This is a genomic window from Rhizobium sp. O111, from assembly GCF_055616315.1.
The window spans coordinates 1,666,800-1,893,031 of the sequence record NZ_JBSHXL010000001.1 but is presented as its reverse complement, the minus strand read 5'-3'; the positions used below and the strand labels follow the sequence as shown (position 1 = coordinate 1,893,031).

At 62.1% G+C, this 226,232-nt stretch carries 212 protein-coding genes and 1 riboswitch (2 of these 213 cut by a window edge); of the genes, 120 read left to right on the top strand and 92 right to left on the bottom strand.

What is annotated here, in order from left to right; translation table 11 throughout:
- From ACVTFQ_RS09585 to ACVTFQ_RS09575, 3 genes are all read left to right on the top strand, one after another.
- Positions 1-2,239: the 3' portion of a mechanosensitive ion channel domain-containing protein gene (locus tag ACVTFQ_RS09585; protein ID WP_111561974.1), read on the top strand. It extends 302 nt beyond the left edge of the window; the window shows 2,239 of its 2,541 coding nt (coding positions 303-2,541); its start codon lies off the left edge, out of view; its stop codon occupies positions 2,237-2,239.
- Between the two features lie 241 nt (positions 2,240-2,480).
- On the top strand, positions 2,481-3,311 hold the full coding sequence (locus ACVTFQ_RS09580) for a response regulator (RefSeq protein ID WP_111561973.1): 831 nt from the start codon (positions 2,481-2,483) through the stop codon (positions 3,309-3,311).
- Positions 3,312-3,510: 199 nt separating this feature from the next.
- On the top strand, positions 3,511-4,836 hold the full coding sequence (locus ACVTFQ_RS09575) for a diguanylate cyclase (protein ID WP_047505491.1): 1,326 nt from the start codon (positions 3,511-3,513) through the stop codon (positions 4,834-4,836).
- Between the two features lie 55 nt (positions 4,837-4,891).
- Here ACVTFQ_RS09575 and ACVTFQ_RS09570 read toward each other — a convergent pair whose 3' ends face one another.
- The 3 genes from ACVTFQ_RS09570 to ACVTFQ_RS09560 form a co-directional block, all read right to left on the bottom strand.
- Positions 4,892-5,911, bottom strand: a complete 1,020-nt coding sequence (locus tag ACVTFQ_RS09570) for a GlxA family transcriptional regulator (protein ID WP_018900461.1) — start codon at positions 5,909-5,911, stop codon at positions 4,892-4,894.
- A 294-nt stretch (positions 5,912-6,205) separates the two neighbouring features.
- A complete protein-coding gene (locus ACVTFQ_RS09565; protein WP_111561972.1) occupies positions 6,206-6,406 on the bottom strand; it encodes a hypothetical protein in 201 nt (66 codons plus the stop codon).
- 78 nt (positions 6,407-6,484) lie between these two features.
- Positions 6,485-6,739, bottom strand: coding sequence for a hypothetical protein (locus ACVTFQ_RS09560; protein WP_111561971.1), 255 nt, complete (start codon positions 6,737-6,739; stop codon positions 6,485-6,487).
- 72 nt (positions 6,740-6,811) lie between these two features.
- On the opposite strand from ACVTFQ_RS09560, the gene ACVTFQ_RS09555 reads away from it, so the two are divergent.
- Together ACVTFQ_RS09555 and ACVTFQ_RS09550 are read left to right on the top strand one after the other, a co-directional pair.
- Positions 6,812-7,753: a LysR family transcriptional regulator gene (locus ACVTFQ_RS09555; RefSeq protein ID WP_181459226.1), complete on the top strand. Its 942-nt coding sequence runs from the start codon at positions 6,812-6,814 to the stop codon at positions 7,751-7,753.
- Positions 7,754-7,907: 154 nt separating this feature from the next.
- Positions 7,908-8,063, top strand: coding sequence for an entericidin domain-containing protein (locus ACVTFQ_RS09550; protein WP_047505485.1), 156 nt, complete (start codon positions 7,908-7,910; stop codon positions 8,061-8,063).
- A gap of 6 nt (positions 8,064-8,069) precedes the next feature.
- Here the strand turns inward: ACVTFQ_RS09550 and ACVTFQ_RS09545 are convergent, their stop codons facing one another.
- The gene (locus ACVTFQ_RS09545) at positions 8,070-8,417 is read right to left on the bottom strand and encodes a hypothetical protein (protein WP_181459225.1); all 348 of its coding nucleotides are present in this window, start codon (positions 8,415-8,417) and stop codon (positions 8,070-8,072) included.
- A gap of 439 nt (positions 8,418-8,856) precedes the next feature.
- Between ACVTFQ_RS09545 and ACVTFQ_RS09540 the strand changes: the two genes are divergently transcribed.
- Complete coding sequence (locus ACVTFQ_RS09540) at positions 8,857-10,311, top strand: cobyric acid synthase (protein ID WP_111561969.1); 1,455 nt, start codon at positions 8,857-8,859, stop codon at positions 10,309-10,311.
- Here the strand turns inward: ACVTFQ_RS09540 and ACVTFQ_RS09535 are convergent.
- Positions 10,308-12,098 carry a chloride channel protein gene (locus tag ACVTFQ_RS09535; RefSeq protein WP_018900664.1) on the bottom strand — a complete coding sequence of 597 codons (1,791 nt, stop codon included), beginning with the start codon at positions 12,096-12,098 and terminating at the stop codon, positions 10,308-10,310. The genes ACVTFQ_RS09540 and ACVTFQ_RS09535 overlap by 4 nt on opposite strands.
- 246 nt (positions 12,099-12,344) lie before the next feature.
- Positions 12,345-12,737, top strand: a riboswitch (cobalamin riboswitch).
- A gap of 111 nt (positions 12,738-12,848) precedes the next feature.
- On the opposite strand from ACVTFQ_RS09535, the gene cobU reads away from it, so the two are divergent.
- Genes cobU through ACVTFQ_RS09510 form a run of 5 tightly spaced genes read left to right on the top strand, consistent with a single transcriptional unit; the run spans position 12,849 to position 19,644 of the window.
- Entirely contained in the window at positions 12,849-13,367 is a 519-nt protein-coding gene (gene cobU / locus ACVTFQ_RS09530) for a bifunctional adenosylcobinamide kinase/adenosylcobinamide-phosphate guanylyltransferase (protein ID WP_111561968.1), read from the top strand.
- A gap of 4 nt (positions 13,368-13,371) precedes the next feature.
- A complete protein-coding gene (gene cobW / locus ACVTFQ_RS09525; RefSeq protein WP_111561967.1) occupies positions 13,372-14,421 on the top strand; it encodes a cobalamin biosynthesis protein CobW in 1,050 nt (349 codons plus the stop codon).
- A gap of 9 nt (positions 14,422-14,430) precedes the next feature.
- Positions 14,431-18,573 (top strand): cobaltochelatase subunit CobN, encoded by a 4,143-nt coding sequence (cobN, locus tag ACVTFQ_RS09520; protein ID WP_470423803.1) that lies wholly within the window; start codon positions 14,431-14,433, stop codon positions 18,571-18,573.
- A 1-nt stretch (position 18,574) separates the two neighbouring features.
- Positions 18,575-19,219, top strand: coding sequence for a cob(I)yrinic acid a,c-diamide adenosyltransferase (gene cobO, locus ACVTFQ_RS09515; RefSeq protein ID WP_037178722.1), 645 nt, complete (start codon positions 18,575-18,577; stop codon positions 19,217-19,219).
- Positions 19,219-19,644: an EamA family transporter gene (locus ACVTFQ_RS09510; protein ID WP_111561965.1), complete on the top strand. Its 426-nt coding sequence runs from the start codon at positions 19,219-19,221 to the stop codon at positions 19,642-19,644. Before cobO ends, ACVTFQ_RS09510 begins: the two co-directional genes overlap by 1 nt.
- Before the next feature lie 3 nt (positions 19,645-19,647).
- Here ACVTFQ_RS09510 and ACVTFQ_RS09505 read toward each other — a convergent pair whose 3' ends face one another.
- The gene (locus ACVTFQ_RS09505; RefSeq protein ID WP_111561964.1) at positions 19,648-20,433 is read right to left on the bottom strand and encodes a TSUP family transporter; all 786 of its coding nucleotides are present in this window, start codon (positions 20,431-20,433) and stop codon (positions 19,648-19,650) included.
- Between the two features lie 107 nt (positions 20,434-20,540).
- Here ACVTFQ_RS09505 and ACVTFQ_RS09500 point away from each other — a divergent pair, with 107 nt between their 5' ends.
- The 14 genes from ACVTFQ_RS09500 (at position 20,541) to ACVTFQ_RS09435 (ending at position 33,496) form a co-directional block, all read left to right on the top strand.
- Positions 20,541-20,960 carry a cobalamin biosynthesis protein gene (locus ACVTFQ_RS09500; protein ID WP_111561963.1) on the top strand — a complete coding sequence of 140 codons (420 nt, stop codon included), beginning with the start codon at positions 20,541-20,543 and terminating at the stop codon, positions 20,958-20,960.
- Between the two features lie 90 nt (positions 20,961-21,050).
- The gene (locus ACVTFQ_RS09495) at positions 21,051-22,001 is read left to right on the top strand and encodes a nucleoside hydrolase (protein WP_111561962.1); all 951 of its coding nucleotides are present in this window, start codon (positions 21,051-21,053) and stop codon (positions 21,999-22,001) included.
- 177 nt (positions 22,002-22,178) lie between these two features.
- On the top strand, positions 22,179-23,021 hold the full coding sequence (gene cobA / locus ACVTFQ_RS09490) for a uroporphyrinogen-III C-methyltransferase (RefSeq protein WP_111561961.1): 843 nt from the start codon (positions 22,179-22,181) through the stop codon (positions 23,019-23,021).
- Positions 23,018-24,358: a cobyrinate a,c-diamide synthase gene (locus ACVTFQ_RS09485; protein ID WP_111561960.1), complete on the top strand. Its 1,341-nt coding sequence runs from the start codon at positions 23,018-23,020 to the stop codon at positions 24,356-24,358. Before cobA ends, ACVTFQ_RS09485 begins: the two co-directional genes overlap by 4 nt.
- On the top strand, positions 24,355-25,356 hold the full coding sequence (gene cobD / locus ACVTFQ_RS09480) for a threonine-phosphate decarboxylase CobD (RefSeq protein WP_111561959.1): 1,002 nt from the start codon (positions 24,355-24,357) through the stop codon (positions 25,354-25,356). Before ACVTFQ_RS09485 ends, cobD begins: the two co-directional genes overlap by 4 nt.
- Positions 25,353-26,333, top strand: coding sequence for an adenosylcobinamide-phosphate synthase CbiB (gene cbiB / locus ACVTFQ_RS09475; RefSeq protein WP_111561958.1), 981 nt, complete (start codon positions 25,353-25,355; stop codon positions 26,331-26,333). The genes cobD and cbiB overlap by 4 nt, the downstream gene beginning before the upstream one ends.
- Positions 26,334-26,441: 108 nt before the next feature.
- The gene (locus ACVTFQ_RS09470; RefSeq protein ID WP_111561957.1) at positions 26,442-26,870 is read left to right on the top strand and encodes a L,D-transpeptidase; all 429 of its coding nucleotides are present in this window, start codon (positions 26,442-26,444) and stop codon (positions 26,868-26,870) included.
- Positions 26,871-27,032: 162 nt separating this feature from the next.
- A complete protein-coding gene (locus ACVTFQ_RS09465; RefSeq protein WP_018900650.1) occupies positions 27,033-27,311 on the top strand; it encodes an acyl carrier protein in 279 nt (92 codons plus the stop codon).
- Positions 27,312-27,533: 222 nt separating this feature from the next.
- Positions 27,534-28,016 carry a 3-hydroxyacyl-ACP dehydratase FabZ family protein gene (locus ACVTFQ_RS09460; RefSeq protein WP_026283376.1) on the top strand — a complete coding sequence of 161 codons (483 nt, stop codon included), beginning with the start codon at positions 27,534-27,536 and terminating at the stop codon, positions 28,014-28,016.
- Positions 28,013-29,209, top strand: coding sequence for a beta-ketoacyl-ACP synthase (locus ACVTFQ_RS09455; RefSeq protein WP_111561956.1), 1,197 nt, complete (start codon positions 28,013-28,015; stop codon positions 29,207-29,209). The genes ACVTFQ_RS09460 and ACVTFQ_RS09455 overlap by 4 nt, the downstream gene beginning before the upstream one ends.
- 11 nt (positions 29,210-29,220) lie before the next feature.
- Positions 29,221-30,507, top strand: coding sequence for a beta-ketoacyl-ACP synthase (locus ACVTFQ_RS09450; RefSeq protein WP_047505454.1), 1,287 nt, complete (start codon positions 29,221-29,223; stop codon positions 30,505-30,507).
- Positions 30,508-30,626: 119 nt separating this feature from the next.
- Positions 30,627-31,655 carry a zinc-binding dehydrogenase gene (locus ACVTFQ_RS09445; RefSeq protein ID WP_047505452.1) on the top strand — a complete coding sequence of 343 codons (1,029 nt, stop codon included), beginning with the start codon at positions 30,627-30,629 and terminating at the stop codon, positions 31,653-31,655.
- 4 nt (positions 31,656-31,659) lie between these two features.
- On the top strand, positions 31,660-32,592 hold the full coding sequence (locus ACVTFQ_RS09440; protein WP_111561955.1) for a lipid A biosynthesis lauroyl acyltransferase: 933 nt from the start codon (positions 31,660-31,662) through the stop codon (positions 32,590-32,592).
- A gap of 169 nt (positions 32,593-32,761) precedes the next feature.
- Positions 32,762-33,496: a PAS domain-containing protein gene (locus tag ACVTFQ_RS09435; RefSeq protein WP_181459236.1), complete on the top strand. Its 735-nt coding sequence runs from the start codon at positions 32,762-32,764 to the stop codon at positions 33,494-33,496.
- Here the strand turns inward: ACVTFQ_RS09435 and ACVTFQ_RS09430 are convergent, their stop codons facing one another.
- Both ACVTFQ_RS09430 and ACVTFQ_RS09425 read right to left on the bottom strand, forming a co-directional pair.
- The gene (locus tag ACVTFQ_RS09430) at positions 33,497-33,850 is read right to left on the bottom strand and encodes a VOC family protein (protein WP_111561953.1); all 354 of its coding nucleotides are present in this window, start codon (positions 33,848-33,850) and stop codon (positions 33,497-33,499) included.
- A 9-nt stretch (positions 33,851-33,859) separates the two neighbouring features.
- Positions 33,860-34,258 (bottom strand): SRPBCC family protein, encoded by a 399-nt coding sequence (locus ACVTFQ_RS09425; RefSeq protein WP_111561952.1) that lies wholly within the window; start codon positions 34,256-34,258, stop codon positions 33,860-33,862.
- 333 nt (positions 34,259-34,591) lie between these two features.
- Between ACVTFQ_RS09425 and gndA the strand changes: the two genes are divergently transcribed.
- Positions 34,592-36,022 (top strand): NADP-dependent phosphogluconate dehydrogenase, encoded by a 1,431-nt coding sequence (gene gndA, locus ACVTFQ_RS09420; RefSeq protein WP_018900641.1) that lies wholly within the window; start codon positions 34,592-34,594, stop codon positions 36,020-36,022.
- 73 nt (positions 36,023-36,095) lie between these two features.
- Here the strand turns inward: gndA and ACVTFQ_RS09415 are convergent, their stop codons facing one another.
- Together ACVTFQ_RS09415 and ACVTFQ_RS09410 are read right to left on the bottom strand one after the other, a co-directional pair.
- Positions 36,096-36,653, bottom strand: coding sequence for a cysteine hydrolase family protein (locus tag ACVTFQ_RS09415; RefSeq protein ID WP_111563618.1), 558 nt, complete (start codon positions 36,651-36,653; stop codon positions 36,096-36,098).
- 26 nt (positions 36,654-36,679) lie between these two features.
- A complete protein-coding gene (locus ACVTFQ_RS09410; RefSeq protein ID WP_111563455.1) occupies positions 36,680-37,720 on the bottom strand; it encodes a substrate-binding domain-containing protein in 1,041 nt (346 codons plus the stop codon).
- A gap of 453 nt (positions 37,721-38,173) precedes the next feature.
- Here ACVTFQ_RS09410 and ACVTFQ_RS09405 point away from each other — a divergent pair, with 453 nt between their 5' ends.
- The 10 genes from ACVTFQ_RS09405 to ACVTFQ_RS09360 all read left to right on the top strand — a co-directional run bounded on the left by ACVTFQ_RS09405 (position 38,174) and on the right by ACVTFQ_RS09360 (position 50,381).
- Positions 38,174-39,409, top strand: coding sequence for an ABC transporter substrate-binding protein (locus ACVTFQ_RS09405; protein WP_047512382.1), 1,236 nt, complete (start codon positions 38,174-38,176; stop codon positions 39,407-39,409).
- Between the two features lie 220 nt (positions 39,410-39,629).
- On the top strand, positions 39,630-40,535 hold the full coding sequence (locus ACVTFQ_RS09400) for a carbohydrate ABC transporter permease (protein WP_111563456.1): 906 nt from the start codon (positions 39,630-39,632) through the stop codon (positions 40,533-40,535).
- A 4-nt stretch (positions 40,536-40,539) separates the two neighbouring features.
- Complete coding sequence (locus ACVTFQ_RS09395; RefSeq protein WP_026283375.1) at positions 40,540-41,466, top strand: carbohydrate ABC transporter permease; 927 nt, start codon at positions 40,540-40,542, stop codon at positions 41,464-41,466.
- Between the two features lie 3 nt (positions 41,467-41,469).
- On the top strand, positions 41,470-42,555 hold the full coding sequence (locus tag ACVTFQ_RS09390; protein WP_111563457.1) for an ABC transporter ATP-binding protein: 1,086 nt from the start codon (positions 41,470-41,472) through the stop codon (positions 42,553-42,555).
- A gap of 114 nt (positions 42,556-42,669) precedes the next feature.
- A complete protein-coding gene (locus ACVTFQ_RS09385; protein WP_112436895.1) occupies positions 42,670-45,135 on the top strand; it encodes a beta-mannosidase in 2,466 nt (821 codons plus the stop codon).
- Positions 45,136-45,176: 41 nt separating this feature from the next.
- Complete coding sequence (locus ACVTFQ_RS09380) at positions 45,177-45,938, top strand: sugar phosphate isomerase/epimerase family protein (protein WP_111563459.1); 762 nt, start codon at positions 45,177-45,179, stop codon at positions 45,936-45,938.
- A gap of 8 nt (positions 45,939-45,946) precedes the next feature.
- Positions 45,947-47,080 carry a Gfo/Idh/MocA family protein gene (locus tag ACVTFQ_RS09375; RefSeq protein ID WP_111563460.1) on the top strand — a complete coding sequence of 378 codons (1,134 nt, stop codon included), beginning with the start codon at positions 45,947-45,949 and terminating at the stop codon, positions 47,078-47,080.
- An 86-nt stretch (positions 47,081-47,166) separates the two neighbouring features.
- A complete protein-coding gene (gene mgrA, locus ACVTFQ_RS09370; protein WP_111563461.1) occupies positions 47,167-48,198 on the top strand; it encodes an L-glyceraldehyde 3-phosphate reductase in 1,032 nt (343 codons plus the stop codon).
- Positions 48,199-48,290: 92 nt separating this feature from the next.
- Positions 48,291-49,904, top strand: coding sequence for a glycoside hydrolase family 43 protein (locus tag ACVTFQ_RS09365; RefSeq protein ID WP_111563462.1), 1,614 nt, complete (start codon positions 48,291-48,293; stop codon positions 49,902-49,904).
- A 159-nt stretch (positions 49,905-50,063) separates the two neighbouring features.
- Positions 50,064-50,381: an RcnB family protein gene (locus ACVTFQ_RS09360; RefSeq protein WP_112436894.1), complete on the top strand. Its 318-nt coding sequence runs from the start codon at positions 50,064-50,066 to the stop codon at positions 50,379-50,381.
- 47 nt (positions 50,382-50,428) lie between these two features.
- Here ACVTFQ_RS09360 and ACVTFQ_RS09355 read toward each other — a convergent pair whose 3' ends face one another.
- From ACVTFQ_RS09355 to znuA, 3 genes are all read right to left on the bottom strand, one after another.
- Positions 50,429-50,602, bottom strand: coding sequence for a hypothetical protein (locus ACVTFQ_RS09355; protein WP_181459283.1), 174 nt, complete (start codon positions 50,600-50,602; stop codon positions 50,429-50,431).
- A complete protein-coding gene (locus ACVTFQ_RS09350) occupies positions 50,599-51,804 on the bottom strand; it encodes a GTP-binding protein (RefSeq protein ID WP_111563464.1) in 1,206 nt (401 codons plus the stop codon). The genes ACVTFQ_RS09355 and ACVTFQ_RS09350 overlap by 4 nt, the downstream gene beginning before the upstream one ends.
- Before the next feature lie 92 nt (positions 51,805-51,896).
- Complete coding sequence (gene znuA / locus ACVTFQ_RS09345; RefSeq protein ID WP_111563465.1) at positions 51,897-52,955, bottom strand: zinc ABC transporter substrate-binding protein ZnuA; 1,059 nt, start codon at positions 52,953-52,955, stop codon at positions 51,897-51,899.
- A gap of 101 nt (positions 52,956-53,056) precedes the next feature.
- On the opposite strand from znuA, the gene ACVTFQ_RS09340 reads away from it, so the two are divergent.
- The 3 genes from ACVTFQ_RS09340 to ACVTFQ_RS09330 are packed head-to-tail and all read left to right on the top strand — an operon-like array spanning position 53,057 to position 55,252.
- Positions 53,057-54,046 (top strand): ATP-binding cassette domain-containing protein, encoded by a 990-nt coding sequence (locus tag ACVTFQ_RS09340; RefSeq protein WP_111563466.1) that lies wholly within the window; start codon positions 53,057-53,059, stop codon positions 54,044-54,046.
- Complete coding sequence (locus ACVTFQ_RS09335) at positions 53,970-54,857, top strand: iron chelate uptake ABC transporter family permease subunit (protein WP_409527903.1); 888 nt, start codon at positions 53,970-53,972, stop codon at positions 54,855-54,857. The genes ACVTFQ_RS09340 and ACVTFQ_RS09335 overlap by 77 nt, the downstream gene beginning before the upstream one ends.
- Positions 54,854-55,252, top strand: a complete 399-nt coding sequence (locus ACVTFQ_RS09330) for a Fur family transcriptional regulator (protein ID WP_047512361.1) — start codon at positions 54,854-54,856, stop codon at positions 55,250-55,252. The genes ACVTFQ_RS09335 and ACVTFQ_RS09330 overlap by 4 nt, the downstream gene beginning before the upstream one ends.
- Positions 55,253-55,721: 469 nt before the next feature.
- On the opposite strand, the gene ACVTFQ_RS09325 is transcribed toward ACVTFQ_RS09330, so the two are convergent.
- Together ACVTFQ_RS09325 and ACVTFQ_RS09320 are read right to left on the bottom strand one after the other, a co-directional pair.
- Entirely contained in the window at positions 55,722-56,252 is a 531-nt protein-coding gene (locus tag ACVTFQ_RS09325; protein WP_111563468.1) for a gamma carbonic anhydrase family protein, read from the bottom strand.
- Positions 56,253-56,264: 12 nt separating this feature from the next.
- A complete protein-coding gene (locus tag ACVTFQ_RS09320) occupies positions 56,265-56,978 on the bottom strand; it encodes a fumarylacetoacetate hydrolase family protein (protein ID WP_111563469.1) in 714 nt (237 codons plus the stop codon).
- A 162-nt stretch (positions 56,979-57,140) separates the two neighbouring features.
- Here ACVTFQ_RS09320 and dusA point away from each other — a divergent pair, with 162 nt between their 5' ends.
- Positions 57,141-58,172, top strand: coding sequence for a tRNA dihydrouridine(20/20a) synthase DusA (dusA, locus tag ACVTFQ_RS09315; RefSeq protein ID WP_111563619.1), 1,032 nt, complete (start codon positions 57,141-57,143; stop codon positions 58,170-58,172).
- A gap of 244 nt (positions 58,173-58,416) precedes the next feature.
- On the opposite strand, the gene ACVTFQ_RS09310 is transcribed toward dusA, so the two are convergent.
- Positions 58,417-59,841, bottom strand: a complete 1,425-nt coding sequence (locus ACVTFQ_RS09310; RefSeq protein WP_112950252.1) for a Dyp-type peroxidase — start codon at positions 59,839-59,841, stop codon at positions 58,417-58,419.
- A gap of 525 nt (positions 59,842-60,366) precedes the next feature.
- Here ACVTFQ_RS09310 and ACVTFQ_RS09305 point away from each other — a divergent pair.
- Together ACVTFQ_RS09305 and ACVTFQ_RS09300 are read left to right on the top strand one after the other, a co-directional pair.
- Positions 60,367-61,617: an MFS transporter gene (locus ACVTFQ_RS09305; RefSeq protein ID WP_470423802.1), complete on the top strand. Its 1,251-nt coding sequence runs from the start codon at positions 60,367-60,369 to the stop codon at positions 61,615-61,617.
- A 166-nt stretch (positions 61,618-61,783) separates the two neighbouring features.
- Complete coding sequence (locus ACVTFQ_RS09300; RefSeq protein WP_313760214.1) at positions 61,784-62,947, top strand: GGDEF domain-containing protein; 1,164 nt, start codon at positions 61,784-61,786, stop codon at positions 62,945-62,947.
- Here ACVTFQ_RS09300 and ACVTFQ_RS09295 read toward each other — a convergent pair.
- A complete protein-coding gene (locus ACVTFQ_RS09295; protein ID WP_111563472.1) occupies positions 62,944-64,218 on the bottom strand; it encodes an MFS transporter in 1,275 nt (424 codons plus the stop codon). The two genes, ACVTFQ_RS09300 and ACVTFQ_RS09295, sit on opposite strands and share 4 nt — an antisense overlap.
- Before the next feature lie 225 nt (positions 64,219-64,443).
- On the opposite strand from ACVTFQ_RS09295, the gene ACVTFQ_RS09290 reads away from it, so the two are divergent.
- The 3 genes from ACVTFQ_RS09290 to ACVTFQ_RS09280 all read left to right on the top strand — a co-directional run bounded on the left by ACVTFQ_RS09290 (position 64,444) and on the right by ACVTFQ_RS09280 (position 67,686).
- Positions 64,444-64,797: a DMT family protein gene (locus tag ACVTFQ_RS09290; protein WP_047512340.1), complete on the top strand. Its 354-nt coding sequence runs from the start codon at positions 64,444-64,446 to the stop codon at positions 64,795-64,797.
- 128 nt (positions 64,798-64,925) lie between these two features.
- Entirely contained in the window at positions 64,926-66,503 is a 1,578-nt protein-coding gene (locus ACVTFQ_RS09285; protein WP_111563473.1) for a DUF1800 domain-containing protein, read from the top strand.
- A gap of 10 nt (positions 66,504-66,513) precedes the next feature.
- Positions 66,514-67,686, top strand: a complete 1,173-nt coding sequence (locus ACVTFQ_RS09280; protein WP_111563474.1) for a DUF1501 domain-containing protein — start codon at positions 66,514-66,516, stop codon at positions 67,684-67,686.
- 18 nt (positions 67,687-67,704) lie between these two features.
- Here ACVTFQ_RS09280 and ACVTFQ_RS09275 read toward each other — a convergent pair whose 3' ends face one another.
- From ACVTFQ_RS09275 to ACVTFQ_RS09265, 3 genes are all read right to left on the bottom strand, one after another.
- Positions 67,705-68,043: an ArsR/SmtB family transcription factor gene (locus ACVTFQ_RS09275; protein ID WP_111563620.1), complete on the bottom strand. Its 339-nt coding sequence runs from the start codon at positions 68,041-68,043 to the stop codon at positions 67,705-67,707.
- Positions 68,044-68,047: 4 nt separating this feature from the next.
- The gene (locus ACVTFQ_RS09270; RefSeq protein ID WP_111563475.1) at positions 68,048-68,494 is read right to left on the bottom strand and encodes an SRPBCC family protein; all 447 of its coding nucleotides are present in this window, start codon (positions 68,492-68,494) and stop codon (positions 68,048-68,050) included.
- Between the two features lie 81 nt (positions 68,495-68,575).
- Positions 68,576-68,962, bottom strand: a complete 387-nt coding sequence (locus tag ACVTFQ_RS09265; protein WP_026283372.1) for an acyl-CoA thioesterase — start codon at positions 68,960-68,962, stop codon at positions 68,576-68,578.
- Between the two features lie 234 nt (positions 68,963-69,196).
- Between ACVTFQ_RS09265 and ACVTFQ_RS09260 the strand changes: the two genes are divergently transcribed.
- From ACVTFQ_RS09260 to ACVTFQ_RS09220, 9 genes are all read left to right on the top strand, one after another.
- A complete protein-coding gene (locus tag ACVTFQ_RS09260; protein WP_470423801.1) occupies positions 69,197-70,021 on the top strand; it encodes a hypothetical protein in 825 nt (274 codons plus the stop codon).
- Between the two features lie 88 nt (positions 70,022-70,109).
- Complete coding sequence (locus tag ACVTFQ_RS09255; RefSeq protein WP_470423974.1) at positions 70,110-71,138, top strand: linear amide C-N hydrolase; 1,029 nt, start codon at positions 70,110-70,112, stop codon at positions 71,136-71,138.
- Between the two features lie 73 nt (positions 71,139-71,211).
- On the top strand, positions 71,212-72,870 hold the full coding sequence (locus ACVTFQ_RS09250; protein ID WP_111563478.1) for an alpha/beta hydrolase: 1,659 nt from the start codon (positions 71,212-71,214) through the stop codon (positions 72,868-72,870).
- Between the two features lie 138 nt (positions 72,871-73,008).
- Positions 73,009-73,182, top strand: a complete 174-nt coding sequence (locus ACVTFQ_RS09245; RefSeq protein ID WP_155947803.1) for a hypothetical protein — start codon at positions 73,009-73,011, stop codon at positions 73,180-73,182.
- 170 nt (positions 73,183-73,352) lie between these two features.
- Positions 73,353-73,589 carry a hypothetical protein gene (locus tag ACVTFQ_RS09240; RefSeq protein WP_111563479.1) on the top strand — a complete coding sequence of 79 codons (237 nt, stop codon included), beginning with the start codon at positions 73,353-73,355 and terminating at the stop codon, positions 73,587-73,589.
- A gap of 279 nt (positions 73,590-73,868) precedes the next feature.
- Entirely contained in the window at positions 73,869-75,161 is a 1,293-nt protein-coding gene (locus ACVTFQ_RS09235) for an extensin-like domain-containing protein (protein WP_111563480.1), read from the top strand.
- A gap of 77 nt (positions 75,162-75,238) precedes the next feature.
- Positions 75,239-75,487 (top strand): hypothetical protein, encoded by a 249-nt coding sequence (locus ACVTFQ_RS09230; protein ID WP_111563481.1) that lies wholly within the window; start codon positions 75,239-75,241, stop codon positions 75,485-75,487.
- A gap of 162 nt (positions 75,488-75,649) precedes the next feature.
- Positions 75,650-76,576, top strand: a complete 927-nt coding sequence (locus ACVTFQ_RS09225; protein ID WP_111563482.1) for an ABC transporter ATP-binding protein — start codon at positions 75,650-75,652, stop codon at positions 76,574-76,576.
- Positions 76,573-77,334 (top strand): ABC transporter permease, encoded by a 762-nt coding sequence (locus ACVTFQ_RS09220; RefSeq protein WP_018900601.1) that lies wholly within the window; start codon positions 76,573-76,575, stop codon positions 77,332-77,334. Before ACVTFQ_RS09225 ends, ACVTFQ_RS09220 begins: the two co-directional genes overlap by 4 nt.
- 7 nt (positions 77,335-77,341) lie before the next feature.
- Here the strand turns inward: ACVTFQ_RS09220 and ACVTFQ_RS09215 are convergent, their stop codons facing one another.
- Both ACVTFQ_RS09215 and ACVTFQ_RS09210 read right to left on the bottom strand, forming a co-directional pair.
- Complete coding sequence (locus ACVTFQ_RS09215) at positions 77,342-78,145, bottom strand: COG4705 family protein (protein ID WP_111563483.1); 804 nt, start codon at positions 78,143-78,145, stop codon at positions 77,342-77,344.
- A gap of 16 nt (positions 78,146-78,161) precedes the next feature.
- Positions 78,162-78,428: a hypothetical protein gene (locus tag ACVTFQ_RS09210; protein WP_111563484.1), complete on the bottom strand. Its 267-nt coding sequence runs from the start codon at positions 78,426-78,428 to the stop codon at positions 78,162-78,164.
- A gap of 206 nt (positions 78,429-78,634) precedes the next feature.
- On the opposite strand from ACVTFQ_RS09210, the gene ACVTFQ_RS09205 reads away from it, so the two are divergent.
- Entirely contained in the window at positions 78,635-79,312 is a 678-nt protein-coding gene (locus tag ACVTFQ_RS09205) for a winged helix-turn-helix domain-containing protein (protein ID WP_112437137.1), read from the top strand.
- Positions 79,299-80,660 carry a HAMP domain-containing sensor histidine kinase gene (locus tag ACVTFQ_RS09200; RefSeq protein ID WP_111563486.1) on the top strand — a complete coding sequence of 454 codons (1,362 nt, stop codon included), beginning with the start codon at positions 79,299-79,301 and terminating at the stop codon, positions 80,658-80,660. Before ACVTFQ_RS09205 ends, ACVTFQ_RS09200 begins: the two co-directional genes overlap by 14 nt.
- An 8-nt stretch (positions 80,661-80,668) precedes the next feature.
- Here ACVTFQ_RS09200 and ACVTFQ_RS09195 read toward each other — a convergent pair whose 3' ends face one another.
- The 3 genes from ACVTFQ_RS09195 to ACVTFQ_RS09185 are packed head-to-tail and all read right to left on the bottom strand — an operon-like array spanning position 80,669 to position 82,378.
- Positions 80,669-81,370: a TIGR02281 family clan AA aspartic protease gene (locus ACVTFQ_RS09195; protein WP_111563487.1), complete on the bottom strand. Its 702-nt coding sequence runs from the start codon at positions 81,368-81,370 to the stop codon at positions 80,669-80,671.
- On the bottom strand, positions 81,367-81,576 hold the full coding sequence (locus ACVTFQ_RS09190) for a DUF1289 domain-containing protein (protein ID WP_111563488.1): 210 nt from the start codon (positions 81,574-81,576) through the stop codon (positions 81,367-81,369). The genes ACVTFQ_RS09195 and ACVTFQ_RS09190 overlap by 4 nt, the downstream gene beginning before the upstream one ends.
- Before the next feature lie 19 nt (positions 81,577-81,595).
- On the bottom strand, positions 81,596-82,378 hold the full coding sequence (locus tag ACVTFQ_RS09185) for an adenosylcobinamide-GDP ribazoletransferase (RefSeq protein ID WP_111563489.1): 783 nt from the start codon (positions 82,376-82,378) through the stop codon (positions 81,596-81,598).
- 137 nt (positions 82,379-82,515) lie between these two features.
- On the opposite strand from ACVTFQ_RS09185, the gene cobT reads away from it, so the two are divergent.
- From cobT to ACVTFQ_RS09170, 3 genes are all read left to right on the top strand, one after another.
- Positions 82,516-83,538, top strand: coding sequence for a nicotinate-nucleotide--dimethylbenzimidazole phosphoribosyltransferase (cobT, locus tag ACVTFQ_RS09180; RefSeq protein WP_111563490.1), 1,023 nt, complete (start codon positions 82,516-82,518; stop codon positions 83,536-83,538).
- Between the two features lie 148 nt (positions 83,539-83,686).
- Entirely contained in the window at positions 83,687-84,067 is a 381-nt protein-coding gene (locus tag ACVTFQ_RS09175; protein WP_018900596.1) for a diacylglycerol kinase, read from the top strand.
- Between the two features lie 115 nt (positions 84,068-84,182).
- Positions 84,183-85,283 carry a hypothetical protein gene (locus ACVTFQ_RS09170; RefSeq protein ID WP_112437138.1) on the top strand — a complete coding sequence of 367 codons (1,101 nt, stop codon included), beginning with the start codon at positions 84,183-84,185 and terminating at the stop codon, positions 85,281-85,283.
- 6 nt (positions 85,284-85,289) lie between these two features.
- On the opposite strand, the gene ACVTFQ_RS09165 is transcribed toward ACVTFQ_RS09170, so the two are convergent.
- A complete protein-coding gene (locus tag ACVTFQ_RS09165; RefSeq protein WP_111563492.1) occupies positions 85,290-86,825 on the bottom strand; it encodes a sensor histidine kinase in 1,536 nt (511 codons plus the stop codon).
- A 105-nt stretch (positions 86,826-86,930) separates the two neighbouring features.
- On the opposite strand from ACVTFQ_RS09165, the gene ACVTFQ_RS09160 reads away from it, so the two are divergent.
- The 3 genes from ACVTFQ_RS09160 to ACVTFQ_RS09150 all read left to right on the top strand — a co-directional run bounded on the left by ACVTFQ_RS09160 (position 86,931) and on the right by ACVTFQ_RS09150 (position 88,654).
- A complete protein-coding gene (locus tag ACVTFQ_RS09160) occupies positions 86,931-87,470 on the top strand; it encodes a thermonuclease family protein (RefSeq protein WP_111563493.1) in 540 nt (179 codons plus the stop codon).
- Entirely contained in the window at positions 87,464-88,099 is a 636-nt protein-coding gene (locus ACVTFQ_RS09155; RefSeq protein WP_111563494.1) for a uracil-DNA glycosylase family protein, read from the top strand. Before ACVTFQ_RS09160 ends, ACVTFQ_RS09155 begins: the two co-directional genes overlap by 7 nt.
- 66 nt (positions 88,100-88,165) lie before the next feature.
- The gene (locus ACVTFQ_RS09150; protein ID WP_111563495.1) at positions 88,166-88,654 is read left to right on the top strand and encodes an Lrp/AsnC family transcriptional regulator; all 489 of its coding nucleotides are present in this window, start codon (positions 88,166-88,168) and stop codon (positions 88,652-88,654) included.
- Between the two features lie 2 nt (positions 88,655-88,656).
- Here ACVTFQ_RS09150 and ACVTFQ_RS09145 read toward each other — a convergent pair whose 3' ends face one another.
- Positions 88,657-89,364, bottom strand: coding sequence for a DNA alkylation repair protein (locus tag ACVTFQ_RS09145; RefSeq protein ID WP_111563496.1), 708 nt, complete (start codon positions 89,362-89,364; stop codon positions 88,657-88,659).
- The gene (locus tag ACVTFQ_RS09140; RefSeq protein ID WP_112437139.1) at positions 89,361-90,230 is read right to left on the bottom strand and encodes an NAD(P)-dependent oxidoreductase; all 870 of its coding nucleotides are present in this window, start codon (positions 90,228-90,230) and stop codon (positions 89,361-89,363) included. Before ACVTFQ_RS09140 ends, ACVTFQ_RS09145 begins: the two co-directional genes overlap by 4 nt.
- Before the next feature lie 261 nt (positions 90,231-90,491).
- Here ACVTFQ_RS09140 and ACVTFQ_RS09135 point away from each other — a divergent pair, with 261 nt between their 5' ends.
- The 5 genes from ACVTFQ_RS09135 to ACVTFQ_RS09115 all read left to right on the top strand — a co-directional run bounded on the left by ACVTFQ_RS09135 (position 90,492) and on the right by ACVTFQ_RS09115 (position 95,606).
- Positions 90,492-91,457, top strand: coding sequence for an aliphatic sulfonate ABC transporter substrate-binding protein (locus ACVTFQ_RS09135; protein ID WP_111563498.1), 966 nt, complete (start codon positions 90,492-90,494; stop codon positions 91,455-91,457).
- A 194-nt stretch (positions 91,458-91,651) separates the two neighbouring features.
- Entirely contained in the window at positions 91,652-92,614 is a 963-nt protein-coding gene (locus ACVTFQ_RS09130) for an aliphatic sulfonate ABC transporter substrate-binding protein (RefSeq protein ID WP_112988970.1), read from the top strand.
- Between the two features lie 32 nt (positions 92,615-92,646).
- Positions 92,647-93,822, top strand: coding sequence for an FMNH2-dependent alkanesulfonate monooxygenase (ssuD, locus tag ACVTFQ_RS09125; protein ID WP_111563499.1), 1,176 nt, complete (start codon positions 92,647-92,649; stop codon positions 93,820-93,822).
- A 106-nt stretch (positions 93,823-93,928) separates the two neighbouring features.
- A complete protein-coding gene (locus ACVTFQ_RS09120) occupies positions 93,929-94,777 on the top strand; it encodes an ABC transporter permease subunit (protein WP_111563500.1) in 849 nt (282 codons plus the stop codon).
- Positions 94,778-94,787: 10 nt separating this feature from the next.
- Positions 94,788-95,606: an ATP-binding cassette domain-containing protein gene (locus tag ACVTFQ_RS09115; protein ID WP_111563501.1), complete on the top strand. Its 819-nt coding sequence runs from the start codon at positions 94,788-94,790 to the stop codon at positions 95,604-95,606.
- Between the two features lie 17 nt (positions 95,607-95,623).
- On the opposite strand, the gene ACVTFQ_RS09110 is transcribed toward ACVTFQ_RS09115, so the two are convergent.
- From ACVTFQ_RS09110 to ACVTFQ_RS09085, 6 genes are all read right to left on the bottom strand, one after another.
- On the bottom strand, positions 95,624-96,310 hold the full coding sequence (locus ACVTFQ_RS09110; RefSeq protein WP_111563502.1) for a glutathione S-transferase family protein: 687 nt from the start codon (positions 96,308-96,310) through the stop codon (positions 95,624-95,626).
- A gap of 95 nt (positions 96,311-96,405) precedes the next feature.
- Complete coding sequence (locus ACVTFQ_RS09105; RefSeq protein ID WP_111563503.1) at positions 96,406-97,221, bottom strand: methyltransferase; 816 nt, start codon at positions 97,219-97,221, stop codon at positions 96,406-96,408.
- Between the two features lie 82 nt (positions 97,222-97,303).
- The gene (locus ACVTFQ_RS09100; RefSeq protein WP_018900581.1) at positions 97,304-97,570 is read right to left on the bottom strand and encodes an usg protein; all 267 of its coding nucleotides are present in this window, start codon (positions 97,568-97,570) and stop codon (positions 97,304-97,306) included.
- Between the two features lie 158 nt (positions 97,571-97,728).
- Positions 97,729-98,559 (bottom strand): ABC transporter permease, encoded by an 831-nt coding sequence (locus ACVTFQ_RS09095; RefSeq protein ID WP_111563504.1) that lies wholly within the window; start codon positions 98,557-98,559, stop codon positions 97,729-97,731.
- Complete coding sequence (locus ACVTFQ_RS09090; protein ID WP_111563505.1) at positions 98,556-99,359, bottom strand: ABC transporter permease; 804 nt, start codon at positions 99,357-99,359, stop codon at positions 98,556-98,558. The genes ACVTFQ_RS09095 and ACVTFQ_RS09090 overlap by 4 nt, the downstream gene beginning before the upstream one ends.
- A 106-nt stretch (positions 99,360-99,465) precedes the next feature.
- Positions 99,466-100,242 carry an ABC transporter substrate-binding protein gene (locus ACVTFQ_RS09085; protein WP_111563506.1) on the bottom strand — a complete coding sequence of 259 codons (777 nt, stop codon included), beginning with the start codon at positions 100,240-100,242 and terminating at the stop codon, positions 99,466-99,468.
- 318 nt (positions 100,243-100,560) lie between these two features.
- On the opposite strand from ACVTFQ_RS09085, the gene ACVTFQ_RS09080 reads away from it, so the two are divergent.
- The gene (locus tag ACVTFQ_RS09080; RefSeq protein WP_111563507.1) at positions 100,561-102,726 is read left to right on the top strand and encodes an OmpA family protein; all 2,166 of its coding nucleotides are present in this window, start codon (positions 100,561-100,563) and stop codon (positions 102,724-102,726) included.
- Between the two features lie 69 nt (positions 102,727-102,795).
- Here the strand turns inward: ACVTFQ_RS09080 and mobB are convergent, their stop codons facing one another.
- The 4 genes from mobB to moaA all read right to left on the bottom strand — a co-directional run bounded on the left by mobB (position 102,796) and on the right by moaA (position 105,995).
- The gene (mobB, locus tag ACVTFQ_RS09075; RefSeq protein WP_111563508.1) at positions 102,796-103,317 is read right to left on the bottom strand and encodes a molybdopterin-guanine dinucleotide biosynthesis protein B; all 522 of its coding nucleotides are present in this window, start codon (positions 103,315-103,317) and stop codon (positions 102,796-102,798) included.
- Positions 103,314-103,967, bottom strand: a complete 654-nt coding sequence (gene mobA, locus ACVTFQ_RS09070) for a molybdenum cofactor guanylyltransferase MobA (protein WP_111563509.1) — start codon at positions 103,965-103,967, stop codon at positions 103,314-103,316. The genes mobB and mobA overlap by 4 nt, the downstream gene beginning before the upstream one ends.
- Complete coding sequence (locus ACVTFQ_RS09065) at positions 103,967-104,875, bottom strand: DMT family transporter (protein ID WP_111563510.1); 909 nt, start codon at positions 104,873-104,875, stop codon at positions 103,967-103,969. The genes mobA and ACVTFQ_RS09065 overlap by 1 nt, the downstream gene beginning before the upstream one ends.
- Positions 104,876-105,008: 133 nt before the next feature.
- Positions 105,009-105,995 carry a GTP 3',8-cyclase MoaA gene (gene moaA, locus ACVTFQ_RS09060; protein ID WP_470423973.1) on the bottom strand — a complete coding sequence of 329 codons (987 nt, stop codon included), beginning with the start codon at positions 105,993-105,995 and terminating at the stop codon, positions 105,009-105,011.
- A gap of 193 nt (positions 105,996-106,188) precedes the next feature.
- On the opposite strand from moaA, the gene ACVTFQ_RS09055 reads away from it, so the two are divergent.
- Both ACVTFQ_RS09055 and ACVTFQ_RS09050 read left to right on the top strand, forming a co-directional pair.
- A complete protein-coding gene (locus ACVTFQ_RS09055) occupies positions 106,189-106,563 on the top strand; it encodes a gamma-butyrobetaine hydroxylase family protein (protein WP_047512266.1) in 375 nt (124 codons plus the stop codon).
- Between the two features lie 99 nt (positions 106,564-106,662).
- Complete coding sequence (locus ACVTFQ_RS09050; RefSeq protein ID WP_112437399.1) at positions 106,663-107,274, top strand: pyridoxamine 5'-phosphate oxidase family protein; 612 nt, start codon at positions 106,663-106,665, stop codon at positions 107,272-107,274.
- Positions 107,275-107,305: 31 nt separating this feature from the next.
- Here ACVTFQ_RS09050 and ACVTFQ_RS09045 read toward each other — a convergent pair whose 3' ends face one another.
- Positions 107,306-108,373, bottom strand: coding sequence for a GGDEF domain-containing protein (locus ACVTFQ_RS09045; RefSeq protein ID WP_112437400.1), 1,068 nt, complete (start codon positions 108,371-108,373; stop codon positions 107,306-107,308).
- 351 nt (positions 108,374-108,724) lie between these two features.
- Here ACVTFQ_RS09045 and ACVTFQ_RS09040 point away from each other — a divergent pair, with 351 nt between their 5' ends.
- Entirely contained in the window at positions 108,725-108,940 is a 216-nt protein-coding gene (locus ACVTFQ_RS09040) for a hypothetical protein (protein ID WP_112437401.1), read from the top strand.
- 4 nt (positions 108,941-108,944) lie between these two features.
- Here ACVTFQ_RS09040 and ACVTFQ_RS09035 read toward each other — a convergent pair whose 3' ends face one another.
- On the bottom strand, positions 108,945-110,567 hold the full coding sequence (locus tag ACVTFQ_RS09035) for a fumarate hydratase (protein ID WP_409527976.1): 1,623 nt from the start codon (positions 110,565-110,567) through the stop codon (positions 108,945-108,947).
- Positions 110,568-110,722: 155 nt separating this feature from the next.
- Positions 110,723-112,114, bottom strand: a complete 1,392-nt coding sequence (gene fumC, locus ACVTFQ_RS09030) for a class II fumarate hydratase (protein WP_111563621.1) — start codon at positions 112,112-112,114, stop codon at positions 110,723-110,725.
- A 404-nt stretch (positions 112,115-112,518) separates the two neighbouring features.
- Here fumC and ACVTFQ_RS09025 point away from each other — a divergent pair, with 404 nt between their 5' ends.
- Positions 112,519-114,390, top strand: coding sequence for a L,D-transpeptidase family protein (locus ACVTFQ_RS09025; protein ID WP_111563516.1), 1,872 nt, complete (start codon positions 112,519-112,521; stop codon positions 114,388-114,390).
- A 52-nt stretch (positions 114,391-114,442) separates the two neighbouring features.
- Here ACVTFQ_RS09025 and recG read toward each other — a convergent pair whose 3' ends face one another.
- Complete coding sequence (recG, locus tag ACVTFQ_RS09020) at positions 114,443-116,548, bottom strand: ATP-dependent DNA helicase RecG (protein ID WP_111563517.1); 2,106 nt, start codon at positions 116,546-116,548, stop codon at positions 114,443-114,445.
- A gap of 91 nt (positions 116,549-116,639) precedes the next feature.
- Here recG and ACVTFQ_RS09015 point away from each other — a divergent pair, with 91 nt between their 5' ends.
- Positions 116,640-116,954 carry an FAD assembly factor SdhE gene (locus tag ACVTFQ_RS09015; protein WP_111563622.1) on the top strand — a complete coding sequence of 105 codons (315 nt, stop codon included), beginning with the start codon at positions 116,640-116,642 and terminating at the stop codon, positions 116,952-116,954.
- Positions 116,954-120,457: a transcription-repair coupling factor gene (mfd, locus tag ACVTFQ_RS09010; protein WP_111563518.1), complete on the top strand. Its 3,504-nt coding sequence runs from the start codon at positions 116,954-116,956 to the stop codon at positions 120,455-120,457. Before ACVTFQ_RS09015 ends, mfd begins: the two co-directional genes overlap by 1 nt.
- Before the next feature lie 70 nt (positions 120,458-120,527).
- Here the strand turns inward: mfd and ACVTFQ_RS09005 are convergent, their stop codons facing one another.
- Positions 120,528-121,199, bottom strand: coding sequence for a DsbA family oxidoreductase (locus ACVTFQ_RS09005; RefSeq protein ID WP_111563519.1), 672 nt, complete (start codon positions 121,197-121,199; stop codon positions 120,528-120,530).
- A gap of 98 nt (positions 121,200-121,297) precedes the next feature.
- Complete coding sequence (locus ACVTFQ_RS09000) at positions 121,298-123,103, bottom strand: extracellular solute-binding protein (protein ID WP_111563520.1); 1,806 nt, start codon at positions 123,101-123,103, stop codon at positions 121,298-121,300.
- A gap of 268 nt (positions 123,104-123,371) precedes the next feature.
- On the opposite strand from ACVTFQ_RS09000, the gene ACVTFQ_RS08995 reads away from it, so the two are divergent.
- Entirely contained in the window at positions 123,372-124,025 is a 654-nt protein-coding gene (locus tag ACVTFQ_RS08995) for an invasion associated locus B family protein (protein WP_111563521.1), read from the top strand.
- A 126-nt stretch (positions 124,026-124,151) separates the two neighbouring features.
- On the opposite strand, the gene hspQ is transcribed toward ACVTFQ_RS08995, so the two are convergent.
- From hspQ to ACVTFQ_RS08980, 3 genes are all read right to left on the bottom strand, one after another.
- Positions 124,152-124,481 carry a heat shock protein HspQ gene (hspQ, locus tag ACVTFQ_RS08990; protein ID WP_018900558.1) on the bottom strand — a complete coding sequence of 110 codons (330 nt, stop codon included), beginning with the start codon at positions 124,479-124,481 and terminating at the stop codon, positions 124,152-124,154.
- Positions 124,482-124,632: 151 nt separating this feature from the next.
- Complete coding sequence (glnA, locus tag ACVTFQ_RS08985) at positions 124,633-126,042, bottom strand: type I glutamate--ammonia ligase (protein WP_018900557.1); 1,410 nt, start codon at positions 126,040-126,042, stop codon at positions 124,633-124,635.
- 56 nt (positions 126,043-126,098) lie between these two features.
- A complete protein-coding gene (locus tag ACVTFQ_RS08980) occupies positions 126,099-126,437 on the bottom strand; it encodes a P-II family nitrogen regulator (RefSeq protein ID WP_018900556.1) in 339 nt (112 codons plus the stop codon).
- Between the two features lie 342 nt (positions 126,438-126,779).
- On the opposite strand from ACVTFQ_RS08980, the gene ACVTFQ_RS08975 reads away from it, so the two are divergent.
- Positions 126,780-128,255, top strand: a complete 1,476-nt coding sequence (locus ACVTFQ_RS08975) for an NAD(P)H-hydrate dehydratase (RefSeq protein WP_111563522.1) — start codon at positions 126,780-126,782, stop codon at positions 128,253-128,255.
- Positions 128,256-128,287: 32 nt separating this feature from the next.
- Here ACVTFQ_RS08975 and ACVTFQ_RS08970 read toward each other — a convergent pair whose 3' ends face one another.
- The 4 genes from ACVTFQ_RS08970 to uvrA are packed head-to-tail and all read right to left on the bottom strand — an operon-like array spanning position 128,288 to position 132,595.
- Positions 128,288-129,094 (bottom strand): DUF72 domain-containing protein, encoded by an 807-nt coding sequence (locus ACVTFQ_RS08970; RefSeq protein WP_111563523.1) that lies wholly within the window; start codon positions 129,092-129,094, stop codon positions 128,288-128,290.
- Entirely contained in the window at positions 129,091-129,354 is a 264-nt protein-coding gene (locus ACVTFQ_RS08965; protein ID WP_052214299.1) for a hypothetical protein, read from the bottom strand. The genes ACVTFQ_RS08970 and ACVTFQ_RS08965 overlap by 4 nt, the downstream gene beginning before the upstream one ends.
- Complete coding sequence (locus ACVTFQ_RS08960; RefSeq protein WP_047512242.1) at positions 129,351-129,677, bottom strand: DUF4258 domain-containing protein; 327 nt, start codon at positions 129,675-129,677, stop codon at positions 129,351-129,353. Before ACVTFQ_RS08960 ends, ACVTFQ_RS08965 begins: the two co-directional genes overlap by 4 nt.
- Complete coding sequence (uvrA, locus tag ACVTFQ_RS08955; RefSeq protein WP_111563623.1) at positions 129,674-132,595, bottom strand: excinuclease ABC subunit UvrA; 2,922 nt, start codon at positions 132,593-132,595, stop codon at positions 129,674-129,676. The genes ACVTFQ_RS08960 and uvrA overlap by 4 nt, the downstream gene beginning before the upstream one ends.
- Positions 132,596-132,869: 274 nt before the next feature.
- Between uvrA and ACVTFQ_RS08950 the strand changes: the two genes are divergently transcribed.
- Positions 132,870-133,430, top strand: a complete 561-nt coding sequence (locus ACVTFQ_RS08950) for a single-stranded DNA-binding protein (protein WP_047512240.1) — start codon at positions 132,870-132,872, stop codon at positions 133,428-133,430.
- Positions 133,431-133,499: 69 nt separating this feature from the next.
- Here ACVTFQ_RS08950 and ACVTFQ_RS08945 read toward each other — a convergent pair whose 3' ends face one another.
- Positions 133,500-134,144, bottom strand: a complete 645-nt coding sequence (locus ACVTFQ_RS08945; protein WP_018900549.1) for a MarC family protein — start codon at positions 134,142-134,144, stop codon at positions 133,500-133,502.
- A 225-nt stretch (positions 134,145-134,369) separates the two neighbouring features.
- Between ACVTFQ_RS08945 and gyrA the strand changes: the two genes are divergently transcribed.
- Both gyrA and ACVTFQ_RS08935 read left to right on the top strand, forming a co-directional pair.
- Complete coding sequence (gyrA, locus tag ACVTFQ_RS08940; protein ID WP_470423800.1) at positions 134,370-137,183, top strand: DNA gyrase subunit A; 2,814 nt, start codon at positions 134,370-134,372, stop codon at positions 137,181-137,183.
- Between the two features lie 198 nt (positions 137,184-137,381).
- The gene (locus ACVTFQ_RS08935; RefSeq protein ID WP_146618503.1) at positions 137,382-137,795 is read left to right on the top strand and encodes a hypothetical protein; all 414 of its coding nucleotides are present in this window, start codon (positions 137,382-137,384) and stop codon (positions 137,793-137,795) included.
- A gap of 121 nt (positions 137,796-137,916) precedes the next feature.
- On the opposite strand, the gene ACVTFQ_RS08930 is transcribed toward ACVTFQ_RS08935, so the two are convergent.
- Positions 137,917-144,648, bottom strand: coding sequence for an apolipoprotein A-IV repeat region-like domain-containing protein (locus ACVTFQ_RS08930; RefSeq protein WP_111563526.1), 6,732 nt, complete (start codon positions 144,646-144,648; stop codon positions 137,917-137,919).
- 462 nt (positions 144,649-145,110) lie between these two features.
- On the opposite strand from ACVTFQ_RS08930, the gene ACVTFQ_RS08925 reads away from it, so the two are divergent.
- On the top strand, positions 145,111-145,479 hold the full coding sequence (locus tag ACVTFQ_RS08925) for an Hpt domain-containing protein (protein WP_111563527.1): 369 nt from the start codon (positions 145,111-145,113) through the stop codon (positions 145,477-145,479).
- Positions 145,480-145,694: 215 nt separating this feature from the next.
- Complete coding sequence (locus ACVTFQ_RS08920) at positions 145,695-146,015, top strand: 2Fe-2S iron-sulfur cluster-binding protein (protein ID WP_018900544.1); 321 nt, start codon at positions 145,695-145,697, stop codon at positions 146,013-146,015.
- A gap of 315 nt (positions 146,016-146,330) precedes the next feature.
- Here ACVTFQ_RS08920 and ACVTFQ_RS08915 read toward each other — a convergent pair whose 3' ends face one another.
- Complete coding sequence (locus tag ACVTFQ_RS08915; RefSeq protein ID WP_111563528.1) at positions 146,331-146,957, bottom strand: DUF922 domain-containing Zn-dependent protease; 627 nt, start codon at positions 146,955-146,957, stop codon at positions 146,331-146,333.
- Positions 146,958-147,050: 93 nt separating this feature from the next.
- Here ACVTFQ_RS08915 and folP point away from each other — a divergent pair, with 93 nt between their 5' ends.
- Genes folP through folK form a run of 3 tightly spaced genes read left to right on the top strand, consistent with a single transcriptional unit; the run spans position 147,051 to position 148,799 of the window.
- Entirely contained in the window at positions 147,051-147,923 is an 873-nt protein-coding gene (folP, locus tag ACVTFQ_RS08910; protein WP_111563529.1) for a dihydropteroate synthase, read from the top strand.
- Positions 147,920-148,288, top strand: a complete 369-nt coding sequence (gene folB, locus ACVTFQ_RS08905) for a dihydroneopterin aldolase (RefSeq protein ID WP_018900541.1) — start codon at positions 147,920-147,922, stop codon at positions 148,286-148,288. Before folP ends, folB begins: the two co-directional genes overlap by 4 nt.
- A complete protein-coding gene (gene folK, locus ACVTFQ_RS08900; protein ID WP_111563530.1) occupies positions 148,281-148,799 on the top strand; it encodes a 2-amino-4-hydroxy-6-hydroxymethyldihydropteridine diphosphokinase in 519 nt (172 codons plus the stop codon). The genes folB and folK overlap by 8 nt, the downstream gene beginning before the upstream one ends.
- Before the next feature lie 56 nt (positions 148,800-148,855).
- Here the strand turns inward: folK and ACVTFQ_RS08895 are convergent, their stop codons facing one another.
- From ACVTFQ_RS08895 to ACVTFQ_RS08880, 4 genes are all read right to left on the bottom strand, one after another.
- Entirely contained in the window at positions 148,856-149,404 is a 549-nt protein-coding gene (locus ACVTFQ_RS08895) for a hypothetical protein (protein WP_047512225.1), read from the bottom strand.
- 204 nt (positions 149,405-149,608) lie between these two features.
- The gene (locus ACVTFQ_RS08890) at positions 149,609-150,700 is read right to left on the bottom strand and encodes a YcjF family protein (RefSeq protein ID WP_047512223.1); all 1,092 of its coding nucleotides are present in this window, start codon (positions 150,698-150,700) and stop codon (positions 149,609-149,611) included.
- Positions 150,697-152,172 carry a YcjX family GTP-binding protein gene (locus ACVTFQ_RS08885; protein WP_111563531.1) on the bottom strand — a complete coding sequence of 492 codons (1,476 nt, stop codon included), beginning with the start codon at positions 152,170-152,172 and terminating at the stop codon, positions 150,697-150,699. Before ACVTFQ_RS08885 ends, ACVTFQ_RS08890 begins: the two co-directional genes overlap by 4 nt.
- A 72-nt stretch (positions 152,173-152,244) precedes the next feature.
- Positions 152,245-152,742 carry a SixA phosphatase family protein gene (locus tag ACVTFQ_RS08880; protein WP_111563532.1) on the bottom strand — a complete coding sequence of 166 codons (498 nt, stop codon included), beginning with the start codon at positions 152,740-152,742 and terminating at the stop codon, positions 152,245-152,247.
- Between the two features lie 274 nt (positions 152,743-153,016).
- On the opposite strand from ACVTFQ_RS08880, the gene dksA reads away from it, so the two are divergent.
- Positions 153,017-153,436: an RNA polymerase-binding protein DksA gene (gene dksA / locus ACVTFQ_RS08875; RefSeq protein ID WP_018900535.1), complete on the top strand. Its 420-nt coding sequence runs from the start codon at positions 153,017-153,019 to the stop codon at positions 153,434-153,436.
- 88 nt (positions 153,437-153,524) lie between these two features.
- On the opposite strand, the gene ACVTFQ_RS08870 is transcribed toward dksA, so the two are convergent.
- Positions 153,525-154,625, bottom strand: coding sequence for a flagellar biosynthetic protein FliO (locus tag ACVTFQ_RS08870; protein WP_111563533.1), 1,101 nt, complete (start codon positions 154,623-154,625; stop codon positions 153,525-153,527).
- A 284-nt stretch (positions 154,626-154,909) separates the two neighbouring features.
- On the opposite strand from ACVTFQ_RS08870, the gene cckA reads away from it, so the two are divergent.
- Positions 154,910-157,510, top strand: coding sequence for a cell cycle histidine kinase CckA (cckA, locus tag ACVTFQ_RS08865; RefSeq protein ID WP_018900533.1), 2,601 nt, complete (start codon positions 154,910-154,912; stop codon positions 157,508-157,510).
- A 227-nt stretch (positions 157,511-157,737) separates the two neighbouring features.
- On the opposite strand, the gene ACVTFQ_RS08860 is transcribed toward cckA, so the two are convergent.
- Complete coding sequence (locus ACVTFQ_RS08860) at positions 157,738-158,664, bottom strand: pseudouridine-5'-phosphate glycosidase (protein ID WP_026283681.1); 927 nt, start codon at positions 158,662-158,664, stop codon at positions 157,738-157,740.
- Between the two features lie 28 nt (positions 158,665-158,692).
- Positions 158,693-159,637, bottom strand: coding sequence for a carbohydrate kinase family protein (locus ACVTFQ_RS08855; RefSeq protein ID WP_111563534.1), 945 nt, complete (start codon positions 159,635-159,637; stop codon positions 158,693-158,695).
- Between the two features lie 240 nt (positions 159,638-159,877).
- Between ACVTFQ_RS08855 and recA the strand changes: the two genes are divergently transcribed.
- The 3 genes from recA to ACVTFQ_RS08840 all read left to right on the top strand — a co-directional run bounded on the left by recA (position 159,878) and on the right by ACVTFQ_RS08840 (position 164,915).
- Entirely contained in the window at positions 159,878-160,954 is a 1,077-nt protein-coding gene (gene recA, locus ACVTFQ_RS08850; protein WP_047512212.1) for a recombinase RecA, read from the top strand.
- A gap of 156 nt (positions 160,955-161,110) precedes the next feature.
- Positions 161,111-163,771, top strand: a complete 2,661-nt coding sequence (gene alaS / locus ACVTFQ_RS08845) for an alanine--tRNA ligase (RefSeq protein ID WP_111563535.1) — start codon at positions 161,111-161,113, stop codon at positions 163,769-163,771.
- Positions 163,772-164,120: 349 nt separating this feature from the next.
- Positions 164,121-164,915: a hypothetical protein gene (locus ACVTFQ_RS08840; RefSeq protein WP_146618504.1), complete on the top strand. Its 795-nt coding sequence runs from the start codon at positions 164,121-164,123 to the stop codon at positions 164,913-164,915.
- 47 nt (positions 164,916-164,962) lie between these two features.
- On the opposite strand, the gene ACVTFQ_RS08835 is transcribed toward ACVTFQ_RS08840, so the two are convergent.
- The 3 genes from ACVTFQ_RS08835 to ACVTFQ_RS08825 all read right to left on the bottom strand — a co-directional run bounded on the left by ACVTFQ_RS08835 (position 164,963) and on the right by ACVTFQ_RS08825 (position 167,427).
- A complete protein-coding gene (locus tag ACVTFQ_RS08835; protein ID WP_111563537.1) occupies positions 164,963-165,592 on the bottom strand; it encodes a glutathione S-transferase family protein in 630 nt (209 codons plus the stop codon).
- A gap of 96 nt (positions 165,593-165,688) precedes the next feature.
- Positions 165,689-166,135 carry a GNAT family N-acetyltransferase gene (locus ACVTFQ_RS08830; RefSeq protein WP_111563538.1) on the bottom strand — a complete coding sequence of 149 codons (447 nt, stop codon included), beginning with the start codon at positions 166,133-166,135 and terminating at the stop codon, positions 165,689-165,691.
- An 80-nt stretch (positions 166,136-166,215) separates the two neighbouring features.
- Entirely contained in the window at positions 166,216-167,427 is a 1,212-nt protein-coding gene (locus ACVTFQ_RS08825) for an NADP-dependent isocitrate dehydrogenase (RefSeq protein WP_047512202.1), read from the bottom strand.
- A 188-nt stretch (positions 167,428-167,615) separates the two neighbouring features.
- On the opposite strand from ACVTFQ_RS08825, the gene ACVTFQ_RS08820 reads away from it, so the two are divergent.
- The 11 genes from ACVTFQ_RS08820 to ACVTFQ_RS08770 all read left to right on the top strand — a co-directional run bounded on the left by ACVTFQ_RS08820 (position 167,616) and on the right by ACVTFQ_RS08770 (position 180,301).
- The gene (locus ACVTFQ_RS08820) at positions 167,616-168,146 is read left to right on the top strand and encodes a hypothetical protein (protein ID WP_047512200.1); all 531 of its coding nucleotides are present in this window, start codon (positions 167,616-167,618) and stop codon (positions 168,144-168,146) included.
- Between the two features lie 108 nt (positions 168,147-168,254).
- The gene (locus ACVTFQ_RS08815) at positions 168,255-170,222 is read left to right on the top strand and encodes an FUSC family protein (RefSeq protein WP_111563539.1); all 1,968 of its coding nucleotides are present in this window, start codon (positions 168,255-168,257) and stop codon (positions 170,220-170,222) included.
- 59 nt (positions 170,223-170,281) lie between these two features.
- Positions 170,282-171,112, top strand: coding sequence for an RNA methyltransferase (locus tag ACVTFQ_RS08810; protein ID WP_111563540.1), 831 nt, complete (start codon positions 170,282-170,284; stop codon positions 171,110-171,112).
- Positions 171,093-171,896, top strand: coding sequence for a glutamate racemase (gene murI, locus ACVTFQ_RS08805; protein ID WP_111563541.1), 804 nt, complete (start codon positions 171,093-171,095; stop codon positions 171,894-171,896). The genes ACVTFQ_RS08810 and murI overlap by 20 nt, the downstream gene beginning before the upstream one ends.
- A 125-nt stretch (positions 171,897-172,021) precedes the next feature.
- Positions 172,022-173,197, top strand: coding sequence for an MFS transporter (locus ACVTFQ_RS08800; protein ID WP_111563542.1), 1,176 nt, complete (start codon positions 172,022-172,024; stop codon positions 173,195-173,197).
- A 100-nt stretch (positions 173,198-173,297) separates the two neighbouring features.
- Positions 173,298-174,815, top strand: a complete 1,518-nt coding sequence (locus tag ACVTFQ_RS08795) for a helicase HerA domain-containing protein (RefSeq protein WP_111563543.1) — start codon at positions 173,298-173,300, stop codon at positions 174,813-174,815.
- Between the two features lie 178 nt (positions 174,816-174,993).
- The gene (phoA, locus tag ACVTFQ_RS08790) at positions 174,994-176,448 is read left to right on the top strand and encodes an alkaline phosphatase (protein WP_111563544.1); all 1,455 of its coding nucleotides are present in this window, start codon (positions 174,994-174,996) and stop codon (positions 176,446-176,448) included.
- Between the two features lie 308 nt (positions 176,449-176,756).
- Positions 176,757-177,374: a 30S ribosomal protein S4 gene (gene rpsD, locus ACVTFQ_RS08785; protein ID WP_018902188.1), complete on the top strand. Its 618-nt coding sequence runs from the start codon at positions 176,757-176,759 to the stop codon at positions 177,372-177,374.
- A gap of 75 nt (positions 177,375-177,449) precedes the next feature.
- Entirely contained in the window at positions 177,450-178,379 is a 930-nt protein-coding gene (locus ACVTFQ_RS08780; RefSeq protein WP_111563545.1) for a glutaminase, read from the top strand.
- Positions 178,380-178,449: 70 nt separating this feature from the next.
- Positions 178,450-179,343 carry a tRNA 2-thiocytidine(32) synthetase TtcA gene (gene ttcA / locus ACVTFQ_RS08775; protein ID WP_112437036.1) on the top strand — a complete coding sequence of 298 codons (894 nt, stop codon included), beginning with the start codon at positions 178,450-178,452 and terminating at the stop codon, positions 179,341-179,343.
- Between the two features lie 133 nt (positions 179,344-179,476).
- Positions 179,477-180,301 carry an inositol monophosphatase family protein gene (locus ACVTFQ_RS08770; RefSeq protein ID WP_111563547.1) on the top strand — a complete coding sequence of 275 codons (825 nt, stop codon included), beginning with the start codon at positions 179,477-179,479 and terminating at the stop codon, positions 180,299-180,301.
- A 37-nt stretch (positions 180,302-180,338) separates the two neighbouring features.
- Here ACVTFQ_RS08770 and ACVTFQ_RS08765 read toward each other — a convergent pair whose 3' ends face one another.
- The 7 genes from ACVTFQ_RS08765 to ACVTFQ_RS08735 form a co-directional block, all read right to left on the bottom strand.
- Positions 180,339-181,619, bottom strand: a complete 1,281-nt coding sequence (locus ACVTFQ_RS08765; RefSeq protein WP_111563548.1) for a multidrug effflux MFS transporter — start codon at positions 181,617-181,619, stop codon at positions 180,339-180,341.
- Positions 181,620-181,665: 46 nt separating this feature from the next.
- On the bottom strand, positions 181,666-182,871 hold the full coding sequence (locus tag ACVTFQ_RS08760) for a multidrug effflux MFS transporter (RefSeq protein ID WP_111563549.1): 1,206 nt from the start codon (positions 182,869-182,871) through the stop codon (positions 181,666-181,668).
- Between the two features lie 142 nt (positions 182,872-183,013).
- On the bottom strand, positions 183,014-183,349 hold the full coding sequence (grxD, locus tag ACVTFQ_RS08755; RefSeq protein WP_018902196.1) for a Grx4 family monothiol glutaredoxin: 336 nt from the start codon (positions 183,347-183,349) through the stop codon (positions 183,014-183,016).
- Between the two features lie 278 nt (positions 183,350-183,627).
- On the bottom strand, positions 183,628-183,861 hold the full coding sequence (locus ACVTFQ_RS08750) for a BolA/IbaG family iron-sulfur metabolism protein (protein WP_018902199.1): 234 nt from the start codon (positions 183,859-183,861) through the stop codon (positions 183,628-183,630).
- Between the two features lie 20 nt (positions 183,862-183,881).
- Positions 183,882-186,116 (bottom strand): phosphoribosylformylglycinamidine synthase subunit PurL, encoded by a 2,235-nt coding sequence (gene purL / locus ACVTFQ_RS08745; RefSeq protein WP_111563550.1) that lies wholly within the window; start codon positions 186,114-186,116, stop codon positions 183,882-183,884.
- 123 nt (positions 186,117-186,239) lie between these two features.
- Positions 186,240-186,806: an acyloxyacyl hydrolase gene (locus ACVTFQ_RS08740; protein WP_018902201.1), complete on the bottom strand. Its 567-nt coding sequence runs from the start codon at positions 186,804-186,806 to the stop codon at positions 186,240-186,242.
- A gap of 142 nt (positions 186,807-186,948) precedes the next feature.
- Complete coding sequence (locus ACVTFQ_RS08735; protein ID WP_111563552.1) at positions 186,949-188,367, bottom strand: aminotransferase-like domain-containing protein; 1,419 nt, start codon at positions 188,365-188,367, stop codon at positions 186,949-186,951.
- Positions 188,368-188,448: 81 nt separating this feature from the next.
- Here ACVTFQ_RS08735 and ACVTFQ_RS08730 point away from each other — a divergent pair, with 81 nt between their 5' ends.
- Positions 188,449-188,700, top strand: coding sequence for a DUF1127 domain-containing protein (locus ACVTFQ_RS08730; RefSeq protein WP_111563553.1), 252 nt, complete (start codon positions 188,449-188,451; stop codon positions 188,698-188,700).
- Between the two features lie 24 nt (positions 188,701-188,724).
- Here the strand turns inward: ACVTFQ_RS08730 and ACVTFQ_RS08725 are convergent, their stop codons facing one another.
- The 7 genes from ACVTFQ_RS08725 to ACVTFQ_RS08695 all read right to left on the bottom strand — a co-directional run bounded on the left by ACVTFQ_RS08725 (position 188,725) and on the right by ACVTFQ_RS08695 (position 195,326).
- Positions 188,725-189,123: a hypothetical protein gene (locus ACVTFQ_RS08725; protein ID WP_111563554.1), complete on the bottom strand. Its 399-nt coding sequence runs from the start codon at positions 189,121-189,123 to the stop codon at positions 188,725-188,727.
- Between the two features lie 48 nt (positions 189,124-189,171).
- A complete protein-coding gene (purQ, locus tag ACVTFQ_RS08720) occupies positions 189,172-189,843 on the bottom strand; it encodes a phosphoribosylformylglycinamidine synthase subunit PurQ (RefSeq protein ID WP_111563555.1) in 672 nt (223 codons plus the stop codon).
- A complete protein-coding gene (locus tag ACVTFQ_RS08715) occupies positions 189,840-190,097 on the bottom strand; it encodes a hypothetical protein (protein WP_111563556.1) in 258 nt (85 codons plus the stop codon). The genes purQ and ACVTFQ_RS08715 overlap by 4 nt, the downstream gene beginning before the upstream one ends.
- Positions 190,098-190,116: 19 nt before the next feature.
- Positions 190,117-190,359, bottom strand: coding sequence for a phosphoribosylformylglycinamidine synthase subunit PurS (purS, locus tag ACVTFQ_RS08710; RefSeq protein ID WP_018902207.1), 243 nt, complete (start codon positions 190,357-190,359; stop codon positions 190,117-190,119).
- A 46-nt stretch (positions 190,360-190,405) separates the two neighbouring features.
- Positions 190,406-191,170 carry a phosphoribosylaminoimidazolesuccinocarboxamide synthase gene (purC, locus tag ACVTFQ_RS08705; protein WP_018902208.1) on the bottom strand — a complete coding sequence of 255 codons (765 nt, stop codon included), beginning with the start codon at positions 191,168-191,170 and terminating at the stop codon, positions 190,406-190,408.
- Between the two features lie 230 nt (positions 191,171-191,400).
- Positions 191,401-193,686, bottom strand: a complete 2,286-nt coding sequence (locus ACVTFQ_RS08700) for a GGDEF domain-containing phosphodiesterase (protein WP_111563557.1) — start codon at positions 193,684-193,686, stop codon at positions 191,401-191,403.
- Positions 193,687-194,771: 1,085 nt separating this feature from the next.
- Entirely contained in the window at positions 194,772-195,326 is a 555-nt protein-coding gene (locus ACVTFQ_RS08695) for an RBBP9/YdeN family alpha/beta hydrolase (protein ID WP_026283685.1), read from the bottom strand.
- 154 nt (positions 195,327-195,480) lie between these two features.
- Here ACVTFQ_RS08695 and ACVTFQ_RS08690 point away from each other — a divergent pair, with 154 nt between their 5' ends.
- Together ACVTFQ_RS08690 and ACVTFQ_RS08685 are read left to right on the top strand one after the other, a co-directional pair.
- Entirely contained in the window at positions 195,481-196,284 is an 804-nt protein-coding gene (locus tag ACVTFQ_RS08690) for a DUF2189 domain-containing protein (protein WP_111563558.1), read from the top strand.
- A gap of 74 nt (positions 196,285-196,358) precedes the next feature.
- Positions 196,359-196,859, top strand: coding sequence for a low affinity iron permease family protein (locus ACVTFQ_RS08685; RefSeq protein ID WP_111563559.1), 501 nt, complete (start codon positions 196,359-196,361; stop codon positions 196,857-196,859).
- A gap of 9 nt (positions 196,860-196,868) precedes the next feature.
- On the opposite strand, the gene purB is transcribed toward ACVTFQ_RS08685, so the two are convergent.
- The 4 genes from purB to ACVTFQ_RS08665 form a co-directional block, all read right to left on the bottom strand.
- Positions 196,869-198,176, bottom strand: a complete 1,308-nt coding sequence (gene purB, locus ACVTFQ_RS08680; RefSeq protein WP_111563560.1) for an adenylosuccinate lyase — start codon at positions 198,174-198,176, stop codon at positions 196,869-196,871.
- Between the two features lie 82 nt (positions 198,177-198,258).
- Positions 198,259-198,747, bottom strand: a complete 489-nt coding sequence (locus ACVTFQ_RS08675; RefSeq protein ID WP_181459287.1) for a hypothetical protein — start codon at positions 198,745-198,747, stop codon at positions 198,259-198,261.
- A 37-nt stretch (positions 198,748-198,784) separates the two neighbouring features.
- On the bottom strand, positions 198,785-199,462 hold the full coding sequence (gene rpe, locus ACVTFQ_RS08670) for a ribulose-phosphate 3-epimerase (protein WP_018902216.1): 678 nt from the start codon (positions 199,460-199,462) through the stop codon (positions 198,785-198,787).
- 39 nt (positions 199,463-199,501) lie between these two features.
- Positions 199,502-200,584 (bottom strand): branched-chain amino acid ABC transporter substrate-binding protein, encoded by a 1,083-nt coding sequence (locus ACVTFQ_RS08665; protein ID WP_111563561.1) that lies wholly within the window; start codon positions 200,582-200,584, stop codon positions 199,502-199,504.
- Positions 200,585-200,748: 164 nt separating this feature from the next.
- Here ACVTFQ_RS08665 and ACVTFQ_RS08660 point away from each other — a divergent pair, with 164 nt between their 5' ends.
- Both ACVTFQ_RS08660 and ACVTFQ_RS08655 read left to right on the top strand, forming a co-directional pair.
- Complete coding sequence (locus ACVTFQ_RS08660) at positions 200,749-201,243, top strand: flavin reductase (RefSeq protein ID WP_026283689.1); 495 nt, start codon at positions 200,749-200,751, stop codon at positions 201,241-201,243.
- A 13-nt stretch (positions 201,244-201,256) separates the two neighbouring features.
- Positions 201,257-201,574: a TfoX/Sxy family protein gene (locus ACVTFQ_RS08655; RefSeq protein WP_111563562.1), complete on the top strand. Its 318-nt coding sequence runs from the start codon at positions 201,257-201,259 to the stop codon at positions 201,572-201,574.
- A gap of 25 nt (positions 201,575-201,599) precedes the next feature.
- Here the strand turns inward: ACVTFQ_RS08655 and ACVTFQ_RS08650 are convergent, their stop codons facing one another.
- From ACVTFQ_RS08650 to ACVTFQ_RS08635, 4 genes are all read right to left on the bottom strand, one after another.
- Complete coding sequence (locus ACVTFQ_RS08650) at positions 201,600-202,019, bottom strand: NUDIX domain-containing protein (protein ID WP_111563563.1); 420 nt, start codon at positions 202,017-202,019, stop codon at positions 201,600-201,602.
- Positions 202,020-202,023: 4 nt separating this feature from the next.
- A complete protein-coding gene (locus ACVTFQ_RS08645; RefSeq protein ID WP_018902221.1) occupies positions 202,024-203,538 on the bottom strand; it encodes a DEAD/DEAH box helicase in 1,515 nt (504 codons plus the stop codon).
- Between the two features lie 158 nt (positions 203,539-203,696).
- On the bottom strand, positions 203,697-205,004 hold the full coding sequence (locus ACVTFQ_RS08640; RefSeq protein ID WP_112437086.1) for a peptidoglycan DD-metalloendopeptidase family protein: 1,308 nt from the start codon (positions 205,002-205,004) through the stop codon (positions 203,697-203,699).
- A 125-nt stretch (positions 205,005-205,129) separates the two neighbouring features.
- Positions 205,130-205,603 carry a peroxiredoxin gene (locus tag ACVTFQ_RS08635; RefSeq protein WP_047512150.1) on the bottom strand — a complete coding sequence of 158 codons (474 nt, stop codon included), beginning with the start codon at positions 205,601-205,603 and terminating at the stop codon, positions 205,130-205,132.
- 118 nt (positions 205,604-205,721) lie between these two features.
- Here ACVTFQ_RS08635 and ACVTFQ_RS08630 point away from each other — a divergent pair, with 118 nt between their 5' ends.
- Positions 205,722-209,120: a YhdP family protein gene (locus tag ACVTFQ_RS08630; RefSeq protein WP_111563565.1), complete on the top strand. Its 3,399-nt coding sequence runs from the start codon at positions 205,722-205,724 to the stop codon at positions 209,118-209,120.
- Between the two features lie 459 nt (positions 209,121-209,579).
- On the opposite strand, the gene tyrS is transcribed toward ACVTFQ_RS08630, so the two are convergent.
- On the bottom strand, positions 209,580-210,836 hold the full coding sequence (tyrS, locus tag ACVTFQ_RS08625) for a tyrosine--tRNA ligase (protein ID WP_111563566.1): 1,257 nt from the start codon (positions 210,834-210,836) through the stop codon (positions 209,580-209,582).
- Positions 210,837-210,966: 130 nt separating this feature from the next.
- On the opposite strand from tyrS, the gene ACVTFQ_RS08620 reads away from it, so the two are divergent.
- A complete protein-coding gene (locus ACVTFQ_RS08620; protein WP_111563567.1) occupies positions 210,967-212,091 on the top strand; it encodes an anhydro-N-acetylmuramic acid kinase in 1,125 nt (374 codons plus the stop codon).
- Positions 212,088-212,615: a GNAT family N-acetyltransferase gene (locus ACVTFQ_RS08615; RefSeq protein WP_111563568.1), complete on the top strand. Its 528-nt coding sequence runs from the start codon at positions 212,088-212,090 to the stop codon at positions 212,613-212,615. The genes ACVTFQ_RS08620 and ACVTFQ_RS08615 overlap by 4 nt, the downstream gene beginning before the upstream one ends.
- Positions 212,616-212,622: 7 nt before the next feature.
- On the opposite strand, the gene ACVTFQ_RS08610 is transcribed toward ACVTFQ_RS08615, so the two are convergent.
- Together ACVTFQ_RS08610 and ACVTFQ_RS08605 are read right to left on the bottom strand one after the other, a co-directional pair.
- The gene (locus ACVTFQ_RS08610) at positions 212,623-212,841 is read right to left on the bottom strand and encodes a hypothetical protein (protein WP_111563569.1); all 219 of its coding nucleotides are present in this window, start codon (positions 212,839-212,841) and stop codon (positions 212,623-212,625) included.
- A gap of 81 nt (positions 212,842-212,922) precedes the next feature.
- Entirely contained in the window at positions 212,923-213,600 is a 678-nt protein-coding gene (locus ACVTFQ_RS08605) for an alpha/beta hydrolase (protein ID WP_018902229.1), read from the bottom strand.
- Between the two features lie 204 nt (positions 213,601-213,804).
- Between ACVTFQ_RS08605 and ACVTFQ_RS08600 the strand changes: the two genes are divergently transcribed.
- The 9 genes from ACVTFQ_RS08600 (at position 213,805) to ACVTFQ_RS08560 (ending at position 222,859) form a co-directional block, all read left to right on the top strand.
- On the top strand, positions 213,805-214,971 hold the full coding sequence (locus ACVTFQ_RS08600; RefSeq protein WP_111563625.1) for a cysteine desulfurase family protein: 1,167 nt from the start codon (positions 213,805-213,807) through the stop codon (positions 214,969-214,971).
- Positions 214,972-215,135: 164 nt separating this feature from the next.
- Entirely contained in the window at positions 215,136-216,605 is a 1,470-nt protein-coding gene (gene sufB, locus ACVTFQ_RS08595; RefSeq protein ID WP_111563570.1) for a Fe-S cluster assembly protein SufB, read from the top strand.
- Positions 216,606-217,280: 675 nt separating this feature from the next.
- Positions 217,281-217,622, top strand: a complete 342-nt coding sequence (locus tag ACVTFQ_RS08590; RefSeq protein ID WP_111563571.1) for a GIY-YIG nuclease family protein — start codon at positions 217,281-217,283, stop codon at positions 217,620-217,622.
- Positions 217,623-217,667: 45 nt separating this feature from the next.
- Entirely contained in the window at positions 217,668-218,423 is a 756-nt protein-coding gene (gene sufC, locus ACVTFQ_RS08585) for a Fe-S cluster assembly ATPase SufC (RefSeq protein WP_018902233.1), read from the top strand.
- Between the two features lie 24 nt (positions 218,424-218,447).
- Positions 218,448-219,722, top strand: a complete 1,275-nt coding sequence (sufD, locus tag ACVTFQ_RS08580; protein ID WP_111563572.1) for a Fe-S cluster assembly protein SufD — start codon at positions 218,448-218,450, stop codon at positions 219,720-219,722.
- Between the two features lie 793 nt (positions 219,723-220,515).
- Positions 220,516-221,754: a cysteine desulfurase gene (locus tag ACVTFQ_RS08575; protein ID WP_111563626.1), complete on the top strand. Its 1,239-nt coding sequence runs from the start codon at positions 220,516-220,518 to the stop codon at positions 221,752-221,754.
- A gap of 114 nt (positions 221,755-221,868) precedes the next feature.
- Positions 221,869-222,249, top strand: coding sequence for an SUF system Fe-S cluster assembly protein (locus tag ACVTFQ_RS08570; protein ID WP_047512131.1), 381 nt, complete (start codon positions 221,869-221,871; stop codon positions 222,247-222,249).
- A 45-nt stretch (positions 222,250-222,294) separates the two neighbouring features.
- Positions 222,295-222,573: a ribbon-helix-helix domain-containing protein gene (locus tag ACVTFQ_RS08565; protein ID WP_146618505.1), complete on the top strand. Its 279-nt coding sequence runs from the start codon at positions 222,295-222,297 to the stop codon at positions 222,571-222,573.
- A complete protein-coding gene (locus tag ACVTFQ_RS08560) occupies positions 222,509-222,859 on the top strand; it encodes a type II toxin-antitoxin system RelE/ParE family toxin (RefSeq protein ID WP_111563574.1) in 351 nt (116 codons plus the stop codon). The genes ACVTFQ_RS08565 and ACVTFQ_RS08560 overlap by 65 nt, the downstream gene beginning before the upstream one ends.
- A 19-nt stretch (positions 222,860-222,878) precedes the next feature.
- Here ACVTFQ_RS08560 and ACVTFQ_RS08555 read toward each other — a convergent pair whose 3' ends face one another.
- Positions 222,879-223,181: an addiction module antidote protein gene (locus tag ACVTFQ_RS08555; RefSeq protein WP_111563575.1), complete on the bottom strand. Its 303-nt coding sequence runs from the start codon at positions 223,179-223,181 to the stop codon at positions 222,879-222,881.
- On the bottom strand, positions 223,178-223,480 hold the full coding sequence (locus ACVTFQ_RS08550; protein ID WP_111563576.1) for a type II toxin-antitoxin system RelE/ParE family toxin: 303 nt from the start codon (positions 223,478-223,480) through the stop codon (positions 223,178-223,180). The genes ACVTFQ_RS08555 and ACVTFQ_RS08550 overlap by 4 nt, the downstream gene beginning before the upstream one ends.
- Positions 223,481-223,632: 152 nt before the next feature.
- Here ACVTFQ_RS08550 and sufA point away from each other — a divergent pair, with 152 nt between their 5' ends.
- Complete coding sequence (sufA, locus tag ACVTFQ_RS08545) at positions 223,633-224,025, top strand: Fe-S cluster assembly scaffold SufA (RefSeq protein WP_111563577.1); 393 nt, start codon at positions 223,633-223,635, stop codon at positions 224,023-224,025.
- A gap of 161 nt (positions 224,026-224,186) precedes the next feature.
- Positions 224,187-224,807, top strand: a complete 621-nt coding sequence (locus tag ACVTFQ_RS08540; protein ID WP_111563578.1) for a LysE family translocator — start codon at positions 224,187-224,189, stop codon at positions 224,805-224,807.
- 11 nt (positions 224,808-224,818) lie between these two features.
- Here ACVTFQ_RS08540 and ACVTFQ_RS08535 read toward each other — a convergent pair whose 3' ends face one another.
- Positions 224,819-225,130 carry a flagellar basal body protein gene (locus tag ACVTFQ_RS08535; RefSeq protein WP_111563579.1) on the bottom strand — a complete coding sequence of 104 codons (312 nt, stop codon included), beginning with the start codon at positions 225,128-225,130 and terminating at the stop codon, positions 224,819-224,821.
- A 1,043-nt stretch (positions 225,131-226,173) separates the two neighbouring features.
- Here ACVTFQ_RS08535 and ACVTFQ_RS08530 point away from each other — a divergent pair.
- Positions 226,174-226,232, top strand: the 5' portion of a protein-coding gene (locus ACVTFQ_RS08530) for a methyl-accepting chemotaxis protein (protein ID WP_111563627.1). Its footprint extends 2,302 nt past the window's final position; only the first 59 of its 2,361 coding nucleotides appear in the window; its start codon is at positions 226,174-226,176; the stop codon falls past the right edge of the window.

Below are 226,232 nucleotides of genomic sequence, written 5' to 3'. Positions count from 1 at the left end.
TTCCGGCGGTATCACGCCGCGTCTTGATCAGATCAAGGCGCGCCTGGCCGAACTCGGCGAGCCGCCGAAGGAGGGGCAGCCGCCCGAGGCCGAGATCGTCGCCAACGAGCGGAATGCCTTGATGGCGGAGCGCGCGCAGCTCAACGTGGTGCAGGGTGACGCCGAAACGCTGACCGCCTCGCTCGGCCGGATGAGCAACCAGATCGCGGAACTGCGTCGCAAGCTGTTTGCCGCGACGCTGCTTCGCCGCAGCGACATTTCCGCCTCCGTGCTTGCCGACGCCGGCACCGCGTTTGTCCAGGAAGTGGGTGCGTTCCAGCAGGCGCTGGGCAGCTGGCTGGGCTTCGTGCTGAAGTTCAAGGCGTTTGCCTTTGCTGCGGCCATCTTCATGTCGCTCGCAACGGCGCTGATCCTTCTGTCGGGCAGCTACCGGCTCTTCGGGCACTATCTGCAGCGCAAGGAGAGCGATGAACCGCCCTCCTATATAAGCCGGCTGTCGATCGCCTTCTGGTCGACGCTGGTGAGGACGCTGTCGCTCGCGACGCTCCTGGTCACGTCCTATCTCTTCCTCGATAGCTTCAACGTTCTCAGACCCGACATCGCGCCCGTTGTGGCGGCGCTGTTCTCGACGATCGGCGTCATCTATTTCGTTCGGCGCTTCACCAATGCCGTATTCGCGCCACGCGATCCGCAGTGGCGTCTCGTCCGCCTGTCCAATCGTGGCGCGAGCTCGATCAGCGCCTGCCTATTGGCGATGGCGATCGTCCATGCGCTGGACTTCTTCTTCGGCAGCATCAGCGAATCGATGGGTTCGCCTCTGGTTCTGACCGTCGTCAGAAGCTGGATCGCGGCCTTGATCATCGGTCTGATCCTGATCGCGGCGTCCTTCGGGCGACCGATGATGGCGAAGAGCCGCGATCCCGATGCGCCCGGCCGGCATTGGCCGAAGGGGCTGGCGATCGTGCTTCGCGTGCTCGGCGGCGGTCTCATCTTCGCGGCGCTGACCGGTTATGTCGGTTTCGCGCGCTTCATCGCTTCGCAGCTGATCTTTACCGGCGCGATCGGCGTCACGACCTATATCGGCCTGCTCTCGGGCAAGGCGATTTCGCGAACGGAAACCTTCGGCGATACGCGGCCTGGCCAGTATCTGGCGACGCGCTTCAAGCTCGGGCCTGTCGTGATCGACCAGGTCGGGCTGCTCGTCGGCTTCTGCATCTATGGTGTGGCGCTGGCGACCGGTATTCCGCTTATCCTGCTGCTCTGGGGCTTCCATGTGCAGGACCTGCAGCTGATCGCCTACCGCCTGTTCACCGAGGTCAGGCTTGGCGGCATCAGCATTTCGCTGGTCGGCATACTCACGGGTATCCTGCTGTTCGCTGGCTGCTATCTCCTGACGCGCTGGATCCAGCGCTGGCTTGATAACAACGTCATGGCCCGCAGCCATGTCGACCTTGGCGTGCGCAACTCGGTCAAGACGGGCATCGGCTATCTGGGCGTCGGCATCGCGGCGCTGATCGGCGTGTCGGCCGCGGGTATCGATCTGTCGAGCTTCGCGCTGGTCGCCTCGGCACTGTCCGTCGGTATCGGTTTCGGCTTGCAGAACATCGTGTCGAACTTCGTGTCCGGCCTCATCCTGCTGGTCGAGCGGCCGTTCAAGGTTGGCGACCACGTCGTCTCGGGGACGGCCGAGGGTATCGTCAAGCGCATCTCGGTGCGTGCGACGGAGATCGAGACGTTCCGCAAGCAGTCGATCATCGTACCGAACTCGGAGCTGATCAACGCCAATGTCGGCAACTGGACCCATCGCAACAAGATGGGGCGCTCCGAAATCCCTGTTTCGGTGAGCTACGATTCCGATCCGCAGAAGGTGATGGATATCCTGCTCGAGCTGGTGAACGCCGTGCCGCTTGTGCTGCGCAATCCGGAGCCGCATGTCGAGTTCCTGCGCTTCGGTCCTTATTCGTTGGATTTCGAGTTGCGCTTCATGCTCGGCGACATGGGCGACGGGTTGAAGGTGCGCAATGATCTGAGGATCGCGATCCTCAAGCGTTTCCGCCAGGAGGCGATCGAAATCCCGCTGCCGCAGAGCGATGTGGTGTTTCACCGCCAGCCCGATACGGTCACGCCGGATGCGGCGATACTGGCGCCTGAGCCCGTGGCGGACGAACCAGTCGATAGCCGTGATATCGAGGAAGGTGATGGCAGGGTGCGCCGTCTTCGTGGGAAGTCTGAAGGCTAGATCAATGCGGGCACAGGCTCTGCTTGTGCTCGTTGTTGACTGCACGTGATGTAGTGAACCGATCACTAGGTTATAGATTACAACACGCTGAATAGTCCTTTAATCATGTTGCCAAGAAAGCCGCGCTCTTTGCGCCGGACGCTAGTTTGTCCGGTCAAGAACGTGTCCGTTTAATACTTATTCAAACACCCTGATGTAGCGATTTGAACCAAGCAGACGATTTTCTTCTTGGGGTTTTGAAATGGCTTTTTTGGGTATTTCCGGGATGCAGTATTCCGGTGGCACGTTTGAGAATGTACGTATTGTTGTCGCCGAAGACTCCAACGTCTTCACCTCGATGATCAGCAAGCGCCTGAAGGAGCTTTTCGACATCGAGGTCGAAATCTGCCGCAACTTCGAAGAGTTGCAGCTCTGCTACGACAAGTCCTCCCAGGAAATCACACTCGCCATTTCCAATATCAACCTGCCGGGCGCCGAAAACGGTGAGGCTTTGGAATATCTGGTGGATCTCAGTATCCCGACGATCGTGTTCACCGGCACCTTCCAGGAAGGCATGCGCGACAAGCTGGTCGCCAAGGAGATCGTCGACTACATCCTGAAGGACAATGTCTTCGCCGTCGATCTCCTGGCTGAATCCGTCTGCCGCTTCCTGACCAACCATCGTCACCACGTGCTGATCGTCGATGACAGCCCGACGGCGCGTGCGCTGCTGTCCAGCCGCCTCAAGCGCTACAATTTCCGCGTCAGCACGGCCGATAGCGGCGCCAAGGCGCTCGAAACCCTAAAGGCAAACCGCGATATCGGCCTGATGATTACCGACTACAACATGCCCGATATCGACGGCTTCGAGCTTACCCGCCGCATCCGTTCCAGTATCGGCTCGCATGAGCTGAGGATCATCGGGGTCTCGTCGTCTTCCAACCGTCTGCTCTCGGCGCGCTTCCTGAAGGCCGGCGGAAACGACTTCATGCTGCGTCCGTTCATCGACGAAGAGTTCTATTGCCGCGTCAATCAGAACCTCGACACGCTTCTGCAGATCCAGTCGATACAGCCGGTGCGCAAGAGCGCCTAAGCGGCCGCATCCGCTAATCCATGCACCGGGGTGCAGGCATCCCTCCCGGGAGTGTGATTGCACTCCCGGGAGTGCTGTCCACTCCCATACCCAACCGATGAAAATCGCTTTTCGCGCCCCGCCTGCGGTCTTTTGACCGGATGCGGCGCGGGACGCATTTTTGTTCGCCAGGCAAAGCCCAACAAGGCGGGTGACCGACATGAAATCAGACATTCTGCGTGAACGACAGGCCTCGCAACGCGAGGGGCGCACGGTTCTTCTGGTCGAGGATTCGCGCATGTTCTCGTCCGTGCTATCGCACCGTTTCGAGACGGAGCTCGGGTTGACGGTGACGCATTGCGGATCCCAGGAGGCGCTCGATGCAGCGCTTCTGGAGGCCGAGGATGGTTTCAGCATGGCAGTTGTCGGCCTCAATCTGCCCGGCGCGCGGGATGGAGAAGCGCTTGACCAGATTCTTGCGCATGACATCCCGGCCATCGTCTTTACCGGGTCGTTCAATGCCGACGTGCGCAACCGGATCACATCGCGCAATGTCATCGACTATGTCTTGAAGGATAACGAGTTTGCGCTCGACAATCTGATCGCCGCCGTGCGCCGCGCCATCTCCAACCGGAGAACGCGTGTCCTCGTCGTCGACGATATCGTTTCCGCCCGAAGTGCGCTCGTCGAGCTGCTGGAAGCGCAGCAGTTCAAGGTGTGTCAGGCCGGTACCGGCATCGAGGCGCTGGAGGTGCTGGAGAAGCACGCCGATATCGAGCTCGTTCTCACCGACCATCACATGCCCGACATGGACGGATACGAACTGACGCGGCGGATCCGCAATCGCTACAGCACCGAGCGGATCCGGGTGATCGGTATTTCCTCGTCGGGAGACCGCTTTCTGTCCGCGAGCTTTCTGAAGGCCGGCGCCAGCGATTTCGTCTATCGTCCGTTCGTGCCCGAGGAACTTCAATGTCGCATCTCGCACAATATCGAGACGCTGACGCAGATCAAACAGCTGCGGGCTGCAGCGGCGAGCGACTATCTGACCGGGCTCTACAACAGGCGTTATTTCTACGACCAGGGACCGCGGATCATCACGGAGTGTCTGCGCGGCTCGCGACCCGCCTCCGTCGCCGTTCTCGACATCGACCATTTCAAGCGGCTGAACGACACCTATGGCCACGAGATCGGCGACCGGGTGCTGAAGGCGGTTGCGATGCGGCTGCAGAGCGAATTTATCGGCACTGACAATCTCCTGTCGCGCGTGGGTGGCGAGGAGTTCGCTATGCTTTTCGCCGGGCTGGACTCAGCGGCCGCGACGGCGCTTTGCGACCGGGTGCGCGAGGAAATTCAAGCGCTGAAGATCGTGGCCGAGGACGAAGACATTTCTGTCACCGTCTCCATTGGCGTCGCCGAAATCGGCGGCTACGAGACGTTCGAGAACTATCTCAACGCCGCCGACCAGTATCTCTACATGGCCAAGCATCATGGGCGTAACCAGGTCTATTCCGACGCGCGCGTGGTGACGAACGCGGCGGAGTGATGTCGCATCCACGATAGCGGTTTACGGCCGCTATCGTGGACACTTGTCGTAAGGCTCAGGCCGCGATCGCCTGGCGCGCGGTCGCCATCGTCATCTTCCGCTCGGCGCGCTCCTGCTGCGGCGAGCGGTGGTAGAGTTCGCGATAACACTTGGAAAAGTGCGACGCGGACACGAAGCCGCAGGCAACAGCCACTTCGACAACAGGCATCGACGATTGCACCAGCAGATGACGGGCGCGATCAAGCCGGATTTCAAGATAATAGCGGGCAGGGGAACGACCCATTTCCTGGCGGAACAGGCGTTCGATCTGTCGGCGCGACAGGCCGGCGCCGTCGGCGATCTCCAGAAGCGACAGCGGCTCGGCGAGATTGCCTTCCATCAATTCGATGATCGACAGGACCTTGCCGTTCTGGACGCCGAGGCGGGCGCGCAGCGGCAGGCGCTGACGGTCGTGCGGGCTGCGTACGCGGTCGGTCAGATGCTGCTCGCAGACGCGGTTCACCAGCGTCTCGCCGAAATCCTCGCCGATAAGGTTGAGCATCATGTCGAGCGAGGCGGTGCCGCCGGCGCAGGTGTAGAGATTGCTGTCCACTTCGTAGAGATCGGCATAGACCTCCGCCTGCGGGAAGGCTTCGGAGAAGCCCGGCAGGTTTTCCCAGTGGATCGCGCAGCGCTTGCCATTCAGGAGACCGGCCTGGGCAAGCACATGCGCGCCCGTACAGAGGCTGCCGACGGCGACGCTGCGATTGTAGGATTCGCGCAACCACGCATTGACGGACTTGTTGTTGAATTCCTCGACGTCGATGCCGGAACAGACCAGCACCATGCTCGGGCGGTTCTCGCCGCCGAGGTTGCGACGCTCGTCGGCCAGCGACGTGTTGGCCTCGACGCCGATGCCGCAGGAGGAATAGACCTTTTCGCCATCCACCGATGTCAGGCGCCAGGTATAGGCCTGGTAGCCCAGCATGCGGTTGGCGATGCGCAGCGTATCGATCGCGGCCGAAAAGGGCAGCATCGTAAACTGCGGTACCATGAAGAAGACGATGGAGCGTTTCTTATGCGACATCTTGCTCATGCGAGAAATCCATGATGGAGGGCCAATGCGCTATTGGTGCTTGGATTGCGCCGCTTAGATATTCAGAAAGCGACATTCTCATGGAAAAATGCGGCCGCAAAGAGCAAAAATGCGACATTGCTTGAATTGACGTCGGTCAATTGGCTTTTCACAAGAACAAATGTTCGCCAAAAGCCCCTTTTAGAAATACATGTTCCTGATATTCAAGATTAAATCACGAGGGGCCTAAAACGACGAAAGCGGCGCTGCGGGTAAGCAGGCGCCGCTCTCATGCGGGGAGGTATGTCGCATCCATTACATCGCCTTGTGGTCGTCTACATTATCCGCCGACGGCCAGCCGAAATCCTTGCGCATGTCGATCGGCATGGCTTCGATTTCGCGTGCGGCCTGCCACTGATGCCATGCGCGCGCAACCTTGCGGGCATAGGCTGACAGGGAGTGGTCATGATGAGCCACATGGGGCAGCTTGTTGTCTCTGAAGGTGATCGTGGTCATGTCGAATGTCCTTTCTCGTATCGACCGACGTCTCTCGGTTGTGAATTCGTTGTTACTGATATGGTCCTTTGTGGCCCATCAATCAAACGAATAGAGTTTATGGCTATCATCAATCATTTTGAATGATTGGCCGATCATGTGGATCGGGCAGCCGATGGCGCTGACGATCACGACGGTGATGCCCGCTGGCGCATACCGGCGCGGCACGTTTACGTCGGCGGCAAGGTGGCCGGGCTGGCGGGCGATCTGCTCGATGGCGGTGCGTCGCATCGCCAGAACGCGGCGGCGGGCGATGAAGTCGCGCAGGCTCTCTATCAGGGTTCGAGTGGTCATCGGTTTGTCTCCTTCATCGAAGTGATCCGATGCCAACCAGATTGAACCTTGGTTGACTTTCAATCAAACAAAATGATATTGTGTTATGTATCAAGAAAATTGAAAGATGAGATGATGACAGCTCCGCTTCGCCGTCCCATTCCGCTCCTCGACAACGATGTGCTGCGCACCTTCGTGGCGATCGCCGAGACCGGCAATTTTTCAACGGCTGCCGAAGCCGTCTTCCGAACGCCGTCGGCCGTGTCCATGCAGATCAAGAAACTCGAGGAGCAGCTCGGCGCGACGCTGTTTCTGCGCGACGCGCGCTCGGTTTCGCTGACGCAGCATGGCGAGGTTCTGCTGTCGTACGCGCGCAACATGCTTGCTCTCTCCAATGAGGCCGTGTCGCGCTTCATCATGCCGGAGCTGAGCGGCGTCGTGCGGCTGGGCGCGCCGGAGGATATCGGGGAGCGCATCCTGCCCGGCATCCTGAAGAATTTTGCCGAGAATTTTCCCGGTATCATGGTTGATGTGACCATCGACATGAGCCTGGGGCTTCGCAAGCGCATGGAGGAGCAGAGGCTCGATCTGGCGCTGATCAACTGCGCCACGCGCCCGCTGCCGACCGATGGCGAGATCGTCTATCGCGAGCGACTGGTCTGGGCCGGGGCCAAATGCGGCACCGCGCATCGCCGCGAGCCGCTGCCGATCTCCATCTGGGAAGAGGGATGCATCTGGCGGCTTGAGGCGCTTGCGCAGCTCGAGCGGATGAAACGGGATTTCCGCGTGGCGTTTCTCAGCGGCCACACGATGGCGCAGCGCGCCGCCGTGGTCTCCGATCTCGCCATCGCGCCGCTGCCACGCTCCTATGTCGGAGAAGATATGGAAATCCTCGGCGCGCAGGACGGGCTGCCCGAGCTCGGCTCCTTCGATATCCGCCTGTTGACCATCTCGCAGATGACCGCGCCTATGAAAACGGTGGCCGAAAGCATCCGGCTTGCGTTCAGCGAAAAAGCCAAGGCGATCGCCGCCTGAAGGTCATCCGGGCACGAGGTTCGTGCCCGGCTAATATCGTTCATTTAAAAAAGAAAAGTCCGGCTGAAACCTTTTTGGGTTCAGTGCGTTATCAGCGCGCAGCAGTCGTGCGACTGGCTGCGGAGAGCGGTTTTTAAACAAGGGATTTCCGACTATGACCACCACGGTAAAGATTGGTGCTGCCATCATGCTTCTGTTCACTCTGGCCTCTTGCGCCAACACCATCCGTGGCGTCGGTCGCGATACGGCGAACGCCGTCAACGCCACGCAGGATGCTGGACGCAACGTCAATCACGCCGCGCAGCGCTAAGCCGGCTCAGATCTTCGCCTGCGGATAAGCTTTCTCCAGCCCACCCGATGCCGTCAGGCCCTTGCGGAAGGCGGCATAGGTCGGATGCTGGCTGGACTTGGAAGCTTCCATCAAACGAATCTGGAGACGCGGCGGTGCTGCGTCCCCAACCCATTTTCCCAATGCCTCGAGCTTCAGCGTGTTCAGGAACGGTGCGCGCGACGCATTGTCGAGGTGGCGATGGATGCCATCTAGCAGGCTGTCGTCCTGCGCCGGGTTTTCCATGATCAGCCCAAGATAGGACTTGTCCTGTTCGCCCAGCGCGGAAAACTTGGCGGCGATCGTCTCGGAATCGGGAAACGGGGCTGAGGTCATCGTCATTCTCCATGTCGTGTCATTCGTCGCTTGACGCGGCGAGTCGTCTTTGGCGACTTATATGCAAGGTGCTTGCTTGCGGAAACCTGTCGCCCGTGCGGCAGCCTGTCTCAACCCGCTCATATCGTTGCCGAAACAAAATCGCCAAAAGGGCGCGAATTCATATTTGGTTAAGTGCTCACTAACCATCCGGTAACAATGTGGCGCTAAGAATAGCGACGTGGCGGGGGACAACCGCTGCTTCTCCGGATCAGGTACTGCGTCCCGGGGAACGTGAGCTTCGCCGTGTATGGGCAAAGCGCCAGCGTATTTCGGCAAGCCGCGCGACCTCGGGTCTGCGCGGCTTTCGCATTTAGAACGGTTGCGATCGGGCTGTTGCGATTGACCGGGGCTGAAACGCCGTTGTACGCCGTCTTCAGTTTTGAGGAGCGCCGCGTCAATGACCAAAGCCATCATGCTGCAAGGAACCGGCTCGGATGTCGGCAAGACGGTGCTCGTCGCCGGCCTTTGCCGGCTGGCGGCCAATCGTGGCATCTCGGTGCGCCCGTTCAAGCCGCAGAACATGTCGAACAATGCCGCCGTCGCCGATGATGGCGGCGAGATCGGGCGGGCGCAGTGGCTGCAGTCGATGGCAGCGCGGGTGCCGTCTTCCGTGCACATGAACCCGGTGCTCTTGAAACCGCAATCGGATGTCGGCAGCCAGATCATCGTGCAGGGCAAGGTCTGGGGGCAGGCCAAGGGCCGCGACTATCAGCGGCTGAAGCCGCAATTGCTCGACTATGTCACCGAGAGCTTTCAGAGGATTTCGCGCGGGGCCGATCTCGTCATCGTCGAGGGGGCGGGGTCGCCGGCCGAGATCAATCTGCGGCCGGGCGATATCGCCAATATGGGGTTTGCGACGCGCGCCGGCGTGCCCGTGGTTCTCGTCGGGGATATCGATCGTGGCGGTGTGATCGCCTCGCTGGTCGGGACGCACACGATCTTGTCCGACGAGGATCGGGCGATGATCTCGGGCTATATCATCAACAAGTTTCGCGGCGACGTGTCGTTGTTCGACGACGGGATCGCTGCTGTCGGGCGTTTCACAGGCTGGCCCTGTTTCGGCGTCGTGCCGTGGCTGAAGGCCGCCTCACGGCTGCCCGCCGAGGATTCGGTGGCGCTGGAGCGGCTGTCGCGGGGGCAGGCCGGGGCGCTGAAGATCGCGGTTCCCGTGTTGCCGCGGATCGCGAATTTCGACGATCTCGATCCGTTGCTGGCGGAGCCGGATGTGGAGCTGGTGTTCGTTCGTGCCGGTGAACGGTTGCCTGCCGATGCGCAGCTGATCATTCTTCCTGGGTCGAAATCGACCATTTCCGATCTTGCGGATTTCAGGGCTCAAGGCTGGGATACGGAACTTGCCGCGCATGTCAGGCGCGGTGGACGGGTCATCGGAATCTGCGGCGGTTACCAGATGCTAGGGCGCGTGGTGCGTGATCCGCTGGGCATCGAGGGGAGCGTGCGTGAGATCGGGGGCCTAGGGCTGCTCGACGTCGAGACCGTCATGGACGCGGAGAAGACGGTGCGCAACAGCGCGGCGGTTTCGGCGGAGAATGGCGAGGCACTCTCGGGCTACCAGATCCATCTCGGGATCACCGAAGGCGCCGACCGCGTGCGCCCCTTCGCGATCGTCGACGGCAAGCCTGATGGCGCGATATCCGGGGACGGGCGGGTCGTTGGGACGTATCTGCACGGGCTGTTTGCCAGTGACGGCTACCGGTCCCGGCTGCTTGCAAGCTTCGGCCTCACAGGCCAAAGCCGCGACTATCGCGCCGGCGTCGAGCAGGCGCTTGACGAGGTTGCCGCCGCGCTGGAAACGCATCTGGACAAGCGCTGGCTGGACAACCTGTTGGGTTAGATTTCGCCCGAGACCTCGCGGCGGCGGCGGTCCAGTTCTTCGCTGTAACGGCGCAGCGTGTGGGCTTCGCTGAGCTGGCCGACCACGGTGCGCTCGACGAGGTTGTTGACGACGGCGAGCGCTTCGCTCTCGGTCTTGTCGAAGATCGCCGCGGCCTGCTTGGCGTTCATCTGCGGCGTCAGGAAGTCGTTGCGGTAGCGTACGAATTCGTCGAGGCCCTTGCTCTCGTCGGCGGTGTCGGTGAGGTTGGCGTAGATATCGGGCACGAGCACGAGGCCGGCATATTTGCCGCTGTCCTCGACCAAGATCACGCGCTGGGCCGAGCCGATCGGGAAGCTTTCCTTGAATTGCTCGATGCTGATGCCGACCTTCGCGGTCTTGACGTCGGCGCGCATCAGCTTGTTGACCGTCAGATTGCGGATCCAGCCGACATCGTGGGCGCTGCGGATGCTTTCGCCGCGCAGGTGAAAACGCCATGTCGCGAAGGAGTAGCCGAAGGTGCTGCGCACGACCAGCGACGAGGTGATGACGGCGGCCAAGACCAGCGCCGTGATCGGGAAGTCGCCTGTGATTTCGAGCGCCAGGAAGGTCATGGTCAGCGGCCCGCCGATGACGGCGACGGCAAGCGAGCTCATGCCGACGACGGCGTAGATGATCGGCGTCAGCGTTGCGTGCGCGAAGTAGGGAGCCGAATAGGCGAAGAACTTGCCAAGCAGCGCGCCCATGAACAGCGAGGCGAAGAACAGGCCGCCACGGAAGCCGGAGCCGATCGAGATCGCTGATGCCAGCGCCTTGAGCAGGAAAAGTCCGATCAGCACGGGAATCACGACTTCACGGTCGAGATTGAGATGCAGCGCGCCATGGCCTGCCGACAGCACCTGCGGTGTCACCAGCGCGAGCAGCCCAACGATGATGCCGCCAAGCGCCGGGCGGAAGGGGAGCGCGATCGAGCTGCGGCGTGCGAGCTCCTCGATAAAGGCGACGCCCTGCATGATCAGGATGCCGATGCCGGCGCAGAAGGCGCCGAGCAGGATGGCCGGCACGTAATCGGCCGGCATGACGGTGCCGAAATCGCCGACATCGATGATGAAGTCGCTGCCGGCCAGCAGCCGGGCGACCAGCGTGGAGACGAGCGCCGACACGACGACCGGTGTGAGCGACACGATCGTGTAAGTGCCGATGATCAGCTCGAAGGCGTAGAAGGCACCCGTGAGCGGCGCGTTGAAGGCGGCCGCGATAGCGCCGGCGGCGCCGCAGCCGACGAGAACGCGCAGGTCGGCGCGGCGCAGCTGCAGCTTGAAGCCGAGCTTCGAGGCGATGCCGGACGCCAACTGCGTGTAGCCGGCTTCGAGGCCGACGGATGCGCCGAAGCCGTTGGAGATCAGGTTCTGGATCGCGACGATGATGCTGTCGGTCAAGGACAGGCGGCCGCCATGCAGCGCGTTGGCCTCGATCGGGTCGACCATCGGCTTCTTGCGGGTCTTCGCCAGCACATACATCAGAAGACCGAGAAGGATGCCGCCGCAGACGGGGGCCGCCATCAGCAGGAACTTGTCGTCGATCTGAGAGGAGCTCAAACGCTCGACATCGCTGATCCCGAAGATCAGACTGTGCATCTCGCGCGAAATCAGGCTCATGCCGGTGACGGCGAGGCCAGACGTGACGCCGATCAGCGCGCCGGCCAGCACCATGCCCATTTCGCTGCGCCTCAGGAGCGCGCGCATGCGCCCCGCATCGAGCAGTGTGTGTAGCGGGCCGAGCCGTCTAAGATTGATTTTCAGGCGCATGATGGGGAAACTAGGCGGGCGAAAGCCCGTTCAAGGGTGGCGAAGGAGGGGACATTTGCGGTGCTGCGCCGCATGCGCTGCAAATGCGGCAAAAACCCGGCTGACGCAACAAGTTTTTATGACATTAAGTGCCTGATTATAGACGATAAATTTGGTAGAGATGATCGTCTTGAGGGTTGATGTCAATCAATTTGGCTGGTGGCCGCGATTGGCGGTCGATTGACTTCGCTGTCGCGCTTGCCTAACCATGGATCGATAACGGATGGTTCCGGATCGCCAAAAGCGGTGCGGATGAAAAGGGAATGTGACGGGGTGGACCCAACCAGGGCGCCTTCATCACAGCCGACCCCGCGACTGTAGAGCGGTCAGGGTCTTCCGTCCGGCGTCGGATGTTCTCTTGCCGGCTGCCTGCGTGGTGCAGGCGGGCGAGGGGCGGAAGACGGCGGAAAAGCCACTGGCAATGCAAGCCATGATCAACCGGGGTTGGACGCCTCTAAATCTACGAATCGTCCGCCTTTTCATGATTGCAGCCGGGAAGGCGAGGAAGAACCGATGGCACGATCGGGATGGCCTGCGTGGCTATCCCGATCGTCGCCTGGACCCGCGAGCCAGGAGACCTGCCAATCGTGCCGGGCGCAAAGCCCAACCCTGGGCAAATGTGCCCAATGCCAGCACGGAGGTTGTCATGGCAGACAATGAGATTTTGGCGTCGGCGTCAGGCCGGACGCGCTCCTGTGAAGTCGTCCACGCATGACGACGGTATCCTCTACGCTTATTTTAGGTGGCGCCCGTTCCGGCAAGTCGCGCTTTGCCGAGCAGCTCGTCATCGACAGCGGCCTCGAGCGCCACTACATCGCCACCGGCCGCGCCTGGGACGAGGAGATGCGTGCACGGATCGAGCAGCACAAGGCCGATCGCGGCGACCTCTGGACGACGCATGAGGAACCGCTCGATCTCGCAGGCCGGCTTGCCGCGATCGATGGCGAGGGGCGGGCGGTGCTTGTCGATTGCCTGACGCTCTGGGTCACCAATCTGATGATGGATGAGCGCGACATGGCGGCGGCGTTCGCGGCACTGGCCGCCTATCTGCCTCAGGCGAAGGCGCGCCTCGTCATCGTTTCCAATGAAGTCGGCCTCGGCATCGTGCCCGAGAACCGCATGGCGCGCGAGTTTCGCGACCATGCCGGGCGACTGCACCAGATGATCGCGGCGGTCGCCGCGGATGTGTATTTTATCGCGGCGGGACTGCCGCTGAAAATGAAGGGTTGAATTGATGAACCAGCAGAAGATCCCCGCCACCGTCATCACCGGCTTCCTCGGCGCCGGCAAGACGACGATGATCCGCAACCTGTTGACCAATGCGGGCGGCAAGAAGATCGCGCTCATCATCAACGAGTTCGGCGATCTCGGCGTCGATGGCGAAGTGCTGAAGGGCTGCGGCGCGGAAAACTGCACCGAGGACGATATCATCGAGCTCACCAATGGCTGCATCTGCTGCACGGTGGCCGACGACTTCATCCCGACGATGAGCAAGCTCCTGGAGCGCGAGAACCGGCCGGATCATATCGTCATCGAAACCTCCGGCCTCGCCCTGCCACAGCCGCTGGTCGCCGCCTTCAACTGGCCCGACATCCGCACGCAGGTGACGGTCGATGGCGTGATCACCGTGGTCGACAGCGCCGCCGTGGCCGCCGGCCGCTTCGCCGACGATCACGACGCCGTCGACGCCCGCCGCGTCGAGGACGAGACGCTCGACCACGAGAGCCCGATCGAGGAACTCTTCGAGGACCAGCTGACCTGCGCCGACCTGATCGTGCTCAACAAGACCGACCTCATCGACGGCGCCGGCCTTGCCCGGGTGCGTGACGAGGTCGCTTCGCGCACGGCGCGCAAGCCCGCGATGATCGAGGCGAAGAACGGCGACGTGCCGGCAAGCGTGCTGCTCGGCCTTGGCATCGGCACCGAGGGAGATATCGGCAACCGCAAGTCCCATCACGAGCTTGAACATGAGGATGGTACGCCGCACGATCACGACGAGTTCGATAGCTTCGTGGTAGAGCTCGGACCGATCGCCGATCCGGCCGCCTTTGTCGAGAGCCTGAAGGGCATCATTGCCGAGCACGACGTTCTGCGCCTCAAGGGCTTCGTCGACGTTCCCGGCAAGCCGATGCGGCTGCAGTTGCAGGCCGTCGGAAGCCGTATCGACCACTATTTCGACCGTGCCTGGGCTGCCGGCGAGGCGCGCGGTACGCGGCTGGTGGTGATCGGGCTGCATGAGATGGATGAGAGCGCGGTGCGTCAGGCGATTTCGGCGCTCGCATAAGGCAAGACGATGCATCTGCTTCTAGCCCAGCAGGGAACGATCAGCGACGGCGAGGAGGCGATCGATCTCGGTCAGTCGCCCGGCGACATCCTGTTTCTCTCCGCTGCCGACACCGAACTGGCGGCGGTAGCAGCCGCGCATCGTCAGCGAGGTGGGGGACGGTCGCTGCGCATCGCCAGCCTGATGAGCCTCAAGCATCCGATGTCCGTCGATGCCTATGTCGAGCGCACGGCGAGGCATGCGAAGCTGATCATCGTCAGAGCGCTCGGCGGCGCCAGTTATTTTCATTATGCGCTGGAGGCGCTACATGCGGCGGCGGCGCGTCACGGGGCGCTGATCGCGGTGCTGCCGGGAGATTCGAAGCCGGATGCGGGTTTGACGCTGTTTTCGAATGTGCCGCTTGAGGATCTCAACGCGCTCTGGGCCTATCTGATCGAGGGGGGCGATGCGAATACGCATGCGTTTCTCGACTATGCCGAGGCGATGTTGTCGGGCGATGAGAAGCCGGAGGCGGCGGCGCCGTTGATGAAAGCCGGGATCTGGTGGCCGGGGCGGGGCGTTGTTGGGGTTGAGGAGTGGAAGTCTCACGTTGATCTCCTCTTCTCCCCAGCGGGGAGAAGATGCCCGGCAGGGCAGATGAGGGGGGCGAACGACGCAAGGAGTGAGCAGCAGTACGGCGATGGCATCACTTGTGGCGCCGCCCCCTCATCCGACCCTTCGGGCCACCTTCTCCCCGTGGGGGAGAAGGGAAGACCCACCATCGCCATCTCCTTCTACCGCGCCCTCGTGCAAAGCGGCGAAACTCGCCCGGTCGAGGCGCTGATCGAAGCGCTGATCGCCGAGGGGGTTCGGCCGCTGCCGGTCTTCGCCTATAGTCTCAAGGACCCCGTCTCCAAGGGCATCCTCGAAAGCGTCTTCGCGGCCACCAAGCCGGATGTCGTCATCAACACTACAGGTTTCGCGGTCTCGGCGCCCGGTGCGGAGCGGCAGCCGACGGTGCTGGAGGCCAGCGACGCCGTGGTGCTGCAGGCGATCTTTTCCGCTTCGTCGAGGGAGGCATGGGAAAGCTCTTCGCAAGGACTGTCGGCGCGCGATCTCGGCATGAACGTAGCGTTGCCCGAGGTCGATGGCCGGGTCCTTTCTCGCGCTGTCTCGTTCAAGTCGGCGGCGCGGTACGATGCGCTGGTCGAGGCCAATATCGTCGCCAGCGAACCGGATGCGGGGCGGATGCGCTACACCGCGCGGCTGGCCGCCCACTGGGCGCGGCTGCGGCATGCGAAGCCGGCCGAACGGCGGGTGGCGCTCGTGATGGCGAACTATCCGAACCGCGACGGCAGGCTCGGAAACGGAGTCGGGTTGGATACGCCCGCGGGTACGATCGAAGTGCTCCAGGCGATGCGCAAGGCCGGCTATCCGGTCGCTGACATCCCTGCCGATGGTGATGCGCTGATGCTCGAAATCATGGACGGGCCGACCAATTCCGGGCGTGATGGGAAGGTTGTCCGCGAGGCGCTTTCCGTGAGTCGTTACAGGGATTTCCTCGCAACTCTTCCGAAAAAGATTCAAGATGAGATCGGCGCGCGCTGGGGCGATCCGGCGGCTGATCCCTATGTCGTGGACGGCGCCTTTGCGCTGCCGTTCACGCGTTTCGGCGATGTGCTCGTCGGTATCCAGCCGGCGCGTGGCTACAATATCGATCCGAAGGAAAGTTATCACTCGCCTGATCTCGTGCCGCCGCACGGCTATCTGGCCTTCTATGCCTTTCTGCGCCAGGAATTCGACGCGCATGCGGTGATCCACATGGGCAAGCACGGTAATCTCGAATGGCTGCCGGGCAAGGCGCTGGCGCTGTCGGAGAGCTGTTACCCGGAAGCGATCCTCGGGCCGCTGCCGCATCTCTATCCATTCATCGTGAACGATCCCGGCGAGGGAACGCAGGCCAAGCGCCGCACCGCCGCCGTGATCATCGATCACCTGACGCCACCGTTGACACGGGCCGAGAGCTACGGGCCGCTGAAGGATCTGGAGGCGCTGGTCGATGAATATTACGAGGCCTCGGGCGGCGATCCGCGACGGATCCGGTTGCTCGGCAAGCAGATCCTTGAGTTGGTCGCCGATATCGGGCTCGATCAGGATGCGGGGATATCAAAGGGGGAGAGCGAGAGCGAGGCGCTGAAGAAGCTCGATGCCTATCTGTGTGATCTCAAGGAGATGCAGATCCGTGATGGGCTGCATGTGTTTGGGGTGTCGCCGGAAGGGCGGTTGCTGACGGATCTGACGGTGGCGCTGGCGCGGGTGCCGCGCGGGCTGGGTGAGGGCGGCGACCGGAGTTTGCAGCGGGCGATTGCTGGGGATGTTTTTGGCAGTGTCGGTGGCATGGCGGAGAGCTTGGTGGGTGGATTACCCCCCTCTGTCCTGCCGGACATCTCCCCCACAAGGGGGGAGATCGACTCGCGGCTTGCTCCCCAACTAAACGATGATGTTCGAGCGAGCGGGCAAGCCCAGCCAATCTCCCCACCTGTGGGGGAGATGCCCGGCAGGGCAGAGGGGGGTAACCCACCCACCAGAGCAACCTTCGACCCCCTCGACTGCGACATGGCTGCCGCATGGATCGGGCCACGCCCCGATATCCTCGTGGACGTCTCGTCCGACCCGTGGCGCACCCAGGGCGATACCGTCGAGCGTATTGAACTACTGGCCGCCAAGTTCGTGTCCGGCGAGACGCCATGCCCTGACGATTGGCACGCCACCCGCGCCGTCCTCGACGAGATCGAAACCCGCCTAAAGCCCGCCATCCTCGCCTGCGGCGATGCCGAGATCGAAGGCTTGCTGCGTGGCCTCGATGGCCGCTTCGTGCCGCCCGGTCCCTCGGGCGCGCCGACGCGCGGGCGGCCGGATGTTTTGCCGACGGGGCGGAATTTTTACTCCGTGGACAGCCGCGCGGTGCCGACGCCGGCGGCCTATGAACTCGGCAAGAAATCGGCTGAGCTTTTGGTGCGCCGCTATGTACAGGATCACGGCGAATGGCCGGTTTCCTTCGGGCTGACGGCCTGGGGCACGTCGAACATGCGCACCGGCGGCGACGATATCGCCCAGGCGCTGGCGCTGATCGGCGTCAAGCCGGTCTGGGACATGACATCGCGGCGGGTAACCGGCTACGAGATCATTCCGCAGGCTCTGCTGAGGCGACCGCGGGTGGATGTGACGCTGCGTATTTCGGGCTTCTTCCGCGATGCCTTTCCGGAGCAGATTGCGCTGTTCGACAAGGCGATCCGGGCCGTCGGGGCGCTGGATGAGGATGCGGAGGATAACCCGATTGCAGCACGCATGCGCGGAGAGGCGGCGCGGCTTGAAGAGGCTGGGCTTGATGCGGCGCAGGCGAAGAGGCGGGCGGGCTACCGGATTTTCGGGTCGAAGCCTGGGGCTTTCGGCGCCGGGCTGCAGGCGTTGATCGATGAGAAGGGCTGGGAGCGGCGCGCCGATCTGGCGGAGGCCTATCTGGTCTGGGGCAGCTATGCCTATGGCGCCGGTGAAGAGGGCCGGGCTGAGCGCGGCGTGTTCGAGGAGCGGCTGCGCTCCATCCAGGCTGTCGTGCAGAACCAGGACAATCGCGAGCACGACCTGCTCGACAGCGACGACTACTACCAGTTCGAAGGCGGCATGGCGGCGGCGGCGGAGACGCTCGGCGGCAACAGGCCGTCGATCTATCACAATGATCACTCCATGCCGGAGAAGCCGGTGATCCGCTCGTTGGAAGAGGAGATCGCCCGCGTGGTGCGCGGCCGCGTCGTCAATCCGAAGTGGATCGACGGCGTCATGCGCCATGGCTACAAGGGCGCCTTCGAGATTGCCGCGACCGTCGATTATCTCTTCGCCTTCGCGGCGACGACAGGCGCTGTCGGCAACCATCATTTCGAAGCGGTCTACCAGGCCTTCGTCGCCGATCAGCGCGTGCGCGATTTCATGATCGAGAAGAACTCGCACGCTTACGACGAGATGAGAGAGCGGCTGCTGGAGGCGATCGAGCGGCGGCTCTGGACGCCGCGCAGCAATTCGGCGCAGTTCGATCTTGCTGCCACAGACCATACACACGACAGATCAGGCGGTGCCCACACCGCCGACCGATTGAAGATTGCATCCGGGGAAGTTTGATATGACTGAGGAAACCACCGAGACCACGACGGAGGCCACTGGCCACGACGACGCGCGTCACAGCGAGAAGATGGCCAAGAAGAAGGCCGCGCGTGACAAGATCATGGCGACGAAGACGGGCGAGAAGGGCCTGATCATCGTCCACACGGGCAAGGGTAAGGGCAAGTCGTCTTCGGCCTTCGGGATGATTTTCCGCCACATCGCGCATGGCAAGCCGTCCGCTGTCGTGCAGTTCATCAAGGGTGCGATGTGGACGGGCGAGCGCGACCTGATCGAGAAGCATTTCTCCGATGTCTGCCAGTTCCACACAATGGGCGAGGGCTTTACCTGGGAAACGCAGGACCGTGCCCGCGATGTGGCGGCAGCCGGCGCTGCCTGGGAGAAGGCCAAGGAGTTGATCCGCGACGAGCGCAATTCCATGGTGTTGCTCGATGAGATCAACATCGCGCTGCGCTACGACTACATCGATATCAACGAGGTCGTGGAGTTCCTGAAGACGGAAAAGCCCTATATGACTCACGTCGTTCTCACAGGGCGCAATGCCAAGGATGAGCTGATCGAGATTGCCGATCTGGTGACGGAGATGGAACTGATCAAGCATCCGTTCCGCTCGGGTATCAAGGGGCAGGCAGGCGTGGAGTTCTGATGACGCAGAGTTGGGTTTTCTGGGCGGTCTTGTCCGCCTCTTTCGCGGCGCTGACGGCGATCTTCGCCAAGATCGGCGTGGCCGGTGTCAATTCCGATTTCGCGACGCTGATCCGCACGGTGGTGATCCTGATCATCATCAGCGCCATCGTGCTGGCGAGTGGGCAGTGGCAGCCCTTCTCCAGCATCTCGTCGAAGACATGGCTGTTTCTCTGCCTTTCAGGCGCTGCGACGGGCGCGTCTTGGCTTGCCTATTTCCGTGCCTTGAAGATCGGCGATGCCGCACGCGTCGCGCCGATCGATAAGCTGTCGATCGTGCTCGTCGCCATCTTCGGCGTCGTCTTCCTCGGCGAGAAGCTGAACATGATGAACTGGCTCGGCGTCAGTCTGATCGCCGGCGGAGCGCTGCTTCTCGCGCTGTTTTGAGGTTCAGAGCCCCAGCCAGACGCGCAGCGGATTGGCTGGGTCGGACAAGAGCTTGATCGTAAACGCGATGCAGACGACGACGAGCAGTGGCTTGATCAGCTTCGCGCCGATGCGCATGGCAAGCCGCGAGCCGAGCTGGGCACCGAGAAACTGGCAGACGCCCATCATCAGGCCGAGTTTCCAGAGCGTTGCGCCGAAGGAGGCGAAAACGATGAGGGCGCCGAGGTTCGAGCCGAAGTTCAAAAGCTTGGTGTGGGCGGTGGCCTTCAGCATGCCGAAACCGGCCAGTGAAACGAAGCCGAGCATGAAGAACGAGCCGGTACCGGGGCCGAACACGCCATCGTAGAAGCCGATGAGAGGCACGAGTGTCAGGCCGAAGACGAAGGGCGTCACGCGGCGGTGCTTGTCGACATCGTCGAGATTGGGCTTCAGCGCGAAATAGAGCGCGATGACCACGAGCAGCACCGGCATGACGGCGCGGAGCACGTCGCCGGGCACGATGGTCGCCAGCGCCGCGCCAAGCGAGCCGCCCATGACCGCCATCAGCGCCATCGGCAGCTGTTCACGCAGATTGACGTGTCCCTTGCGCGCATAGGCGATCGTCGCCGATCCGGCGCCGAACAGGGATTGCACCTTGTTGGTGCCCAGTGTCTGCAGCGGCGGAATGCCCGCGATCAGCATTGCCGGAACGGTGATGAGACCGCCGCCGCCAGCGATGGCATCGACGAAACCGGCAAAGAAAGCAGCGGCGGCAAGGAGGAGGATGAGGTGAGGGGCAAGGTCGTACAATGGAGGAACCTGTGGGACTGCGAATGCACTGTGTTGGCGCGCTTGTTGCATTTACCGGCTAGGGCTGCAATGGCTTGCGAGATACAGGCAACCGGCTTTTCCATCGCATGACCGCACTCTCCTTCGATACCACCCGCCGCTACGTGCTCGGTCTCGGCTGCGAGCGCGCGACGTCGCCTGAAGAGGTCATGTCGCTCGTGTTTTCGGCTCTGGAGATGGCGGGTATCGAGCCCGGTCAGGTGGCCGGGCTGGCTTCGATCGATTCCCGTCGCGACGAGCCGGCGATGGCGGTGGTTGCCGCGCGCCTTGCGGTTCCCTCGGTGTTCTTCGACGCCGAAACGCTGGAGAGGGAGACACCGAGGATCAAGAACCCTTCCGATGTCGTCTTCGCGCGGGTGGGCTGTCATGGGGTTGCGGAATCCGCAGCATTGGCTGCTATCGGGCCCGATGCCGAGCTTGTGCTGCCGAAAATCAAATCGGCGCATGCGACGGCCGCGATCGCACGCGCCCTGTTGCGGAAAGAATAGCGCTCGCTATGGTGACCGCCGATGCCGCCGCAGCGGTTCTGTCGCGCGGCTGCCAAATACATGACATGAAAACATGCAAGAGGGACGATTATGCATAAGGTGATTTACGATACGGATCCGGGTGTTGACGATGCGATGGCGCTGCTTTTCCTGCACCGTCATGCCGACATCGATCTGATCGGCATCACGACCGTGTTCGGCAACGCCTCGATCGAGACGACGACGCGCAATGCGCTGTTCCTCAAGCGCGAATGGAACATCCCGGCACCCGTCGCCAAGGGCGCCAGCGTCACGATCGATCCGTCGCGCAAGGAAGGCGCCTGGCCGACCTTCGTGCATGGCGATGACGGGCTCGGCAACATCAACGTGCCCGAAGTCGTCGACGTGCCGCTCGATCCGCGCCCGGCCTACAAGTTCATCATCGACACCGTGCGCGCCAATCCTGGCGAGGTTACGCTGGTGGCCGTCGGGCGGATGACCAACCTTGCTCTGGCGTTGAAAGAAGACCCAGAGATTGCCGGCCTTGTGAAGCAGGTCGTCATCATGGGCGGCAATTTCTATGTGCCTGGCAACGTGACGCCTGTCGCGGAAGCCAATATCCATGGCGACCCAGAGGCCGCCGATATCGTGCTCACCGCGCCCTGGCAGGTTGTCGTCATCGGTCTCGATGTCACCGCGATCACCACGATGAGCCGCGGTTATCTCGGCGAGATGGCTGCCAAGGGCGACAAGGCCGTGCAACTGCTCGACAAGCTCTCGCAGTTCTACATCGATTTCTACAAGCATGCCGTCGAGGACGGGATGATGGTGCATGACAGCTGCGCCTGCGTCTATGTCGTAGCGCCGGAGCTGTTCACCACGATCTCGGGGGCCATGCGCGTCGTGTGCGGCGGTATCGCCGATGGCCAGACGATCATCAAGCAGGACGGTCGTCGTTTCCCGCCGGGCGATTGGGACGGGCTGCCGAGCCAGATCGCCTGCACCGGTATTCAGTCGCAAGAGGTCATCGACCTGATCCGCGACACGTTGCTCAACGCTTAGTCGGCAATCGTAACCGGTATTTCGGCGCAAGCGCATTGGCGAATCCATTCAGCCGCTTGCGCCGATATCCTCATATTTTGAGTCCGCTTTGGGGGCCGCAATCGGCGTAATCGTGATAGGCATCTTCGCCGCGTTTGCGGCGTTGACGTCGTGGTCCGCCGGGCATAGATCATCGTCATGATCGAAACGGTACTTTCTCACCTCCCGGCGATGGATCCCGGCAGTGTCTGGCTCGTGGGCGCGGGGCCCGGCGATCCGGGTCTTTTGACGTTGCTTGCCGTCAAGGGGCTGATGGAAGCCGATGTCATCGTGCATGATGCGTTGGTCGATGCCGAATGCTTGAAGCTGGCGCGGCCCGGCGCCGTTCTCGAATATGCGGGAAAGCGCGGCGGCAAGCCGTCCGCCAAGCAGCGCGACATTTCGCTTCGCCTCGTCGAGCTCGCGCAGGCGGGAAATCGCGTTCTCCGGCTGAAGGGTGGCGATCCGTTCGTCTTCGGGCGTGGCGGCGAAGAGGCGCTGACACTGGTCGAATATAACGTTCCGTTTCGCATCGTGCCGGGGATATCGGCGGGGATCGGCGGGCTCGCCTATGCGGGCATCCCCGTGACCCACCGCGACATCAATCATGCGGTGACGTTTTTGACCGGCCACAATTCATCGGGGCTGGTGCCGGACGCGATAAACTGGGATGCTATAGGCAAGGGCTCGCCCGTCATCGTCATGTATATGGCGATGAAGCATATTGCCGAGATCAGTGCCAACCTGATTGCCGCGGGGCGCTCGCGCGATGAGCCTGTCGCCTTCGTCTGTAACGCGTCGACGAGCGCGCAGCAGGTGCTGGAAACAACGCTCGGCGAGGCACCGGCCGCGGCGCTGACGTCAGGTATCGAGCCGCCGGCGATCGTGGTGGTCGGCGAGGTGGTGCGGTTGCGTGGTTCTCTCGATTGGCTGGGTGCGCTGGCCGGACGACGGTTGCATCCCGATCCGTTCCGGAGGTCCGGCAGTAAGGAGACGGAATGAGTGGTCTGTTGATTGCAGCCCCGTCCTCCGGGTCGGGAAAGACGACGGTGACGCTTGGGCTCCTCCGGGCGCTTCGCAAGCGCGGGGTGGAGGTCGCGCCTGGTAAGGCGGGGCCTGATTATATCGATCCTGCCTTTCATGCCGCGGCGAGCGGTGTCGCCTGCCTCAATTTCGATCCCTGGGCGATGCGCCCCGAGCTGATCGCCGCCAACGCGACGCTGCATCGCTCCGGCGATCGGCTGCTTGTCATCGAGGCGATGATGGGCCTCTTCGACGGCGCGGCCGACGGCAAGGGGACGGCGGCGGATCTGGCGGCGATGCTGGGGCTCTCCGTCGTGCTGGTGGTCGATGCGTCGCACATGTCGCAGTCCGTCGCGGCGCTTGTGGCAGGCTTTGCCGGGTTCCGCGCCGATGTGCGGATCGCCGGCGTCATCCTCAATAAGGTGGGTGGCGATCGGCATGAGATGATGCTGCGCCAGGCGCTCGAAGCGAGCCGCATGCCTGTGATCGCCGTCGTGCGACGCGACGCCGAGATCGCGCTGCCGGAGCGGCATCTCGGTCTGGTGCAGGCCGGCGAGCATGAGGCGCTGGAGAAATTCGTCGAGCATGCGGCGCAGGCGGTCTCTCAGAACTGCAATTTCGACTTTCTTATGCGTGTCGCAAGGCAAGGGTTCGCACGGCCCTCGACCGCCAATATCGACCGTTTGCCACCGCTCGGCAGCCGGATCGCCGTGGCGCGCGATATCGCCTTTGCCTTCTGCTACGAGCACATGCTGCTCGGCTGGCGGCGTCGCGGCGCCGATATCTCGTTTTTCTCGCCGCTCGCCGACGAGCCGCCGGAGCGCACGGCCGATGCCATCTATCTCCCCGGCGGTTACCCGGAACTGCATGCCGGACGCATCGCCGCCGCCTCGACCTTCCGCGAGAGCATGCGCCAGGCGGCCGAAGGCGGAGTGCGGATCTATGGGGAGTGCGGCGGCTATATGGTGATGGGCGACGGGCTGGTGGATGCCAGCGGCGAGCGCCACGAGATGCTCGGGCTGTTGCCGCTGGTTACCAGCTATGAGGAACGCAGGCGCCATCTCGGCTATCGGCGGGTCTACCCCATCAATGGCTCGTTCTTCACGCAGCCGATGACGGCACACGAGTTTCACTATTCGTCGGTGGTTTCGGAAGGCGAGGCGGATCGGCTTTTCAAGGTGACCGACGCATTGAACAACGATCTCGGCGCGGCCGGCCTGCAGCGCTGGCAGGTGGCCGGATCCTACATGCATCTCATCGATGTGGCGGCGCAGGTGAGCGGACCGACGGGCAGCGCGGGCGGACCGGCACGATGAATGCGCCGATCATCCATGGCGGCGGCATAACGGCCGCCGCAGCACTTTATGGCGGCAAGCCCGAGGATTGGCTCGACCTTTCCACCGGTATCAGCCCGTTTCCGGCCGTCCTGCCTGATATCCCCATGCGCGCCTGGCACCGGCTACCGGATCAGCATCTCGCCCACGAGGCGCGCGAGGCGGCGCGGGATTATTACGGGAGCGGCGTCAGCCTGCCGTTGCCGGTGCCCGGCACCCAATCGGTCATTCAGCTTCTGCCGCGTTTGATTGCGGCGGGCGGGCACGTCGCCATTCTCGGGCCGACTTACGGCGAATATGAGCGGGCCTTCGTGATGGCCGGAGCGGCTGTCGATCGGCTTGATGGGATCGACGAGGTCGGCGACAATCACGCGCTTGTGGTCATCGTCAATCCGAACAATCCCGATGGCCGGATCTACCAGCCCGAGTTGCTCCTCAATCTTGCGCGTCGGTTGGCAGCGCGGGGAGGGCTTCTCGTGGTCGATGAAGCGTTCGGCGATACGGTTGGCGAGGCCAGCGTCGCTGGCCATGTCACGGATTACGCCAATCTCATCGTCTTTCGCTCCTTCGGCAAGTTCTTCGGTCTTGCCGGGCTGCGGCTTGGTTTCGTCATTGCGGCGCGGGAGCTTCTCGATCGGTTCGAGAGCCTGCTCGGTCCCTGGGCCGTCTCCGGGCCGGCGCTGTCGATCGCCGCTTCCCTGCTGCGCACCGACACCGAGCCGCTGCGGCGCGCGATCGCTCAGCGGAGCGAGGCGATGCGCGAGGTTCTGACCAAAGGCGGGCTTCGCATTCGTGGCGGTACCGCGCTTTTCTCGCTGGTCGAAGACGAGGCCGCGGATGCGTTGCAGGCACATCTGTGCGTGCACCACATTCTGGTCCGCAAGTTCGATTATGCCCCTTCCTGGCTGCGCTTCGGTGTGACCGCGGATACCACTGGCGACCTCAGGCTCGCCGATGCCCTGATGAGCTTCAATCGATGATTTTTGAACTGAATCTTCTCGTGCTGGTGCTTGCTCTGATGCTCGACAGGATCGTTGGCGATCCGGATGTGCTGTGGGCGCGGCTGCCGCACCCGATCGTGCTCTTCGGCAAGGCGATCTCTCGGATGGACACTTTGTTCAACCGGACGGAACTGCCAAGCAAGAGCCGCCGTCGCAACGGCATGCTCGTCATCGCGGCCCTGCTACTGATCGCCATCGTCGCGGGTGTCGCGTTACATCTCTTCTTCGCGCTGTTCGGGCTCGCGGGCATCCTGCTCGAGGTTCTCTGCGTTACGGTGTTCCTGGCGCAGAAGAGCCTTGCCGATCATGTCGAGGCGGTTGCCACCGGTCTTCGGCAAGGTGGCCTCGATGGTGGGCGGAAGGCTGTGTCGATGATCGTCGGGCGCGATCCGGAAACGCTGGACGAACCGGCCGTTTGCCGGGCGGCGATCGAAAGCCTTGCGGAGAATTTCTCCGACGGCGTCGTGGCGCCGGCGCTGTGGTATCTGGTGTTCGGTCTGCCGGGGCTGCTGGCCTACAAGATGCTGAATACGGCGGATTCGATGATCGGCCACAAGTCGGAACGCTATGTCGATTTCGGCTGGGCGTCGGCGAGGCTGGATGATCTCGCGAACTGGCCGGCGGCGCGACTGTCGATCGCGCTGATCGCGGCGGGCGCCTGGCTGAGACGCGGCGGCGATGCCTGCCGCGAGGCGTTCAAGATCGCGATGCGCGACGGCGGCATGCATCGCTCGCCGAATTCTGGCCGCCCGGAAGCGGCGATGGCGGGTGCGCTCAACGTGCAGCTTGCGGGGCCGCGCGTCTATTCCGGTGTCGTGGTGATGGAGCCGATGATCAATGGCGGCGGACGAGAGACCGCTGTTATCGAGGATATCGAGAGCGCGGTCTCCGTCTTTTATGCCAGCTGCTCGGTTCTTGCCTTCGTTGCGCTAGTGATCTTCCTGTTTCTTCTGTAGATCAGCGCGATACTGTTATCATATTGATTACCATGCTCCTTAAGCGGATGTAACGTCTCCCGTCGTAGTCTTGTTCAACTGTATTCATGCAGAATGAACGAGGGGACGATGAGAACTATACTTGCAGGAGCTGCGGCAATCGCCTTGCTGCAGTTATCGGCCGTTGCTGCCGAGGCCTCGACCTTGATCGCGAAGATCAGCATCAGCTCGCAAACCATGACGGTGACTGAAAACGGCTTCGTCAAATATCGCTGGAAGGTTTCGACGGCGCGCTCGGGTTATAGGACGCCCGTCGGTTCGTGGAGCGCCAAGTGGCTGTCGCGTGACCACCGCTCGAAGAAGTATGACGATGCGCCGATGCCATACGCGGTGTTCTTCAATGGCGGCTATGCAGTGCATGCCACCTTTGATCTCAAGCGTCTCGGCCGCCCGGCATCGCACGGATGCATTCGCCTTCATCCCAATAATGCCGCGCAGTTTTTCGACATGACGCGGCAGGCAGGCTTGGCCAATACGCGGGTCGTCGTCACTAACTAGGCGAGGCGAAACGTCGCGGAAACGGGTGCTGGCTGCCTTTGCGTGCATGCTGTTTGAGCAACAGTGCCTGCGCAAATTGCGCCTCGGGCTGGACGAAAGCATTGGCTTTTGAAATGGATTTGCCTATGAGGGGGAAAACTATCATTTCCAAGAGGTACAGGCGTGACCGCTACATTCGATAAAGTTGCCGACATCATTGCAGAAACCAGCGAGATCGATCGTGATACGATCACGCCGGAAAGCCATACGATCGACGACCTCGGTATCGACAGCCTCGACTTCCTCGATATCGTTTTCGCCATCGACAAGGAATTCGGCATCAAGATCCCGCTCGAAAAGTGGACGCAGGAAGTCAACGAGGGCAAGGTTTCCACGTCGGAATACTTCGTGCTGAAGAACCTCTGCGCCAAGATCGACGAACTGCGCGCCGCCAAGGCCTGATCGATACGCACAATTTTTTTCTCCGCCCTGTCGCCATTCACCATGGCGGCCGGGCGGTTTTGTTACTAAGTAGGCCCACAGGGTCGCGGTTTGCGAAATCGGCTCCGATTTTCGCGAGGTTCGGTCCTGTCGATTAAAAAATGATAGAGCGTCCTTTGTGCGTCCAATCGGATGCACGGCGCTCTAGCCGACGGCATGTTGCCTGTGCGGCCGGAGGATCAGATGCTCCTGGAATACTTCCAGATGATCGATCGCGTCGAGGCGGTCGACCTTCAGACCAAGACACTCAAGGCACGCTCCGTCGTGCCGGCTAAGAGCCCGGTGTTCGAAGGTCATTTTCCCGGCATGCCCCTTGTCCCGGGCGTGCTTCTCATTGAAACCATGGCGCAGGCATCCGGCATGCTGGTGCTGGCGGCGACCGATTTCGCGGCCATGCCGTTCCTGATGTCGGTCGACGGTGCGAAGATGCGCACTTTCGTCGAGCCGGAGGCGGTCCTCGATATCGAGGCGTTTCTGGAGCACGACGGCTCGGGCTTCGCGGTCACCAAGGCCAAGATCACAAGCGGCGGCAAGAAGGTTTGCGACGCGCAGCTGAAGCTGCGCACCATGCCTTTCAGCGAAATTCCGCTTGGTGACATCGTCAAGAAACGCGCCAGTGAAATCGGCCTGATGGATGCAATCGCTGCGCAGGGAGTGAATGGATGAGCAAGGCTCAGAATGATGTCGTCATCACGGGCGTCGGTATCGTAACCTGTCAGGGCGTCGGCAAGGAGCCGCATATCGCGCTGCTTAACGCCGCCGAAGCACCGAAGACAGTTGTCGAGACCGAGAAGTTCAAGCCCTATCCGATCCATCCGCTGCCCGAAGTGGACTGGTCGCTGCAGATCGCCAAGCGCGGCGATCAGCGGCAGATGGAAAACTGGCAGCGCATCGGCGTGTTCGCGGCGGGCCTCGCGCTCGACGATGCCGGTCTCAAGGACAATGTCGAAGCCTGCGGCACGATGGACATGATCGTGGCGGCCGGCGGCGGCGAGCGCGACATCAATGTCGACACGCTGATCGTCGATGAAGGCCTGAAGCGCAACGACCGCGAAGTTCTCTTGAACGAGAAGCTCACGACCGAGCTTCGCCCGACGCTCTTCCTGGCGCAGCTCTCAAACCTGCTCGCCGGCAATATCTCGATCGTTCACAAGGTCACAGGCTCCTCGCGCACCTTCATGGGTGAGGAATCGGCCGGCATTTCCGCCGTCGAGACCGCGTTCTACCGCATCAAGTCGGGCGAATCCTCGCATGCGCTGGTTGGCGGCGCGTTTTCGGCCGAGCGTCTCGACATGGTTCTGCTGTTCGAGGCGATCGGCTCGCATTCGCGTGGCGACTGGCAGCCTTTGTGGTCGCGCAAGGATGGCGGCATCACCAGCGGTTCGCTCGGCGCGTTCCTGGTGCTCGAATCGCGGGCGCATGCCGAATCGCGCGGTGCCCATATCTATTCGACGATCTCGTCCATCGAGGGCGATCGCGGCAATCGCGGCGCCGGCAATCTCGAAAAGCGCCTTGAGCGGCTGCTCGAGCCGGCAAAGGGCCTGCCTGCCGAGAGCACGGCGATCTTCTCCGGTTCCTCCGGCATGCCCGAGCTCGCGTCGCGCGAGAAGGCGGTTCTGGAGCATCAGCTGCCGGGCGCTGCCATCCGCGGCTTCGGCGGCGTGACCGGCCATGGGCTGGAAGCGCACTTCACCCTCGGGCTGGCGCTGGCCGCCCTTGCCATCGACGGCGAGGCCAAGGTTCCGGCATTCGACGGCACCCATGAAAAATCCATGAGTTCAGGCACGAAGGCCGCTGTCGTCACGACGGTCGGGCATCAGCGTGGCGAAGGCGTCGCCGTTCTGTCGGCGGACGCGTGAGGAGCAGGCACATGACGGATCAAGCTTACAAGGATCATCTCGGCCGCCCGATCGTGGCTGTTACCGGCGTCGGCATCATGACCTCGCTGGGGCAGGGCCTTAAGGACAACTGGTCGGCGCTGATATCGGGCAAATCCGGTATCCACGACATCAACCGCTTTCCGACGGACGGTCTGTCGACGCGCATCGCCGGCACTGTCGATTTCATCGACGTTCCGGCACCGAACGCCGTCGAGCGCTCCTATGCCTTCGCGCGCGAGACGACGATCGAGGCACTGGCTGACGCCGATATATCAGGCGATTTCAACGGCCCGCTGTTTCTCGCCGCACCGCCGATCGAGCCGGAATGGATTGCCCGCTTCGAACTCGGCGATCGTTCGCCGCCGCCCTCGCAGCCGGGCGATGCCTACGACCGCTTCCTGACCGCGATGCGCCAGCGTCCCGATCCGGCTTTCCATGAGGCGGCGCTGTTCGGCGCCATCTCCGAGCGTCTTGCCGATCGTTTCGGTACGCGTGGTCTTCCGGTGACGTTGTCGACGGCCTGTGCTTCGGGCGCGACCGCGATCCAGCTCGGCATCGAGGCGATCCGCCAGGGGCGCACGAACCGCGCGCTTGCCGTTGCGACCGACGGCTCGGTGAGTGCCGAGGCGTTGATCCGCTTCTCGCTGCTCTCGGCCCTGTCGACGCAGAACGACAATCCGACCAAGGCTTCCAAGCCGTTCAGCAAGGACCGCGACGGTTTCGTCATCGCGGAAGGTGCCGCGACGCTGGTGCTGGAATCGCTGGAATCGGCGATTGCGCGCGGTGCGAAGGTACTTGGCATCATGAAGGGTGCCGGCGAGAAGGCCGACAGCTTCCATCGCACCCGGTCCTCGCCCGATGGCGGCCCGGCGATCGCGACGATCCGCGCGGCGCTTGCCGATGCCGGCATGGATGAAGGCGATATCGGCTACATCAACGCCCACGGCACCTCGACGCCTGAGAACGACAAGATGGAATATGGCTCGATGCTCGCTGTCTTTGGCGACCGCATGGCGTCCATTCCGCTGTCGTCGAACAAGTCGATGATCGGCCATACGCTGACGGCGGCGGGTGCCGTTGAAGCCGTGTTCTCGCTGCAGACGATGCGCACCGGCACGCTGCCGCCGACCATCAACTACACCAACCCGGATCCGGCGATCGTTCTCGACGTGGTGCCGAATGTGAAGCGGGACGCGCAGGTCAATGCCGTGCTTTCCAATTCCTTCGGCTTCGGCGGCCAGAACGCCAGCCTTGTCATGGCGCTGGAACCGGCTTAAGCGGTTTGCGACCATAAATTCCATTGTTGCGGCCGCGCCCGGCAAGGGCCTGCGGGACGCAACAGCAAACATAAACGCGCATCGGCCGTCTGGCTGGTGCGACCGCGAAGGATTTTGCCATGCGCGCTCTGCAACTGATCGACGACCGCAAGCTCGAGATCACCGATCTGCCTGAACCCGATGCGCCCGGCGCCGGCGAAGTGACGCTGCGCGTCAAGGCGGTCGCGCTCAACCATATCGACGTCTGGGGCTGGCGCGGCATGGCGTTTGCCAAGCGCAAGATGCCGCTCGTCATCGGTGCCGAGGCATCGGGTGTCGTCGAGGCGATCGGTCCCGGCGTGTCCAACGTGCTTCCGGGCCAGCTGGTCGCCGTCTATGGCGCGCGCACCTGCGGCCTCTGCCGTCCGTGCCGCGAGGGGCGCGACAATCTTTGCGAACACGTCTCCGGCGTTCACGGCTTCCACCTTGATGGCTTCGCACAGGAGAAGGTCAACCTTCCGGCGCGCCTGCTGGTGCCTGCACCTCCTGGCGTCGACGCTGTTGGTGCCGCCGTCGCACCGGTTACCTTCGGTACCGTCGAGCACATGCTGTTCGACAACGCCAAGCTGGAGCCGGGTGAAACGATCCTCGTGCATGCCGGCGGCTCCGGCATCGGCACGGCGGCGATCCAGCTTGCCAAGAAGATCGGCTGCACCGTCATCACGACAGTTGGCTCCGACGACAAGATCGAGAAGGCCAAGGCGCTCGGCGCCGATCACGTCATCAACTATCGCACGGACCGCTTCGAGGGCGTGGTGCGCAAGCTCACCAAGAAGAAGGGCGTCGACGTCGTCTTCGAACATGTGGGCAAGGATACCTGGGCGGGCTCGATGCTCTGCCTGAAGCGCGGCGGCCGTCTCGTCACCTGCGGCTCGACATCGGGCGTCTCCACCGACATGAACCTGATGATGCTGTTCCAGCAGCAGCTGAAGCTGCTCGGCTCGTTCGGCTGCCGCATGGAAAACATGGCCGACGCCATGCAGAAGATGGGCCGTGGCCTCGTGCACCCCGTCATCGACACCGAAGTCAGCTTCGACGATATCGACCGGGCGCTGGAGCGCATGGAATCGCGCCAGATCTTCGGCAAGATCATCCTGAAGATGGATTGATCCCTTGGAGCTGTTCATCACCCGGATCGTCCTGAAACTGGACCATTTTCGCCAGTGGCTGATCGCGCAGGTGATGTTCGGCTTCCTGAACTTCCTGAAGATTTTCCCGGCCGACGGGGCGATCAACTTCATCGACTGGCTGATGCGCAAGATCGGCCCGAAGATGAAGCGCCACAAGCTCATCCTCGCCAATCTCCGCAACGCCTTTCCCGAAAAGAGCGACGAGGAGATCAACCAGATCGCGCTTGGAAGCTGGGCCAATATGGGCCGGCTTGCGGCAGAGTACGTGTTTCTTGACCGGCTGTTCGATTTCGATCCCGAAAAGAGCGAGCCGGGCAGGGTGGAGGTGTCGGGCATCCCGATCTTCCTCGATCTCCTGGAAAATCCGCGTCCCTTCATCGTCTTTACCGGCCATACCGGCAATTTCGAGCTTTTGCCGGTCGCCGGTGCCGCCTTCGGGCTCTATGTCAGCGTCCTCTTCCGGCCGCCGAACAATCCCTACGTGGCGCAGAAAGTGTTCGACTTCCGCAGCGCCCGCATGGGCAAGCTGGTGCCGTCGCATGCCGGATCGTCGTTTGCGCTCGCCCGCCAGCTGGAAGCGGAGCAGGGGGTCGGTGTGCTTGTCGACCAGAAGTTCGGTCGCGGCCTGAAGACGGAATTCTTCGGCCTGCCGGTGAAGACCAATCCTCTGCTCGGAAAATTGGTGCGCCAGTTCAACTGCGAGGTCTACCCGGCCCGCTGCATCCGCCTCCCCGGCAATCGCTACCGGCTGGAAATCGAGCCGAAGGTGGAGCTGCCCCGGGATGAGAAGGGCAATCTCGATCTGACGGCTACGGCGCAGTTGCTGAACGACAAGGTTGAAAGCTGGGTGCGTGAATACCCGGAGCAGTGGCTCTGGTATCATGACCGATGGGAAATCAAGCGACAGATCATGTAGAGGGGAATCCCTCAAATCTTGTCATTGAAAAACAAGCCTTCTTCGTCATTGAACATGAAGTGGCGTCATGTTACCGATTTCTGACAGGAAGGATTATGAACGGTAAAGGTGCCGTCATGATCATTTACATCGAAGCAATTCCCTCACGGAAATCGGCATGGGAGGTGTCGTGCTCGGGCTTTTTCAGGCGTTCTCGTTGCGATGTTCGCAAATTGACGAGGCCATACGGGTCGGTGATGATGCGCGGGTGAGCAGTCTCGACAGCTCGATCGATGCGCTTATCGACACCATCCTCGGCTATCGCGCCACCAATCTGTTCTACGCGCACATGCAGATGCAGTTCGTCGGCTGCCTGATCGATCAGTATGCCGAAGACAGCGAATCCGTGCGTGAGCATGTGAAGCTGCTTTCCTACCTGATGGAGCAGTATCTCGGGTCGACCGTTCCGCGCTGGCAAATGCCGCCGCTGGAGCGCATGGACCGGGAGCGGGTGTCGGCGCCTGCCGCCTATGTGCCCAATACAGACAACGGCAATTTCCTGAACTCGGCCATCCTCGAATCCCTGCCGGATCGGGTCGCGGTCGTGACCAAGGACTATCGCTACCTCTACGCCAATGCCGCGAGTGCCGCCTACGCCAAGCGCAAGCCGTTCGAGATGGTCGGGCGGCATATCAAGGACGTGCTGGGCGAAGCGCGGTTCGTGGATTGCGTCAAAGAGATGCTCGACGCGTGTTTCGCGGGCGGAACATGCGATCAGATTTATGAACGGCGCGAGGAAAACGTCGTTCAGAAAACACGGTACCGCATGTCACCGCTGCGCGATTCGTCCGGCTATATCATCGGGGCGCTTATTGTCTCGCAGGATGCCGGATCGTCATCCTCGGCTGCCAATCTCGCCGCCTGATCAGGCCTTCGTCCACACCGCCAGTTCGTATCCATCGGCATCCGCGAAGTGAAAACGGCTGCCGCCCGGGAAGCCGAAGATCGGGCGCACGATCTTGCCACCCGCGCCTTCGACTGCTTCCAGCGCGGCCGGCAGGTCATTGGCATAGAGGATAACGAGCGGGCCGCCGGGGCGAGGTGCCTCGAGGTTAGTGAAGCCGCCCTTCAGGCGTCCATCGTCGAACTCGCAGTAGTTGGGGCCGTAGTCAGTGAAACGCCAGCCGAAAGCCTTGCCGTAGAACGCCTTGGAGCGCTCGATATCGGCGACGTTGAATTCGACATAGTCGATGCGAAGCTCGTTGTTCACTTGTGTCATCGGTGCTTCCTAGATTTCCATCAGCTTCTTCAGCGATTCAAGATCGCGCGCGACATGCGCCGCGTCGGCCTCGAATTGCTCGTCGGTCATATCCGGCAGGCGCAGCAATGTGAACATCACCTCGCAACCATCGCCGTTCGGGACGATCCTGAGCGCGTTATAGACGCGCAAGCCGTTCGCGATCGTGACGGTATGGTCGAGAACGCCGAATTCGTTGTGGGGAGCGAAGCTGACGCGCACCGTGCCGAGGACGCCCGTGGCGACCCAGTCATCTCCGCTTTTCTCCAGGCCTGAGGCGAGGCCCGATGCCCAGAGCGGCATGTTCTCGGGCGCACCGGCAAAAGCCCATACGTCTCGCCAGTTTCTCTGGATGGACCTGTGAATGATTCTCGCCGGCATTGTCGCCATCGCTTGCTCCTCCTTTATTTTCGTGGGCGGCTTAACGTCGCATATCTGCCGCGCATCGTTGCCGCTCGAATGCCGCCGACGCCAAAATAGCCGACAACCGAGCCTCGTTGGCAATATGGTTCACTTCGCGCCGCTCGCAATACGCGACCGATCCGGGGCGAATCGAACTTGCCGTATGAGCCAGAGAGTGCCACAACACCGGTCCAATTTGACTAAAGCGCCTCGCGATCTTTCAGATTCACTCGTTGCGCTTTAGATCTTTGTTTTACCGCATGTCGTTATCGCAAAACCGCTTCACACTTTTGCGCGACATGCTCTAACCGGAGAGATATTGTGGAAAAGGCAGAAATCGGGCTGATCGGCCTTGCGGTCATGGGTTCCAACCTCGCTCTGAACATCGCGGAAAAGGGCAACAAGATTGCGGTCTTCAACCGCACGCCCGACAAGACGGACGAGTTCTACGAGAGCGCCGGCGATCTGAAGAAGCAGATCATTCCGTGCAAGACGATCGAGGAATTCGTCGAGGCGATCCGCCCGCCGCGTCCGATCATCATCATGATCAAGGCCGGCGAGCCGGTTGATCAGCAGATGGAGCTGCTGCGTCCGCATCTCTCCAAGGGCGACATCATGATCGATGCCGGCAACGCCAACTTCCGCGACACGATCGCCCGCTTCGATCGCCTCAAGGACACCGACCTGACCTTCATCGGCATGGGCGTTTCCGGTGGCGAGGAAGGTGCGCGTCACGGCCCGTCGATCATGGTCGGCGGCACGGAAGATTCGTGGAAGCGCGTCGAGCCTGTGCTGACCTCGATCGCCGCCAAGTACAAGGGCGACCCTTGCGTTGCCTGGCTCGGCAATGACGGTGCCGGTCACTTCGTCAAGACGATCCACAACGGCATCGAATATGCCGACATGCAGATGATCGCCGAAATCTACGGCGTCCTGCGCGACGGTCTCGGCAAGAGCGCCAAGGACATCTCCGGCATCTTCGGCGACTGGAACAAGGGTCGCCTGAACTCCTACCTGATCGAGATCTCCGAGAAGGTTCTGGCCGCGACCGACCCGATCTCCGGCGGCGCCATGGTCGACATGATCCTCGACAAGGCCGGCCAGAAGGGCACCGGCAAGTGGTCGGCGATCGAAGCGCAGAACATGGGCATCCCGGCAACGGCGATCGAAGCGGCCGTTGCCGCCCGCAGCCTGTCGTCGATGAAGACCGAGCGCGAAGCCGCCGAGAAGATCTTCGGCAAGCCGGAATACAACTTCCCGGTCGCTTACGGTCCCGAGCTCGTCAAGGATCTGGAACTGGCTCTGTTTGCCGCCAAGATCGGCGCCTACGCGCAGGGCTTTGCGGTGATGGCGGAAGCCTCGCGCGAATTCAAGTGGTCGCTGCCGATGCCAACTATCGCCAAGATCTGGCGCGACGGCTGCATCATCCGTTCGCAGTTCCTCGACGAAATCACCTCGGCCTTCACCAAGGCGCCTGACGTCGCCAACCTGATCGTGACGCCGGCCTTCGCGGATATGGTCAAGGAATCGCTGCCGGCGCTTCGCCGCGTTGTCGGTGCAGCGCTTCAGGCTGGTCTGCCCGTTCCGGCGCTGACCTCGGCGCTCACCTACTTCGACGCCTACCGCCAGGGCCGCGGCACCGCCAACCTGATCCAGGCGCAGCGCGACTTCTTCGGCGCCCACGGCTTCGATCGTCTCGACGGCAAGGACTTCCACCACGGCCCATGGGGCAGCGGTGCGGCGACCTTCTAAGGTTCGCTTTCTGAAAATGACGACAGCCGGGCCATTGGCCCGGCTGTTTTGCGTTTATGCCAGTTGACTTGGTTCAGAACTGGATCTCGGCGGCGGGGCGGACAATCGACAGCGCCGATCCGGCATCGAAATCATCCAGCGTCTCGTTATGGTGGGCGACGATCTCGGCGAAGGTCAATGAGCCCGAATCGGCGGTCGTGTGGCCGTCGGCGATAAGGGTGACGTTGTAGCCAAGCGAGACGGCGCGGCGCACCGTGGTGTCGACGCAGAACTGCGACATGCAGCCGCCGATGACGAGATGGGTCACGGAGCGTTCCGTCAGCCGCTCGACCAGATCGGTCTCGAAGAAAGAATCGGCGCTCCTCTTGTGAACGACGGTATCATCGCTGCTGGGTGCGAGTTCCTGCCTGATTTCCCAGCCTTTCGTGCCGACCGCGAGGCGATGGCCCGGATCGCCGTCGTGCTGTACGAGGACGACGGGGACGCCGCTATGCCATGCGCGTTCCCGGAGCGCCGCGAGGCGCGCGACGGTCTCATCAAGCGCGGCGTCGATTGATGGCTGCCGTTCGGGCGTGCCTTTGCCCGCAACGATGGCGTTCTGCACATCGATGATGAGGAGGGCCTTGGTCATGCGTTGTCTTTCCTCGTTGACTTCCGTCAGCTGCCCGGTCGTGTCCACACCGGCTGGCTGACACTCTGCAGCATCTCAGGCTCGACGCCGTCGATGCGGGCGATGACGGCCTTGGCCATCTCGCGGCCGGCATGGCGGACGTCTTCATAGGCGGTGATGATCTCCGGGCGGATCCAGTTGAGGATCGGCGCGGATTCCTTCGAGGCCATGTCGACGTCGTGGCCAAGGCGCTTGCCGGCGGCTTCGATGCCGGCGTTGACGGCGATGGCGGCGCTGCCGGCGAGACAGACGATGCCATCGGGCGCGTTGCTGGAGCGCATCATCGTCTCGACGGCGTTGCGGATCTCGTCCAGCGGCGTGTCGATGGTGACGCGCAGCGGCACTTCCTCGGCACCGTAGTCATGCAGGCCGGTCTGGAAGCCGATGCGGGTGTGCGTGTAATAGGTGAGCTTGCTCGGAGGCTGGAGGAGGGCGATGCGCCTGCGGCCACGCGCGACCAGCTTCTCGACCGCCTGGTGGGCGAAGGCTTCGTTGTCGAAGTCGTGGAACGGGTGCATCAGCCCGGCATCGGTGCGTCCATGCGTGGCGAACGGCATGTTGCGTTCGCTGAGCAGGCGCACACGAGGGTCATCCGGCTCGATGCGGGAGATGATGACGCCGTCGGCCGAGCCCGTCTCCAGGATGTAGCGGACAGGCAGCATCGGGTCCTTGCTGTGCGAATGCGGCGTGACGACGATGTGATAGGGGGTGCCGGTCAGGACTTCGGAGATACCGAAGACCAGCTGGCTCGAGAAGCCCATGATCTCCTCATCGATGCTCAGAACGAGCGCGATGACGTTGGTCTTGCCAGTCCTGAGGCGCACGCCGGCGCGGTTCGGCTGATAGCCGAGCTGGCTTGCCACCATGCGCACGCGTTCCTTGGTCTCCGCGCCGATATCAGGCGCATCCTTCAACGCACGAGAAACCGTAGTGATGCCGAGGCCGGTCATGAAGGCAATCGTCTTCAGTGTCGGTCTCTCCCGAGATGCCTCGGTCACCGTCGCCCCGAAATTCGCTTTGTTTTTCATCCCTCTAGGCCGTCCTACGCGATTTGGTTCGCTTATAGATGCTTTTCGCAGCGCTGTAAGCCTGAATACACAAATGCCGTTCCCTCCCACGGGCCTTGAAATCTGTAACGTTACAGTGAAAATGTCGAGCGCTTTTTGCGATGGCTCCAACCCAATCACCCTCATTGGTTGAATCGGTGATTTTTGCACGAATTTTTTGCGTCTGCGAACGCGATCTGGAAATTATGTCATGATACCTGTGAAATAAAGATATATAAAACAATGTTATAATCGAAGTGTGCAGGTGCACATCGGTTTGCTGATCGCTTGTGCAGCCTTGCGGCGACGGTGCCGTTTCGGCAGGCAATGGTAGCAAAAGATAGTCGAAAAGAAAATTTTAAGGGGTGGCTGTTGCGCGGCAATATCGATTGGCTTAAGTTTTTCCGGCAACGTTTCAGTGAGGGAGGAGAACTCATGAATATTCGTTTGATGGCGGCAGCGCTGTGCGCATCCGTCGCCCTGCCGCTCGGTGCGGCACACGCCACCGATCTCGAAGTCACGCATTGGTGGACCTCGGGCGGCGAAGCCGCTGCCGTGGCCGAACTCGCCAAGGCATTCGACGCGACCGGCAACAAGTGGGTCGATGGTGCCATCGCCGGTTCCGGCGGCACGGCACGTCCGATCATGGTCAGCCGCATCACCGGCGGCGATCCGATGGGCGCCACCCAGTTCAACCACGGCCGTCAGGCGGAAGAACTCGTTCAGGCTGGCCTGATGCGCGACCTGACCGATGTCGCGACCGCCGAGCACTGGAAGGACATCATTCGTCCGGCAAGCCTGCTCGACAGCTGCACGATCGATGGCAAGATCTATTGCGCGCCCGTCAACATCCACTCCTGGCAGTGGCTGTGGCTCTCGAATGCCGCCTTCAAGAAGGCCGGCGTTGATGTGCCGAAGAACTGGGATGAATTCGTCGCGGCCGCTCCGGCGCTCGAAAAGGCCGGCATCGTGCCGCTCGCCGTCGGCGGCCAGCCGTGGCAGGCTGCAGGCGCTTTCGACACGCTGATGGTGGCGATCGCCGGCAAGGACACGTTCAACAAGGTATTCAAGGACAAGGACGCCGACGTGGCTGCCGGTCCCGAGATCGCCAAGGTCTTCAAGGCTGCAGACGACGCCCGCAAGATGTCCAAGGGCAGCAACGTCCAGGATTGGAACCAGGCAACCAATCTGGTCATCACCGGCAAGGCCGGCGGCCAGATCATGGGTGACTGGGCGCAGGGCGAATTCGCTCTGGCCGGCCAGAAGGCCGGTACCGATTACACCTGCCTTCCGGGGCTGGGCGTGAACGAAATCATCTCCACCGGTGGTGATGCCTTCTACTTCCCGCTGCTCAAGGACGAAGCAAAGTCGAAGGCGCAGGACGTTCTCGCCAAGACGCTGCTCGATCCGAAGACCCAGGTTGCCTTCAACCTGAAGAAGGGCTCGCTGCCGGTTCGCGGCGACGTCGATCTCGAGGCTGCCAACGACTGCATGAAGAAGGGTCTCGAGATCCTGAAGAAGGGCAACATCGTCGAAGGCACCGACCAGCTGCTTTCGGCCGACAGCCAGAAGCAGAAGGAAGACCTCTTCTCGGAGTTCTTCGCCAATGCCTCGATGACGCCTGAAGACGCACAGAAGCGCTTCGCCGAAATCATCGGCTCCGCCGACTGATCGTCTGCTCGTGCTGCCGCGATCCGATTTTCCGCCCAGGAACGGGAAGCCGGATTTGCCCTAATCGCCAGTGGCGGCGGGTTCGCGGCAGTGCTTTCCCGATGAGTTCCGGCCGCAGACGATGCGGCCGGGACCATCCGGGGGCAAGAGACGGGAGCGGTGTCCGGCATCGGCCGCTGCTCTCGGTCACAGAAGCAAGTGCGTGTCAGGAGGAAACACAATGACGGGTCCAGCGAAAGCCGGCCGGCCAAATCAGTTGCTGCGCAATCTGAATTCCAAAATTGCATCCATCCCGATGATCCTTACCGCCCTGGTCATCTTTCTCGGCGGTACGGTCTGGACGGTGTTCTATTCCTTCACCAACTCGAAGCTCCTGCCAAGGATGAGCTTCGTTGGTTTCGACCAATACAAGCGGCTCTGGGCCGCGCCGCGATGGATCGTATCCATCGAAAACCTCGCCCTTTACGGCGTTTTTTCCCTGATCTTCAGCCTGGTGATCGGCTTTACGCTGGCTGCCCTGATGGATCAGAAGATCCGGTTCGAGAATGCGTTCCGGACGATCTTTCTCTACCCCTTCGCGCTGTCCTTCATCGTCACCGGCCTTGTCTGGCAGTGGGTGCTCAATCCCGAATTCGGCGTGCAGTCAGTGGTGCGTTCGCTCGGCTGGACGAGCTTCACCTTCGACCCGCTCTATACGCCGAGCATCGTGATCTACGGCGTGTTGATCGCAGCACTCTGGCAGGGAACGGGCCTCGTCATGTGCCTGATGCTGGCCGGCCTGCGCGGGATCGATGAGGACATCTGGAAGGCCTCGCGTGTCGACGGCATTCCGATGTGGAAGACCTATCTCTTCATCGTCATCCCGATGATGCGTCCCGTCTTCATCACCACGCTCGTCATCATCGCGTCGGGTATCGTCAAGGTCTACGACCTCGTGGTGGCGCAGACATCCGGTGGACCCGGAATCTCATCGGAAGTGCCGGCCAAGTATGTCTATGACTACATGTTCCAGGCGCAGAACCTGGGGCAGGGCTTCGCCGCCTCGACCATGATGCTGATCACGGTCGCGATCATCATCATTCCATGGGCTTATCTGGAATTCGGGGGAGGGCGTAAACGTGCCTGATACCATCGCTCTCAAGACGGCAGACGTCGCACTGGCACCGGTCAAGTCCTTCGACGGACCGAACGGCAAGAAGCCGAAGCGGGTGCTCTCGCCGCGCAACATCATGCTCTACGGCACGCTGTTCGTCGCCGCCGCCTACTACCTGCTGCCGCTCTACGTGATGATCGTCACGTCGCTGAAGGGGATGCCCGAAATCCGCATGGGCAACATCTTCTCGCCGCCGATGGAAATCACCTTCGAGCCATGGGTCAAAGCCTGGGCCACGGCCTGCACCGGCCTCAACTGCGACGGTCTCTCGCGCGGTTTCTGGAATTCGGTGAGGATCACGGTCCCATCCGTCATCGTCTCGATCGCGATTGCCTCGGTCAACGGCTATGCGCTCGCCAACTGGCGCTTCAAGGGATCGGAACTGTTCTTCTCGATCCTCGTCATCGGCGCGTTCATTCCCTACCAGGTAATGATCTATCCTATCGTCATCGTGCTGCGTGAAATGGGGATCTACGGCACGCTTACAGGCCTGATCATCGTGCACTCGATCTTCGGCATGCCGATCCTGACGCTGCTCTTCCGCAACTACTTCGCATCGCTGCCGCAGGAGCTCTTCAAGGCCGCGCGCGTCGATGGCGCCGGCTTCTGGCAGATCTTCCTGAAGATCATGGTGCCGATGTCGCTGCCGATCTTCGTTGTCGCCATGATCCTGCAGGTCACCGGCATCTGGAACGACTTCCTGTTCGGCGTCGTTTTCACCCGGCCGGAATACTATCCGATGACCGTGCAGCTCAACAACATCGTCAATTCCGTCCAGGGCGTGAAGGAATACAACGTCAACATGGCCGCAACCATCCTCACGGGTCTGGTGCCGCTGATCGTGTATTTCGTGTCCGGACGTCTGTTCGTCCGCGGTATCGCCGCCGGCGCAGTGAAAGGCTGATCCATGAATTCAAGCGTTTCCATCAAAGACCTTTCGCTGAACTTCGGCGCCGTCAGCGTGCTCAAGGATCTCAACCTCGAGATCAACGACGGCGAGTTCCTGGTGCTGCTCGGCTCGTCCGGCTGCGGCAAGTCGACCTTGCTCAACTGCATCGCCGGCCTGCTCGACATCAGCGAGGGACAGATCCACATCAAGGGCCGCAACGTCACCTGGGAAGAGCCCAAGGATCGCGGCATCGGCATGGTGTTCCAGTCCTACGCGCTCTATCCGCAGATGACGGTGGAGAAGAACCTCTCCTTCGGTCTGCAGGTCGCCAAGATCCCGCAATCCGATATCGACAAGCGCGTGGCCCGTGCCTCGGAAATCCTGCAGATCCAGCCGCTCCTGAAGCGCAAGCCGGCCGAACTTTCCGGCGGCCAGCGGCAGCGCGTGGCGATCGGCCGTGCGCTGGTGCGCGATGTCGACGTGTTCCTGTTCGATGAGCCGCTCTCCAACCTCGACGCCAAGCTGCGTTCGGAGCTGCGCGTCGAGATCAAGCGGCTGCACCAGTCGCTGAAGAACACGATGATCTATGTCACCCACGACCAGATCGAGGCGCTGACGCTCGCCGACCGCATCGCGATCATGAAGAACGGCGAGATCCAGCAGCTTGCCGATCCGACGACGATCTACAACAAGCCGCGCAGCTTGTTCGTGGCCGGCTTCATCGGCTCTCCGTCGATGAACTTCCTGCGCGGCGAAATCGCCAAGCGGGGCGATGCCACCGTGTTCACCGCCAATGGCGTCGATTTCAACGTCGATGCCTATGAGGCGAGCGGGCCGCTGCAGGCGGGCCGGAAGGTGACGCTCGGCGTGCGGCCGGAGCATATCAAGGTCAACGAGAACCTCGGTGCCGAGACCCACGACGCGACCGTCGATATCGAGGAGCCGATGGGCGCCGACAACCTGCTCTGGCTGAAGCATGCCGGACACACCATGTCGGTGCGCATCAACGGCGCCCGCCGCTTCAGCCCGGGTTCACAGGTCAAGCTCGGCTTCGACATGTCGCTGGCGTCGATCTTCGACGCCGAAACGGAACTGCGCCTTTAGACGACTACGCTGCGGGCGGGGCCGTCCCAAGCGGTTTCGCCCGTTCTTCCAATACCACATTCGGTCGCAGCCCGGTGACGGGCCTTCCCGAGAGCGGCCTGATCGGACAGTGCTATGACATCCTTGCCCACCAACGGGTTCAACCTCGACCTCTCAGGCTCGTGGAAGCTCACCTCCACGGATGGTGAAATCACCGCGCCGATCACGCTTCCCGGTGACGTGCATTCGGCGCTCCATGCCGCCAAGCTCATCCCCGATCCCTATTTCGGCCGCAACGAAGAGGTCGTGCAGTGGGTGGCGCATCGCGACTGGTCGATCGAGCGCAGCTTCACGGTGTCAGAGCCGGATGGCGACTGGTATCTCGACATCGACTATCTCGACACGGTGGCCGCCGTCTTCATCAACGGCTCGCCGGCGCTCGTGGCCGACAACAGCTTCCGCCGCTATCGCCCGGATGTTAGCAGCCATCTGAAATCGGGCGAGAACGTCATCCGCATCGTGCTGCATTCGAGCATCGCGGCGGGTGCCGACCGGCAGGGCAAACAGCCCTTCTACATTCCCTATTCGACCGGTAACTCGCCGATCCCCAATGGCAACATGCTGCGCAAGCCGCAGTGCCATTTCGGCTGGGACTGGAACATCGCGATCGCGCCGCTCGGGCTATACGGCACGATCGCGCTGCGCCGTCTCGACACCGCCCGCATCGAGCATGTGACGACGCAGCAGGTGCATAATCTCGACGGCTCCGTCGATCTCAAGGTCTCAGCGACACTGTTTGCCAAGAACCCAGGCATCGTTCCCGTGCATTTCTCGCTCGATGGTGAGCGGGTGCGCCTCGATGTCGGCGTCGGCGCCGGCGAGACGGTCGTCAACCACGTGTTCGAGATCGCCAAGCCGCGCCTCTGGTGGCCTGCGGGTAGCGGTGAGCAGGCGCTCTATGCGCTGACCGTCGATCTGCCTTCCGGTGCGGTCACCAAGCAGATCGGTCTGCGCACCGTCGAGCTCATCACCACGCCAGACGCGGCCGGGGCCCGCTTCGCGCTGAAGGTAAACGGTCGCGAGATCTTCTGCCGTGGCGCCAACTGGATCCCGGCCGACGCGCTGTTTTCGCTGTCGTCGCCCGAGAAGACCGAGGATCTGCTGCAATCGGCCAAGTCCGCCAACATGAACATGATCCGCGTCTGGGGCGGCGGGTTCTACGAGCATGATCATTTCTATGATCTCTGTGACCGTCTCGGCCTCATGGTCTGGCAGGACTTCATGTTCGCCTGCAACCTCTATCCCTCGACCGAGGATTTCCTCGACAATGTCGCGCTCGAGGTCGACTACCAGGTCCGCCGCCTGAACTCGCATCCGTCGATCGCGCTCTGGTGCGGCGACAACGAGCTCGTCGGCGCGCTCACCTGGTTCGAGGAATCGCGCAAGGACCGCGACCGCTATCTCGTCTCCTACGACCGCCTCAACCGGGTGATCGAGCAGGCGATGAAGAAGGCGGCGCCGGATGCGATCTGGTGGCCATCGAGCCCGGCGTCGGGCTATCTCGACTTCGGCGATGCCTGGCATGCCGATGGCTCCGGCGACATGCACTACTGGTCGGTCTGGCACGAGAACAAGTCCTTCGACAATTACCGTTCCGTTCGCCCGCGCTTCTGCTCGGAATTCGGCTTCCAATCCTACACCTCGCTGCCCGTCATCAAGACCTATGCCGAGGCCAAGGACATGAACGTCGCGTCGCCGGTCATGGAGCTGCACCAGAAGAACGCCGGCGGCAACGAGCGCATCGCGGGCACGATGTTCCGCTATTTCAGCTTCCCGAAGGATTTCCCGAATTTCGTCTATCTCAGCCAGATCCAGCAGGGTCTCGCGATCAAAACGGCGGTGGAATACTGGCGGTCGCTGAAGCCGCATTGCATGGGAACGATCTACTGGCAGCTCAACGACACCTGGCCGGTGGCCTCGTGGTCGAGCCTTGATTACGGCGGTCGCTGGAAGGCGATGCACTATCTGGTCAAGCGTTTCTTCCAGCCGGTCGCGGTCGCCGCCATCCCATCGGACGACGGCAAGCAGATCCGCTTCTCGCTGGTCAACGACACGCTCGATGACGTCAGCGTCGACCTGTCGATCTCGATCATCGACATGCAGGGCGAGCGCAGGCACCTCAAGGATGTGCAGGCAGTCTGCACGCCTGACGCTGCGGTGACGGCTGATAGCATCGACGTTTCCGAGATTCCCTCGGGTACGCTGCTTGCCTGGCGCTTCACGGCGTCGAACGGCATGGGCGGCGAGGGGCATTACGTGCACGGCACCTACAAGGCCTTGGAGCTTGAGCCCGCCGGCCTGATGGTCACGCACGAATATGTCGAGGAGGACGGCTCCGTCTGCCTCAACGTCACCGCCAAGGGACTTGCGCTCTTCGTGATGATCGAAACCGAGACCGACGGCAAATATTCCGACAATGCCTTCGATCTGGCGGCGGGCGAGACGCGCCGCATCACCTTCACCCCGGCCACGCCGCTTGCTGATGGCGCCTTGCCGGACTTCCGTTTCTACGACCTGCAATCCTGTCAGTCCGTGGATTGATCCCGATTAAATGAATGGGCACGAGGCCCGAGGAGGATATTATGACGAAACTGAGTTTCCAGCTTTATAGCGCCCGCAACTTCCAGCCCTATTCGGCGATCTTCGAAAAGCTCGGCAAGGCCGGCTATCAGGAGGTCGAGGGCTTCGGCGGCATCTACGCCGATCTCGACGATGCCGGCCTCAAGGGCCTGCGCGCCGAACTCGACAAGAACGGCCTCACCATGGCGAGCGGCCACTTCAGCCCCGACTTTCTCGACGGCGAAGTTAAGAAGTCTTTGAACATCGCCAAGATTCTCGGCATGGATTCCATCTATGCGCCGCATCTGGCGGCCGATGAGCGTCCGACCGATGGCGCCGGCTGGCTGGCATTCGGCAAGCGGCTGCAGGAAATGAGCAAGCCCTACAAGGATGCGGGCTACGAGTTCGGCTGGCACAACCACGACTTCGAATTCGTCAAGCTCGCCGACGGCTCGCTGCCGATCGAGCGCATCTTCGAGGGCGCGCCCGATATTTCCTGGGAAGCGGATATCGCCTGGGTCGTTCGCGGCGGTGCCGATCCCTTCGCATGGATCGAGAAGCTCGGTTCCCGCATTACCTCGGCGCACGTCAAGGACATCGCGCCAGCTGGCGAGAACAAGAACGAAGACGGCTGGGCCGATGTCGGCCACGGCACGCTTGATTGGCCGAAGCTCGTCGCGGCGCTGAAGGGCACCAAGACCAAGCACTACGTCGTCGAGCATGACAATCCTGCTGATATCGATCGCCTGATCACCCGCTCGATCGCATCCTTCAAGACCTACTGAGGACCATCATGACCAAGGAACTTGGCGTCGGCATCATCGGATGCGGCAACATCTCCACCACCTACTTTTCGCTGGCCCCGCTGTTCAAGGGCCTCAAGGTCGTCGCCTGCGCCGACCTCAACATGCAGGCCGCCGAAGCCCGTGCCGCCGAGTATGGCGTCAAGGCGCAGACGATCGAGGACCTGCTCACCAATGAGGAGGTTGACGTCGTCGTCAACCTGACGATCCCGGACGCGCACTTCCCCGTGTCGAAGGCGATCCTTCTTTCCGGCAAGCACGTCTATTCGGAAAAGCCGCTGGTTCTCACCCTCGAGCAGGGTGAGGAGCTGCGCCGCATCGCCAAGGAGAAGAACCTCTCCGTTGGTTGCGCGCCCGACACCTTCCTCGGCGGCGCGCATCAGCTCGCCCGCAAGTATATCGACGAGGGCGGCATCGGCCGCGTCACTTCCGGCGCGTGCTATGTCATGAGCCCGGGCATGGAAATGTGGCATCCGAACCCGGACTTCTTCTTCCTACCCGGCGGCGGCCCGATCCTCGATCTCGGCCCTTACTACATCGCTAACCTGATCAACCTGATCGGACCGGTGAAGCGCGTCGGCGCCATGACCTCTATGGCGTCGCCGACCCGCACGATCACCAGCGAGCCGCGCAACGGCGAGACGATCCCGGTGAAGACGCCGACGACGATCCAGGCGATCCTGGAATTCGTCAACGGCGCCACCGTCACGCTGACCGCGAGCTGGGATGTCTGGTCTCACCGCCATGCCAACATGGAGCTCTACGGCACCGAGGGTTCGCTCTACGTGCCTGATCCGAACTTCTTCGGCGGCGTGGTCGAGGCGAGCGGCAAGGACAAGGACATCAAGCCGCTCGATGGCTGGGAGCACCCCTTCGGCATCTCCAACCAGGAGAGCCCGCAGGGACCGCGCGCCAACTATCGTACGGCGGGTCTCGCCGACATGGCGATGGCGATCATCGAGGGACGCGATGCGCGTTGCTCGCTCGATCGCACGCTGCATGGCGTCGACGTCATGACCTCGATCCTGAAGTCGGGCGAGGAAGGCCGCTTCATCGAGCTGACGACGACCTGCACGCAGCCGGCCGCACTCGGCATCGAAGAGGCCCAGGCTCTGTTGAAATAATGGGCGCTCTTGAAGTACGTGCCTAAAGGTCTATGGTCCGGCGCGGGCGAGGAGCCCGCGCCGTTTCTACACGAGGGAAGAGAATGATGAGCTGGCAACCGGCTTCCGACCGCTACTCGAAAATGAAGTACAACCGCACGGGCCGTTCCGGCCTGAAGCTGCCGGCCGTTTCGCTCGGCCTCTGGCACAATTTCGGCGGCGACACGCCGCATGACCGCAAGATCGACATGTGCCGCACGGCCTTCGATCTCGGCATCACCCATTTCGACCTTGCCAACAATTACGGCCCACCTCCCGGCAGCGCCGAGACCGCCTTCGGCGAGATCATGCGGACCGAATTTGCGGGCCTGCGCGACGAACTGATCATTTCGTCCAAGGCCGGCTACGACATGTGGCCGGGCCCTTACGGCGAGTGGGGCAGCCGCAAGTATCTGATCGCCTCTTGCGACCAGAGCCTGAAGCGGATGGGTCTCGACTATGTCGATATCTTCTATTCGCACCGCTTTGACCCGGACACGCCGCTGGAAGAAACCTGTGGCGCGCTCGACCACATCGTGCGCTCCGGCCGCGCGCTCTATGTCGGCATCTCGTCCTACAATGCGCAGCGCACCCGCGAAGCCGCCGCCATCCTCAAGGATCTCGGCACGCCGTGCCTGATCCACCAGCCGAGCTATTCCATGCTCAACCGCTGGGTCGAGGACGACAAGCTGCTCGATGCGCTCGATGAGGTCGGCATGGGCTCGATCGTGTTCTCGCCGCTGGCGCAGGGCATGCTGACAACGAAGTATCTCGGTGGCATCCCTCAGGACAGCCGCGCGGCGCAGAACCACTTCCTGAAGAAGGACTTCATCCGCCCGCAGATCATCGACAACATCCGCAAGCTCAACGAGATCGCCGAACGCCGTGGCCAGACGCTGGCGCAGATGGCGATCGCCTGGGTGCTGCGCGGCGACCGCGTGACCTCCGCGCTGATCGGCGCCAGCCGCTCGTCGCAGATCGTCGACTGCGTCAAGGCGCTCGACAATCTGGAGTTCACGGCCGAGGAGCTGAAGGAGATCGATGGCTACGCCCGCGAGGCGGACATCAATCTCTGGGCGAAGTCCGCGGAACGCGAATAACCTGATGCGCCCGGAACAATCTTCCGGGCGTTTTTCATATATGATGTGATGTACGTGCCGCAAAATGCACGCCTGTGGGAGGAGACGTCACCATGATCCGCAATCCAATCCTGCCGGGCTTCAATCCGGACCCGTCGATCTGTCGTGTCGGCGAGGATTACTATATCGCGACCTCGACCTTCGAGTGGTATCCTGGCGTGCAGATCCACCATTCGCGCGATCTGGTGAACTGGACGCTGGTGCGGCGGCCGCTGGAGCGGGCGTCGCAGCTCGACATGCGCGGTAATCCCGATAGCTGCGGCATCTGGGCGCCCTGTCTCTCCTATGCCGACAGGCTGTTTTGGCTTGTTTATACCGACGTCAAGCGCTTCGATGGCAACTTCAAGGATGCGCATAATTACATCGTGACCTCGCCTGATATCGAGGGAGAGTGGTCGGAGCCCATCTACGTGAACTCGTCGGGATTCGATCCGTCGCTGTTTCATGACGAGGACGGCCGCAAGTGGTTCCTCAACATGCAGTGGAACCACCGCACGGAGAGCTTTGGCGGCGCGCCGAAGTCTCCGGCTTTCGACGGCATCCTGCTGCAGGAGTGGGATGCGGAGACGAAATCGCTGAAGGGGCCGATCCGCAACATCTTCGCGGGCAGCTCGCTCGGGCTGGTCGAGGGGCCGCATCTCTTCAAGCGCAACGGCTATTACTATCTGACGACGGCCGAGGGCGGCACCGGCTATGACCATGCCGTGACGATGGCGCGGTCGCGCGACATCGCCGGTCCCTACGAGATGCAACCGAACAAGCACCTCATCACCTCGAAGGATCACCCTGAGGCCATTCTGCAGCGGGCAGGGCATGGGCAGTATGTCGAGACCCCAGACGGTCAGGTGTATCATACGCATCTCTGCGGCCGGCCGATGCCGCCGAAGCGTCGCTGCACGCTCGGCCGCGAAACCAGCCTGCAGAAATGCGTCTGGAAGGATGACGGCTGGCTCTACCTCGAAAATGGCACCACGGTTCCCGACGTCACCGTACCGGGACTTGGTGATGCCGTGCAGGCCGAAAAGCCGATGCGCAGCGAGTACAGCTTCGATGGCGGCACGCTGCCTGCTGATTTCCAGTGGTTGCGGACGCCGAAGCCGGAGCGGATATTCAACCTCACGGAACGGCCCGGTCATTTGAGGCTGATCGCCCGCGAGAGCATCGGCTCATGGTTCGAACAGGCGCTGGTGGCGCGGCGGCAGGAGCATCACAGTTTTCGGGCCGAGACGGTGGTCGAGTTCGATCCAGACACCTACCAGCAGGTGGCGGGGCTGACGCATTATTACAACAGGCACAAGTTCCACGCGGTCGCGGTGACGCTGCACGAGAAGCTTGGACGCTGCGTGACGATCCTGTCCTGCGACGGCGACTATCCGAATGGCCGGCTGAGCTTTCCCGCAGGCAGCGGCGAGGCGCTTCCCGCCAGCGGCCGTGTTCAGCTTGCCATGGAAATCCGCGACAACGACCTGCAGTTCTTCTGGCAGACGGAGGGCATGGGCGCGTGGCGGGCGATCGGTCCGGTGCTCGACGCCGGCGTGGTTTCAGACGAAGGCGGGCGCGGTGAGCATGGCTCGTTTACCGGCGCGTTTGCCGGCGTCTTTGCCTTCGACACGTCGGGGCGGGCGAAGACGGCCGATTTCGACTGGTTCAATTACGACGAGCTGTGAACGGGAGCGACATCACCTTGCGCCGGGTGATGTCGCATTTGCTAATTTAATATATGCTTTCAAGCATGTGTTTTTATTACTGAAGTTTAATTTAACTTTCAGTTTCGGTTCATCATTTCAGGTCTAGGTTCGGGGCGTGTTCAACACGAGGAAACCCCAATGAAAAAGATGTTTGCCGTTCTTCTCTCCGCTTCTTTCCTGGCCGCGCCGCTGGTTGCCGCGACGGGTGCAAGCGCGCAGGAGCATCATCGCCGCCCCGTTCACGTCGAGCGCGAGGTGCATGTCACAAAGTACAAGTGGAGCCGCGGCCATCGCATGAGCCCCGCCGAGCGCCGCAACATGCGCGAAGTGCGCGACTACCGCCGCTACCGTCTGGCGCCTCCGCCGCGCGGCTATCGCTGGGTGCAGGTCAACAACGATTACCTGATGATCAGCATTGCGAGCAATGTGATCTCGAACATCGTCGTCGGCCGCTGATCGCTCGACGTGACTTGTGTGGAAAGGGCGGCTTCGGCCGCCCTTTTTCATGTCTGTCTTTCGGGCGCATTACGTCCTAGCCGCGCCGCCAATTTGCTGAGAACGCCGGCACCCGGCTTGCGCTCTTCGGCCTCGGGTGGCGCTGCCAGCCCCTCGATCGGCGGCAGCGGGTCGCATTCCTCGCAGACGCATTGATATCTCCTGATCGCTTGCGCCTTCATGCGGCCTGCTCTCCCCAGCGGGCGAACGGATCGGGCATGTCGCGCCATTTGTCCGGAGTGAACTCCTCGGCGCTGACAAGACATGCGTCGAGACGCTCGCGGATCCAGGCTTCGTTCATCGGGTCGGCGCCGATGAACACGATCTCTTGGCGGCGGTCGCCCCAGACGGGGTGCAGATAGGGACCGATCGCGGTCATGAAGCGCGGATCGTCCGGCCAGCGCTCCCTCGGCACCGCCGACCACCACGTGCCCATGCGGCTTGTGCGCAGGATGGCGCCGGCCTGGCTGACCTCGCCGACATGGTGCGGGCGGGTCGCCAGCCAGAAGAAGCCCTTGGCGCGGACGACGCCCGGCCAGGCCGTGTCGAAGAAGCGCTGCAGTTTCGCCGGATCGAAGGGGCGCTTCTCGCGATAGACGAAGGAGCGGATGCCGTATTCCTCGGTTTCCGGCACATGGTCGTTGAAGCCATGCATCTCCTTGTACCAGAGCGGATGGGTCTCGGCCTTGTCGATGTCGAAGAGGCCGGTGCCGAGCACCTCCTGCGGCCGGACCTTGCCGAAATCGGCCTCGATCAGCCGGGCATCCGGGTTCAGGCCGACGACGATCTGGCGGGCGGCCTGCAGCCGTTCGGCGGTGGCGGTCCCGACCTTGTTGAGGACGACGACGTCGGCGAATTCGATCTGCTCGACCAAGAGGTCGATCACCGTTCTGACATCGCCTTCGCCGGCGGTTTCGCCACGGTCGCCGAGGAAATCCGTCGAGGCGTAGTCGGCAAGCAGGCCGGCGGCATCGACCACCGTGACCATGGTATCGAGTTCGGCGACATCGGACAGGCTCAGGCCGTCCTCGTCGCGGAACTCGAAGGTGGTGGCGACGGGCAGGGGCTCGGCGATCCCCGTGGATTCGATCAGCAGGTAGTCGAAGCGGTTCTGCTCTGCGAGCTGGCGAACCTCCTTCAGGAGGTCGTCGCGCAGCGTGCAGCAGATGCAGCCGTTGGTCATCTCGACCAGTTCCTCATCCGTGCGCGACAGGTTGGCACCGCCGTCGCGCACCAGTGCGGCGTCGATGTTGACCTCGCTCATGTCGTTGACGATCACCGCGACGCGCAGGCCATCGCGGTTCGCCAGTATGTGGTTCAAAAGCGTCGTCTTGCCGGCGCCAAGGAAGCCGGAGAGGACGGTGACCGGCAGTTTCCTGTTCATTGCGATCTCCAGTTAATGTTATAATATTACATCTATTGATCTGAAAAAGGCGGACTGTGCGCCCGCCTTTTCGATATGCGGTGGGGCCGGTCTCAGCTTTCGCGCGACAGGCAGTCCTTGAGATTGTTGGCGATCCCGCGCATCAGCTTGAAATAGAGATCCGGGCCGGCATCGAGCGTTGCGGCTTCAGGATCGAGCACGCCGGCCTTGGCCTTGGTGCCCTCGAGCACGACATCGACCAGTTTCGGCTGGAACTGCGGTTCGGCGAAGACGCAGGTTGCGCCGAGGTCCGCCACCTTCTTGTGGATCTCGGCGATCCGTTCGGCGCCGGGGATGGTTTCCGGGCTGACGGTGATCGAGCCGGCGACGCGCACCTTGTACCGGTTTTCGAAATACTGGTAGGCGTCGTGGAAGACGATGAAGGGCTTGTCCTTGACCGGTGACACGATGCCGGAAATTTCCGTGTCGAGCGCGTCGAGCTTGGCGTTCAGCGCCTCGGCATTGGCCTGGTAGGCAAGGGCGTTGGCCGGGTCGGCGGCCACCAGCGTGGTGGTGATCTCGGCGGCCATGGCTTTGGCGTTTTCGGGGTCGAGCCAGAGGTGGGTGTCGAAGGCGCCGTGGCCGTGGTCGTGATCGTCATGTGCCTCGGCGGCGTGATCGTGATCATGACCGGCCGCTTCCGTGGCGTGATCGTGTCCACCGGCCTCCTCGGCATGGGCGTGACCGGCTTCATGCGCATCGCCATCATGATCGCCATCGTCATGAGCTTCGAAGGCGCCGCCTTCGCGGAACTTTAGCTTGGTCAGGCCCGGCGCCTTGTCGAGCTCGGCGACGCTGGCATCATCTCCGAGTGCTTCCAGCGGCTTTTCCAGGAAGGCTTCCATGCCCGGGCCGACCCAGAAGACCACCTTGGCATCCTGCAGCGCCTTGGCGTTGGAGGGCTTCATCGAATAGGTGTGCGGGGAGGCAGCGCCATCGACGATCAGTTCCGGCGTGCCGACGCCCTGCATGATGGCTGCGACCAGCGAATGCACCGGCTTGATCGAGGTGACGACCACGGGTGCGTCCGCGCCGCGGGCCGTGCCGGCAAGGAGGAGGGCCGGGAGTGCGAGGCCTTGTAGCGTCAGGGAAAGGCCGGTCGCGAGTTTCATGTGCATGCTCCGCTTGAATTGCATAGGTAATGTTATTACATAAATTGAGTTATGCTATAACGTGTGCGATAGCAGGGCGCAACAGCACTTTCGGAAAAATGATGCCATTACCCGCAAATTCCGAGGCGAGGCCGCTCGTTTCGCTTTCCAATGTCGGTGTCCGCAGAAACGGCCGCTGGCTGGTTCGCGGCGTCGATTTTTCCGTCTCGCGCGGCGAGATCGTGACGCTGATCGGCCCCAATGGTTCCGGCAAATCGACGACGGTGAAGACGGCGATCGGGGTGATGAAGGCCGACGAGGGCAAGGTGACGCGCGCCTCCGGCCTGAAGGTTGGCTATGTCCCGCAGAAGCTCGCCATCGACTGGACGCTGCCGCTCACTGTGCGCCGGCTGATGACGCTGACGGGGCCGCTTTCGGCAAGCGACATGAACGAGGCGCTCGATGCCGTCGGGCTTTCCCACATGCGCGATGCCGAGGTGCAGCATCTCTCCGGCGGCGAATTCCAGCGAGCGCTGATGGCGCGCGCCATTGCCCGCAAGCCCGATCTGCTCGTGCTCGACGAGCCGGTGCAGGGCGTGGATTTTTCCGGCGAGATCGCGATCTACGAGCTGATCAAGACGATCCGCAACAGGACGGGATGCGGCATCCTGCTGATTTCGCACGACCTGCATGTCGTCATGGCGGCAACCGATACCGTCATCTGCCTCAACGGCCATGTCTGCTGCCGGGGCACGCCGCAAGCAGTGACGCAGAGTGCGGAATATGTGCGGCTGTTCGGCAGCCGCGCGGCGCAGTCGCTTGCCGTCTACAGTCACGATCACGATCATACGCATCTCCCCGATGGCCGCGTGCTGCATGCGGATGGCTCGGTGACGGATCACTGCCATCCTGAGGATGGCCACCATCACGGCCATGATCACGCCGGCCACGATCATGCGCCCCATGATCATTCGGGCCACGCACATGATCATGCGCATCATGACCACGGACATGCGAGCCATGGCCACGGGCATGCTGACCATGACCACCATCATCATACGGCCGATGATGGACACGGGCACAAGCATCCGGCGGGAGAGCGCCATGTTTGACGATTTCTTCGTCCGCGCCATCATTGCCGGCGTTGGTCTGGCGCTGACCACGGGGCCGCTCGGCTGCTTCATCATCTGGCGGCGCATGGCCTATTTCGGCGATACGATCTCGCATTCGGCGCTGCTCGGCGTGGCGCTGTCTCTGCTCATGCAGTTCAACCTGACGCTCTCGGTCTTCGTCGTGGCGGCAGCCGTCTCGATCCTGCTGCTCTTGCTGCAGAAGCGGCAGGCGCTGTCGGCCGATGCGCTGCTTGGCATTCTCTCGCATGCGACGCTGGCGATCGGGCTGGTCATGGTCGCCTTCATGACGTGGGTGCGCATCGACCTCATCGCCTTCCTGTTCGGCGATATCCTCGCCGTCTCCAAGGCCGATATCGCCTTCATCTGGGGCGGCGGCATTCTGGTGCTCGCTGCGATCGCCTGGCTGTGGCGGCCGCTGCTTGCCTCGACCGTCAATCCCGAGCTGGCCGAGGCCGAGGGGCTGAAGCCGGAGCGGGCGCGGCTGTTCTTCATGCTGTTGATGGCCGTCGTGATCGCGATTGCCATGAAGATCGTCGGCATCATGCTGATCACGTCGCTGCTGATCATTCCGGCCGCCGCTGCCCGGCGTTTCTCGTCGACGCCCGAGATCATGGCGGTGCTTGCCTCGCTGATCGGGGCGGTTGCCGTGGTCGGCGGGCTGTTCGGTTCGCTCACCTACGACACGCCGTCGGGCCCATCGATCGTGGTCGCGGCCCTCATTCTCTTCATTCTCAGCCTGCTGCCCAAATTCGGGCGGGGTCAGGCCGCCACGGAAGGACAAGGCTCATGAGCGCACCCGCACTGACCAAGAACCAGGCGCTTGTCTTCGATGTTCTGGAAAAGGCCGACGGCCCGCTCAGCGCCTATACGATCCTCGACAAACTGCGCGACCACGGTTTTCGCGCCCCGCTGCAGGTCTACCGGGCGCTTGAGAAGCTGCTCGAATATGGTGTCGTGCACCGGCTGGAGAGCATCAACTCCTTCGTCGCCTGCGCGCATCCCGGCGAGAACTGCCACAGCCACGGCATCGTCGCCTTCGCCATCTGCGAGAGCTGCGGCCAGGTGATGGAATTCCACGACCACGAGGTCGACCACCGCCTGACGGACTGGACCAAGTCCAAGAAGTTCAAGGCCGAGAAGACGACGATCGAGATCCGCGGGCTTTGCGAGGCTTGCGCCGCGTAATTGCTTGTTTCGGTGAAATGCGATGCGGCCCACAGCCAGTTCCATTTTCGACTGGCGGTGCGCTGAGGAGTAGCAGTCGTTCTACTTCCCTTGCTGTTTGCGCTTCGATTAGGAGTTTGTCGCTCTGATATCGCACGCATCTTTTGCTTCGTGCGATAATCCATACACGCAGCAGGTAGAATGAAAGCCCAATCACCGTCGATGGCGGGCCGTAGGCGGATAGCAAGTTGAGCATCTCTGTCGTCATAGCCGCGTCTCGCACGTGAACAGTTGTCCACATCTATGCGCGCGCTGCTAATATCACGCAAAGCACAGGTGTAGGACGGCATGGTCTGGTGCTTTGAGGGTCGTTCAGTGCGGAATGAGTAGAAATATCTCGCTGCGTTGAAAACCAACAAGCGCAGACTGATTCCGACGTTTCGCCCTGAAGATTCGCGGGGTTAAATGCGAACTTCAATCGCTGCTGGTGTTAATCCAGCCGCTTCAAATCGCGCGCAAAACGCTGCCAGTTGGCGACGTACTTTTCCGCCGAGCGCTTGAGGCTTTCGATCGCCTTGTCGTCGAGGGTGCGGATGGCGCGGGCGGGGGAGCCGACGATGAGGGAATTGTCGGGGAATTCCTTGCCTTCCGTCACCAGCGCATTGGCGCCGACGAGGCAGTTGTTGCCGATCTTCGCGCCGTTCAGTACCGTGGCGCCCATGCCAACAAGCGAATTGTTTCCGATCACGCAGCCGTGGACAATCGCATGATGACCGATGGTGCAGCCTTCGCCGATCGTGACGGGATGGCCGGGATCGGTGTGCAGCATGGCGCCTTCCTGGATATTGGTCGCCGCGCCGACCGTGATCGGCTCGTTGTCGCCGCGCAGCACCGCGCCGAACCAGACGCCGACATCACTGCCGAGCGTCACCTTGCCGATCACATGCGCATCGGGCGCGATCCAGTAGGTGCCTGATGGCGGCAAATCCGGTTCGTGGCCCGAGAGCGCATAGATCGGCATGGTCATTCCTCCTTAGGCGACGTCGATGGACAGCTTGGCGACACCATCGATGCCGCAATCGATATGGTCGCCGCGCTTGACCGCGCCCACGCCCGCCGGCGTGCCGGTCATGATCACGTCGCCGGGGGCGAGTTCGAACAGCTTCGAAAGCTCGGCGATGATTTCAGGCACCTTCCAGATCATCTGGTTGAGATCGCCATCCTGCACGCGCTTGCCATTGAGATCGAGCCAGACTCGGCCGGCATCGGGATGGCCGAGCTTTGCGGCCGGGACGATCGCCGAGACCGGAGCGGAATGTTCGAAGGCTTTCGCCAGCTCCCACGGGCGGCCGAGCTTCTTGGCTTCTGCCTGCAGATCGCGGCGGGTGAAATCGATGCCGACGGCATAGCCGTAGACGCAATCAAGCGCGTTTTCGAGAGCGATATCCCTGCCGCCCGATTTCAGCGCCAGCACGCATTCGACCTCGAAATGGACGTCGTTCGACAGCGGCGGGTAGGGGAAGTCCTTGCCGTCAGCAAGCAGGTTGTCGGCGTTCTTCTGGAAGAAGAAGGGCGGCTCGCGGCTTGGATCATGGCCCATCTCGATGGCATGGTCGGCATAGTTGCGGCCGACGCAATAGACGCGGCGCACCGGAAAGCGATCGGTGGTGCCGTCGACGGGGAGGAGGACGGGCGCGGGAAGGGAAATGACGGTGCCTGCGGCTGGGGCGGAGGAGGTGGTGGACATAGGACGGGGATGCTCTTGCTGTTTTCGTGAGTCCGATCATCTTAGCCGCAAAAGCGAAGCGGGGGAAAGCTTGGAAGGCGGTGCTGCGGTACGCGCGTTCCGGCATTGCTGCCCTGCGCGGGGAAACTGGCGTTTTCGCGCGCTTTGCGCTATGAGCGCGGCATGACAACATCGCATTTCTACAAACAGGCGCTCGAAACGAAGCGGCCGGTCTTCGCCGTTGCGCCGATGATCGACTGGACGGATCGTCACTGCCGTTATTTCCACCGGCAGATCAGCCGCAATGCGCTGCTCTATACGGAAATGGTCGTCGCCGACGCGATCATCCATGGGCCGCGCGAGCGGTTGCTGTCTTTCGACGCCGCCGAGCATCCGGTGGCGCTGCAGCTTGGCGGGTCTGATCCGGAGAAGCTGGTGAAGGCGGTGGAGATCGCGGCGCCTTACGGCTACGACGAGATCAATCTCAATGTCGGCTGTCCCTCGGACCGGGTGCAATCGGGCACGTTCGGGGCTTGCCTGATGCTGACGCCGGATGTGGTCGCGGATTGCATCCGGGCGATGAAGCAGGTGTCCTCGGTGCCGGTTACCGTGAAGTGCCGGATCGGGGTGGACGAGCAGGAGCCGGAGAAGGCTCTTCCCGATCTTCTCGACCGGGTGCTCGATGCCGGCGCCGACGCGATCTGGATCCATGCCCGCAAGGCCTGGCTGAAGGGCTTGTCGCCGAAGGAAAACCGCGAGATCCCGCCGCTCGATTACGACATCGTCTACCGCACCAAGCAGGCGCGGCCGGATGTGTTCATCGGCATCAATGGCGGCATCCAGACGCTGGATCAGGCCGAAGAGCATCTGCGGCATGTCGATGGCATCATGCTGGGGCGTGCGGCCTATCAGAATGCCGGCGTGCTTGCCGATGTCGACCATCGCTTCTTCGGGGCGGAGGCGCAAGCCTTCGACTGGGAGCTTCTGCGCGACCGGATGATGGATTACGCGGCGCGGCATGTCGCTGATGGCGGCCGGCTGCAGCAGGTGGCGCGGCATATGGTGGGGCTGTTCACCGGGCTGCCGGGGGCACGGCGCTATCGGCAGATATTGTCGACCGATGCGGTGAAGGCGGGGGCCGGGCCGGAGGTGATTGCGGCGGCGTTCGCGGCGGTGGATTTTTCGGGTGTGGTGGAGGATGCGGTTAGCGCTTGAGGTTTGACTGCCTGCGTTTTTGAGCGTGGTGCCGCGGGATACCCCCCTCTGTCCTGCCGGACATCTCCCCCCACAAGGGGGGAGATCGACTTGTGGTGGCGGCATCCCCAAGCAATGAGAGTTGAGCGAGCGGCTGCCCCTAGCCAATCTCCCCACCTGTGGGGGAGATGCCCGGCAGGGCAGAGGAGGGCGCCACACGGCAAAACCGTTCGATGGACACACCACCCCGTCCGTTCGCTGTCCCCTACAAACTCCGACAAAACGCCAACGACGGCATGAAGAAATACTCGCCGCCCTTCATCGTCACCGCTTGCGGTGTCGCGGTCGTTGTCGCGGTGGTGGTGCCGCCCCATTCGACCGGACAGTCGATGTCGGGGCGTGGGTTGGGGCTTTGGCCGATCACGAGGTCGAGGCCAGGGGCGCCTGCGCCCGGGGGGACGCGGGGGAAGCCGGGGTTGTTGGCCCAGGTCGATTGCGCGAACTCGAACTGCTCGGCGATATCGGCGTTGAAGGCCATGAACAGCAGGCCGACATCCTTGCTCGGCTTGTTTTCGATGCGGCCGTCATTGGGCTGGTCGGTGCGCACGCCATAGGTCTGGCCGCGCCGCGCCATGATGTGCAGGCGTTCGCCGTCGACGGGCTCGAAGCCACCGGAGCCGCGCGGGTTGACCTTGCGGATATGGGCGAAGAACGGACATTTGGCGCCGTTGGGATCGCTGTCATAGTCGAAGTCGTTGGGCACCGGGTGGTGGTTGCCGTCTGCGAACTGGGTGGTGAGCGGCGTGCCGTCCTCGAAGCGGCCGACCAGCATGGCGCCCGCCCGTTCCGCATCGTCGCCCTTCAGGTGCAGCCGCTTGGCCAAAGCCTTTTCCTGCTTCTTGAACTGCTTGACGTTCTGCTCGAGCTTGCGGAACACGAAGTAGCTGCCGAAATGCTTCGTCGGATCGGGGGCGGCGGTATCAGGGACGATCACGCGGTTCAGCGCGAAGGCCGGGTCCCAGTTGGTGGCGCCGTCGGCCGTCAGGCGTTCGTCGTCGATATCCTCGGTCAGGAACAGCGGCTGGCTGCGGCCATCGACATAGCCGAAGTGCTCTATGCCGTCGCCATTGCTGTTGTGCAGGCCGTGGCCCTTTTCCTCGCCGAGAATATGGACGCCGTGGCATGCCTGGATCAGGTGGCGCACGGCCGTCAACGCCTTGTTGCGTGGGCCGGACATCTGGTCGCCGACGAGGATGACGGCGTGGATGACGTCGCGGAAATGCGGTTCCCAGGTGCCAGGCGCCGGGTCGTTCAGGCCGGCGTTCTTCATGCCGGAGCGGAACGAGGTGTCCGGCGGGATCTTCGGGGCGGGGATCTGCAGCGCCTCGTAGCCATCGCCGGTGAGGCCTACGCTGACATAGGGCGTGCCCTTGGTGCCCGTCGCCTTGAAGGCCTTGACCTCCTGCAGATGGGTTTTCGCCGATTTCAGGAGCGGCGTGCCTGTCGGTGGCTGCGACAGCGCCTTCAATAGCGCGCGGCCGCCAGCGGGGTCGGTAAACTTCAGGAACAGGATGGTCAGGAATTCGCGGGTGTGGGCCTTGACGATATTCGGTTGAAGTTCGTCGAGCATCACGGCGGCGTCTCCCGCAGCGCTCTCCCATGAAAGCGGTTGGGTCAGATCGAAAGGCATGGCTCCTCCTCCTCGGGGCTGGTCGGCCTAGGATGTCTTCATGCGCATAGCTGGAACTGCTCAGACCGACGGTTGATCTGCTGTTGTCTTGCTCAGGTCTAAACTCATCGATTTTTCGCAAGCGGTATCATCGCCGCCAGAGACTGGCGGGCGCATTGCCGGTATGGATGCAATCTATCTGTGCTTGCTTTTTATGGTTGCGTATGCAACCTGACATTTATATCTCACATTTTGCTAATAATCGCAATAGCTATTTAGAAGCAGGTACTTGGCCGGAATTTTTGCGCCAGAATGAAACGCTCGCCCTTTGGTGGTCGCTTCTCAAACGGTTGCGTGTGGCGCCGACAAGACCATCCATGGGCAAGGCGCGATCACGACAAACGTGATGGAACAAGGGCAGCGTTGCTGACGTTTCGAGAACGCTGCCTGTCACAGCTCCACCCCGCCCATATCAGGGCGATCCCTCTCTTCGACGGCATCCGGATTTGCCCCGCTTCGCCGCCGCTTTCGGACGGAGGATCCGTTATGTCCCCATTGGAAAGCCTGCGCCGGCTGACGCCGCAGCAGCGCAATACCGTTATCGCCAGCTATCTCGGCTGGACGCTCGATGCCTTCGATTTCTTCATACTCGTCTTCGTTCTCAAATATATCGCCACAGAATTCAAAACCGACGTTCCCGCCGTCTCGGTGGCGATCCTGCTGACGCTCGCCATGCGCCCCGTCGGCGCGCTGCTGTTCGGTCTGGCGTCCGACAAATACGGGCGGCGGATCACGCTGATGGTCAACGTGCTGCTCTATTCGATATTCGAATTCCTCACCGGCTTCTCCACCGGGCTCACCATGTTCATCGTGCTGCGCGCGCTCTATGGCATTGCCATGGGCGGCGAGTGGGGTGTCGGTGCGTCGCTGGTGATGGAGACCGTGCCGGAGGAGAGCCGCGGCATCGTCTCCGGCATCCTGCAGGCTGGCTATCCCTCGGGCTATCTCCTGGCCTCGATCGTGTTCTTCCTGCTCTTTCCCATCATCGGCTGGCGCGGCATGTTCTTCGTCGGCGCAGCACCAGCGCTGCTGGTGCTCTATATCCGCCGCAGCGTCGAGGAGAGCCCGGCTTTCCTGAAGCAGCAGGAGCGGGGACGCCGGCCGTTCCTGACGGTGCTCAGGGAGAATATTCCGCTGTTCATCTGGTCGGTACTGTTGATGACGGCGTTCAATTTCTTCAGCCACGGCACGCAGGATCTCTATCCGACCTTCCTCGAGACGCAGCGCAACTACGACAGCTACACTACGGGTGCGATCGCCATCGTCTACAATATAGGGGCGATCTGCGGCGGACTGTTCTTCGGGGCGCTGTCGCAGCGGATCGGCCGCAAGAAGGCGATCGTCATTGCCGCGCTGATCGCCGTGCCGGTGGCGCCGCTGTGGGTCTATGCGCCGGGTCCGGTGCTGCTTGCGATCGGCGCCTTCCTGATGCAGTTTTTCGTGCAGGGCGCCTGGGGCATCGTGCCCGTGCATCTCAACGAGCTTTCGCCGGATGAGGTTCGCAGCACCTTTCCGGGCTTTGCCTACCAGCTCGGCAATCTGCTGGCGTCGGGCAATGCCACGATCCAGTCCGGCCTCGCGGCTCACTGGAATGGCGACTACGCCTATGCGCTTTTGATCGTCGCCGGCATCGTGGCTGTTGTCGTGGCCGTGCTGGCGGCGTTCGGCTACGAGAAAAAAGATGTGCGCTTCGGCTCGGAGGATGCCGGAGAGCCGCACCGCGCCCTGCGCGCGTGAGCGGCAAGGGGCGGCCTCTGACAATCTGGGGCTGCCCCTTGCACCCGTATCGATCGATATGTAGTCTACCGCAGGTAGGCTTTTGTTAACGTTGAGTGGCTAGCGCTTTTCATCGAGGCGGTGTTTGCGCACCGGGCCTCGTCATCATCGTTCGATGGGTGCCGCAGTGAATTTTGCCTTTATGCTTCCGGTCATGATGTTGACCTTCGGCTGCACCTTCCTCGTCGTTTCAAGGTTCGGATCGCGCGAAGCCAGCCTTTGGGCGGTGGGTTTTCTCTCTGCTGCCGTCGCCTTCTCCGTGCCGATGTTTTTCTCCTGGCTGCCGATCCCCGTTCAGGCGCTCAGCGCCGATGCGCTCTTTCTCTCCGCGTTCTATTTCTACAGTGGCGCTATCCTGAGGCGCTTTCGCCGGCCGTCGCGTACCGCCTTGCGCCTCAGCGTCTGCGTCGCGGCCTATGCAGCGCTCGCCTATGCGGTGCTGGTGCTTGAGAGCCTGCCGGCCGAGCTTCTCATCAGCGATATCGCCTGCTCGGCCTTGCTGATCTTCGCGATCGGCTCCTCCTCGCGCAGCACGCGCCGAGCGATCGACCGCATTCTGCTCGGCGTCGCCTCGCTGATCGTGCTCGAGACAATCGTCCGCAACGCCATCCTGCTGGTGATATTCTCGCCCGAGGGCGGGCTGGAGAGCTTCGGCGCCTCCACTTACGCGTTCGTCATGCAGGCGGGCGCTTCCGTCATCGCGCTGCTCTTTGCGCTTTCGGCGCTGGCTGCAACGACGCTCGACACGATCGAGCGCTACCGCGATGCGGCCGAGAGCGATTCCCTGACCGGCCTACTGAACCGGCGCGGCTTCGAGGAAACGGCGAGGCGGCTGAAGGCGCGCGGCGCGCTCAAGGGCGCAATACTCCTGTGCGACATCGACCACTTCAAGCGGATCAACGACACGTTCGGCCACGCCGCCGGCGACAGCGTGATCGCGGTTCTCGCCGAACTGTTGAAAGCGCGCCTGCCTGAGGGCGCTTTTGCCGCGCGTTTCGGCGGCGAGGAGTTCGTGGCGTTCCTGCCAGGCGCGGAGCTCGCCGATGGCGGCAAGGTCGCGAATGCGATCCGGCTTGCCTTCTCGGCGGCCGGACAACCTGATGTCGCGGGTGTCGGCAAGATCACCGCAAGCTTCGGCGTTGCCTGCGTGGCATCAAGCGACGCGTCGCTGACCGAAACGATCGGTCGCGCGGACGCAGCCCTCTACGCGGCGAAGGATGCCGGGCGCAACCGGGTGATGCTGGAAGGCACGCCGGCGCGCGAAGCCCCCGCCATTCACGTGGCGTCCTAGGTTTGCGTTACCTTCGGTTCGGCGTCGTTGAGCTTTGCCGATGCGCGCGGCGCGATTGCCTCTCGGCCGTGCATGAAAAGCGCCAGCGCGAAGAGCGCGACGCCGCCATGCACCCAATAGGCGAGGCCATATCCGCCCCGGTCGGTCAGCCATCCGGCGACCACGTTGCTCAGCGATGCGCCGATGCCTTGCACGGTCATCACCGCGCCGAGGCCGACGTTGAACCGGCCGGTACCGGCGAGAATCCGTTCGGCCGCGATCGGTGTCGCGATCCCGATCAGGCCGGCGCCGACTCCATCGAGAAACTGCACCGGATAGATCGAGCCGAAGCTCGACACGCTGCCGGCGATCGCGCCACGCAAGGGTAAAGCGCAGAGCGCGATGATGAAAACGGATGCCAGGCCGAAGCGCCTGATGAGGACGGGGGCGAGCAGCGCCATTGCGATCATCGACAGTTGCGACACGCCGGTGACGATCGCCGTAGTGCGAAAAGGCGTGCCGAGCTGGATCGAGAAGTTCTGGGCGATCAGCCGGCTCATCGGGGCATTGCCGAAGTGAAAGACCAGCAAGGTCAGCGCGAGCAGGACGAGGCCGCGCGAATTCGCCAGCACCGAATAGCCGGAAGGGCTGGCTGTTGCGGCAGATCCATCGTCCGGGTTCTTGTCTGTGGTCAGGCCGCGGGCGACGTCGTTGTCGATATCCTCAGGGCGGATCGCCAGCGTCGCGATGATCGCGGCGAGCGCGGTGATGAGCATCAGGCCGATCACGCCGTTCAGCCCCCAGAATATGGTAGCGGCGTAGACGCAGGCGAGCGAGAAGACGTTGCCCGCGTGGTTCCAGAATTCGTTGCGGGCGACCTGTGCGGAGAATGCGCTTTCGCCGACGAGGCCGAGCGTCAGGCCCATCAGCGCCGGGCCGATCACCGCGCCGACGATCGCGGTCATCGACTGGCCGCCGAAAACCGAGGCATTTCCGGGACTGGCCAGCGTCCAGAGTGCCGCCGCCGTGACCAGCGTAACCGGGATGACGATGAGCAGGCGCTTGTGCGGCGAGGCGTCGACGAGGGCGCCGAACAGGGGCGTGGCGATCAGGCCGAGAACGCCGCCAAGGGTTGCCACGATACCCAATGTCATCGGGCTCCAGCCGTGGGTCGCGAGGAAGCCATCGAGAAAGGGGCCGAGGCCGTCGCGGGCATCGGCGAGGAAGAAATTCAGAACCGCGAGCGCCACCAGCGAGCGACCGGACAGACCACTGTTCGAAACTGAGTTCACGCCATGTCTCCGCCAAAGGGTCTGTGGACCGCGATTGCCAGAGACATCATTCGGGCTGCCTGGCTTCCGGTGCTGCCACAAACGGCCTGTCCGGTGAAATGTTCCGGTTCGCGTGACGTTCTGATGCCTTGGCGACGATATATTTCGCGGAGGCTCCCCGACCTCTTGAAGCCTTTCGGTTCAGCGGTACATGCTGGCGCCAGCTTCAACTCTCGGGAATCACATATGCCCTTTGCCCTCAGCCCTGCGGCCATCTGGCCGATCGTCATGCTGCTTGCCTCCAACGTCTTCATGACATTCGCCTGGTACGGGCATCTCAAGCACAAGGGGACGGCGATTTTCGTCGCCATCATCGTCAGCTGGGCGATCGCCTTCTTCGAATACTGCCTCGCGGTGCCAGCCAACCGGATCGGCTCGGCGGTCTATTCGACGGCGCAGCTGAAGACGATGCAGGAGGTGATCACGCTTCTCGTATTCTCCGGCTTTTCCGTGTTCTGGCTGGGCGAGAGCCTGACCTGGAACCACGCGATCGGATTTGCGCTGATTGCCGTCGGAGCGTCCTTCATCTTTCGCGGATGATTGCGATTCCGCCTGATGGGACCGGGTAAGTCCTTGAATTACAAATTGTCCATGTCACGTCTCTGCCTCAATTTCCGACGGTTTTGACCGCAGCCTGTCACCATCCAGGGATATGGAGGTGACAGGTCATGAGTCTTTCCTTTCCGACGATGGCGGCAATCCGCTTCGGCTATGGCTTTCGACCGGGCGAGGCGGCGGCGCAGAACAAGGACGACCTGTTGCGGCAGGTGAACGCGGATGCGCGGGCACCGGTCGCGTTTCCCGTCGGCGGTATCGAGCAGCGGCATCAGGTGATCGCCGACCTGCAGGCCAACCTGCGCGATCTCAGACAAAGCGACGACGATGACCAGACGCGTCGCGAGCGGCGCAAGGTTCTGCAGAAGCAGGCGCAGCGCAGCTTCCAGCAGGATGCGAATGCGCGATTGCTGCAGGCGGTGATGTCACCGAACGGCTTTTACGAGCGGCTTTCAACCTTCTGGACCAATCATTTCTCCACCAGCGCCAACAAGAGCCTGCCGATGCGGCTGCTCGTGCCGCTTTACGAGGCCGAAGCGATCCGGCCGCATATCGGCGGGCGCTTCGCCGATCTGTTGCGCAGCGCGACCGAGCATCCGGCGATGCTGATCTATCTCGATCAGGCGGAGTCGCTCGGACCGGATTCCAAGGGCGGCATGCGGCAGAAGAAGGGGCTCAACGAAAACCTCGGCCGCGAACTGCTGGAACTGCATACGCTTGGGGCCGGCAGCGGCTATACGCAGGCCGATGTGCGGGCCGCCGCCATGGTGCTGACCGGGCTGACGATCGATCGGCAGGAGATGGACATGGCGTTTCGCCCCAACATCGCCGAGCCCGGCCGTCATGAGGTTCTCGGTGTCAGCTATGGTGGCGACAGGCGGCGGCCGGGCGACTATCTCGCCATGCTCGACGATCTCGCCGCCAATCCGAAGACGGCGGCGCATATCTGTCGCAAGCTGGCGGTGCACTTCGTTTCCGATCAGCCCGATGACGGGATGATCGCCGCGATGACCGGCGCCTGGAAGAAGACCGACGGCAATCTCAAAGCCGTCTATGGCGCCATGCTCGACCATCCCGCCGCCTGGGCGAACGAGGGCGCGAAGGCGCGTCAGCCATTCGATTTCGTCGTTGCCGGTCTCAGGGCGCTGAATGCGGGCTCTGGCGATGGCACCGTCGTCGCCTTCTTCAAGGACAACCAGCAGGACGATGACGGGCAGGCTATGGGCGCGCAGGGGGCCTTGGCTCCGAACGCTCCCGATATGGGCGGCGCGATGAATGGTGGCGCCAAGGAAGATATGAAGGGCGCAGACACCGCCGCTGGCGGCGGGCCTTCGATGATCGATCCCGGCGACGAGGACAGGGTGAAGCGCCGCAAGGCGATGCAGACGGCAAGGGCGCTCGGGCAGGGGGCGCTCAGGCGCATGGGGCAGCCGATCTGGTTGCCGCCGAGCCCTGCCGGCTTCGAGGAGAGCTTTTCGGCCTGGATCACGGCCAGCCAGCTGGCGGAACGGCTCGGCTGGGCGCGGCGGGCGACCGCGCAGTTCGGGCAGGGGCTCGACCCCCGCGAATTCCTGAAGGCAACGCTTGGCGATGCCGCGCGCGACGACACGATCCGCGTCGTCAGCCAGGCACCCAACAAGACAACCGGGCTGATGCTTGCGCTTGCGTCGCCCGAGTTCAACCGTCGATAGGAGCTTTGAAATGACCGATTTCACGCTATCGCGCCGCGGCTTCCTTGCTTCCGCCTGCTGCCTCGCTGCGGCCCCGATCCTCACCCCCGTCACCTTCGCGTCGATGCCGGGAGACAAGCGCTTCGTCACCATCGTTCTGCGCGGCGCGATGGACGGGCTGGCGCTTGTGCAGCCTTATGGCGATGCCGGCTTTGCCGCGTTCCGGCCGACGCTGGCGCTGACGCCGGAGACCGGGCTCATCGATCTCGACGGGCATTTCGGTCTCCATCCTTCCGCCGCCGATCTGATGCCGCTGTGGCGAAGCCGCGAGCTCGCCTTCGTGCACGCGGTGTCGACGCCCTATCGCGACCAGCGCAGCCATTTTGACGGTCAGGACATGCTGGAATCGGGCGGCGAGCACGTCTCGGAGGAAAAGACAGGCTGGCTCAACCGGGCGCTTGCCGTCATCCCGCGATCGGATGCTCGCAAGGCGATTGACGTCAACACGTCGACGGAGCTGATCCTGACGGGGCCGAACAACGTCGACGTATGGGCGTCGGATTCCAATCTCGGGCCGGCCCGCGACGAGACGCAGTTCCTTCAGCGGCTTTACGCCGGCGACCCCGCCTTTGCCAAAGCGATGGAGGAGGCGACGCGCGCCAACAGCGCCTCCATGGTCGCCGAGCCCGGCGGGCCGCGCGGACAGAAGGTGGCGGATGTGGCAGCCCTGGCCGGCAACATGCTGAAGGGCGATTACCGGATCGCCAGCTTCTCCATTACCGGCTGGGATACGCATGTCGGTCAGGTGGGCCAGTTCAAGCGTCCGGTGCAGGATTTGACGGAGGCGATCACCACGCTCAAGTCGACGCTGGGGCCGGATATCTGGTCGAAGACCGTGGTGCTTGCAATGACCGAATTCGGCCGGACGGTTCGGGAGAATGGATCCGGAGGGACCGACCATGGCACGGGCGGTTGCGCTGTCCTGGCGGGCGGGGCGATCAATGGCGGTCGCATCCTTGGCCGCTGGCCGGGGCTTGGCGATCAGCAGCTGCTCGACGAGCGCGATCTCGCGCCGACCGCCGATGTGCGGGAGATCGCCGCCGCCATGCTCTATCGGCAGTTCGATGTGACGGTCGATAATCTGACGGCCAAGATATTTCCGGGTGTCACCTTCGACAAGGGATCGCAGTTTCTGCGGGCTTGAGCAGACAAGCTATTGTGGTCAGCGCTCGACGAAGGCGCGCAGGCGTTCCAGCGCGTCGTCCCATTGGCGGGAGACGCCGTCGAGATAGGCGCGCATGATGTCGATGCGGTCACGCCGGAAACTGTAATGGCTTTCGCGGCCGACCTTCATGCTTTCGACGAGGCCGGCTTTTTCGAGCACTGCCAGGTGCTTTGTGATGGCCTGGCGTGTCAGCTCCGTGCCGCCGGAGAGGCCGGCGATCGAGGACGGGCGGCCGTCGCTCAGCGCTGTCAACAGAGACAGGCGGGTGGGGTCGCCGAGAGCCGCGAAAAGTGCGGCGGCGTCTCGGCCGGCCGTGGTGGCGCCAAGGTTCGGCATTTGATCAGCGTTCGACATGGGCCTTTACGTTCTTGATCTGCTCAGCCCATCCGCCATCGTTCATGCGGAACGCCTCGGCGCGGCGGTATTCGGGCACCTTGTCGAAGCCGGATTCGGTGATGGTCAGCCGGGTGCCCTTCGATATCGGCTCCAGACGGAATTCGACCAGCGTCGGGATTTCGGCGGAATAGTCTCTATCCGGATCGACCGCATAGGGGAGCCAGGTGAACGAAAACAGCGTTGGTTCCTCGATGCGCTTGACGGTGACCGTCCAGCGGAGATGCTCGTAGCCGGGATAGAGGATCTTGCCGGTGGCTTCCTCTCCGGCGACGAAGGGCGCGTCGATCTTGACGCGGAACCATTCGCCGAATTCGCGATAATCGCTGATGGCCTGCCACACGCGGGCGAGGGGAGCATTGAGTTCAATGGTCTTTTCGATGCGATCGGACATATTGGCAACCTCCTGGTTGCCTTTTTATCGCTCGGTTCGCTGAGAAAGGCAACCGAAAAGTTGCCTTTCTCTTGTTTCAGTCTATTCGGCCGGAACCGGCTTGGGCTGGCCGTTCTCGTCGAGCGCCACCATGATGAAGGTGCCGGCGGTGACTTTTTCCATCTTGTTGTAGCGGGCCCGGGTCGCCCAGGCCTCGATACAGAGGGTGATCGAGGTGCGGCCGACGCGTTCGATCTCGGTATAGATGGACAGCGTATCGCCGATCTTCACCGGCAGGGCGAAAGCCATTTCCTTGACGGCGGCGGTCACGACGCGGCCCTTGGCGCGCTCAGCGGCGGAGATGCCGGATGCAAGGTCCATCTGCGCCATGACCCATCCGCCGAAGATGTCACCGGCCGGGTTGGCATCGGCAGGCATCGCCATGGTCCTGAGGGTCAGTGTGCCTCTCGGCTTGGGGGCTTCGGTCATTGGCGCTCCTTTGCATGCGGGTTTTCTGATCGATTCCTGCGGAGCCTAGCGTATCGGCTGAAAAACCGAAATCGGAGCGTTTCGGCAAAAGTGTCGCGCCCTTGCGACCATACATCTCTTCCTGCTCAGTAATCGCCATTTGATCGCCGTCAGCGAGCAATCCTGCTGATCTCGCTTGAGTTTTCGCCCTCCGGTAGTAAGGTCGCGGTGGGACATTGAAAATGGGGGCTTTCGATGCGGCTTTTGGCGATGGGTGTGGCGACCGTGGGCCTTGCGCTGCTTTCCGCTCTCTCATTCATGCCTGGACGGGCCGCTGCGGCCGATTTCGACAACAGCAGGATCGCGCCGGAGCGCGAGTGGGCCGTCATCGTCAGCCCTTACGTGTGGGCCGCATCGCTGAATGGCAGCGGATCGCTGGCCGGTTTCGACACGGATGTCGACGTTCCTTTCTCCGACATCTTCGACCATCTCGATTTTGCTCTCATGGGCAATATCGAGATCACCAATGGCCAGTGGGGCGTCTATTTCGACGGCCAGCATGTAAAGACCAGCCAGGACGAGCAGGTGTTCTCACACGAGATCGGGCTCGACATCACCACGACCACGCTGTCGGCGGGCGCCTTCTTCAAAGCCTATGAGGCGGTTCTCGGCGGCGACACGGTGTTCGGCAAGCCGCGAACGCTGTCGATCGAGCCGACCGCCGGCGTGCGCTGGACAAAGCTTGAGGCTGATGTCGAGGCTTTCGGCCTTCGCGCGTCGAAGAGTTCCGACTGGACCGATCCCTTCGTCGGCCTGCGGATGAATGCCGATCTCACCGAACGCTGGAACCTGTTTGCCGAGGCCGATGTCGGTGGCTTCGGTGTGGGGTCAAAGGTGAGCGTCAACGCTCAGGCCTATCTCGGCTATCGCACCATGATGCTCGGGCATCCGACCGTGCTCAGGGCAGGGTACAGGCTTCTCTACCAGGATTACGAAAACGACGATTTCACCGGCGCGAACAAGTTCAAATGGGACGTCAGCCAGCACGGCCCTGCGATCGGGTTTTCCATGCGCTTCTAGCTTCCGCGATCAACGATATTGGAGAAGCCCCGTGTCTTCGAACCGCCGTCCATCTCGTTTACGCGCGCGCACGGTCGCGACCGCCGTCATCGCGTCCGCGCTGCTTTTCGCCGACGTCGCCGATGCCTGCACCCGCCTCGTCTATCTCGGCCCCGATGCGAACGTCATCACCGCGCGGTCGATGGACTGGAAGAGCGATATCACCACCAATCTCTACATCCTGCCGCGCGGCGCAGAGCGCAGCGGCAAGGCCGGGCCGAACTCCATTCACTGGACCTCGAAATACGGGAGCGTCGTCGCGACCGGCTATGACGTATCCACCACCGATGGGGTTAACGAGGCGGGGCTGAACGCCAACCTCTTGTGGCTGGTCGAATCCGAATATCCGCCCTTCGACAAGTCCAGCAAGCCCGGCCTCACCATCGCGGCCTGGGCGCAATATGTGCTCGACAACTTCGCCACAGTCGATGAGGCCGTGAAGGCGCTCAGCCAGGAGCCATTCACCGTTGTCACCGATAATGTGCCCGGCGAAAACCGGCTGACGACGCTGCATCTGTCGATGTCCGACGCGACCGGGGATAGCGCCATCGTCGAATATATCGGTGGCAAGCAGGTCATCCATCACGATCGCAAGTACCAAGTGATGACCAATTCGCCGATCTTCGACCAGCAGCTCGCCTTGAACTCCTATTGGAAGCAGATCGGCGGCACCGTCATGCTGCCCGGCACCAACCGGGCGGCCGACCGCTTCGCGCGCGCCTCCTTCTATGTCAACGCGATCCCCAAGGATGAGAGCCCCAACCGGGCGCTCGCAAGCGTCTTCAGCGTCATCCGCAATGTCTCGGTGCCCTATGGTCTCAACACGCCGGAGGAGCCGAACATTTCGTCGACGCGTTGGCGCACCGTGTTCGATCACAAGCGCAAGCTCTACTTCTTCGAGTCGGCGCTGACGCCGAACACGTTCTGGGTCGACCTGAAGACGATCGACTTCGCCAAAGAGACCGGCAAGGTGAAACGGCTCGACCTCGGCGAGAGCCAGGACCATACCTATTCCGGCAACGCGACATCGGAATTCAAGGATGCCAAGCCCTTCGTCTTTCTCGGCCTTGGTGAGTAGAAGGCGCGCGGCGCAGGGCTTATCTTCGTCTGAGATCGCCGTCGGTCGTTGCGGCTAAAGGTTGGGGAGTTGCATGAGACGTCTGCTCGGTGGTCTTTTTCGCTCTCTGTCGGTGATCGGGCTGACGCTCGCCTTCGCCTTTTTCGCCGCGTCGCTGACGCCGACGCTGATGCCGCGATCCTACATCGTGCAGGGGGCACTGTCGGGTATTTGCGCGGCCGTCGGCTATCTCATCGGGGTCGCCGTCGTCAGCCTGTGGAAGTATCTCGAACTGCCTTATCGCGGGCCGCTTCTGTCGCAGCGGATAGCCGTGCTGATCTGCGGGCTGATCGTGGCCGTCGTCTTCCTCTGGCAGGCTGCGGGCTGGCAGAATTCGATCCGCGAGCTCTGGCATATGGAACCGCTCGAAAGCGCCGAGCCATTCAAGCTCGGAGCGCTGGCCTTCGTCGTCTTTCTCGTCGCGGTGCTGCTGGGTCGCCTGTTCCTGTTGACCTTCCGGTGGACATCGCGGCGGCTCGATCGCTTCGTGCCGCGGCGCGTTTCCAATGTCATCGGTTTCGCGATCGCAGTGGCAGTCTTCTGGTCGGTGGCCGAAGGGGTGCTGATGCGCGGGGCGCTGCATGCGATCGATTCCTCGATGCAGCGGTTGGATGCGCTAATCGAGGATAACGTGCCGATGCCCGCCGATCCGGCGAAGACGGGGAGCAAGGCGTCTCTGGTCGCCTGGGATGGTCTCGGACGGCAGGGGCGGCACTTCGTGGCGTCGGGGCCGAGCGCTTCCGATATCAGCGGCTTCTGGAAGGGCGAGGCGCGCGAACCCATTCGTGTCTATGTCGGCCTCAACAATGCCGATACGATCGAGGCGCGCGCCAAGCTTGCGCTCGAGGAGCTGAAGCGGGACGGGGCGTTCGAGCGATCGATGCTCGTCATCATCGCGCCGACGGGCACCGGCTGGGTCGATCCGGCGGCGATGGATACGCTGGAATATCTGAAGCAGGGCGATGTCGCGAGCGTGGCGCTGCAATATTCCTATCTCTCAAGCTGGCTTTCGCTGCTGGTTGAATCGGAATATGGCGCGCAGTCGGCCAAGGCGCTGTTTCGCGAGGTATACGGCTACTGGACGACGCTGCCGCACGACAGGCGGCCGAAGCTCTACCTGCATGGCTTGAGCTTAGGCGCGCTGAACTCGCAGCTATCGGCCGATATCTTCGACGTGATTGCCGATCCGTTTCAGGGCGCGCTCTGGAGCGGCCCGCCGTTCGAGAGCCGGATGTGGAATGCGGTGACGGCGGGGCGCAATCCGCAATCGCCGGCTTGGCTGCCGACCTTCCGCGACGGCTCGATGATCCGTTTCACCAATCAGGAGAACCATCTGGACCTTCCGGACGCGGCGCAATGGGGGCCGATGCGGATCGTCTATCTGCAATATGCAAGCGATGCGGTGACGTTCTTCGATCCGCACTCCTTCTATCGCGAGCCGGCATGGATGCAGGCGCCGCGCGGGCCGGACGTTTCGCCGAGCCTCAGGTGGTTTCCCGTGCTGACCATGTTCCAGCTGCTGTTCGACCTGATGATCGCCACGACGTCGCCGATGGGCTACGGCCATGTCTATGCGCCCGAACATTATATCGATGCCTGGATCGCCGTCGCCGGATTGACGGTCGATCCGGGCGAGGTGGCGGCGCTGAAGACGCGCTTCGCGCAAGTGGCCTCTCAAGGCGGGAACGACTGAGATCGCGCTCCCGCGATGGCGGTATGTCCGTTTTCGGCTGTTCATAAGCGGGAATATGATCGCGATTAACCACGTTCATTATGGGTTCGTTTAGGCTCTCGTAGCAGTTTGCCCCGGAGTGGCTGGGAAACCACATCTTTGAGGTTCAAACTGATGACCTATAGCGGGTTGCTTCTTTCCGCCGTCGTTGCCGGCCTGATCACGATCCTTGCGATCGGCAGCCGTCCTGCATCCGAGACCGCGTCCAACTGGCCTCAGATGGAGCTGACGAAGACCGATCGCATCGTCACCGGAAGTGTGCCGGCGCGATAATTCTGTGCGATCCGGCGAAGCCGCTTCGGGCGGCTTTGCCAATTCATCAAGGCTAACTTTGCCTGATCGGGCCCGACTGCAATAAATTACCCATTTGTTTTTGTGGGTGGCGCAAGTAAACGATTAATTTACCGCAACCTAAGAGAGTGGGGTAATAAAGGCGTTACCCGATGAATAGCTCCAGACCCCGTTACGATGTCATTTGCGATCCGCTCGATATGTGGATGGTCTGGGACCATCAGGCGGAGGAGCCCGCATGCTTTGGCGGTCAGGTTCTTAACGGACTGACCGAAGGCCATGCCGTCGAGGTCGCCAAGATCATGAACGAGATCTATGGGGGCGGCCGTCCGGTTCGTCGCGCCGCAATCAATCCGTCCGACGACAAGGAACTGCGTTACGTCAGCTGACGCCGCGGCTCGTCCGCTCTGCAGTTCCCGTCATGCTGTTCGCAGCACCTCTTTCCAGTCTCACAAGCAAATCTGCGCACGCGTCGCCGATCGGTGATTATCGCGCGCTGATCCCGGATTTTTTCGACCCGGAATAGGGCTTTTGTTTCAAACGCTTCCGCAATCGTGATCGGCCGGGCCGGGCTTGTCCGGGCTGGGGGTAAGGTTTCGTTCACCGCTTTTTATTAAATTTGCACCGAAGTTTTTTGGTCACTGCCGATCTTCGGAAGCGATGAGAGTATGGCGTTTGTTTCCATCATGCGGCGTTATGTGCTGCCCGTGCTGCTGTCGACAGCGCTGACGACGTGCTCGACGGATGCGCTCGTTCCGCCCGGCAGCGTGGATAGTGGCACGAAGGTCGGCTCCATCTCGCCGCCGCGGCGCCAGGCGCCGGTCAACATGCCCTCCAGCGCCATCGATCAGGCCTATCCCGCCGGCAGCCAGCCCGTCCAGGGTTCCGTCGATTATATGAATACGCCCAATCTTGCCGGTCGCGGCCAGGCGAGCGCAGCCCCTCCGATGACCAACGATCAGGCGTCGGCCGGTGCGCGTGGTGCAGCCGGCCAGTTCAGCGGCCAGCCGGCCACCTGGGGCGGGACGCAGACGCTTGCCGTGCCGCCCGAGGGCGTGAACATGGATGCCGAGCTTGGGGCGGAGCCGGTCACGGGGCTCGCGCAGGAAGAGCAGCAGCAGATCGCCGAGGGGCAATCGGACCAGCCCGTCGTCGATGGTATCGGCACGGACAATCCGACGCAGATGAACCGGATGCGCGCGCCACGGCCGGCGAGTCAGGCGGCGATGGGGCAACCGACGATGCGGCAAGAGCAGGTCTGGAGCGACGGCAGCGCTGTCGTGGCGCCGGCGCGCGTGCCTGAAGAGAGCGAGCCGCAGGAAGTGGCTATGCTGCGGCCGAACAATCCGATGGATAGCGAGCCGCAGATGAGCCAGCCGGCACCGGCGGTGCCCGGCGTGATGCCGAGTTCGGAGCTCTCCTGCCGGCGTGAGTTGAAGCGCATGGGGGTGGTCTTTACCGACAAGCCGCCGATCTCCAACGGGCCGGCGTGCCAGGTGCCTTACCCGATCTCGCTGCAGGGTCTGTCCGGCAATATCGGCGTTCGCCCGGCGGTGACGCTGAACTGCCAGGTGACGCTCGCCTTCGCCAAGTGGGTGAAGAACGAGCTCGCGCCATCGGCACGGTTTCGCTACTGGTCCGGCATCAAGACGATCCAGCCGCTTGGCGGCTACAGCTGCCGCCGCATGAACAACAGTCGCCAGCGCTACAATCCGATGTCCGAGCATGCGCACGGCAACGCGATCGACGTCGGCAAGTTCGTGTTGAAGAGCGGCCACGAGATCGATGTGCGCAAGAAGGGGCTCTTCTCCTTCCGCGAGGGCAAGCTGCTGAAGGCCGTGCGTACCGACAGCTGCAAGTATTTCAACACGGTGCTCGGCCCCGGCAGCAATCCGGAGCACTGGAACCACTTCCACTTCGATCTGCGCGAGCGCAAGAGCGGCAAGGTCTATTGCGACTGACAGCATGAGCGGCCTGGCATCGACGCGGCCGCGGGAATCTCTTTAAACGGGCTCCCTATCAGTAAGAGGAGATCGTTGTGGCCGAGAGAAAGCGCCCAAATATTCTGTTTTTCATCGCGATCGTGGTGGTCGCCGCCGTCGCTGTGTTCGGCGGCCGTTGGTATGCCTATGTGGCCTATGCGAGCGATCCGTTCGATGAAGTGGGGATCAGCCTCAATATCAAGATGCCCGATTTCATTCGCGCCAGGGGTTGCGAGATGCTGAAGGCGCGCTTCGAAGGCAAGACTTTGCCGCCGGCTGGCTGCAGCGTGAACGGCGCCTGGTAGGAAGATTGTGGAGCCTTGACGTCCCGACGATCGGGGAACGGCGTTTTCAATTGCATCATTTTCGAGCAAATGAATACTCTGTTCGCAGCGGGTGGGATGTAAAACTGTCGCGGAGCGGCTATATAGCGGCGAAATCCTTCCTTTCGTCTGCAAGAGCCCTTCATGGCACCCATCATTTCCATCCGCAATCTCACAAAAATCTACGGTAACGGCTTTCAGGCGCTAAAGGGCATCGATCTCGATGTGGAGAAGGGCGAAATCCTCGCGCTTCTCGGCCCGAATGGCGCCGGCAAGACAACGATGATCTCCATCGTCTGCGGCATTGCCAATCCGAGCGGGGGAACCGTGCTTGTCGGTGGCCACGACGTGGTCAAGGACTTCCGGGCGACCCGGTCGATGATCGGCCTTGTGCCGCAGGAACTGACCACCGATCAGTTCGAGACGGTGTGGAACACGGTCAGCTTCTCGCGCGGCCTGCACGGCAAGAAGGCCAATCCCGCACATATCGAAAAGGTGCTGCGCGACCTGTCGCTGTGGGACAAGAAGGACAATACGCTGCGCCAGCTTTCCGGCGGCATGAAGCGGCGCGTCCTGATCGCCAAGGCCTTGAGCCACGAGCCTGAAATCCTGTTCCTCGACGAACCGACGGCCGGCGTCGATGTCGCGCTGCGCAAGGACATGTGGCACGTCGTCGAGAAGCTGCGCGAGGCGGGCGTCACCATCATTCTGACGACGCATTATATCGAAGAGGCCGAGGAGATCGCCGACCGCGTCGGCGTGATCAATGGCGGCGAGTTGCTTCTCGTCGAGGACAAGACGGCGCTGATGGCCAAGCTCGGGCGCAAGCAGCTGATCCTGGAATTGACCGAGCCGCTTGAGGCGCTACCGGCAATCTTCACGGGCAACGGGCTTGCGCTCACCGCCGGCGGCAATCGCCTGACTTATGAGTTCGACGCCGAGAACGACCAGGAAAGCATCGCCGCGCTGCTGACGCGGCTTGCCGAACACAACATCCATTTCAAAGACCTGTCGACGCAGCAGAGTTCGCTCGAAGATATCTTCGTGGCGCTCGTGGGAGGCGCAAAATGAACTTCGAAGCCGTCAAATCCATCTATTTCTTTGAAATGGCCCGCACACGCCGCACATTGCTGCAGAGCGTGGTTTCGCCGGTCATTTCGACGTCGCTCTACTTCATCGTCTTTGGTGCGGCCGTCGGGTCGCGCATTCAGGAAGTCGAGGGGATCTCCTATGGCGCCTTCATCACGCCGGGCCTGATCATGCTGACGCTGCTTGGGCAGTGCATCGGCAACGGTTCCTTCGGCATCTACTTCCCGAAGTTCACCGGGACGATCTACGAAGTGCTGTCTGCGCCGGTGGCGATGGCCGAGATTTTGCTCGGCTATGTCGGGGCGGCAGCGACCAAGGGGCTGATGATCGGGGTGATCATCCTGCTGACGGCGAATTTCTTCGTTGAGGTCAGGATCGAGCATCCCTTCATGATGGCGCTGTTCTTCGTCTTGACCGCCGTGACCTTCAGCCTGTTCGGCTTCATGATCGGTCTCTGGGCAAACAATTTCGAGCAGCTGAACCTGATCCCGATGCTGGTCGTGCCGCCGCTGACCTTCCTCGGCGGCAGCTTCTACTCGATCAACATGCTGCCGCCCTTCTGGCAGGCGGTCAGCCATTTCAATCCGGTGCTCTATCTGGTCAGTGGCTTCCGCTGGAGCTTCTACGGCATCGCCGACGTCAATCCGCTGATCAGCCTCGGGATGATCTCGCTGTTCCTGGCGATCTGCCTGGGAACGCTCGGCTGGATGTTCCGGACCGGCTACAAGCTGCGCAACTGATGCAGCTTCATCGCCGATCGATGGCCTCGCGCGACGGGGAATCCTCGTCGCGTTCCGGTCGGGCACTCAGCGTCATGTAGGTGACGATGACCACGATCGCGCCGAGGAAGAGAAGGCTCGTGTAGATCGTCCCAAATCCGAGGCCACCATACTCGACCGGCTGTGACAGCAGGTCGCCCAGGGATGCGCCAAGTGGACGCGTGACGATGTAGGCGAGCCAGAAGGCGAGAATGGCGTTCATGCCGCCGCGATAGTATGCGAGTGCTATCACCGCGATCACGCCTGCGAATAGCAAGGCTGTGCTGAGGTAGCCGAGCTCCATCCGTTCGGCGACGAGGTCGCCGGCGGCTGTGCCGAGCGCGAAGGTGAACAGGATCGCCAGCCAGTAGAGGGCTTCACGTCGCGTCGTGAAGATGGTGTGGATGGAGAGCGTGCGTTCGAGCGCGTACCAGCCGAGGAAGGTCAGAAAGAGCGCGATCGAAAAGCCGATGGTGGTGACATCAAGCGGGACGCCGAAGTTGTCGACCAGATTGTCGGTGACCAAGGTTCCGACAATGCTGATCAGCACGACGGCGGCCCAGTAGGCCGATGGGACGTATCGCGTCATCGAAAACTGGATGGCGATGGCGGCCGCGAGGATCGCCGCCATGATCACGGAGGTCACGGTCAGGCCGAGCCCCAGATTGACGGCGAGATAATCGGCGGCCGTCTCGCCCATGGTGACGGCCATCAGCTTGATTAGCCAGAAATCGACCGTCACGTTCGGGACGCGGTTGGCGGGCTCGTGGCCCGCTCGAATGGCGTTTGTCATCACGATGCCTCGCTTCTTACTTGCCCATGATCTTCATGGCTTCGGCCAGAAACTTGTCGGAGCGCGCGTCGTCGTCGGCGTTGCAACGTTCGACGGCCTTTGTCTCCAGGTCGTTCACCTTCTTTGCGTCGGCATCCGCGAGCTTCGCGGCCGCCTTTGTGGCGCGCATGTCCTTCAGCATGTCCTCGCAAGGTGCCGGTGCGGCATGCGCTGGCATCGAGACGAGAACGAAGCCCAGGGCGACGAGGGCGTTCAGGATGCCCGCTGCGGCGATGGTCTTCATGATGTGTTTCCTTCTGGTGAGTGGTCGTGTTGAGCGGTGCGAGGCTTTGCTCGCCGATCCGCAAAACGGACACTAGGGGCAGGGACATACGCTGGCCTCGCCGGCACCATACGTTTTCGTAAGGTTTGCAAAGCGCGATGGCATTCCCGCCGGAAACGGGTAGCTTGGCGATGCCGAATTGTAGGCGGAAGCAACGGACTTCAGGCATGTGGGTATTGGTGGTCGAAGACGACCGGCGGGCGGCCGATTACGTGGCGAGAGGGTTTATCCAGGCTGGCCATTCTTGCGATGTCGTTCATGACGGGCGCGATGGGCTGTTTCAGGCTACGCGCGAAGCCTATGACGTCGTCATCGTCGACCGCATGCTGCCCGGGCTTGACGGCCTGTCTCTCGTCAAGGCTTTGCGGGCCGCGCGCGTCAGCACACCGACGCTATTTCTGACTGCTGTCGGCGGCGTCGATGATCGCGTGGATGGACTGGAGGCGGGCGGGGACGACTATCTGGTCAAGCCCTTTGCCTTCTCGGAACTTCTGGCACGCGCGAACGCGCTGGCGCGGCGGCCGCGTCTGCAGGAACAGAAGACGATGCTGCGTGTGGCGGATCTGGAGCTCGATCTCCTGCGCCGCCAGGTGACGCGGGCAGGGCAGGTCATCGACCTGCAGCCGCGCGAGTTTACGCTGCTTGAAGTGCTGATGCGCGGCGAGGGGCGCGTGGTGACACGGACCATGCTGCTGGAGCGCGTATGGGACTTCCATTTTGATCCGAAGACGAGCGTGGTCGAAACGCATATCAGCCGCCTGAGGGCAAAGATCGACCGGCCGTTTCCGGTGCAGCTGCTGCATACGGTGCGCAACACGGGCTACAGTCTGCATGCGCCGCGTTAATCTCTTGCGCAGCACGCCCTTTCGGCTGGCGATGACCTTCGGCGTGCTTTTCGTCGCCGCCTTCCTGGTTGCCGGCGCGATCACCTATCACATGCTCAACAGCGGTCTCGAACGCCAGCTGGATGATACCGTCAACGAGATCTACAGCGCGATCGCCTCGACCTATGCGCAGAACGATGTCGAGGACCTGATCGCGGCGGTGAACACCTATTCGAGCCTGCGCTCGCCGGATCAGGGCGTGTTCTTGCTGAGCGATCCGAACGGCAAGCGGCTGGCGGGCAATCTGGCGCTTCCCGTGACGAGCGAAGGGTTGTCGAGCGTCGCTGCGGCGGCGTTGGGGTTGCCCGACGGGCATTCCTATCGCGTGCGCAGCGGTCTCGTCGGCGGCAACCGGCTGGTAGTGGGCCGCAGTTTCGCGGAGAAGGAGAGGCTTGGCGAAATCCTGCTGGTGAGCCTTAGCTGGGCCGCCGGCGTCATCGTGCTGATCGCAGCCGGAGGCGGCGCCTTCCTGGCGACCAGAGCCCAGCGGCGGCTCGACGCGGTGGCGCGCACCATGATCGATGTGTCGAATGGCGAGCTCGCAACGCGTATTCCGTTGCGGGGTAATGGCGATGACATCGATCTGGTGTCCGAGAAGATCAATCATGCGCTCGACCGGCTGTCGGGGCTGGTGGAGGGCATGCGGCAGGTGAGCGCCGATATCGCGCACGAGCTCAAGACCCCGCTCAACAGGTTGAAGATGACGCTTGAGGACGCGGCGGAGCGAACGGACCGCGGTGAGCCGGTCGGGCAGCAGATCGCGGACGCCTGCATGGAGAGCGATCAGATCAACGCCACTTTCGAGGCGCTGCTGAGGATTTCCCAGATCGAGGCCGGTGCCCGGCGAGCCCGTTTCCAATCCGTCGATCTGGCCGACGTCATGTCATCGGTCACGGAGATCTATCGCGACGTGGCTGTCGATGCCGGCCAGACGTTGCGTTTTGTCGCGGTTGATTGTGCCGGCATGCAGCTGATGGGGGACCGCGAACTGCTGGTCCAGATGTTCGTCAACCTGATCGAGAACGCCATCAACCACAGTGGAACAGGAACGCTCATCGAACTGTCGCTGGCGCGCCGCGACAATCTGCTTCTGGCCGGTGTGGCGGACAATGGCGTCGGGATTCCCACCGCGGAGCACACGAAGGTGTTTCGCCGGCTCTACAGGCTCGACAAGAGCCGCACATCCGCGGGCAGCGGTCTGGGGTTGAGCCTCGTCAAGGCTGTCGCCGATCTGCATTCGGCCGAGGTGATGCTGGAAGACAACCAGCCTGGAACGCGTGTCCTGGTCCGCTTTCCCGCGCTGCGCTAGCCATGCAGCTAGTCGCGCATCCTGAGTTCGTCGGTCTGCATCTGCAGCGATCCCAGCGTCTCGAGGAAGCTCATGCCGAGCAGGCTCTGGTCCAGCCGTCCGTCCTCGGCGACGCTGCCGGCGACGTTGTTGCGCACGATGGGGCCTATCGCCACCTCGGACAGCGTGACGGGTGCTGCCTGGGCGCGGCCGTTGGCGGTCATCACGCTCATCGAATAGGTGAGGTTGTCAGGGATGATGCCGACACGCTCGGCGTCCTCGCGCGACAGCGCGATCATGCTGGCGCCGGTGTCGACCAACATCGTGATGGTCTGGCCGTTGATCTCGACATCGGCCTCGAAATGGCCGTTCAGCAGCTTGTGCAGGATGACTTCCTTGCCGCCCTCGCTGGTGGTCACGACCACGGCGCGGCCGGGAATGAGGCCGGCCAGCAGACGGTTGCCGACGCTGAGCGCGTCGTAGCGATAGAGATAGACGGTGGCGAGGCCGAGGATCAGCACCAGCCAGATCATCATGTGGCGCATCGTCTCGCCGACGCTGATGCGCCGTCCCCATATGCCGGCGGCCAGCATGAGCGCGATGGGCAGGAGATAGAGCATGCGGCCGAAATCGTCGGTCCTGACGCCGAGAATCTTGGGGCTGTCGTGGTTGAAGAGCAAAATGAGAAGGCCGATGCCGATACCGCCAAGTCCAATCGTCAGCCTGTTCATGCGGTGAGCTCCGTGCTTGCCATCGTCCCGCGCGATGCCGCTGATGGGATCGCTTTCATTCTGGCGGGCAGCAGGCGCATGAGCGCGTGCCTCTCTTCATCCGAAAACGCCGCCCAGCCAACAATTTCCTCGATCGTTCGGCCGCAGCCCGCGCAAAAGCCGCTGGATGAATCAATGGAGCAGATGTTGATGCACGGGCTTATCATGACAAATGATATCGTTGTTTCACAAAGCCATGGCAAGAGCACACAGCGCCGCCATCTCGGAAATTTGAGCGGTCGCGCCCAGCGTATCGCCGGTATGGCCGGAGAGGGCCACGCGGGCCACTCGGGTGAAGATCATAGCGCTGAGGCCGCAGGCGAGCAGGGCGCAGATGAGCGGCAGAAGGCCGAGGCTTGGCCAGATCAGCAGCGCCGCCAGCGCGCAGGCCGAGACGACCGCCATCTGCATGACGCCTTCGCTGGGCTGGCCGACGGCTGCGGCCACGCCATCCGCCTTGGCCGGCGGCAGGCGGTGCCAGTGCCAGACGAGCGCGCCGCGGCTGATGCAGCCGATGGCGGGCAGGGCGAGTGCGGCGGCAAACGGCACGACGCCGCGCGCAATCGCGGCGATGGCGGCGGCGCGAATGGCGAAGGAGAGGATCAGCGCGATGGCGCCATAGGTGCCGATGCGGCTGTCCTTCATGATCGACAGCCGCTGGGCGCGGTCGCGGCCGCCACCGATGCCATCGGCGCAATCGGCGAGGCCGTCTTCGTGCAGGGCGCCTGAGACGATCGCCTGTACCGCCAGCGCCACCAGCGCCGACATCAGCCGATCGGCGCGAAGGCCGAGCATGACCAGCAGAACGAACGCGGGCAGCAGGCCGATGATGATGCCGGCGACCGGGAAAGCGCGCGCGACGCGACCGAGTTTTCCGTCATATCCCGCAAAGGCCGCTTTCGGCATGGGAATGCGGCTCAGGAATGCGACGGCGCGCGCGATATCGGCCACATAGGTTGCGATGTTCATGCGCGTCCGCTCCCGGGGATGATGTCTGGCGCTTTTTAGAGTTGTTCCGCTTCGCGGCTGGATTTAAGAGTGGCCGCGAAAGAAGCTGATTTGCAGCCATAAGACAAGTTTACAGACGAGACAAGGAAGCCGCATCCATGAGCGTTTCAGGCCTGCCGTTCGACGATTTCCGGACACTTCTGCGCGATCTGCCAGGGCCGGATCCAAGGGCGCTGGTCGCTGCCCGCGAGCGCGATGCCCAGTTGACCAAGCCGCCGGGCTCGCTCGGGCGTCTTGAGGAAATCGCTTTCTGGCTCGCCGCCTGGACGGGCCGCACGCCCGCCGTCAACCGGCCGCTGGTGGCGATCTTCGCCGGCAACCACGGTGTCGTGAAGCAGGGCATTACGCCGTTTCCGCCGACGGTAACGCAGCAGATGGTCGAGAACTTCGCGGCCGGTGGAGCCGCGATCAACCAGATCTGCGTCGCCTATGATCTCGGGCTGAAGGTGTTCGACCTGGCGCTCGATTATCCGACCGGCGACATTACCGAGGAGCCCGCGCTCTCGGAGCGTGATTGCGCCGCCACCATGGCCTTCGGCATGGAGGCGATTGCCGGCGGCACCGATCTGCTCTGCATCGGCGAAATGGGCATCGGCAATACAACGATCGCCGCGTCGATCAACTACGCGCTTTACGGTGGCAATGCCCGCGACTGGGTCGGCCCGGGAACCGGTTCGGAGGGCGAGATGTTCGAGCGTAAGGTTGCCGCCGTCGAAAAAGCGGTGGCGCTGCACAGTGATCATCTCGACGATCCGCTCGAGATCATGCGCCGCCTCGGCGGCCGCGAGATCGCCGCGATGGCGGGCGCGATCCTGGCTGCCCGCGTCGAGCGCATTCCGGTGCTGATCGACGGCTACGTGGCGACGGCCGCCGCCGCCATCCTGCAGGCCGCCAACCCTTCGGCGCTCGATCACTGCCTGATCGGTCACGTCTCCAGCGAGCCGGGCCATCTGAAGGCGATCGAAATGCTCGGCAAGACGCCGCTTCTGGCGCTCGGCATGCGGCTCGGCGAAGGCACGGGGGCAGCGCTGGCCGCCGGCATCGTCAAGGCGGCCGCGGCATGCCACTCCGGCATGGCGACCTTCGCGCAGGCAGGTGTGACAAACAAGCACGAACACTGAACTCATCGCTCGGGTCCAGGGGCAGCGTTCAGGTTCGTGACAGGTTTATGACAGATGGCTTGCGACGCGAGCGTGTACACGCTATTCGCATTTTTCTGATATGAAGCGGCAGGCATTGCCGCCATCTACCTGACGACGAGGACGCCTGATGAAACCTGCCGTGACCAAACTCACCGGCATCAGCCACTTTTTTGCCGCCGCCAGTTACTCGCTCGGCGGCTTCAAGCGACTGATCAAGGAGGCCGCGTTCCGGCAGGAGCTACTCTTCGCCGCCGTCGCGCTGATCCTGCTTCTGGCGGTGGGCGCGACGCTGGTCGAACTGATGATAGCGGTCGTCCTGTTCCTGATCGTCTTCGCCATCGAGGCGCTCAACACCGCCATCGAGGAAGTCATCGACCGCATTTCGCCGGAGATTTCAAGCGTCGGCAAGCACGCCAAGGATCTCGGCTCGTTCGCCGTGCTCTGCATGCTGACCGCTTGCGGCATCTTCATGCTGTTTACGATCGGCAAGCATTTGATGTTCGGCTGAGGGGCGGTTTCTAGTCTATGATGTAATCGGTTGTATTTACGCCGTAAGTGCATCTTTTGGGTGTTTTCGATATCCGCCATGCTGCCCTTTCCAGAGTAGGGAGAGGGAGGCGGTTGTGGCTGTAAGCAGCGTTTACGAAGCTGAGCGGAACGAGCGTGAAGAGGCTGAGCGAAACCGACATGCGGTTTTGCTCGCGATTGTCGGCGCTGTCGTAACGACCGCAACGCTTGGCTTCATGGCTCTGGCGCAACTCGGCGATTGGGTTGCCGCGATCGGTATCGGCGGACTGATCGTGTTTGTCGGGATTTCTATCGGCGGATTGCTGGGCTTTCTCTTTTCCGTTCCGCGGATACTTGCAAAGGACAATCCGTCACCGGCGCCTGCCGCCAAAGAGACAACATCTCGGACGAAAGCCGCAGTGGCCAATACGGCCCTGAAGAGAGAACGACTGCTGGGGTCGAATACCAACCTAGAGCGAATATCGGAGTGGTTGACGACGATGTTGGTCGGCGTGGGGCTGACGCAGATAGGCTCGCTAGATCGCGCGTTTAACCAGTTCAGCGACTTCTTGAGCCGCAAGGCACAAGTCTTCATCATTGACGGACAAGCCAGCGCAGGCGCGCTTCCCGCCGTGGGGCCGTTTCTTCTCGTCTGCGGTCTCGTTAGTGGCTTCATTTTCTTTTACATCTACACCCGCATCTACCTGTCGCCTCTCTTTCAATATGTGGAGATCAGGCTCTCGGAGGAGATCGGCGACCTGCCGCTGAAGACGGATGTCCCAGATTTCAAGGACGCGGCGGCGATGATTGGGGAGGCGTCAATGAGTGTGCCGATGGCCTACACGTCGGTTGCTGACGAACTCTCGATCAACGACAGTCTCGAGATCATCAAGAATGTGCTCTATCAACCGCAGGGCTATCGGAACGCAATCACGCTCGGCAACAAGCTCGTGAAAACACCGGCGGTCAAGATTGCCTACTACTGGTACTTGATGGCGGCCGCTTACGGCCAGAAATTCCATGCGCTGCGAGAATCGGGAGCCCCGGAAGGCGAGCAACGGCTAGCGCGTCTGGCGGTGCTTGATGCCGCTCGAAAGGCTGTGCGTTTGAATTCGCACTTCAAGACGGCACTTGCCGAACTCGCGGATGCAGCCAGCTACGACAACGATCTGCAGGACTTTGCCAATGACAAAGATTTTAAGGCGATCGTTCGATAACCCGCCTCAAGCAAAACTGCGGCGCTTGCGGGAGACGGCCTGCGCATCCTCAACGGCCGGAACCGACTGCAGCACGCGCCTTGCCGGCAGGATGGCGATGACTTCGGTGCCTTCGCGCAGCTTGGATTTCAGGATGAACTGGCCATCGTGCTTGGCGAGGATCGCCTGAACGATCGGCAGGCCGAGGCCGGTGCCCTGTTCGGCGCTCTTGATGGCGATCGAGCCCTGGCCGAAGGCGGAAAGGACGACCGGGATTTCGTCTTCGGGAATGCCCGGACCGTTGTCCTTGATCGAGATGTACTGGCCGCCGCCGGCCGTCCAGCCGACCTTGACCATGATCTCGCCGCCCTGCGGCGTGAACTTCACGGCGTTGGACAGAAGATTGAGGATCACCTGACGCATCGATTTCTCGTCGGCCCAGACTGCCGGCAGCTCTAGCTCGAACTGCTGCGAAATGGTGATGTTCTTGCCACGTGCGCGCAGCTGCACCATGCCGATGCAGTCTTCGGAGATATCCAGCAGCGAGATTGCCTCTTCGCTGAGCTCGTATTTGCCGGCCTCGATGCGGGAGAGGTCGAGGATTTCGTTGATCAGGTTCAAGAGGTGCTGACCCGAGCGGTGGATGTCGCTGGTATATTCCTTGTAGGTTGCGTTGTTCAGCGGTCCCATCACTTCCGCCGACATCACCTCGGAGAAGCCGAGGATGGCGTTCAGCGGCGTTCGCAGCTCATGCGACATGGATGCGAGGAAGCGGGACTTGGCGAGGTTTGCCTCTTCGGCCCGGCGACGGGCTTCGTCCGACATGGATTTGGCGACTTCGAGCTCGGCGATCAGGTCGTCCTTCTCCGCCTGGTAGGAGAGGATGCGCAGGTTCTGCCGGAAAAGCCGGTCGCTGATATAGTGGAAGAAGATGACCGTCGTGGTCAGCGTCGCGGTCAGGCTGATCTCGAGGATTTCGCGAGAGATGCCGGATTTGGCGACGAGCGCGAAGACGACGGGCGAGAAGGTCACAAGGACGCACAGCGTCAGCATGTAGTTCCACATCGCCGTCAGCGACAGCGCGATCAGAAGCGTCGCGCCCTTGTAAAGCACGAGGTTGGCCGGCTCGCAGGCGGCGCAGTCCTGAATGGCGAAATACGCCCAGCAGCAGCCGATCAGGAACTGGCCGAGCAGCAGCAGGCGGCGCCATTTGCGGGTGCGGATCGCCGTCATCTCGCGCTTGCGGGCGCGGCGCGCGAGAAACACGTTGGCGGCATGCGCCGTCAGCGTCAATATGGCCCAGAGCACGATCTGGGTGTCGCCGGTGAAATAGATGCCAAGGATCGCGATGATGATCACGAACAGCGGGATGATCGAGGCGCCCTGAAGCACGGCATTAATATAGAGGTTCAGCACATCGCGATCGAATGCGCCGCTCGGCGCATGGCTCGATTGCAGGCGCTCACGCGTCACCCGCACAGCCTTTGCGACGGGCTTGTTGCGGTGACTCCGTGATTTGTCGACGATATTCTTATCTGTCGATGTGCTTACGCCGTTACTCATTATACACGTGACGCTTGATCTGCGGGTACGTGAACATTAGAGCTCAAATATTAAGAAGTTGTTTGCCAATTTTCCCAAGGGTTTGTTTTTGAAGGAGGCGAAACCGTGACGCGGGGTTTCAGAACCGTTCGTGACGGTGTGACGGCCTTTGCGCTGCTCGCGTTCATCTGGCTGATCGCCGCCAAGCTGAACGATGTGCCCGAGATTTCCCACTCGGGCCGTTTCCACGCCGCCGATGGCGACAGCCTTGCGATCGGCGAGGAGAGGATGCGATTGAAGGGTATCGATGCGCCCGAGCTTGCCCAGACCTGCGAGCGCGGCGGGGCGCGGTGGCCGTGCGGGCAGGAGGCCAAGCGGCTGCTGCAGAGCCTTGTTGCCGGTGATGATGCGCGCTGCGTGGGAACCGAGAGGGATCGCTTTCAGCGGCTGCTCGTCGTGTGTCATGCGGGCGGTACGGATATCAATGCGGTGATGGTGCGGCGGGGCATGGCGGTTTCCTACGGCGCTTATGGTGACGAGGAGGCCGAGGCGCGGGCGGAGAAGGCTGGTCTTTGGGCCGGCTCTTTCGAGAGGCCACGTGACTTCCGCGATCACAGGCAGGATGTCGAGCGCTCAGGCGGCGTCAGAGGATTTTTCGGATGGTAGGCGCGGCTGATGGACTGGACGAAATGCGCGAGGCGATCGCGGGCTGCCGGCTCTGTCGCGACGAGCCGTTGCGCGGGCCGGATCATCGGCTGCCGCATGAGCCACGGCCGGTGGCGGTGATTTCGACCAAGGCGAGGATACTGATCGCGGGGCAGGCGCCGGGGCTGAAGGTGCATGAGAGCGGCATTCCCTTCAACGATGCGTCGGGCGACCGGCTGCGCGAATGGCTGCAGGTCGATCGCGACACCTTCTACGATCGCGACCGCTTCGCCATCGTGCCGATGGGCTTCTGCTTTCCGGGTTATGACGCCAAGGGCAGCGATCTGCCGCCCCGGCGCGAATGCGCGCCTCGCTGGCGGTCTCCCGTGATCGCGGCCATGCCGCAGATCGAACTGGTGCTCGTCATCGGGCAATATGCGCAGGCTTGGCATTTGGGGAGCGAGCGGCGCGGCAGCGTGACCGAGACAGTACGGGCATGGCGGGAGATCCTGTTTGCCAATCGCGCACCGGCCATTCTGCCGCTGCCGCATCCGAGCTGGCGCAACACGGGCTGGATCAGGCGTAATCCGTGGTTCGAAGAGGAATTGCTGCCAGCCTTGCGGGCGCGCATCACAATGCTTGTGAACTGAAACAAATTTCTTTCCACTGGCCGGAATCGCGCTATACATAGAAAATAATTCGTAGGGGTGGGGTAAATGGACCGTCTAGATCGCAAGATTCTGCGCCTTTTGCAGGAAGATTCCACATTGGCGGTTGCCGATCTCGCAAAGAAGGTCGGCCTTTCCACGACCCCTTGCTGGCGCCGTATCCAGAAAATGGAAGAAGACGGCGTCATCAAGCGCCGTGTGGCCATCCTCGATCCTGAGAAGGTCAACACCAAGGTCACGGTTTTCGTTTCCATCCGCACCGCCACGCATTCGATCGAATGGCTGCGGCGGTTTTCGGAAGTGGTGGCGGAATTCCCTGAAGTCGTTGAGTTCTACCGCATGAGCGGCGACGTGGATTACCTGCTGCGCGTCGTCGTGCCCGATATCGCGGCCTATGACGCCTTCTACAAGCGGATGATCGCCAAGATCGAAATCCGCGACGTCTCCTCGGCTTTCGCGATGGAGCAGATCAAGTATTCGACGCAGCTGCCGCTCGACTACATGATCCTCGACAACTCGAAGTCCAACGAAGACTGAGTTCAGCCCTTGAGGACTGAGCCCTTCTTTTGAACGCGGGCGAGAATTTTCTCGCTCGTCAGTTCCCCTGCCGCATCCTTGCCGATCCATCGGGCGGTCTTGTCCGCGTCGGCGGCCAGCCGTTCCGCCAGCGTCAAGGCAAGGGCATGGCAATGCCGGTTGCGCTTGCCGACGTTGCGGAGCGCCCAGTTGACGGCCTTGCGAACGAAGTTGCGCGGATCGGTGGCGTGGCGTTCGATGAGCGGCAGAAAGCCGATGAGCGTCTCGTCCGGCTCCGTCTTCATGTGAACGGCGGCGCTGGCGATCATCGCGAAGGCAGTGCGACGGACGAACTCGCGATCATCAGCCGCCATATCTGGGATGAGCGACAGCAGCCTTGCCTTGATAAAGAGGTCGGCCGCGGTATCGACGATCTCCCAGGAGCGGAAGTCATCGGCCCATTTTCGGGCCTGTGTCTCCGTCAGCTGCTTCGGGTCGGCCGTGTAAAGCGCGAGCAGGCGTGCTTCCCTGATATCGCTTTGCCACAGTGCCAATGCCCGCGCGTGATCTTTCTTCACCGTGCGGGCGATTGCCTGCATGACCGGGTTGGAGATGCCGAGCGCCGTATCGGTCACGATGCCGAAACGGCGCATTCCTGCGATTGCTTCCTCCGAGCGCAACGCGCGCAGATGCGCGATCAAATCCGCTGCGCTGGAGGAGGGGCAGATCATTTTTCGAGGCGGGCGAGCAGCGAGGACGTGTCCCAACGATTGCCGCCCATGGCCTGGACGTCGCCGTAGAACTGATCGACGAGGGCGGTGAGGGGCAGCGTGGCGCCGTTGTGGCGCGCTTCGTCGAGGACGATGCCGAGATCCTTGCGCATCCAGTCGATGGCGAAGCCGAAGTCGTACTTGCCCTCGTTCATGGTCTTGTGGCGGTTCTCCATCTGCCAGGAGCCGGCCGCACCCTTGGAGATGACGTCGACGACCTTCTCGATATCGAGGCCGGCGCGCTTTCCGAAATGGATACCCTCGGCGAGACCCTGGACAATGCCGGCGATGCAGATCTGGTTGATCATCTTGGTGAGCTGTCCGGCACCTGGCGCGCCCATCAGCCCGACCATGCGGGCGAATGCGTCGATGATGGGCCTGGCCTTCTCATAGACGGCGTCCTCGGCACCGCACATGACCGTCAGCACGCCATTCTCTGCGCCGGCCTGGCCGCCTGATACGGGAGCGTCGATAAAGCCCACGCCTTTTTCCTTGGCGGCGGCGTAGAGTTCGCGAGCGACATCGGCGCTAGCGGTGGTGTTGTCGATCAGGATCGCGCCTGCCTTCATCGTCTGCAGAACGCCATCCTTGCCTGAAGTCACCGAGCGGAGATCGTCGTCATTGCCGACGCAGGTGAAGACGAAATCGGCGTCGCGGGCGGCTTCGGCCGGCGTCGGGGCCGATTTGCCGCCGAATTTCTCGGCCCAGGCGGCCGCCTTGGCGGCGGTGCGGTTATAGACAGTGACATCATGGCCGCCTTTCACCTTCAGATGACCTGCCATGGGAAAACCCATGACGCCGAGACCGATGAATGCGACTTTTGCCATGTACCTATCCTTTCATGAACGCGTGCTTGAGGAGTAGCCCAAATAGGCCGGGGCGAAAAGCCGCCGAAATGATGCGAGGCGTTCGCTGTTGGAACAAAATTCCGCTCAAGGCCCGAAATCGGGTCAGGATAATTTCGAGCGGGCCGAAAATCACAAACATAGTTGTCGATATAATTTATAGATTTCAGCAGAATTTCCCCATCGCAAACACAGCGGCTTCGGAGATCGGACCCGAAACACGCTGATCGAAAGGGGACGGCTATGATTTCTCGTCGACAGACACTGGGTCTGCTTGGGGCTGCTGCTGCAACCGCCGTACTGCCCGCCATCCGGCCGGCGCGCGCCGCTGCCACCGAGTTTCGCATCGGCTGGCAGAAGAACGGCGTGCTGGCGCTCGCCAAGCGCAGAGGGGCGCTGGAAAAGCGGCTTGCCGACAAGGGCATCACCGTCAGCTGGTCCGAATTCACCTCGGGGCCGCCGCTGCTGGAAGCGCTGGGGGCCGGCGCGCTCGATTTCGGGGCAACGGGCGACGTGCCGCCGCTATTTGCACAGGCCGCCGGCGGCCAGCTCTATTATGTCGGTACTTATCGGGGCAGCGCCGCCGGCTCGGCGATCGTTGTTCGCAAGGATTCCGATATCAAGACGGTCGAAGACCTGAAGGGCAAGAAGGTAGCCTTCAAGCGCGGATCGAGCGCGCATAACGTGACCGTCAAAATACTCCGCAAGGCCGGCCTCAAGATCGACGACGTCGAGCCTATCGATCTGTCTCCGCCGGACGCGGCCGCCGCCTTCAAGAACGGCAGCATCGACGCCTGGTCGATCTGGGATCCCTATCTCGCCATCGTCGAGGCCGACCCGCAGACGCGTATCCTGTCCACCGCCGAAGGGATCGTGCCGTCCTACAGCTACTTCCTCGCCAATGCCGGTTTCACCGATGCGAACGGCCAGGTCGTCAGCGATGTCATCGATGAACTCGCCAAGGTCGGCCGGTCCGCGCAGGGCAAGCTCGACGATACGATCAAGGAGCTTTCCGAGATAACAGGCGTTCCCGTCGATATCACCCGTGTGACGCTGACACGGGCTGGCGCCGATCTCGGCGGCGTGTCGACCATCAGCGACGATGCGGCGGCATACCAGCAGGCGCTGGCCGACGAGTTCTACAATCTCGGCATCGTGCCGAAGCAGCTGAAGACCGGCGATATCGTCTGGCGGCCGAAGGCGAGCTGATCACCGAGGCGAAATGGGACTTCGTGACGTCGCGGCACGGGCTGTTGGTCTGTGCCGCGAATATGGAAAATTATTCCCCACATTGGTTTCGACTAGAAAATTTATAATGTCGATCTAATTGGTAGTCTATGAAATCATTGCCTCATGAAAACGGCCTGAGAGCGCGAAGCGCGGCCATGAGGAGAGAGCCCAGCATGTTCACCCGCAGACAGACATTCGGCCTTTTGGGGGCCGCTGCCGCGACCGCGATTTTGCCTCAGGTGCGGACGGCAAGAGCCGCTGAGACGACGATCAGGATCGGCTGGCAGAAATTTGGCGTGCTGGCACTGGCGCGGCGCACCGGCGCATTGGAAAAGCGGCTGGCCGCCAAGGGTGTGAGCGTCGAGTGGAACGAATTCACCTCGGGGCCGCCTTTGCTCGAGGCCGTTGGCGCCGATGCGCTGGATTTCGGCGTTACCGGTGATGTGCCGCCACTCTTCGCGCAAGCCGCCGGCGGCAATCTGCTCTATGTCGGTGCTTATCGCGGGCCGGCGGCGTTTCATGGATTGCTGGTCCACAAGGATTCGCCGATCCAGACGATCGAGGACCTCAAGGGCAAGAAGGTCGCCTACAAGCGCGGCTCCAGCGCTCATAACTTCGCGCTGAAGGTGCTCGCGAAGGCGGGGCTCCAGCTTTCCGACATTACCGAAATCGACCTGCCGCCGCCCGATGCGGGTGCGGCCTTCAAGAACGGGGCGATCGACGCCTGGGCGATCTGGGATCCGTTCTTCGCCGTGGCCGAGGCCGATCCGCAGACCCGCGTGGTCACCACATCCGAGGGTCTGCTCGACAATTGGGGCTACTTCCTCGGCAACGCTACCTTCACCGAAGCGCATCCCGACGTCATCGCCGATGTCATTGACGAACTCGCCAAGGTCGGCGCGGCGGCGCAGGCGGACCTCGACGGGACGGTGAAGACACTGGCCGAAATCACCGGCGTTCCCGCCGATATCACCCGGGTGACGCTGACGCGTAGCCAGGCCGATCTCGGCAAGGTCTCGCTCGTTCCGGATGAAGCACTCACCTACCAGCAGGCGCTTGCCGACGATTTCTACAAGCTCGGCGTCGTGCCGAAGCAACTGACCGTCAGCGACATCGTCTGGCATCCCGCAAGCTGACCCGAATTTTCGAGATCAAGAGGATCATTTCCATGAGCAACAAGCACGATCCCATCAATTTTCTCTGGTTCATCCCGACATCGGGCGACGGTGCCTATCTCGGCTCCAACGATCTGAACCGCGCGCCGGAATTCGACTATCTCACGCAGATTGCGCAGGCGGCCGACCGTCTCGGCTATTCCGGCGTACTTCTCCCCACCGGGGTCTCTTGCGAGGAATCCTTCGTGACGGCGGCAGCGCTTGCGACCAAGACGGAAAAGCTGCAGTTCCTGGTCGCCATCCGTCCCGGCACGGCGTCGCCCGCCTACTACGCGCGGCTGACGACGACGCTTGACCGGATCTCGAACGGGCGGCTGCTGCTCAATATCGTCGTTGGCGGCAGTCCGGGCGAGCTTGCCGGCGACGGCATCACGCTGGCGCATGATGAACGCTACGCCCATGCCGACGAGTTCTTCACGGTGTTCGAGGAGCTGCTGGAGAAGGGCGTCGCCAGCTATGACGGCAAGTACATCAAGGCGACCAATGCGCGCCTCGGGTTCCCCTCCGTGCAGAACCCGCGTCCGCCGCTCTATTTCGGTGGCTCCTCGGATGCCGGTATCGATTTCTCGGTCGGCCGGGTCGACAAGTACCTGACATGGGGCGAGCCGCCGGCGCAGGTGGCGGAAAAGGTTCAGAAGGTGCGCGCCGCCGCTGCAGAGAAGGGCCGCGAGGTCAGCTTCGGCATCCGCCTGCATTTCATCGTGCGAGAAACCGACGAGGAGGCGTGGGCTGCGGCCGACCGGCTGATCTCCAAGCTCGACGACGAGACGATCCAGGAGGCGCAGCAGCGCTTCGTCAACGAGTCCGATTCCGTCGGCCAGAAGCGCATGGCGGCGCTGCATGGTGGACGCCGCGACAAGCTCGAAGTGTCGCCCAACCTCTGGGCGGGTGTCGGGCTGGTGCGTGCCGGCGCCGGCACGGCTCTGGTCGGCTCGCCGAAGACGGTGGCCGCGCGGCTGCGCGAATACCAGGATGTCGGCATCGATACGGTGATCGGCTCCGGCTACCCGCATCTGGAAGAGGCCTATCGCGTCGCCGAACTGCTGTTCCCGGAACTCGGCATCACCCGCAACGAGCAGCGCCACGGTTTCGACAGCGACTTTGGCAAGCGCCAGGTCTTCGGCGGCGGCAGCCATGGCGGCAATCTGAAGGTGGTCTCCGGATCCTGATCGAACGGATGCGCTGCCGGCCACGCGCGGGCAGCGCTTCAATGAACGCATGCATGTCTGCCAGCGGGCTTGAGGCCGTGGCGACACAGAGGCGAGGAAGAACTCGATGTCGACATTCGATACGCCGATCGGCCGCGCGCTGACGGAGCGGACAGCGGGCAGGACGGCACAGAAGCCAGGTTTCCGGCTGCCGGTGCCGGGGCGCGACCGGTTGCTGCCCTATCTGGTGCCGCTTGCCATCATCGCGGCGTGGCAGCTTGGCTGTTCGCTGGGGTGGATCTCGTCGCGCATCATGCCGTCGCCGGCGGATGTCGCCGTGGCCTTCTGGTCGACGACGCTTTCAGGGCAGCTGCCGCACGATATTCTCGTCAGCGCCGGCCGGGCCTTCGCGGGGCTCATCGTCGGTGGGGCGATCGGCTTCCTGCTCGGGATCGCCAATGGCGTCTCGAAGCTTTCCGAACAGCTGACCGATACGACGCTGCAGATGCTGCGCACCATTCCGCATCTGGCGATGATCCCGCTCGTCATCCTGTGGTTCGGGATCGGCGAGGAATCGAAGCTGTTTCTGACCTCGCTCGGCGTGCTGTTTCCCGTCTATCTCAATACCTATCACGGCGTGCGCAATGTCGATCGCGATCTGATCGAGATGGGCCGGGTCTATGGGATGAGCAACTGGACGCTGTTTCGCAAGGTGGTCTTTCCCGGCGCGCTTCCGTCGATCTTCGTCGGGCTGCGCTATGCGCTTGGCATCATGTGGCTGACGCTGATCGTCTCGGAATCGATCGCCGCGTCGTCGGGGATCGGCCACATGGCCAATAATGCCCGCGAGTTCATGATGACCGATGTCGTCGTGCTGGCGCTCGTCATCTACGCGCTTCTCGGCAAGCTCGCCGATGTCGTGGCCCGTTCGCTCGAGCGCCGGGCGCTCAGGTGGAACCCGGTCTATCAGAATTAGGAGAGCGGCCATGACCCTCATCGCACATGAGCGCTTCCAGGGCGTTGCCGATGCACCGGAATATACGCATGACGCACATAGGCCTGCGCGCAGCGGTGCCGCCGCGATCACCCTGAAAGGGCTGGAAAAGAGTTTTGGTGCCAACAGGGTGCTGCGGGGGATCAACCTGCACATTCCGGCCGGGCAGTTCGTAGCCGTGATCGGCAAGAGCGGCTGCGGCAAGAGCACGCTTCTGCGCACTCTCATGGGCCTGGATGAGCCGACGTCGGGTGAGCTCACTTTCGATACGCCTGATGGCGGCGAGGCCAATGCGCGTATCGTCTTCCAGGAGCCGAGGCTGCTGCCATGGCTTGATGTTGCCGATAACGTCGCGGTCGGGCTTGGCGACAAGGTCGACCGGCGGGTGGCGGCGCGGGAGGTAGAGGCCGTGCTCTCGGAAGTGCAGCTGGCGGAGAAGGCCGGCGAGTGGCCGGCGCGTCTTTCGGGCGGACAACGGCAGCGCGTGGCGCTTGCCCGCGCGCTGGTGAGCCGTCCCGGTGTGCTGGCGCTGGACGAACCGCTCGGCGCGCTCGATGCGTTGACGCGGATCAGCATGCAGGAGTTGCTTGCGCGGGTGTGGCGCGAGCTTGGCTTCACCGCCGTGCTGGTCACGCATGATGTCAGCGAGGCGGTGCATCTGGCGGACCGGGTGATCGTGCTCGACGAGGGCAGGGTGTCGCTCGACCTCGCCATTCCCTATCCGCATCCGCGCCGGCATGGCAACGCCGATCTGGCGGAGTTAGAGGGTCGGCTGCTGTCGGCCATTCTCGGAACTGATGGCGGTCACTGATTGGTGACGGGCCCACTTCAGGCTTCGGTGTCGCTGGGCCTGAAGCGGGCGGGCAGGTTTTCCTTGTAGGGATAATATTTGAAATAGGGCATGGCTTCCTCGAGCACCCTGGCCACCGACGGGCGCTCCATCAGGCGCTGATGATAGGCTGCAAGCTTCGGGACATCGCTGCCATAGGGGACCAGCGTCTCGGCGTAGAACAGTCCGGGTGCGGCGGCACAATCGGCTATGGTGAAGCTCTCTCCCGCGATCCAGCCTTCAGCCGCAAGCTTGCCCTCGATCACGGCATAGGCGCGCTTCAGCGCATGCCGGGCCTCCTCGGCCCTAGCCTCGCTCCCATCGGCGCGCATGCGCTCGCTGACGATCTGCTGCATCGGTTCCTGAACGTAGTGATCGAAGAAGCGGTCCCACAGGCGCACATCCAGCGCCGCGTCTAAATCGTCGGGGATCAGCCGCGCGCTGCCGGGATGATAGCGGTCGAGATATTCGATGATGATGGAGGTCTCGAAAACTGTGCGCCCGCGGCTTTTATCCTCGAGCGCCGGCATCTTGCCGAGCGGCGAGAGCGCCAGAAAGGCCGTGCGCGAAGCTTCGTCGCCGAGATTGACGAGCACGCGCTCGAACGGCGTGCCGCTTTCGTAAAGCGCGATCAGCACCTTGTGGCAGAAGGAGGCAAGCGGATGCTGATGCAGGACGAGTGTCATGAGAACGGATCCTTCGCGCCATTCCGGGATGTCGAATGGCGCGATATCAGCATGTCGTCATGTAAGCGGCAAGCGATTATCCGTCTGCGGACGCTTTAGCGCAGCTTCGCGATCACCAAATGTCCCGGCGTCGGCTGGCCGTCTTCCATGCGGACGTTGATGTTGGTGATCTCGATTAGCTCGAAGCCGGTGGCGTCGAGGCGTTCGCGGACATAGGCCTCGGAATGCGCGAAGCGCTGGTGCGGGCCGACCATGTAGGCGCGGCCGGCGAGTTTTTCGGCGGGCAGTGTCTCCGAGGAGAAGATGAAGAGGCCGCCAGGTGTCAGGTTCTCGGCGGCGCCGAAGAACAGGGGCTCGAGGCCACCCAGATAGGGCAGGACGTCGGTGGCGGTGATGATGTCGAAGGGGTCTTCGTCATTGTCGTCGAGGAAGTCTTCGACCTCGGCGACGAACAGGGTTTCGTAGAGGTCCTTTTCATGGGCGATCTCGACCATGTTTTCCGAGAGATCGATGCCGGTCATCTCCTCGCAGAGATCGCGCAGCGTGCCGCCGGTCAGCCCAGTGCCGCAGCCGAGATCAAGCAGGCGCTTGAAAGGGCCGAGGTTCAGCGCCTGCAGGCGCTGGCGCACCAGCATCGGCACGTGATAGCCGAGCTGCTCGACGAGAACGTCCTCGAAGACTTCGGCGTGCTGATCGAAGAGGGTTTCGACATAAGCGTCGGGGGCCTTCGCCGGCGTCTCGCCGCGGCCCATGGCGGCGATGCGGACGGCAGCGCCGCCGTGATCGTCGGGATCGATCGCCAGGACTTCCTCGTAGGCCTTCACGGCGGCATCGACATCGCCGGCCTTTTCCAGGGAAAGGGCGCGGTTATAGGCTTCCGCGAGTGCCTCTTCGTCGATCTTCTGGGCCATGTCTGCTCACCATCATTCGTTTGTTGCCCTGCCTCTAAGGCGAGCGGCCCGGTTTTGCAATGGTGACGTTGGTGGCGACGGCTCAGTTGATGATGAACTCGCCTTTCAGCGCGCGCCATTCCGTGGCCGAGATCAGCTTGCGGTGAATGTAGCGCACCGAGTGCAGCGGTCCGTCCAGCGTCTCCTGCCAGAACTTCAGGAAGCCGCGCATTTCGGGAAAGTCGGGTGCGAGATCGTAATCCTGCCAGATGTAGGTCTGCAGGATCGCGTGATGATCCGGCATGCGATAAAGGATCTGGGCCGTCGTCAGGCCATAACCCTGAAGCTGTCTTTCCATGTCCTTGTGCATTTGATGCCTCGCTGTTCCCATTCGGCGCTTATTAGCGTCCGTTTAAATGAGAACATGACATGGTTACGCGAAGCTTGCGAAAAGGCTACAAGAAAATGGATATCATTATTTATGATCAATAGCTTGGCAGCTCTCCGTCGAGAGTGCTGCCAAGATACTTATCGCTTCAGGTGGCGGGTGAGGCGGCGCTCGATCCAGTTCCACAAGTGCCTCAGGCTTTCGACCATGGCGAGATAGAAGATCGCCGCCCAGAGATAGGTCTGGTAGTCGAAGGTGCGCGAGAAGGCGTAGCGTGTCTCGCCCATCAGATCGAGCACGGTGATGATGGCGACGACGGCCGATCCCTTGATCAGGAGAATGATCTCGTTGCCATAGGGGCGCAGCGCGACGATCAGCGCCTGCGGGAGCACGATCTTGCGGAAGGCGATGATCTTGTGGATGCCGAGCGAGGAGGCGGCCTCATGCTGGCCGCGCGGTACGCTCTCGATGGCGCCGCGCAGGATCTCGGCCTGATAGGCGGCGGTGTTGATTGTCATGGAAAACAGGCCGCAGTACCAAGCGTCGCGGAAGAACCACCAGAGGCCCACGGATTCCAGTTGCGGCCGGAACTGGCCGAGGCCGTAGTAGATCAGGAAGAGCTGGGCGAGAAGCGGCGTGCCGCGGAAGATGTAGACGTAGCAGAAGGCGAGCCCGTTGATGACCTTGTTCTTCGACATGCGCGCGAAGGCGAGCGGAACGGAGAGGACGGCGCCGCAGACGACGGAGACGGCAACCAGCACGATCGTGGTCATCAAGCCGTGCAGATAGCGCGGGCCGTAGCGGGTGAATTTCTCGACATCCCAGCCCTCGATGATCATGCCGATCAGCGCGATAGCAAGGACGATCCACAGGGCGACCACGAGGCAGCCCATGACGCGGGCGAGCGTCAGCGGCTTGGCGAGGTTTTTCGGGGCCGGCTGCGGGGGGATCAGGACCTCTGCGTGGCTCATCGGCTGATCTCCGAGCGCTTCGCCCAACGTTCGATATAGCGCAGGCCGAACGAGGAAATGATGGCAAGCCCGAGATAGATGCCGCAGGCCAGCGTGTAGAACAGAAACGCCTCCTTGGTGACCTTCACCGCCACGCCCGTCTGGCGCAGCACGTCGGCAAGGCCGATGATCGAGACGTAGGAGGTATCCTTGAGCAGGATCATCCAGAGATTGACGAGGCCGGGAAGGGCGATCCGCACCAGCTGCGGCAGGATGATCAGCACCATCGTGCGGCCGCGATGCAGGCCGAGCGCGTCGCCGGCTTCGTACTGGCCCTTGGGAATGGCGCGGAAGGCCGACAGCAGCACTTCCGAACAATAGGACGAGAACACGACGGACAGAGCGATGACGCCGGAGACGAAGGCATTGATCTCGATGCGGCCGTCATAGCCGACCCAGGCGAGCAGCGACTGGAGCAGGATCTGCATGCCGTAATAGATGATGAACAGCGTCAGCAGCTCGGGCAGGCCGCGGAAGATGGTGGTGTAGATGCCCGCGGCAAGGCGTACCGCCTTTTCTTCAGATTGCTGGCCAAGCGCCACCATGAAGCCGATCAACAGGCCGATCGGGAGCGTCACGAGGGCGACGGCGACCGTGACCTTCAGGCCGGCGGCGATCTCATCGCCCCAGCCGGTGTCGCCACAGGCCAGAATCGTCGATTGGCCGAGCCATGTGAAAATGCCGACGGGTCCGCATAGCGGGTCAAACACATATCCAATCCAGGTCCAGAGCGAACCCAGTGCGGAGGACAATCCGCCCATGCCAAGTTTCCCCTCGCGGCTTTTGCCGCCTTGATATTGCACTCTTTGTCAAACAAAAATGGCGGAAGGGCAAGCCTCCCGCCATCGCATTTATTAGGCCTACAGCTTATTCGGCGCCGTAGACGTCGAAATCGAAATACTTGTCCTGGATCTTCTTGTAGGTGCCGTCGGCACGGATCGCCGCGATCGCTGCGTTCAGCTTTTCGCGGAGCGGATCGCCCTGACGAACAGCGATACCGGCGCCAACGCCGTTGATTTCCTTGTCGACCGGCAGGGTCGTCAGGATCTTGCAGCATGCGCCGGCATCCGACTTGACCCACTGCGACAGAACGACGACGTCGTCGATGACGGCATCGATACGACCGTTGGAGATGTCGAGCTTGTACTCGTCTGCCGTCGGGTAGAGCTTCAGCTCGGTGTCGGCCAGGTGCTTTTCAGCGTAGTTGGCGTGCGTGGTCGAGGTCTGCGCGCCGATCGTCTTGCCCTTGAGGCCGGCAACGTCGGTGACGGTGGAGTCCTTCGGCACGGCGACTGCCGGCGGGGTGTTGTAATACTTGTTGGTGAAGTCGACGAGCTTCGAACGCTCGGGCGTGATCGACATCGACGAGATGATCATGTCGAACTTCTTGGCGTTGAGGCCGGGAATGATGCCGTCCCAATCGCTGCTGACGATGGTGCAGTCGGCCTTCATCTGCGTGCAGAGCGCACGGGCGATGTCCATGTCGAAGCCGAGGAACTGGCCGCTTGCGTCAACATATTCGAAGGGCGGGTAGGTCGAGTCCGTACCAATGACATACTTCTCGCCATCGGCCATTGCCGAGCCCGCGAAAAGAGACATCGCGGCGATCGAGGCGGCTGCGAGAAAACGGGTGGAGATATGCATGTGAGTCCTCTCTGTTGGTTACCGCATGCCATCCCTTTGTTTTTTTGGTGGCATGAAGCAGGACGCTGCTTTGCAACGCCTTGCCGGGATAATCAAACCTTTTTTACGCGGATTGCAACTGCTTTCACTGCCTTGTCGTGCCGGCCAACTATGGCGAAGCTGAACGTTTGCAGACCGTCATATTCATACCGGGTTAATGCGGCAATTCTTAAGACCGTGGAACGAATCCTGGCGTGCTCAGTTTAGCAAGGCTTGTTTGCGTGCCGAAAAGAGACGTCGTTGCGAACGCGAAGAATAAACAAGAAACGAGGAAACCTTATGGGAATGAAATCCAGATTGTTTGCCAGCGCGGCCTTTCCGCTTCTGTCCCTGTCGCTTGTGCTGCCCCCGGCGCACGTGTTTGCGGCAGCGCCGAGCGTCGAAGAGGTCGGAGCAGGCCATCGGGCCGTCGCGGGCAGCTTCGAGGTAGCGCAGGATGCGACCTCCGAAGAGGAGATTCTGAAGAAGCGTCAGCAGCAGGAACAGGAACAGCAGCAGGCTCCGGCCGAAGCGCCGAAGGCCGCTGAACCTCCCGCCGAGGCGCCGCCGGCACCCAAGCAGGAAGCGCCGGCCGAGGCTCCACCGGCTGCCGCCGAACCGGCGCCGCAGGCCGAAGCACCTGCCGAGAAGCCGAGAAAGCGCCAGCCCGCAGCAGAACAGCCTGCCGCTGAACCGCAGGCCGCCGAGCCCGCCCAGCAGGAAGCCCCTGCCGAAAAGCCGCGCCGCCAGAAGCAGCCTGCCGCCGAACAAGAGCAGGCAGCGCCGAGTGCCGAGCAGCCGGCTGAACAGCCGCGCCGCAAGAAGCGTGACCAGCAGCCGCAGCAGGAAGAAGCCGCGCCGCAGCAGCCCGCCGAGCAGGCCGCCCCGCAGGCTGAACAGCCGCAGGCCGAGCAGGCACAGCCCGAACAGGCAAAGCCACACAAGAAGCCAACGGCCGAAGCACCGCAGGCCGAGCCTGCTCAAAAGCCTGCCGCCGAAACCGCACCCGCAACCGAGCAGCCAGCTCCCGATAACGCCGCCAAGCCGCAGGAAGCACCCGCGGGCAAGACGCCCGTTCCGGCTCAGCAGCCGGCTGAAGCGCAGCCCCAGGTGGCGCCCGGTCAGGCCAAGCCCGGCGAAGCGCCGGCTCAGCAGCAGGGCGAACAGGTCGCTCCGGGCCAGCCGGGCGCGCCAGCCGGTCAGCCCGCTGATCAGGCCGGCCAGCCGCCGGCAGGTCAGCCACCTGTTGCCCAGACCGAGCAGCCGATCCCGGCCCCTGAGAAGGTGACGCCGCAGGAACTCGAGCGCCGCAAGGAGATCGCCGCCGATCCGAGCAAGAGCACGGAGACCGTCGTTCTGCCGGTGCAGAACGGTGCCGCCGTTCTCGACAGCGACAAGGATGCGGATCGTTCCGGCGGTGTGCAGTCGCGCCGCGATCGCGACAAGCAGCGTGGTCAGGAGCAGCAGGTGCGCGTGCCGAAGTCGGACGCCGACGCCCAGTTGGCGGCGCCGGGTGCCGCAAAGCCTGCGCCCATCAAGATCGAAGCGATCACCGCCGAGCAGGGCCAGCGTCTGGACCAGCGCCCGCAATTCGCCCGTCCCGACGGCGCGAACTTCGGCCAGCGTGGCGACGACAACCGCGTCATCATCCAGTTCAACAACCAGACCTATGTTCGTGGCGATGACGACCGCCGCTTCCTGCGCGACGGCGAGCGGCCGATCTACGAGCAGCTGCCGCGTGACCGCTATCGCGAGACGATCGATCGCGACGGCTACCAGATCGTGACGGTGCGCAACCGCTACGGCGATATCATCCAGCGTTCGCGGATCGACAATCGTGGCCGCGAGCACGTGCTCTATTACACGCCTGACCTCTACGATAATCCCGACCGCGACTACTTCGAGGATCCGGGTGCCGATCTGCCGCCAATGCGCCTGCGCATTCCGCTGCAGGACTACATCATGGATACCAGCAGTGACGACAATCGCGACTATTACGACTTCCTGCGTGAGCCGCCGGTCGAGCCGGTCGAGCGTGTCTACTCGCTGAACGAAGTGAAGTATTCGGCACGTATCCGCGACAAGGTTCGCCGTATCGACCTGGATACCGTCACGTTTGCGACCGGTAGCGCCGAAATCCCGATGAGCCAGGCGCGCAGCCTGCGCAAGGTGGCCGACGCGATCAACGAGGTGCTGAAGAAGGACCCAACCGAAACCTTCCTGATCGAAGGTCATACGGATGCCGTCGGCTCCGACCAGAGCAACCTGATCCTGTCCGACCAGCGCGCGGAATCGGTCGCCAACGTGATGACCGACGTCTATGGCATCCCGCCGGAAAACCTTGCGACCCAGGGCTATGGCGAGCGTTACCTGAAGGTCAACACGCAGGGACCGGAGCAGGAAAACCGCCGCGTCACCATTCGCCGCGTGACGGCGCTGGTGCGGCCGGTGGCCTCGCGCAACTAAGAGCGCGCAGCAGTATCGAGAATGGAAAGGCCGCCGAGCGATCGTCGGCCTTTCCTGTTTCAGATGCGCTTATTTCAGCGGCGGAAGAGCGACGGTTGCCGCGATGAAATCGGCGATGGCAAGCGTGTCGTCGAGGTTGAAGACGGGCAGCGTGGTGTCAGCGACCGGATGATCGGCAGCGATGGCGACAATGTGGGGATCGCCTGACGCCAGCGGTTCGCGGTTTGCTGATTCCAGCCGACGGGCCTCGATCTTCGGGATCGGCTCGCGCTTGTAGCCTTCGATGAGGACGAGATCGCAGGGCGCGATGCGGGCGAGGATCTCCTCGAATGTCGGTTCGGCGGCGCCGCGCAGCTCGTGCATGATGGCGTAGCGTGTGCCGGAGACGATCGTCACCTCGTGCGCGCCCGCCTGGCGGTGGCGGTAGCTATCGGCGCCGACCTTGTCGATGTCGAAATCATGGTGGGCATGCTTGATCGTGGAGATGCGATAGCCCCGGCGGGTGAACTCTTCGACGAGGCGAACCGCAAGCCCTGTTTTGCCGGAGTTCTTCCAGCCGGAAATGCCGAAGATCTTTGGCCGCTCGCTCATGTCAGTACCTTCATCCAGCGTTCGGCCTCGGCGAGGTCGTCGGGTGTGTTGACGTTGAAGAACGGGTCGAGGAGGCTTGCCCGCGTTGGGCGCAGCGGGAAGGCAACTTCCGTAACGTCATGCCGTAACAGGAAGTCGCGAACACGGCGTTTTTCATCGGTTGCGATCCAGCTTTCTAGGTCGTCGGCAAGCGCTACCGGCCAGAGGCCGAAGACGGGATGGCTGCGGCCCTCGGAGGTGGCGATGGCGATCTTCATGGGGGTGTCGATGGCGGCCGCCAGCCAGTCGATGAGATCGTGCGGGAAGAATGGGCTGTCGACGGAGACGGTCGCGACATGGGTGACGGCAGGCAAGCTTGCGCCATGCGCCATGGCGGCGTGGATGCCGGCCATCGGGCCGGCCTTGCCGGGGATGATATCGGGAATGAATGGGCGGTTGCAGCGATCTGGTGCGGCGTCGGCATTGACGGCAACAGAGAGGACCTGCGGCGACAGCTGCTCGATGACGCGATCAAGCAGCGTGCGGCCCGACAGCGTGACGCCTGCCTTGTCGCGGCCCATGCGCGAGGAGCGCCCGCCCGCGAGCACGACGCCTGGAATGTTGGATCGGTCGAGCGCGAAGCTGCTCGTGGGGATTGGTGCGGTGGCCATCAGACCGGTACTCTCGGTTCGGATTCCTGTGCGACCGGCGCGCCGCGGCGCTTGGCCTCACGATAGAAGGTGTAGAGCCCGGAGGCGATGACGATCGCAGCGCCGATCACGGTCCAGCTGTCGGGGACTTCGAAGAAGAAGAGCCAGCCGAGCAGCGCCGAGAAGATGAGGCTGGTGTAACGCAGCGGTGCGACGAAGGAGATTTCGCCTGTGCGCATCGCGGCGATGATGCATTGATAGCCGACCAGCACCGTGATCGCAGCCACTGCGATATGCGAGAAGGACGTGGCGGTGACAGGCTTCCAGCCGCCGAGAACGGGCGTCAGCAGCGCGCCGAATACGGTAACCGCCATCGCGGTGATGACCGTTATCATCAGCGAGGGGATTTCGGGATCGATCTTGCGGGTGGCTAGGTCGCGACCGGCGGTGACGAGCACGCTTGCGATGCAAAGGAGGGCTGCAGCCGTAAAACCATCGGCATCAGGACGGACGATGATCATGACGCCGATCAGGCCGGCGAAGATCGCCAGCATCCGCCGCCAGCCCACCGGTTCGCCGAAGAACAGGACCGCGCCGAAGGTGACCACTAGAGGTAGCGACTGGAGAATGGCGGATGCATTGGCAAGCGGCATCATGCCAAGCGCGGTGATATAGGTCGCGGCGGCTAGAATTTCGCAGATGACGCGGGTGGCGACCATGGGCTGCAGCAGTATGCGCCAGGAACGAAGCGCGCCCATGTGGCGGGCGATCAGCCAGACCAGCGCGCTGGTTATGACGCCGCGCATGCACATGATCTGGCCTGCGTTCATTTCCGTTATGACCGATTTCGACAGCGCATCGCCCGCAGAAAAGAAGGCCATCGCGATCGTCATGTAGATCGCACCCTGAGTATTGCTTGACCGCGGCATAAGGCGATTCCGATTCCATCCCGCGCTCTTGTAGAGCGAGAGCGGGACGATTGGAATCGAATGCTGGACACAGCCGTCATAATTCGATTGCGCAGTGCACAATGACGCTGCTCAACCTATCGCGCGCAGAAGGTCACCCGCCGGTGACGCTCATGTGGCGGCTAACGGCGGGGCGGTTATGGGTGCGGTCGATGATGAAGTCGTGACCCTTGGGCTTGCGGGAGATCGCCTCGTCGATCGCGGCGTAGAGCAAGCCGTCGTCTTCGGTGGCGCGCACGGCTGAGCGCAGATCGGCGGCGTCGTTCTGGCCGAGGCACATATAGAGCGTGCCGGTGCAGGTGAGGCGCACGCGGTTGCAGCTCTCGCAGAAATTATGGGTCATCGGGGTGATGAAGCCCATGCGGCCGCCGGTTTCCTCGACGGTGACGTAGCGGGCAGGGCCGCCCGTGCGGTAGCCGATTTCGCTCATGGTGAATTGCTTCTCGAGATCGGCGCGCAGCTTGGAGAGCGGCAGATAGCGATCGGTGCGGTCTTCCTCGATCTCGCCCATCGGCATGGTTTCGATGACGGTCAGATCCATGCCGCGACCATGGGCGAAGCGGATCATCTCGGGCATCTCGAGGTCGTTGAAATCCTTGAGCGCGACGGCGTTGAGCTTGATGTGAAGGCCAGCCTTCTGGGCGGCGTCGATGCCTTCCATCACCTTGTGGAAGTCGCCCCAGCGGGTGATCTCGCGAAACTTGTCGGGGTTGAGCGTATCCAGCGACACGTTGATGCGGCGAACACCGCAATCATAGAGCTCGTCGGCATAGCGCGCGAGCTGCGAGCCGTTGGTGGTCAGCGTCAGCTCGTCGAGACCGGAGCCGATCTGCTGGCCGAGTTGGCGCACGAGATGCATGATGTTCTTGCGCACCAGCGGCTCGCCGCCGGTCAGTCTCAGCTTGCGAACGCCCTTGGCGATAAAGGCGGAACAGAGCCTGTTCAGCTCCTCCAGCGTCAGAAGATCCTTCTTCGGCAGGAAGTTCATGTTCTCGGCCATGCAATAGGTACAGCGAAAATCGCAGCGATCGGTCACCGAGACGCGCAGATAGGTGACGGCCCGCTGAAACGGGTCGATCATGGGTTTCGCATCGGCCACGAGGGGCGCGGCGTTGGCGATTGTTCCAACCTTGCTGTTCACTACAGTCTCCAATCTTCCGACAATGTGCGTACTGTGCACCGCAACGTCAAGCAAGAGGCCACTCGCTTACAATAAATTGAACTTGCCTCGCACAGGCGCATTGCCTACTCCTCAAAACGAAGAGGAGCAGCATATGAGCGACATCTGGCCGACGGAGCTGAAGGTATCGAAAGACCGGCAACATCTGGTCATCACCTTCAATAATGGTGAGAGTTTCACGCTCAGCGCAGAAATGCTGCGTGTCCTGTCGCCGTCGGCGGAAGTGCAGGGCCACGGGCCGGGTCAGAAGGTCACGGTGCCCGGCAAGCGCAACGTCGCGATCATCTCGATGACGCCCACAGGCAATTATGCCGTCAGGATCGGTTTCGACGACATGCACGACACCGGTATCTTCACATGGTCGTATCTGCGCGAGCTCGGCGAGCGCGGCGAAGAGCTTTTCGCGGTCTACGAGAACGAGTTGCGGGAGAAGGGCATGAACCGCGACACATCGGAAAAGCCGCGCTGAGCGCGACCGCGCGTCTACCCCCAAACGAGATGGCGCATGTCACGCCAGCGTCATTTTAGGCGGCTAATTACTGCGGAGAAACAACGCGATGGAACGGCCATGAAAATCATCGAGACCGTCGAAGAACTCACCGCCATCTATGGCGGCGGCTTGTCGGAAGCTTCCGTGGCGAAGGTGACGAAATACCTGACACCGCTTTACCGGCAGATGATCGAGGCTTCGCCGTTCGTTGCGCTGGCAACCGTCGGTCCAGAGGGGCTGGACTGTTCTCCGCGCGGTGACCTCGGTGGCGTCGTGCGCGTCATCGACGACAAGACGCTGCAGATGCCTGACTGGCGCGGTAACAACCGCGTCGATTCGCTGTCGAACATCGTGCGCGATCCCAGGCTCGCCTTGATGTTCCTCATTCCGGGGTCGAATACCACGATGCGGATCAATGGACGCGGTGTCGTTTCCAACGACGAGGCGCTGCTGTCCTCCTTCGAGATGGACCGCAAGCATCCGCGCACTGTTATCGTGGTGACGATCGACGAGGTCTATTTCCAGTGCGCGCGGGCGCTGATCCGCTCCGAGCTCTGGAATCCCGACAAGTTCGTTGATCCGAAAGGCCTTCCAACGCCAGGCCTGATGCTGAAGGCGGCGACGGAAGCGTTTGATCACGAGACCTATGATCGCGAATGGGCCGCCCGCGCGGCCAGGACGATGTGGTAGCGATCGATATCGGGCCGCGGTGCGTCGCGGCTCAAGCCTTGTAGATCAGCCAGCTCTTGGTGAATTCCTTCTGCATGCCGTCCTCGAAGAGGATGCTGCAGTTGCGGCCGGCGTTCTTGGCGCCGTAGAGCGCAACGTCGGTCTTGTGATAGAGCTCACCTGCATCCTCGGCACTCGATGCCATGCAGATGCCGACCGATACCGTAACCGGTCCGTAGTTGATCCGCGTGCGGGAGTTCTTGAACGGCGTTGCTTCAAGCGTGCGGCGAATGCGCTCGGCGACGGCCATGACTTCGTCGGCCGTGTTGCCCTCGATGATCAGCGCGAATTCCTCACCGCCGGTGCGGGCGACAAAGACATCACGGCGCACGTTGGCGCGGATGACGGAGGCGACAGTCGCGAGAATCTTGTCGCCGACAGGGTGGCCGTAGGTGTCGTTGATCTTCTTGAAGTTATCGATGTCGGCAAGGACAAGCGCGGTGATCGGGCGCATGGACGGGTTGTTGAAGACGGCGGCCAACCGGTCGTCGAAGGCGCGGCGGTTGGAGAGCCGGGTCAGCGAATCCGTATTGGCGATGCGCTTGTATTCGTCGAGCTCCTTGCGGACCTGATCCATTTCATTGGAACGCTGGACGACGTTTTCAACCGTACGCTCGCCGTGCGCCATGGTGTTTCCGGTCGCCTCGGTCAGAAGATGCAGGGCATTCTGAATGAGGTCGGCGCTGGATGTGTTCTTCGAGGTGATGCGGTTGTAGGTCTCGCCGAGCAGCCTGTTGTAGCTTTCGAGCGATGTCTGCTCCTGGCGCAGAACGCGCAGCACCGATTCTAGTTCGGCGGCGATGCGGGTGTGTGCGTCATCGAAGACGCGGCCGGCGCCGTGGCTGAAGTGCTGGCTGCCCAGCGCATCCAGTTCTTCCTGCGTCGCCAGATTGCCAAGAGCCGCGAGATCTCGGGTCAGCGCCGGGTTCGAGCCGATATAGGCCTCGTAAAAGAGTTCGTAATTCCGCGGAATGGGCGCGACACCCATGGAGCGCATCGCAAAAGTGATCTGGCTCGCCACATCGGGGACCTGCGTCTTTGGCGCCACAGCCGTCGTCATTCGGCCACTCCTTTGGTACATCTCAAAAGTCTTCTCTTATTTCTTAAGCTACAATTGTTTTGAAATGATTAAGGTTGGATATACCAGAGATTACATGTGAATTTTATTCTGGTTTCCGGATCTGTTCTTATCTATATGATTTTTTTATCGGAATTCACGCGACGTCGGATGGGGGCTGCGCGTTCTGATGGTATGTTTCTTTAAATTAACTGGGCGAGATATTCGCCGTGCTTGGCGTCGTCAATAATTCATTGACAATCGGTTGCTGATCTCGGCTCTTTTGTGAACGACAATAAGGTGGCAACTTACGCTTCAAGGCACCGTAGCGGTGTCAAGAGAAAGCAACAGGCCATGCAAACGTCCCACAACTCGCCTCCAGCCGTGCTCGCTGCCGCTGTTATTGCCGGATCTCTTTTTCTGATCCAGCAACAAGGCTTCTTTCATGGTGCATTTACTCCGGAAATACTGGCAAGCGTCAATGCCGAAGATGTGCTTGTCGCGAGTGATTACATCGCGACAAGCAAAAGCGACGTGGCTGGCGGCCGCGTGGCCGCAACTGCCCACTGAAAAATCAGCCGAGGTTGAATTCCTGGAAGAAGTCGTTGCCCTTGTCGTCGGTGACGATAAAGGCGGGGAAGTCCTCGACCTCGATCTTCCAGACCGCTTCCATGCCGAGTTCCGGATATTCCAGCACCTCGACCTTGCGGATGCAATCCTGCGCCAGGCGGGCGGCCGGGCCGCCGATGGAGCCGAGATAGAAGCCGCCATGGGTCTTGCAGGCCTCGCGCACCGCGCGCGAACGGTTGCCCTTGGCGAGCATGATCATCGAGCCGCCGAAAGACTGGAACTGATCGACATATGAGTCCATGCGGCCGGCCGTGGTCGGGCCGAAGGAGCCTGAGGCGTAACCGGCAGGGGTCTTCGCCGGGCCAGCATAATAGACTGGGTGGTTCTTCATGTAGTCGGGCATGCCTTCGCCCTTTTCCAGGCGCTCGCGGATCTTCGAATGCGCGAGGTCACGGGCGACGATGATCGTACCTGTCAGCGACAGGCGTGTCTTCACCGGATGCTTGCTGAGTTCGGCAAGTATATCGGCCATCGGCTGGTTGAGGTCGATCTTGACCATCGATTCCGACAGCTTCGCCTCGTCGATTTCAGGCATGTACTTGGACGGATCGGTTTCCAGCTGCTCGACGAAGATGCCCTCGCGGGTGATCTTGCCCTTTGCCTGGCGGTCGGCGGAACAGGAAACGCCGAGGCCGATCGGCAGCGAGGCGCCATGGCGGGGCAGGCGGATAACGCGGACGTCATGACAGAAATACTTGCCGCCGAACTGCGCGCCGACGCCCATCTGCTGCGTCAGCTTATGGATTTCCTTTTCCATTTCGACGTCGCGGAAGGCGTGGCCGCTTTCCGAACCCTCGGTCGGGAGATCGTCGAGATAGCGCGTCGAGGCGAGCTTGACGGTCTTGAGGTTCATCTCGGCCGAAGTGCCGCCGATGACGATCGCCAGATGGTAGGGAGGACAGGCTGCCGTACCCAGCGTGAGGATCTTCTCCTTAAGGAAGTCGATCATCCGGTCGTGGGTGAGCAACGAAGGCGTGCCCTGATAAAGGAAGGTCTTGTTGGCCGAGCCGCCGCCCTTGGCGACGAAGAGGAAATTATATTCGTCCGTACCTTCCTCGTAGATGTCGATCTGGGCCGGCAGGTTGTTCTTGGTGTTCTTCTCCTCGAACATCTTGATCGGCGCCAGCTGCGAGTAGCGCAGGTTCTTCTTCTCGTAGGCGTCCATCACGCCCTTGGCCAGCGCCGAATAGTCCTCGCCCTCGGTCCAGACGCGGCGGCCCTTCTTGCCCATGATGATCGCAGTGCCTGTGTCCTGGCACATGGGCAGGATGCCGCCGGCGGCGATGTTGGCGTTTTTCAGGAGGTCGTAGGCGACGAAGCGGTCGTTGTCGGTTGCCTCGGGATCGTCGAGGATCGAGGCGAGCTGCTTCAGGTGGCCGGGGCGAAGCAAGTGGTTGATGTCGGCAAAGGCGGTCTCGGCTAGCAGACGGATGCCCTCGGGCTCGACGGTCAGGATATCCTGGCCCTTGAAGCTGTCGACAGAGACATGGTCGCTGCTGATCTTGCGGTACTGGGTGGAGTCTTTGCCGAGGGGGAAGAGATCGTCAGCCATCGAATGACCTTTCATGCGGGCCGGAATGGAAATCGCAGACGGTCTATGCGGGCGATGTGCGAATTGCAATCATTCTAAAACCTTCGAAAAACGGTCAAGAATGCACGAAAAAACACCGCCACGGAGGCCGTGGCGGTGTTTGGTGGTCCATCGATGATCCGGGATGGCGCTTACTTTGGGCCGATCATTGTTTCTGGGCGGACATACTGGTCGAACTCTTCGTTCGTCAGGTAGCCGCCGCCGACGGCTTCCTCGCGCAGCGTCGTGCCGTTCTTGTGGGCGGTCTTGGCGATCTTGGCGCAGATGTCGTAGCCGAGGCGGCCGTTCAGCGCTGTCACCAGCATCAGAGAGTTCTCGACGCCCTTCTTGATATTGTCTTCACGGGCTTCGATGCCGACGACGCAATTGTCGGTGAAGGAAACAGCGGCGTCGCCGAGCAGTTGTACCGACTGCAGGAAGTTATAGGCCATCATCGGGTTATAAACGTTGAGCTCGAAGTGGCCCTGGCTGCCGGCGAAGGTGAGCGCGGCGTTGTTGCCGAAGACGTGGGCGCAGACCTGGGTCAGCGCTTCCGACTGCGTCGGGTTGACCTTGCCGGGCATGATCGAGGAGCCGGGCTCGTTTTCCGGCAGCGACAGTTCGCCAAGGCCGGCGCGTGGGCCGGAACCGAGGAAGCGGATGTCGTTGGCGATCTTGAAGAGGGCCGCGGCGGCCGCATTGATAGCGCCATGGGCGAAGACCATCGAGTCATGCGAAGCCAGCGCCTCGAACTTGTTCGGCGCGGTGACGAAGGGCAGGGCGGTGATGGTGGAGATCTCTTCCGCGACCTTCTCCGCGAATCCGATCGGCGCGTTGAGGCCGGTACCGACGGCGGTGCCGCCCTGGGCGAGCTTGGAGAGTGCCGGCAGCGTCAGTTCGATATTGGCGATCGCGGAGGCAACCTGCGCGGAATAGCCGGAGAATTCCTGGCCGAGCGTCAGCGGCGTCGCGTCCTGCGTATGGGTGCGGCCGATCTTGATGATGTGGCTGAACTCGGTGACCTTCATGTCGAGCGCGGCATGCAGGTGCTTCAGGCCCGGCAGCAGGTGGTGGACGATCTGCTCGACGCAGGCGATGTGCATGGCCGTCGGATAGGTGTCGTTCGACGACTGGCTCATGTTGACGTGGTCGTTCGGGTGCACGGGCTTCTTCGAGCCCATGGTGCCGCCGAGCATTTCGATCGCGCGGTTGGAGATCACCTCGTTGGCGTTCATGTTCGACTGCGTGCCGGAGCCGGTCTGCCAGACGACCAGCGGGAAGTGGTCGTTGAGCTTGCCGTCGATCACTTCCTGGGCGGCGTCGATGATGGCGTTGCCGACTGCCGGTTCCAGCTTGCCGAGCGCCATGTTGGCGCGGGCGGCGGCCTGCTTGACGATGCCCAGCGCGCGCACGATCGACAGCGGCTGCTTCTCCCAACCGATCTTGAAATTGCCGAGCGAGCGTTGCGCCTGTGCGCCCCAATACTTGTCGCTTTGTACTTCAATCTCGCCGAAAGTATCGGTTTCGATACGGGTGGAAGTCATGGCCATGCCTTTCTTTCGCGTGAGCGGCTGCGGAGATGCCGTCTTATAGGTCTCAAGCCAACTTAAGAAAACAGCGGGGATCAAAAAAATATGAGCCGAGAAGTCATATTAGCGACTGCGCTATACGTGGTTTTTTGGCCACGTCTTATTTTTTATCCAACAACGTCTTTTGGGGGACTGTGTGAGCAAGCGAAAATAAAGTAAAAAATTAACCAATAATTTCATAATTTTGTGTGAACTGCCGGGAGGCGGCGGGTTTGCTACGTTACGGAAGAGTGAGTTCTTCGAGGCTGGCGGTGGCGTCCCGTTTCTGCCATGTCACCTGACAGCGACGGGTGGTTGAGAGTTTTGAGCTGGGCGATGCCCATGACCGAAGACAGCATGAGACTGGGACTGGAAAAAGCATGACATTCTTCTTGAAAGGTGCGGTTTCCGCACTGGCACTTTCCTGCGGCATGGCCGCTATGGGTGTCGCACCCGCGCATGCCTATACGCTGATGGACATGATCCGAGGTGATCGTGCCCGCACCCAGAGCACCATCATCAATCCGGCTCCCGAAGTGCTGCCGCCGCAGGCCAATACCAGCGCGCCGCTGCCCAAGGTGTCCGCACCGCGTTACTACACCTACAAGGTGGATCCGATGCGGCTTGTCGATACCGGCAAATTCACCGATCCGGTTGTCACCGGCGCGGTCGCTGCCGTCGGTACGCCGAGCGATGCCACGCCGTCGGTACAACGCCGCTATCTGATCGATGCCAAGGTCCGCGCCCCTGTCGAAGTCGCCAAGGCGCTTGAGACTTACTACGGCGACACCAAGAACGAACTGGTCTGGCTGACAGGCACCGAGGTCAACGATCGCGCCAAGGCAGCGATGGCGTTCCTCGCCAATGCCGGCTCCGTCGGTCTCGACCCGGCCGACTATGCCGTCGAGGTTCCCGCTGTCGATCCGGCCAATCCCGATCCTGCCATGCGCGACCGCGCGTTGACGCAGTTCGAGCTGGCGCTGTCGGCCAAGGTTCTGGCCTACGTGCAGGATACGATCCGTGGCCGCGTCGACCCGAACAAGCTTTCCGGTTATCACGACTTCGCCCGCAAGACGGTCAATCTCGATCCTGTGCTGAAGCTGGCGCGGATGAGCCCCGACGTCGGCGCCTATCTCTCGAGCCGCACGCCGAATGGTCCGCAGTTCGCAGCATTGCAGGCCGAGCTTGCCAAGCTGAAGGGCGAGGGCAATGGCGAGCAGCCGATCAAGATCGAACTCAGCGGCGTTCTCCATCCCGGCGAAACCTCTTCGGAAATCCCGAACATCGTCAAGGCGATCGACAAGCACGGCTCGGCCGCGCTGAAGAGCGAGAACGCCGCGACGCTGGCAGCCTACACCGGCGGTATCGATTACTCGCCCGAGATCGTGACGCTGGTCGAAGCTTTCCAGAAGGAACATGGCCTGAAGCCTGACGGCATCGTCGGCCAGGCGACCGTTCGCACGATGACTGGCGGCGACAGCAACAGCTCGAAGATCGAGAAGGTTGTTGTGGCGATGGAACAGGCCCGCTGGCTGCCGGCCGATCTCGGCTCGCGCTACGTGTTCATCAACCAGCCGGCCTTCATGGTCTACTACCACAACGACAACAAGGAACAGTTGTCGATGCGCGTGGTGATCGGCCAGCCGTCGCACCAGACGTTCTTCTTCCAGGACCAGATCCAGACGGTCGAATTCAACCCGTTCTGGGGCGTGCCGCAGTCGATCATCATCAACGAGATGCTGCCGAAGCTGCGCTCCGACCCGAACTATCTCGACCGCATGGGCTATGAAGTCGCCGTTGGCGGCCGCGCCGTGCCGTCTTCGAGCGTCGACTGGTACGGTTCGACGGCGAACGTCTCCGTGCGCCAGCCGCCGAGCGGTGACAATGCGCTTGGCGAACTGAAGATCCTGTTCCCGAACGCACATGCGATCTACATGCACGACACGCCTTCGAAGAGCTTCTTCAAGCGTGACATGCGTGCACTGAGCCACGGTTGCGTCCGTCTCGCAGATCCGCGCGCGATGGCGGCTGCCGTTCTGAACACCACCGTCGACAAGATCGGCCAGGAGATCGCGACCGGCAAGAACCACGCGGTGCAGGTGCCGCAGAAGTTCCCCGTCTACATCGCCTACTTCACGGCCTGGCCGGACAAGAACGGCGTCGTCCAGTATTTCAACGACGTCTACGACCGCGACACCTACGTGCAGAAGGCCTTCGACGCCACGACCAAGGCACGCGGCGCCCAAATCTGATTTTAGACGCCGCGCGGCCCATCGGTCGCGCGGCGTTTCTATGTTCGATGAATTAACCGGCGTGCAGGAAGCGGATCGCTTCGTCGCGGCGGAAGAGATAGAGCAGGGTGCGCACGGCGTTGCCCCTTTCGGATGTCAAGTCCGGATCACGCTCGATCAGATAGGCCGCATCCTTGCGGGCAATCTCCAGCAAATCGGCATGTGCCTCAAGGCTCGCAATCCTGAAACCCGGGGTTCCCGACTGCCGCGTTCCCAACAATTCGCCTTCGCCGCGCAGCTTCAGATCCTCCTCGGCAATCCTGAAACCGTCTTCCGTATCGCGCATGATCGTGAGACGCGCGTGCCCGGTTTCGCCAAGTGGGCCGCGATAGAGCAGGATGCAGGTTGATGCCTCGTCGCCACGTCCGACTCGACCGCGCAGCTGGTGGAGCTGTGCCAGACCGAAACGCTCGGCATGCTCGATGACCATGATCGTTGCATCCGGCACGTCGACGCCGACTTCCACGACCGTTGTGGCGACGAGGAGGCGAATCTCGCCTGACTTGAACGCCATCATCACCGCGTCCTTTTCCGCGCCGCTCATGCGGCCGTGGATCAGGCCGATGCCGGGCCCGAGTGCGGACACCAGCGTGGCGTGACGCTCCTCGACCGACATCAGGTCGCTCTCTTCGGATTCCTCGACCAGCGGGCAGATCCAGTAAGCCTTCTTGCCATCGCTCAACGCCGCCTTCAGGCGTCCGACGATATCGCCGATGCGTTCGGTGGGGATGGTGATCGTCTGGATCGGCTTGCGGCCAGCGGGCTTTTCGGTGAGCTTCGACACGTCCATGTCGCCGAAGGCGGCGAGCACCAGCGTGCGCGGGATCGGCGTTGCTGTCATGACCAGCATATGGGGCGTGATGCCCTTGGCGGTCAGGCGGAGGCGCTGGTGGACACCGAAGCGGTGCTGCTCGTCGACGACGGCCAGCATCAGGTTCTTGTAGTTGACCGTATCCTGGAACAGCGCGTGGGTGCCGATGACGATCTGCGCCTCGCCGGAAGCGATCCTCTCGAGGATCTCGTCGCGTTCCTTGCCCTTGGTGCGGCCGGTCAGCACCTCGATGCGGATGCCAGCGGCGGCCGTGTATTTGGCGATGGTCGCGTGATGCTGGCGGGCGAGGATTTCGGTCGGTGCCATCAGCACGGCCTGGCCGCCGCTTTCGATGACGGCTGCCATCGCCATCAGCGCCACCAGCGTCTTGCCGGAGCCGACGTCGCCCTGCAACAGGCGCAACATGCGGTCGTCGCCGGCCATGTCCTTCAGGATCTGCGCGATCGCCTCGCTCTGGCTGCCGGTCGGCGAAAAGGGCAGGGCTTCGAGGATCTGGCGGCTGAGATGGCCCGTCGCATGCACCGGCTGGCCAGCGACCTTGCGCAACCTTTGTCGGACCAGCGCGAGAGACAGCTGGCCGGCCAGGAACTCGTCATAGGCAAGACGGCGGCGGGCCGGCGCCTGCGGATCGATATCGGCGGGGTCGCGTGGCTCATGCAGGCCGTGGAAGGCGTCGGCGGTCGAAGGCAGGCCCTGCTTCTGGGCCAGCGCCGCATCGATCCATTCGGGGAACTCGGGCGTCTTCGACAGGGCGGCTTCGATGATCTTGCGCAGCGTCTTCGGCGAAAGCCCCGCTGTCAGCGGGTAGATCGGCTCGACCAGCGGCAGGTTTTCCGCTTCGCTGGCTTTGACGATGTAATCCGGGTGGACCATCGAGACGCGGCCGTTGAACCAGTCGATCTTGCCGCTGACCGTGACCTCTTCGTCGAGAGGCAGCTGCTTTTCCAGCCATGTCGACTGGCCGCGGAAGAAGACGAGCGTCAGCTCGCCGGTCTCGTCGTGCAGGAAGACACGGTAGGGGACGTTGCTCTTCTTGTTCGGCGGCGGCTGATGGCGGTCGACGCGGCCAGTGATGGTCACGATGGCGCCCTGCGGCGCGCGCGCGATGCCCGGCTGGTTGCGCCGGTCGATCAGCGAGTGCGGCGCGTGGAAGAGCAGATCGACGACACGGCAATCCTCCGGCGTCTCGCGGCCGAAGAGCTTGGCGAGCAGTTCGGCGATCTTCGGGCCGACGCCGGGCAGGCCGGAGACGGAGGAAAACAGCGGATCGAGAATGGCGGGGCGCATGCCGGCAAAATGCGACGAACAATGCGTGCTTGGCAAGGCTGACAAGCCGCTTTCGAGGGTCTATAGAGGCGCATCAACAGGAAGCTATGCCATGACAGGTGTCACACTCTCGAGCGCCGATCTCGATCCCCGCCGCCGCCGGATACTGTTCCGCTGCTGGCATCGCGGCATCCGCGAGATGGATCTGGTGTTCGGCCAGTTCGCCGAGCGCGAGATCGCGGGCCTCTCGGATGAGGAACTCGACGAGTTCGAGACGATCATGGCGGAAGAGGATAATGATCTGGTGCGCTGGATCATGGGAACCTGGCCGATCCCTGAGCGTTTCCAGACGCCGATGTTTACGCGCCTGTGCGCCTACAAGCCCGATTTCGAATGCCCCGCCGACAGCCTGCCCAGGAATGGATGATGATCCCCGGTTTTGATGCGAAGAAGCTGACGGCGCTGAACGTGCCGCTGACGATAGGCAATGTGCCGGCCGGACTGGAGCCGATGCTGCTGGCCGAGCTTGCCCGCGCCGGTGCGCCAGTTGCATACGTGCTCTCGGACGGGCAGCGCATGGCCGATCTGGAGCAGATGCTTGGTTTCGTCGCGCCCGATATCCCCGTTCTGACGCTGCCTGCCTGGGACTGTCTGCCCTACGACCGCGTGTCACCGAGCGCAGACACCTCCGCGCGAAGGCTGGCAGCACTCGGTGGCTTGATCGCGCACCGGAAAAAGCCGCATGCGGCAATCGTGCTGGTGACTGTCAATGCCATGCTGCAGAAGGTGGCGCCGCAGGATGTGATCGAGAGCCTGACCTTCTCTGCGCGGCCGGGCAACCAGGTGCGGATGGACGATATCGCCGGACGGCTGGAGCGCAACGGCTTCGACCGCGTCGCCACGGTGCGCGAAGTCGGCGAATACGCTGTGCGCGGCGGCATTCTCGATGTCTTCGTTCCGGGCTCGGAAGAGCCGGTGCGGCTCGACTTCTTCGGTGATACGCTGGAAAGCATCCGCAGCTTCGATCCGGCCAGCCAGCGTACGACGGGGCAGGTGCGCTCGCTCGACCTCAACCCGATGAGCGAAGTGACGCTGACGCCGGATACGATCAGCCGCTTCCGCAAGAATTATCTCTCGACCTTCGGTGCCGCCACGCGCGACGACGCGCTCTATCTCGCGATCTCGGAGGGGCGGCGCTATCCCGGGATGGAACACTGGCTGCCGCTGTTCTATGACCGGCTGGAGACGGTGTTCGACTATCTCAAGGGCTTCCGTTTGGTCACCGACCATACGGTGCGGGAAGCTGCCGAGGAACGCTCGAAGCTGGTCTTCGACTATTACGATGCACGCCTGAACTCGGGCAAGCCGGTGAAGGGCATGTCGCAGGGCACGCCCTACAAGCCCGTGGTGCCCGGACAGCTCTATCTCGACGGCAAGACATTCTCGGCAACGCTCGACGCCTTCGATGCGATGCGGATCACGCCATTCAACGAGCATGAGGGCGAGGCGCGCCGCGTCGTCAACCTCGATGCCCGCCAGGGTGAACGCTGGGCGCGGCCGAGTGCCGAAGGCGGTGGCAATGCCGAGCGCGTCAATGTGTTCGACGTCGTCGTCAAGCACATCGCCGACAAGCGAGCGAGCGGCGCCAAGGTGCTGATCACCGCCTGGACGGAGGGGTCGCTGGAGCGGTTGCTGCAGGTTCTTTCCGAGCATGGGCTGGCGCGGGTCAAGCCGATTGCGGCGCTGAAGGAGATCGACAAGCTTGAGCAGGGCGAGGCGGCCGCAGGCGTCTATAGCCTGGAGACGGGCTTCGAGGTCGGAAATCTCGTCGTCATCGGCGAGCAGGATATTCTCGGCGACCGCATGGTGCGTCGCTCGAAGCGCCGCAAGCGGGCCGCGGACTTCATCTCCGAGGTCGCAGGTCTCGATGAGGGTTCCGTCGTGGTTCACGCGGAGCACGGCATTGGCCGGTTCATCGGACTCAGGACCATTCAGGCGGCCGGCGCGCAGCATGCGTGCCTGGAGCTGCAATATGCCGATGAGGCAAAGCTGTTCCTGCCGGTCGAAAACATCGATCTCCTGTCGCGCTACGGCGGCGAGGGGACGGAGGCTCAGCTCGACAAGCTCGGTGGTGGCGCATGGCAGATGCGCAAGGCCAAGCTCAAGAAGCGCCTGCTCGACATGGCTGACGGCCTGATCCGCATCGCCGCCGAGCGGCTGACGCGGCATGCCCCGGTGCTGACGACGCCTGAGGGGCTCTACGACGAGTTCGCCGCGCGCTTCCCCTATGATGAGACGGAAGATCAGGACAACGCCATCGAGGCGGTGCGCTCCGATCTGGGCGCAGGGCGGCCGATGGACCGGTTGGTCTGCGGCGACGTCGGTTTCGGCAAGACGGAGGTTGCGCTGCGCGCGGCCTTCGTGGCGGCGATGAACGGCATTCAGGTCGCGGTCGTGGTTCCGACGACGCTTCTGTCGCGCCAGCACTTCAAGACCTTCTCCGAGCGCTTCCGCGGACTGCCGGTGCGCGTGCAGCAGGCCTCGCGCCTCGTCGGCTCCAAGGAGCTGGCGCTGACGAAGAAGGAGATCGCGGACGGCAAGACCGATATCGTCGTCGGCACGCATGCGCTGCTCGGCTCCGGCATCCAGTTCGCCAATCTCGGCCTTTTGATCATCGACGAAGAGCAGCATTTCGGCGTCAAGCACAAGGAGCGGCTGAAGGAGCTGAAGAGCGACGTTCACGTGCTGACGCTCTCGGCGACGCCGATCCCGCGCACGCTGCAGCTGGCGATGACGGGTGTGCGCGAGCTCTCGCTGATCACCACGCCGCCGGTCGACCGCATGGCGGTGCGCACCTTCATCTCGCCGTTCGATTCGCTCGTGATCCGCGAGACGCTGATGCGCGAGCACTATCGCGGCGGTCAGAGTTTTTACGTCTGCCCGCGTCTGGCGGACCTCGAAGAGGTTCATGCCTTCCTGCAGTCCGATTTGCCGGAGCTGAAGGTTGCGATCGCCCACGGCCAGATGCCGCCGGGCGAGCTCGAAGACATCATGAACGCCTTCTATGAGGGGCGTTACGATGTGCTGCTATCGACGACCATCGTCGAATCCGGTCTCGACGTGCCGACGGCCAATACGCTGATCGTGCATCGCGCCGATATGTTCGGCCTGGCGCAGCTCTATCAGCTGCGCGGCCGCGTCGGGCGCTCCAAGGTGCGCGCCTTCGCGCTGTTCACGCTGCCCGTCAACAAGGTGCTGACGGCGACGGCCGAGCGGCGCCTTAAGGTGCTGCAATCGCTCGACACGCTCGGCGCCGGCTTCCAGCTTGCGAGCCACGACCTCGATATTCGTGGCGCCGGCAACCTGCTGGGCGAGGAGCAATCCGGCCACATCAAGGAGGTCGGCTTCGAGCTTTACCAGCAGATGCTGGAAGAGGCGGTGGCCGAGGTGAAGGGCGTCGACGAGATCCAGGACACCGGCTGGTCGCCGCAGATCTCGGTAGGGACATCGGTGATGATCCCCGACGGCTATGTGCCGGATCTGCATCTGCGCATGGCGCTCTATCGGCGTCTCGGTGAGATCACCGAGCTCAAGGAGATCGATGCCTTCGGCGCCGAGATGATCGACCGTTTCGGGCCGATGCCGATCGAGGTGCAGCATCTGTTGAAGATCGTCTACGTCAAGTCGCTCTGCCGCATCGCCAATGTCGAGAAGGTGGATGCCGGGCCGAAGGGCGTGGTCATCCAGTTCCGCAACAAGGAATTCCCGAACCCAGGAAATCTGGTGGGCTATATCGCCAAGCAGGGCTCGATGGCGAAGATCCGCCCCGACCACAGCGTGTTCCTGACCCGCGACCTACCGACGCCGGAAAAGCGGCTGCAGGGGGCGGCTGTGATCATGACGCAGCTGGCGGAGTTGGCGAAGGGCTGAAACGAATTCGGACGGAAAGCCTGAGCTTTCCGTCCGAATTTGCATGCAACAATATCGAAAAATCAGTCGATCAGTTCATCCCGGCGCGGGCTTCGGCCTTGGCCTTGGCGATATCACGCAGCGCGCCGGCGATGACATCAGGGGTCTGGGCGCCGCTGACGGCGTATTGCTGGTCGAAGATGAAGAAGGGGACGCCGTTGACGCCCATCTTCTGCGCCGATTCGATTTCCTCGACGACGAGACCCTTGTCGGCATCCGACGCGAGCAAGGAAGCGGTCACGGCCCGGTCGAGGCCGGACTTCTCGGCGATATCGAGCAGCACGGCGTGATCGCCGACATTCAGACCCTGTTCGAAATTCGCCTTGAACAGGCCATCGACCACGCGGTCAGCCTTGTCGCGGTCCTCGATCATCGCCCAGTGAATGAGGCGGTGGGCGTCGAGTGTGTTCGGGCCGATCTTGATGGCCTCGAAATTGAAGTTGATTCCGACCTCGCGGCCGAGTTCGGTCAGCATCTTGTGTCCCTCAGCGACACGCTCGGCGCCGCCAAGCTTCTTCTCAAGCGCTGCCTTCTGGTCGACGCCTTCAGGCGGGTAATCCGGGTTGAGGCGATAGGGGCGCCAATTGACGTCGACGCCGACTTCGTCCTGGACTTCCGCGATCGCGAGCTCCAGCCGCGCCTTGCCGAGATAGCACCAGGGGCAGACGACATCCGAGACGACGTCGATGACTATGCGTTCCATGTGCTTTCCTTTTCTGAATTGCTGGCCCTGAAAGGGCGTTTGAAGCCATCTAGTCGCTGAGGGTGGCCAGTTCAACCAGGCAGGAAAAGAGAACCACCTTATTGGGCGCTCTGGTCCCACCAGGCCGGCAGCTGGTAGCCGTAGAGCGGCACCTGGTCGGGGTGACCGATGCGCTTGCTGCGGGCGACCCACTGGTTGTCGACATGGTAGAGCGGCAGCACGTAGTGACCCGACAGCAGCAGCCGGTCGTGCGAGCGGACGGCGGCGGTGAAATCCTCGGCCGAACGCGCATTGAGGATGTGCTGGATCAGCGTATCGACATCCGGATCGGCAACGCCTGCGAAATTGTCGGTGCCGTCGCGGTCGCGTGAGGCCGACGACCAGCGACCGACCTGCTCGATGCCAGGCGATAGCGACGAGGTGAAGGATTTGACGATCACATCGTAGTCGAAGGTGTTGGTGCGGCTCTGATACTGCGAATCATCCACTGTACGGATCGAGGCGTTGATGCCGAGCAGTTGCAGCGAGCGCTGGTAGGAGACCGCGAGTTTTTCCTGGTCGGTGTTCTGCGTCATGATCTCGAAGGCGAGCGGGCGGCCGTTGGCGTCGCTCATCTTGCCGTTCTTGATCGTGTAGCCGGCCTCCTTGAGAAGCCCGACCGCCTGCTTCAGCACATTGCGGTCGCGGCCGGAGCCGTCGGTCACGGGAAGCTTGTAGGTGCCGTCGAGGATGGCGGGATCGATGCGATCCTTGATCGGGCCGAGCAGCTTTAGTTCGCGCTCATCAGCCGGTACGCCGAAGCTGGAGAGCTCGGAGTTCTGCCAGTAGCTCTCCGTCCTGATATAGGCGCTGGAGAAGAGGTTCTTGTTGGCCCATTCGAAATCGAAGATCAGCGACAGGCCCTCGCGCAGCTTCACATTGTCGAAGAGCGGCCGGCGCGTGTTGAAGACGAAGCCGAACATGCCTGAAGGCAGCTTCGGCTGGAAGGTGTCCTTGACGACATTGCCCGATGTGACGGCCGGGAAATTATAGGCGCTCGCCCAATGGCCGGGGCTGCCATCCGGATAGATATCGACATCGCCCTTCTTGAATGATTCGAACAATGTCGTGTCCTGCAGGAAATACTGCACGGTGATCTGGTCGTAATTGTCGAGGCCGACCTTGGCCGGGAGATCCTTGCCCCAATAGTTTGGGTCGCGCTCGAAGGTGATGCTTTCGCCTGGCTTCAGCGACTTGATCTTGTAGGGGCCGGAGCCGATCAGCGGCTTCAGCGTCGAGCGGTCGAAATTCTCCGCGTCGATCGCGTGTTTGGGGAGGATCGGCGTCGAGCCGGCGAGTATCAGCGGGAATTCGCGGTCGGCCTTGTCGTTGAAGGTGAAGCGCACGCTGTGATCGCCGACCTTTTCCATCTTCTCGACGGCGTTGAGGCGGGTGCTGAAGGGGACGCGACCCTTTTCCTTCAGGATGTTGAAGGAGAAGATGACGTCATCGGGTGTGACCGGCTGGCCGTCCGACCATTTGGCGGCTGGGTTCAGGTTGAACTGGATATAGGTCCTGTCGTCGTCCCATTCGACGGATTGTGCCAGGAGGCCATAGAGCGTGAAGGGCTCGTCGCGCGAGCGCAGCATCAGCGTTTCATAGACCAGATTGCCGTATTCCGGGTCCCACATGCCGCGCGCCGTGGTGCGCATGCTCTTCAGGATGAAGGGGTTCAGGTTGTCGTAGGTGCCGACGACGCCATAGGAGATCTTGCCGCCCTTCTTCACGTCAGGATTGACGTAGGGGAGGTGCTTGAAATCTTCAGGCAGAGCAGGGGCGCCGTGCATTGCGATTCCATGCACGGGTTCGGCAACGGCTGCCCCGCAAACTAGGGTGAAGACGACGGGGAGAACGATCCGGAGCATAGTCGAAATCCTTTCCGGAAAACGGCGCGATTCGGCGGCAGACTAACATGCCAGCCGCGCAATTCACTATCAGGAGCAAATTCTTTCCGGCGACACCCAAAAGGCCAAAGAAACACTGGAAATCTCCAGCAACGCGATGTAACAGGGACCCCGAAGTCGGGGGGTCATGCATTTGCCTCATTGTTTTAAGAGGTCAGATGCGAACAACCCTGTTGGTGAGGACGGCAAATGGGCTGTCCCAACGGGATATCAGGAGACGGAATTCGTTATGATGTTCAAGTCTGAAAAGAAAACACGGGCAGCCCTGTCCGTAATGGCAGTGATGCTTGGCGCCGCAGTGGCTCCGGTGTCTTCTTATGCGCAGGATGCGTCTGCCGACGCTGGCGCACAGGCTGCTGGCGCACCGCGCCTTGGTTGGTACAAGACCTGCAACAAGCAGGAAGACAATGACGTCTGCGTCGTGCAGAACGTTGTTCTGGCCACCGGCGGTCAGCTCGTTACGGGCGTTGGCCTCATCACCGTTTCCGGCAAGGTGAACAACAAGAGCCTGCAGGTTTCCGTTCCTCCGGCACGTCTGATCCCGCCGGGCATCGGCATGCAGATCGACGGCGGCAAGCCGCAGAAGATCGACTATCTGATGTGCATGCCGGATCGCTGCGTCGCGCAGATCCCGCTGACGGACGCCATGGTCGCCAGCCTGAAGAAGGGCACCGATCTGGTCCTGACCTCGATCAACTTCCGCCGCGCTCCGAACCCGATCAAGATTTCGCTTGAAGGCTTCACCGGCGCATTCGACGGCGAAGCGGTTTCCGCTTCCAAGCTCGCCGAAAGCCAGAAGAGCCTGCAGGACAGCATGCAGAAGAAGGCCGACGAAGCGCGCAAGAAGCTTGAAGACGCCCAGAAGGCTGCCAAGGCCCAGTAATATAGATCCTTACGGATTGTCGAGAAACCCGGCTTCGCGCCGGGTTTTTTGTTGCCTGCAGGCCGTGTTCAGGCCAAAGAAAAACCCCGCTGGGAGGGCGGGGTTTTGAAATGGATATGCAGCGGCTTAGTGGGTGAAGCTCATCTTGGGTTTGAACTGTCCCGTCGGTGCCATATCGAAAATCTGGTAGACCTGTTCGTTACGAAGCGGTTCGCCGCTTTCATCATTCATCAGGTTCTGTTCGGATACGTAGGCGACGTATTCGTTTTCTTCGTTTTCGGCGAGCAAGTGGTAGAAGGGCTGGTCCTTGCTGGGGCGCACGTCGGCGGGAATAGAATTCCACCATTCTTCCGTATTCGCGAATTCCGGATCGACATCGAAGATGACGCCGCGAAACGGAAATACCTTGTGCCGAACCACTTCGCCGATACTGAACTTAGCTAGTCTTTCTTTCATGGTACGACTTCCTTTCATCACCTGATTTGGTGATTGATCTCACTCAAATCAAGATTTGTGCGAGAACTCGTCACATGAGTGTCACATCAACCCGAGGTTTTCGTGACGTCGGATAGACGAAAGCCCCGGCGAACCGGGGCTTTCTGAGGGCTTACGCCGAGTAGTACATGTCGTATTCGACCGGATGCGGGGTCATGTCGTAGCGCATGACCTCGATCATCTTCAGCTCGATGAACGAGTCGATCTGGTCATCATCGAAGACGCCGCCAGCGGTCAGGAACTTGCGGTCCTTGTCCAGGCTTTCCAGCGCTTCACGCAACGAACCGCACACCGTCGGGATCTTCTTCAGTTCCTTCGGCGGCAGGTCGTAGAGATCCTTGTCCATGGCCTTGCCGGGATGGATCTTGTTCTTGATGCCGTCGAGGCCGGCCATCAGCATGGCGGCGAAGGCGAGGTAGGGGTTCGCCATCGGATCCGGGAAGCGGACTTCGACGCGCTTTGCCTTCGGGTTGCTGCCGAACGGAATGCGGCACGAGGCCGAGCGGTTGCGCGCCGAATAGGCGAGCAGAACCGGTGCTTCATAGCCCGGGACGAGACGCTTGTAGGAGTTCGTCGACGGGTTGGTGAAGGCATTCAGCGCCTTGGCATGCTTGATGATGCCGCCGATGAAGTACAGGCAGCTCTCGGAGAGGCCTGCATATTCATCACCCGCGAAGCTCGGCTTGCCGCTCTTCCAGATCGACATGTGGACGTGCATGCCCGACCCGTTGTCGCCGAAGATCGGCTTCGGCATGAAAGTTGCCGTCTTGCCATAGGCATTGGCGACCTGGTGCACGACGTACTTGTAGATCTGCATCTTGTCGGCGTTGCGAACGAGCGTGTCGAACTTGATGCCGAGCTCGTGCTGGGCAGCGGCAACTTCGTGGTGGTGCTTTTCGACGACGACGCCCATTTCTGAGAGAACCGTCAGCATTTCGGAGCGCATGTCCTGGCAGCTGTCGATCGGCGGAACCGGGAAATAGCCGCCCTTGACGCGCGGACGGTGACCGAGGTTGCCGGTCTCGTATTCGGTGTCGTCGTTGGACGGCAGTTCGGTCGAATCGAGCTTGAAGCCGGTGTTATAGGGGTCGGCCTTGTAGCGAACGTCGTCGAAGATGAAGAACTCGGCTTCAGGACCCACGAAGACGGTGTCGCCGATACCGGATGCCTTCAGATAGGCTTCGGCCTTCTTGGCGGTGCCGCGCGGATCGCGGTTATAGGCTTCGCCGGAGACCGGATCGAGAATGTCGCAGAGGATGACCATGGTGGACTGCGCGAAGAACGGGTCCATGTGGACCGTTTCCGTGTCGGGCATCAGTACCATGTCGGATTCGTTGATCGCCTTCCAGCCGCCGATCGAGGAGCCGTCGAACATGACGCCATCGGCGAACATGTCTTCATCGACGCAAACCACGTCCATCGTGACGTGCTGCAGCTTGCCCTTTGGGTCGGTAAAGCGCAGGTCGACGAACTTGACGTCGTTATCCTTGATTTGCTTGAGGATTTCGCTTGCGGTCGCCATAAAATGGTTCCTTCATTTGAGAAGACGAGACGATTGCCTCGCCTGGACCAAACAGGTCAGATCGCATCGACACCGGTTTCGCCGGTACGGATACGAATGACTTCTTCGATATTGGATACGAAAATCTTGCCGTCGCCGATACGGCCGGTTTGCGCGGCCTTGCGGATCGCGTCGATGACGGCCTCCGCGTTCTCGTCGGCGAGGACGACTTCGACCTTCACCTTCGGCAGGAAATCGACGACATACTCCGCGCCACGGTACAATTCCGTGTGGCCTTTTTGGCGACCGAAGCCCTTTGCTTCCGTGACTGTGATCCCCTGCAGGCCAACTTCCTGAAGGGCTTCCTTCACTTCGTCCAGCTTGAAGGGCTTAATGATCGCTTCGATCTTTTTCATGAGAAAATGACTCTCCGCTTCTCCCGTTATAGCAGGCTCATACCCACCCCCCGATAGAATGCAGTTATCGTGCCAGTTGGAAAGCGGAATCTTCGTGGAAATGGCAGCCGGAGACCGAAAGTCGAGCGATTTTCAGCAATTTCAACGATTTTTTTGTCAAAAACGGCGCGGGTTGCAAGCGAAAAGCTTAAATTTCGACCGAAATGAGGAATATTCGCGATGTCTCATGCTTTCTTTCTGGCTTGTTGCGTCGATTAAAATATATGCAAATGAACAAATAATGATCTTCCAGATTTTGCGCCAATCGGTTGTTTTTTAGGCGGATTCTGCTTCAATGGCTGAATGGACAATCAACTCGCAGACCTTCTCCTCACCCCCGCAGAAATGACCGCGGTCGATGCCGCCGCTGCGGCCTCGGGCATCGACAGTTTCGGGCTCATGCTGCAGGCAGGCGCCGGGGTGGCGGCGATGTTCCTACGGCACTACCCCTATGCGCGGCGGGCCGTCGTGCTGTGCGGTCCCGGTAACAATGGCGGCGATGGGTATGTGGCGGCGCAGTGCCTGCAAGAGAGCGGTGTCGAGGTCGCGGTGTTTCATCTGGGTGATCCCGCTCGGCTGAAGGGCGACGCTGCGCGGGCTTTTAGCGGTTGGTCGGGTAAAGGGGCGCCTATCGAGGAATACCAGCCTGCCGAAGGTGATGTTGTTATCGACGCGCTCTTCGGGGCTGGGTTGACGCGGGCGGTGCCCGAGGCGGTCATAGCGGTGATCGCAAGAATCGAGAAAGCTCGCGTGACGGTGCTTGCCGTCGACCTGCCATCCGGCATCGACGGCCGGACGGGCATGATGCTGGGGGCGGCATTTGCCGCCGAGCGCACGATCACGTTCATGACACGCAAGCCGGGGCATCTGCTGATGCCGGGTCGGGAGCTTTCCGGCGTGCTTGAGGTGCTCGATATCGGTATACCTGCACGCATCGTGCGTGGGCAGGCATCGGGCAAGCTGGCGGAGAACCGGCCGGAACAATGGCAGCGGTGGCTGCCGTCATCTGGGCCGGAGACGCACAAGTATAAGCGTGGCCATCTCGTCGTCTTCTCAGGCGAGAAGGGCAAGACGGGTGCTGCGCGGATGTCGGCCATGTCTGGATTGAAGGCCGGCGCTGGGCTGGTGACGATCGCCTCGCCTGCGGATGCCATGGACGAGAACGCGACGCATCTGACGGCCGTGATGCTGCACGGTATCGATGGGGACGCCGATCTTTCGGATTGGCTGAAGGATGAGCGGTTGCGCAGCTTCGTGCTCGGGCCGGGTTTCGGAGCCGGCGAGAAGGCGCGTCATTTCGTGGCAGCAATTTCTCGTCGGCATCTGGTTCTGGATGCCGACGGTATTACATCGTTTCGCGACGATCCCGAGGTGCTGTTCGCATTGTTCGCTGAGGGCGAGACGCGGCTCGTTCTGACGCCGCATGAGGGAGAGTTTTCGCGGCTGTTTCCCGATATCGCCGCCGACCCCAATCTCGGCAAGGCCGACAAGGCGCTGGCGGCCGCGGCGCGGGCCAATGCAGCCATCGTCTACAAGGGGCCCGACACCGTGATCGCCTCGCCGGATGGTCGGGCGCTGATCAACACCAATGCGCCGATCTGGCTCGCCACCGCCGGATCCGGCGATGTGCTGGCGGGGATCATCGGCGCGCTGATGGCGCAGGGGCTGCCGGCTTTCGAGGCGGCCGCCGCCGGCGTCTACATGCATGGCGAAGCGGGCAACCGGGCCGGCAAGGGGCTGACGGCGGAAGACCTCGCCAGCCACGTCTTGCCACTCTGATTGCTTGTCACGCTGATTCCTTGGTGCTCTGACTACTTGCCGACCTCTTCTTGCAGCGCGATGGCGCCGAAGGGAGCGTTGACCTTGCCTTCGTGGATCATGAAGGCGAAGACATCGCGCGGCTCGACCTTGACCTTGCGGTCGCCATCGATAAGCGGCAGATCATCCGGCACCTTGCCCTCGGCCCATGTCTCCAGGCGCTTGGCCCAGGCTTTCAGCTCCTTCGGCGGGTAGCAGGTCCTGATTTCGTCCGAGCCCTTCTGCAGGCGCGTATAGACGAAATCGGCGGTGACATCGGCCACCATCGGGTAATCGAAATGCTCGGCGACGACGGGTGCAACGCCGTATTTCGCCAAGAGCGCCACGAACTCCGGCACCTTGAAGCTGTCGTGGCGTACTTCGACGACATGCTTCAGCGGCAGGCCATCCTGCTTGTCCGGCAAGAGCTTGAGGAAGCCCTCGAAATCCTCCGGCTCGAACTTCTTCGTCGGCGCGAACTGCCAGAGGATAGGGCCGAGATGCGGACCGAGTTCGACGATGCCTTGGCCGAGAAAGCGCTCGACTGATTCACCGGCCTCAGAGAGAATCTTGCGATTGGTGCTGAAACGGCTGGCTTTGAGCGAGAAGATGAAACCTTCAGGGACATCGGCGGCCCACTTGGCGAAGGTCTCGGGCTTCTGCGAGCTGTAATAGGTGCCGTTGACCTCGATGACCTTCAGCTGCCGGCTGGCATAATTCAGCTCGTCCTTCTGCTTCAGCGTGGACGGGAAGAAGTGGTTACGCCAAGGCTCGAAGGTCCAGCCGCCGATGCCGACGCGAATGGTGCCGGGTTTTGTCATGACTTCAATCCATCCTGTTCGTTTTCGCCAAAACCGCTCTTCGGATAGTCAGCCTCGCGCGGCACGAGCCGGTAAACGCGTCCATCCTTCTCCGCACGTTCGAAATCATGGTCTCGCAAGGCGCGACGTACGCGATCCAGTTTGCGGATGTCCTCCGGGCTTACCGTCGGGGACCATTCGCCACCGTCGTCGTGAAGCTCCACGATGACCTCGGCGGCATATTCCCCCTCACGAATGAGCTGCGACGCCCGTCTCGTCATTGCGGTCTCCTCCTGGTGAAATCGTCATCCCAACGATCTGGATCGGGAATGTATGCTGTTATCAACACCGCCGGCTCGGATGCACCTGATGGGATGCCCCAAAGCAAATGTATGGGGCGTTGGCGTTCATCCGTCTGCAGGACCAGAACACAGGGTCCCTTGTGATACTCAGGATACTCCTCCACGACGAGCGCTGATGCTATACCCATCACTAACGGCTCGATCAGCAGACCGTCGTTCAACAACTCCTGCAGTGCGTGTGCCGAGACCCTGAACTTGCCGTCAGCGATCAGCACACGCACCGTGGAGAGGATATCACTCACTCCGCCGCCTGCACCTTCTTCACCGGCCGCCGCTCCAGCAGTTCCTTCAGGAACTGGCCGGTATAGGACCGCTTTTCCTTGACGATCGTCTCTGGTGTGCCTGAGGCCACGATCTCGCCGCCGCCGTCACCGCCTTCGGGGCCGAAGTCGAGGACCCAGTCGGCGGTCTTGATGACTTCGAGATTGTGTTCGATGACGACGACCGAGTTGCCCTGGTTGACCAGTTCGTGCAGCATTTCCAGCAACTTGGCCACGTCGTGGAAGTGCAGGCCGGTGGTCGGCTCGTCGAGAATATAGAGCGTGCGGCCGGTCGAGCGCTTCGAGAGCTCCTTGGCGAGCTTGACGCGCTGGGCCTCACCGCCCGACAGCGTATTCGCCTGCTGGCCGACCTTGATGTAGCCGAGGCCGACATCGAAGAGTGCCTGCAGCTTGTCGCGCACGGCGGGGACGGCGGCGAAGAACTCGACGCCTTCCTCGACAGTCATGTCGAGCACGTCTGCGATCGACTTCTGCTTGAAGGTGACGTCGAGCGTTTCGCGGTTGTAGCGCTTGCCGTGGCAGACGTCGCAGGTGACGTAGACATCAGGCAGGAAGTGCATCTCGATCTTGATGACGCCGTCGCCCTGGCAGGCTTCGCAGCGTCCGCCCTTGACGTTGAAAGAGAAGCGGCCAGGCTGGTAGCCGCGCGCCTTGGCTTCCGGCAGGCCGGCGAACCAGTCGCGGATCGGCGTGAAGGCGCCGGTATAGGTGGCCGGGTTGGAGCGCGGGGTGCGGCCGATCGGCGATTGGTCGATGTCGATGACCTTGTCGATATGCTCGAAGCCGTCGATACGATCATGATCCGCCGGGATTTCGCGCGCGCCCATGACGCGGCGGGCGGCGGATTTGTAGAGCGTCTCGATCAGGAAGGTGGACTTGCCGCCGCCGGAGACACCCGTGACCGCTGTGAAGACGCCGAGCGGGATCGATGCCGTGACGTTCTTCAGATTGTTGCCTCGGGCGCCGACGACCTTGATTTCCTTGCCCTTCTTCACCTTGCGGCGCTCTTCCGGCACGGTCACGCCGAGTTCGCCCGACAGGTATTTACCGGTCAGTGACTTCGGGTTGGCCATGATATCCTGCGGCGTGCCGTGTGCTATGACCTGGCCGCCATGAATGCCGGCGGCGGGGCCGATATCGACCACGTCGTCTGCCTGCAGGATGGCGTCCTCGTCGTGCTCGACGACGATGACGGTGTTGCCGATGTCGCGCAGGTGTTTCAGCGTTTCGAGCAGGCGGGCGTTGTCGCGCTGGTGCAGGCCGATCGAGGGCTCGTCGAGCACGTAAAGAACGCCCGTCAGGCCGGAGCCGATCTGCGAGGCCAAGCGGATGCGCTGGCTTTCGCCGCCCGAGAGCGTGCCGGAGTTGCGCGAGAGGCTCAGATATTCGAGGCCGACATCGTTCAGGAAGCGTAGGCGGTCCCTGATTTCTTTCAGGATGCGGACGGCGATCTCGTTCTGCTTGGCGTTGAAGCTGTCCGGCAGCGTTTCGAACCAGTCGCGGGCGATGCGGATCGACATGTCGGTGACCTGGCCGATATGCAGCTTGTTGACCTTCACGGCCAACGCTTCCGGCTTCAGGCGGAAGCCGTTGCAGGACGGGCAGGGGGCTGCCGACATGTAGCGCTCGATCTCCTCGCGCGCCCAGGCGCTATCGGTTTCCTTCCAGCGGCGCTCGAGGTTGGTGATGATGCCTTCGAAATTCTTGTGCGTCGTGTAGGAGCGTGCGCCGTCGACGTAGTGAAACTCGATCTTTTCCTCGGTGCCGTTGAGGATCACGTCCTGCGCCTTGGCGGAAAGGTCGTTCCAGCGGGCGCCAAGCTTGAAGCCGAAATGCTTGCCAAGCGCTTCGAGCGTCTGGTTGTAATAGGGCGAGGACGACTTGGCCCATGGGGCGATGGCGCCGTCGCGCAGCGTGCGCTCGGGTTCCGGCACGATCAGGTTGGCGTCGATCTTCTGCTGGGCGCCGAGGCCGTCGCAGGTCGGGCAGGCGCCGGCCGGATTGTTGAAGGAGAAGAGACGCGGTTCGATCTCCGAAATGGTGAAGCCAGAGACCGGGCAGGCGAATTTTTCCGAGAAGAGAACGCGTTCGTGCGTTTCGTTGAGCGACTTGTTGGCCGAGCCGCCGGCGGCGGTTTCCTCCACTGGCAATGGCTTGTCGGCGAATTCGGCGATGGCGAGGCCGTCGGCGAGCTTCAGCGAGGTCTCGAGGCTGTCGGCCAGACGCGCCGAGACATCGGCGCGCACGACGACGCGGTCGACGACGATATCGATGTCGTGCTTGTACTTCTTGTCGAGCGCGGGAGCGTCGGCGATCTCGTAGAACTGGCCGTCGATCTTGACGCGCTGGAAACCCTTTTTCATGAGCTCCGCGAGTTCCTTCTTGTACTCGCCCTTGCGGCCGCGTACGAGCGGGGCGAGGATGAAGAGGCGCGTGCCTTCCTCGAAGGCGAGGATGCGGTCGACCATCTGGCTGACGGTCTGGCTCTCGATCGGCAGGCCGGTGGCCGGCGAATAGGGAACGCCGACGCGCGCGAAGAGCAGGCGCATATAGTCGTAGATCTCGGTGACGGTACCAACAGTCGAGCGCGGGTTACGCGAGGTCGTCTTCTGCTCGATGGAGATCGCCGGCGAGAGGCCGTCGATCTGATCGACATCGGGCTTCTGCATCATCTCGAGGAACTGGCGGGCATAGGCCGACAGGCTCTCGACATAGCGGCGCTGGCCCTCGGCATAGATGGTGTCGAAGGCGAGCGAGGATTTGCCCGATCCCGACAGGCCGGTCATGACGATCAGCTTGTTGCGCGGCAGATCGAGGTCGATGCCCTTCAGATTGTGCTCGCGCGCGCCACGGATTGAAATCGTCTTCAGTTCGCTCATCGTCTTCTGCTTCAATGTCTCGGGGGGATAAGAAGAGCCTTTATGTAGTGATGCCGGCTGGCGAGTCGAGGCTGAATATCCCTGTGGTTCACGCTTTTCGATTCCGTTGACACGATGATAATGATAAAATAGAACAAATAAAGAACAAATTTCGTTGTGGATTAACGAAGCTCAACCGCACACCGGCGAAGTCCGATGGGGTAAGGTGTTGTCAATTTCGTTGCGCATGTTGCGGGTTTCGCAATATCGGCAACACGACAAGAAGGTGAAAAGTATGGCTGGCAGCGTGAACAAGGTAATTCTGATCGGAAACGTGGGTGCAGACCCCGAAATCCGTCGGACGCAGGACGGCCGGCCGATCGCCAACCTCCGCATCGCGACATCGGAGACCTGGCGCGACCGCAATTCGGGCGAGCGCCGCGAAAAGACCGAGTGGCACACCGTCGTCGTCTTCAACGAAGGCCTGTGCAAGGTCGTCGAGCAGTACGTCAAGAAGGGCGCCAAGCTCTATATCGAAGGCGCGCTGCAGACCCGCAAGTGGCAGGACCAGCAGGGGCAGGACCGTTATTCCACGGAAGTCGTGCTGCAGGGCTTTGGCTCGACGCTGACGATGCTCGACGGACGCGGCGAAGGCGGCGGCGATCGTTCTGGCGGCGGTTACGGCGGTGGCCGTGGCGGCAATGCCGGCGGTGGTGATTTCGGCGGTGGCGGCGGCTATGGCGACGATTACGGTTCGCCTTCGCAGTCGTCCGGCCGGGGCGGCTCGGGCGGCGGTTCGTCTTCCGGCGGCGGCGGCAATTTCTCGCGCGATCTCGACGACGATATTCCGTTTTGATCGGAAGACAGACCGCATGGTTTCAGACGGCGCGCCTCGGGGTGCGCCGTTTGCGTTTTAACTGAAAGCTCAGACGGGCGAGGGAACGAGGTTCATCGCCGACTTGATGCCATCGACGACGAACTGGGTCGCCAGCGCCGCCAGGATGACGCCGAGCAGGCGGGTCAGGATGGCGCGGCCGGTGACGCCGAGGAAGCGGTCCAGCCGATCGGCGATCAGGAGCGCAAGGAAGAGAAGCAGCAGGCTTGCGGCGATCACGATGATCAACTGCGCCAGTTCGAAGGCTGTCTGCATCGAGCCCGCGATCAGGATGGTCGCGGAGATGGCGCCCGGGCCCGAGATCAATGGGATGGCCAGCGGGAAGACGGCGATGTTCTGGATGTGGTCGACGGTGATCGCGGCCGTGCCGGTCTTCTCCTTGCGATCCTGGCGCTTCTCGAACACCATTTCAAAGGCGATCCAGAAGAGCAGCAGGCCGCCGGCGATGCGGAAGGCGCCGATCGAAATGCCGAGCACGCCAAGCACGCTTGATCCGAAGAGCGCGAAGACGGCGAGAATGATGAACGCGATGATCGTGCCGCGCAGCGCGACCTGCTTGCGCTGGGCTCTGCTCATGCCAACCGTGAGGCCGAGAAAGATCGGCGCGAGACCCGGCGGATCGATCGTCACGAGCAGGGTTGTAAAGGCGTTGATCAGTTGGTCGGCGCTTGCCATCATGTCTCCGTATACCCATATCCGGGCTTGGTTTTCGCGCGATTGTGATGTGGGCAAACCGATTTTGCAAACGGCGCGGCGTGCGTGGTGGCGATTGGGGCCGATAAGCCCCGTTTTGCCCTGATTAGACCGTAAAAGCCTGTTCAAAACTTCCTGCAAAATTGGCTTAGGAACAGCCTTTCCGCTATAAATCTTCAAGTGATTCTAGAAGAGATGTGATCCATTTTGACTGAGCAAACACCCCCCGGCGGCGGGAAGCTCCCGCCAGGCATCGAGCCCATCTCCATTATGGAGGAAATGCAGCGGTCGTATCTCGATTACGCGATGAGCGTCATCGTCAGCCGCGCGCTTCCTGACGTGCGCGACGGCCTCAAGCCCGTGCACCGGCGCATCCTCTACGGCATGTCCGAGCTCGGCATCGACTGGAACAAGAAATACGTCAAATGCGCCCGCGTGACCGGGGACGTGATGGGTAAATACCATCCGCACGGCAACACCGCGATCTACGACGCGCTGGCGCGTATGGCGCAGGACTGGTCTCTTCGCCTTCCTCTCATCGACGGCCAGGGCAACTTCGGCTCTGTCGACGGCGATCCGCCGGCGGCCGAACGCTACACCGAATGCCGTCTCGAGAAGGCCGCGCATTCGCTGCTCGACGATCTCGACAAGGAAACGGTCGATTTCCGCGACAACTACGACGGCACGCTCTCCGAGCCCGTTGTCGTTCCCGCGAAATTCCCGAACCTGCTCGTCAACGGCGCCGGCGGTATCGCCGTCGGCATGGCGACCAACATTCCGCCGCACAATCTCGTCGAAGTCATCAATGGCTGTATCGCGCTGATCGACGATCCGGCGATCGAGCTGCCCGAGATGATGCAGATCATTCCGGGTCCCGATTTCCCGACCGGCGCCAAGATCCTCGGCCGCTCCGGCATTCGCTCGGCCTACGAGACGGGCCGTGGCTCTGTCATCATGCGCGGTGTCGCGACGATCGAGCCGATGCGCGGCGATCGCGAACAGATCATCATCACCGAGATCCCGTATCAGGTGAACAAGTCGACGATGATCGAGAAGATGGCCGAGCTGGTGCGCGACAAGCGCATCGAGGGCATCTCCGACCTGCGCGACGAATCCGACCGCCAGGGCTACCGCGTCGTCGTCGAATTGAAGCGCGACGCCAATGCCGACGTCATCCTGAACCAGCTCTATCGCTACACGCCGCTGCAGACCTCGTTTGGCTGCAACATGGTGGCGCTGAACGGCGGCAAGCCGGAGCAGCTGCAGCTGCTCGACATGCTGCGCGCCTTCGTCTCGTTCCGCGAGGAAGTCGTTAGCCGGCGTACCAAGTTCTTGTTGCGCAAGGCTCGCGAGCGCGCGCACGTCTTGGTCGGTCTGGCGATCGCTGTCGCCAATATCGACGAAGTCATCCGCGTCATCCGCCAGGCGCCGGATCCGCAATCGGCCCGCGAAGAGCTGATGACCCGCCGCTGGCCGGCGCACGACGTCGAAAGCCTGATCCGGCTGATCGACGATCCGCGCCACCGCATCAACGACGACATGACCTACAACCTCTCGGAAGAGCAGGCACGGGCCATTCTCGAGCTGCGTCTCGCCCGTCTGACGGCCCTTGGTCGCGACGAAATCGGCGACGAACTCAACAAGATCGGCGAGGAAATCAAGGATTACCTCGATATCCTGTCGTCGCGCGTGCGCATCCAGTCGATCGTCAAGGACGAGCTTGCTGCTGTCCGTGACGAGTTCGGCACGCCGCGCCGCACCGAGATCATGGATGGCGGCCTCGAGATGGACGATGAAGATCTCATCGCCCGCGAGGACATGGTCGTCACCGTCTCGCATCTCGGCTACATCAAGCGTGTGCCGCTGACCACCTACCGCGCGCAGCGTCGCGGCGGCAAGGGCCGCTCCGGCATGACCACCCGTGACGAAGACTTCGTTAGCCAGCTATTCGTGCTCAACACGCATACGCCGGTTCTGTTCTTCTCGTCGCGTGGCATCGTCTACAAGGAAAAGGTCTATCGTCTGCCAATCGGCACGCCGACCTCTCGCGGCAAGGCGATGATCAACATGCTGCCGCTCGCTCCAGGCGAGCGCATCACCACCATCCTGCCGCTGCCGGAGGACGAGGACAGCTGGGCAACGCTCGACGTGATGTTCTCGACGACGCGCGGCACCGTGCGTCGCAACAAGCTGAGCGACTTCGTCCAGGTCAACCGCAACGGCAAGATCGCGATGAAGCTCGAGGAAGAGGGCGACGAAATCCTCTCCGTCGAGACCTGCACCGAGCATGACGACGTGCTGCTGACGACGGCGCTCGGCCAGTGCATCCGCTTTGCGGTCGACGACGTCCGGGTCTTCGCGGGCCGCAACTCGATCGGCGTACGAGGGATCAACCTCGGCGATAACGACCGCATCATCTCGATGACGATCGTCGGCCATGTCGATGCCGAGCCGTGGGAACGCGCCGCCTATCTCAAGCGCGCCGCCAACGAGCGTCGCCTGACGACGGGCGAGGCCGAGGAAATCGCGCTTGTTGGCGAAGAAGTCACCGAAGAGGGACAGCTGAGCGATGAGCGCTACGAAGAGCTGAAGGCACGCGAACAGTACGTGCTGACGGTTTCCGAGAAGGGCTACGGCAAGCGGTCTTCCTCTTACGACTTCCGCATCTCCGGCCGTGGTGGCAAGGGTATCCGCGCCACCGATACGTCGAAGACGGGCGAAATCGGCGAACTCGTCGCTGCCTTCCCTGTCGATGACAACGACCAGATCATGCTGGTTTCGGATGGCGGTCAGCTCATCCGTGTGCCTGTCGGCGGTATCCGCATCGCCAGCCGCGCGACCAAGGGCGTGACCATCTTCTCGACCGCAAAGGACGAGAAGGTCGTGTCGGTCGAGCGCATCCGCGATCCGGAAGACGAGGTCGAGGAAGGTGCCGAGAATGGCGAGGAAACCACCGTTGTGCCGGGCGAAGAGCCAGCCGCAGAGGCTGGTGACGAAACGCCGCCGGACGCCGAGGCGTAAGAGTTTCCGCGCACCGGGTTTCCGGTGGGTGGATCTGAATTGAAATAGAAGGGCCGGACCTTATGGGTTCGGCCCTTTTTGTTTGAGTTGCGAAGGCCTTGGCACCGCTCTCCGAGCTTTGCGCGCGGATGTCGATGCTCTGCGGGACGGCAAAAGAGATATTGTTTTTCCTGATAAATCCCTGGGTTGCAGTCCTCGTTGTTTTTGGTGAGTATTCCTCACGATGCAACCAAATGGCGATTCGCGGACAAGATGGAGGATCTGCCCGCCGATCGCCCAAGGGCCAGTGAGGAGGATCCAATGCACCCGTATTTGCTGAAATCGCAAGAGACCGCTCGAGCCTCGGATCGCCTTGACGTGGCCGACAGCGCCCAGAAGCGGATGCTCGTCATATCGGCCGCGAGAGCGATCCACCGCATGCATGCCGAGCTGGGTATTGATATTCCCCAGAACGAGCTGCGGCGCGGCCATATCGTCTACGACCTCGCGGAGCTTGCGACGCTGATCGACGACAGCGTGCCGGATCATGTTGTGGCATCCGGGCTGAAGGAGGCTGCTGAGGTGATGGCAAGTCTTTGCCATTTGATGACGGAGAATGCTGCCGCCGAATGAATTTCCGGCGCCGCTATTTGGTGCGGCGGTGGTCGTGGACATTGAGCGTTCGGCCCAAGCCGACAGAACAAAAAGGCCGCATCGTTTCCGATGCGGCCTTTTGTTTGTCTCTCGTTGCGCCTTAGTTCAGGCGGCCTGCCGCGTGGGCGAGCATGGTGTAGACCTTGCCGGTATCCGACGTCAGGTAGGACTGAGTGATCGTCCGGTCGCGGTCGGTGCGGGCGACGTCGGCGAGCAGCTTTTCGAAGTCGGCGATGTAGCGGTTGACGGCGGTGCGGAATTCCGGCTCGCGGTCATACTTGTGCTTGATCTCGTCGAAGGTCTGCTGGCCCTTCAGCGTGTACAGGCGGCGCGTGAATACGTCGCGCTCGCCGCGCTGGTAGCGGCGCCAGAGATCGACCGAGGCATCGTGGTCGATGGCGCGGGCGATATCGACGGAGAGCGAGTTCAGCGATTCCACCACGTGGCGCGGATTGCGGTTGTCGCCGGCGCGCGGCGCCTGGGGTGCCGGTGCCTCTACGCGGGGCGCCGGCTGGCGGGCAACTGCTTCCTCGGCGCTCTCGTCGCGCGATGCGCCGCGCAGCAGGTCGCTGATCCAGCCGCCGGATGCCGGCGATGCGGCAGGCGCCTGTGTTACGGCAGGAGCGCGCTGCGGGGTTGCCGGCGTTGCTGCCGCAGTGCCGAGCGAACCGCGCAGGCCGAAGCCTTCGATCGAGGAGGGCGGGATGGCGGCGGCGGCCGGGGTCGGCAGCGGCGCGGGGGCCGGGGCCGGAACGGGAGCCGGTTGCGGCTGCTGCTGGATCGCGGGCTGCACCGGCGCCTGGCGCGGCGCAGCTTGTGGCTGCGGCTGCTGTGGCTGGGCCAGCGTGCGGGCGGCGGGCTCGGAAACTTCGAGCTGCTGCGTCGAGCGGCCGACGATGTGCGAGATGTCCTGCAGCGCCTTGATCTGCTCGGAGACGGCGCGGCGCATGGCGGCCGCGCTCTCCTTGGCTTCCTCGGGCAGGTCGAACGCGCCGCGCTTCAGCTCGCTGCGCGTCATGTCGAGTTCCTTGCGGATATCGCCGGCGGAGCGGCGGATTTCCTCGGTGGCGCCGGAGAAGCGGGCGACGGCTTCGTCTACGGCTTCGCGCAGCGATTCACGCATCTGCTGTGCCGCGCCATCCGACAGGCGACCAGCGTCGCCCATCATGCGCTCGACTTCCGACAGCGACGCCGTCAGGCCGCCGCGAACGCGGTTGGCGAGTTCGCCGGAGCGGCGCTCTGCATTGCCAAGCGTGGTGTCGAGCGTCGCGTTGACGTCTTCGCTGGCCTTGCTGACGCTGCTGCGCATCGCTTCGGCTGCCTCGGCAGCGCGCTTTTCGGCATCCGAAAGCGTGGTGCTGATATCGGCGAAGGAGGACTGGACGCCCTGGCGCAGATTGTGGCTGACCTGGTTCGAGCGCTGTTCGGCGCGATCGAAGGCCGAGTCGACCATGCTGCCGAGCGCACGCATCGTCTTTTCGATGTCTTCCGAGCGCTGGACGAGCCCGACCGACAGCGTCTGAAGCGCGGATTCGCGATCTTCCAGCGTCGAGACGAGGTTGGACTGGGCAGCGCCAAGCAGGCTGGAGGCCTGCGTCAGAACCTTGGAGTGCTCGTCGAAGCGACCGATGATGCTGCCGACCTGCGACAGGGTCTGGCCGGAGATGTCGGAGAGGCGATCGACCTTGCCTTCGAGAAGGCGGGTCGAGGCCGCGACCATTTCAGCGGCCTTGGAGGCCGAGTCGGTGAAGCGCGAGGTGGTGTCGCCGAGGCGGCCATCCACTGCGCTCAGCTCTTCGGCCGCGCGGCTCATCATCTGGCCCATGACCATGCTGTTGTCGGACAGGCGGTCGATCAGGCGGTTGACGTTGGAGAGCAGGCTGTTTTCGATCGCATCGACGGCCGATGTGGCGCGCTCGGTGCGGGCGTTGATCGCGTCGATCAGAGCGGTGTTTTCGGCGCGCAGGCGCTCGGCGCTCTGGTCGCTCGCCGCTGTGAGTTGTGCGGCACTCTGCTCGCTGGCGGCGGTGATCTGTGCGGCACTCTGTTCGCCGGCAGACGTGATCTGCGCTGCGGCCTCGCGGCCGGTCTGCGCGTAGCGATCGATCATCGGACGGGCGGTCTCGTCGAGAATGCGCGACAGTTCAGTCGTGCGGCCTGCGAGCATGGAGTTCAGCTCGCGGGTGCGGTCGTCGAGAGCGGCGCGGATGGAGCTGCCGCGTGCTTCGAGCGCCTGCTCAACCGTGTTGAGCGTGCCGTCGAGTTCGCGCGAGCGCTCTTCAAGGCCGCTGCGGATCGCATTGCCGCGTGCTTCGAGCGCACGGTCGACATCGGCCATGGTGGAGGCGATCTCTTCGCTGGCGCTTGCGATCGTCGTGCGGATATCCGTGCCGTGGCTGGCGAAGGTGTTCTGCGCGTCGTTCAGTGCCTTGGAGATGGCGCCGACCTGGCCGCTGACCAGCGTTTCAGCCTCGGCTACCTTGTTGATTATGGCGTTGCCCGCTTCGGAGAATGTCTGAGCAACGGCTGCTGCCTGGCCGGCGAGGCGGTTCTGTGCCTCGGAAACGCGGCCGACGATCTGCTCGGAGCGCTCGCCCATCGAACGGGCGAAATCGCTGCTCTTGGCGTCGAGGCCTTCGGCGAACTGCTGGCCGGTCTGGCTGAGGGAGGCCGCGGCGCGCGTGGCTTCCTCATCCATGCCCTGGGTGGTGTCGGCGACAGCGCTGCGCAGCGAGGCGGCGAGGCCGGCGGCCTTGCCTTCGATGGTGCGGTTGACGGCGTCGAGGCCGACGTTGAGCGCGCGGTCCATGGTGGACAGGCGTTCGTCGATCTTGGCGGTGCCACGTTCCATGGCTTCGCCGATGCCGGCGGTGCGGGCGTCGATACCGTCAGTCAGGCTGGCGGCGCGGCTGTCGATCTCGGAGGCGAGGTGGCTTGTGCGACCATCGATCGTCTCGGAGAACTTGGCGATGCTGTCGTCCACGGCGGATGCGATGCGGCCGGAGGTTTCGTCGCTCAAAGCGCCGAGCCTGGAGATGCCATCCGTCAGCGTGCCGGTCAGGCGTTCGCCCGCGGCATCAACCTGCTGGGCAACACCGCCAACGCCGTCGCGGATGCGGTTTTCGAGCGCTGCGAGGCCGGCTTCGACGCGCGAGCCGGTGTCGGCGAAGCGGCCCGTCATGCCTTCGATCGACTGGTCGAGGTGCGAGGCGAAGCTCTCGGTCGAGCGGGAGATTTCGTCGGCCGCGGTCTGGAAGCGACCGGCGATGTTGCCGGTGCTGTCGCGCAGGCGGTCTTCGAGCGACTGGGCGCTGTTGTCGATCGCCTGGCGGATCGAGGCTTCGCGATCTTCCAGCGACATTTCGAGCATACTGACGCTTGCGGCGATCGAGGCGCCGATCGTCGTCGCCTGGTCGGAGAGCGTTTCGCCGATCTGGTTATGCGCTTCGTTGAGCGTCAGGTTGATCGCCTGGGTGCGGTCGTCGAGCGTGGCGCGGATGCGGGCATGCGCCGAGACGAGGCCGTCTTCCAGCTTGGTCGTGGCATTGCCGGTCAGCGCCTCGAAGCGGTCGGCGGCGGAGGTCAGGCCACCTTCGATGCGATCAGTGCCATCGGTGATGGTGCTGGAGATGGAGGAGGCGTGCTCGGCGAGCGTGCGTTCCAGGCGCTGCTGGTTTTCGGTGTAGGCGCCGCGGATTTCCTGGGCCTTGTCGGTGAAGGCGCCGGCGACGCGGGCTTCGGCTCCGGCGACGCTATCGATCAGCGCATTGGTGCGGGCATCCAGAACCTCGTCGAAGCGGCTCTGGCTGTCGCCGAGCGAGATGGCGAGCGCCATGGACTTTTCGGCCAGCGTGTCAGCGAGGCGGTCGTGGACGTCGGCAACCGTGTCGTTGATCGACTTGGCGTTCTGCGACAGCGTGCTTTCGATGCGGTCGTGGCCGCTGACGAGCGAGTTCGCGATGCTCTCGGCATGGTGGCCGAGCGTGTCCTCGAGGCGAGAATGACCTTCGTTGAGCGCGATCGCGAGACCCATCGCCTTGTCGTCGAGGGCTTCGTTGATCCGGTCGTGGCCACTGGCGAGAGAGGTCGCGATATTGCCGGCATGGCGGCCGAGCGTGTCTTCGAGGCGCGAGTGGCCTTCGTTGAGCGCGATCGCGAGGCCCATGGACTTGTCTTCGAGCGCTTCGCTGATGCGGTCGTGACCGCTGGAGAGCGAGGCAGCAATGCCGTCGGCGTGGTGCGCCAGCGTATCGGCGAGGCGGCCCTGGCTGTCGTCGAGCGAAATGGCGAATGCCATGGCGCGGTCGTCGATCGCTTCGGTCAGCTTCTCCTGGCCGGCGGCGAGCGACTGCGAGATGGCTTCCGCGCGGGTGTCGAGCGCGGTCTCGATCAGGCTGCGGCCTTCATTCATCGAGGCGTTGAAGGCGGCGCTGCGTTCGGCAATGGCGTCGGCAAGCTTGCGTTCGCCTGCTGCCAGCGACTGCGAGATGGCGCCGGCATGCGAGCCGAGCGTGTCCTCGATGCGGCTGTGGCCTTCATTGAGCGAGATCGCGAGCGCCATGGCGCGGTCGTCGAGCGTTTCGGCAAGGCGATCATGGCCGGACGCGATGGAGCCGGCGATGGCATCGACCTGCGTGCCAAGCGTTTCCTCGAAGCGGCTCTGGCTTTCGTTGAGCGAGATCGCGAGCGCCATGGCCTTGTCATCAAGCGTATCGGCGAGGCGGTCATGGCTGCCGGTGACGGCTTCGATGATCGCTTCCGAGCGGCTGGCAAGGGTGTTTTCAAAGCGCGACTGGCTGTCGGACAGCGCGCCCAGGAAGACGCCGCTGCGCGCTGACATGACGTCGTCGATACGCTCATGGGCGGAATCCAGCGCCTGGGTGATATCCTCAGCGCGTTTGGAGATCGTGGTGTTTAGCTCATCGGCGCGGCCGAAGGCCGAGGTGATCTGGTCGGTACCGGCCGAAACCGCCGAGCTCAGATCCGACGTCGTCGACAGCAGGGTGTCGCGGAATTCGGTGGCGCGGGCCGAGAGGTTGTTGTGGAGCTCAGAAGTGCCGGAGGCGAGCGCCAGCGAGATTTCGGAGGTGGCGTGGCTGAGCGCCGAGGTCATTTCCGTGGTGCGCGCGCCGATGGCGCTGGCCACTTCGTCCACCTTGTCGGTGAGGGTGCTTTCCAGGATTTCGCGTCCGGTCGAAAGCGCCGTCGTCAGCGCGAAGGACTGGTCGGTCAGCGACGAGCCGATGCGCTCGATGCTGGAGCTCAGGATGCCGTTCAGCGAGTCCGAGCCGCCGGTCAGCGTGTCGTTGATGCGGTTCAGGCTCTCCATCAGCTTGGTGTCGAGCGTGCCGGCGCGCTTGTCGAAGGCGTTGGCGAATTCGGCGACACGTTCGTCGAAGGAGGTGGACAGCTGGGCGACGGTTGCCTGCAGGCGCTCGTCGAAGAAGCCGGAGCGCAGGTCGAGGTCCATGATCGTGTCATCGACGCTGGACTGCAGGCTGTGGCGGAAGCTGGTGCCGCGTTCGTCGAGCGTGCTATTCAGCTTGGCGAGAACGTCGTCGAGCGTGCTTGTGATGGTGCGTTCGCCGCCGGTCAGGCTCTCGTTGATATCGCGGGTGCGCGCGATCAGGATCTCGTTCAGCTGGCGGGCGCGGTCGTTGAGGGCGGCATTCAGCTTCTCGGCGTTGCTGTCCATGGTGGACGCACGCGTCTCGAACTGGCTGAGAATGGTGTTGCCGTGGTCGCTCAGGCTAGACGTCAGCGAATCCAGGCGGTTATCGAACTCGTTGGCGAGCGCGAAACCGGAAGAGGTCAGCGTCTGCAGCAGCGAATCGGTCTTGGCGGCGAGCAGGGTGCCGAGCGACTGGATCGCGGATTCCGACTTCTCGGTGATCGTGGCGGCGCGCGTATCGATCATCGAGGCGAAGGCTTCGCCCGAGGTCGCGAGGCGCACGGCGATTTCTTCGGTGGCCAGCGACAGATCTTCGCGCAGCTGGTCGTGAACGCCGACGATCGAGGTGCGGATGCGCTCGGCGTGATTGACAATCGCCTCGCGCTCGGAGCCGAGTTCGTGGACGAGACCGCGCACGCGCAGTTCGTTGTCGGCGTAGCTGCGCTCCAGCGCGTTGACTTCGGAGTGGACGAGGGTTTCGAGCTCGGAGGCGCGGGCGATGGTGCGCTCGATGCCTTCGTTCATGGCGGAGACTTCACGACGAACGGCCTGGCCGACCGTCATGATGCGTTCCGACGCGATGGTTTCCGGCTCGGAGAGGCGCAGCGCCACTTCAGCCATCGAGCGGGCGGCGTTTCGCATGTCCTGGGCGCGCGCCATCATGATGGCGAAGGCGTAGAACAAAAGAACCGGGATGATGATGCCGACGAGACCGGCGATCACGCCGGGCAGGGCGACGAGGTCGGCCAGCGAACGGATCTGCCAGATTTGCGGCGAATAGAGGAGCGACATCAGGCCGAGGCCGCCGACGATCCACAGAAGCGAAACGAGCGTGGCGTTGCGCAGCGCCGGACGGGCGGAGCCGTTGTCTAGCGACTTCAGCAGCGAAGCGGGGCTCACCCGGCTGCCGTCGTTGGCGGCAAAGGCCGGCGCGCGCGATCCCTGCTCGGGAGAGCGAGGTGTAGCGGCGCGCTGCTGCTTGGCATCGTCTTTACGCTGATTGCGGACAGTTGGCTTTTCGGACACTTTTGCCTCCGAGGCGTCTTGCTTCCTGACTTGTGGAGACGGCGTTTCATCGTCCTCGAAGTCGATCTGCAGGGCTTCATCCAGCGCCTTGAACGCCTTGTCCTCGATCGATTCGTTGTACTTGTTGTTCGCCATTCCGTTACGCCTCGTTACATCTCAGCCGGTCTACACGCATCCAGGTTTCCGCGTCACCCGAACAAACCTTGCCTCTGAACCTGTCCGCCCGAAATTCGTAGAGCGGATAAGTATGTCATTTCAGAGTGGATAGCTGCTTTCGCACACTTACGGTATCAAAACATTACCATTATCCACTTGGCGAGCAAAAGCTTCCACAACCCAGCTCTCCCAGTCGTATCGTAGTGACACATCCGGGCCTGCTAGACAATTAACGCCTTCGGTCAAATGCCGAGTTATTAACGCTTGATTAACCCGAATTAACGCCAGCGCGGCCTTGAAATCCAATGTGTTAGAAGTGTTTGACGGGCGTTAACCATACGACGAGAAATTCGCCCTGATTGCGCCCGAATTTAACGCGATTGGCACTGCGCCCCCGCAACATCATTCAAACGGCGGGACCTAAGACGGGAGAATTGGCATATGGCAGCAGTCAGTATTGCGTTCGCGGCGCCAGATCATGGCAAGGGACAGGTTCCCTCGCAACAGCGGCCGGTCGATCTTGTTCATCTGGCCAACCAGACGATGGGCGACAAGGCGCTTGAACTTGAAGTCCTGCAGATGTTCGCGCGCCAGGCGCGCGCCTGCCTGCACGACATGTCTTCCGGCGACGGCAAGGCGATCGCAGCCGCCGCCCACAAGCTCAAGGGCGCGGCAAGCGCTGTCGGCGCCTTCAGGGTACGCGACGCCGCCGAAGCGCTTGAAGGCAATTGCGGCGATGCTTCGAACATGGCCGCCGTCGGCGTCGCCGTCATCGAGGCGGAGAATTTCATTCTGAAGCTTTGCCGCTAGGCGGCAATGACGCCATCAGGTGTTCGATCATGGGACCCGTTGCACCATTGCGGAGCAGCGGGTCTTTTTATTGCTCTTGGCGTGGCGCAATCTGACAAGCGTGTCGCTTCCAAATCTGGAATGAAGAGCGCAAGGGCGGTCGTTGTTGACTGCCTCGCGTAATTGTTGGAAGTAAAAATCCAAACCCATCCCATTGATGATCACCGGAAAACACCATGCCCAAACTGACCATTGTCGCTTTCGACGGTACGCGCTTCGATCTTGATGTCGATCAGGGATCGACCGTCATGGAAAACGCCGTGCGCAACTCCGTGCCGGGCATTGAAGCCGAATGTGGCGGCGCCTGCGCTTGCGCGACCTGTCATGTCTACGTCGACGAGGAGTGGACCGAGCGCGTCGGTCCGCCCGAAGCGATGGAAGAAGACATGCTCGATTTCGCCTTCGACGTTCGCCCGACCTCGCGTCTCTCCTGTCAGATCCGCATGAAGGCGGCGCTGGACGGACTGACCGTGCATGTGCCGGAGCGCCAGGCTTAATTCTCCCAAGCATAATCATCCCGAGGATGAACCGGCCAAAAAAAGCCTCGCTTGCCGATGTGACGAGCGAGGCGAGGTAGGCGCATTACCTACGGCCAAGGGAGGATCGACCGCGGCTTCGCAACGCGCCAGGAGAACCCAGAAAACGAAAGTCTCGGCTAACGGACCTGAACTTTCGAATGACTGAATATTAGCGCGTTGTGTTTCACAAATCTATGGTGAGAAATTACCATTCATTGGCTGGGGCCGTGCCGGTTTCGCACAATTTTCATTGCGCGGCTAATGTTCAGTCGTCGATTTTCGCCTGAGAATCAGCTATTTTTCGCCGCCCGATGGTTTCAGGCGGTTGTTGAGCAGGCGCAGCATGCGCTTCTGGAAGTTGACCGCCTCGACCTGATCGAATCGCGCCTGCAGCCTGTCGTGCTCGGCAATTCCCCGCGTCGATACCTCGGTCACCAGCTCCTGCATAGCTTCGCAATTGGGCTGCGGCGGGAGCGCCATGATCTTGCGTTCCATGTTGCGCGCCTGGGTTCGGGCGATCTCGGCATGGCGTTCCTCATGCCGCTTGATGTCGCTCGACAGCGTGTCCCAGATCATCGACAGCTCGGGGCTGGCGCCACGGCGATTGTTCCAGCGCGGCAGGATGATCTGCGTATGCACCGTAACGCGCGCGGTGCTGACGCGGCAGCGGCCGTTTTCCTCGACATAGGTGGCGTCGCCGCCGAAGCGGATCTTGGTAGCGCCGGGGTGGCGGGCCGACGAGCCGTTGGCCGTCGGGCCGCGCGTGCTCAGCTGCTCGTCCAGTTCGTCGGCGGTTTTGCCCTTGATGTTGAAATAGGAATAGCTCTTGGTGGCCACCACGGCGGCGCTTGCGGGATAGCCAGCGGACAGCGAGACGGAAATGGCGAGGAGGAGCGGCATATAACGCGACACGGACGGCATTCTGCAAATACTCATGTTGAAGTTTGCGGGAGCTTGGGGCATAGCCACCGCTAGCGCAATATGATGACGCTGTTTTTTCGATCGATAGGATGAATGCAGGTGGTAAAGCTTGGCAGCAGTTTCTGGCGTGTCGGGCACGGCCGCGAGATTGAGCTCGGCTCGACCGCGGTCATCATGGCGATCGTCAACGTGACGCCTGACTCTTTTTCCGACGGCGGTCGCTACGACAGCGTCGACAAGGCCGTTGCGCATGCGCTTGATGCGGTCGAGGCCGGTGCCGGAATTATCGATATCGGCGGCGAATCCACGCGGCCGGATGCGGCGAGCGTCGATGCGCGCGAGGAGCAGGCACGGGTGTTGCCCGTCATCGAGGCGCTGCGTGGCAAGACCGATGCGCTGATTTCCATCGACACCTATCGCGCCGAGACCGCGCGCCTTGCGGTGGAGGCCGGTGCGCATATCGTCAACGATGTCTTCGGGCTGCAGAAGGAGCCTGACATCGCCGATATCGCCGCCAAGACTGGCGCGGGGCTCTGCGTGATGCACACGGGCCGTGACCGCGACAAGCTGGATGATGTGATCGCGGATCAGTTTCTCTTTCTTGAACGGTCCTTGGAGATCGCCGGACGCGCCGGCGTGGCGCGCGACCGCATCGTTCTCGATCCCGGTTTCGGCTTTGCCAAGGATACGGATGAAAACCTCGAACTGATGGCGCGTTGCGACGAGCTTCAGCGTCTTGGTTTTCCGATCCTGGCCGGCACGTCGCGCAAGCGGTTCGTCGGCGCGGTCACGGGCCGCGAGGCGGCCGATCGCGATGCCGGCACGGCGGCCACCAGCGTGCTTTTGAGACTGAAGGGCGCCGCTATTTTTCGGGTACACGATGTCGCAATCAACAGGGACGCACTTGCCGTGACTGATGCTATGCTGAAGGCACGCGACGCATTCGAGCGGAAGGGCACATTATGAGCACCACCTACACCATCACCTTGCAGAATTGCGCCTTCTTCGCTCGCCACGGCGTTCACGACGAAGAGGAGTTTCTGGGGCAGCGTTTCTTTGTCGATGCCGAGCTCGATGTCGTGACCGGCACCGCGCTGGAGACAGATTCGATCGATGATACCGTCAATTATGGCATCGCCTTCACCGTCATCGAGGAGATTGTCACCGGCAAGCGACGTTATCTCATCGAGGCGCTGGCGCTCGATATCGCCAAGGGGCTCTGTCAGAAATTCCCGCAGATCAAGCGGGCGAAAATTACCGTCCGCAAGCCGAACGCGCCGGTTCCTGGCGTGCTTGATTTCGTCCAGGTGAGCGTCGAACATTTTGTCTGACATGGCTTTTGAGACCGCCACGCTTGGGCTTGGCGGCAATATCGGCGATCCCGTCCACTCCATGGCGCAGGCGCTCAAGGCGCTGGATGCGCGGGCGGATTGCCGCGTCGTCGCGGTCTCCCGGCTTTACCGGACACCGCCCTGGGGCAAGACGGATCAGTCGTTCTTTTTCAATTGCTGCGCCGAAGTGGAGACGTCGCTTCAGCCGGAATCGCTGCTCGATGTCTGTCTCGACATAGAGCGCGGCATGAAGCGGGAGCGCATCGAGCGCTGGGGGCCGCGCACGCTCGATATCGATGTGCTGACCTATGGTGACATCAGCCAGGACGCGCCGAGGCTGGAGCTTCCTCATCCCCGAATGACGGATCGCGGTTTCGTGCTGATGCCGCTCGCTGACTTCGCGCCTGATCTGATCGTCAAGGGTAAGGCGGTGCGCGATTGGCTCGCTCGCGCCGATATCCAGGGGATCGAGGTTGCCGATCAGAACATGGGTTGGTGGCGTGACGCCTGAAACGAAAGAAGCGGCCGTGTGGCCGCTTCGTCGTGTGCTTGACTTGTGTCTGTTGATTATTCGACCGAGCCGACGGTCATTTCGTCGACCTGGCGCGACAGCGTCAGACCGATCACGGGGATCATCTGGCTTTCGACCTTTACCGAAACCGTGACGTTCATCGTCTTGTCGTCGCGGACGCGGGCGATCATCGCGCCGTTGAGCTTGGCACGGTTGAGGCCGACCACGACGGTGTCTTCAGTTACGGTGCCAGAGACGACATCAAGACCCTTGCCGGCGGCGCCGTCAAGGAACTTTCCCTTGTAGCTGTTGCCAGACTGGGTGATCAGCGCGCTCATCGGCTGCTTGAAGACGCCGACGCGGCAGCTGCCGTCGAGCTTGACGCCGGTGCCGTCGGTGACGGGCTCGCCGATCAGGTTGCAGGTGAACTTGGTGCCCTTGTACTTGCCGGCGACGATTTCGCCCGGACCTCTCCAGGAGCCAGCGACGGATTCGAAGAATGCCTTGTCACGCGTGGCGGCGGTGGCTGCTGGAGCCGTTTCGGCAAATGGCGACAGGGCGATTGCCGCGAGACCGAAGAGATAGAGAAACTTGCGCGAGTACATGGATTTTCCTTGGCGAACCATATCGCTTAACTGGTGCCAAGTTTTGCCGAAAAATGGTTAATGCTTGGTTTCTAATGGGGTGAAAACGCCGCGTCCGCGGGCTTTTTGGTGCCGGACGCGCGCTGGCCTGTCTCACGTAAGCTATTGAATCACATCGGATTCCTGAAGTCGACTCTTTGGAGCGAATGGTTTACGGATCTCGGCTCAATTGCGCCCGTTGCTATCACTCTTCGTCATCGACGGCGTGAGATCGCCGATGAAGTCACCGATTCCCGGGCGCTTCAGCGCGCGGAACGCCAGCGGCCGGCAGAGGTCCATGGCGGCGATGCCGATGCGGGCGGTCATCAATCCATTGATCACACCTTCGCCGAGACGCGCCGAGAGCCTGGATGCCAGGCCGTGGCCGAGAACCTGCTGAACGAGGCTGTCGCCGACGGCGATCGATCCGGTGACGGCGAGATGGGCGAGAACGTCGCGCATCAGCCGCAGCATGCCGAATGTGCCGGGACGGCCGCCGTAGAGATCGGCCATGGCGCGGATGAGCTTGGCGGCCTCGTAGAGAACGTAGAGCAGGTCGACGATGGCGCGCGGGCTGACGGCGGTGACGACCGAGACGCGTTTGGAGGCGTTGAGGATGAGGCTGCGGGCCTGGCGGTCGAGTGGCGCGAGCAGTTCGCGTTCGGCAAGCGCCACCAGATGCGGGGCGTCGATGATATCGGTTTCCGCTGCCTTCAGCGTGGCGCGGCCGCGCGCGGTCTCCGGCTTGTTGGATAGCAGATGCTCCAGGCTCTTGACGAGCGCGCGCGCCTTGGCGGGTTTGGTCTCGAGGATTGCAGCTTCCGCCTCGGCCTTGATCGTCTGCACCGCCGCCAGCCGCATCATGCCCGCCGTTTCCCTGACGACCATGGCGATGACAGCCAGGATGCCGATGCCGACGGCGGCAAGCGCGGTGTAGCCGAGCCAATCGGCGCGGCTGAAGAGGTTGCGGATCAGGCTGTCGGTCCAGAGCCCGAATGCGAGCGAGAACAACACACCAAAAGCACCGAGAGCGATCTTGCCGAAGGAGGTGCCGCGTTTGCGCGGCTGGGCGACGGGCAGGGCCGGGAGGTCCTTGTCCGGATTGATGAAGGGATCGTCCTCGTCCGGTGTCAGCGTGATCTCGCCCGAGAAAGAGGCCGGCTTGCGGGGCTCCGCCGTCGGCCGGCCGGCTTTGGTCTCCGGCTGCTCGCGCTCGTCCTCATAGGCGAAGGCCGCAGGCGCGCGGCGCGGGGGCTGGTCGGCGGGCGGCTTGATCATGCGAGGCGATCTCCGAACAGAAACTGCATGGCCCGGTCGAGCCGGATGTGCGGCACCGACAGCTTGATGCCACCGCCGGTCTCCTCAAGGCTCGGCGGGCGAAAGCGGACGACGTTCACGTCTGGCAATTGCACATTCTCGTCGCCCGACTCGATGCTTGCGAACAGGGCGGAAGGGTCTTCGGGCAGGTCACCAGGGAAGATCGCGGTCTTGCGGATGCCGTCGAAGGTTTCGCCTGATATCGTCTCGCCCTCGATTGGCGTGCCGACGATGACGGGCAATTCATGACCATCGCGCTTGACGGTCGCCTCGCGTGTTGCCCGTACCGAGGCAACCGCCATGACATCGATGCCGGCGCCCGCCATGCCGATGCGCTGGATGGCGCGGTCAACGAGGCGGCGCGTCAGGGCGTCGAGGCGATGATGGCTTTCGTGATGCAGGTGGTCAGCCTTGGTGGCGGCGACGAGAACGCGGTCGATGCGGCGACCGAGCAGCGACGACAGCAGCGAATTCGTGCCCGGGCGGAAGCAGGCGAGCACGTCCGTCAGCGCGCGCTCCAGATCCTGCACGGCCTCAGGGCCGCGATTGATCGCCTGCAGCGCGTCGACAAGGACAATCTGGCGGTCGATGCGGGAGAAATGCTCGCGGAAGAACGGCTTGACGACCACGGACTTGTAGGCCTCGTAGCGTCGCTCCATCATTGCCCAGAGCGATCCTTTTTCGGGCTTTCCTGTCGGCGGCAGCACCAGCGGCGCAAAGGTGAGCGCCGGAGAGCCGTCGAGATCGCCGGGGAGGAGAAAGCGGCCGGGCGGGAGCGTCGAGAGAGAACGCTCGTCGGCTTTGCAGGCCTTGAGGTAATCGGCGAAGGCGGTGGCGAGTTCGCGGGCGCGCATTTCGTCCGCCGAGGCGTTGATGTCGCAATCGTCGGTCAATGCCAGCCATGGCCTGGAGAGCTCGGTGCGGATGCCGGTGCGAGCCAGCGCGATCGTCTCCTCGCTGAAGGTGCGGTAGTCCTTTGCCAGCAGCGGCAGGTCGAGCAGCCATTCGCCGGGATAGTCGACGATGTCGATCGAGAGTCTGCCTGGTGAGAAGAAGCGGCTCCAGCCGCTGGCGCTCTGGTAGTCGATGGTCAGCCGAAGCTCTGAGATTGCGCGTGTGGAATCGGGCCAGATGCGGTCTTTCACCAGCGCCTTGATGTGATCCTCATACTGGAAGCGCGGCACGCTATCGTCGGGCTGCTCTTCGAGGCGGACGGCGGAGACGCGGCCCGACTGGACGGCCTCGAACAGCGGCAGGCGGCCGCCATGCAGCAGGTTATGGACCAGCGAGGAGATGAAAACCGTCTTGCCCGCCCGCGACAAGCCGGTGACGCCGAGGCGGATCGTCGGGTTGACGAGGCCGGAGGCGCGGTCCGACAGGGTGTCGAAGGCGATGCGCGCGTCGTCGGTGAAGGATGTCATGCTTGGCGGCAAGGCGAAATTCCGATTGCTGGTAAACGCCATATAGGAACCGGCACGCCGAAGAAAAAGAAGGTTGCGCGCCTGTCAGTCGATCATAAAGTCGATCAGGCGCCAGCTGTTGCGGCCCTGGTCGAAATCGAGCACGGCCAGACCACCCGGCGGAAAGCCGTTCGGCAGCGCCTGCGCCAGCAGCTGGTGGCCGATCAGCGCTTCGAGCGTCTGCTCGATGACGGGATTGTGGCCGACGAGCATGACAGAGCCCATGTCCTGCTGCGCGCCGAGGATATCGAGATAGATTTCGGGCGTCGCGTTATAGAGCGCGTCGACGAAGCGGATATCGAGGTTTTCGCCCATCGCGCGGTGCACGGCATCGGCCGTCTGGCGGCAGCGTATGGCGGTGGAGCTGACGACGAGGTCGGGCTTGTAGCTTTTGTCGGCCGCGTTCTCGGCCAGGATCTCGGCTGCGGCATAACCGCGCTCGCTCAGCGGGCGGTCGAAATCGCTCTGGCCTGGGGCGGGAAATGCCGCTTCGGCGTGTCTCAAAAGATAAATCCGGGAAGGCGGCGGCACGATTGCGGTCATCGGAAAGTCCCCGGTCGTTTGATCTATTTCAGTAGCGCCAGCCCGGTGTCTTCGTCAACCGGCGCGCGGAATCCAGTGGGCAAGTTGCACAGGCGCTGCTACTTCAGCTGGCAAGCTGAAACGGTGGCTTTGAAAAATAGTGACGTAAAAATAGCCTGTTAGCTCAAAATTGTGACAGATTTAAAAATGTGTTTACCTAGCGGATTGGGCTTGAATCGGACGCCGTGGTCGGGATATACAGCCGCCAGATGAGATGTTCTTCAGGAGAATCGCGTTGAGTGAGAAGATCGATCTTAGCAAATACGTGCCCTCGGAAGAGGAAGAGTTCATGAACGGTAACCAGCGCGCCTATTTCAGGGCGAAGCTGATTGCCTGGAAGAACGACATCCTCAGAGAGGCGCGCGAAACCCTCGAGCATCTTGCCGAGGAAAGCGCAAACCATCCGGATCTCGCCGACAGAGCGTCGTCCGAGACGGACAGAGCCATCGAGCTGCGCGCCCGTGACCGCCAGAGAAAGCTGATATCCAAGATCGACGCCGCACTGCAGCGTATTGAGGAAGGCACTTACGGCTATTGCGAGGAAACCGGTGAACCGATCGGCCTCAAGCGTCTCGACGCCCGCCCGATCGCAACGCTGTCCATCGAAGCGCAAGAACGCCACGAGCGTCGTGAAAAAGTCTACCGGGACGAATAATCCCGGTTACATCACAAACTAAAAAGGCACCGCCATCGCGCGGTGCCTTTTTTGTTTGCAGGAAAGGGGCGGCCGTTGCCGCCACCGATCATTTGTCGCGGTTGACGCTCATTTCACCGAAGATGCGGGCCACTTCGTTTTGAAGGGCGGCGTCGGCGCCTGTGATCGGCGCCATCTCTGGATCGCGGCGCGGCATGTTGGAGGGTGCGGGGCGAGCAGGCGCGTTCTGTACCGGTGGTGCATTGTGCATGGGAGCATTATGCGCTGCCATAGGCCGTTCAGCAGCCAGATTGCTCGTTATTTCCTCTTCCAGGACACGCTGGAAGTCGCTGGGCTGGGCCGAAGGCGCCGGGCGAGCGACGGGTTGGAACGCGGCCGGCTGCGGCGTTGGTGCCTGTGGTGCCGGCGGATAGAGGTCGACGCGCTGCGGCGGCGTGGGCGGGCTCATCACCTGCGGCTCGATCCTCTGCGGGGTCAGGACGCGCTGGCGTGCCGAATCGAGAATATCGACGGCTTCGGCCGTTTCGATCGTGGCCGGCTCAGGTCGCGAGAATACGGGAGGCTGCGCGCGCGGCGCGACTGGCGTGGGCGCTATCGATACCGGCGCGACTGGCACGGGCACAGGGCGCGGCGTGGGTTCGATCTCGGGCTCGAAGACCTGATGCTGTGGAGCCGGCGGTGGCGCGATCGGTGGGGTGTCCAGGCGCTCGGCGCTCGGCGCGAACTCTTCGATCGGCGACAGGCCGCGCGTTGGGGCCGGTCGCGGTGCCGGCGGGACAATGACCGCGGGCTCGGGTTCAACCACGGCTGCTGTCATCACAGGCTCCGCGGGCCGCTCGCTGGGGGCGGCTGGCAGCGGTGCTTCCGGGCGTGCCGGCTCGCTGGTGGTCTCGACCTGCCCATCCGGCAGGATGCGGCTTTCGATGACGATATCGGATGGTCCGCCGATCATGATCAGATGTTCGACATCGTCGCGGCGCACCAGCACAAGGCGGCGTCGGGCGTCGACTGCTGCGGCGTCGAGAACCTGAAGGCGTGGCTGGCGGTTGCGGCCGCCGCGAACGAAGGGCGAGGATGCCCGGTTGCGCATGATCCAGAGGACCGCGACGAGCAGCAGCAGGGCGATGGCCACGCCGCCCGCGGCAATGATGAAGCGGCTGCCATAAGATTCCATGATGCCATCGAACATAGTCACGTACTCCTTTGCGGCGTTCAACCACATGACGACTTTTAAGCTTCCTAGACAAGGGGGAGGCGGCTTGTCCAGTCACCGAAAGGTGCGACGCAATGTCTGTGGAACGTCTCAATCTACATTTAACGGCAAAACTGGCGCTGTAGCTTGTGAATTCAATCACTCTTCATGGAGTGTGGTGTTTTTGGTGAGGCAGCAAATTGCTAAGAAGGAAGAGGCGCCTGATTCCTGCTTCGTCTGTTAGTCACGAATGAAGGCCGGCGGGCAATGCGAGGAAGTACATGACGAAATCCCGTCAGGCCGACAATTTTAGCGAACCGCTCGTGGACCGTGGAGGGCGCGCGGGAACCGCCGTGCGGATCCTGCTTCTGGCGCTGGTGCTGATCGGCGTCGCCGCCGCCTTCGTGGTGTTCAAGACCTCGCTCGACAACGAGATGGTGCTCGGCGTTCTCGGTGTGCTGGCCATGGTCGGCATCTTCTTCCTGGTGTCGTCGATCATCGGCTTCATCGAGGTGATGCCGCAGCGCCAGTCGGACAGCCTTGCTCGCGCCTTTCTCAACAGCCATCCCGATGGATCGCTGATCACCGACGAAAAAGGCCGTATCGTTTACGCCAATGCTGCCTATGGCGCGCTGACCGGCGCTCGCAAGCCGACAGAGGTGCAGACGCTGGAAGCGCTTCTGTCGCGCCACCGCGAATCCAACGAGGCGCTGTATAGGCTCTCCAACGGGCTGCGCGAGGGCCGCGAGGGACGTGAGGAGTTCCGGCTGCTGCGCGCGCTCGGGCCATCGCTGAACGGATCCGGCGCCCATTGGTACCGCCTGAAGGCGCGTATACTGCAGAGCGAAGAAAGCGGCGGCCGGCCGCTGCACATCTGGCAGATCAGCGACATCACGTCGGAGCGCGACGACCAGGAACGGTTCTTCAAGGAACTACAGAACGCCATCGATTATCTCGACCACGCGCCTGCCGGCTTCTTTTCGGCGGGCCGCAAGGGCGAGATCTTCTATCTTAACGCGACGCTTGCCGAGTGGCTGGGGATTGACCTTACCAAGTTCATTCCCGGCTCGATGACGATCGGCGACATGGTGGCCGGCGAGGGGCTGGCGCTGATCCAGTCTGTGCAGGCCGATCCCGGTCTGCAGAAGACGGTGACGCTCGATCTCGACCTGAAGAAATCGAACGGACAGGGCGTTCCGGTGCAGATCGTTCACAGCGTCACCTCGATGCGCGATGGCGCACCCGGCGAGAGCCGCTCGATCGTTCTCACGCGGCGCGACAGCACGGCTGGTGATCAGTCGGCGTCGGCTGCATCGATGCGTTTCACGCGCTTCTTCAACAATACGCCGATGGCGATCGCCTCCGTTGATGGCGACGGCCGCATCCTCAGGACCAATGCGCCGTTCCTGAAACTCTTTTCCGGCATCGTTTCGCGCGATGACGTCGAGAACGGCGCGCTGTTCGAAACCATCGTGCAGGATGTCGACAAGCCGAGGCTGCAGGGGGCACTTGCCGCCGCCAAGGACCGGCAGGGCGATATTCCGCCGCTCGATTCCAAGACGCAGGCCGACGACAACAGGCATTTCCGCTTCTACGTCAACGCCGTCATCGATCAGAGCGACGAAGCGCCGGAAGAGGCCGCGATCGTCTACGCCGTAGAAGTGACCGAGCAGAAGGCGCTCGAGGCGCAGATGGCGCAGACGCAGAAGATGAACGCCGTGGGCACGCTCGCCGGCGGCATCGCGCACGACTTCAACAACGTCTTGACCGCCATCCTTCTATCGTCCGACCACCTGCTGCTGCAGGCGCGACCGGCCGATCCTGGTTTTGCGGATCTGATGGAAATCAAGCGCAACGCCAACCGCGCCGCCGTGCTGGTGCGCCAGCTGCTCGCCTTCTCGCGCAAGCAGACGATGCGGCCGAGTGTGCTCAATCTCACCGATGTGGTCGGCGATCTCAGGATGCTGGTCGACCGGTTGCTGTCGGGGACCAACGTCAAGCTCGATGTCGAATACGGGCGCGATCTCTGGCCCGTGAAGACCGACCTGTCGCAGTTCGAGCAGGTGCTGATCAACCTTTGCGTCAACGCGCGCGACGCGATGCCCGAGGGCGGCAAGCTGACCGTGCGCACGAAGAACGCGACGGCCGCTGAAGTCGCCGCCTTCAACTATTCCTACATGCCGCATGAGGATATGGTTCTGGTCGAGGTGTCGGACAACGGCACCGGTATCGCGCCCGAGATCATGGACAAGATCTTCGAGCCCTTCTTCACCACCAAGGAGGTAGGCAAGGGCACGGGTCTTGGGCTTGCCATGGTCTACGGCATCGTCAAGCAATCCGGCGGATACATCCAGCCGGAATCGGAAGTCGGCAAGGGCACGACCTTCCGTGTCTTCCTGCCGCGTCACATCGTCGAGCCGGCGATCGCAGCCGAAGCCGATGCGGTCACGCCGAGCGCCGACAACGTCGTTGCCCTGTCGCCGGCCAAGCCGGAGCAGCCGGAGGATCTGACGGGATCTGCCGTCATCCTCCTGGTCGAGGACGAAGAGGCCGTGCGTCGCGGCGGCAAGCGCATGCTGGAGACGCGCGGCTACACGGTTCACGAAGCGGGATCGGGTGTCGAAGCGCTCGACATCATGGACGAGCTCGATGGCAAGGTGGATATCGTCGTCTCCGACGTCGTCATGCCTGAAATGGACGGGCCGTCGCTGTTGCGCGAACTGCGCAAGAAATATCCTGATCTGAAGTTCATCTTCGTCTCGGGCTATGCCGAGGACGCATTCGCCCGCAACCTGCCGCCGGAATCCAAGTTCGGCTTCCTGCCGAAGCCGTTCTCGCTGAAGCAGCTGGCTGTGGTGGTCAAGGAGACGCTTGAGGGGTGAGGTGAGCCGGGGCGTTTGCGGCGTTGTGCCGTAGGGGTTCCCTGTATAGGGCGGGCCGTGTGAGCCCCCCTCTGTCCTGCCGGACTGCCGGGGCCGAGCCGCTTGTCTCGACCCGTGCTTCGCGCCCCCCACAAGGGGTGAGATCGGCTAGGGGCGGCCGCTCGCTTCACTATTTGCGAAGACGGTCGGCTAATGGGGCATGCCGTGGCGGCACACCCCATCAAGTGTCAGGCGTTGAGCGCAACCGCGATTTCGCCGGCGAGGCGGGCGTTGTTTTCCACCAATGCGATATTGGTCTTCAGGCTCTGGCCGTCGGTCAGGTCGAAAATGGTGCTCAGCAGGTAAGGCGTGACCGCCTTGCCGGAGATTTCGTCGCGTTCGGCGCTGTCGAGCGCGCGCTGGATGTAGATTTCCATCTCTTCGGCCGGGATCTCGTCGGCTTCAGGCACCGGATTGGCGATCAGCATGCCGCCGTCGATGCCGAGCTGTTCGCGTACCGTCTGGAAATTGGCGATGGCAGCAGGGCTGTTCAGTGTCAGCGGGCTGCGCAGGCCTGATGAGCGCGACCAGAAGGCTGGGAATTCTTCGCTCTCGTAGGTGACCACAGGAACGCCAGCGGTTTCCAGCACTTCCAGCGTCTTTGGCACGTCGAGGATCGCCTTGGCGCCGGCGCAAACGACGATGACGCCGGTGCGGGCGAGTTCTTCGAGGTCGGCGGAGATGTCGAAGCTCTCTTCCGCACCGCGATGCACGCCGCCGATGCCGCCGGTCGCGAAGACCTTGATGCCGGCGCGTTCGGCGGCGATCATCGTGGCGGCGACCGTGGTGGCGCCGTGACGGCGCTCGGCGATCGCGAAGGCGAGGTCGGCGCGCGAGACTTTCAGCACATCCTTGGCCTTGGCCAGCTGCTCTAGCTCTTCGGCTTCAAGCCCGATGTGGAGGGTGCCGTGGATGACGGCGATGGTGGCGGGGACGGCGCCCTGCTCACGGATGATCGATTCGACGCTGCGGGCCATCTCGATATTCCCGGGGTAGGGCATGCCGTGGGTGATGATCGTCGATTCGAGCGCCACGATCGGCGCGCCGCGCTGCTTGGCGCTCGCCACTTCCTTGGAATAGGTGATCGGCAGCTTGGAGGAGAGAGTGTTCGTCATCGGATCTTCCATTTCGTCTGATTGGGTTTCAATGCAGAATTCTCGCCGGCGGGACAAGAGCCAGAGCCTGTTTCAGCAGATCGGCGGAGAGATTTTCGTTGACCGCATTGGGCGACTGGACCGTCAGCGCTGCCGCAGCGGCACCCTCGCGGATGGCCTCGCTCATCGGTAGCCCGCGCAAAAGTGCTGCGATAACGCCCGAGGCTAGGGAATCGCCGGCGCCGGTCACATCTGACACGTGCTCGACATTGGCCGGCTGCAGCGCCGCCACGTGGCCGGCGGAAAAGGCGATCAGCTCGCGCTGTCCCCGGGTGACGACACCGCCCCTGAGGCCTATATCACCGAGCAGTGACGGCCAATGGACGGGATTTTCCGGCCGCTCGCCGGTCAGCGCGGTGGCCTCGGCCTCGTTGAGGAAGAGATAGTCGATACCCTGCATGCAGGCCTTCAGCTTCACCGCCTTTGCCGGCGATATCGCGATCGCCGCTACCGGCTTGCCGAGCGCCTTGGCGCGTGTTGTGATCGAGACCAGCGTTTCCTCCGGCAGGTTGGCATCGAAGAGGATCATGTCGGTCGCCGAAAACGCGTCGCGCACCGAGCGGATCGACAGGCGGCGCGGCACAAACATGCGGTAGAGATCCATGTCGGCCAACGCGATCACCAGATTGCCGTCGCGCTCGATGATGGCGGTATAGCTCGGCGTCTTGCGGTCGAGAAAGATGAAGGGGCGATCGTTGACGCCGGCGAGATCGGCGGCTTCGCTTACCATCTCGCCGGTCGGATCACCGCCGCGCGGCGAGATCATGGTGACATCGAAACCAAGGCGGGCGAGGTTGCGGGCCGCGTTGAAGCCGCCGCCGCCTGCTTCCTCGAACCATGAGCCGGGGTTGCTGGCGCCATCGGCCGTGGCGCCCGATATGCGGCCGCGGCGATCGACATGGGCGCCGCCAAGCACGAGAATCTTCTTGCTCATCTCATCGCTCCGAAATGCCGTCTTGGCCGAATCGTGCGGCCTCCGGAAGCGCGGTCAGCCGCCGTCCAGGCGCTGTAAGCTCTTGCTTTGCATGGATAAAACAAATGTAGAACACAGGCCGTTTTACCTCTTTCTTTCAATGCTTTGAACGGCACTTGCGCAATGAGAACAAATGCGGTACAAAATCGACATCGGCGGCGACATTGCTTGAGCGGCTTCAATAACCTAAAGGTGGATCGAATGTCACAGAATACATTGCGGCTTGTAGAGGACAAATCGGTGGACAAAAGCAAGGCACTTGAAGCGGCACTCTCACAGATCGAGCGGTCGTTCGGCAAGGGCTCTATCATGAAGCTCGGCTCGAATGAGGGCGTGGTCGAGATCGAGACCGTTTCGACGGGCTCTCTCGGACTGGATATCGCACTCGGGATCGGCGGTCTTCCCAAGGGACGTATCATCGAAATTTACGGGCCAGAAAGCTCGGGTAAGACGACGCTGGCGCTGCAGACGATCGCGGAAGCACAGAAGAAGGGCGGCATCTGCGCCTTCGTCGACGCCGAACACGCGCTTGATCCGGTCTATGCTCGCAAGCTGGGCGTCGATCTGCACAATCTGCTGATCTCGCAGCCGGATACGGGCGAGCAGGCACTCGAAATCACCGACACGCTGGTGCGCTCCGGTGCCGTTGACGTGCTGGTCGTGGACTCGGTCGCGGCACTGACGCCGCGTGCCGAAATCGAAGGCGAGATGGGCGACAGCCTGCCGGGTCTGCAGGCGCGACTGATGAGCCAGGCGCTGCGCAAGCTGACGGCCTCGATCTCGAAGTCGAAGACCATGGTCATCTTCATCAACCAGATCCGCATGAAGATCGGCGTCATGTTCGGTTCGCCGGAAACGACGACGGGTGGTAATGCGCTGAAGTTCTACGCCTCGGTTCGCCTCGACATCCGCCGCATCGGCGCCGTCAAGGAGCGCGAAGAGGTGATCGGCAACCAGACGCGCGTCAAGGTCGTCAAGAACAAGATGGCGCCTCCCTTCAAGCAGGTCGAATTCGACATCATGTATGGCGAAGGCGTATCGAAGACTGGCGAGCTGGTCGACCTCGGCGTCAAGGCCGGGATCGTCGAGAAGTCGGGCGCCTGGTTCTCCTATAACAGCCAGCGTCTCGGCCAGGGCCGCGAGAATGCCAAGACGTTCCTGCGCGACAATCCGGAATTGATGCGCGAGATCGAAACGTCGATCCGCCAGAATGCCGGCCTGATCGCCGATCAGCTGCAAAATGGCGGTCCTGACGCGAACGATTCCGACGGCGAATAAGCCTCGATCCAGGATTGAATAGTTCAAAGCCGGCTGCATTCCTTGATCAGAATGCAGCCGGTTTTGTTTGTCTGCTGGACAGTGGTTAACGTCAGCGATAAAAGCCACTGAATTTTTAAGATTTGACCTGCCTTGGGCAGCACTGAAGGGCATAGCATGAGCGGTGTGAACGAAATCCGGTCGACCTTCCTCGACTACTTCAAGAAGAACGGCCACGAGATCGTTTCATCGAGCCCGCTGGTGCCGCGCAACGACCCGACGCTGATGTTCACGAACGCCGGCATGGTGCAGTTCAAGAACGTCTTCACCGGTCTTGAGCAGCGCCCTTACAAGACGGCGTCGACCGCGCAGAAGTGCGTGCGCGCCGGCGGCAAGCATAACGACCTCGACAATGTCGGCTATACCGCGCGCCACCATACCTTCTTCGAAATGCTCGGCAATTTCTCCTTCGGCGATTACTTCAAGGAGCAGGCGATCGAGCATGCTTGGACGCTGATCACCAAGGAATTCGGCATTGACGCCAAGCGTCTGCTGGTCACCGTCTATCACACCGACGACGAAGCCTTTAATCTCTGGAAGAAGATCGCCGGCCTCTCCGACGACAAGATCATCCGCATCCCGACCAGCGACAATTTCTGGGCGATGGGCGATACCGGCCCGTGCGGTCCCTGTTCGGAAATCTTCTACGATCACGGCGATCATATCTGGGGCGGCCCTCCCGGCTCGCCGGAAGAAGACGGCGATCGCTTCATCGAGATCTGGAACCTCGTCTTCATGCAGTACGAGCAGATCACCAAGGAAGAGCGCATCGACCTGCCGCGTCCGTCGATCGATACCGGCATGGGTCTTGAGCGCATCGCAGCGCTGCTGCAGGGCAAGCACGACAACTACGACATCGACCTGTTCCGCGCGCTGATCTCGGCGTCGGAGGAAGCAACCGGCGTCAAGGCCGAGGGTGAGCAGCGCGCCAGCCACCGCGTCATCGCCGATCATCTGCGCTCGTCCGCCTTCCTGATCGCCGACGGCGTCCTGCCGTCCGCCGAAGGCCGCGGCTACGTGCTTCGTCGTATCATGCGCCGCGCCATGCGCCATGCCGAACTGCTCGGCGCGCGTGAGCCGCTGATGTGGAAGCTTTTGCCTGCGCTGATCCAGCAGATGGGCCGTGCCTATCCGGAGCTGGTGCGCGCAGAAGCCTTGATCACCGAGACGCTGAAGCTTGAGGAAACCAAGTTCCGCACGACGCTGAAGCGCGGCCTGTCGCTCCTCTCGGATGCCACGACGACGCTCGGCAAGGGCGATATGCTCGACGGCGAGACCGCCTTCAAGCTCTACGACACCTATGGTTTCCCGCTCGACCTGACGCAGGACGCGCTGCGCGCCCGCGAAATCAACGTCGATCTCGCCGGCTTCACCGACGCCATGGAGCGCCAGAAGGCAGAGGCACGCTCGCATTGGGCAGGCTCCGGCGACAAGGCGACCGAGACGATCTGGTTCGAGCTGCGCGACAAGCACGGCGCCACCGAATTCCTCGGCTATGACACCGAGACCGCCGAAGGTGTGGTCCAGGCGATCGTCAAAGACGGTGCTGCGGTCGGCGAAGCGGCCAAGGGCGACAAGGTTCAGATCGTCGTCAACCAGACGCCGTTCTATGGCGAATCCGGTGGCCAGATGGGCGATGCGGGCGTCATTTCGTCCGATAACGCCAAGATCGAGATCACCGATACGCAAAAGCGCGGCGAGGGTCTATTCGTTCATACGGGCACCGTCGTTGAAGGTAGCGTCAAGGCCGGCGATGCGGTGGCATTGACCGTCGATCACGCCCGCCGCTCGCATATCCGCGCCAATCACTCGGCGACCCACCTGCTGCATGAGGCGCTGCGCGAAGTGCTCGGCACCCATGTCGCCCAGAAGGGCTCGCTGGTCACGCCGGATCGCCTGCGTTTCGACGTTTCGCATCCGAAGCCCATGACGGCGGAAGAGCTCAAGGTGGTCGAGGATATGGCCAACGAGATCATTCTGCAGAATTCGCCGGTCACGACCCGGCTGATGAGCGTCGACGACGCCCGTGCCGAGGGCGCGATGGCGCTGTTCGGCGAAAAATACGGCGATGAGGTCCGCGTCGTCTCCATGGGCCAGGGGCTGCATGGGGCAAAAACTGGCAAGCCTTACTCGATCGAACTTTGCGGCGGCACGCATGTGTCGGCGACCGGTGACATCGGTCTCGTGCGCATTCTCGGCGACAGCGCCGTCAGCTCCGGTGTTCGCCGCCTGGAAGCGGTCACTGGCGAAGCGGCTCGCGCCTACCTCGCCGAGCAGGACGAGCGCGTGAAGGCGCTGGCGACCTCGCTGAAGGTGCAGCCGGCCGACGTGCTGACGCGCGTTGAAGCGCTGATGGACGAGCGCCGCAAGCTTGAGAAGGAACTGGCGGATGCCAAGCGCAAGCTCGCCATGGGCGGCGGGCAGGGCGCTTCGGAAGAGGCCGTGCGCGATATCGGCGGCGTCAAGTTCCTCGGCAAGGCCATCTCCGGCGTCGATCCCAAGGATCTCAAGGGTCTCGCCGACGACGGCAAGGCCAGCCTCGGCTCCGGCGTTGTGACGCTGATCGGCGTCTCCGACGATGGCAAGGCCAGCGCCGTGGTCGCGGTCACCGCTGATCTCGTCGGCCGCTTCAGCGCCGTTGATCTGGTCCGTATCGCCTCTGCCGCGCTGGGCGGCAAGGGCGGCGGCGGCCGTCCGGACATGGCGCAGGCCGGCGGTCCGGATGGATCGAAGGCCGATGAGGCGCTCGAGGCCGTGGCGGCTGCGCTGGCTGGCTGAACGGCCGCTAGCAATTGCTTTTGAGATAAGTTTCTGCCGTTAGGTAACAATCTGACGGCAGGCTTGCTCTATTTGTAATAGCGGTTGCCTTGAGGTGGGGCTACGGCAGTCCAACACTCGCCATTAGGGTCGATGTGCGATCACGGAAATTGTATTGTAAGAGTATGGCTTAGGCGTCCATCAACTTGTGTTTGTTGTGGACAGTGTCCACGCCGCAGGAAATCGCGTCAGCGCGTGTTGTATAGATTGCATTTCTACTAGCGAGTGGATGATGGTCGCACTACCGCAGACAACGCGTTTTGGCGCCGTGAAGGTTAGCTTGTATACGCTCAGGAGGCTTTGGCGAGACTTGGACGCCGAGTTGCAGGAGCAAAGGAAGATCGAGCAGCATAATGCCGATATTCACCTGAAATCCGGCGAGAAAGACGAAGGTTTAGACGCGGCGTTTCGTGTCGCTTGCATTGTCACGCGTTCTGATAACCACCGCGATGTTCTCTACCATGAAGATGAGTTAGTCCAGCCGCCGGAAGGGGTGACTATTTCCTTTGTGCTGTTCACCAACATACTGGCCTTCAAGGAGGCGATGAACGGTATTGAGCCCCATCATCATTTTGAAGTTCTTCTCGACTTCACTCAGCCGCGACTACTTGATTCATCTGTTCCTCAATCCGATCCCACCCCTAATCCGAGTGGACTTCTGATCAGCGGTTCGCGGGCGGGGTGGCGTGCAGGCATTGAGAGCGCAGTTCGGAAACACATTAAAGAACGAAATCGCGTTTGGTCCTGGTTCCACGGTCAGTTTATCTATGATCTTTTCCTCGTTGTGTTCGGGATGCCTTTTGCGCTTTATGCCTGTTGGCGCCTTGCTCCGTTGGTGGACGGTCTTTTTGGTGGGCTTAGTCCCGTGGTGACTGGGGGAGCATTTGTCTACATCGGTTTTTGCTCGATCTGGTTATACCGACTTGTGTTCTCATATGCGCGCTGGGCTTGGCCGAAGGTTGAGCTAGCCGAACAGTCGACGCCGTCAAAGACGCATCGCCGGATACTCACGTGGGTTGTGGTCTTTGTCGCAACTGCCATGGTTTCCAATCTGCTCGATGTGCCGTTTGTCGGAGCCCTCGCGGGCGCAATCTTCGGTCGATGAGTGTCTGAGGTCGCATCGACACGCTAGTGCCCCTTATCTAAACCCGATCAGGCGCTCTTCTGCAGCGCCTTGGTGGCTTCGTCATCGATCATGTTCGCCCTCTTATAGGCGGCGCGGTCGGTGACGCGGGCGACGTAATCGGCAAAGGCCTGGCGCTTCTCGAAGGTGCCGAAGCCGAGGCCCCAGCCGACATGCGAGCCGACATAGACGTCGGCCGCCGTAAAACGGTTGCCGGCGATATAGGGCGAGGCGCTGACGGCTCTTTCGAGCGTGTCCATCACGTCGGCATAGCTGCCATAGCCCGCCATGCGGCTCTTGTCGGCCGGCGTGTGGAAGCCGAGCGCGCGGTTGGTGGTAGCTGCCTCCAGCGGCCCGGCGGCGAAGAACATCCAGCGATAGTAGCTGCCGCGCTCTTCGGCCGTCGGCGCAAGGCCCGCTTCCGGAAAGGTTTCGGCCAGATAGGCGCAGATGGCGGCGCATTCGGTGACGACAGTCTTGCCGTGGCGGATCGCCGGCACCTTGCCCATCGGGTTGATGGCAAGATAATCCGGCGCCTTCATGCTGCTTTCGAAGCCGAGGATCTCGGTCGTATAGGGCGCGCCGGTTTCCTCCAGCATCCAGCGGGCGATCCGTCCGCGCGACATCGGATTGGTGTAGAAGATCAGTTCGTCGGCCATGGTGTTCTCCTCGTTTCGCTTGATAACTGGCGCGGGTCAGCGGCGAGGCAACGTCTATGGCATGGCGACGTCAGATTTTGGCATTAGCGGCGCCGGTCAGAGCGCCTTGCGATACTGGATGAAGCCCGAGCGCTCGGCGATGCGGTCGTAAAGCTTGCGGGCCGTGGCGTTTGTCTCGTGGGTCATCCAGTAGAGCCGGCCGGCGCCGTGCTCGCGCGCGAGATCGGCGACGGCCTCGATCAAAGCCGCGCCGGTTCCAAGCCCGCGTTGGCTATCGTCGACATAGAGATCCTGCAGGTAGCAGGTCCATTTCGGCAGCCAGGTGGACCGGTGAAAGATCGCGTGCACGATGCCGACCAGCCTGCCGTCGCCATCGAAGGCGCCGAGTGCGTGCATCGGCTCCGCGGGGTCATGGAAACGGCCCCAGGTCAGGTCCGTGGTCTCCTCGGGGATCGTCACTTCATAGAAGCGCTGATAGCCGGCCCATAGCGGCTCCCAGGCGCTGCGGTCCGATGGCTTTAGCGGGCGGATCGTCGTGGTCATCTTGTTATTCCCCTCCTGATGTCCCTGAAACGAAAACGGCGGGGAAAACCCCGCCGCATCGTTCGCATATTTCAGATGGCTTATGCCATGGCCTTTTGCAGGTTTTCGTCGATCTTGTCGAGGAAAGCCGTGGTCGAGAGCCAGGGCTGATCGGGGCCGATGAGCAGCGCCAGATCCTTGGTCATGAAGCCGGCTTCAACCGTATCGACGCAGACCTTTTCGAGCGTGGCTGCGAACTTCGCCAGTTCGGCGTTGTCGTCGAGCTTGGCGCGGTGCGCGAGGCCACGGGTCCAGGCGAAGATCGAAGCGATCGAGTTCGTCGAGGTTTCCTGGCCCTTCTGGTGCTGGCGGTAGTGACGCGTCACCGTGCCGTGTGCGGCTTCGGCTTCGACGGTCTTGCCATCGGGGGTCAGCAGAACCGAGGTCATCAGGCCGAGCGAGCCGAAGCCCTGGGCTACTGTGTCGGACTGGACGTCGCCGTCGTAGTTCTTGCAGGCCCAGACATAGCCACCGGACCACTTCAGAGCGGATGCGACCATGTCGTCGATCAGGCGGTGCTCGTAGGTGATGCCGATTTCCTTGAACTGATCCTGGAATTCAGCCTCGTAGACTTCCTGGAAGATGTCCTTGAAGCGGCCGTCATAGGCCTTGAGGATGGTGTTCTTGGTCGACAGATAAACCGGCCACTTGCGCATCAGGCCGTACATCATCGAGGCGCGGGCGAATTCGCGGATCGACTCGTCGAGGTTGTACATGGCCATGGCAACGCCGGCGCCGGGAGCGTCGAACACTTCTTTCTCGATCACCTGGCCGTCTTCACCGACGAACTTGATGGTGAGCTTGCCCTTGCCGGGGAATTTGAAATCGGTGGCGCGGTACTGGTCACCGAAGGCATGACGGCCGACGACGATCGGCTTGGTCCAGCCGGGAACGAGGCGCGGAACGTTCTGGCAAATGATCGGCTCGCGGAAGATGACGCCGCCGAGGATGTTGCGGATCGTGCCGTTCGGGCTCTTCCACATCTGCTTGAGGTTGAATTCCTTGACGCGGTCTTCGTCCGGCGTGATCGTCGCGCACTTGATGCCGACGCCGTGCTTCTTGATGGCGTTGGCGGCATCAACAGTCACCTGGTCGTTGGTGGCGTCGCGGTTTTCGACCGACAGGTCATAATAGTCGATTTCGAGGTCGAGATACGGATGGATCAGCTTATCCTTGATAAACTGCCAGATGATGCGCGTCATTTCATCGCCGTCGAGATCGGCGACGGGGTTGGCGACCTTGATCTTCTTCATGTATCTGCCTCGTTAAGCTTTTGAGGGACATGCGTCCCGGGTGGGTGATATAAAATCCCGTGGGCTATAGCATTGTGCGCCCGGAGTGCAAAGCCGCAAGCAGGGCAGATTTGCGTCTTTTTGCGCCATTGCCAAGCGGCGGAAAATGGCTAGTCTCCGCGCAAAACCATTGCCTCGGACATTTGATCATGAAGACGATTTCGCTTGCCTTTGCCGCCTTGCTCGGCCTCACCGCCACGGTCTTCGCCGCCGACGCGACGGCGCCTGTCAAGGAGATCATGGAGGCCACGACCAAGAACTGGTCGGGCGCCGACGAGGACTGGCAGGATATCTTCGACGAGAGCAGGCTGACGCGGATTTACAGCAAGGATTTCGTCGCCAAGTACCGCGCGGCGATGCAGAACCCGGCGGCCGACGAGGATGGCGTGTCGCCGTTCGATTACGACGTCATCGTGAACGGCGAGGATGCATGCCCGCTGCAGGACATGACCTATACGCCGAAGCCCGGCGAGAACGGCGCGACGGAAGTGGTGGTTACGTTCAAAAAGCAGACCTGCATGGATGGCATCGACGACAAACAGGCGCTGACGACCGTGCGCTTCGAGGTGTTGGAAGAGGGGGGCAAGGCCGTTGTCGACGACGTATTCACCGAAGGCGACCCTGGCCAGCCGGCGAACTCGCTGAAGAACACCATGGTGCAGATCGCCAAGGGGCAGTGACGAGCTCTCGATTGGGGCGCTTTCGACGGCAAGATTGATTTGCTTTTAAGAGCCTTGGCGATATGTGAGCGGTGAAACACCATTCCTCCGCTCCGGGGCCCGAACTCTTTGTTTTCCGGTTTTGATTTCCGAGATTGGCTGCTTGCCAACGATCCGGCGCTGTCGCGGCTGAGGATGGCGCTACGCGTCACGCTGTCGGTGGCGCTGTCCTTCGGTGTTCTGCTGGTCATCCATTCGCTGCTGTTTCCGCTGCCGATAGCCTCATACGGGCTTGGGATCGTGCTGGCGATCGAGGGCGGCGTCGCGGTGCGCGACAAGGGCGGCGGGCGGCAGCTGGTGACGCGGCTTCTCGGCTGCGCCGCCAGTCTGGTGGTCGTGGTCATCGCAGCAGGACTGGAAGGGCACCGGCTTATCTCCGATGCTGCCTTTCTTCTGATCATCTTTCTCGCGGCGTCCGCGCGCGTCTTCGGGCCGCGCGGCCATGCGATCGGCATGTTCGCCTTTATGTCATATTTCCTCGGCGCCTATTTCCAGCCGCCGCTCGCCGAGCTGCCCTTGGTGGCGATCGGACCGATCGTCTCCTCGCTGATCGCGCATGCGGTGCGCTCCGTCGTGCTGCCGGATGACTGGCGGCGCGATCTCTTGCGGTCGCTCGAGAGCGTGCAGGGGCGGATCAACCAGATCCTCTTCAAGATCGCGGCACTTGCGGCGGATGGGCACGTTTCGGATGCAGACCGGCAGGAACTCAATCAGCTGGAGGAGCGGCTGAAGGACGTGGTACTGATGGCCGAGAGCTTCATTCCACGGCCCCCAAGCGGCATGTTCGATCCGGGCACGGAGCCGGCCGGCGAGCTGGCAATCCGCCTGTTTGATGCGCATCTGGCAGCCGAGGGGGCGATCATGCTCTGCTCGCAATCGCTGCCGCCCTTCGAACTGGTGCATCGGATCATCGAGGGCCACAAGGTGCCGCCGCCCGCCGAAGATGACGAAGGGCCCTCGGCCGAGGCGACACGGGCGCTGATCAGGCTCGGCAATGCGCGGGCTGAGCTTGTCGAGACCATCGGCGAGGGCAACCGGACAGGCTTTGCCGATATCGCCGCGGTGGCCGAGGCGCCAGTTCAAGCATCGCTTCCGGATTTCTCGTTGCGCAATCCGCTCATGCGCTCGGCGCTGCAGATCACCGTCGCCGCGGCGATCGCCATGACGCTCGGTCTCGGCCTGTCGCGCGAGCGCTGGTTCTGGGCGGTGCTCGCCTCCTTCCTCGTCTTCACCAATACCAATTCGCGCGGCGATACGGCGATGAAGGCGCTGCAGCGTTCAGTGGGCACTCTGTTCGGCATCGGTATCGGGCTTCTGCTCGCGACGCTGCTCAGCGGCCATCTGGCTCCGGCGCTGGTGATCACCAGCCTCTCCATTTTCCTCGCCTTCTATTTCCTGCAGACAAGCTATGCGACGATGACCTTCTTCGTGTCGATCGCGCTTTGCCTGGTTTACGGGATGATCGGATCGCTGACGCTGGATCTCTTGTTGCTGCGCGTCGAGGAAACCGCGCTCGGCGCGGCGGTCGGCACGCTGGTCGCCTTCGTCGTCTTTCCGGCCCGCACCCGCGGCGCGCTCGACCTCGTGCTCGACAAATGGTTCGCGGCTTTGGACGCGCTGCTCAAGGCCACCGCCGCTGGCGAGCCGCGACACAGGCTGATCGACCTGTCGCAGACACTGGACGCCGCCTACAAGGATCTGGCGACGACGGCACGGCCTCTCGGGTCGTCATGGTCGGTTGTCACCAAGCCGGGACAGGTACGGCAAACGCTGGCCATCTTCCTCGCCGCCACCTACTGGGCGCGAATGATGGCGAAGAACCGGGAGGCGTCGATCACCAGTGATGACGCGCGCCAATTGATCGACGCAAGCCTCGCCCGCGTTACGTCCGCCTCGGCGCGCCGCTCGGAATGCTTCTTCGTCGATCGCAAGGTCCCCGTGTCGAGCGCACGCCACCATCCGCATGCCAGCAAGGGATGGCGGCAGGGGCTTGAGATGATCGGCTTGACGCTGGAGCGGCTGTATCCGGACGCATAAGCCTTGCCGTTTAAGCCCGTCTTGGCTATTTGCGCGCCTAGCAAAAGGATTTTGACTTCATGGCAGGCACGAACAGCGAGCGTCTTCTTCTGACGGAAGGTCCCGTCATCATTCTGGTCGAACCGCAGATGGGCGAGAATATCGGGATGGTGGCGCGGGCCATGGCGAATTTCGGTCTCTCCGAACTCCGCCTCGTCAACCCGCGCGACGGATGGCCGAATGAGAAGGCGCAGGCTGCCGCTTCCAAGGCCGATCATGTGATTGAGGGCACCAAGGTGTTCGAGACGCTGGAAGAGGCCATCGCCGATCTCAATTTCGTCTATGCGACGACGGCGCGCGAGCGCGACGGTTTCAAGCCGGTGCGTTCGCCCGTGGTGGCGGCGCAGACGTTGCGTGCGCGGTTTGCGGCGGGTGAGGGGACCGGCATCCTCTTTGGGCGCGAGCGCTGGGGCCTCTCCAACGAAGAGGTGGCGCTGGCCGATGAGATCGTGACCTTCCCTGTTAACCCCGCCTTTGCCTCGCTCAATATCGCGCAGGCGGTTCTGCTCATGTCTTACGAGTGGATGAAATCGGGCATGGAGGATCTCGGCAGCGTTCCCTTCCAGGCGATGGAGCAGACGCCATCGACGAAGGAACAATTGCACGGGCTCTACGACCAGTTGGAAGAAGCGCTGGATTCGCGCAATTATTTCCATCCGCCCGCGAAAAAGCCGAAAATGATCGACAATCTCCGGGCAGTCCTTTCCCGCCGCGCCTTCACGGAGCAGGAAATCAGCGTGATGCGCGGCGTGATCTCCTCCCTCGACCGTTTCTCGCGCAAATATCCGCGCGGAAGCCGGGCGCCCGCAGACGTCAAGGAACATCAGGAAGATGACAACAGCGACGCATGAGCTGAAACCCGTCCTGGTCTTCGATTCAGGTATTGGCGGGCTGACGGTGCTGCGCGAGGCGCGCGTGCTGATGCCCGAACGCGGTTTCATCTATGTCGCCGACGATGCCGGCTTTCCCTATGGCGGATGGGAAGAGCAGGCGCTGAGGGAGCGGATCATCGATCTCTTCGCGAAGCTGCTTCGCGAGTACGACCCCGAGGTCTGCATCATCGCCTGCAACACGGCCTTCACGCTTGCCGGCGCCGATCTGCGCGCGGCATTCCCGGGCATGACCTTCGTCGGCACCGTGCCAGCGATCAAGCCGGCGGCGGAGCGGACGCGCTCGGGCCTCGTCTCGGTGCTGGCGACACCCGGAACCGTCAAGCGCGCCTATACGCGCGATCTCATCCAGTCCTTCGCACAGCAGTGCCATGTGCGCCTCGTCGGCTCGGAAAACCTCGCCCGCATGGCGGAGGCCTATATTCGCGGCGATACGCTCTCCGATGAAGCCGTCATGGGCGAGATCGCCCAGTGCTTCGTCGAGAAGGATGGCAGGAAGACGGATATCGTTGTGCTTGCCTGCACGCATTATCCGTTCATGGCGAATATCTTCCGGAGACTGGCGCCGTGGCCGGTGGACTGGCTGGATCCGGCGGAAGCTATCGCCCGGCGGGCGCGCAGCCTCGTTCCTGAAGTGGCCGATGCCGTCCATCCCGACAATTTCGACTTTGCGGTCTTCACCTCGGGCAATCCGGATTTTTCGACGAAACGGCTGATGCAGGGATTTGGTCTCACCGTCCGGTGACCTCGTCCCATGGCAGCGATCTTTCGCGCTGTCGGCGCTTTCCTTCGCGATGCCGATATCGCAAGCTCTGAGATGGAGAATCGTTCGCGGGCTTCGGCTCCCTAACGCGAACAGGGGAATGTCTTATGTCGTTTCAAAGACTTGTGATGCTGATCTTCTTTCTGCAGCCGATCGCCTTCGGCAGCTGGCTGCCGCGCATTCCCGATGTGCAGGCAAAGCTCGGCATGGGGCCGGCGGATCTCGCCGTCGCGCTGCTCGGGCTGCCGATCGGCACGCTGATGACCTTGCCCTTCGCCGGCCGTCTGGTCGCGAAAATCGGCGGACGCGCGACGATCATTTATGGTTTCGTTGCCTTTCTCGCGGTGGTCTCGCTGCCGGCCTTCGCCGACAATATCGCGACGCTGTTCTTCGCGCTGATGATCCTCGGCGTCACGCTGTCGACGCTCGAGCTCGGCCTCAATGTCGAGGCCGACCGGGCGGAGAAGACGACAGGCCTCATGATCATGAGCCGCTGCCATGGCTTCTGGAGCCTCGGCATCATGGCGGGCAGTCTGCTTGGCGTCGGTGCCGCGGCGTTGCATCTGCCGGCGAACTGGTCGATCGCCCTGATCGCGCTGCTGGTGCTGCCGATCGCGCTCCTCGTCAGCGTGCGGCTGCCGCTCGGCCCCGATCCGGCGGCCGAGACGTCGCATGCGCAAAGCGCACCGTTCAAGCTGCCGAGTGCAGCACTTCTCGGCATCTGCGCCTTCACCTTCGGCATCACCATGACCGAGGGCGCGATCGCCGACTGGTCGGCGGTCTATCTGCGCGACGTGCTGTTTGCGACCGGCGCGCTGACCGGTCTCGGCTACTCCGTCTTCGCCTGCCTCGTGGCGACAGGGCGTTTCGGCGGCGATTACATGAAGAGCCGATTCGGCGCCGTTGCCATCGCCCGGGTCTGCGGCTGCGCGTCGCTTGCCGGCATGGTGGTCGTGCTGCTCGCTCCGAACACGGCGGTGGCGCTGATCGGTTTCGCAGCGATCGGCGTCGGCGTCTCGGTCGGCTTCCCGCTGGCGGTTACGGCATCGGCCAGCCTGACGGACCGGCCGGCAGCCGCGAGCGTCGCCATCCTGACCTTTATCGCGCTTAGCGGCTTCCTCGTCGGCCCGCCGGCGATCGGTTTCGTTGCCGAAGCCTTCGGCCTGCGTGTCGGGCTGGGTATCCTGCTCATTCCGCTTGCCATCAGCCTGCTCTTCACCCGCATGCTGATACCCAGCGCAGAGAGCCATGCAAGCGCGGTTGTGGCGGACAAGGCGGCGTGATTCGAAAAGGTGTGATTGGTTGTGGGTTTTGTTCGGTAGGCCGAGCATTCCGCCACGAATCTGCTAAAGAGTGGCGTTGATTTCAGAAGGGGAATGGGACTTGCAGGTTGGTATCGATATGGGATCGGCGTCGGGAGGCAATCCGGCCACGCTCGATATCGAGGAGCTGCTGGCGACCCGTCTCCTTGTTCAGGGCAATTCCGGCTCCGGCAAGTCGCATCTGTTGCGGCGCCTGCTCGAGCAATCCGCGCCGTGGGTGCAGCAGGTCATCATCGACCCCGAGGGCGATTTCGTCACGCTGAGCGACAAGTTCGGCCACGTTGTGGTCGATGGCGAGCGCACCGAGGCGGAGCTCGCTGGTATCGCCAATCGTATTCGCCAGCACCGTGTCTCCTGCGTCCTCACGCTCGAAGGGCTTGAAATCGAGCAGCAGATGCGCGCGGCAGCCGCCTTCCTCAACGGCATGTTCGATGCCGATCGCGAGTTCTGGTATCCCGTGCTCGTCGTCGTCGACGAAGCGCAGATGTTTGCGCCGTCGGTTGCCGGAGAAGTCTCGGACGATGCGCGCAAGATGTCGCTCGGCGCGATGACCAACCTGATGTGCCGTGGCCGTAAGCGTGGTCTCGCCGGTGTCATCGCCACGCAGCGCCTGGCCAAGCTCGCCAAGAACGTCGCCGCCGAAGCCTCCAACTTCCTGATGGGCCGTACCTTCCTCGATATCGACATGGCGCGCGCCGCCGACCTGCTCGGCATGGACCGGCGCCAGGCCGAAATGTTCCGCGACCTGAAGCGCGGTAATTTCGTTGCTCTCGGTCCGGCCCTGTCGCGCCGCCCGCTGCCGATCCAGATCGGCAATGTCGAGACCTCGGCGCGTTCGTCGAGCCCGAAGCTGATGCCGCTGCCAGACTCTCCTCAGGATGTCGAAGACCTGATCTTCACGCCGGATCCCGAAGAATTCCAGCGGCCGATCGTGCGCCGCGCGGCTCCCGCACCGCGTCCGACAACCGATATCCTGGCCGAGCTTTCGCGCTCCGCACCGGCCGCCACCGCGCCGCAGCCAGCCGAAGGCCGCGCCAGCCAGCCGGAAATGTCGGCGGAAGACCGCGAGGAGCGCGTATCTGCCGTGCTCAGCGAGATCCTCGACGATCCGGGTTCGGGTTTCCGCACGGATTCGGTGCTCTATCAGGAATTCCTCGTGCGCCTTCGCATGCGCCGCGTGCCGGGATCGCCGATGTCGCTGCCGGAGTTCCGCCGCCGCGTCGCCGTATCGCGCTCGGGCGTCGATCCCGAGACCGCTGAGACGGAAGCCTGGGCCACGGCACTGTCGCTGTCATCTGGTGTCACGGATGATCTGCAGGGCGTCTTCCTGATGCTCGCCAAGGCCGCCGTCTGCGGCGAGCCTTGCCCGTCCGACGCTCGCATCGCGCGCGCCTATGGCACGCATTCGGCGCGTCGCGCCCGGCGTCTTCTCGGCTATTTCGAGGAGCAGGGGACGGTTGTCGTGCACACCGATTTCTCCGGCAAGCGTATTGTCGCTTTCCCCGACATCAACTGCCAGACGGCACCTGGTGATGCCAATGCGCCTGATGTCGATGGTGTGCAGTCGGCTGCTGAATAAAAGCGGTCCGCTTTCATATTCATATTTTGAGATAAAAGCCGCCTTGCGGTTTTTTGTTGTGTATCGGTATTTCGGTACACGATAGGGTTGATCCTGTCACATGCTGTTCATCTCAGGGGTGGATAACCCCGCATGCCCCACGCGGGCGTAGACCTTTTGCCCAGAGGAGATGTTGGCCATGTCGAATTCCACCCGTGCGATCACCGCATTCGCAGCAGCATTGCTTGCAACTGTTGCCATTCAGCCAGCGCATGCCGCCGATGCCGCTGCAACCAAGCTCATGGAGCGCGGAGCGAGCGAGGACCTGAGCACGCCCGGCGGCGCGCGCCGCATTTCCGGCGACATCACCGAAGCCTACCGCGCCGCGATCGTCGACGGCCGCCCGAAGAATGTTATCCTTCTGATCGGTGACGGCATGGGTGATTCCGAAATCACCATCGCACGTAACTACGCCGTCGGCGCCGGCCAGTATTTCAAGGGCATCGACGCGCTGCCCGTCACCGGCCAGTACACCCATTATTCTCTCGACAAGAAGACCGGCAAGCCGACCTATGTGACCGACTCTGCCGCATCGGGTACCGCCTGGGCAACCGGCGTGAAGAGCTACAATGGCGCTATCGGCGTCGATATCCGCGAAGAGGCGCACGAGACGCTGCTGGAGAAGGCCAAGGCCGCCGGTCTGGCCACAGGCAACGTTTCGACCGCCGAGCTGCAGGACGCGACGCCTGCCGTGCAGATCGCCCATGTGACGCAGCGCAAGTGCTACGGTCCCGAGGCGACCACCGAGAAGTGCGCCAGCAACGCGCTCGAGAACGGCGGCAAGGGCTCGATCACCGAGCAGCTGATCAATGCCCGCGCCGACGTGACGCTCGGCGGCGGCGCCAAGAGCTTCGGCGAGACGGCGAAGGCCGGCGAATGGAAGGGCAAGACGCTGCGCCAGCAGGCGGAAGAGCGCGGCTACAAGATCGTCACCAACGCCGATGAACTTGCCGCCGTCAAGCAGGCCAATGACAGCGCCCCGGTTCTCGGTCTCTTCGCCGAGGGCAACATGCCGATCCGCTGGCAGGGCCCGCAGGCGAGCCACCACGGCAATGTCGAGAAGGAGCCTGTCGTCTGCAAGCCGAACGAGAAGCGCACATCGGCCACGCCGACGCTGGCGCAGATGACCTCGAAGGCGATCGAGCTTCTGAGCACCAACGAGAAGGGCTTCTTCCTGCAGGTCGAGGGCGCCTCGATCGACAAGCAGGACCATGCGGCCAACCCGTGCGGCCAGATCGGCGAGACCGTCGATCTCGACGAAGCCGTTCAGGAAGCGCTGAAGTTCGCGGAGCAGAAGGGCGATACGCTCGTCATCGTCACCGCCGACCACGCCCATGCCAGCCAGATCATCGACGCAAGCACCAAGGCTCCCGGCCTGACGGAAGCGCTGATGACCAAGGACGGCGCCGTGATGGCTGTCAGCTATGGCAACTCGGACGAAGTCGACGACCAGGGTCATACCGGTTCGCAGCTGCGTATCGCGGCCTATGGTCCGCGTGCGGCCAACGTCAGCGGTTTGACCGACCAGACCGACCTGTTCTACACGATCAGCGACGCGCTAGGTCTGAAGGCACAGAAGGCAGCGATGAAGTAAGCCGGCCGGGCCTTCTTGGAAGCAAGCCGCTTCGGCTTTCTCGGAAGTAAGCCGTTCCGGCTTCCTTGAGATCATACGGTTTTGCCGGTGTGGCCATGGATTGTGATTGACATTCCAGTGACTTCACCCTAAAGACCACGCCAGCACGGGGCAGCAATGTCCCGTGTTTCATTTGACATGTCCCGTGGAGTTTCCAGTTCGCGTAACCGGAAAATCCTGTCGGGCCTCCCTCAAAGAGGCCAAAGGAGGGCGTGTTTCCTTCGAGCGGTTTGGAAACAGACCGCCGTAACATTCTGAAAGGAAATACGATGAGCAAGCGCGAATCGTCCAAGTACAAAATTGACCGCCGTATGGGCGAAAACATCTGGGGCCGTCCTAAGTCCCCGGTGAACCGCCGCGAATACGGCCCGGGCCAGCACGGCCAGCGCCGCAAGGGCAAGCTCTCGGACTTCGGTGTGCAGCTGCGCGCCAAGCAGAAGCTCAAGGGTTACTACGGTGACCTGCGCGAGAAGCAGTTCCGCGCGATCTTCGCCGAAGCAGCTCGCCGCAAGGGCGACACTTCTGAAAACCTCATTGGTCTGTTGGAATCCCGCCTGGATGCGATCGTTTATCGCGCCAAGTTCGTTCCGACCGTCTTCGCTGCCCGTCAGTTCGTCAACCACGGCCACGTGACCGTGAACGGCGTTCGCGTCAACATCGGTTCCTACCGTTGCAAGGCCGGCGACGTCATCGAAGTTCGTCAGAAGTCCAAGCAGCTGGTTTCGGTTCTCGAAGCTATCAGCCTGGCTGAACGCGACGTTCCTGAGTACATCGAAGTCGACCACAACAAGATGGTTGCTACCTTCGCTCGTGTACCGGCTCTCAGCGACGTACCGTACGCTGTTGTCATGGAACCGCACCTGGTGGTCGAATTCTATTCGCGTTAATTAGCGCGAGGCGTTTTCGCATACGGAAAAGCCGCCTCTCGGGGCGGCTTTTTTGTTATCTTGAGAGGAGTCGTGATGACGGATTTGCAGGCAGTCCTCGACAGTATCTATACCGAACTTCAGCCGCGCATCGGCGAGGGCAAGGTCGCGGATTATATTCCTGAGCTTGCGAAGATCGATCCCGCACAGTTCGGGCTCTCGGTCGTCACCGTCGATGGCGAGGTCTATAGCGTCGGCGATGCGGCCGTGCCGTTTTCGATCCAGAGTATCTCCAAGGTCTTTATGCTGACGCTGGCGCTCGGCAAGGTCGGCGAGGGGCTTTGGAAGCGGGTCGGGCGCGAACCGTCGGGCAACTCCTTCAACTCGATCGTCCAGCTTGAGCAGGAAGCCGGCATCCCTCGCAATCCCTTCATCAATGCCGGGGCGATTGCCGTTGCCGACGTGGTGCTTGCCGGACACGAGCCGCGCGAGGCGATCGGCGAAGTCCTGCGTTTCGTGCGCTATCTGGCCGACGACGAGACGGTGACGATCGACGACAAGGTCGCCAAGTCCGAGACGCAGACGGGCTACCGCAATTTCGCGCTGGCCAATTTCATGCGCGCCTACAAGAACATCGATCATCCGGTCGAGCATGTGCTCGGCGTCTATTTCCACCAGTGCGCGCTGTCGATGACCTGCGAGCAGCTGGCCCGCGCCGGTCTCTTCCTCGCTGCCCGCGGCGCGAACCCGATGACCGGCCATTCGGTGGTCTCGCCCAAGCGCGCGCGACGCATCAACGCGCTGATGCTGACTTGCGGCCATTATGACGGATCCGGCGATTTCGCCTATCACGTCGGCCTCCCCGGCAAGAGCGGCGTCGGCGGCGGCATCTTCGCGGTGGCGCCCGGTATCGCCTCGATCGCGGTCTGGTCGCCTGGCTTGAACAAGGTCGGCAATTCGCAGCTCGGCGCGGTCGCGCTGGAAATGCTGGCGGCGCGCACGGGATGGTCGGTTTTCGGCGATTGATGCTGGGTTGTGGCGCGGCTTTCTGCTAGACGGGGTTTGGTTTCGACCTGGGGCCTGAACGGATGAGACAATGAATATCGCAGCCAATATCGCGCTAAGCATCGGGGACGAGCTTGAAACGCCTGAGACCGAGGGCGCGATCGCGCATGCGCTGTTTGCCGATGCGCCAAGCTCCGTGTCGTTCAACAAGCTGCGCAAGCGGCTGCTGCGCCAGGTGCGCCAGGCCTTCGACGATTTCGGTATGCTGAACGGACAGAAGCGCTGGCTGATCGGACTTTCCGGCGGCAAGGATTCCTACGGCCTGCTGGCGCTGCTGCTCGACCTGCAATGGCGCGGCCTGCTGCCGGTCGAACTCGTCGCCTGCAATCTCGACCAGGGTCAGCCGAACTTTCCGAAGCATATCCTGCCGGAGTATCTGACCAAGATCGGCGTCAGGCACCGGATCGAGTATCGCGACACCTATTCGATCGTGAAGGAGAAGGTTCCGGCCGGTGGCACCTATTGCTCGCTCTGTTCGCGCCTTCGTCGCGGCAATCTCTATCGCATCGCCCGCGAGGAAGGCTGCGATGCGCTGGTGCTCGGCCACCACCGCGAGGATATTCTCGAAACCTTTTTCATGAACTTCTTCCACGGCGGCCGCCTGGCCTCGATGCCGGCGAAGCTCCTGAACGACGAGGGCGACCTGATGGTGTTGCGGCCGCTGGCCTATTGCGCCGAGGACGACATGGCGAAATTCGCCGCAGCCATGCAGTTTCCGATCATCCCCTGCGACCTCTGCGGTTCGCAGGACGGGCTGCAGCGCAACGCCATGAAGGACATGCTCGCCGATATCGAGCGCCGCATGCCCGGCCGCAAGGACACGATGCTGCGCGCGCTCTCGCATGTGAACCCGTCGCATCTGCTCGACCCCAAGCTTTTCGACTTCGCCGGCCTGATGGCGGGCGATGCCGCGCCGAAGACCTGATTTCGTCGGCGCCTTAGGGCGTGCCGGGGCATTGGGTGTCTCTGTGCGCTTAAGTTCTTGTTTTGACACATGTCGTTGTCGCAAAATTGCGGCATAGTCTTTCGACATGTCACAGCGCCAGGAAGGATGAACCATGGTCTCCAAGATAGATGTAACGACGCTTGCCGATCTCTTGCGGCGGGCGGCGAAAGCGGAAATATTGCCTCGCTTCCGCCGGCTCGGCAGCGACGATGTGCGCGCCAAGACCGAAGCGACCGATCTGGTGACGGAAGCCGATCTGGAAGCCGAGCGCATGATCAAGGCCGAGGTCGCGACGCTGTGGCCGGAAGCGCTGTTCATCGGTGAGGAATCCGTCGCGGCCGATCCGGCGCTTCTTGGGAAGCTGAAGGATGCGTCGCTATCGATCATCGTCGATCCCGTCGATGGCACCTTCAATTTCGCCTCGGGCATTCCCGCCTTCGGCGTCATGGCCTCGGTGGTCGCGAATGGCGAATGCATCGCCGGCATCATCTACGATCCGATGGGCGACGACTGGGTGATCGCGGAAAAGGGCGCCGGCGCATGGCTGAAGCGCCCCGATGGCGATACGCAGCGCCTTCGCACAACCGCGCCCGTGGCGCTCGAGCAGATGGTCGGCATGGCCTCGACGGGCTTTCTGGCGCCAGCCAAACGCGCCGAAGTGCTCGCCAACCTCGCCAAAGTCCGCTTCATCTGCAACTACCGCTGCGCCGCGCATGAACATCGCGCGTTTGCCGGCGGCCACGTGCATTACCTGATGTACAACAAGCTGATGCCCTGGGACCACCTCGGCGGTACGCTCGCCTGCGTCGAAGCCGGCGGCTACGCAGCGCGCTTCGACGGTTCGGCCTATCTGCCGCAGCATGTCGACGGCGGCCTGCTCATCGCGCCGGACAAGGAGAGCTGGGAGCTGCTGCGGCGTGAGGTGTTTACTGTTTAGAATAAAAGAAGCCCGCCAAATCGGCGGGCTTCGTATTTTAGAAATGCCCAGCGCCCGGATCGAGCTGCGGATCGTCGCCCGGGTGGGTGAAGAGCTTGCCGCCTTCGGCCCAGAGCGTGGCTGCGATGCTGATCAGGCCGAACAGTGCGAAGCCGCCGAAGAGCGGCTGTACCGTGCCATTGAACAGCTGGCCCACCGCGCCGCCGAGGATGGCGCCGAAGGTGGTGGAGACGAAGCCGGTGATCGAGGTAGCGGTGCCGGCGAGATTGCCCATCGGCTCCAGGCTGATCGCCGTGAAGTTGGTAGCGATCACGGCGAACATCATCAGCAGGATCGTGAACAGCGTATAGGCCAGCGTGAAGCTCGGCGTGCCGCCGAGCGCCTTGAAGAAGCCGATCGCCGAGATGATGGTGAAGAGGATCATCGCGACATGAGAGATGCGGCGCATGCCGAATTTGCGCACGAAGAAGCCGTTGGCGAAGTTGGCGACCGCGATGCCGCCGGCGGTCGCCGCAAAGGCGATGGGGAGCCAGTCGCCGAGACCGTAGACCTCGCCGAAGACCTGCTGAACAGAGATCACGTAGGCGCTGATGACGGCGGTGAACATGGTCAGGCCGATCATGTAGCCGCAGGTGATCTTGTTGGTCAGAACCGTCTTGAAGCCATCGACGACATTGCCGAAGGAGAGCGGTATGCGCTCTTCGCGCGGCAGCGATTCCTTCAAACGAAGGGATGCCCAGAGGAACAGGATGGCGCCGACGATGCCGAGCAGGATGAAGATCCAGTGCCAGTTGGCATAGGTGATGATCAGCTGGCCGACTGAGGGGGCGACGATCGGCACGATCATGAAGACGATCATGACATAGGACATGACACGCGCCATCTCGCGGCCGCCGAAGCAATCGCGGACGACCGCCATGGTGGTGATGCGGACGGCCGCGCCGCCGAGGCCCTGGATGAAGCGCATGACGAGCAGCATTTCGAAGCTGCCGGTGGCAGCTGCGCCGAACATGGCCAGCACATAGACCGCGAGGCCACCGAGCATGATGTTGCGGCGGCCGAATGTGTCCGACAGGCTGCCGAAGATGATCTGCGAGACGCCGAAGCCGAGGAAGAAGACGCCGATGACGAGCTGCGCGTCGTTGGCGTTGGCAACGTTGAGCGCATGGCCCATGGCGGGAAGGGCAGGCAGCATGCTGTCGATCGCCATGGCGACGCTTGCCGTCATGATGGCGATGGTGATGACGAATTCGAGGAAGCCCATGCCGATGCGGCTGGACCCCTGGTTTTCGGTATGCGGCTTATGGGGCGGCGTCATATGATTGTCCTGAAATATAAATGTGTCTCAACCGTCGCATGCTTCATCAAACAGCCGGATTATGCGGCTGGAAGAGCTTTCCCTTCTCGGCGATCAGCACGAAGACGAGGCCGATGATCGAGACCGTGAAATAGCCGGCGACCATCGGAAGTGCCGTGCCGTTGAAGGCCTGGCCGATGCCGGCGCCGATCAGCGCGCCACCGACGGTGCTCATGAAACCGAGGACCGAGGAGGCGGTGCCGGCGACGTGGCCGAGCGGCTCCATGGCCAGCGAGTTGAAGTTCGAGCCGATCCAGCCGAAATTGAACATCGCCAGGCCGAAGAAGCCGATGAAGAGGAAGAACGGCATCGGGTGTGGGCCGAGTATCAGGGCCAGCAGCCAGACCGTGTTGATGGTGATGAAGGCAAGGAGAGCGCCGTGCGATAGCCGGCGCATGCCGAACTTGCCAACCAGGCGCGAGTTCAGGAACGACGACATCGACATGAAGACCGCGACGCCGGCGAAGGCGAAGGGGAAATAGACGCCGAGGCCGTAGATGCCGACATAGATCTGCTGCGCGGAATTGATGAAGCCGAACAGTGCGCCGAAGATGAAAGTGCTGGCGATCGTGTAGCAGAGCGCCACACGATTGGTGAGAACGACCTTGAAGCCACCAAGCACCGATTTTGCGGTGAAGGGGCGAACGTTTTCCGGATGCAGCGTCTCGGGCAGGCGGATATAGGCCCAGCAGGCGATGAGGGCGGCCATCACGGCGATGAAGAGGAAAATCAGGTGCCAGCTGCCAAAGAGCATGATGATCTGGCCGCTGCCGGGCGCGATGACCGGAACGATCATGAAGACCATCATGATCAGCGACATGACCTCGGCCATCTGCCTTCCGCCGTAAATGTCGCGAACGATGGAGATGGTGATGACGCGGGTGGCCGCGGAGCCTAGCCCTTGGATGAAGCGCAGGATCAGCAGGCCTTCGAAGGTCGGAATCAGCGCGCTGCCAAGCGAGGAGCAGATATAGATGCCGATGCCGGCCAGCAGTGGGAGGCGGCGACCGAAGCGATCGGACAGCGGACCGTAGATGAGCTGGGCAAAACCGAAGCCGAGAAGGTAGCTGGAAACCACGAACTGGCGGTGATTTTCGCTTTCGACGTTCAGACTGGCGCCGATCTGCTGCAGCGCCGGTAGCATGATATCGATCGCCAGCGAGTTGATCGCCATCAGGAAGGCGGCCAGCGCGATGAACTCACCCTTGCGCATGGGGATACGACCCACATGCGCGGCTTGTGATGAATCTGTCACAATGTAATTCCCAAAAACAGGCCAAGGCGCTGTTCAGCACAGCGCCTCGGACTCAAAATACGGAAATGGAAACCGGGCGGACGCCCGGTGACCGGTCAGGTCAGGCAGCACCGCGAACGGTTACGCCGTTTTCCTGGAAGTGCTGCTGCAATTCGCCAGCCTGGAACATTTCCTTGACGATGTCGCAGCCGCCGATGAATTCACCCTTGACGTAAAGCTGGGGAATGGTCGGCCAGTTGGAGTAATCCTTGATGCCCTGGCGGATTTCCGAATCAGCGAGCACGTTGACGCTCTTGTAGTCGACGCCGATGTAATCGAGAATCTGCACGACCTGGCCGGAGAAACCACACTGGGGAAACTGCGGCGTGCCCTTCATGAAGAGGACGACGTCGTTGGTCTTGATTTCGTTGTCGATGAATTCGTTGATGCCGCTCATGGGACCTAATCCTTTCAACAGGCGAGTTAAAGGCCCGCCGTTTCAATCGTTAAGCTTAGATAGCATGTGACGACCGGAATTCCAGCAGGTGGGAACAAAAAAAGGAGTGCCCTATCGGTCTGATGTTCTGGCTGTTGCCGATCCGTTACGGATTGAGGTTCGGCAACCGCTGCGCGCCTCATTCAATGTCGATGAATACTTCCGCGCCTGGTTGGCGACCGGGAATCAAAAATGCCCGGCGGAACCGGGCATTTTTCAACAAGCTTTGACCGCCGTTCTTATTCTGGCGCGGAGGTTTGCAGCGCCAGCGCGTGCAGAACGCCGCCCATATTGCCCTTCAGCGCGTCGTAGACCATCTTGTGCTGCTGCACGCGGCTCTTGCCGCGGAAGGCTTCGGCTACGACTTCGGCGGCGTAATGATCGCCGTCGCCGGCCAGATCACGAATGACCACCTTTGCGCCGGGGATGCCGGCCTTGATCATGTCTTCGATGTCACCGGGTTTCATGGCCATGGTCGATTACTCCTTGCGCATCATTCCGCGGCAGCGAGCGTGCCGCTGCCATCCATGAATTCAGGGAACCATGATTCATGGGCGTGGCGCAATTGCTGAATCGGAAGCGACAGCAGATCGTCGACGACAAGCGCGTCGCCCTCGACCGTGCCGAGGCGGCGGAACGGAACGCCCGCACCTTCGGCGTTGGCGCAGACGAAGCTGGCGACATCGGCCGGAACGGTCAGAACGTAGCGCGCCTGGTCTTCACCGAAGAGAAGCCCGTGGGTTTCGCCGCGACCTTCGCTGAGGCTGATTTTCAGGCCCTTGCCCGAGGACATCGCCATTTCCGCCAGAGCAAGCGCCAGGCCGCCCGAGGAAATGTCGTGGCAGGCGGTTGCCTGGCCGTTGCGGATGACCGAGCGGACGAAGTTGCCGTTGCGGCGTTCGGCGAAGAGGTCGACTTCCGGCGGCGGGCCGTCGGTGCTGCCGAGAATGTCGCGGAGATAGATGGAGGAGCCGAGGTGGCTGCCGTCGGTGCCGATCATGATGACCTTGTCGCCATCGGATGCGCTGCCGATGCGCGCCATCTTCTTCCAGTCACCAAGCAGGCCGACGCCGGCGATGGTGGGGGTCGGGAGGATCGCGACGCCATTGGTCTCGTTGTAGAGCGAGACGTTGCCCGAGACGATCGGGAAGTCGAGTGCGCGGCAGGCTTCGCCGATGCCCTTCACGGCCTGCACCAGCTGGCCCATGATCTCGGGCTTTTCCGGGTTGCCGAAGTTGAGGTTGTCGGTCGCCGCCAGCGGCTCGGCGCCGGTTGCGGTGATGTTGCGCCAGCATTCGGCCACAGCCTGCTTGCCGCCTTCGAACGGATCGGCCTCGACATAGCGCGGCGTCACGTCGGAGGAGAAGGCGAGCGCCTTGGTCGGGTGCGTGTCGACGCGCACGACACCGGCGTCGCCACCCGGCAGCTGCAGCGAGTTGCCCTGGATCAGCGTGTCATACTGTTCGTAGACCCAGCGGCGGCTGGATTCGTTTGGCGAGCCGACGAGCGTGAGCAACGCCTGGCCGTAATCCTCGGGGGCCGCCACCAGATTGGCCGGCAGGGCCGCGCGCTTGTCGGCCTCGCGCCAAGGGCGGTCATATTCCGGTGCCTGATCGCCGAGATCCTTGATCGGCAGGTCGGCCACTTCAACGCCCTGGTGCATGACGCGGAAGCGCAGGTCATCCGTGGTCTTGCCGACGATCGCGAAATCGAGGCCCCACTTGACGAAGATCGCCTTGGCCACTTCTTCCTTGGCGGGCTCGAGAACCATGAGCATGCGCTCCTGGCTTTCCGACAGCATCATCTCGTAAGCGGTCATCTGGTCCTCGCGCACCGGAACGGTGTCGAGATCGAGCAGGATGCCGAGGTCGCCCTTGGCGCCCATTTCGACAGCCGAACAGGTAAGGCCGGCCGCACCCATGTCCTGGATGGCGATGACGGCGCCGGTCTGCATCAGCTCGAGGCAGGCTTCGAGCAGGCACTTTTCGGTGAAGGGGTCGCCGACCTGAACGGTCGGACGCTTTTCTTCGATCGATTCGTCGAATTCGGCCGATGCCATGGTCGCGCCGCCGACGCCATCACGGCCGGTCTTGGCGCCGAGATAGACAACGGGAAGGCCGACGCCCTTGGCTTCGGAAAGGAAGATGCCGTCGGACTTGGCAAGGCCGGCCGCGAATGCGTTGACGAGGATGTTGCCGTTATAGCGCGCGTCGAACTCGACTTCGCCGCCGACCGTCGGAACGCCGAAGGAATTGCCGTAGCCGCCAACGCCGGAGACGACGCCGGAAACGAGATGCTTCGTCTTCGGATGATCAGGCGCGCCGAAACGCAGCGCGTTCATGGCTGCGATCGGGCGGGCGCCCATGGTGAAAACGTCGCGCAGAATGCCGCCGACGCCGGTCGCCGCACCCTGGTAGGGCTCGATGTAGGACGGGTGGTTGTGGCTCTCCATCTTGAAGACGACGACGTCGCCGTCATCGATATCCACGACACCGGCGTTTTCGCCCGGGCCCTGGATAACGCGCGGACCCTTGGTGGGGAGCGTGCGGAGCCACTTCTTGGAGGATTTGTAGGAGCAGTGCTCGTTCCACATGGCCGAGAAGATACCGAGCTCGGTGAAGGTCGGCTCCCTGCCGATCAGATCCAGAATCCGCTGGTATTCGTCCGGCTTCAAGCCGTGGGCGGCGATCAATTCTGGAGTGATCGGGCGGGTATTGGAAATGGTCATGAGCTCTGCGAAGTCCCTGCCGTTGCGCGATTTCGGTGTCTTTAGCCTAAGTGGGTGCGGCGCGCGACAGAAAAAAGCCCGCTGTTCACAGAGAGCGGGCTTCGTAGCGCAATATCGGGAAGTTTAGAACTTGTAGCCGACCTGGATGCCGGCGCGCGTCATGCCGTTATTCGGCCCATCGCAGAGATTGGCGTGCGAGGAATGGGCGACTTGCGCCATGACATTCCAGTGCGCGTCGAAGCGATAACCGGCGCCGACATATTCGTGGAAGAGGAAACGACAGCCGAGATCGGGACCATCGGCGCTGTTATCGAGATCGCCATTGTGCCAGACCCCACCGAAACCGGCTTCGGCGAAGACCTTCTCATTGAAATTGACCGTCCAGGCGAGACCGCCGAAGATCTGCGTCGCTTCGCCCGAGGTGCCGATCGAGGTGCCTAGGTTCAGGCGGGGACGCGCGAGCGTCTGCTTCCAGTCCGTTGCCGTATCCTGGCCGAACGGGTCGAAGAAGACCGTGACTTCGGGGAAGACGCCATCTTCGTGGCTGTGGCCGCCCTGTATCGACGCCGAGGCGCCAAAGCGCAATTCGTCGAAGATCTTTTCATCCGCATGGGCCGAGACCGGCAGGAGCGAGATGTTTGCAAGGAGAGCCGCGAGAAGTAGTCCGCGACCGGTCGATGCCGATGCCATGCTGTTCATTGTCATGCGCCGCCTTTGGTGCCGGCGCAGATCGCCGTCCTCACCCTAATTGGTAGCATGCAAATCGATTCGGTAAAGCAGACAGGTGCTGAAAGCCCTAGATTTTAACGGGTGCGGCTGATCTGCAACAGCTTTAGACCTCGCCGTCGTATCCCGCACCGCCACTTTCAAGCAGGCGTCGAACTGTCATCAAACCTGCAACCATTTCTCCTCTATCCTTGGGGGAGGAGAAGCTGACGCGCACGCGGTGATAGACCTTGTCGGTCCGGGCCGCCTTGAACTCGTCTTCGTCGTCGATCAGCACGCCATCGCGGAAGGCGGCGTTCTTGAAGGTGCCGGAGAGCCAGGGATCGGGAAGTTTTAGCCAGATGAACGGCACATGCGGGTGCGAGACGAAATCGAAGCCATGAAGCGTCTCGCGCGCCAGCCGCTCTCGCCCTGAAAGCTCTGTGATGCAGGCCTCGCGGATCTCGTGCGCCTCGCCGCTTTCGACAAGCCGGGCGCAGGCTTCAGCCAGAATGAAGGGCAGGCCGCCGGTGATCATCTTGTGGGTGACCTTGATGCGCTGCGCGAAATGCGGCGGGCAGGCGACCCAGCCGCCACGGATGCCGGCGGCCACCGATTTCGAAAGACCGCTGATCAGGAAGGTGCGATCGGGCGCCAACGAGGCGAGCAGCGGGTTTTCGTCGCCGGTCATGCCGCCATAGAGATCGTCCTCGATCAGCCAGACCCCATGTCTGCGCGCGATCTCGGCGATCTTGGCGCGCCGCTCATGCGGCATGGTTGATAGAGTAGGGTTGTGGGCCGTCGGCATCAGGAAGGCGAGCTTTGGGTGTTGCTGCGAGCAGAGGCGCTCGAAATCATCGGGAATGACGCCATGCTCGTCGGAATCGACGGTGATGGTCCGCCGGCCAAGGATGCGGGCGCTGCGGCTCACCTGCGTATAGCTGAGGTTCTCGAAGACAATCTTGTCACCGGGTGAGGATATCGCCGAAATGACCGCGATGGCGGCCGCGTGTGCGCCGAGCGTGGGAACGATGTTTTCGGTGTCTGGCGCCCAGTCGTTGCGCGATAGCCAACGGCGCCCGGCTTCGTACCAGTTTTTCGGGAAGACGCGCGAATAGGAGGAGATCTCGGCAAGCTGCTGCTCGCCGATATCGGCAAGGATGCGGCCGATGGCTTTCCCTTGGCCAAGATCAGGAGCCGCCGTCGTGTCGAAGCGGATTTTTCCCGATGGCGCGTCGATTGTCCTGGTGCCGCCGAGCGCAATCGTCAGCGGATCGGGCTGGTTACCCGGTGCCGTCTCCGCCCGGTCCAGCACGTAGGTGCCGCGTCCGACTTCGCCCGCCACCAGGCCGCGCTCGTGCACCAGCGCGTAGGCGCGGCCGATTGTGCCGATTGTCACGCCGATATCATACGCGAGATTGCGCTGCGGCGGCAATTTGCTGCCTGCGGGCAGGGCGCCGCTGGCAATGGCGGATTCGATATTGTCCGCGAGCCGCAGATAGACCGGGCCGGAACCACGCGAGAGATCAGGGAGCCAATTTGTCATGATGACAATTTCCTAGATTGTCACCCTTATCCTGTCAAGTCTATCAGGGTGAACGCATACAATCAGCGATCGGATAGTGACATGTCAGTAGCGCCTGACTTCAGGAGAGACAATCGGCTCCACCAAACGGAGCAATACCGTGAAACGCCGAGGTTCAACCGGCACGATGTGTGGGCGGCTCTTGGCCGCGTTTGGGACAAGGTCGCGCTCTGGCAGCAGAAGCGGGCCAGCCGGCGCGTGCTCAGGGATCTGACGGATGCGGAACTCCTCGATATCGGCATCAGCAGGGCCGATGCCGGCAAGGAAGTCGGTAAGTCGTTCTTCTGGGATTGAAGGCTTGGGCGCGCTATCGGCCGCTTAGCTGCAACTCTTGTTGCCGCCGGCCCAGCGCGTGACGTCGCCGGCAATGCGTGGGCGTGCCGGGCTGTCCATCATCGGGCCGAAGGCGTCCAGCTTTGAAGGGTTGCCTTCCGCCTGGACGACCAATAGTGGCCGGCTTTCCGGGCTCCCCTTGTGGACGACGAGAATGCGCGGGCGGCCGGAGAAGGAATTGAGCTCCGGCGCCAGCTTGTAGGCGGAAAATGTCGCGTCGCCCGACTTGAACCAGCAATTGTTGGCCGCCACCGCCACGCGTTCCATGGTCGACAGCGCACTGCGGTCCTGGCTGGGTGCCGGTGTCTTGGATTGGCAAGACGCAACCAGTGCCGCGGTCGCGGCAATGGTGAGGACATGTGTCAGGGGAAGGTGAGGGCGCATCGATCTTGCTCCAGTGGACCGGATGAATGGCCTCATATCCGTTTAAGGTTAAGCAGCGATTACGTCGAGCGCGGAAGCGAACAACGCCCGGCCGTCGGAGCCGCCATGGGCGGCTTCGATCAGGTTTTCCGGATGCGGCATCATGCCGAGCACGTTGCCGCCCTCGTTCATGACGGCGGCGATGTCGTTCAGCGAGCCGTTCGGGTTGGTGCCCTCGGCGTAACGGAAGACCACCTGGCCGTTGCCTTCGATCTTTGTCAGCGTCTCGGCGTCGGCGAAGTAGTTGCCGTCGTGGTGGGCGACCGGGCAACGGATGACCTGGCCCTTGGCATAGGCGCGGGTGAAATCCGTCTCGGCATTGGCCACTTCGAGCTTGATCTCGCGGCAGACGAACTTCAGCGAGGAATTGCGCATCAGCGCGCCGGGAAGCAGGCCGGATTCAACGAGGATCTGGAAGCCGTTGCAGACGCCCAGAACCTTCACACCCTTGTTGGCCTTCTCGATGATCGCCTGCATGACCGGCATGCGCGCGGCGATCGCGCCGCAGCGCAGATAGTCGCCATAGGAGAACCCACCAGGAATGACGATCAGATCGACATCGGGGATATCGGTCTCCGTCTGCCAGATCGTCACCGGCGCCTGGCCAGAGATCTTGGTGAGAGCGGCGATCATGTCACGATCGCGATTGAGGCCCGGAAGCTGAACGACGGCGGATTTCATGGGTGTTGTTCAAACCTTGCTTGTGCTTCTGCGAGTTCTCGAAGTTCGAGACGGTTTTCGATGCGTTCGAGACGTTGGTCGTGACGGTCGAGCACGCTGTAGATGTTGTGAATGTCCTGGTTTACTGAAACGAGTATCCCCCGCATGGAGTTCAACTCGCTTCTCATTTCGTTCTGAGTGTGTTTCAGCCCCGAAATTTCGGCCTGAATGCGCTTAAAGAACTCAAACATAAATTCTTGTGTCACTTCAGCCATCGGACAATCTCCGCAACCGTTAGTCGAGAGAAATAGTATAGTTCTCGATAACGGTGTTGGCGAGGAGTTTTTCGCACATGGCCTTGATGTCGCCTTCGGCCTTGGCCTTGTCGGTGCCTTCGACTTCGACGTCGAATACCTTGCCCTGGCGGACATGGCCGACGCCGTCGAAGCCCAGCGCGCCGAGCGCGCCTTCGATGGCCTTGCCCTGCGGATCGAGAACGCCGTTTTTCAGCGTGACGGTTACACGAGCCTTGATCACTTTGTCTTCCCTGCCTTTTTAGCGAATGTCTTGCTTAGCCGTTATGTTACTTGACGAGAACCGGACCAGTGCCGCGCACAGGCTCGTTCTCGTTGATGATGCCGAGGCGGCGCGCCACTTCCGAATAGGCTTCGAGAAGGCCACCCATGTCGCGACGGAAGCGGTCCTTGTCCATCTTTTCCTGGGTGTCGATATCCCAGAGACGGCAGCTGTCCGGCGAGATTTCATCGGCGAGGATGATGCGCATCATGTCGCCTTCATAGAGGCGGCCGCATTCGATCTTGAAGTCGACGAGCTGGATGCCGACGCCCAAGAACAGGCCGGTCATGAAGTCGTTGACGCGGATCGCCAGCGCCATGATGTCGTCGAGCTCGGCGGGGTTGGCCCAGCCGAAGGCGGTGATGTGCTCCTCGGAGACCATCGGGTCTTCGAGCGCGTCCGACTTGTAGTAAAACTCGATGATCGAGCGCGGCAGGACCACGCCTTCCTCGATGCCAAGGCGCTTGGCCAGCGAGCCGGCGGCGACATTGCGCACGACGATCTCAAGCGGGATCATCTCGACTTCGCGGATCAACTGCTCGCGCATGTTGAGGCGGCGGATGAAGTGCGTGGGAATGCCGATCTTGTTCAGATGGTTGAAGATGAACTCGCAGATGCGGTTGTTCAGAACGCCCTTGCCATCGATGACTTCGTGCTTCTTCTTGTTGAAGGCGGTGGCGTCATCCTTGAAGAACTGGATCAGCGTGCCTGGCTCGGGTCCCTCATACAGAATCTTGGCCTTGCCCTCGTAAATACGGCGGCGACGGTTCATTGCGATTGTTCTCTTGTCGTTGGCGCTCTTGGGATTAGCGCGAGTGGATCGATCTCGTGGCGTCCCCATAAAGGAAAAGCGAGGGTTTCACAATCCGCCTGTCACTCCTTCCCTCGGATTCCGGTCTTCCGGAGCACCGATGCGAGAATCGAATGTCTAAGAAATGCATTCTACCCCGTTTCCCGGCTTAACAAAACGACCGTAGGTTTATGCCGGGGTTGTGCAGTGTTTTATTTGGAGGCAGTCGCCTTGCTCGGCTTGCGGGGCGCCGGCGTATTTGCGGCTGCGGCCGCCTGGCGCCAACTCGCGGAGCGAATGAAGGAGGGGATCTGCATTGCCGGCATGGGGCGGGCCAGCGCATAGCCCTGCAGCACATCGCAGCCGAGGTCGCCCAGAATACGCGCGTGCTCCATGGTCTCGACGCCTTCGGCGGTCACCAGAATGCTCAGGGAGCGACCGATCTCGATGATCGAGCGGACGAGCTTGCGCTGCTCGGACGAGGTCGGCAGCATGCGGATCAGTTCGCGGTCGATCTTCAGCGTCTTCGGGCTCAGCCTGAGCAGGCTGACGATCGAGGCGTGGCCGGTGCCGAAGTCGTCGATCTCGATGTCGATGCCGAGGCGGCGGAACTGGCGGAGATTGGCGATGACGGCGTCGTCGCAATCATCGAGCGAAATGGATTCCAGAAGCTCGAAGGCGATGGTTCCGGGCACGATCTTCAGCGCCCGCAGCTTCTTGCCGAGCGCCGGATCATCAAGTCTCCGGGAGGAGACATTGACGGCGATCTTCGGAATGACGATGCCTTCGCTCTCCCAGGAGGCGCGGTCGGCCAGCGCCTGCTCGAGAATGACGCCGTCGATGGTTGCGACGACGTTGATGTCCTCGGCGATGTCGAGGAAGCGATCGGGGGCCAGCAGGCCGTGTTCGCGGTGCTGCCAGCGGGCGAGCGTCTCAACGCCTGTGACATCAAGCGTGCGGGCATCGAACTGCGGTTGATAGAAGGGCACGAATTCGCGCCGTTCGAGGCCGATCAGGATATCGTCGGCCAACCGCTTGCTGGCGATCACCTGGCGGCGGGCATCCTTTGAGAAGAACTCGTGCCGGTTTCGGCCGCCGCTCTTGGCGCGGTAGAGCGCAATGTCGGCGTTGAGCAGGAGTTGCTTGCCGTCGAGCATCGGGCCGCTGTCGGTGGCGATACCGACGCTCGCGCCGAAGCGGCATTCGTGATGCTCGTAGCGGATCGGGCGGCTCAGCTCGCGCACGATGCGCTCGGCCATGTTGGAGATCTTCTTCGGCGTCACATCGAGCGCACAGAGTACCACGAACTCGTCGCCACCGATGCGGGCGACGAAATCGCCCGGCCGAACGGTCTCGGTCAGCACAGATGCTGCGTGCTTCAGCATGGCGTCGCCGGCGCGGTGGCCGAGCGTGTCGTTGATCTGCTTGAAGCGGTCGAGGTCGATATGCAGCACCGCAAGCGTATCGTCGGTCGTGCTTGCTCTTGTCGAATATTCTTCCAGCTTGCGGTCGAGATAGCGGCGGTTCGGCAGCCCGGTCAAAAAGTCATGGAGGGCGAGATGCTCGATGCTCTCCTTGGCCGCCTCGAGTTCGCGGTTGTGGGCCTCGGCGAGGTCCTTGGCGCGCTGGAGCTCGGCGTTGAGCGCCACTTCCTCGGTCACGTCCCAATTGGCGCCGATCAGCTTGCGGTGGCCGTTGCCGTCGATGAAGAAGGCCGCCTTGGCGCGGATGACGCGCTCGGCGCCGTCGCCGCGGATGATCCTGAATTCGTGCTGGAAGCCCGACTGGCGCTCGATGTTCTCCGCCACCGTCGCCTGCACCCGCTCACGGTCGTCGGGATGCAGCGTTTCGGTCCAGACGTCGCCCTGCGAGGCGCGTGTCGGGTTCGTGATGCCGTAGATCCACAAGAGGCGCGCGTCCCACTCGACGGTGCCTGCATCGAGATCGGATTCGAACACGCCGATCCCTGAGATGTCGAGAGCAAGATCCAGCCGCCGCGACATGTGCGCCAGCCGCTCTTCGGCCTGCTTGCGGGCGGTGATGTCGGTGTCGGTGCCGACGAGGCGGGCAGGCATGCCGTTCTCATCCCATTCGACACAGGCGCCACGGCATTCGATCCAGATCCAGTGGCCGTCCCGATGCCGCTCGCGATATTCGAAGACACGGAAATTGGGGTCGCCAGCATTCTGCCGGTCGATCGCCTCGATAACGAAGGCGCGGTCGTCGGGATGGATCAGCGCGATCCAGACGTCGTAGTCGCCATCCGCCTCTTCGTCGGGCGCCATGCCGCGCATGGTCTTCCATGTCTCGGAGTAATAGCGTGTTCCAAGCTTGAGGTTGTGATCCCATACGCCGAGATCCGAGCCGACAAGCGCGTAGTTCCAGCGGCTTTCGCGCTCGACGAGCGCGTCGGTCTCGCGTTCGGAAGCATTCGCTGAAGCGATGCTGTCACCGCTTTTGCTTGAACCAATCGGTTGATCAGGGCTCTTCTTGGTCAATGCTCGCACTCGCTCGTCTGGCGTGTGTCAATTTGCTTGTATTAAATTAAGCCCAGCTTAATTTCCGATGATAAAAAAGCCAAGTATATTCAATTGGATGGCCGGCGCGTTACCAAGTTTAGTTGCTGCTTTGTCTCCCCTCGGTGTTTGCGGCGTGTCGCAAAGAGCTCAGCGGCTTCAATTATGATCTCGCCGAAGCAGGTCAGAAGCTAACGAAGGTACGCTATCGGGATGTCACCCGCTACTGCCCCCAACGAGGTCTAGGTGTTGTGATTGACGTTGCGGTGGCGGGAGTAGCTGGCAGTCTCAAGTGAGAAGAGGGCGGCTTTCGGGCCGCCCTCTTTTTATTCATTACTTGCGACGACCTTTAGTCTCGTCCTGGCGAAGCACGGAGCCCGCCAAAGTTCGAACCTCGGACTTCGTCGGAGTTTTTCCGCCGAGTACCTTGCCGGCAATCGACGATGCTTTGTTGCCACTCTGGGCCTTAGGCATTGGTGGTAGTCCCTCTGGCCTTGCAAAGATGGCCTTTGGGGTCTACAACGAAGTTGCTTAGACGACGCAGCATCCCCGGCTTGTCTACGGCGACCAGGGACCGCAGCTCAAACACACAAAGGCACGTCGATTTAGAATCGGCGTGCTTTTTTAATGCCCGAATCGGAACATTAACGCAAGGTAAATTTTAGGTGGGAATTCTAGCTACGGTGGGGATATACCGCTTCGCTACCAGCTGTCAACCTGACGGTGGCGTCATTTTGGAATTTTCTTCCAGAAAGTCCCTACTGGCTTTACTGACACCGACTAGAATTATTTTCCACTTATAGCCACTACACGCACGATATGTCAGTCTGCATAGGCACAGGACCCTGTAGCCGCTCGCGGCGATGTCATTTGCAACGATGTCACAACGGCCGCAAAATAGCTGTTCGGTGTTTTCCGCCCTATATGTTGGGTATGGAGGAAAAGCCATGGCTCAGGATTGGCCAATGTTCATCATGCAATGCGTCGTCCTTGCCGGCTTCGCGAGCGTGTTTTTCGTGCGCGGCGAGGGCGACTGAGTATTGTCCGCGTGGGAATGCGGGCGCGGCCTAGCCCTTGAGACGGCTGAGGAACTGCGCGAAGACCATCGTGCCCTCGGGCCACGGGCCGTGACCGGAATCGGCGTTGATGTGGCCGGATTCACCCGCATCGACCAGCAATGATCCCCAGCTTGCGGCGATCTCGTCGGCATGCTCGTAGGTGCCGAAGGGATCGTTGCGACTGGCGACCGTGACGCTCGGGAACGGCAAGGGCTCGCGCGGGTAGGGGCCGAAGGTCATCAGGTGCTTCGGGCGGATGTCGGGGTTGGTGACATCAGGCGGCGCGACCAGAAAAGCGCCGGCGACCGGCTTCTCGAACTGCGGGATCGCATGCAGAAGCGACGGCACGCCGAGCGAGTGGGCGACAAGCACCACTGGACGGGTCGACTTATTGACTTCCTCGGCAATCCGCGCTGCCCAATCCTCGCGCACGGGCTTGGACCACTCCGCCTGCTCGACGCGGCGCGCGGTGCTGAGTTTCGCCTCCCAGCGGCTCTGCCAGTGGTCGGGGCCGGAATTGGTGTAACCGGGGATGATGAGGATTTCGGCGTCTGAAGCTTTCATGGTGCCGCCGATGTGAGAAGGCGCGGCGATAAAGTCAAGGGAAAGCAGGACAGCTCGGTCAATTTTTGTTATGTTAGCGCATTGCCGGTCGCGCTCGATGTCGGCACCGCCGATGCTTTCGCCGCTGGCCTCAATGGCTGAGGAGGAGAAAGCCATGACGGCATTTCACGTCATGTCCGGCGCGGACGATGTCTATTCGCGCCCGGTCATCAACAAAATTGGCCTTGCCGACGTCTTCGACGCCATCCGGCTCGGTATGGCGGATTTCAGGGAAAAACCATCGCATTACGTGTTTCTGTGCCTGATGTATCCGATCGCGGGTATTTTTCTCGCGGTGGCCACATCGAGCGCCAATCTGCTGCCGATGATCTTTCCGCTGATCGCGGGCTTCGCTCTGATCGGGCCTCTGGCGGCGATCGGTCTCTATGAGATCAGCAGGCGGCGGGAGGCAGGCATGGACAGTTCCTGGCGGCATGCCATGGAAGTGACGCGGTCGCCGGCCTTTCCGTCGATCGTCACCGGCGGGCTGATGCTGTTTGCCTTCTTCGTCGTCTGGCTGGTGGCCGCGCAGACGCTCTATCTCAATGTGCTGAGCGACGTGTTTCCGCGATCGATGTCAGCCTTCTTCTCCGAGATCTTCGGCACAACGGAAGGCATGCAGCTGGTCATCTGGGGCAACCTGATCGGGTTCGGCTTCGCGCTGATCGTGCTGGCCACGACCGTCGTCACCTTTCCGATCCTGCTCGACCGTGACATCGGTCTCGTGGCCGCCATGGAGACATCGCTGCGGGCCACGTTTGCCAATCCGGTTCCGGTCCTGTGCTGGGGGCTGATCGTCGCGGTGTCGCTTGCCGTCGCCACCATCCCGCTCTTCGTCGGGCTGGCGCTGGTGATGCCGATCCTCGGCCATTCGACCTGGCACCTCTATCGCAAGCTGGTGGCGCCGCCGATCGTTTGATCGCCATCTGGTTCACTCAGGAACCCAATGCCTTCCTCGGAGTTTGACCGGTGCAAGCTTTGAGGGAGGCAAACATGGCAGACACGCAGCATATCTTCATGCGCTTTTCGGCGAAGACGTCGGAGTGGGCGGGCAAGCCCGTGACCTTCGTCCTTGCATTGATCCTGGTGATCCTCTGGGCCGTGACGGGGCCGTTCTTCGATTATTCCGAGACGTGGCAGCTGGTGATCAACACCGGCACGACGATCATCACCTTTCTCATGGTGTTCGTGCTGCAGAACGCCCAAACGCGCGATACGCGGGCCATCCAGGCGAAGCTCGACGAGCTGATCCTGACGAGCCATGCGGAGAACCGGTTCATCGGTATCGAGAACCTCGACGAGGACGACCTGAAGCATCTCGACCGGCTGGTCGCGAAGGCTGCGAAAGGTGGGCAGACGGAGAAGCAGGCGGCGGCCGATGCGGCGCCGAAATCCACGAAGACGGCCGCCGCCGTGCGCAAGAAGATCGATGCCGCGCGCTCGCAGAAGGACAAACGAAAAGCGGCGCCCCGAAAGGCGCCGCAGAAGAGTTGATCAGGTCGATCAGCTGTTGGCGAAGACCCGGTTAAAGATCGTGTCGACGTGCTTGGTGTGGTAGCCGAGGTCGAACTTCTCGCGGATTTCCTCTTCCGACAGTGCGGCGCGGACTTCGGCGTCTCCGAGCAGTTCCTCGAGGAAGTCGGCGCCCTTTTCCCAGACCTTCATGGCGTTGCGCTGCACCAGACGGTAGCTGTCCTCACGGGACACGCCGGCCTGGGTGAGCGCCAGGAGCACGCGCTGGCTCATGACCAGTCCCTTGAACTGGTTCATGTTGCGCAGCATGTTTTCAGGATAGATCACCAGCTTCTCGACGACGCCGGCCAGACGGTTCAGCGCGAAATCGAGCGTAATCGTCGTGTCAGGGCCGATGGCGCGCTCGACGCTCGAATGGCTGATGTCGCGCTCATGCCAGAGAGCGACATTTTCCATCGCCGGAACAACCGACATGCGCACGAGGCGGGCGAGACCCGTCAGGTTTTCTGTCAGCACCGGGTTGCGTTTGTGCGGCATGGCCGACGAGCCCTTCTGGCCGGGAGAGAAGAACTCTTCGGCTTCGAGCACTTCGGTGCGCTGCATGTGGCGGATTTCGATGGCGACGTTTTCGATCGACGAGGCGATGACGCCGAGCGTGGCGAAGAACATCGCGTGGCGGTCGCGCGGGATGACCTGGGTCGAGATCGGCTCGGCGGCGAGGCCGAGCTGTTCGCAGACATATTCTTCGACGCTCGGGTCGATATTGGCAAACGTGCCGACGGCGCCCGAGATCGCGCCGGTCGCGACTTCGGCGCGGGCAGCGACCAGACGATCGCGGTTGCGCTTCATTTCAGCGTAGAAGCGCGCGAAGGTCAGGCCCATCGTCGTCGGCTCGGCGTGGATGCCGTGGCTGCGGCCGATGCGGACCGTATCCTTGTGTTCGAAGGCGCGGGTCTTCAGGGCCGCGAGAACGCGGTCCATGTCTGCAAGCAGAAGGTCGGCCGCGCGCACCAGCTGGATGTTGAAGGTGGTGTCCAGCACGTCGGAAGAGGTCATGCCCTGGTGGACGAAGCGGCTGTCGGGGCCGATGAATTCCGCGAGGTGCGTCAGGAAGGCGATGACGTCGTGCTTGGTGACGGCTTCGATCTCGTCGATGCGGGCGACGTTGAATTCGGCGACCGAACCCTTTTCCCAGATGGTGCGTGCGGATTCCTGCGGGATGACGCCGAGGTTGGCGAGCGCGGTGCAGGCATGAGCCTCGATCTCGAACCAGATGCGGAACTTGGTTTCGGGCGACCAGATGGCGACCATTTCAGGTCGGGAGTAGCGCGGGATCATGGCTTCCTGCTTTCGTTCGTAAGGAATGTTGGCGTTCTAAAGGGGAATGTTGGCGCCCGTGTAGCAAAGACGCGCGGCAATCTCAACGCATGCGTTTCGCAAGCGCGAAACTCGTTGACAGCAGGCAGACGAGCCCGAGGGGGACAAAGAGCCGCAAACCGAGCACCATGAACTGGTAGACGGAGCTCGCGCCGGTAAAGATCAGCTGGAAAAACCAGATCACAGATCCTCCCGGCGCATGCCAGCGCGAGTAGAAAACCCGGTAGTCCATCGCGAAGAGAAACGCCGTCATCAGGATGGTGCAGGCCGCAAGCGCCACGAAGAAGGCGGCGAAGCGCGTCTCGATCCGGCGCTTGTGCGCGAAGAAGCGGCCCAGCATGACCGCAAAGGGCCAGGCAAGCAGGCCGCCGGCGAAATAGAGGATGGCGAGATCGCCGAGGTGGCTGGTCTCCAGGCCGTTGCGCAGATAGAGCGTGCTCATCGCAGCAGCCAGCATCTGGAGAGCCCAGAGCGGCGCGCCGACGAGCACGGCGGAGTAGGGCGGGTACGCAGCCCGTAGCCGGTCTCCCATCAGCGACACGCCATTCTCGGCATTGCTTGGCCCGATCTTACTTGGATTGGCCTTCAGCCGCTGTCCGGAGCGCCGAAATGGCCTGCTTGTAGGCCTCGACCGAGCCGCCCTTGAAGATGGCGGAGCCGGCGACGAGCACGTTGGCGCCGGCCTTGCCGATGACAGGCGCTGTTTCGATCGTCACGCCACCGTCGACCTCGAGGTCGATCGGCCGGTCACCGATCAGTGACTTGGCGGCGGCGATCTTGTCGGCCATGGCGGGAATGAACTTCTGGCCGCCGAAGCCGGGATTGACCGACATGATGAGGATCAGGTCGATATCATCCAGCACGTTTTCAAAGACGGAGAGCGGCGTTGCCGGATTGAGGGTGACGCCGACCTTCTTGCCGAGATTGCGCACGGTCTGCAGCGAGCGATGCAGATGCGGTCCGGCCTCGGCATGGATGGTGATCCGGTCGCAGCCGGCCTTGGCGAAAGCTTCGAGATAGTCGTCGACGGGGGCAATCATCAGGTGGCAGTCGAAGGTGGCGTCGGTGTAGGAGCGCAGCGACTTGATGACGTCGGGGCCGAAGGAAATATTGGGGACGAAGTGACCGTCCATGACGTCGAGGTGGATCCAGTCAGCGCCGGCCGCGGTCACGTCGCGCACCTCCTGGCCGAGCTTGGCGAAGTCGGCGGCCAGAACGGATGGCGCGATGCGAATGGGCTGGGTCATTGTCTCTCTCCGTTGAAGTCGCCTGGGATCAAGCAGGCGTTATTGCGCCGGCGCGCTGAAGGGGACGAATGCCCCGGAGCGCCATTGCATCAGCTGATATGGGTTTTGCGACAGCTCGTGGCCGGCGTCGAAGGTGATCTGGCCGAGCACGGTGTCGAAGGGCATGCCGCCGAGATGTTGGGCGACCGGCCGCTCGTCCGCTGCCGCCGCCTGCACCGCCTTGATGGCGATCTCGACCGCGGCATAGGCCGGCAGAACGTAGCCTTCCGGCTCGACGCCTGCGGCGCGCAGCGCCACACCTGCGGGCGACGCATCGGCGCGGGCGGTATAATCGGGCAGTGTTACAGCCAGCACGCCGTCGGCGAGTGGCAGCGGCTGGTCGGCCGCGCGCATTCCGTCGCCGCCCATCAGGTCGAGCGCGATCTTTTCGGCCTTGGCGTCGCGGGCGATGATGGAGACATCGCTGCGGTCGCCGCCGATGAAGACCTTGGTGGCGCCCGCTCTCTTGAGCCGGCGAACGAGTGCGATCTGCTGCTCCTGGCCGGGGCGGTATGTGTCGGTGAAGACGGGCTTCAGGCCGTTCTGCTCCAGCGCGTTGCGCACCGCTTCGGTGAGCTCTCGGCCGTGGATCGTGCCGTCCTCGACGAGCGCGATGGGGCTCGATGCCCAGTCGCGCAGGATGACCTCGATGATCTTCGCGGCCTCTGCGCCATCGGCGGGCGCAAGCCGAAACAGCGGCCAGCCGTTCTTCAGCGCGTCCTCCATGAGAATGCGGGAGCGCACGGAGACGGTGATAGCAGGGATGTTGGCGTCCTTCAGCTTGGGGAGCGCGCCGTCGAGCGTCTGGCTGCAGAGGAAGCCGATAGCGACCTGGACCTTGGCTGCGATCAGCGCATCGGCGACGACGCCGCCGCTATTGTCCTCGCAGGGTTCGTTGACGGTGACGATGGTGTCGCCATCCTGGCGGATCTTCGCCTCGGCGCCGGCAACGATCTCAGCGCCTAGCGGCGCGAAACTACCCGTCTGCGGAGCGACGACGCCAATCGTCACGCCGGCTGCATGGCATTCCCCGGCTGCGACAAGCAGCAGCGGCAGAAGACCTAAGCAACGCGAGATAGTCATGAAAGATGCACGCCCCAACCGTTTATTCCTGCTCTTTTATCCGTCCGGAATGGATCGTCAAAGAAAAACGCGCGGATCGGTCGCTTTTCGGCATCGGTTTGTAGAAAAGATAACCTATGACCGTCATAATGCGTGCGAAATGCGTGTGTTCGTGGAGTGAAATTTTGTTGAGCAAGCAACCGATCGATCCCGGCCTCTACAGGGACGCGATGAGCCGCTTCGGCGGGCACGTTCAGTTGGTGACGACCGCAGTCGGCGACCAGCGGCGCGGGGTGACGATCACGGCGGCTTGTTCGGTCTCGGACAGCCCGGCGACGGTGCTGGTCTGCCTCAACAACAGCAATCCGAAGAACGAGATCTTCTTCCGCAGCGGTATTTTCGCGCTGAATACGCTGGGCGCGCATCATCAGGCGCTGGCCGACGCGTTTTCCGGGCGCACGAAAATGGAAGACGGCGATCGTTTCTCCACGGGCCGTTTCGACAAGCTGGTCACCGGCGCGCCCGTGCTCATGGACGCGCTCGCGTCTTTCGATTGCCGGGTGACGGAAATCAAGGAGATGACGACGCATCACATCATCTTCGGCGAAGTCATGGCGGTGCGGTTCGACGAGGCGAAGCCGGCGCTGTTCTACATGAACCGCGATTATTACAGCCTGTAGAGCGAGCTTTCTCATGGATCCGGCCGAAATCGAAGAGATGTTTCAGGGGCTTGGCCCCGTCACGATCAAGCGCATGTTCGGCGGCAAGGGGATCTATCATCTCGGCCGGATCATCGCGCTCGAGTTTCGCGGCGATATGCTTCTGAAGGCCGATGACGTCAGTTCGCCCGCCTTCGCCGAGGCCGGCGCCAGCCAGTGGACCTATGAGGGAAAGAGCGGCAAGCCGGTGAAGATGCCGTACTGGTCAATCCCCGAGGACGCGTATGACGATCCCGATCTGATGGCGGGCTGGGTGCGGCTGGCTTACGAGGCGGCGATGCGGGCGGAGTGATCGGCCGCGCTTTCAAACTTCAATACTAGAACTGTTCGGCGCCGAGATGGCCGATGGCGGCCTCAGCGAATGCCGAGAGCGGCTGCGGCAGATCGTTGCGCGAGAACCAGCCGAAATCCGAAAGCTTGTCGGGCTCGGTCAATGCCGGCTCGCCAGTATAGTCTTCTGCGATGTAGAGGAGCGAGATCCAGTGCTGGCGGTCGGCGTCGCTGATCACCTCGGTCTGGCCCAAGAGCTTGACGCGACCGATTTCGAGGCCGCTTTCTTCCTCGGCCTCGCGTTTCGCCGCCTGTTCGGCCGGCTCCATATGATCCACCTTGCCGCCCACGATGCTCCAGTGGCCGGCTTCGGGCGCCTTGACGCGTTTGTAGAGGAGGATCTTTCTGTGGCGCAGGATAACCAATCCTACGCCGAGACCCGGAAAATCAATGCCGGGGCTGCCCATCGTGTCAGATCTTGGCGTTTGCCGTGATCAGCATGAAGGCGGGGATGTCGTCGCCGAAGCCAACCGGCGTCGGGCCGTCATCGTGGTCGCGGTAGCGGCGGCGGTCGCGATTGTCGTCGTTAGCCGGATAAGGGCGGCGGTCGCGCGCGTTGTTGTTCTGCCTGTTGTTTTCTGCTTTGCGCTCTTGCTTCACGCTTTCGACCCTTGCTGGTGCGGCTTGTACCGGTGCGGCTGCTGTTTCGATCGTCTCGACGCCATTATCCTCGGCGGCGATATCAGATTTATGACCCGAACGATTTCTGCCGCGGCCACGGTCCTTATCCCGCTCACGGCCGCCCTTGCGGCGCGAGCGATCGTCGTCACGGCTCGGCTCGGCCGGCGGCAACGACGAGAGATCGCCATTGTGCCATTCGATCTTCTCACCGATCAGCTTTTCGATCGCGTCGGTGAATTTCTGGTCGCGGCTGGTGACGATGGTAAAAGCAGAGCCTGCACGGCCTGCGCGGCCGGTACGGCCGATGCGATGCACGTAGTCATCCGCGTGGATGGGCACATCGAAGTTGAAGACGTGGCTGACATCGGGGATGTCGAGACCACGGGCCGCGACGTCGGAAGCCACCAGAAGCTGGAGCTGGCCGTCGCGGAAATTCTGCAGCATGGTCGTGCGCGAACGCTGGTCCATGTCGCCATGCAACGCGCCGACGGAGAAGCCGTGGCGTTCCAGCGAGCGGAACAGATCGGCGACGTCCTTCTTGCGGTTGCAGAAGATGATGGCGTTCTTCAGCTCTTCCTGGGCGCGGATGAGGTCGCGCAGCGTCGAGCGCTTTTCGTAATCCTTGCCATGCGCGGCGACGAAGCGCTGCGTGATGGTCTTGGATGCGGAAGCGGGCTTCGCGACTTCGACGCGTTCCGGGTTCTGCAGAAAGCGGTCGGCCAGCTTCTGGATTTCCGGCGGCATGGTGGCCGAGAAGAACAGCGTCTGGCGGGTGAACGGGATCATCTTGGCGATGCGTTCGATATCGGGAATGAAGCCCATGTCGAGCATGCGGTCGGCTTCGTCGATGACGAAGATCTCGACGCCGCTCATAAGGAGCTTGCCGCGCTCGAAATGGTCAAGCAGGCGGCCGGGGGTGCAGATGAGGACATCGGCGCCACGCTCGAGCTTGCGATCCTGCTCTTCGAACGAAACGCCGCCGATCAGAAGCGCGACGTTGAGGCGGTGGTTCTTGCCGTACTTCTCGAAGTTCTCAGCCACCTGGGCGGCGAGTTCGCGGGTCGGCTCGAGGATCAGCGTGCGCGGCATGCGGGCGCGGGCGCGGCCCTTTTCGAGCAGCGACAGCATCGGCAGAACGAAGGAAGCGGTCTTGCCGGTGCCCGTCTGTGCGATGCCGCAAATGTCGCGGCGCTGAAGCGCAAACGGAATCGCGCCAGCCTGAATAGGTGTTGGCACCGTGTAGCCCGCGTCGGTGACAGCGGAAAGCACTTTTTGGCTCAAGCCAAGATCAGCAAATGTCGTCAAAGGGAAAACTGTTTCCGTTCCGGTTCGGCCAGGCTCAGGCTTGAGTCGGCGGGATTGCATGCCGCAATGCAGCGCCACATAGGCTGAAACGGTTGAGAAGTCAAGGAACCGGCGCGGTCTCAGGGTTGTTGAGGTAAAACCACCGTTAGCGGGATCGTTCAGTTTATATAGCTGGCGAGTTTCGTGCCGGCGCTGATGAAGTAGATCGGGTCCACAGCGCGCCCGTTCTGGCGCACTTCGTAATGCAGATGCGTGCCCGTGGAGCGGCCGGTGCTGCCGGCGAGACCGATGGTATCCTCACGGCCGACCGTGTCGCCGACCTTGACCAGAATCTCGGACATGTGGCCGTAGCGGGTGGAGATGCCATTGCCGTGGTCGATCTCGACCATGTTGCCATAACCGCCGGTCCAGCCGGCCGTGACCACCTTGCCGGGCGCGGTCGGGCGGACCTTTTCGCCAGGTGCGAAGCGGAAATCGACGCCGGAATGCAGCGCCAACCTTCCGATGAAGGGATCGCGGCGGTTGCCGAAGGGGCTGGTGATTTCCTTGCCGATGGCGGGGTTCTGGAAGGGCAGCGACGAGGCGGTGTTGCGCACGGTTTCGAGCCGGGTGAGGGCGGTGTCGAGCTGTGCCAGCGAATTGTCGAAGTCGTCGCCGCTCTCGGGCTCGACATAGGGACCGCCGACGGCGCTGTCGTCCGTGGCCTTTGCGCTTGCCGTCTCCGAGGGTACGCGGATCTGGAAGCGGGTCAGCACGTTGGAGATCGCAGCCGACGCGTCGGTCGCATCCGTCGTCAGCTGGCTGACGCGATCACGTTGGCGCTGCTCGATCCCCTTGAGCGAGAGTGTCACCTTGGAGAAGACGCGGTCGGCGCGGTCGCCCATGGTTTCGCGGGCAGGCACATAGAAGAGCGTCGAATTGTCTGGCGTCACGTCAGCCGGCGTTGCGTCGCCGGCGAGCTGCCGCTCGATCGCCTGCATGGCGGCGGGCAGTTCGGCGCGCTTGCCTTTGGTCTCGGGCGCATAGGCTGAAGCGGGCGTTTCGGTCTTGGCGTCGAGACCGGAGTTTTCGGCACGATCAAGCAACTGGCCGAGCTTGCCGCGGCGCGAGGTCAGCGCCTGCTGCTGCTCCATCAGCTTGTCGACCTTGTCTTCCACGACCTGCTGGTCTAGCAACTGGCGGGAGGTGACGCGATCGACCTGGGCGCGCAGCGCCGCGATGCGATCCTCGTAGTCATGCTGCATGCGCGCCTGGCGCGCCATGGTTGCGCCAATCAGATCGTCACGCAGCACAAGATAGGAGGTGGCGAGCAGGTAGCCGATAGCGAAAACGCCGACGAAGCAGAACGCGATTGCCGCCATCCACGGCTTGACCGTCAGGTGACGAACCCGATCGCCGCTGGCAAGGATCAGGATATGTTCCTGTTTTTGCTTGCCGAATACGCCGTTCTGCTGTGTGTGCGCCACGGAGAATCTCCCAACTGACGGACCTGCCTCAATTGGGTCAATTACACACTGTTAAGGTTAATAAAGCCTTAGATTTGGCCTTATTCAACGCATGGGCGAATTTTTGGAGTTTACTCTCGCCACACTCAAGAGGCGAGATTCTTGACCGCCGTCAGCACGGTTTCGGCGTGGCCCGCGACCTTAACCTTCTGCCAGATCGTGGCGATCGTGCCATCCGGGCGGATCAGGAATGTCGTACGCTCAACGCCCATGTAGCTGCGGCCGTACATACTCTTCTGTTTCCAGACGCCATAGGCCTCCAGCGTGGTCTTCTCCTCGTCGGCCGCGAGCGTCACGCCGAGCTTGTGCTTCTTGATGAAGCGGTCGTGGCAGGCAGCCGAATCCGGCGACATGCCGATGACAGCGGCGCCGGCCTTTTCGAATTCGTCGGCGAGTGCTGTGAAGGCGATCGATTCGGTCGTGCAGCCGGATGTGTCGTCCTTCGGATAAAAGAAAAGAACCAATGCCTTGCCGCGGAAATCCGTGAGCTTCACGCGTCCGCCGCCATCACGCGGGAGATCGAAGTCGGGCGCGCTGGAGCCGATGCTGAGTTCCGCCATGGAGAAACCTTTCTTTTGCCGGGTTTGTGGATAAGAGGTGATTTGCCAGATATATATTGGACAAATCACCGTCCAGCCAGTCTGGTCCAATCACAGAACAGGGAGACAGGCGAGGCGCATGTCGGCGATCCGCGGCGAGAAGGTTAGATTCCGCAAGAAAGATATCGTCGCGCTGCACGATCTTCCCTCGGCGCGGACGGAAGATCCGCTGATCGTGCATTGCCCGCCCATGCGCTCGCGCATGCGCCGCACGGCGGGGCTTGCCGGTGGCTGCATCGGCGTTCTGATCTTCATCATCGCCGCCATCATCTTCACGGTCGAAAGCGGCATCTTCGACGAACCCCTGTCGCGGCAGGCGCAGTCGGCGCTGAATTCGGCGATCGGGCCGCGCTACCGGGCCGAGGTCGGCTCCACGGTCATTCGCTTCACCTCCAACATGCGGTTGGCGCTCGAGGCGCGCGACGTCAACCTGATCGACGAGAAGAGCGGCCAGCACATGTCGACCACAGGCGCCATGCGCATGGCGCTCGATCCGCTGCAGCTTTTCCGGGGACGGATCGCGATCGCGCAGGTGGAGGCGCAGGATATCGCGCTCGACACCGCGCTTCTGCCCTCGGGCGATCCGGTCAAGCTTGATAATCTCAGGATCGACCAGATCCCGGCGGCGATGGAGAAGGCCTTCGAGCAGCTGGATGTTCTCGACGGTTTCGTCGATCGCGGTGGCACCAAGTCGATCAAGCTCGAGGGGCTCGACATCAAGCTTGCGGATACCGACAACGGGCCGCTCTCCATCGTCGTCAACAGCCTGGTGTTCTCCAGAAACGCGCAGAGCGCGCTGCAGCTCGATGGCGAGGTCGCGATCAACGGCCGCGTCACGACGCTGCATATCGGCACCGAAAAGACCGATGGGCGCACATCGCGGCTGACGGGCGAACTTGCCGGCGCGGACCTTGCGCCGTTTACGCTGAAGCGCAACGCGATCGGCGAAATCCGTCAGGGCGTCGACAGTCTCGCCGATACGATCATTTCAGCGGAGCGCAGTGGAGAGACGTCCAAGCCGTCGCTTGCCGCCACGGTCAATCTGCAGCCCGGCAATTTCTACATGGATGGCGATGCGCAGCCGCTGACCGGCGGACGCATCAATCTCGTCTATGATTTCACCAAGCAATCGCTGGAGATCGCGCGCTCGCAGCTGCAGTTCGGGCCGACGATCGTGCCTTTGAACGGCGCGCTGATCGACCTCGACAAGATCGACCCGGCCGCCGAAAAGGGTTTTGGCGTCGATCTGCTCGTCAGCGGCGGTACTGCCGCACCCGTCACCTCGGGCGAGCAGCCGCTCCCCTTCGATATCCAGGCGACGGGCCGCTATTTCGTCGGCAGCCGCGAATTGCAATTCCCCAACATGGCGGTGTCCAGCCCGGCCGGATCGCTCTACGGCTCGCTGCATGTTCGCTTCGGCGGCAAGTCGCCCGAGATCAGCTTCTCCGGCCAGTCGCAGCAGCTGCAGACCACGGCCGTGAAGCAGCTCTGGCCGTTCTGGATGGCGTCGAAGGGGCGCGAGTGGGTCGAGCGCAATCTCTATGGCGGCGTGGTCACCAATGCGTCGATCGATGTCTTTATTCCCTTTGACCGGCTGGAAGAGGCCATCGGCAAGGGGCTGAAGCTGGACGAGAACCAGATCAAGATCGCCTTCGACATTGCCGGCACCCGCATGAACGTCACCGGCGACATTCCGCCGATCCGCGACACCAGCGCGCATTTTGAGCTGGCGGGGCCGAAGGCGACGATCTCGATCAAGAGCGGCAAGTCGTTCTTCCCATCGGGGCGCACCGTCGATGTCGGCGAGGGCACCTTCATCCTGCCGTCGACCTATGAAAAGCCGCTGATGGCGGAGCTCAACCTGCCGATCTCGGGGGCGGCCGACGCCATCGGCGAACTGCTGACCTTCAAGCCGATCCAGGTGCTGCAGCGGGCAGGCTTCGTGCCCGAGGACCTGAAGGGCAAAGTGACCGCGTCGGTGCAGGCGCGTATCGGGCTGATCGCCTCGCAAAACCCGCCGCCCGTCGAATGGAAGGCGACGCTGCAACTGCAGGATCTCGACGTCGCCAAGGCGATATCGGGGCGCAAGATCACCAATCTCGATGGCGTGCTGACGGCCGATCCGAAACAGGTGGTTCTCGACGGCAAGGGCGATATCGACGGCGTGCCGGCGACGGTCAAGCTGGTCGAGCCGACCGACAAGTCCTCCGACATCCAGCCGCAGCAAAGCGTGACGGCGACGCTGAGTAACGATCAGCGCGAGAAGATCCTGCCGGGTCTCTCCGATATCATCGACGGTCCGATCAGCGTCGAGCTCGACCGCATCGACAAGGATCGCCAATCTGTGTCGCTCGATCTCGGCAAGGCGCGGCTCGATCTGCCCTGGATCGGCTGGTCCAAGGGGAGCGGCATCGGCGCCACCGCCGATTTCGAGATTTCCGGTCCTGACGACAATCTGCAGATCAAGAATTTCGTGCTGAAGGGCGACGGGTTTGGCGCCACCGGTGCGCTGGCGCTCAGCAAGGGCAATCTGCAGAAGGCCGATTTCGACAGCGTGAAACTGTCGTCGCTCGACAATTTCGCGATCTCGCTTCGCCGCGCCAAGGGCGGCATGGACGTTTCGGTCTCCGGTAGCAGCGCCGATGTGCGGCCGGTTTTGGCGCGGATCAAGTCGGGCAGTGGCGACAAGGGGGACGGCGGGTCGAAGAACGACGGCAGCATTTCGCTCAAGGCCAAGCTCGACAGCGTCGTCGGCTTCAACGACGAGAAGCTGCAGAATGTGCAACTGACCTATGCCGCGCAGGGAAGCCGCATCCAGTCTCTCAACCTCTCCGGCGTCACCGGCAGCGGCGAGGCCGTTGTGGCGCAGACGCAAGGCAATGGTGTCATCAACATCACCAGCGGCGATGCCGGCGCGGTCTCGCGCTTCGCCGACCTCTATCAGCATATGCGCGGCGGCCTGCTCAACCTTTCGATCCGGCTCGGCGCCGGCGACGATTGGGATGGGTCGATCGATGTGCGCCGGTTTTCGATCGTCAACGAACAGCGCCTGCATTCGATCGTCTCGACGCCCGTCGGCCAGGAGCAACGCAGCCTGAACGCTGCCGTCAAGCGCGACATCGACACCTCGGCCCAGCGCTTCCAGCGCGGCTTCGCCCGTATCTTTTCAAGAAATGGTGTCGTCAGCATCGAGAATGGCGTGGTGCGCGGAGATCAGGTCGGCGCGGTGTTCCAGGGCACGCTGCGCGACGTTCGCGGCAACATGGACATGAACGGCACCTTCATGCCCGCCTACGGCCTGAACCGCCTCTTCGCCGAACTCCCCATCATCGGCATCATCCTAGGCAACGGCACCGACCGCGGCCTGATCGGCATCACCTTCAAGCTGACGGGTAAGCTCGACGCGCCGAACCTGACGATCAACCCGCTCTCGATCATCGCGCCCGGGGTGTTCCGGAATATTTTCGAGTTTCAGTGAAGGGGGGCCGAGGCGTGCGGGCGTCGGTGGTGCCGGTCGCTAACTGATTGAAGTGAAGGGGTTTCCTCTCTCTCGGCGTCATCCTCGGGCTCGTCCCGAGGATCTAAGCACGTTGCCTGGAATGCGACGGCCATGGTGCTTTCGATGCGGGTCCAGCGGCCGCGGTCCGCGCACGGCTGGTCGTTGTAAACTCGCGCCAAGTGTCCACTCACGTTGAGCAATTGGGACCGTGCTTAGATCCTCGGCACAAGGCCGAGGATGACGTCGAGAATGGGAAAACGACGCCGTTTCAATGTTTTAGACACAGGCGCCACCAACTCCATCGTCATCCTCGGGCTCGTCCCGAGGATCTAAGCACGCCGCCCGGAATGCAACGTCAATGGACCTTGCCGCCACCCGCGCAACAAAAAAGGCCGACGTTTCCACGCCGGCCTCTGTAAACTTCTGAACCTACCGCCCTCAGGCAGCCGGGCGGATCAGGATGTGTTTCTTCTTGCCGAGCGACAGCTTGATCACGCCGTCGGCGGTCACTTCGCCACCGCCGATGAGCTTGCGTTCATCGCTGATGGCCTGGTCGTTGATGCGGACGGCGCCGCCCTGGACGTGGCGGCGGGCTTCGCCGTTCGACGCTGCGAGGCCGGCGCGGACGATGAGGGCGAGGAGGCCGATGCCGGCGTCGAGTTCGGCAGCGGGCACGTCGATCGAGGGGAGGTTGTCGGAAAGCGCGCCTTCCTCGAAGGTCTTGCGGGCGGTCTCGGCTGCCTGTTCGGCAGCAGTGCGGCCATGCAGGATCGTGGTGACCTCGGTCGCCAGGATCTTCTTGACCTCGTTGAGCTCGGAGCCGGCAAGCGCCGACAGGCGGGCGATCTCGTCCATCGGCAGCGTCGTGAACAGCTTCAGGAAGCGCGGCACGTCGGCGTCTTCGGTGTTGCGCCAGTACTGCCAGAAGTCATAGACCGGCAGCAGGTCGGCGTTAAGCCACACCGCGCCGGAAGCGGACTTGCCCATCTTGGCGCCCGACGATGTGGTCAGAAGCGGCGAGGTCAGCGCGTAGAGCTGATCGGTCCCCATGCGGTGACCGAGGTCGATGCCGTTGATAATGTTGCCCCACTGGTCGGAGCCGCCCATCTGCAGCCGGCAATCGTAGCGCTTGGCGAGCTCGACGAAGTCGTAGGCCTGCAGGATCATGTAGTTGAATTCGAGGAAGGACAGCGAGTGCTCGCGGTCGAGGCGCGTCTTGACGCTGTCGAAGGAGAGCATGCGGTTGACCGAGAAATGACGGCCGACATCGCGCAGGAATTCGAGATAGTTCAGCGAGCGCAGCCACTCGGCGTTGTTGATCATCAGCGCCGGGTTGCCCGACTTGTCGTAGTCGAGGTAGTTGGCAAAGCAGCTCTTGATCGAGGCGATGTTCTCCTCGATCGTGTCGACCGTCATCAGCTTGCGGGCTTCGTCCTTGAAGGAGGGGTCGCCGACCATGCCGGTGCCGCCGCCCATCAGCGAGATCGGGCGATGGCCTGTCTGCTGGAACCAGTGCAGCATCATGATCTGGGTGAGGTGGCCGACATGCAGGCTCGATGCCGTCGGGTCATAGCCGATATAGGCGGTCACGGTTTCCTTGGCGAGCAGGGCGTCGAGGCCGGATTCATCGGAGATCTGATGAATGAAGCCACGCTCTTTCAGCGTGCGGAGGAAATCGGATTTGAACTCGGTCATGACCTTTTGCTTTCGGATCAGGATTTTCGGATTGGCTATTGTTGAAGCAACGCGGCGCGTTTAGCACTGTTTTCTCGCACAGTCACCATTTGGTTGATTGGCTCCTTTATTTGTAGATTATCGAGGGACAATGGGGAAAATCCTGACAGCGATCGGCCTGATGAGCGGCACCTCGATGGACGGGATCGACGCGGCGCTGCTTAAGACCGACGGCGAAAACATCATCCGTCGCGGGCCCAGCCTCTACGTGCCCTATGACGACGATCTGCGCGGCCGCTGGAAGCTGGCATTGCAGACGGCCAAGGCCGTGGTCGAGCGTGGCGATAGGCCGGGCGACCTTGCCGACGCCGAACGCGTGCTGACGCTTTGCCATGCCGCCGTGGTCAAGTCCTTCCTGGCGCGCCATAACCTCAAGCCCGATGAGATCGACCTCATCGGCTTTCACGGCCAGACCGTGCTGCACCGGCCGGATGCGGGTGTCACCGTGCAGATCGGCGACGGGCCACTTTTGGCGTCGGAGACCGGTATCGATGTCGTCTACGACATGCGAGCCAACGACATGGTGCATGGCGGGCAGGGCGCGCCGCTGATCCCTGTTTATCACGCAGCCCTCTCGGCCAACCTGCCGGATGGCTTCGCGGCGCCTGTTGTCTTCGTCAATATTGGCGGCATCTCGAACCTCACCTATGTCGGCGCCGACGGCGTGCTTTCTGCTTTCGACAGCGGGCCGGGCAACATGCTGATCGACCAATGGGTCGAAGTGCATACCGGCCGGGCCTACGACCGCAACGGCGAGACGGCCAGCCGTGGGGAGATGGTCCCGGATCTGGCGCGCCGCTATCTTTCGAGCCCGTTCTTCTCCGGCAATATCAGGCGCTCGCTCGACCGGGGGGATTTCCTGCCGCCCGAGAAGGGCGAGGTGTCGCTGGAGGACGGCGCAAGGACGCTGGCGCATGTCACCGCCGCCTCGATCGTCAAGCTCGCCGATCACCTGCCGCAACCGCCCAAGACATACGTCGTCTGCGGCGGCGGGCGGCTCAATCCTGTCATCATGGGCGAGTTCGCCGATCTGGCTGCGGCAAAGGGTGCCCGGGTCGTCTCGGCGGAGGCGGCCGGTTTTGACGGCGGCGCCATGGAGGCGGAGGCCTGGGCCTATCTGGCGGTGCGCTCCGTCAACGGACTGCCGCTGACCTTTCCCGGTACGACAGGCGTTTCGGCGGCTGTGACCGGCGGCGTGATTGCGAGGAAGCCATGACCGATCTTGTTATCCTGAAGACACCCCGGCTCGTCTTGTCCATGTGGGGGCAATATGATGTCCATCTGCTGCAATTGTTGCATTCGACGATAGAGACGACCCGCTATCTCTCGGGTGCCGCTCCTTGGAGCGCCGCCAAGGCGCAGGAGCGCTTCATGAGCTTCTTTGCCGAGCAGGCCCGCGATGGCGTGACCAAATACAAGGTCACCAGCCTCGACGACGGCCGCTTCATCGGCCGCGCCGGCTTTTCCCGCTATGGCGGAGATCGCGGCGCGTTCGAGCTCGGCTATTCGCTCCGCCACGAGGAGTGGGGCAAGGGTTACGCGACGGAATTGGGGAAGGGGTTGGCGGATTGGTTTTTCGACAAGAGATTCGCTGACCAATTCATCGCCTTCACGCATCCCGACAATCTGGCATCGCAGCGTGTTCTGACAAAAATCGGCATGCGAAGCCGCATGCCGCTGACCATCGATAATATGTCTTGCCCGACCTTCGAGCTGACCGCCGAGATGCGCCAAGCCTAGCGGATCGTTAGCTTCTGTCCGGCTTGCGCAGCAGCTCCGGCGCCTTGTCGACTTCACCGCGTCCGCGTTCCGACATCGTTTCGAACGTCTGGCGCGCTTCGAAGTCCCGCACCATGCGCGCCGTCATGTCGCTCAGCAGATCCTCGACGGTTCTGCCGCTCTCAGCCGCAATGTCTGCGACCTTTTTCTCGACGTCCTTGGAAACCTGAAAACTCAGCATCGTCATGAATTTCGCTCTTCGAGAAAGACGCTGAGTCTATGGCCGTTGCCGATACAAGCACATTCGTATCGACAACGATGCGCATCGTCAGCGGATGCGCTTGGCGGCCGGTTCCGGCACCAGTTCGCCGTTGAGGCGGCGGTCGAGGTAGTCCTCGCATTCGCCCATCAGCGTTTCCACCTGGCCGTTGAAGAAATGGTTGGCGCCCGGCACCGTGCGGTGGGTTATGAGGATGCCCTTCTGGGTCTTCAGCTTCTCGACGAGGCCGTTGACGTCCTTCTCCGGTGCCACCTTGTCGGCATCGCCGTTGATGATCAGGCCCGACGACGGGCAGGGGGCGAGGAAGGAGAAGTCGTAGGTGTTCGGCTGCGGCGCGATCGACATGAAGCCTTCGATCTCCGGGCGGCGCATCAGCAGCTGCATGCCGATCCACGAGCCGAAGGAATAACCGGCGACCCAACAGGTCTTCGAATCAGGATGCAGGCTCTGCACCCAGTCGAGTGCCGACGCGGCATCCGAGAGTTCGCCGGCGCCATGGTCGAATTCGCCCTGGCTGCGGCCGATACCCCGGAAGTTGAAGCGCAATGTCGTGAACCCGCGCTTCTGGAACATGTAGAAGAGCTGGTAGACGATCTGGTTGTTCATCGTGCCGCCGAACTGCGGGTGCGGGTGCAGGATGAGGGCAATCGGCGCGCTCTTTTCCTTGGAGGGCTGGTAGCGGCCTTCAAGGCGGCCTGCGGGGCCGTTGAAAATGACTTCGGGCATCGGTACTCCGGCTTTTATTTCTCGCGTTCGCCCTGCGCAGACTTGACGGACGTTGTCAGCTTTTCTAAAACGCAGTTTAGAACAATTCGAAACTTGCATGGCAATCCACGCAGTGTTGGATGTGTCATAAGGCAAGCCCGGCTGACTTTTCAAGGAAAATGCACCGGCTTGCCACGCAAGAACCAAGCGCAGGACGAAAAGATCATGGCGCCGGCCCGGCTCTATCTCGATTGGAACGCGACGGCACCGCTGCATCCTGCAGCGCGCGACGCGGTTCTGCGGGCGCTGGATATGTTCGGCAATCCGAGTTCGGTCCATGGCGAGGGACGCGCGGTGCGCGCCGCGATCGAAGGCGCCCGCCGTCAGGTGGCTGCCCTGGTCGGCGCCGATCCCGCCCATGTCGTCTTTACCAGCGGCGCCACCGAGGCCGCCAACATGGTGCTGACGCCGGATTTCCGCATGGGCCGCACGCCGATGGCGATCGGCCATCTCTATCATTCGGCTATCGAGCATCCGGCGATCCGCGAAGGCGGACGCTTCGGGAAGGATCGTACGACCGAGATTGCGGTGACGGCCGATGGCGTCGTCGATCTCGATCACATGCAGAGCCTTCTTGCCGGCCACGACAAATCGGCCGGGCTGCCGATGGTCGCGGTCATGCTCGTCAATAACGAGACGGGCGTGGTGCAGCCGGTGGCCGAGGTCGCCAAGATCGTGCAGGCGCATGGCGGACTGCTCGTGGTCGATGCCGTGCAGGCGGCAGGCCGGATCGCGCTCGATATCAATGCGCTCGGCGCCGATTTCATCATCGTCTCCTCGCACAAGATCGGTGGCCCTAAGGGCGCCGGCGCGCTGGTGTCGCGCGGCGAAGTCCTGATGCCGAGGGCGCTGATCCATGGCGGCGGCCAGGAAAAGGGTCACCGCTCGGGGACAGAGAATTCGCTTGCTGTCATCGGCTTTGGCGCGGCTGCCGAGGTCGCTGTCCGGGAGTTTGACGAGCGCAATGCCCGCATCTCCGCTCTGCGCGAGCAGCTGGAAGACGGAATGCGCAACGCCGCACCCGATGTCGTCATCTACGGCGCGGATCAACAGCGTGTCTCCAACACCACCTTCTTCACCCTGCCGGGGCTGAAGGCCGAGACCGGGCAGATCGCCTTCGATCTCGAAGGTGTGGCGCTGTCTGCGGGTGCTGCCTGCTCGTCCGGCAAGGTCGGCGAGAGCCACGTTCTGGTGGCGATGGGGCGAGATCCCAAGCTTGGCGCGCTCAGGATGTCGCTCGGCTTTTCGACGACGGACGAGGATATCGCCAGGGCCATCGCGACATTCGCGAAGATAGCCGCGCGGCGCAAGCCGGCGGGAGAGGCGGCGTGATTGCCTGATAAAGCGTCACGACCGCCTGATAAATTTGCGAAAACGCAAATTTCCACTTGCCATTCGGGCTGAAAAGTCCCCTTTGGCCACTTACATAAGGGGCAACAAAAATTGCCCGAACGACAAGCTGCCGGACCTTTTCTCCGGCGAGATTGGAGAACGATATGCCCGCCGTCCAGGAAACGGTCGATCGCGTCCGCGAGATTGACGTCGATCAGTACAAATACGGTTTCGAGACGATCATCGAGATGGACAAGGCACCCAAGGGCCTGTCCGAGGATATCATCCGTTTCATCTCCGCCAAGAAGCAGGAGCCGGAATGGATGCTCGAATGGCGCATGGACGCCTACAAGCGTTGGCTGACGCTGGAAGAGCCGAGCTGGGCTCGCGTCGATTATCCGAAGATCGATTTCAACGACATCTATTACTACGCCGCGCCGAAGTCGACGCCGGGCCCGAAGTCGCTGGACGAGGTCGATCCCGAGATTCTCAAGGTCTATGAGAAGCTCGGCATTCCGCTGAAGGAACAGGAAATTCTGGCCGGCGTCGAACGGCCGAAGATCGCCGTCGATGCGGTTTTCGACAGCGTTTCCGTCGTCACCACCTTCAAGGAAGAGCTGAAGAAGGCCGGCGTGATCTTCATGTCGATCTCGGAAGCCATCCGCGAGCATCCGGATTTGGTGAAGAAGTATCTCGGCTCGGTCGTTCCGACCTCCGACAACTACTATGCGACGCTGAATTCGGCTGTCTTCACCGATGGTTCCTTCGTGTTCATTCCGAAGGGCGTTCGCTGCCCGATGGAGCTGTCCACCTACTTCCGCATCAACGAGAAGAACACCGGCCAGTTCGAGCGCACGCTGATCATCGCCGAAGAGGGCGCCTACGTCTCCTATCTCGAAGGCTGCACCGCGCCGCAGCGCGATGAAAACCAGCTGCATGCGGCCGTGGTCGAGCTCGTTGCGCTCGATGATGCCGAGATCAAGTATTCGACGGTCCAGAACTGGTATCCCGGCGATGCGCAGGGCAAGGGTGGCATCTACAACTTCGTGACCAAGCGCGGCGATTGCCGTGGCGCGCGCTCGAAGATCTCGTGGACGCAGGTCGAAACCGGCTCGGCGATCACCTGGAAGTATCCGTCCTGCATTCTGCGCGGCGATGATTCCCGGGGCGAGTTCTACTCGATCGCCGTGTCGAACGGCCATCAGCAGATCGATTCGGGCACCAAGATGATCCATCTCGGCAAGAACACGTCGAGCCGCATCGTCTCGAAGGGTATCGCCGCCGGCGTCTCGCAGAACACCTATCGCGGCCAGGTTTCGGCCCACCGCAAAGCATCCAACGCCCGCAACTTTACGCAGTGCGATTCGCTTTTGATCGGCGACAAGTGCGGCGCCCACACGGTGCCCTACATCGAGGCGAAGAACTCGACCGCGCAGTTCGAACACGAGGCCACCACCTCGAAGATCTCCGAGGACCAGAAGTTCTACTGCCTGCAGCGCGGCATTCCCGAAGAAGAGGCGATCGCCCTGATCGTCAACGGCTTCGTCAAGGAAGTCCTGCAGGAGCTGCCGATGGAGTTCGCCGTCGAAGCGCAGAAGCTGATCAGCATCTCGCTTGAGGGTAGCGTGGGGTGATGTGGCTGCCGGCACAGCGTGACGGCGGGCACGCCTCACGCTCGGCGTCATCCTCGGGCTTGTCCCGAGGATCTGCTGCCGCCGGCCAGGAATTCGACGGTGGCGGACTTGTCCATGACCGTTGCGACAAATGGAGACGTGCTTAGATCCTCGGGACAAGCCCGAGGATGACGGTGGTGAAGGTTGGTGACGGGTGACGACGATTGGCGGTGGCGCATGTGGCCTCGCTGCAATGTCGTCCTCGGTGTGACGGACGATGTGACGGCGAAGTCGCCTCGCGCTCGGCGTCATCCTCGGGCTTGTCCCGAGGATCTGCTGCCGTCAACCGGGAATTCGACGGTAGTGGATTTGTCCACGACCGTTGCGGCGAGTTGAGACGTGGTTAGATCCTCGGGACAAGCCCGAGGATGACGGTGGTGAAGGTTGGTGACGGGTGACGACGGTTGGCGATGGCGGATCTGGCCTTGCTGCGATGTCGTTCCCGATGTGACGGCGGGCTCGCCTTACGCTCGGCGTCATCCTCGGGCTTGTCCCGAGGATCTGCTGCCGCCAACAGGAAATTCGACGGTAGTGGATTTGTCCACGACCGTTGCGGAAAGTGGAGACGTGCTTAAATCCCCGGGACAAGCCCGAGGATGACGGAGAAAAACGAGATCGACCGCAAGGGGCGAAAGGATGAGTGGCTTTGTCTACATGATGTCCGATAAGCCGCGCGGGGTGATCTACACAGGTGTCACCAGTGATCTGCATGATCGCAGCTGGGAGCACCGCAACGAAGTGCATGAAGGGTTTACGCGGAAGTATCGAGCAAGGAACCTCGTCTGGTTTGAGCGCCATCCGAACATCGTGTTGGCGATACAGCGGGAGAAGTCCTTGAAACGCTACATGCGTGAATGGAAAGTCAAGCTGGTAGAGAGCTTGAACCCGACCTGGGCCGACCTCTACGAGCGGATCGATGACATCGAGAATGCCTATCGGCCTCATCCGCAAACGGAACAGTGGTCGGATTACAATTGAGTGCCCGGCGGTCCTTGAAACCGCTGCATGAACAGGAAGAACACAATGCTTGAAATCAAGAACCTGCACGCCCGCATCGCCGAAGACGGCACCGAGATCATCAAGGGGCTGAACCTCACCGTGAAGGCCGGCGAAGTGGCTGCTATCATGGGGCCGAACGGCTCCGGCAAGTCGACGCTGTCCTACATCCTGTCTGGCCGCGATGATTACGAAGTCACCGAAGGCGAGATTCTCTATAACGGCGAGAGCATTCTCGAGCTTGACCCGGCCGAGCGCGCCTCCAAGGGCATCTTCCTGGCCTTCCAGTATCCGGTCGAAATCCCCGGCGTCGCCACCATGCAGTTCCTGAAGGTCGCGATGAACGAGCAGCGCAAGGCGCGTGGCGAAGAAGAGCTGAAGACGCCTGATTTCATGCGCCTCGTGAAGGATGCGGCCGCCAAGCTGCAGATCAACACCGAGATGCTGAAGCGTCCTCTCAACGTCGGCTTCTCCGGCGGCGAGAAGAAGCGCGCCGAAATTCTGCAGATGGCGCTTTTGGAACCGCAGCTTTGCATCCTCGACGAAACCGACAGCGGTCTCGACATCGATGCGCTGAAGATCGTCGCCGACGGCGTCAACGCGCTGCGCTCTCCGGACCGCGCCACCATCGTCATCACCCACTACCAGCGCCTGCTCGACTACATCGTGCCGGATACCGTTCACGTTCTCTACAAGGGCCAGATCATCAAGAGCGGCGACAAGACGCTGGCGCATGATCTGGAAGCCAATGGTTATGCCGACATCATCGGAGCGGCGGCCTGATCTAGGCGGAAAGGAACTGGTCGCATGAACATGCAGACGACGACCCGCCTGACCGCCGCGGAAGCGGCGCTGATTGAGGCGTTCAACAACCAGATCGGCGAACTGCCGGGCGACGGCGCCGTGATCGCCATTCGCGACCGGCTGCTCGACGACCTGAAGACATCGGGGCTTCCAACGCGCCGCGTCGAGGCCTGGCACTACACGGACCTGAAGACGCTGCTTCGCGCCGTGCCGGCTCAGGCAGGCGATGCCGGCTCCGATTCCCGCGATCCGCTGGTCGAGGGTTCGGCCGTGCTCTCGGTGATCCAGGGACGTCCCGATCACAAGGCGCGCGCCGGCGATCTCGTGCTTTCGAGCTATGCCGAGCAACTGTCGAACGGTTCGGCCGCCAATGGCCTTGGCGCGCTCGACAAGGACGACGCGGTCGGCCGGATCAACGGCAGCTTCGTGCGCGACGGCTACGTGATCGACGTGCCGGCTGAAACCGTGCTTGAAGAGCCGCTGGAAATCCAGTTCGTGCATGCCGGCGGCCAGACGCATACGCGCCTTCCCGTCAGCATCGGCTCGGCCGTCAAGGGGACCGTGATCGAACGTCACCTGTCGGTGGCATCGGATGCGGCGCTGGTCTCGCACGTCAGCGACGTCACGGTCGGCGAAGGCAGCGAGGTGACCTGGATCATCGTGCAGCAGCAGGGCGCCGATGACACGCATCTCGGCCAGATCCGTATTGATCTCGGTGCAAACGCCAAGCTCAAGCTCTTCGTCATCAATGCCGGCGGCCAGTTGGTGCGCCAGGAACTGCACATCAAGGTGACGGGCGAGGGTGCGGACCTGACGCTGCGCGGGATCAACCTGCTCGGCGCCGACACGCATACCGACGTGACCATGGTGCTCGGCCACAACGTGCCGCATACCGGCTCCACCGAGATCATCCGCAACGTCGTCTTCGACCGCGCCAAGGGCGTGTTCCAGGGCATGATCCGGGTCGCACCCGACGCGCAGAAGACCGACGCGAAGATGGCGTGCAACACGCTGCTGATGTCCGACGACGCCGAATTCTCGGTGAAGCCGGAGCTCGAGATCTTCGCCGACGACGTGCAGTGCGGCCATGGCGCCACCGTTGCCGATATCGACCACAACCATCTCTATTATCTGATGGCCCGTGGCATCCCGGAGAACAAGGCCCGCGCCATGCTGGTCAACGCCTTCGTTGCCGAGATCGTCGAGGAACTGGAAGATGAAGCCCTGGTCGAGGCGCTGGAAGGCGTGATCTCGGCCTGGCTCGAAAAGCACGCGTAACGGCAATTTTCGCCGTGACCTTCGGGTTTGTCCGGGGATGACGGCGGTGAGGGTTGGCGACGGGAGACGATGGTTGGCGATGGTGAATGTGGCCTTGCCATGATGTCGTCTCCAGTCTGACGGTTTGTGTGACGGCGGGTTCGCCCCACACGCGACGTCATCCTCGGGCTTGACCCGAGGATCTGCTGCTGCCAGCCGGGATTTCGACGGTAGTGGATTTGTCCACAACCGTTGCGACGAGTGGAGACGTGGTTGGATCCTCGGGACAAGCCCGAGGATGACGACCGTAAGAGTTGGTGGCGGGTGACGATGGTTAGCGATGGCGCATGTGGCCTTGCTGTAATGTCGTTGCCGACGTGGCGGTTGGTGTGACGGCGGGTTCGCCTCGCGCTCGGCGTCATCCTCGGGCTTGTCCCGAGGATCTGCTGCCGCCAGCCGGGAATTTGACGGTAGTGGATTTGTCCACAACCGTTGCGACGGCTGGAGACGTGCTTAGATCCTCGGGACAAGCCCGAGGATGACGGCCGTAAGAGTTCGTGCAGGGAGACGATGGTTGGCGATGGCGCATGTGGCCTCGCTGTAATGTCGTCGCCGACGTGGCGGTTGGTGTGACGGCGGGTTCGCCTCGCGCTCGGCGTCATCCTCGGGCTTGTCCCGAGGATCTGCTGCCGCCAGCCGGGAATTCGACGGTCGTGGATTTGTCCACAACCGTTGCGACGAGTGGAAACGTGATTGGATCCTCGGGACAAGCGCGAGGATGACGGCGCGGAAGCGCGATATGAAAGGGCCTGACATGGATCAGACTGCACCGGCCGCCTATGACGTCGAAGCCATTCGCAGGGATTTCCCGATCCTTGCGAAGGAAGTGTACGGCAAGCCGCTGGTCTATCTCGACAACGGCGCCTCGGCCCAGAAGCCGCAGGTGGTGATCGACGCGATCAGCCATGCCTATTCCAACGAATACGCCAATGTGCATCGCGGCCTGCACTTCCTGTCCAACGCCGCCACCGAAGCCTATGAAGCCGCGCGCGAAAAGGTGCGCCGCTTCCTGAACGCGCCGTCGGTGGACGATATCGTCTTCACCAAGTCCTCGACCGAGGCGATCAACACGGTCGCCTATGGTTGGGGCATGCCCAATATCGGCGAGGGCGACGAGATCGTCATCTCGATCATGGAGCACCACTCCAACATCGTCCCCTGGCACTTCATCCGCGAGCGGCAGGGCGCCAAGCTGGTCTGGGTTCCCGTCGACGACGAGGGTACCTTCCACATCGAGGCGTTCGAAAAGAGCCTCACCGAGCGCACCAAGCTCGTCGCCATCACGCATATGTCGAATGCGCTGGGCACCGTCGTTCCGGTCAAGGAAATCTGCCGCATTGCCCATGAGCGCGGCATTCCCGTGCTCGTCGACGGCTCGCAGGGCGCTGTCCACATGCCCGTCGATGTGCAGGATATCGATTGCGACTGGTACGTGATGACCGGCCACAAGCTCTACGGTCCCTCGGGGATCGGCGTGCTTTACGGCAAGAAGGATCGATTGAAGGCGATGCGGCCGTTCCAGGGCGGCGGCGAGATGATCTTCGAGGTCACCGAGGATGCCGTTACCTACAACGACCCGCCGCACCGCTTCGAGGCCGGCACGCCGCCGATCGTACAGGCGATCGGGCTTGGTTATGCGCTCGACTACATGGACAAGATCGGCCGCGAGGCGATCGCAAGACATGAGGCGGATCTGGCGGCCTACGCTACCGAGCGGCTTCGCGACATCAATTCGCTGCGCGTCATCGGCAATGCGCCGGGCAAGGGCGGCATTTTCTCCTTCGAGATCGAGGGGCTGCACGCCCATGACGTCTCGACCGTGATCGACCGGCGCGGCGTTGCCGTCCGGGCCGGTACGCATTGCGCCATGCCGCTCTTGAAACGCTTCGGCGTCACCTCCACATGCCGTGCATCCTTCGGCATGTATAATACCCGTGCCGAGGTGGATGCCTTGGCCGACGCGCTGGAATATGCGCGCAAGTTCTTTGGCTAGAGCTGTTCCATCTTTCTTCGGATGGAAGAACAGCTCTGCTTTGTTTTGTATACGCAATTCCGGACGGAAAATCGCTTCGCACTTTTCCTGGAATTGCTTTAAGGAGTGGGCCACATGAGCCTCGACGACAGCGAACAGAAGATCGACGTGCGCGAAGGCATCGTGCATTCCAGCATTCCCGCAGATGAACTGGCGCGCCTCAGCGACGACGTCATCATGGCGCTGAAAACGGTCTACGACCCGGAAATTCCAGCCGACATCTTCGAACTCGGGCTGATCTACAAGATCGACATCGAGGACGACCGAATGGTCAAGATCATGATGACTCTGACAGCCCCCGGCTGCCCCGTCGCCGGCGAGATGCCCGGCTGGGTCGAAAACGCCGTCGGTTCCGTCGAGGGCGTCTCGGGCGTCGAGGTCGCGATGACCTTCGACCCGCCGTGGACGCCGGACCGGATGTCGGAAGAGGCGCAGGTGGCGGTCGGCTGGTATTGATCGGCCGTTTCGACTAGCATGATGCTTCCTGGCAATGAGGTGCACGTGATGGGTCGCCTGGAGACAATCAGCATTGAGTTGACGCCGGAGATGGCGGATGCCGTTGATGCGGCTGTGCGCTCCGGGCGGTTCGGTTCGACAGCTGATGTCGTGCTGACCGCGCTCGATCAGTGGCACTCCGACCGGCTGGTTCATGGTTACACGCCCGAGGAACTTGAGCGGCTGATCGAAGAGGGCGAAGCCAGCGGCGAGCCGATCGATGGACCCGAGGCAATGCGTGAGATACGCGCGAAATTCGAGCGAGAATTCGGGCTCAAGGACTGATGAGCTAGCGCCTTCGGCCCAAAGCGAGAGCCGACATTCGCGGGATCATCTCCTTTATCGGACAACACAATCCTCACGCCGCGCGGCGTGGCAGGACAGTATGACGAAACTGTTCGAACTGCTGGCAACTCATCCGCATTCGGGTGCTCCATATGCGACGGACAAGTATAGCGTCCGCATCGTGCCACGTGGAAATTACGTGGTGGTCTATAGATTGCGGGATAGCGATGTGGTGATACTTCGCGTCATCCATGCCGCCCGCGATTGGCCGAAGCAGATGCGGTGAGATCGCTCGGTATTGAAGCTCAGGCCGCTGATCTGCCGTCGGGCATGACGGGCGCAAGGCCGATGCCGAGCGCCTTCATCACCTTCATGATGGTGGCGAATTCGGGATTGCCCTGGCCGCTTAGCGCCTTGTAGAGCGCCGCACGGCTCATTCCGATCTCGCGTGCCAGTCCGCTCATGTTGCGAGCACGGGCGACGACGCCAAGGCTCTTGGCGATGAAGGCGGGATCCTGGGTTTCGAAGGCGGCGACGATGAATTCCTCGATCGCTTCGTCGCTGTCGAGAAACTCGGCCGCATCGAAGGGCATGGTTTCGATTGTCATCGTGCTTCCTTCCATTCCCGTGCGAGGCGTTTCGCCTCGATGATATCGCGGGCTTGCGTTGATTTGTCGCCACCGCAGAGCAGTACAATCAGTGTCGAGCCATCCATCGTGACGTAGATCCGATAGCCCGGACCGTAGTCGACACGCAGTTCGCTGACGCCGTCACCGATCGCCTTGATGTCGCCGAGGTGCCCGGTTTCGACACGCAGCAGCCGGGAAGCAATCCGCGCGACGGCGCGGCGATCTTTCAGCCGTGACAGCCATTTGGCGAAAGTCGCCGTTCGCAACACTGTTAGCATGAAAAATGTATCCTGTAGAGTACACCTGTCAATGAAAAAGCATTTGAAGGCAATGATCTCGGCATTCGATATTGAAGCATTGATCATCGCCGCTTAAATTGGTGAGCACAAGCACCGGACCTTGACCCCGGTTGCGGAAGGAGAATGGGCCTATGGGCTTTGCAGTCATGAGCATGACCGACACCGCGGCTTCGCGAGTGAAGGCGATCGTTGAGAATTCGGGACCGGAGGCGAAGGGGATTCGCGTCGGGATCAAGAAGGGTGGTTGCGCGGGGATGGAGTACACCATCGACCTCGTCACCGAACCCAACGCCAAGGACGACCTGATCGAGCGCGATGGTGCGAGCGTCTGGATCGAGCCATCGGCGGTTCTTTATCTGCTCGGCACCGAGATGGGCTTCGAGCAGACGACCCTGCGCTCCGGCTTCACCTTCACCAACCCGAACCAGACGTCCGCCTGCGGCTGTGGCGAATCGGTCGAGCTGAAGCCTGCCGATCTGGCTGCCTTGGCCGCGCGCGGCGATGCGGTGGTGCCGGCGCGGTAGACAGGCGGCGGCGGTCGCTCATTGCCGCCATTCAATCTCTGCCGGTATTCTATCCCGGCATTGGTTCACGGGCATTTTGTCTTGAAGATTTCGTCACAGGCCGCCGGCTTCGGCGGCTTTTTTCGTTGCGGTGCGCGCCAGAGCGTTTAAGACCGCATCCCATGCTTCTGCTGTTTCTCAAGGGCGCCGTGCTGGGTGTCATCATCACCGCGCCGCTTGGGCCTATCGGCATGCTGTGCATCAACCGCACGCTGGAGCGCGGCTTCCTGGCCGGCTTTTCCTGTGGCTTCGGAACGGCGATCGGGGACGCCAGCTATGCGCTGGTGGCGGTGACAGGCATTGCCGTCTTCGCCGAGACCATGTCGATGGCGACCTTGCCTTTGGCGATCGGCGGCGGGTTGCTGCTCTTGTTTCTCGGTTGGCGCGGGCTGACGCACGATCCGGTCGAGGCGGCCGAGATCAGGGCAGGTGGGCTCTTCGCCACCACGGTCGCGACCTTTCTGCTCACCATTTCCAATCCGGCGACGATCCTTTCCTTCGGAACGCTGTTTGCCGGCTTCGGCCTGCTCGACGAGACGAGGCGCTTCAGTTCGGTTGCAATCGTCGGCGGCGTGTTTGCGGGCTCGCTGGCCTGGTGGTTTTGCTTGAGCGGCGCCGTCAGTCTGGCGCGCGAGCGGTTGTCCGAGAATTTTACGTCCAAGGTGATGCAGGCGACGAGCTGGCTGCTGATTGTGTTCGGTATCGTGGCGCTCGGTTCGGCTGCCTATACGTTGCTTGGGTGAGGTTGCAAGCGTCAGTCGCGCTTGATGCTCATCAGCATGTCCCACATGTCGGCGCCGGTCTCGAAGACCACGGCGCTTGCCTTGTAGCTCTGCTCGGCCTGAATGAGATCGGTCATCTGGCCTGTGATGTCGACCTCGCCGGATTGGCCAGAGGGCGCGATCATGACCGCAACGCCGCCGCCGGCGGTCGATTGAAGATTGGCGCTTAGCGCCGCATAGCCCGGTGTGCTGCTGTTGGCGATGTTGCCGGCGACGACGCCGACCTTGTTTGTCTGTGCCCGCATGCCCGATGATGCGATGTTCAATACGCCAGATATGCTCACTGCACTCGTCTCCATGATGCGGTCCGGACTTTTTAGCGCCGGGACGTTATCGAAGCCTGAAAAGCCTTGCTTACAGGTTTGGTGCGCGAACAATTCAAATTGAGAGGATGTATCGAAATGGGACGATACTCGCGTTTTCCCGCCACCGGCCGAGCATGACTCTTCTCCGGCAGGCTTTACCCCCGGTTGATACGGCACTTGTTCGGACGGGGCGCCAGAAGCTGCCTCGTAAATAGTTTAGTTTTATTGACACCTTCCGGCGCCCCGTTCGGCGGTCTGCAATCGTGTCCTGGTTCCTTTACCGGGTGATCGGCATCTTTTCAGAGATATGCTCGCGGGATTGTTCTTGGTCTTGAGGCTTTCGCTCCCCGGGCATCCCGAAGGGCCGTCTTGATCGACGCCGGGAGGGCCTCCGCGGACCTGTCGCCCGCAGCACCCCGGCGCCGTTCCGCAAAACCCTTTCAGGCTCAACGGTCGGCCAGTCGCCGTCCCTTATGTGCATAGGTGCGTGGTATCGGCGAGCCGACCTTCACACCCGCACACCAGCTCTTCACTGGCGGGACCATTCCGCGACGCCCCTCGTTTCACCCTGCGTCAGGGGCTTCCCGAAAGCGCCGGTCCCGTCTCGCCGGTAACGCAACCGGTGTATCCGAAGACGGGACGGGGTGAGTTTGGCGCAGGCGGGGAGCACGGGGATGAAAAAACGATCAGGCCGCTGATTTCATTGAAGCGATGCGGATTTTCATCATCGTTCCGCCGATCTCGGCAGGCCTTATCGCCGACTTCCCGATCCATAGAGCCGATGCACGCCATGCGAGAGGTCTTGTCGCCACTCTCGATAGTATTGAAACGTATTATCATACTAATTGCGCCAAAATACAGCTCAAGATGGGTGGCGTTGCTTGTTGTTCGCTCTGTTCAACTTCGCGCCAAACGCATTTCCTGTGGTTTCTTGCAGGTAAAACCGGTCATTAGAAATTAGTTTAATGTTAACTGCGCAAACCGGATACCGGTGATCGATACTTCGTTCATTGGAGGCCGAATTGTTTTCGATCCGTAATGTTTTGATTGCCGTCGTTCTTGTGATTTCAGCCGGACTGAC

Excerpts from the sequence above, each read along its gene's own strand:
- ACVTFQ_RS09580 (WP_111561973.1), top strand. The coding sequence starts at position 2,481 with ATGGCTTTTTTGGGTATTTCCGGGATGCAGTATTCCGGTGGCACGTTT.
- ACVTFQ_RS09575 (WP_047505491.1), top strand. The coding sequence starts at position 3,511 with ATGAAATCAGACATTCTGCGTGAACGACAGGCCTCGCAACGCGAGGGG.
- ACVTFQ_RS09570 (WP_018900461.1), bottom strand. The coding sequence starts at position 5,911 with ATGAGCAAGATGTCGCATAAGAAACGCTCCATCGTCTTCTTCATGGTA.
- ACVTFQ_RS09565 (WP_111561972.1), bottom strand. The coding sequence starts at position 6,406 with ATGACCACGATCACCTTCAGAGACAACAAGCTGCCCCATGTGGCTCAT.
- ACVTFQ_RS09560 (WP_111561971.1), bottom strand. The coding sequence starts at position 6,739 with ATGACCACTCGAACCCTGATAGAGAGCCTGCGCGACTTCATCGCCCGC.
- ACVTFQ_RS09555 (WP_181459226.1), top strand. The coding sequence starts at position 6,812 with ATGATATTGTGTTATGTATCAAGAAAATTGAAAGATGAGATGATGACA.
- ACVTFQ_RS09550 (WP_047505485.1), top strand. The coding sequence starts at position 7,908 with ATGACCACCACGGTAAAGATTGGTGCTGCCATCATGCTTCTGTTCACT.
- ACVTFQ_RS09545 (WP_181459225.1), bottom strand. The coding sequence starts at position 8,417 with ATGACCTCAGCCCCGTTTCCCGATTCCGAGACGATCGCCGCCAAGTTT.
- ACVTFQ_RS09540 (WP_111561969.1), top strand. The coding sequence starts at position 8,857 with ATGACCAAAGCCATCATGCTGCAAGGAACCGGCTCGGATGTCGGCAAG.
- ACVTFQ_RS09535 (WP_018900664.1), bottom strand. The coding sequence starts at position 12,098 with ATGCGCCTGAAAATCAATCTTAGACGGCTCGGCCCGCTACACACACTG.
- cobU (WP_111561968.1), top strand. The coding sequence starts at position 12,849 with ATGACGACGGTATCCTCTACGCTTATTTTAGGTGGCGCCCGTTCCGGC.
- cobW (WP_111561967.1), top strand. The coding sequence starts at position 13,372 with ATGAACCAGCAGAAGATCCCCGCCACCGTCATCACCGGCTTCCTCGGC.
- cobN (WP_470423803.1), top strand. The coding sequence starts at position 14,431 with ATGCATCTGCTTCTAGCCCAGCAGGGAACGATCAGCGACGGCGAGGAG.
- cobO (WP_037178722.1), top strand. The coding sequence starts at position 18,575 with ATGACTGAGGAAACCACCGAGACCACGACGGAGGCCACTGGCCACGAC.
- ACVTFQ_RS09510 (WP_111561965.1), top strand. The coding sequence starts at position 19,219 with ATGACGCAGAGTTGGGTTTTCTGGGCGGTCTTGTCCGCCTCTTTCGCG.
- ACVTFQ_RS09500 (WP_111561963.1), top strand. The coding sequence starts at position 20,541 with ATGACCGCACTCTCCTTCGATACCACCCGCCGCTACGTGCTCGGTCTC.
- ACVTFQ_RS09495 (WP_111561962.1), top strand. The coding sequence starts at position 21,051 with ATGCATAAGGTGATTTACGATACGGATCCGGGTGTTGACGATGCGATG.
- cobA (WP_111561961.1), top strand. The coding sequence starts at position 22,179 with ATGATCGAAACGGTACTTTCTCACCTCCCGGCGATGGATCCCGGCAGT.
- ACVTFQ_RS09485 (WP_111561960.1), top strand. The coding sequence starts at position 23,018 with ATGAGTGGTCTGTTGATTGCAGCCCCGTCCTCCGGGTCGGGAAAGACG.
- cobD (WP_111561959.1), top strand. The coding sequence starts at position 24,355 with ATGAATGCGCCGATCATCCATGGCGGCGGCATAACGGCCGCCGCAGCA.
- cbiB (WP_111561958.1), top strand. The coding sequence starts at position 25,353 with ATGATTTTTGAACTGAATCTTCTCGTGCTGGTGCTTGCTCTGATGCTC.
- ACVTFQ_RS09470 (WP_111561957.1), top strand. The coding sequence starts at position 26,442 with ATGAGAACTATACTTGCAGGAGCTGCGGCAATCGCCTTGCTGCAGTTA.
- ACVTFQ_RS09460 (WP_026283376.1), top strand. The coding sequence starts at position 27,534 with ATGCTCCTGGAATACTTCCAGATGATCGATCGCGTCGAGGCGGTCGAC.
- ACVTFQ_RS09455 (WP_111561956.1), top strand. The coding sequence starts at position 28,013 with ATGAGCAAGGCTCAGAATGATGTCGTCATCACGGGCGTCGGTATCGTA.
- ACVTFQ_RS09450 (WP_047505454.1), top strand. The coding sequence starts at position 29,221 with ATGACGGATCAAGCTTACAAGGATCATCTCGGCCGCCCGATCGTGGCT.
- ACVTFQ_RS09445 (WP_047505452.1), top strand. The coding sequence starts at position 30,627 with ATGCGCGCTCTGCAACTGATCGACGACCGCAAGCTCGAGATCACCGAT.
- ACVTFQ_RS09430 (WP_111561953.1), bottom strand. The coding sequence starts at position 33,850 with ATGACACAAGTGAACAACGAGCTTCGCATCGACTATGTCGAATTCAAC.
- ACVTFQ_RS09425 (WP_111561952.1), bottom strand. The coding sequence starts at position 34,258 with ATGGCGACAATGCCGGCGAGAATCATTCACAGGTCCATCCAGAGAAAC.
- ACVTFQ_RS09415 (WP_111563618.1), bottom strand. The coding sequence starts at position 36,653 with ATGACCAAGGCCCTCCTCATCATCGATGTGCAGAACGCCATCGTTGCG.
- ACVTFQ_RS09410 (WP_111563455.1), bottom strand. The coding sequence starts at position 37,720 with ATGAAAAACAAAGCGAATTTCGGGGCGACGGTGACCGAGGCATCTCGG.
- ACVTFQ_RS09405 (WP_047512382.1), top strand. The coding sequence starts at position 38,174 with ATGAATATTCGTTTGATGGCGGCAGCGCTGTGCGCATCCGTCGCCCTG.
- ACVTFQ_RS09400 (WP_111563456.1), top strand. The coding sequence starts at position 39,630 with ATGACGGGTCCAGCGAAAGCCGGCCGGCCAAATCAGTTGCTGCGCAAT.
- ACVTFQ_RS09390 (WP_111563457.1), top strand. The coding sequence starts at position 41,470 with ATGAATTCAAGCGTTTCCATCAAAGACCTTTCGCTGAACTTCGGCGCC.
- ACVTFQ_RS09385 (WP_112436895.1), top strand. The coding sequence starts at position 42,670 with ATGACATCCTTGCCCACCAACGGGTTCAACCTCGACCTCTCAGGCTCG.
- ACVTFQ_RS09380 (WP_111563459.1), top strand. The coding sequence starts at position 45,177 with ATGACGAAACTGAGTTTCCAGCTTTATAGCGCCCGCAACTTCCAGCCC.
- ACVTFQ_RS09375 (WP_111563460.1), top strand. The coding sequence starts at position 45,947 with ATGACCAAGGAACTTGGCGTCGGCATCATCGGATGCGGCAACATCTCC.
- mgrA (WP_111563461.1), top strand. The coding sequence starts at position 47,167 with ATGAGCTGGCAACCGGCTTCCGACCGCTACTCGAAAATGAAGTACAAC.
- ACVTFQ_RS09365 (WP_111563462.1), top strand. The coding sequence starts at position 48,291 with ATGATCCGCAATCCAATCCTGCCGGGCTTCAATCCGGACCCGTCGATC.
- ACVTFQ_RS09360 (WP_112436894.1), top strand. The coding sequence starts at position 50,064 with ATGAAAAAGATGTTTGCCGTTCTTCTCTCCGCTTCTTTCCTGGCCGCG.
- ACVTFQ_RS09355 (WP_181459283.1), bottom strand. The coding sequence starts at position 50,602 with ATGAAGGCGCAAGCGATCAGGAGATATCAATGCGTCTGCGAGGAATGC.
- ACVTFQ_RS09350 (WP_111563464.1), bottom strand. The coding sequence starts at position 51,804 with ATGAACAGGAAACTGCCGGTCACCGTCCTCTCCGGCTTCCTTGGCGCC.
- znuA (WP_111563465.1), bottom strand. The coding sequence starts at position 52,955 with ATGAAACTCGCGACCGGCCTTTCCCTGACGCTACAAGGCCTCGCACTC.
- ACVTFQ_RS09340 (WP_111563466.1), top strand. The coding sequence starts at position 53,057 with ATGCCATTACCCGCAAATTCCGAGGCGAGGCCGCTCGTTTCGCTTTCC.
- ACVTFQ_RS09330 (WP_047512361.1), top strand. The coding sequence starts at position 54,854 with ATGAGCGCACCCGCACTGACCAAGAACCAGGCGCTTGTCTTCGATGTT.
- ACVTFQ_RS09325 (WP_111563468.1), bottom strand. The coding sequence starts at position 56,252 with ATGCCGATCTATGCGCTCTCGGGCCACGAACCGGATTTGCCGCCATCA.
- ACVTFQ_RS09320 (WP_111563469.1), bottom strand. The coding sequence starts at position 56,978 with ATGTCCACCACCTCCTCCGCCCCAGCCGCAGGCACCGTCATTTCCCTT.
- dusA (WP_111563619.1), top strand. The coding sequence starts at position 57,141 with ATGACAACATCGCATTTCTACAAACAGGCGCTCGAAACGAAGCGGCCG.
- ACVTFQ_RS09310 (WP_112950252.1), bottom strand. The coding sequence starts at position 59,841 with ATGCCTTTCGATCTGACCCAACCGCTTTCATGGGAGAGCGCTGCGGGA.
- ACVTFQ_RS09305 (WP_470423802.1), top strand. The coding sequence starts at position 60,367 with ATGTCCCCATTGGAAAGCCTGCGCCGGCTGACGCCGCAGCAGCGCAAT.
- ACVTFQ_RS09290 (WP_047512340.1), top strand. The coding sequence starts at position 64,444 with ATGCCCTTTGCCCTCAGCCCTGCGGCCATCTGGCCGATCGTCATGCTG.
- ACVTFQ_RS09285 (WP_111563473.1), top strand. The coding sequence starts at position 64,926 with ATGAGTCTTTCCTTTCCGACGATGGCGGCAATCCGCTTCGGCTATGGC.
- ACVTFQ_RS09280 (WP_111563474.1), top strand. The coding sequence starts at position 66,514 with ATGACCGATTTCACGCTATCGCGCCGCGGCTTCCTTGCTTCCGCCTGC.
- ACVTFQ_RS09275 (WP_111563620.1), bottom strand. The coding sequence starts at position 68,043 with ATGCCGAACCTTGGCGCCACCACGGCCGGCCGAGACGCCGCCGCACTT.
- ACVTFQ_RS09270 (WP_111563475.1), bottom strand. The coding sequence starts at position 68,494 with ATGTCCGATCGCATCGAAAAGACCATTGAACTCAATGCTCCCCTCGCC.
- ACVTFQ_RS09265 (WP_026283372.1), bottom strand. The coding sequence starts at position 68,962 with ATGACCGAAGCCCCCAAGCCGAGAGGCACACTGACCCTCAGGACCATG.
- ACVTFQ_RS09260 (WP_470423801.1), top strand. The coding sequence starts at position 69,197 with ATGCGGCTTTTGGCGATGGGTGTGGCGACCGTGGGCCTTGCGCTGCTT.
- ACVTFQ_RS09250 (WP_111563478.1), top strand. The coding sequence starts at position 71,212 with ATGAGACGTCTGCTCGGTGGTCTTTTTCGCTCTCTGTCGGTGATCGGG.
- ACVTFQ_RS09240 (WP_111563479.1), top strand. The coding sequence starts at position 73,353 with ATGAATAGCTCCAGACCCCGTTACGATGTCATTTGCGATCCGCTCGAT.
- ACVTFQ_RS09235 (WP_111563480.1), top strand. The coding sequence starts at position 73,869 with ATGGCGTTTGTTTCCATCATGCGGCGTTATGTGCTGCCCGTGCTGCTG.
- ACVTFQ_RS09225 (WP_111563482.1), top strand. The coding sequence starts at position 75,650 with ATGGCACCCATCATTTCCATCCGCAATCTCACAAAAATCTACGGTAAC.
- ACVTFQ_RS09220 (WP_018900601.1), top strand. The coding sequence starts at position 76,573 with ATGAACTTCGAAGCCGTCAAATCCATCTATTTCTTTGAAATGGCCCGC.
- ACVTFQ_RS09215 (WP_111563483.1), bottom strand. The coding sequence starts at position 78,145 with ATGACAAACGCCATTCGAGCGGGCCACGAGCCCGCCAACCGCGTCCCG.
- ACVTFQ_RS09210 (WP_111563484.1), bottom strand. The coding sequence starts at position 78,428 with ATGAAGACCATCGCCGCAGCGGGCATCCTGAACGCCCTCGTCGCCCTG.
- ACVTFQ_RS09205 (WP_112437137.1), top strand. The coding sequence starts at position 78,635 with ATGTGGGTATTGGTGGTCGAAGACGACCGGCGGGCGGCCGATTACGTG.
- ACVTFQ_RS09200 (WP_111563486.1), top strand. The coding sequence starts at position 79,299 with ATGCGCCGCGTTAATCTCTTGCGCAGCACGCCCTTTCGGCTGGCGATG.
- ACVTFQ_RS09195 (WP_111563487.1), bottom strand. The coding sequence starts at position 81,370 with ATGAACAGGCTGACGATTGGACTTGGCGGTATCGGCATCGGCCTTCTC.
- ACVTFQ_RS09190 (WP_111563488.1), bottom strand. The coding sequence starts at position 81,576 with ATGATAAGCCCGTGCATCAACATCTGCTCCATTGATTCATCCAGCGGC.
- ACVTFQ_RS09185 (WP_111563489.1), bottom strand. The coding sequence starts at position 82,378 with ATGAACATCGCAACCTATGTGGCCGATATCGCGCGCGCCGTCGCATTC.
- cobT (WP_111563490.1), top strand. The coding sequence starts at position 82,516 with ATGAGCGTTTCAGGCCTGCCGTTCGACGATTTCCGGACACTTCTGCGC.
- ACVTFQ_RS09175 (WP_018900596.1), top strand. The coding sequence starts at position 83,687 with ATGAAACCTGCCGTGACCAAACTCACCGGCATCAGCCACTTTTTTGCC.
- ACVTFQ_RS09165 (WP_111563492.1), bottom strand. The coding sequence starts at position 86,825 with ATGAGTAACGGCGTAAGCACATCGACAGATAAGAATATCGTCGACAAA.
- ACVTFQ_RS09155 (WP_111563494.1), top strand. The coding sequence starts at position 87,464 with ATGGTAGGCGCGGCTGATGGACTGGACGAAATGCGCGAGGCGATCGCG.
- ACVTFQ_RS09150 (WP_111563495.1), top strand. The coding sequence starts at position 88,166 with ATGGACCGTCTAGATCGCAAGATTCTGCGCCTTTTGCAGGAAGATTCC.
- ACVTFQ_RS09145 (WP_111563496.1), bottom strand. The coding sequence starts at position 89,364 with ATGATCTGCCCCTCCTCCAGCGCAGCGGATTTGATCGCGCATCTGCGC.
- ACVTFQ_RS09140 (WP_112437139.1), bottom strand. The coding sequence starts at position 90,230 with ATGGCAAAAGTCGCATTCATCGGTCTCGGCGTCATGGGTTTTCCCATG.
- ACVTFQ_RS09135 (WP_111563498.1), top strand. The coding sequence starts at position 90,492 with ATGATTTCTCGTCGACAGACACTGGGTCTGCTTGGGGCTGCTGCTGCA.
- ACVTFQ_RS09130 (WP_112988970.1), top strand. The coding sequence starts at position 91,652 with ATGTTCACCCGCAGACAGACATTCGGCCTTTTGGGGGCCGCTGCCGCG.
- ssuD (WP_111563499.1), top strand. The coding sequence starts at position 92,647 with ATGAGCAACAAGCACGATCCCATCAATTTTCTCTGGTTCATCCCGACA.
- ACVTFQ_RS09120 (WP_111563500.1), top strand. The coding sequence starts at position 93,929 with ATGTCGACATTCGATACGCCGATCGGCCGCGCGCTGACGGAGCGGACA.
- ACVTFQ_RS09115 (WP_111563501.1), top strand. The coding sequence starts at position 94,788 with ATGACCCTCATCGCACATGAGCGCTTCCAGGGCGTTGCCGATGCACCG.
- ACVTFQ_RS09110 (WP_111563502.1), bottom strand. The coding sequence starts at position 96,310 with ATGACACTCGTCCTGCATCAGCATCCGCTTGCCTCCTTCTGCCACAAG.
- ACVTFQ_RS09105 (WP_111563503.1), bottom strand. The coding sequence starts at position 97,221 with ATGGCCCAGAAGATCGACGAAGAGGCACTCGCGGAAGCCTATAACCGC.
- ACVTFQ_RS09100 (WP_018900581.1), bottom strand. The coding sequence starts at position 97,570 with ATGCACAAGGACATGGAAAGACAGCTTCAGGGTTATGGCCTGACGACG.
- ACVTFQ_RS09095 (WP_111563504.1), bottom strand. The coding sequence starts at position 98,559 with ATGAGCCACGCAGAGGTCCTGATCCCCCCGCAGCCGGCCCCGAAAAAC.
- ACVTFQ_RS09090 (WP_111563505.1), bottom strand. The coding sequence starts at position 99,359 with ATGGGCGGATTGTCCTCCGCACTGGGTTCGCTCTGGACCTGGATTGGA.
- ACVTFQ_RS09085 (WP_111563506.1), bottom strand. The coding sequence starts at position 100,242 with ATGCATATCTCCACCCGTTTTCTCGCAGCCGCCTCGATCGCCGCGATG.
- ACVTFQ_RS09080 (WP_111563507.1), top strand. The coding sequence starts at position 100,561 with ATGGGAATGAAATCCAGATTGTTTGCCAGCGCGGCCTTTCCGCTTCTG.
- mobB (WP_111563508.1), bottom strand. The coding sequence starts at position 103,317 with ATGAGCGAGCGGCCAAAGATCTTCGGCATTTCCGGCTGGAAGAACTCC.
- mobA (WP_111563509.1), bottom strand. The coding sequence starts at position 103,967 with ATGGCCACCGCACCAATCCCCACGAGCAGCTTCGCGCTCGACCGATCC.
- ACVTFQ_RS09065 (WP_111563510.1), bottom strand. The coding sequence starts at position 104,875 with ATGCCGCGGTCAAGCAATACTCAGGGTGCGATCTACATGACGATCGCG.
- moaA (WP_470423973.1), bottom strand. The coding sequence starts at position 105,995 with ATGATCGACCCGTTTCAGCGGGCCGTCACCTATCTGCGCGTCTCGGTG.
- ACVTFQ_RS09055 (WP_047512266.1), top strand. The coding sequence starts at position 106,189 with ATGAGCGACATCTGGCCGACGGAGCTGAAGGTATCGAAAGACCGGCAA.
- ACVTFQ_RS09050 (WP_112437399.1), top strand. The coding sequence starts at position 106,663 with ATGAAAATCATCGAGACCGTCGAAGAACTCACCGCCATCTATGGCGGC.
- ACVTFQ_RS09045 (WP_112437400.1), bottom strand. The coding sequence starts at position 108,373 with ATGACGACGGCTGTGGCGCCAAAGACGCAGGTCCCCGATGTGGCGAGC.
- ACVTFQ_RS09040 (WP_112437401.1), top strand. The coding sequence starts at position 108,725 with ATGCAAACGTCCCACAACTCGCCTCCAGCCGTGCTCGCTGCCGCTGTT.
- ACVTFQ_RS09035 (WP_409527976.1), bottom strand. The coding sequence starts at position 110,567 with ATGAAAGGTCATTCGATGGCTGACGATCTCTTCCCCCTCGGCAAAGAC.
- fumC (WP_111563621.1), bottom strand. The coding sequence starts at position 112,114 with ATGACTTCCACCCGTATCGAAACCGATACTTTCGGCGAGATTGAAGTA.
- ACVTFQ_RS09025 (WP_111563516.1), top strand. The coding sequence starts at position 112,519 with ATGACATTCTTCTTGAAAGGTGCGGTTTCCGCACTGGCACTTTCCTGC.
- recG (WP_111563517.1), bottom strand. The coding sequence starts at position 116,548 with ATGCGCCCCGCCATTCTCGATCCGCTGTTTTCCTCCGTCTCCGGCCTG.
- ACVTFQ_RS09015 (WP_111563622.1), top strand. The coding sequence starts at position 116,640 with ATGACAGGTGTCACACTCTCGAGCGCCGATCTCGATCCCCGCCGCCGC.
- mfd (WP_111563518.1), top strand. The coding sequence starts at position 116,954 with ATGATCCCCGGTTTTGATGCGAAGAAGCTGACGGCGCTGAACGTGCCG.
- ACVTFQ_RS09005 (WP_111563519.1), bottom strand. The coding sequence starts at position 121,199 with ATGGAACGCATAGTCATCGACGTCGTCTCGGATGTCGTCTGCCCCTGG.
- ACVTFQ_RS09000 (WP_111563520.1), bottom strand. The coding sequence starts at position 123,103 with ATGCTCCGGATCGTTCTCCCCGTCGTCTTCACCCTAGTTTGCGGGGCA.
- ACVTFQ_RS08995 (WP_111563521.1), top strand. The coding sequence starts at position 123,372 with ATGATGTTCAAGTCTGAAAAGAAAACACGGGCAGCCCTGTCCGTAATG.
- hspQ (WP_018900558.1), bottom strand. The coding sequence starts at position 124,481 with ATGAAAGAAAGACTAGCTAAGTTCAGTATCGGCGAAGTGGTTCGGCAC.
- glnA (WP_018900557.1), bottom strand. The coding sequence starts at position 126,042 with ATGGCGACCGCAAGCGAAATCCTCAAGCAAATCAAGGATAACGACGTC.
- ACVTFQ_RS08980 (WP_018900556.1), bottom strand. The coding sequence starts at position 126,437 with ATGAAAAAGATCGAAGCGATCATTAAGCCCTTCAAGCTGGACGAAGTG.
- ACVTFQ_RS08975 (WP_111563522.1), top strand. The coding sequence starts at position 126,780 with ATGGACAATCAACTCGCAGACCTTCTCCTCACCCCCGCAGAAATGACC.
- ACVTFQ_RS08970 (WP_111563523.1), bottom strand. The coding sequence starts at position 129,094 with ATGACAAAACCCGGCACCATTCGCGTCGGCATCGGCGGCTGGACCTTC.
- ACVTFQ_RS08965 (WP_052214299.1), bottom strand. The coding sequence starts at position 129,354 with ATGACGAGACGGGCGTCGCAGCTCATTCGTGAGGGGGAATATGCCGCC.
- uvrA (WP_111563623.1), bottom strand. The coding sequence starts at position 132,595 with ATGAGCGAACTGAAGACGATTTCAATCCGTGGCGCGCGCGAGCACAAT.
- ACVTFQ_RS08950 (WP_047512240.1), top strand. The coding sequence starts at position 132,870 with ATGGCTGGCAGCGTGAACAAGGTAATTCTGATCGGAAACGTGGGTGCA.
- ACVTFQ_RS08945 (WP_018900549.1), bottom strand. The coding sequence starts at position 134,144 with ATGGCAAGCGCCGACCAACTGATCAACGCCTTTACAACCCTGCTCGTG.
- ACVTFQ_RS08930 (WP_111563526.1), bottom strand. The coding sequence starts at position 144,648 with ATGGCGAACAACAAGTACAACGAATCGATCGAGGACAAGGCGTTCAAG.
- ACVTFQ_RS08925 (WP_111563527.1), top strand. The coding sequence starts at position 145,111 with ATGGCAGCAGTCAGTATTGCGTTCGCGGCGCCAGATCATGGCAAGGGA.
- ACVTFQ_RS08920 (WP_018900544.1), top strand. The coding sequence starts at position 145,695 with ATGCCCAAACTGACCATTGTCGCTTTCGACGGTACGCGCTTCGATCTT.
- ACVTFQ_RS08915 (WP_111563528.1), bottom strand. The coding sequence starts at position 146,957 with ATGCCGTCCGTGTCGCGTTATATGCCGCTCCTCCTCGCCATTTCCGTC.
- folP (WP_111563529.1), top strand. The coding sequence starts at position 147,051 with ATGCAGGTGGTAAAGCTTGGCAGCAGTTTCTGGCGTGTCGGGCACGGC.
- folB (WP_018900541.1), top strand. The coding sequence starts at position 147,920 with ATGAGCACCACCTACACCATCACCTTGCAGAATTGCGCCTTCTTCGCT.
- ACVTFQ_RS08895 (WP_047512225.1), bottom strand. The coding sequence starts at position 149,404 with ATGTACTCGCGCAAGTTTCTCTATCTCTTCGGTCTCGCGGCAATCGCC.
- ACVTFQ_RS08890 (WP_047512223.1), bottom strand. The coding sequence starts at position 150,700 with ATGATCAAGCCGCCCGCCGACCAGCCCCCGCGCCGCGCGCCTGCGGCC.
- ACVTFQ_RS08880 (WP_111563532.1), bottom strand. The coding sequence starts at position 152,742 with ATGACCGCAATCGTGCCGCCGCCTTCCCGGATTTATCTTTTGAGACAC.
- ACVTFQ_RS08870 (WP_111563533.1), bottom strand. The coding sequence starts at position 154,625 with ATGTTCGATGGCATCATGGAATCTTATGGCAGCCGCTTCATCATTGCC.
- cckA (WP_018900533.1), top strand. The coding sequence starts at position 154,910 with ATGACGAAATCCCGTCAGGCCGACAATTTTAGCGAACCGCTCGTGGAC.
- ACVTFQ_RS08860 (WP_026283681.1), bottom strand. The coding sequence starts at position 158,664 with ATGACGAACACTCTCTCCTCCAAGCTGCCGATCACCTATTCCAAGGAA.
- ACVTFQ_RS08855 (WP_111563534.1), bottom strand. The coding sequence starts at position 159,637 with ATGAGCAAGAAGATTCTCGTGCTTGGCGGCGCCCATGTCGATCGCCGC.
- recA (WP_047512212.1), top strand. The coding sequence starts at position 159,878 with ATGTCACAGAATACATTGCGGCTTGTAGAGGACAAATCGGTGGACAAA.
- alaS (WP_111563535.1), top strand. The coding sequence starts at position 161,111 with ATGAGCGGTGTGAACGAAATCCGGTCGACCTTCCTCGACTACTTCAAG.
- ACVTFQ_RS08835 (WP_111563537.1), bottom strand. The coding sequence starts at position 165,592 with ATGGCCGACGAACTGATCTTCTACACCAATCCGATGTCGCGCGGACGG.
- ACVTFQ_RS08830 (WP_111563538.1), bottom strand. The coding sequence starts at position 166,135 with ATGACCACGACGATCCGCCCGCTAAAGCCATCGGACCGCAGCGCCTGG.
- ACVTFQ_RS08825 (WP_047512202.1), bottom strand. The coding sequence starts at position 167,427 with ATGAAGAAGATCAAGGTCGCCAACCCCGTCGCCGATCTCGACGGCGAT.
- ACVTFQ_RS08820 (WP_047512200.1), top strand. The coding sequence starts at position 167,616 with ATGAAGACGATTTCGCTTGCCTTTGCCGCCTTGCTCGGCCTCACCGCC.
- ACVTFQ_RS08810 (WP_111563540.1), top strand. The coding sequence starts at position 170,282 with ATGGCAGGCACGAACAGCGAGCGTCTTCTTCTGACGGAAGGTCCCGTC.
- murI (WP_111563541.1), top strand. The coding sequence starts at position 171,093 with ATGACAACAGCGACGCATGAGCTGAAACCCGTCCTGGTCTTCGATTCA.
- ACVTFQ_RS08800 (WP_111563542.1), top strand. The coding sequence starts at position 172,022 with ATGTCGTTTCAAAGACTTGTGATGCTGATCTTCTTTCTGCAGCCGATC.
- phoA (WP_111563544.1), top strand. The coding sequence starts at position 174,994 with ATGTCGAATTCCACCCGTGCGATCACCGCATTCGCAGCAGCATTGCTT.
- rpsD (WP_018902188.1), top strand. The coding sequence starts at position 176,757 with ATGAGCAAGCGCGAATCGTCCAAGTACAAAATTGACCGCCGTATGGGC.
- ACVTFQ_RS08780 (WP_111563545.1), top strand. The coding sequence starts at position 177,450 with ATGACGGATTTGCAGGCAGTCCTCGACAGTATCTATACCGAACTTCAG.
- ttcA (WP_112437036.1), top strand. The coding sequence starts at position 178,450 with ATGAATATCGCAGCCAATATCGCGCTAAGCATCGGGGACGAGCTTGAA.
- ACVTFQ_RS08770 (WP_111563547.1), top strand. The coding sequence starts at position 179,477 with ATGGTCTCCAAGATAGATGTAACGACGCTTGCCGATCTCTTGCGGCGG.
- ACVTFQ_RS08765 (WP_111563548.1), bottom strand. The coding sequence starts at position 181,619 with ATGACGCCGCCCCATAAGCCGCATACCGAAAACCAGGGGTCCAGCCGC.
- ACVTFQ_RS08760 (WP_111563549.1), bottom strand. The coding sequence starts at position 182,871 with ATGCGCAAGGGTGAGTTCATCGCGCTGGCCGCCTTCCTGATGGCGATC.
- grxD (WP_018902196.1), bottom strand. The coding sequence starts at position 183,349 with ATGAGCGGCATCAACGAATTCATCGACAACGAAATCAAGACCAACGAC.
- ACVTFQ_RS08750 (WP_018902199.1), bottom strand. The coding sequence starts at position 183,861 with ATGGCCATGAAACCCGGTGACATCGAAGACATGATCAAGGCCGGCATC.
- purL (WP_111563550.1), bottom strand. The coding sequence starts at position 186,116 with ATGACCATTTCCAATACCCGCCCGATCACTCCAGAATTGATCGCCGCC.
- ACVTFQ_RS08740 (WP_018902201.1), bottom strand. The coding sequence starts at position 186,806 with ATGGCATCGGCATCGACCGGTCGCGGACTACTTCTCGCGGCTCTCCTT.
- ACVTFQ_RS08735 (WP_111563552.1), bottom strand. The coding sequence starts at position 188,367 with ATGACAAATTGGCTCCCTGATCTCTCGCGTGGTTCCGGCCCGGTCTAT.
- ACVTFQ_RS08730 (WP_111563553.1), top strand. The coding sequence starts at position 188,449 with ATGTCAGTAGCGCCTGACTTCAGGAGAGACAATCGGCTCCACCAAACG.
- ACVTFQ_RS08725 (WP_111563554.1), bottom strand. The coding sequence starts at position 189,123 with ATGCGCCCTCACCTTCCCCTGACACATGTCCTCACCATTGCCGCGACC.
- purQ (WP_111563555.1), bottom strand. The coding sequence starts at position 189,843 with ATGAAATCCGCCGTCGTTCAGCTTCCGGGCCTCAATCGCGATCGTGAC.
- ACVTFQ_RS08715 (WP_111563556.1), bottom strand. The coding sequence starts at position 190,097 with ATGGCTGAAGTGACACAAGAATTTATGTTTGAGTTCTTTAAGCGCATT.
- purC (WP_018902208.1), bottom strand. The coding sequence starts at position 191,170 with ATGAACCGTCGCCGCCGTATTTACGAGGGCAAGGCCAAGATTCTGTAT.
- ACVTFQ_RS08695 (WP_026283685.1), bottom strand. The coding sequence starts at position 195,326 with ATGAAAGCTTCAGACGCCGAAATCCTCATCATCCCCGGTTACACCAAT.
- ACVTFQ_RS08690 (WP_111563558.1), top strand. The coding sequence starts at position 195,481 with ATGACGGCATTTCACGTCATGTCCGGCGCGGACGATGTCTATTCGCGC.
- ACVTFQ_RS08685 (WP_111563559.1), top strand. The coding sequence starts at position 196,359 with ATGGCAGACACGCAGCATATCTTCATGCGCTTTTCGGCGAAGACGTCG.
- purB (WP_111563560.1), bottom strand. The coding sequence starts at position 198,176 with ATGATCCCGCGCTACTCCCGACCTGAAATGGTCGCCATCTGGTCGCCC.
- ACVTFQ_RS08675 (WP_181459287.1), bottom strand. The coding sequence starts at position 198,747 with ATGGGAGACCGGCTACGGGCTGCGTACCCGCCCTACTCCGCCGTGCTC.
- rpe (WP_018902216.1), bottom strand. The coding sequence starts at position 199,462 with ATGACCCAGCCCATTCGCATCGCGCCATCCGTTCTGGCCGCCGACTTC.
- ACVTFQ_RS08665 (WP_111563561.1), bottom strand. The coding sequence starts at position 200,584 with ATGACTATCTCGCGTTGCTTAGGTCTTCTGCCGCTGCTGCTTGTCGCA.
- ACVTFQ_RS08655 (WP_111563562.1), top strand. The coding sequence starts at position 201,257 with ATGGATCCGGCCGAAATCGAAGAGATGTTTCAGGGGCTTGGCCCCGTC.
- ACVTFQ_RS08650 (WP_111563563.1), bottom strand. The coding sequence starts at position 202,019 with ATGGGCAGCCCCGGCATTGATTTTCCGGGTCTCGGCGTAGGATTGGTT.
- ACVTFQ_RS08635 (WP_047512150.1), bottom strand. The coding sequence starts at position 205,603 with ATGGCGGAACTCAGCATCGGCTCCAGCGCGCCCGACTTCGATCTCCCG.
- ACVTFQ_RS08630 (WP_111563565.1), top strand. The coding sequence starts at position 205,722 with ATGTCGGCGATCCGCGGCGAGAAGGTTAGATTCCGCAAGAAAGATATC.
- tyrS (WP_111563566.1), bottom strand. The coding sequence starts at position 210,836 with ATGACCGAGTTCAAATCCGATTTCCTCCGCACGCTGAAAGAGCGTGGC.
- ACVTFQ_RS08620 (WP_111563567.1), top strand. The coding sequence starts at position 210,967 with ATGGGGAAAATCCTGACAGCGATCGGCCTGATGAGCGGCACCTCGATG.
- ACVTFQ_RS08615 (WP_111563568.1), top strand. The coding sequence starts at position 212,088 with ATGACCGATCTTGTTATCCTGAAGACACCCCGGCTCGTCTTGTCCATG.
- ACVTFQ_RS08610 (WP_111563569.1), bottom strand. The coding sequence starts at position 212,841 with ATGACGATGCTGAGTTTTCAGGTTTCCAAGGACGTCGAGAAAAAGGTC.
- ACVTFQ_RS08605 (WP_018902229.1), bottom strand. The coding sequence starts at position 213,600 with ATGCCCGAAGTCATTTTCAACGGCCCCGCAGGCCGCCTTGAAGGCCGC.
- ACVTFQ_RS08600 (WP_111563625.1), top strand. The coding sequence starts at position 213,805 with ATGGCGCCGGCCCGGCTCTATCTCGATTGGAACGCGACGGCACCGCTG.
- sufB (WP_111563570.1), top strand. The coding sequence starts at position 215,136 with ATGCCCGCCGTCCAGGAAACGGTCGATCGCGTCCGCGAGATTGACGTC.
- ACVTFQ_RS08590 (WP_111563571.1), top strand. The coding sequence starts at position 217,281 with ATGAGTGGCTTTGTCTACATGATGTCCGATAAGCCGCGCGGGGTGATC.
- sufC (WP_018902233.1), top strand. The coding sequence starts at position 217,668 with ATGCTTGAAATCAAGAACCTGCACGCCCGCATCGCCGAAGACGGCACC.
- sufD (WP_111563572.1), top strand. The coding sequence starts at position 218,448 with ATGAACATGCAGACGACGACCCGCCTGACCGCCGCGGAAGCGGCGCTG.
- ACVTFQ_RS08575 (WP_111563626.1), top strand. The coding sequence starts at position 220,516 with ATGGATCAGACTGCACCGGCCGCCTATGACGTCGAAGCCATTCGCAGG.
- ACVTFQ_RS08570 (WP_047512131.1), top strand. The coding sequence starts at position 221,869 with ATGAGCCTCGACGACAGCGAACAGAAGATCGACGTGCGCGAAGGCATC.
- ACVTFQ_RS08560 (WP_111563574.1), top strand. The coding sequence starts at position 222,509 with ATGGACCCGAGGCAATGCGTGAGATACGCGCGAAATTCGAGCGAGAAT.
- ACVTFQ_RS08555 (WP_111563575.1), bottom strand. The coding sequence starts at position 223,181 with ATGACAATCGAAACCATGCCCTTCGATGCGGCCGAGTTTCTCGACAGC.
- ACVTFQ_RS08550 (WP_111563576.1), bottom strand. The coding sequence starts at position 223,480 with ATGCTAACAGTGTTGCGAACGGCGACTTTCGCCAAATGGCTGTCACGG.
- sufA (WP_111563577.1), top strand. The coding sequence starts at position 223,633 with ATGGGCTTTGCAGTCATGAGCATGACCGACACCGCGGCTTCGCGAGTG.
- ACVTFQ_RS08540 (WP_111563578.1), top strand. The coding sequence starts at position 224,187 with ATGCTTCTGCTGTTTCTCAAGGGCGCCGTGCTGGGTGTCATCATCACC.